The organism is Acidovorax sp. GW823-FHT01C06 (genome assembly GCF_058798375.1).
The window spans coordinates 54,834-261,587 of the sequence record NZ_JBXAKN010000009.1 but is presented as its reverse complement, the minus strand read 5'-3'; the positions used below and the strand labels follow the sequence as shown (position 1 = coordinate 261,587).

Genomic DNA, 206,754 nt, shown 5'->3' with positions numbered 1-206,754 from the left:
TCGACCACACTCCGCTCTCAACCATCAGCCGCCCATGAGCCGCATTCCGGCCATGAACAACCTCCTGAGAATCAACACCTAGCGCCCATCTGAAAGTAGCACCGGGACAAGGTTTGCATTGCAACCCCCTTCCCCGCCTATACCCCGGCTCCGGTTTGACTGCTCCCCCACCGATAGCTGGACGTGGACCCACCCGTCATGGCCGGGCCCAAGTTGGGAAAAGAACCATAACAACGAGAATTTTTCCGCCGTTGGACACGGCCCTTCAAATTTTCTGGAATTCACGCATCAACAAATTTCGCACGATTGTGCTAAATTGGCGCCATGGATGCAAAGACCCAGAAATCGGAACTCACCCGCGCGGCCATCGTGGGCGCGGCGCTGGACCTGGCCGCGGCCGAGGGGCTGGAGTCGATCACCCTGCAGGCGGTGGCCGACCGCGTGGGCCTGTCCAAGAGCGGCGTGTTCTCGCGCGCCGGCTCGCGCGAGGCGCTGCAGAAGGCGGTGATCGAGGAGTTTGGCCGCCGCTTCCTGGCCGATGTGTTCGTGCCCGCCATGCAGCACCCCAAGGGCCTGCCGCGCCTCAACGAGATCGTGCGCCGCTGGATTGCCCGCACGCGCGACGTGGAGGCCTTCACCGGCTGCATCTATACGGCGGGCGCCTTCGAGCTGGACGACCGCGACGGCGAGCTGCGCGACCTGCTGCACGCCGAGATCACCCGCTGGCGCGCGGCCCTGCGCCGCACGGTGATCCAGTCCATCGAGGCCGGGCACCTGCCCCCCGACACCCCGCCCGACCAGCTGGTGGGCGAGATCTATGCGATGGCCATGGGCCTGTTGCACGACGTTCGCTTCCTGCGCGATCCGCAGGCAGTGCAGCGCGCCGAGGCGTCCTGGGCGCGCCTCGTCAAGAGTTATCAGACCGCCTGATCCTCCCCCTCTGCTTGTTCTTGCGCGATGGATGCCTCTTGTTTTTCTTTGCCCCAATTTCGCACAACCGTGCGAAGAAAGGAACCACCATGCTGATCATCTTGGGTATCGCCGCCATCGTGGCCGCGGCGGGCGCCGTCCGGGCGCTGCGCCAGACACTCGCCCGCCTTCCGCGCAGCAACCGGGACTGGATCTTCTACTGACCGTCCACCGCGTCCGCCCCCCATTCCCTCCCTTTCCGGAGCCCCTCATGAACGCCTCCCCTTCCTCCTCCACCGCCCTGCAGGCCACGTCCAGCTTCTACGGCGAACACCCCGGCATGCGCCTGCTGCGCGTGGCGCTGGGCACCACCGAGCGCCTGTGGCCCGCGCTGGCCGTGCGCGCGGCCTACCGCCTTTTCGGCACGCCCCTGCCCCTGCGCAAACCGGGCCGCAGCGCCGTGCCGCCCGGCCACTGGCGCACGGAACGCTGGCCGTTCGAAGACGCCGAGATCACGCTCTACCTGCCCCAGGCCCAGCCGCACGGCCCCACGGTGCTGCTGCTGCACGGCTGGGGCGGCCACGCGCGCCAGATGCTGCCGCTGGCCGGCGCCCTGGCCGCGCGGGGCCTGCGCCCGGTGCTGGTGGACCTGCCCGCGCACGGCGGCAGTCGGGGCCGCGTGAGCAACCTGCCGCAGTTCGCGCGCGCCATCGAATACGCCACCGCCCGCCTGCATGCGCAGGATTCGGCGCCCAGCGCCGTGGTAGCCCATTCGCTCGCGGCCAACGCGGCGGCCCATGCGGCCAGCCGGGGCCTGGCCACCGGGCGGCTGGTGCTGCTGGCGCCGCCCGCGTCGCCCCACGAATACACGCGCCTGTTCGCGCAGGTGTTCGGCCTGTCGGAGCGCACGCGCGCTTCCATGCACCGGCGCATCGAGGCGCGCGAGGGCATCCTGATGCGCCAGTTCGAGCCCCCGGCCGTGGGTCCGCGCATCGCGCTGCCCACCCTGGTGGTGCACGACCGGGGCGACCGCATCAACCGCTTTGCCGATGGCGAGGCCTACCGCGACCACATTCCGGGCGCCACGCTGCTGGCCACCGAAGGGCTGGGCCACCGCAAGATCCTGCAGCAGGATGGCGTGCTGGCGGCCGTGGCCGATTTTGTGGCGGGCCCGGGCCATCCACGCTGACGGGCCCGGGAGCCAGGGGGCCCGGCGGGGGGCCGCGCGGCGCAGCGTGCGGTGCGGGGTGGCTCGGCGCACCGCCGCGCGGTGTCGCCAACAGTTACAGCCGCAAGGCGAACAGGACGCGGCCAGCGCCTATCATCCGCAGTCGTGCGTGCCCCCAGGGCCGCTCTTGCCGATGATTCACCGGTGTGCTGCCTGCCACCGGTGGCCCCACGCCGCTACCTGTTGTCTCCGATGCACGCTCTCCTGTCCGCCTGGCCCGCCCTGGCCCTGCTGTTGCCCGCGCTGGTGCTGGTGTCGGCCTTCTATTTCCTGGCCAAGGGCGACCGCCGCGCGTTCTCGCACCTGCTGGCCCTGCTGGCGTGTTTCCTGATCGGCGCGCTGCTGATGGAGTTCTTCATCTTCATGGCGGCGCGCATGGCCCGTTCGGGCAGCCGCGAGGCCGTGCTGGGCGCCGGCACCCGCCAGCTGCTGGAAACCATGGCCAATCCGCGCTCCATCACCGCCCCGCCCCTGTCGCTGGCGGCCGTGGCGGCCTACAGCGTGCTGGCGTCGTACCTGTGGCTGCTGGTCACCTGGGGCCTGCACCTGCGCGGCAAGCCTGCCGGCGGCGCCGGAAAGAAGAAAGCGGCCAAGCGCCCGCCGCGCAAGCCGGCCCGGGCCTGATCCACGGGCCTTGGGGTCTTTGGGGCCCCTAGCGCTGGATACATCAGCGCCGACAGCTATATATTTAATAGCATATCCTGCGCGCACACTTGACGCAGGGCAACCCCCGGCGCGCGGAGCGCATCCACAATGGCAGGCGATCCCCTCCGGTCGCGGAGGTGCGTACCAGGCTGTCCACCTCCTGCCTTTTCCTGCCATGACTTCCTCCTTCTCCTCCTCCTCCCACAGCGATGTCCTCATCGTCGGCGCGGGGCCCGCGGGCCTGTCGCTGGCCATTTCCCTGGCCCACGCCGGTTTCACGGCCACGGTGGTCGAGCAGCAGCCCCAGGCCGCGCTGGCCGCCCCCGCGCCCGACGGCCGCGAGATCGCGCTGACCCACCCCAGCCGCGCCACGCTCCAGCGGCTGGGCACCTGGGCGCAACTGGCGCCGCACGAGACCGGCGCCATCCGCGAGGCCCAGGTGCATGACGGGCCGCTCGGCCAGCGCAGCGCGCTGCAGCTCGACGCCCAGCGCTCGGGCCACGGGGCGCTGGGCTTCATCGTCCCCAACCACGCGCTGCGCCGCACCGCCTATGCGGTGGCCGCGCAAACGCCCGGCGTGCGCATCGTCACCGGCGCCCAGGTGACGCGCGTGGCCACCCTGGCCACGCATGCCGAGCTGGAGTACCGCCTGCCTGCCCCCACAGACACGGCCCCGGACGCGGAGGCCCTTTCACCCCAGCGCCTGCAGGCGCCCTTGCTGGTCGCGGCGGACAGCCGCTTCTCGGCCACGCGGCGCCAGCTGGGCATTGGCGCGCGCATGGCGGACTTCGGCCGCACCGTGATCGTCTGCCGCATGCGCCATGCCCGGCCCCATGGCGGCGTGGCGCACGAGTGTTTCGGCTACGAACGCACGCTGGCCATCCTGCCCCTGCCGGATGCGGTGGATGCCGCAGACGCGGCCGACACGGCCGGCAGCCCGCACCTGTGCTCGGTCGTGGTCACCGCAGGCGCTGCGGATGCCGCCACGCTGATGGCGTTGCCCGCCGACGCCTTTGCCGCCCAGGTGCGGGCGCAGTTCGACAACCGCCTGGGGCCCATGCAGCTCGACGGAGAACGCCACGCCTACCCGCTGGTGGCCGTGTACGCGGAACGCTTTGCCGCCCACCGCTGCGCGCTGCTGGGCGACGCGGCCGTGGGCATGCACCCGGTGACGGCCCACGGCTACAACCTGGGCCTGGCCGGCGTGGAGCGCCTGACCGCCGCCCTGCTGGCCGCGCGCGGCCAGGGCCGCGATATCGGAGACAGCGCAATCCTGTCCGCCTATGGACGCGCACACCACCACCACGCATGGCCGATCTACGAAGGCACGAACGCCATCGTGCGGCTGTACACCGATGCCCGCCCCCTGCCCCGCCTGCTGCGCCAGCTGGTGCTGCAGGGCGCCCGGCGCCTGCCACCGCTGCAGGCGGCCATCGTGGGGCAGCTCACCGGCAAGCCGCCCGCGTGGACCGAGCTGCTGGGGCGCCTGGCACGGCAGTGACACGTCCGCCGCCGCCCAGCCCGCCGGCCGCCACCGGGTGCCGCCCCCTTTCCACGCGCGGAAGGGAAGAAGTGGCAGCGCCCGCGCCCACGCCACGGGCGCTCAGGGGGTGGTGACTTCCAGCTCCACCATGCCGTACAGCGGCGCGCCCAGCCAGGGCCACCACAGGGTCTCCAGCGCCAGGCCCGCCCAGCCATAGCATTCCGCCACGCTGTGCGCGTGCCGCAGCGCCAGGCGCGGGTGCGCGGCGGACAGGTCGGCCAGGCGTGCCAGGCCCCAGCGGAACTCGGCCCCCGTGGGCCCCACGCTCGCGTGCCGGCCGGCCGTGCCCACGGCCCGGTGGGTGAGCACGTCCAGCACCAGGCGCGAGCCCGGGGGCGCGCACTGCGCGAACTCGTGCAGCACGGCCTGCACCTGGCCTGGCTCCAGGTACATGAGCACGCCCTCGCACACCACCAGCACGGGCGCCGCTGCCGCCCCGCTCCCCGCCGCGCGCGGTGGCAGGCCCAGCCGGCGCCACCAGCCGGGCTGGGTGATGTCCGCCTCGGCCAGCCGCGTGCGCGGGCACCGCGCGGGCAGCAGTTGCCGGCGCAGCGCCATCACCTCGGGCAGGTCGGCGTCGAGCCAGTGGTTGGCGCCGGTGTCCAGCCACTGGAAATGGTGCGACAGGCCGCAGCCCAGGTTCACGCCCTGGCCCCCGGGGTGCCTGAGGAAGAAGCCCTGCGCGGTGTCCCGGATGATCCGGGTGCGCCACAGCACGTTCAGCACGGTGGGCAGGTCGTTGAGGTAGGGCTCCACATCGGTGCCCAGCCGCTCCAGCAGCCCGGCGGCCACCGCGTCGCCGCAGGCCAGCCAGGGAAAGTAATGGTTGCCCCGCGCCCGCGCCGCCAGCGGGATGAGCAGGGTGCTGGGCACGGCGGGCAAGGGCGCGTGCCGCAGCGGGGCCGGTGCCGCGGCGCTGCGTGGCGCGGGCGCCCGCCCGGCGGATGCCCGGGGACGGCGTCGGCTTCGGTGCGGCTGCAGCGGCAAGATCGTCTCCTCCTGTGGTCGCAGGGGCGCCCCGTTTGGCGGAATGGATGGACGGGAGCAGGCAGTACGGCGGCCACGCGCACAGGCTGCTGGCCGCCACGGGAGACTGCGGCGACGGACTGGGGCCGCCGGGAAGTCTGCGAACGCCATTGTGGTCCGAACCCGGTCCGGTGTGCCCATTTCGCAGGGCCGCGCAAGGGTATATGCAAACGCGGGAAATGGCCGGTGCGGCTACACCCGCTTGGTCAACACCTCCCAGACCAGCGAGACGCCCGCGGCCAGCAGGTCGCCGGTGAAGGAGTCGCCATCGCCATCCCGCGCGCCGCTGAAGGCACTCTTTTGCCGCTCGCGCTCGGCCCGGCTGCGGTCGCGCTCCAGCGCCACCAGGGCATCGCCAATGTCCACGGTCGCCGCCGGCGTGCCGTGCGCGGCCTGGGCCGGGCGGGCGCCAGCCCGGGCGTAGCCCTCCATCGCGCGCACCACGGCATCGGGGTCGATGAGCGAGAACGCCGCGCGGCAGTAGGGGCAGGCGTGGTCCTTGCGGATGTCCACGGGCGCGCCGCAGCTGGTGCAGTAGATGGCGCCCACGCGCCGGGCCAGGTCGTCGATCTCGGGGCGCGTCATGTGGCGCACGAAGCCCTTTTCGACCATGAAGGAGGAAAAGGTGCTGAACCGCCCGTGCTGGCGCGCGCAGCGGTAGGTCATGTAGCGGCCGCTGCGCACCACGTCGAAGCCCTGGTCCAGCGCGCAGCTGCAGCGCGGGCAGGCCATGCGCGCCTGCAGCGGGCGGTGTTCATGGGTGCGGTGTTCGTGCAGCAGGCGGAACAGGTCCACCACCGCCTGGGGCGAGAGCTTGAGGTTCTCGTGCCGGTCCAGCCAGAGGCCCTGGCAGGCGTAGCAGATGTCCAGCTCCAGCGTGTGCCCGGTGTTGCTGGTGAACGAATGGGCCTCCATGGGCTGGCGGCACGACGGGCAGGATGGGGCGGATGGCGGCATGGTGGACGTCGGGTGAGGGCCGGCCCTCTTGCCCGCCGCTGTGAGGCAGCCATCCTACCGTTCCCGCCGCCTCGCACCTTCGCCTGGCGAAGTTCATCGTCCACGTGCGCATTCATCCACTAGCATTCGCGCCTCGAACTACAAGGAACAACACACATGGGATTCATGAACTGGCAAGAAAAAAGCGCGGCCGTGCTGCAGCAGGGCGGAGTGATCGCGCCCGACGAACGGCTGCCCTGGCCGCAGACGGCGGCGATGGGCGTGCAGCATGTGATCGCGATGTTCGGCGCCACGGTGCTGGCGCCCATCCTGATGGGGTTCGACCCCAACGTGGCCATCCTGATGAGCGGCGTGGGCACGCTGATCTTCTTCCTGGTGACGGGCGGCAGGGTGCCCAGCTACCTGGGTTCGAGCTTTGCCTTCATCGGGGTGGTGATCGCGGCCACGGGCTATGCGGGCAAGGGGGTCAACGGCAACATCGCCGTCGCCCTGGGCGGCATCATCGCCTGCGGCCTGCTCTACACGCTGATCGGCGCGCTGGTGCAGGCCATCGGCACGGGCTGGATCGAGCGCTTCATGCCGCCCGTGGTCACGGGCTCGGTCGTCGCGGTGATCGGGCTGAACCTGGCGGGCATTCCGATCAAGAACATGGCGGCGAGCAATTTCGACAGCTGGATGCAGGTGGTGACCTTCGTGAGCGTGGGCCTGGTGGCCGTGCTCACGCGCGGCATGGTGCAGCGCCTCCTGATCCTGGTGGGGCTGATCGTGGCGAGCATCATCCACGCGGTGCTCACCAACGGCCTGGGCCTGGGCAAGCCCATCGACCTGTCGATCCTGGCGAACGCGGCATGGGTGGGCATGCCCAACTTCGCCGCGCCGGTGTTCGACGGCAACGCGATGCTGCTGATCGCCCCGGTGGCCATCATCCTGGTGGCGGAGAACCTGGGCCACATCAAGGCCGTGACGGCCATGACCGGCCGCGACCTGGACCGCTACATGGGCCGTGCGTTCATCGGCGACGGCGTGGCCACCATGGTGAGCGGCGGCGTGGGCGGCACGGGCGTGACGACCTATGCCGAGAACATCGGCGTGATGGCCGCGACCAAGATCTATTCCACCGCCGTGTTCCTGCTGGCGGGCGTGTTCGCGCTGGTGCTGGGCTTTTCCCCCAAGTTCGGCGCGCTGATCCAGACCATTCCGCTGCCGGTGATGGGGGGCGTCTCCATCGTGGTGTTCGGCCTGATCGCGGTGGCCGGGGCCAAGATCTGGGTGGACAACAAGGTGGACTTCTCGCAGAACAAGAACCTGATCGTCGCGGCCATCACGCTCATCCTGGGCACGGGCGACTTCACGCTCAAGTTCGGCCAGTTCGCGCTGGGCGGCATCGGCACGGCCACGTTCGGCGCCATCCTGCTGTATGCCTTGCTCAACCGCAAAGCGGCGTAATCTGCGGACGTGAGCGGACGTGAGCGGACGTACCGCATTTGCAAGGGTTAACCCTTAATTTGTAAGGAACGACGGCTAGCATCCTGGGTTTTGTCCACGGGGCCATCCGCTCACCGGGCGGGTGGCCTCTTTTCTTTTTTTGCGGAGTTTGTTCATGTCCCTGGCCGATCGGGTGCTGTACCCCGACTTTCTCTCCCGCACCATGTCCGCCGACGAGGCGGCCGCCCTGATCCCTGCCGGTGCCCATGTGGGCATGAGCGGCTTCACCGGCGCGGGCTACCCCAAGGCCGTGCCCGGCGCGCTGGCGCGGCGCATCGAAAGCCTGAACGCGCAAGGCCATGGTTTCAAGATCGGGCTGTGGACGGGAGCCAGCACCGCGCCTGAGCTGGACGGCGCGCTGGCCCAGGTGGACGGCATCGAGATGCGACTGCCCTACCAGTCCGACCCCACGGTGCGCCGCCAGATCAATGCGGGCCACATGCAGTACGTGGACATCCACCTGTCGCACGTGGCGCAGTTCGTGTGGTTCGGCTTCCTGGGCAAGCTCGACGTGGCCGTGGTCGAGGTGGCGGGCGTGCTGCCCGACGGCCGGCTGATTCCCTCGTCCTCGGTGGGCAACAACAAGACCTGGCTGGACCAGGCCGACAAGGTCATCCTGGAAGTGAATGCCTGGCACAACCCGGGCCTGGAAGGGATGCACGACATCTACTACGGCACAGACGTGCCGCCACACCGCAGGCCCATCCCGATGACGCGGCCCGACGAGCGCATCGGCGAGCCCTACCTGCGCTGCGACCCGTCCAAGGTGATCGCGGTGGTGGTGACGGACCAGCCCGACCGCAACAGCGTCTACGCCGCGCCCGACGACACCTCGAACCGCATCGCGGGCCACATCATCGAGTTCCTGCAGCACGAGGTGAAGAAGGGCCGGCTGCCCCGGGACCTGCTGCCGCTGCAGTCGGGCGTGGGCAACATCGCCAACGCGGTGCTGGCGGGGCTGAACAACGGCCCGTTCGAAAACCTCACGGCCTACACCGAGGTGCTGCAGGACGGCATGCTGGACATGCTGCGCTCGGGCAAGCTCGCCAGCGCCTCGGCCACCGCCCTGTCGCTCAGCCCGGCGGCGATGCAGGACTTCAACGAGCGCATCGAGTACTACAAGCAGCGCATCGTGCTGCGCCCGCAGGAGATCAGCAACCACCCGGAGCTGATCCGCCGCATGGGCCTGATCGCGATGAACGGCATGATCGAGGCCGACATCTACGGCAACGTCAACTCCACCCACATCATGGGCTCGGCCATCATGAACGGCATCGGCGGCTCGGGCGACTTCGCGCGCAATGCGTACCTGTCGATCTTCATGACGCCCTCGCTGGCCAAGAACGGCTCGATCTCGTGCATCGTGCCCATGGCCTCGCACGTGGACCACACCGAGCACGACGTGCAGATCCTCGTCACCGAACAGGGCCTGGCCGACCTGCGCGGCCACTCGCCCACGCAGCGGGCCGAGCTCATCATCGACCGCTGCGCGCACCCCGACTTCCGCCCGGCCCTGCACGACTATGTGGCCCGCGCCAAGCGCGGCGCCGTGGGCCAGCACACGCCGCACCTGCTGGGCGAGGCACTGTCCTGGCACCAGCGCTACGTGGAGACGGGCAGCATGCGGCAGAGCGCGCCCGCCTGACCAGGCCCCGGCCGAATCCCCCGGCCGGCAGGGAGAACATGGTCTTGTCACAGGCCCTGGGTAGAATCAGGGTTAACCCTTGGTCGTCGGACCACCAGGCCTCCCCCCGTTTTCCTTTTTCTTCACCGGCCACCAGCCCTTCGCGGGGCTGGTGGCCTTCTTGTCCGTGAGTTTTCCTGCCATGCAACGTCGCCAGTTCACCCAGTCCCTTGCCGCTGCCAGCGCCGGCCTGCTTTTTGCCAACCCGTCGCGCGCCGTGGGCGTGCAGGACCCGATGGACGCCAGGAGCGTGGCCATTGGCTGCTCCGTCGGCCTGACCGGTGCCCTGGCCAGCCTGGGCAAGGAACTCAAGCAGGGCCTGGACGCGGGCATCGCCCAGGCGAACGTGCGCGGCATCCATGGCCGGGAGCTGAAGCTGCTGGCGCTGGACGACGGCTATGACGCCGCCCGCTCGGAGGAGAACGCGCGCAAGCTGATCGCCGACGGCGGCGTGGTGGCGCTGCTGTCGTGCATGGGCACGGCCAACAACCAGCGCATCCTGCCGCTGGTGGACGAGGCGCAGATCCCCTACGTGGCCCCGCAAAGCGGCGCCACGTCGCTGCGCAAGGCCGAATACCGCTCGGTGTTCCACGTGCGCGCCAGCTACTCCGACGAGGCCCAGCGCCTCACGCAGAAGCTGGTGGCCATGGGCATCACCGACCTGGCCATCGTCTACCAGGACACCGCCTTCGGCCGCGAATTCCTGGCCGATGTGAACAACGCCATGAAGGCGGCCCAGCAGCCCGCGCCCAAGGCGTTCAAGCTCGACGCACAGGGCGCGCAGGTGGCCGACGTGGTCAGGCAGGCCGTGGCGGCCAAGCCCACGACGGTGCTGCTGGGGACGGCGGGCGACGTGTCGGCCGCGCTGGTCAGCGAATTCAAGAAGGTGTCGCCCAGCACCCCGCTGGCAGCGACCAGCGTGGCCCTGTCCGGCGACAACCTGCGCCAGCTCGGCGGCAAGGCGGCGGGCATCGCGCTGTCGATGGTGCTGCCCGACGCGGGCCGCACCAGCGTTGCCCTGGTGCGCGACTACCAGCGCGCCATGAAGGCGGTGGGTTTTCAGGAATTCTCGAGCCGCAGCTTCGAGGGCTATGTGAACGCCCGCGTGCTCGCCGAAGGCCTGGAGCGCGCCGGCCGCGAGCTGACCCGCGCCAGGCTGCGCAACGCGCTGGCCGGCATCCGCAGCAACGACCTGGGCGGCCTCACGATCGACTACGCCGGCAGCGCCCCCTATGTGGGCTCGCGTTTCCTGGACCTGGGCGTGATGGGCGCCAACGGCAAATTCATCGGGTAACCCCCTGGGGCGCTGCGCGCCGTTCCTCAAGGGGGACGCCTCCGGTGGACCGGCAGGGCCGGATCCACGGTGGCGCCGGGCCGGGGCTGCGCCCATGAGAGCAAGATGGGCACAATGGCCGGTCCGAAAAGATTCATCCCTCTGTCCGACCGAAGCCACCATGCCCATCTGGAAAAAGCCCGTCGACCTGGCTCGACTCAACGCCGACCACCACAACACCGCTGCCTCGCACCTGGGCATCGAGATCATCGAACTGGGTGACGACTTCCTGCGCGGCCGCGTGCCGGTGGACCAGCGCACCAAACAGCCCTTCGGGCTGCTGCACGGCGGCGTGAGCGTGGTGCTGGCCGAGTCGCTGGGCTCGGTGGGCGCCTACTACGCCAGCCCCGAGGGCCACAACGCCGTGGGCCTGGACATCAACGCCAACCACCTGCGCTCCGCCACCAGCGGCTGGGTGACGGCCACCGCCCGGCCCATCCACCTGGGCCGCACCACGCACGTGTGGCACATCGACATGGTCAACGACGCGGGCGAGCTCACCTGCGTGTCGCGGCTGACCATGGCGATCCTGGCGCCGAGATAAGGTGCATCCCCCTGAGGCACTTCGTGCCTTCCCCCTTCTCTCGAATCGCTAACGCGACTCGGGAAGGGGGACGCAGCCCTCGCTGCGGGGCGGCCCTTGCTGGGCTGCCCTGGTGGGCAGCGCCACCCGCAGCGGGCAGGGTTGAATTTATAGAAAATTACTCTCCAGCGCTTACTGGGTAAGCGCCAAAAGCTATCTATTCAGTAGCATTCTGCTGCGCCAGGCGCTCGCTTTTCCAGTACACGTCATCCCCGCCATCCATGCGGTTGAGCACGCGGGCCAGGACGAACATCAGGTCGGAGAGGCGGTTGAGGTACTGGCGCGGCGCGTCGTTCAGCGCCTCTTCGTTGCCCAGGGCGACCACGGCGCGTTCGGCGCGGCGCGCCACGGTGCGGCAGACATGGGCTTGCGCGGCGGCGCGGGTGCCGGCGGGCAGGATGAATTCCTGCAGGCGCGGCAGCGCCGCGTTGTGGTGGGCCAGGGCGTCATCCAGTGCCAGCACCGCTTGCGGCTTGAGCAGTTCGAAGCCCGGGATCGACAGCTCGCCCCCCAGGTTGAACAACTGGTGCTGCACCTCGACGAGCAGGCCGCGCACGTCCTCCGGCACGCGCTCGCACAGCAGCAAGCCGATGTGGGAGTTGAGCTCATCCACGTCACCGAGCGCATGGATGCGCAGGCTGTGCTTGGAGACGCGTTCGTTGTTGCCCAGGCCGGTGGTGCCGGCGTCGCCGGTGCGCGTGGCGATCTGTGTGAGTCGGTTGCCCATGGGTACCTTGCTTGGTCGGTGGGGGATGCGGCGCAGGGCCGCGCGGGGAATCTGCACCCGCGATTTTCCGCCACCGCGCCCGCCGGGCTGGCATTCAAAAAAAAGCCCCTTGCACACGCACCCGGTGCAAGGGGCGGGGCGGGCAGCCCCTATCGCGCTGCCGCCCACCGGCTGCCGCCGGCCACCAGGGTCACTGGGTCGCCGTCGAGCGGTTGAGCTTGTCGATGTCCGCCGTGGAGACACCCGTGTTCGAGGGCTTGAGGTTGTTCCACGCATTGGCGTGGTACGTGTCCCACTCCTGGCGCGACACCATGCCGTCGCCGTTGGAGTCCATGAGGCGGGCGTTCACCCGCGTTTCCGCCTTGGCGGCGGCCTTGCCCCCGGAGGCGCTGGGGTTGATCTCTGCCACCGGGGCGCCACGGCCATCGCCCTTGGCAGGGTTGGCGGGCACCGCCGTGCTCTGGCTGGCACGGTTGTCGGCCTTGTTCTGCGCATTCGCGGCGGCAGGGCCGCCCGAAGCGGCGGGATTCACCTCGGAAGGGGGGCGGGCGGTGTTGGTGGCGGGCGCCTGCGCGAGGGCGGCGGTGCAGGCCAGGGCGGCGAGGGCGGCCACAACGGTTTGCTTTTGCATGAGAGGCTCCTTGGGATAAAACAACAAAAAACATCCATCCAGCGGGATGCTGAAGTGCATTGTTTTGGGCAGGCGGGAACGCCGATGTAGGACATGCCCCGGCCTGCCAGTCATCCGGCAACCGGCCCGCGGCGTCGGGCGGGCGCCTGTGGCGCCCTACGTTTGGGTACATCCCCTCCGCATTGCCCTACAAAGCAGCCGCTGCCGGTTACACCGCGCTGGGAAATGTTGGCCCGGGCAACAGCAGGCAAGAGTGCTGGCCTTGCCCGGCCTGCTGCGGTGCAATGAAACCCTGTTCAACTTCGAAGGAGCCTAGCTTCCATGAAAGCACTGCAACGACGCACCTATTCGTTCGATACGCGCAGCGTGATGCTCTTCGCCGCCCTCTCCCTGGGTGGCGTGGGCGCATTGCAGGCACAGTCCACCTCCACTTCGCCCCAGCCTGCGCCGGCCGAGAAAGCCGCACCCCAGACGGGATCCAGATTCACTACCGGATCGGGCGCGGCCGCACCGCGCCAGTCCACTGCAGCATCCGCTGCCTTTGATCGAGCTGACAGCAACAAGGATGGACAGCTCGACGCCCAGGAAGCCTCCAAGCTACCCGCGATCGGCCAACGTTTCAAAGCGTTGGATACCGATCAGAGTGGCACGCTGTCTCGCTCCGAATTCGAGAAAGGGGCCAACTCCTGACGACTAACTCTGGGTTTTAGCGGCCCCTGCATTGCGCGGGTGTCCGTGGGCCTGCCCGCGTTGGAAATCCAGGGCGTGGGCAGGCTCTTGCGCGTGGTGGTCGCACAGGGCCGCCGTCAGTCGTGCAGCGAGGACAGGAATTGCTGCAGTTCAGGCGTGCGCGGGTGGCCGAACAGCTCGGCGGGCGTGCCCGTCTCGTGCACACGGCCCTGGTGCATGAAGATCACGCGGTCGCTGACCTTGCGCGCGAATGCCATCTCGTGCGTGACCATCATCAGTGTCATGCCTTCCAGCGCGAGCGACTCCACCACGCGCAACACCTCACCCACCAATTCAGGGTCGAGCGCCGAGGTGATCTCGTCGCACAGCAGCACCTGTGGCTCCATGGCCAGGGCGCGTGCAATGGCCACGCGCTGCTGCTGCCCGCCCGAGAGCTGGTCGGGCATGGCGTCGAATTTTTCTGCCAGGCCCACGCGCTCGAGCAGCTTGCGCGCCTGCGCGGCCGCCGTGGCGGCGTCGCGCGACTTCACCAGCGTGGGGGCCAGCATGATGTTGCGGCCCACCGAAAGGTGCGGGAACAGGTTGAAGTTCTGAAAAATCATGCCCACCTGCTGGCGCAGCTCACGCATGGCCGTGGGGCTGTCGTGCATGAGCTTCTTGCCGTTGACGCTGAGGGCACCCTCCTGAAAGACCTCCAGCCCGTTCACGCAGCGCAGCAGCGTGCTCTTGCCCGAGCCGCTCTTGCCGATGATGGCGATCACCTCGCCCTTTTGCACCTTGAGGTCGATGCCCTTGAGCACCTCGTTCGTGCCGTAGGACTTGCGCAGGGCCGTGATGTCCACGATGGGCGGCGCGCCCACCACGATGCCGTCGTGGGCGGGAGCCGGGGTTGTATCAACTGCGGTTGCCATGGAGTTTCCTTTCAAGGGACTGCGCCACCAGGCTCACCGGGAAGCACAAAACAAAGTACAGCAGGGCCACGCAGGCGTAGACCAGGAAGGGCTGGTAGGTGGCGTTGGAAATCATGCTGCCGGCCTTGGTCAGCTCGACAAAGCCGATCACCGATGCCAGCGCCGTGCCCTTGATCACCTGCACCAGAAAACCCACGGTGGGCGGCACCGCAATGCGCAGTGCCTGCGGCAGCACCACATGGCGCAGCTGCTCGCCAAAGTTCAGGGCCAGGCTCTGCGCCGCCTCCCACTGGCCCTTGGGGATGGAGGCCACGCAGCCGCGCCAGATCTCCGTGAGATAGGCGCTGGTGTAGAGCGTGAGTGCCACGGCGGCGGCTGTCCACGGCGAGGTCTTGATGCCAAAGAGCGCAATGCCGAAGTACGCCAGGAACAGCTGCATGAGCAGCGGCGTGCCCTGGAACACCTGCACGTAGGCCCCGATCAGGCGCTCGGTACCCCGCACCTTGGACAGACGCAGCACCAGCAGCAACAGGCCCACCAGCCCGCCGCCGATGAAGGCAATGAGCGAGAGACTGACGGTCCAGCGCGCGGCCATCAGCAGGTTGCGCAGGATGTCCCACAGAGAAAATTCCACCATGGCTTATCTCCCCACCAAGAATCGGGCACCCACCCAGATGAGCAGGCGGCGGGTCAGCATCGACAGCGCCAGGTACACGGCCGTCGCCAGGATGAACGCCTCGAACGCGCGGAAGGTGTTGCTGGAGATCAGGTTGGCCGCGTAGCTCAGTTCCGGCGTGGAGATCTGCCCGCACACGGCCGAGCCCAACATCACGATGATGATCTGGCTCACCATGGCCGGCCACACCTTGAGCAGCGCCGGTGGCAGCACCACACGGCGGAAGGTCTGGCCGGGCGTCAGGGCCAGGCTCTGCGCGGCTTCGATCTGCCCGCGCGGCGTGGCCTCGATGCCGGCGCGGATGATCTCGGCCGAATACGCGCCCAGGTTGATCACCATGGCCAGCACGGAGGCCACCTCGGGCGAGAGCTTGAGCCCGAGCGCCGGCAGGCCGAAGAACAGGAAGAACAGCTGCACGATGAAGGGCGTGTTGCGCACCAGCTCCACATAGGCGGCCACGGCCCAGCGCAGCGGCAGCGCACGCGGCCCCAGGTTGCGGGCGCGCGCCCAGGCACAGGCCGTGCCCAGCAACAGGCCCAGCACGGTGCCCACCACCGTGAGCCCGATGGTCCAGACCACACCGCGCACCAGCAGCGGCCAGGAGGACAGCACGGCAGAGAAATCCAGCGCAATCAGCATGCGGTTGCCCTGCGGCGCTTGTCACGCCCCAGGCCTGTTCAGCAAATGGTCAGTGGTGAGCGTTCACAGGGGCAGTTCGCCGGCGGGACGGCCCAGCCACTTGCTGGAGAGCTTGTCGATGTCGCCCGACTTCTTCGCCTCGGCGATGATCTCGTTCACGCGCAGGCGCAGCTTGTCCTCGCCCTTGGCCACGCCGATGAAGTTGGGGCTGTCCTTGAGCAGCAGCTTGTACTCGGTCTGCAGGCTGGGGTTCTTCATCATGATGGTGCCGGCCGTGGACGCGCTGGTGGCGATGGCCTGCGTCTGGCCCGACACGAAGGCCGAGATGCTGGCCGCGTGGTCTTCAAAACGCTTCACGTCCACGCCGGCGGGTGCGACCTTGGCCAGTTCCTGGTCCTCCATGGCGCCGCGCGTCACGGCCACCGACTTGCCGGCCAGATCCGCAAAACTCTTGATCGACAGGCTCTTGCCCGCGAACACGGCCTGGAAGAACGGCGCATAGGCGGCGGTGAAGTCGATCACCTTCTCGCGCTCGGGGTTCTTGCCCAGCGTGGAGATGACGAGGTCGGCCTTCTGCGTCTGCAGGTAGGGGATGCGGTTGGCGCTGGTCACGGGGATCAGTTCGACCTTCACGCCCAGCTTGGTGGCGATGTAGTTGGCCATTTCCACATCCAGGCCCTGGGGCTTGAGGTCCGTGCCGACAAAGCCGTAGGGCGGATAGTCGGTGGGGATGGCGATCTTGATTTCCTTGGCCGTGAGGATGTTGTCCAGCGCGTTCTGCGCGTGGGCGGCAGGGGCCATCAGCGCGGCCGACAGGCCCGTGGCGGCAAGCACGCCCAGTGTCAGGCGGCGGGTCGAGGAAACAAAGGCACGGGAGGCGGTCATAGCAGGGCTCCTAGGTAGGTGGATGCGTCGGCGGGTGCTGCGTCCGTGTCGGACGCTTTCGGGGTGGAACTCTTGGGCGCAGCGCGGGGCTTGCGTTGCCGGGGCTGCGCGGTGGTGTCCGCTGCGGCGGCAGTGGTCTTGCGCACCGGGGCCAGCGCATCGCGCAGCCCGGCCAGCGGGTCGGTGCTGGCCTGCAGGCGCAGCGCGGATTGCACCGAGCCGATGTGCTCGGACATGAGCGCCTCGGCCTGGGCGATGTCGCCCGCCTCCAGCGCCTCGACGATGCGCACGTGGTCGGCGCACGACTGCGCGGCATCGTGCGACGACTGGTAGAGCATGGCGATCAGCGTGGTGCGCGCCGTGAAGTCGCGCAGCGTGTCGGCCAGCAGTGAATTGCCCAGGCATTCGGCCAGGCACACATGGAAGTCGCCCAGCAGGAAGCTGCGCGCGCCCACGTCGCTGCCCGCCAGCGCCGCCTTCTCGCGCTGCAGGTGGCTCCTGAGCTGGCGCACGGCCGCCTTGTCCACCGCCTTGAGCTGGTGCAGCAGGCCCAGTTCGATCACGCGGCGCGCTTCGAAGGCCTCGCGCGCCTCGTCTTCCGAGGGTTCGATCACATACCAGCCACGCCGCGCGCTCACGGTGACGATGCCGCGCGTGGACAGCCGCGTGAGCGCCTCGCGCACGATGGTGCGGCTGCAGTCGAACAGCATGGCCAGCTGCTGCTCGCCCAGGCGCGAGCCGGGGGCGAGCTTTTGCGCCATCACGGCTTCGATGATGCGGTTGCTGATCTCGGTGGCGGTGGTCATTGCCGCCTGCTGATTGCAGGTTCCGTGCCAACTGGTATACAAGATGGATGCACCAGTGTGGCGCGCCAGTCTATGGCGCCCTACGGGGGCTCAGCGGACTTCGCCCTCCTTGCTCAAAGAATGCCTCGCCACAGATTGAATCTGGTGGGTTCGCTATGGATTTCGCAGCGCGATGCGCTGTTGAAATGCTGCAGCCAGGGCATGGTGCCCTCATGGCGCGCCCAGCCGGGGTCGCCCCGGCGCGCAAAACTCGCCCAGCTTTGGTGCATGGCCTGCGCCAGAGCGGCAGGCGGCGCAGCCCCCGTGAACTCTTGCCCCTGGGCAGTGTGAAGGTTGCCAAAGACAAACGGCAGCTCCACCGCGTGCGCCGCGCCCAGCCGCCCCCGCCACTGGGGGGATGCCCAGGCAAACTCATAGCGGTGGGCGCTTTGGGCCCATTCGCTGGCCAGCGCCGCGATGCGCTGTGCGGGCACGCGGTAGTAGAAATCGGACTGCAAGGCTGACAGCAGCTCGCCCGGTGTCTGCTGGGCAGCCGGCAACAGCGCCCGGCAGGCGCGAACCGCCTCCGTGGGCAAACCCACATCCTGCGCAAACGCCAGCACCTGCGCCTCGCTCACGCGGTCGATGGCGCCGCCCGGCACGTGGTACAGGCGCATCTCGTCCACATTGCTGCCCACCAGTACCTGCAGGTCCGGTGGTCGGGCCCTCCATTGCTGGCGCATCGCCTGCAGCGGCGGCGCAGCCAGCACCCGCCCATCCACCACGGGCCGCAGCGGAAAGAAGTTGCGGCCCCCGATGCCATGCCGAACCCGAAGCGACGGATCTGCTGCCAGCCTGTGGACGGCATGAAGCACCGAACCGATGGGTGCCGAGGCCAGCGTGGTGCGGCTCGGCGCCACGCCCACCAACGCAGCCACTGCGCGGCGCACGGCGGCGGCTTCGTCCAACGTTTGGCAGGCCACGCTCGGGCTTTGCAGGATGACCCTCTGGAACAAGCCGCGGGACGCTGGCATGCCCAGCAGGCACGCCAGCGCACCCGCGCCCGCCGACTGGCCAAACACCGTGACCTGCGTCGGGTCGCCACCCCAGGCCTGGACATGGTCCTGCACCCACTGCAGCGCAGCGATCTGGTCCAGCAAACCCCGGTTGGCGGGTGCACCGTCGTCCTCACCCTCGAAGTGCATGAACCCGTCCATGCCCAGCCGGTACTGCAGCGACACAAAAACCAGCCCCTGCCGGGCGAACGAAGCGCCGTCGTACAGCGGTTCGCTCGCCGAGCCGCGAAAGAAGCCGCCACCATGCACCCACACCAACACCGGCAGGCCCGCACCCGGCGCTGCGGGCGGTGCCCACACATTCACGGCCAGGCAGTCCTGGCCACCCAGCATGGGTGCATCGGCTTTTGCCGTGCGGGCCAGTTGCGGCGCCATGGGCGCGAAGGTGGTGGCGTCGCGCAGGCCGGACCACGGCAACGCAGGCGCCGGTGCCGCAAAGCGCAGCGCGCCACGTGGTGCCAGGGCGTACGGCACGCCACGGAACACACGCACGCCGTGGTCCCACAGACCCCGCAGCTGGCCGCCGTGGGGCAGCGTGACCTGGGGTGCCGCTGTGCCCACTGTCATTCCGTGGCCAGGCCCAGCTTGTCGATCAAGGGCCGCCACACGGCCGCATCGCGCGAGGCCCAGGCGCGCACGTCGCCCGGCACCGAGGAAGTGAGCGTGACGTTCATGGCCTCCAGCCGCGATTTGTACTGCGCATCGCCCCGGCACTTTTCGGTGACGGCATTGAGCTTGCTCAGCAGTTCGGGCGGCGTGCCCGCCTTGGCCACCACCGCAATCCACGCGGGCCGCGCCAGGTCGGCAGCAGGGGGCAACGCTTCGGCAATGGTGGGCACCTCCGGCAGCAGGGGCGAGCGCTGCGCGCCAAACAGCGCCAGCGGCACCAGCTTGCCCGCCTTGACCTGGGCTGCGGCCGTGCCGATGACCAGGGTCATCGCATGGATCTGCTGCCCCATCAGCGCGGTGAGGCCCGCGCCTTCGCCCACAAAGGGCACATGGGTGCCAGCCACGCCCAGGCGCTCGATGAGCGCCGAAGTCAGCAGGTGCGCCGGGCTGCCCTTGCCCGGCGACCCAAAGTTGACGCCACCCGGCGTGGCGCGTGCGCGTTTTTGCAGATCGGCCAGGCTCGCGATGCCCTGCCCCGCAGGCACGGCCAGCACCAGCGGCGACGTGCCCAGCACGGCCACGCCATCGAAATCGCGCAGCGGGTCGTACGGCGGCTGCTTGTACACATACGGCGTGATCGTCATCTGCGACATGCCGATGCTCAGCAGGCTGTAGCCGTCGGCGGGCTGGCCCTTGAGGTAGTTGATTGCCAGCACGCCGTTGGCCCCCGGCTTGTTCTGCACCACCACCGCCTGGCCCAGTTCACGCGCGGCGCAGTCGGCCCACACGCGGGTCATCGCGTCCGAGCCGCTGCCGGGCGGCTGCTGCGCAATGAGCTGGATGGGCTTGGCCGGGTACGCGCCTGGCTGTGCCACTGCGGTGCCTGCCAGCAGCACGAGGGCGCCCAGCAGCGGAATGCGGGGCGCGCGGGGGAAGGAAAGGGCCATGGTGTGTTGTCTCCTGGGGTTTTTTTGGGGGGTGGCAGTGGAATGGCGTTGCGCAGGCGCCTGGCGGGGCTCCCGCAAACGTGCGCAGGTGCGCGCCGGTGCGGCGGCACCCAGGGCCTAGCGGCGAGGCGCTCGCGCCTTGGCGGGCGCGGCACTGGCGGCTGCGGCTTCGCAGCGGGTGGCGATCAGGTCGGCCAGGCAGGCCAGCTGGGCTTGTTGCGCAGCATCCGGCGTGTCCTGCCGCGCAGGTGCAAAAAGCTGCAGCATCCCCAGCCCGCGCAGCGAGGACAGCACCAGGCCCAGCAGGCCATCGCGGTCGGCCTCGTGGGCCAGTTCGGGAAATGCCTTGAAGAACCCGTCGCGCATGCGCGCCTGCACGCTCTGGCGCAGCTCGGCAATGTGGCCCAGCACCTCCGGCTGGTTGCGGCAGCCCAGGTAGATGTTCCACGCCACGATGAAGCGCGGCTGCGCATAGACCAGGCCCCAGACGGCCTGCACGAAAAGGGTCGCCCTCTCGCGGGGCGCCAGCGTGCTGTCGGGCCAGAGTGCGCCCGACAGCACGCTGGACTCGATCAGCTCGCTGAGCACGTTCATCATCAGCACCGCCTTGGAGGTGAAGTGGTGCTGCACCGCCCCCGACGTCATGCCCGCCGACTTGGCCAGTTCATGGATGGACATCTCCTCCAGGCTGCGGTTCTGGATCACATCGATGGCCGTGGCGATCAGGTGCTGGCGGGTGGCGGCGCTGCGCTCGGCATGCGTGCGGCGCACCCCCGCCTTGGGGGAAACACGGTGGTTCATGGCGCTTTCACAATATACATTTCAAACGTAATGTATTTAAGCGAGCACCCGCCAACAAGCCCGTGAATACCCGCACCACGCCGCGCAGTGCCCGCGCGCCTTGTGCACCCGCGGGGTCCGGGCCAGCTTGCACCTGCCTGACCACTGCCATGGCGCCCCGCAAAGGCCGGTGGTATTCTTTTCGACCACCCTGGAGACAACCCATGAACGCCCCCACCGCCGCCGCCCACCTTCTCCCCGAAATCAACCTGCGCGAAGTGCCCCAGGCCCTCATCGAAGCGCTGCAGACCCGCTTTGGTGCACGGTGCTCGCTGGCCCAGGCCGTGCGCGAGCAGCATGGCCGGGACGAAGGTTCCTTCCAGGCGCCGCCACCTTCCGCTGTCGTGTTCGCCGAGAGCACGCAGGACGTGGCCGACGCCGTGAAGCTGGCCAGCCAGTACGAGGTGCCGGTGATTCCCTACGGCGCCGGCTCCTCGCTCGAAGGCCACCTGCTGGCCGTGCAGGGCGGCATCAGCATTGACGTGAGCCGCATGAACCAGGTGTTGAGCATCAATGCCGAAGACCTCACCGTGACCGTGCAGCCCGGCATCACGCGCAAGCAGCTCAACGATGCGATCAAGGACACGGGCCTGTTCTTCCCCATCGACCCCGGCGCCGATGCCAGCATTGGCGGCATGAGCGCCACGCGCGCCAGCGGCACCAACGCCGTGCGCTACGGCACCATGCGCGAGAACGTGCTGGCGCTGCAGGTGGTCACGGCCAGCGGCGAAGTCATCCACACCGGCACGCGCGCCAAGAAGAGCAGCGCGGGCTACGACCTCACGCGCCTGATGGTGGGCAGCGAGGGCACGCTGGGCATCATGACCGAGATCACCGTGCGCCTGTACCCGCTGCCCGAGGCCGTGAGCGCCGCGATCTGCTCGTTCCCGAGCATCGAGGCCGCCGTGCACACCGTGATCCAGACCATCCAGCTCGGCGTGCCGATCGCGCGCGTGGAACTCATCGACCACCACACGGTGCGCATGGTCAACGCGCACAGCAAGCTCACCCTGCGCGAAGAACCCATGCTGCTGATGGAGTTCCACGGTTCGCCATCGAGCGTGAAGGAGCAGGCCGAGACGGTGCAGGACATCGCCAGCGAGTTTGGCGGCAATGCCTTTGAATGGGCCAGCACGCCCGAAGAACGCACGCGCCTGTGGACCGCGCGGCACAACGCCTACTTCGCCGCCGTGCAAAGCCGCCCCGGCTGCCGCGCCATCAGCACCGACACCTGCGTGCCCATCAGCCGCCTGGCCGACTGCCTGCTCGACTCGGTACAGGAAGCCGAGGACAGCGGCATCCCTTACTTCCTGGTGGGCCATGTGGGCGACGGCAACTTCCACTTTGGCTACCTGCTCGACCCCAACATCCCCGAAGAGCGCGTGACCGCGGAAGACCTGAACCACAAGCTGGTGGCCCGCGCGCTGAGCATGGGCGGCACCTGCACGGGCGAGCACGGCGTGGGCCTGCACAAGATGGGCTTCCTGCTCGATGAAACCGGGGCTGGCGCGGTGGACATGATGCGCGCCATCAAGCGGGCGCTGGACCCGAAGAACATCCTGAATCCGGGAAAGATCTTCGCGCTGTGATTTCTGCGCATCATCCAGTTGCAAGGCGCCCCTGATTCGGGAGCGCGCTCATGCAGTACCAGCGCTGACGAGAAAACCCGGGCGGTGATGGGTTTGCGGACACCCTCCAAGGATCGTCACGCACCCGTCACGTTATCCCTAGGCCCTCGGTATGGTCGAAATTAGGATCACGCTAAAAAAGTTCTCGTTGACGCCAGGAGCAACGACGTCTGCCCAATTCGCACTGTAGCTCCCCGACACCGCACCCGGCTTTGCCGACACACATTTGATCAGGTTGGTATCCATGTGGAAATAGACTTGGCAGATTGCCGCGTCTTTTAACACTTGCTGCGTATTGGGCAGCGTGAAATTCAGCGCTGCTTGGCGGGGCCTGAAGTTGGCACCGACCTCGAAACCACCCCAAACGCCGCGGCTTGAGTGGTTGATGAAATCGACAACTTTTCCGTCCAGGGTCATTTGGACATTCCATCCACCGTAGTAGGAACGCATGCTGGCGTTCGCAGGCAACGGCCTGCGAAGATTCACGGCGCAAGCCATGGCTTTGTCGCCCAGTGGACCCGTGATACTGGCGAGGCCCTGGGCTTCGGAGGATGAGCCCTTGTCGGACCTGGTGGCAATAAGCTCGTAGTTTTGAAGGACCGGGAATGAACTGCCCGAGGCAGCCAATGCCGAACCATAGGACTCTGCACCAGCATAGATGGTCTTGTGATCTTTCAGGAGAATCACCTCTCTGCTCTTACCGGCAGGAATGGGGGGAGGAGCAACATTGCAATTGGCCTTCAGCGACGCCTCCAGCGTGGCATCGACCGGCACAGAGCCGACCTGCTCAACGTCACCGCCGTCACTTCCACCACAGGCAGCCAACACGCAGGAAACCAATACCGAAACGCAACGAAATTTGACCATGGCGCTCTTCAAAAAATATTAAAGAAGTTCAAGCATACCTTGGGTAGTTGATTGCAACAGGAACATCGGCGAACGCCTCGACACACTACAATCTTCCATAGCCAGTTTTGCCAAATGCGCATAGCTCTCGTCTCCGACATTCATGGCAACCTCGCCGCGCTGGAAGCGGTGGCCGCAGACATCCGCCGCCGGGGCGCTGATCAGGTGGTAAACCTGGGCGACAACCTCTCGGGCCCGCTGCTGCCGCGCGAGACGGCGCAGTGGCTGATGGCGTCGGGCTGGCTATCACTGGCGGGCAACCACGAGCGCCAGGTTCTGGAACTGCGCCCCGGGCGCGGCGGCCCTTCGGACCAGTACGCGCACGCACAGCTCACCGAGGCGGAGTTCACCTGGCTTCGCACGCTCAAGGCCTGGCATCGCTTCAGCGACGACATTTACCTGTGCCACGGCTCGCCGCGCAGCGACCACGAATATCTGCTGGAAACATTGGACGGCAGCACACTGCGCCTGGCCACCCCAGCAGAGATATCCGACCGGCTGGGCGGCGAGCATTCACCGGTCATCACATGCGGCCACACCCACGTGCCCCGCGCAGTGCGGCAGGGTGCAAGCCTGCTGGTCAACCCCGGCAGCGTGGGACTGCAGGCCTACAGCGATGACCACCCCGTGCCCCACGCGGTGCAGACCGGGACACCCGACGCACGCTATGCCTTCATCGAACAGCGCGCAGGCGGCTGGCATTGCGAACACATCTGCGTGCCCTACGACCACGCGGCCATGGCGGCGCTGGCCCGGCAACACGGGCGCCCGGACTGGGAGCACGCACTGCTCACTGGCTACGCCGCCTAGCCCGCGCGCCCATCAGCCGTGCACTGACCGCGAATCTGCGGGAGCCTGGTCACGGTCATGCATGCCGTAGTCGCGCACCACGGCGGCAACGCGCAGGCGGTAGTTGTCGAAGATCCGCTCGCGGCCGGCTTTCTGCGTGGCGCGGTGGGCTTCCATCTGGCGCCATTGCGCAACTGCCTCCTCGTCACGCCAGAACGAAAGCGACAGCAGCTTGCCGGGAGCACTGAGGCTCTCGAACCGTTCGATGGAGACAAACCCGTCGATCTGCTCCAGCAAAGGCCGCAACGCAGCGGCAGCGCCCAGATAAGCGTCCTGCTGGCCCGGAGCGGGCTGTACCTCGAAAATGACGGCCATCATGCGCTGATCTCCAGTGGGTGTGCGGGCAGGTCCAGCGTGCCTTCCACGCCCTGCGTGAACGTGCGCTCCTCGCGCAGGATGAAGCGCTTTTCCTGCGCCATGGCGAAGTTGGCACGGCCTTCGGGGTCGGAGCGCAGGCGGGCGCGGTAGGCCTCGTAGGCGGCCAGCGACTCGAAACCTATGAGCCCCCAGGCCTCGTAGTTGCTGCCCTCGTGCGGCAGGAAGTAGCCGATCAGGTGGCCGCCGCAGCGCGGGATGATCTGGCCCCAGCGGCGTGCGTATTCGGCGAACAGCTCGCGCTGGAAGGGGTCGATGTCGTAACGGATGAAGCAGGTGATCATGGTGCGTGGCCCAGTGCGTTGTGAGGGTCTCACGATAGGCGCTTGACGACCCGTGATGGTTCGCTCAACATCGAACCATGAAAGATGGTCCCCACATTGCGCGCATTGCCGCGCTCATCGGCGACGCCGGTCGCGCCGAAGTCCTCACCGCGCTGATGTCCGACCGCGCGCTCACGGCCACCGAGCTGGCCGAAGTTGCCGGCGTCACCAAGCAGACCATCAGTGCCCACCTGGCCAAGCTGCTCGATGCGGGCCTGCTGACCGTCGAGCACCAGGGCCGCCACCGCTACTTCCGGCTGGCCGACCGCGATGTGGCACACCTGCTGGAATCGCTGATGAACGTGGCCTTCCGCGCGGGCGCGGTGCGCCTGCGCTCCAGCCCGCGCGAGCCTGCCTTGCGCCGCGCACGCATGTGCTACGACCACCTGGCCGGCGAAGTGGGCGTGCAGTTTTATGAAGCCCTGGTGCGCCAGGGGCTGCTGCAGACCACGCCCCAGGGTGCGGCGGTAACGCCCGCCGGCGCGCAATGGTTTGCCCAGGTCGGGATCGACACCCCCGCCCTGGCCCAGCAGCGGCGCATGCTGTGCCGCCCTTGCCTGGACTGGAGCGAACGCCGCCACCACCTGGGCGGCGCGCTGGGGGCTGCGCTGCTGCAGCGGCTCTTCGAGGGCGGCTGGGCACACCGCGCACAGGGCTCGCGCGTGGTGCATTTCACGCCCAAGGGCGAGCTGGCGTTGCGCCAGTGGCTGGCCACCACCTCCAACGCACCCCCATCCATCCCCCTCCTCGGCCCCGGGACATGATGAAGACCCTGCTGCTTTTCATCGCCACCGCCCTGGCTGAAATCGTGGGCTGCTACCTGCCCTGGCTGTGGCTCAAGCAGGGCAAGCCCATGTGGCTGCTGCTGCCCGCGGCACTGAGCCTTGGTCTGTTCGCATGGTTGCTCACCTTGCACGACACGGCAGGCGCGGGGCGCGTTTACGCGGCCTATGGCGGGGTCTACATCGGCGTGGCCCTGGCGTGGCTGTGGGTGGTGGACGGCATCCGGCCCACGCCGTGGGACGTGGCGGGCGTGCTGGTCGCGCTGGCGGGCATGGCGCTTATCGTGCTGCAACCCGCGCGCTGACACCTATTCCCCGGCCTTCGGCAACTTCACGCCCTTGGTGGCCTTGGGCCGCACATGGGCCGAGCGCGGACTGCGCAGGGTGTCGGCATCGAGGATCAGCCGGCCCTGGATGCGCCCCTTCATGCGCTTGACGCTGCTGGCCGCGTCCTGCATGTGGCGCGCCATCAGCGTGCGCACCGTCTCCACGTCGCGCACGCGTGCGGCCCGCACGATCTCGCGGTGGAAATTGGCATTCACTTCGCCAAAGCGCCGGTGCTCGGCCTTGGGCGTGCGGTTGCCGTAGACGATGAGCTGGCGCAGCATCTCGTTGATCAGCTCGCAATTGAAGCGCAGGAACGGATTCGGGTTGGCCGCGGCCAGGATGTCGTGGAAGTTCACGTCCTCGCGCCGCTGGCTGAGCATGTCCTCGCTGCTCGACGCCGGGTCGCAGCAGGCGATGGAGTGCTCCAGCGCCTCGAAATCGGCCTCGGTCAGGTGCGGCACGGCGCCGGCGGCCAGCTCGGGCTCCAGGAACTGGCGCACGGCGTAGATGTTGTCGATGGTCACTTCCTGGAAGAACAGGTAGTTCTGCATGAACTGCAGGGTGCGGTCCAGCGGCACCTCGGCGATGGTGCCCCCGCCCGAGGGGCCGGTGGAGATGGTCACCAGCCCCTGCACCTCCAGCGACTTGAGCGCCTCGCGGATGGTGCCCTTGCTCACCTCGAACTGCGCCTGCAGCTCGCTCTCGCGCGGCAGGCGGTCGCCCGGGCTCAGGTTCTTCTCGGTGATGAGGCGCTTGATCTCCTGCGCCACCAGGTCGGGGCGCTTGAGGGCTTTGAGCGGCTTCTGTGTGGACGTTTTGGTTGCCATGTTCAGGGAATTGTCGTTGGTCGGCCGGCAGCCACGGCGGTGCCTCCGCGCGGCGAAGTACCGCTCATGGTGCAGTGTATGCACCGCAAGGGGGCAGCGGAAGGGATGCAGGGTTTCCACGCACGGTGTTTATTCTATTTATCACTATAAATAGCAGAAATGAGCGCCAACGACGCTCTGCGGCGGTGGCACGCAGTGTGCTTTGCACAAGCCGTGCCCCGCTATCGGCCAACCGGCCTCAACCCCTCCACAGGAGCCCCCCATGCACCGTCGCCACCTCTTGCAACTCTCTGCCCTGGGCGCACTGCCCGCATCGCTGGGCCTGGCCCAGAGCGCCTGGGCGCAGTCCAGCGGTGCCATCCAGTTCGGCTGCCCGGTGCCCATGTCGGGCGCGTTCGCGGCCAACGGCAAGTTCGCCGACCTGGGCATGAAGCTGGCCATCGAGCAGTACGGCACGGTCCTCAAGCGCCCCCTGGCCTACACGGTGCTGGACACGGAAGGCAAGCCAGCCACGGCCGTGCGCAAGGTGCAGGAGTCGTCTCAGCAGCAGGGCACGCGCTTTTTCGCGGGCGGCATCCTGTCGTCCGAATCGCTGGCCATGGGCAAGGAGGCCGAGAAGGCCGGCGGCATCTTCATCACCACCGCCGGCGCCGACGAGATCACGGGCAAGGACTGCAACGCCGCCACCTTCCGCTGGTCGGTTCCCACCTTCGGCGCCATCGAGCAGACGGTGCGCCCCCTGGCCGAGGCCCTGCCCAAGGCCAAGCGCTGGTACACCATCACGCCGCAGTACGTGTTCGGCGACGGCCTGCTGTCGGCCGCCAAGAACATCTTCAAGGAAAAGGGCCTGGAGCACGTGGGCAACAGCTACCACTCGCTGACCGAAAAGGAGTTCAGCGGCTACCTGACCAACGCCATGGCCGCCAAGCCCGACGTGCTGCTGCTGCTCAACTTCGGCTCGCAGTCGTCCGACGCGCTGCGCCAGGCCGTGAGCTTCGGCATGCACAAGAACATGACCATCCTGGTGGCCTGGGCCTCGGGGCTGGAGCAGTTCGAGTCGCTGGGCGCCGACCTGTGCGAAGGCATCTACTTCGGCGCGCAGTACTGGCACACGGCCAATGCGCCGCTCAACCTCGACCTGGTCAAGCGCAGCAACGACAAGTTCAAGTCCAACCCCAACTACAGCCTGGCGGGCTCGTACATCTGCACCAAGCTCATGATCGACGGCATCATCAAGGCCGGCACGGTGGAGCCCAAGGCCGTGATCGCCGCCATGGAAGGCATGAAGTACCAGGGCCTGACGGGCGACGAAGAGATCCGCAAGGGCGACCACCAGGTGCTCAAGAACTACTACCTGCTCAAGGGCAAGGCCAAGGCGAAGATGGCCAACAAGGACGACTACGTGGACGTGGTCAGCTCGGGCAAGTCCTTCCTGCCCCTGGACCAGACCGGCTGCAAGCTCACCTGACACGTATTGGCCTTCAACCGGCTGGCGTCGCTGGGAAGCCTTGCCGTGCTAACGCACTGTCTGCGGCTTCCCGCCTGGCCATCCGGCTGAATGCAAACCCGCGGTGACGCTCGCAAGCTCTGCCGCATCGCCCTCCTCCACGGCCCGCAGCCGCGCGCCTTGGGATTTTTCCTTCCATCTCTCGCCCATGAACATCTACCTGCTACAGGCCATCAACGGGATCGGCATCGGCATGCTGTACTTCCTGCTGGCGGTCGGCCTGTCCATCGTGTTCGGCCTGCTGCGCTTCGTGAACTTCGCGCACGGGGCGTTCTACCTGCTGGGCGCCTACTTCTGCTTCCAGATGACGCGCTGGGGCCTGAGCTTCTGGCTGGCGCTGGCCGTGGTGCCACTGGTCGTGGGCGCCCTGGGCTGGCTCACCGAAAAGCTGGTGCTGCGCCACGTGTATTCCAAGCCGCACGAGTTCCACATCCTCGTCACCGTGGGCCTGGCATTGGCCATCCAGGAGCTGGTGATCCTGCAGTGGGGCCCGCTCGGCGACAGCGTGCCGGTGCCCGACCTGCTGCAGGGCGTGGTCATGTGGGGCGGCATCGTCTACCCCAAGTACCGGCTGTTCGTGATCGGCTTCACCGCCGTGCTGGCCGTGGGCCTGTGGTACGTGCTCGAAGGCACGCGCCTGGGCAGCGCGGTGCGCGCGGGCAGCGAATCCACCGAGATGGTCTCGCTGCTCGGCATCAACGTGTTCCGCATCTTCAGCCTGGTGTTCGCACTGGGCGCGGCCACCGCCGCGATTGCCGGCGTGCTGGCCGCCCCCATGCGCGGGGCCGAGCCCTTCATGGGCATCGAGGCGCTGGGCGTGGCCTTCATCGTGGTGGTGGTCGGGGGCATGGGCAGCTTTGCCGGGGCGCTGATCGGCGGCCTGCTGATCGGCATCGTGCAGAGCGTGATGAGCACCGTGTGGCCCGAGGGGGCGCGGCTCATGATCTACATCGCCATGGCCGCCGTGCTGCTGCTGCGCCCGCATGGCCTGCTGGGCCGCAAAGGATGAACACCGCCATGACGATTTTTCGCAAGAATTCCCACCTGCTGCTGGCCCTGGCCGTGGTGCTGGTGATGCCGCTGACCATGCAATCGGGCTCGCTGGCCAGCGAGGTGCTGATCTATGGCCTGGCCGCCATGGGCTGCAACCTGCTGCTGGGCCACACCGGGCTGCTGTCCTTCGGGCAGGGCATCTTCTTCGGCCTGGGCAGCTACACCATCGCCCTCACGCTCACGCGCTGGCCCCTGCCCATGCCGCTGGCCCTGGCGCTCGCCGTGGTGATGGGCGCGCTGGGCGCGGCCATCGTGGGCTGGGTGGCCATCCGCCAGCGCGGCACCTACTTCGTGATGCTGACCCTGGCCTTCGCGCAGATGTTCTACTTTCTCGCCTACTCCATGCCTGGCATCACGGGCGGCGACAACGGGCTGATGGACATCCCGCGCCCCTCGCTGGCCGTGGGCGGCTTCACGCTGTGGCCGCTGGCCTCGCCCTGGCAGTACTACGGCTTCGTGGCCACGGTGTTCCTGGTGGCCTTCTGGCTGCTGCAGAAGGTGTCGGCCTCGGTCTTCGGGCGCACGCTGCTGGCGGTGCGCGACAACGAGGAGCGCGCGGGCGCCATCGGCTACAACCTCAAGCTGCTCAAGCTGCAGGCCTTCGTGATCTCGGGCGCGGTGACGGGCCTGGCCGGCGCGCTGCACGCCATGATGACGGGCATCGCCCCGCTGGCGAGCGCCGAGTACCACACCAGCGAGATGATCCTCGTCATGACGGTGATCGGCGGCACGGGCAACCTGCTGGCCTCGCTGCTCGGCTCGGCCTTCTACCTGCTGGTGGGCGACTGGCTGTCCACGCTGTGGCCGCGCTGGCTGCTGATCCTGGGCGTGGTGCTGATGGTGGTGAGCCTCGGCATGCAGCGCGGCCTGTGGGGCCTGGGCGAGTCGGCCTGGAACCTGCTGCGCGGCAAGGGCCGTGGCGGCAAGGCCGACGCATCTGCCACGCAAGGAGGCCACGCATGAGCACCGCAACCCCCTCCCCCATCCTGCTCGAAGCCGTGGGCGTGGAAAAACGCTACGACAAGTTCGCCGCACTGGCGGGCGTGGACCTCAAGGTGCGCGCCAACACGGTCCATTCGGTCATCGGCCCCAACGGCGCCGGCAAGACCACGCTGTTCCACATGCTCACCGGCACCAAGAACGTGAGCGGCGGGCGCATCGTGTTCGACGGGCACGACGTGACGCACGAGCCCGACCACCGCCGCGTGCAGCGCGGCATGGCGCGCTCCTTCCAGGTGACCAGCCTGTTCCTCACTCTGCCCGTGCGCGAGAACCTGCGCCTGGCCGCCCAGGGCACCGCGCCGCGCCATGCACTCAACTGCTGGCATGCGCCGCAGGGCGCGCGCTCGCAGGCCGAGGTGGTGGCCAGCGTGCTGGCGCGCCTGGGGCTGGAGCGCCATGCCGACACGCCGGTGGGCAACCTCTCGCACGGCCAGCAGCGCCGGCTGGAGGTGGGCATGGCGCTGGCCGCGCGGCCCAAGGCGATCTTCCTGGACGAGCCCACCTCGGGCATGGGCATCGACGACCTGGATGACATGAAGCGGCTGATCCAGGGACTCAAGGACGAGCACACCGTGGTACTCATCGAGCACAACATGAACATCGTGATGGACATCTCCGACACCGTGACGGTGATGCAACAGGGCCGCGTGCTGGCCGAAGGGCACCCGCACGCCATCCGCAGCGACGACCGGGTGCGCAGCGCCTACCTGGGCAACATGATCACGGGGGGCAAGGCGGCATGACGATCCTCGACATCCAGGGGCTGCACGCCCATTACGGCAAGAGCCATGTGCTGCAGGGCGTGGACCTGCGCGTGGGCGACGGCGAGCTGGTCACCCTGCTCGGGCGCAACGGCGCGGGCAAGACCACCACGCTCAAGAGCATCTGCGGCGTGGTTCCGCCCACCCAGGGCCGTGTGCGCTTCGCGGGCGACGAGGTGCAGGGCCTGGCCACGCATGCCATCGCCCAGCGCGGCGTGTGCCTGGTGCCAGAGCACCGGGGTATCTTCAAACTGCTCACGGTGGAGGAGAACCTGCTGCTGGGCCAGCGCAAGCGCTCGCCCTGGCAGTTGCCGGACATCTACCGCATCTTTCCGCGCCTCAAGGAGCGGCGCGGCAATGGCGGCGGCCAGCTCTCGGGCGGCGAGCAGCAGATGCTGGCCATCGGCCGCGCGCTGATGAATGCGCCGCGCCTGTTGATGCTGGACGAGCCCGTGGAAGGGCTTGCCCCGGTGATCGTGGAAGAGATCGTGGCGCAGCTCAAGACCATCAAGGCCGCGGGCGTGGCCATCCTGCTGGTAGAGCAGAACCTGGAGGTCTGCACCCAGCTGGCCGACCGGCATTACGTGATCGAGCAGGGCGCCATCGTGCACGAGGCGGACAACACCGCCTTCCTGGCCGACGACGCCATCAAGGACCGCTATCTGAGCGTGGGCCTGGCATAGATTTTTCAGGAATCCGACTGTGGACATGACGACGACCCCCTCCCCTGCCCTGCAACCGCGCGTGAACGGCGCGCGCCTGTGGCAATCGCTGATGGACCTGGCGCAAATCGGCGCCACGCCCAAGGGCGGCGTGTGCCGCCTGGCCCTCACCGCGCTGGACGGCGAAGGCCGCGACCTGTTCGTGCGCTGGGCGCGCGAGGCCGGCTGCAGCGTGCGAACCGACGCCATCGGCAACATCTTCGCGCGCCGCGCGGGGCGCAACGACGCCCTGCCCCCGGTGATGACCGGCAGCCACATCGATACCCAGCCCACGGGCGGCAAGTTCGACGGCAACTACGGTGTGCTTGCCGGCATCGAGGTGGTGCGCACGCTGAACGACCTGGGCATCGTGACCGAAGCCCCGATCGAGGTGGCGGTGTGGACCAATGAAGAGGGCTCGCGCTTCGTGCCGGTGATGATGGGCTCGGGCGTGTTCGCCGGCGCCTTCACGCTGGAGCACGCGCTGGCCCAGCGCGACGCGCAGGGCACCAGCGTGGCCGAGGCGCTGGCCGCCATCGGCTATGACGGCGAGCACGGGCCCACGCCGCCCGTGGGCGCGTATTTCGAGGCGCACATCGAGCAGGGCCCGGTGCTGGAGGCCAACGGCTGCGTGATCGGCGTGGTGCAGGGTGCCCTGGGCCAGCGCTGGTACGACGTGAGCGTGCAGGGCATGGAGGCCCATGCCGGCCCCACGCCCATGGCGCTGCGCCGCGATGCCCTGCTGGCCGCCAGCACGCTGGTGGCCGAGGTGAACCGCATCGCCCTGGCCCATGCACCGCATGCGCGCGGCACGGTGGGCGTGCTGGAGGTGTTCCCGAGTTCGCGCAACGTGATCCCCGGCAGCGTGCACATGACCGTGGACCTGCGCGCCGCCGACGATGCCATGCTGCTGCAGATGGATGCGGAGTTGCGCACCGCCTGCGAGCGCATCGGCACGGCCCACCGCACACCCATCGCGGTGGAGCAGGTGGTGTACTTCCCGCCGCAGCCGTTTGCGCCCGCGCTGGTCGAAGGCGTGCGCGCCGATGCCCAGGCACTGGGCTACAGCGCCATGGACGTGGTCAGCGGTGCCGGGCACGACGCCGTGTACCTGGCGCGCCTGGCGCCCACGGCCATGGTCTTCGTGCCCTGCGCCGACGGCATCAGCCACAACGAGATCGAGGACGCGGAGCCCGAGCACCTGGAGGCCGGGTGCAACGTCTTGCTGCAGGCCATGCTGCGCAGCGCCCGGGTGGTCGCCGCATGAAGATCCTCATCGCCCGCCTGAACCACGAGACCAACACCTTCTCGCCCGTGCCCACGCCCCTGGAGGCGTTTGCACCCACCTACGGCGAGGATGCCCTGCGCGACAACCTGGGCATGCGCACGGCCATGGCGGCCTTCATCGACCTGGCCCGGGGCCTGGGCGCCACGCTGGTCACGCCGGTGTCGGCCATGTCTAACCCCAGCGGCAAGGTGCACGCCGCGGCCTACGAAGAACTGACCCGCCGCATCGTGGAGGCAGCGCCGGGCTGCGACGCCATCCTGCTGGACCTGCATGGCGCCATGGTGGCCGAGAACAGCCCCGACGGCGAAGGCGACCTGCTCGCGCGCGTGCGCGCAGCGGCGCCCGGCGTGCCCATCGGCGTGGCGCTGGACCTGCACGGCAACATCACGCCCAAGATGGTCGCCAACGCGGATGTGATGGTCGGCTTCAAGACCTACCCGCACATCGACATGTACGAGACCGGCGAGCACGCGGGCCGCCTGCTGCTGGCCATGCTGCAGGGCCAGGCGCGCTACAGCGTGCGCTGGCACCAGTTGCCCATGATGGGCCACACCCTGCGCAGCACCACGCTGCAGGGCGCCATGCTGCGCGCGGTGGACGCCGCCCGCGCTGCCGAGGCCGACGGCGTGCCGGCCGTGTCGGTGTTCGCGGGGTTCTCGCTGGCCGACATCGAGGCGCCGTTCATGAGCGTGGTGGTCACCGGCCTTGCCGATGCACCCGAAGCAGCCCAGGCCGTGGCCGACCGCATCGCGGCCGCCATCTGGCAGGAGCGCACCGAGTTCGTCTACGACAGCGAGCCCCTGGCGCAGTCGCTGCAGCGCGCACAGACCCTGGCGCAAGGCGCCGAGCGCCCGGTGCTGCTGCTGGACCACAGCGACAACTGCATGTCCGGCGGCACCTGCGACTCCATGGATGTCTTGCAGGCCGCGCTCGCCGAGGGCCTGTCGGACATCGCCGTGGGCCCGCTGTGCGACCCCGAGGCCGTGGCCGAACTCGTGGCGGCCGGCGTGGGCGCGCAGTGCACCGTGCGCCTGGGCAACAAGGTGCCGCTCACCCAGCTCAACGTCTCCAAGGAGCCCGTGGCGCTCAGCGGCACGGTGCGCGCCATCAGCGACGGCGAGTACACCGTGACCGGCCCCATCTACACCGGCGCGCGCTGCGCCATGGGCCGCACCGTGCTGTTCGACACCGGCCGCGCCCTCATCGTGGTGACCGAGAAGACGCACGAACCCTGGGACCTGGGGGTGTTCTCGTGCGTGGGGGTGGACCCCACGGCGCACCGCTTCGTGCTGCTCAAGTCGCGCATGTACTGCCGCCCGGTGTTCGTGCCGCTGTCGCATGCGCTGGTCGAATGCGACAGCCCTACCGGCGTGACCAGTTCCAACTATGCGCTGTTTCCGTTCAAGCACGTGCGCCGGCCGGTGTTTCCGCTCGACGCTGTCTGACCTTCCATCGCGCAGGAGGCCCTCAGAACCCGCATCACCAGCAAGCGCAAGCCGACGCAACTGGCGCGCCCGACGCCAGTGCCCCCGCGCAAGGGCCGCCCCGCCGCGCTGGGGGCGTCCCCCTTCCCAAATCGGGCAGCGATTTGAGAGAAAGAGGGATGACGCGAAGCGACTCAGGGGGTTAGTTCACCTTGATCAGACGCCAGTCGATGCGGTTGTCGGGGCGTTGCACCAGCTCGACATTTTTCTTCATCGCCCAGGCCAGCATCTGGTTGTGCAGGGGGATGTTGGCCACGGTGTCGTTCTGCAGCTGCAGGCCTTCGGTCAGCAGGCGGTTGCGTACGGGCTGGTCGGTCTCGGTCTTCACGCGGTCCACGATGTAGTCCATGCGTTCGTTGCTGTAGCGGCCCAGGTTGTAGTTGCCATCGCCGCCCGTGGTCTTGGTGCGGGTGAGCGATTGCAGGGTGTACAGCGCGTCGAAGGTCGGCACGCCCCAGCTGAGCAGGGTGATGCTGGCCTCGTGCCGCTGGGCCATGGGGTAGTAGGTGATGGAGGGCATCGTGCGCAGCTTGGCCTTCACGCCCACGCGCGCCCACATCGAGGTGATGGCCTGGCACAGGTTCTCGTCCTGGATGATGGAGTTGTTGCTGCAGGCGAAATCGACCTCGAAGCCGTCCTTGTAGCCCGCATCGGCCAGCAGCGCCCTGGCCGCGTTGGTGTCGTAGGGCAGGCGCTTGTCCACCGCCTCCGTCCAGCCGTTGACCAGGGGCGAGACGATGGCGCCCGTGGGCTTGGACATGCCGCGCATGGTCACGCGCTGCAGCGTGGCCACGTCGATGGCCTGGTACAGCGCCTTGCGCACGCGCAGGTCCTTGAGCGGGTTCTTGCCCTTGACGCTGCTGCCCGGCAGCTCGTCGCGGAACTGGTCCAGGGCCAGGTAGATGGTGCGGTTCTCGACCATCTCCATCACCTTGATGTTCGGGTTGGCCTTGAGGCGCTCCAGGTCCTGCAGGCTGGTGTCGCGCACCATGTCGACCTCGCCCGAGAGCAGGGCCGCGACGCGCGTGGCCTCGGACTTGATGGGTGTGTAGACGATCTCGGTGACGTTGCCCTCGGTCTTGCCCGCGTTCCACCACTGCGGGTTGACGACAAACACCAGCTTCTGGTCGGGCACCCATTCCTTGAGCACGAAGGGCCCGGTGCCCATGGCATTGCGGTGCGAGAAGGTCTCGTCCTTGGACTTGATGTCCTTGGGCTCCACGGCGTTGTTCTTCTCCGACCAGGCCTTGCTCATCACGCGCAGCTCGGTCAGCTGGTTGAGCAGCACCGGGTTGGGGTTCTTCAGAAAGATGTCGATGGTCTCGCCGTCCACCTTGGCGATGCGGTCCATGCCCTGGGTGTAGATGGCGTAGGTGGAGCTCTTGCTCATGGCGCGCTGCAGCGAGAACACCACGTCATCGGCCGTCATGGCGGAGCCGTCGCTGAACTTTACGCCCTGGCGCAGCTTCACGCGCAGTTGCGTGGGGCTGACCTGCTGCCACGAGGTGGCCAACAGCGGCTCGACCTTGAGCGTGCGGCTGTTGAACATCACCAGCGACTCGTACACCGCCGCATGGATGCCATTGCCCAGGGCACTGTTCTGCGAGTGGATGTCCATGGACTGGATGTCGGTGGACCCGGCCCAGCGGAACGTCTTGGCGTGCGCGCCCGGCATCGCGGCCACCCACGCCGCCATGGCCAGCGCGGGCACGAGCCAGCGGCGGCCTAGCCTTGCGGTGCCGGCCCCGCGGGGCGCGGCGGGCTGCGGGTGCGCAGGGTGCCGCGCCACTGCGGCAACGCGGGACACAACAGTGCGCGGAGACAGGTGAGGAAGGAAGCTCTGGAACCTACGGGGCATATGTTTTCCTTTGCAGGGATGGAAGCCGCAATATGCCGCAGCGGACCGCCAAACCTATTGCGCGTTTTCCACGACATCCACCCCTCTGCGCACGGTCCCCGGGGCGCAGAGGGAGCCCCGGGCGTCCAGGCGACCGGCCAGCTGCCGGTACTGGCTGGGGCTGACGCCACAGGCACGCTGCCAGCCATGCACGAAGTGCGCGGAGTCGAAGAACCCCGCGGCATGCGCGATGCCCGTCAGGCTGGCCGTGCCGCCAAGCAGGGCCTGCTGCGCGTGCTCGATGCGGGCGGCCTGGCGCAGCGTGGCAAAGCCCAGGCCGTGCCGGGCCAGATCGCGTTGCAGCTGGCGCGCGCTGCGACCCAGGCGGCGGGCGGCGTCGGGCAGGGCCAGGGCAGGCTCCTCGCGCCACCAGGCCAGCAGGTCCAGCACCTCGTTCGCGCACCCCAGCCGCCGCGCCAGGGACTGCAGCGTGCGCGGCGCATCCGCCGGGCTGCCGCTGGTGCCGCCGCGCGCCAGCACGCTCACGCACGAGGCGGCAATGCCCGCGCGGATGTCCGCACTTCGCTGCGCCGCGGCACGCAGGGCGCGGTCCGGCAGCATGGGGGATTCCCGCCGCAGCGCGCCCTGGCCATCGAGCTGCGTGTTGACGCCCAGGGGCGCCATCCGGTTGTAGGCGTTCCAGCGGTCCACGAACGCAGAGGGCCCACGGCCCACGGCGGCCGAGGGCGCCAGGAGCGCCTGCACCGGGTTCAGGTCCAGCGCACACAGCAGCGCAAGGCGCGCCTCCCGCCGGGCCTCTTGCCCGCGCGCCTGCGGGCCGCCGCGCAGCACCTGCGCCACATATGCCTGGTGGGTGACGAAGCCCTGCACCTGCGTGCGCACGGCCCGCGCGAGCAGCGCGTGGGGGCGTTCGTCGATATCGCCCAGGCAGGCGGGCAGCAGGTGGTAGCAAAAAAGCGCGGCCATGGCGCTTTTATACAAGCTGGCGCGGCCCGGCCCAGGGACGATGGCCCTCTCCTTCATTCCCTGTGCAAACACACCATGCAACGACGAGATCTTCTGGGCCTGATGGGCCTGACCGCACTGGGCGCCCCCCTGCGCCCCGCTTTCGCCCGCGGCGCCACCCATGGCCTGCTGGCGCTCGATGCCACGGCCCAGACAGCGCTGGTGCGGGCGGGCCATCTGCAACCCGCGCAGCTGGTGCAGGCCAGCCTGGCGCGCGTGACGGACGTCAACCCCAGGCTGCAGGCGCTGGTGGAACTCTGCCCCGACCGGGCCCGCGGCCAGTGGCAGGGGCAGCCCTCCCCCGGGCCCTTCTGGGGCGTGCCGTTTGCCTACAAGGACGCGGTCGACCTGCAAGGCACGCACCGGCGCAGCGGCTCGCGCCTGCAGGCGGACGCGGCACTTTCCAGCGCCTCGTCGCCGCTGGTGGCGCGCTGCGAAGCCAGCGGGCTGATCGCCATCGGCAAGACGGCAACGCCCGAGTTCCAGCTCAGCGCCACCACCGAACCCCTGCTTGGCGGCCCGGTCCGCAATCCCTGGAACCCGCTGCACTCCCCGGGTGGTTCCTCGGGCGGCGCTGCGGCGGCCGTGGCCGCGGGCATGCTGCCCATGGCGCACGCGACGGATGGCGGTGGCTCGATCCGCATCCCCGCCTCGTGCTGCGGGCTGTTCGGGCTCAAGCCCAGCCGCTCGCGCATGCAGGGCTCCGGCCCGCGCGATGCCGGTGTCGACCACGCGGTGAGCCGCACGGTGCGCGACAGCGCCACGCTGTTCTGGTGGAACCAGCGCGGCGATGGCGCCGCGCCGCTGCCGCCCATGCCCGCGGTGCACGGGCCCTCGGCCCGGCGCCTGCGCATTGGCTTCCCGCCGCAGAACCTCTTTGGCGAGATGCCGGACCCCGCGGTGCTGCAGGAAGTCACCCGCGTCGCGCGGCTGTGCGAACGGCTTGGGCACCAGGTGCTGCCCTTTGCGCACGGCATCGACGGCGAGCGGTTCTTCGATGCCTTCATGGTGGCCTGGAGCGGCGGCGCCGAGCGGGCGCTGCAGCAGGCCGAGGGCACGGGCCGCCCGCCCGACACGCTGCTGGAGCCCTGGACCCTGCACCTGGCACGGCACGCGCGCGCGCTCCCCGCCGGCGCGGCGGCACGCGCCGGCGCGCACTTTGCCGCCGTGGGCGCGCAGGTGAATGCCTGGTTCGACGCCGTGGATGTCGTGCTCAGCCCGGTGGCCGCCAGCGAGCCGCCACCGCTGGGGTGGCTTGCCCCCACCGTGCCCGGCGCCACGCTGTGGGCCCGGCTGATGCGCTATGCGTCGTACACGCCGCTGCACAACGTGGCGGGCACGCCGGCGATGTCGGTCCCGCTGGGGCTGAGCGCGCGCGGCCTGCCCATCGGCAGCCATTTCGCGGCGCGGGTCGGCGACGAGCAGACGCTGTTCGCACTGGCCTATGAACTGGAACAGGCCGACCCCTGGTCGCACCGGGTCCCACCGCTGTGAATGAAGCCCCGTCAGGGGCGCGCGGGCGCGAGCGGGTAGCGCGCGCCCGCGCGCGCCGTGCCCACCTGCAGCAGGTTGATGACACCCATCACGTCATCCACCAGCCCCACGGCTTTCTCCAGCGCCTGCGACTGCGCCTCGGACTGCACGCAGCCCATCAGCGTGACCAGCCGCCGCTCGCCCAGCACCCAGACGCTGGTGTCGTCGAAGCGCCCCTCCTCGCGGATATAGCGCTGCACGCGCGGGATGAGCTCCGCGTCGTACAGGTAGGAATTGGGCAGCCGGCAGCGCCCCACGCGGTGGCAGCTGCCGCCATGCTGCGAGCGCGTGTGCGCCAGCTCGCGCACCTCGGCGTCGGTGTAGAGCGGGCCCTCGGGCACGGGGCATTGCGGGATGGCGCTGGTGACCTGGACGAAGGGGTCGTTGAAGGCATTGGTGCGGGGGGCGGGGCTGCCGTCCTGGGCAACGGCCAGGGCAGCCACCCCCAACCACAGCAGGAAGAACTGGAAGAACACACAAACACGGCGCATGCATTGCTCCTTGGTGGACGGCAGGCACCCACGCTGCCTACAACGCGATCTGGTATCGCGCAAATTCCCTGCGGCCTTTCAGCACACAGTCGTACAGGGTAAAACCAAAGCCCTCATAGAGTGCGCGCAGCGGCTGCCGATCGGCCACGCAGTCCAGCCGCAGGTAACGCACACCCAGGCTGCGGGCGTGCTCGCGCCCGAACGCCAGCAGCGCGGCAGACACCCCCTGCCCCGCCCATGCCCGCCGCACGGCCAGCTTGTGCAGGAAGGCGGAGGTGCCTGGTTCCGCATCCGGCCAGAAAGTGGGGTCTTCGCGCTGCCAGCGCACCACGCCCGCCACGTCATCGCCCACCCTGGCCACCAGGAAGTGGCCGGTATCCACATCCTGCTGCACACGTTCCTCGCTGAAATCGGACACGGCCCACAGCGGCATCTGGCGGTCTACCAGCCACTGCGCGGCCTCGTGCAGCACCGCCGCGATGGCGGCGGCGTCTGACGGGCGGGCGATTTCTGTGTGCATACGAAAGCGGTATTGGCCTGCAGACAGGGGAGGTCCACGCAGGATGATGGGATGGCGCAACGAACTATCCGCCTGCACAGCAGGCAGGTTGCAGTTTACTCATTTTTTGATAGCTATTGGCGCTTGATGGATAAGCGCTGGAAGTCATTTTTATCTAAATTTTAGGGACAAAACCTCTTTCTGCAATCCCCAGCCCGCCCCCCGGATGGGGCGTGCCCCCTACGATGCCCTGACCGTGCCCCCCAGCGACCTCATCGTCCACCGCCCCGAAGGCCTGTACTGCCCGGCCGGGGATTTCTACATCGACCCCTGGCGGCCGGTCAGCCGGGCCGTGATCACGCATGCGCATTCGGACCATGCGCGCATGGGCTCGGCCCACTACCTGGCGCACCAGGACAGCGAAGGCACGCTGCGCAACCGACTCGGAGCCGATATCGATCTGCAGACGCTGGCCTATGGCGACACCATCGACCACCACGGCGTGCGCCTGTCACTGCACCCGGCGGGGCATGTGCTGGGATCGGCCCAGGTGCGGGTGGAACATGGCGGCCAGGTGTGGGTGGCCTCGGGCGACTACAAGCTCGAGGACGACGGCACCTGCCCGCCCTTCGAGCCGGTGCGCTGCCATACCTTCATCACCGAATCGACCTTCGGCCTGCCCATCTACCGCTGGCCTTATCAGCCCGCGCTGTTCGCCGACATCAATGCCTGGTGGGCCGCGAATGCGGCGGCGGGCAAGGCCAGCGTGCTGTATGCCTACGCCTTTGGCAAGGCGCAGCGCCTGCTGCACGGGGTGGATGCGGGCATCGGCCCCATCGTCGTGCACGGCGCGGTGGAGCCGATCAACGCCGTGTACCGCGCGGCGGGCGTGGCGCTGCCGCCCACCCTGCGCGTGACGGACCCGGGCGCCACCAAGGCCGAGCTGCGCCGCGCGCTGGTGCTGGCACCGCCCTCGGCGGCGGGCACGCCCTGGCTCAAGCGCTTTGGCGAGCATTCCGATGCCTTTGCCAGCGGCTGGATGCTGGTGCGCGGCGCGCGCCGGCGCCGCGGTGTGGACCGGGGCTTCGTGATGAGCGACCACGCGGACTGGCCCAGCCTGCAGAAGGCCATAGCCGCCACGGGGGCCGAGCGCATCATCGTGACCCATGGCAGCACCGAGGTCATGGCGCGCTGGCTGTGCCAGCAGGGACTGGATGCGCAGGTGTTCGCCACCGAGTACGGCGCCGACGACAACGAGGACGACGCAGGGGCTGCTGCGCCGCCACCGCAGGCCGATGCACCGGCGCCGGAGGCCGCGGCACCATGAAGGCCTTTGCCGAACTGTTCCATGCTCTGGACTCCACCACCGGGCAGTCGGCCAAGCTGGCCGCGCTGGTGGCCTACCTGCGCGCGGCACCAGCGGCCGATGCGGCCTGGGCCACCTACTTCCTCGCGGGCGGCAAGCCGCGCCAGATGGTGCCCACCAAGCGCCTGAAGGCCCTGGCGCAGGAGGCCGCCGGCCTGCCCGAATGGCTGTTCGAGGAAAGCTACCAGGCCGTGGGCGACCTGGCCGAAACCCTGGCCCTGCTGCTGCCACCGCCCGTGCAGCCGGTGGACCTGCCGCTGGCCGAGTGGATGGCCCGGCTGCTGCCCCTGCGCGCCCTGCCCCCCGAGGAGGCCGATGCCCGCCTGCGCGCGCAGTGGGACATGCTGGCGCCGGAGCAGCGCTTCGTGTACTTCAAGCTCATCACCGGCAACTTCCGCGTGGGGGTGTCGCGCCTGCAGGTCACGCAGGCACTCGCCACGGTGAGCGCGCTGGACCCCAAGCGCATCGCGCACCGGCTCATGGGCTACACACAGATCGGCCGGCAGCCGCAGGCGGGCGACTACAGCGCGCTGGTGGCCCCCGTGGACGAGGGTAAAGACGGCGCCGCCAGCACGGGCAGCGACACGGCCATGGCAGGCCAGCCCTACCCCTTCTTCCTGGCCCACCCGTTCAGCCAGCCCCTGGCCGAGATGCCCGCGCTGCTGGGCGCGCCCGAAGACTGGCTGGTGGAATGGAAGTGGGACGGAATCCGCGCGCAGATCGTGCGCCGGCGCGGCGCGGTGTGGGTCTGGTCGCGCGGCGAGGAGCTGGTGACCGACCGCTTTCCCGAACTGGCCGATGCCGCGATGGCGGCACTGCCCGACGGCACGGTGGTCGATGGCGAAATCCTCGTATGGCTGCCCGGCGAGCCCCAGCCGCGCCCCTTTGCCGACCTGCAAAAGCGCCTCGGCCGCAAGACACTGACGCCCAAGCTGCTGCGCGAACTGCCCGTGGTGCTGGTGACCTATGACCTGCTCGAACATGCGGGCCAGGACCTGCGCCAGCAGCCCCAGCAGGCCCGCCGCGCACTGCTGGAGACAGTGCTGCAGCCACCCGACGCCATCGCAGAGCCCGCAGCCCCACCCGCACTGCGCCTGAGCGCCCTGCTGCACGGCGCCGACTGGCCGGACCTCGCGCGCCAGCGCGAGGCCGCCCGAGCCATGGGCACCGAGGGCTTCATGCTCAAGCACCGCCAGGCGCACTACGGCGTGGGCCGCACCAAGGACGTGGGCGTGTGGTGGAAGTGGAAGATCGACCCCATGAGCGTGGACGCCGTGCTGATCTACGCCCAGCGCGGCCACGGCCGGCGTGCCAGCCTGTACACCGACTACACCTTTGCCGTGTGGACCGGGCCGCAGGACGACCCCGACCGGCAGCTCGTGCCCTTCGCCAAGGCCTATTCGGGCCTGACGGATGCGGAGATCGCGCAGGTGGACGCCATCGTCCGCAAGACCACGCGCGAGAGCTTCGGGCCCGTGCGCAGCGTGGATGCGACCATGGTCTTCGAGCTCGGCTTCGAGGGCATCGGCAGGAGCCCGCGGCACAAGAGCGGCATCGCCGTGCGCTTTCCACGGATGCTGCGCTGGCGCCAGGACAAGACGGTGGCCGAGGCCGATACCCTGCAGACCCTGATGGCCCTGCTGCCGGGGCAGGACGCTGCCGCATGAGCACGGCGCGCCGTCCGCGCAAGCCGCTGCCCACCGTGGCCGCGAGCGCGGCCGCAGGCTGGATGGCCACGCGCGGCTGGCAGCCCTTCGGCTTCCAGCAGGAGGTGTGGCGCGCCATGGGCGAGGGCCGCTCGGGCCTGCTGCACGCCACCACCGGCGCGGGCAAGACCTATGCCGTGTGGCTGGGTGCGCTGCAGCACCTGGCGCTGGCAGGCGCGCCCGTGGCACCCACGGCGGACGCCAGTGCGCGCACGGCCCTGCGCACACGCCGCGCGGCGGCGCCGCCGCTCACGGTGCTGTGGATCACCCCCATGCGCGCCCTGGCCGCCGACACGCTGCGTGCGCTGGTAGAGCCCCTGCCCGACCTGGCGCCGGACTGGTCCAGCGGCCTGCGCACCGGCGACACCGCCAGTGGCGAGCGCGCCGCGCAGGACCGCCGCCTGCCCACGCTGCTGGTGACCACGCCCGAGAGCGTCTCGCTGCTGCTGGCGCGGGCCGATGCGCACGAGCGCCTGCGCCACGTGCGGCTGGTGGTGGTGGACGAGTGGCACGAGCTGGTGGGCAACAAGCGCGGCGTGCAGGCGCAGCTGGCGCTGGCGCGCCTGTCGGGCTGGAACCCTGCGCTGCAGGTGTGGGGCATGTCGGCCACGCTGGGCAACCTGCAGGAGGCGCTGGATACGCTGCTGCCCCGCCCGGTCCACGATGCCCCCGCAGTGCCGCCCGCCGTGCTGGTACAGGGCCGCATCGACAAGGCGCTGCAGGTCGACGTGATGCTGCCGGCCAAGGTGGACCGCTTTGCCTGGGCCGGCCACATGGGCCTGGCGCTGCTGCCGCAGGTGGTGCAGTCCATCGAGGCCTGTACGTCCACCCTGGTCTTCACCAACACCCGTTCGCAGGCCGAGCGCTGGTACCAGGCGCTGCTGGAGGCGCGGCCCGACTGGGCGGGCACCATCGCGCTGCACCACGGATCGCTGGGCCAGGAGGTGCGCGCCTGGGTGGAGAACGGGCTCAAGGCCGGCCTGCTCAAGGCCGTGGTCTGCACGTCGAGCCTGGACCTGGGCGTGGACTTTCTGCCCGTAGAGCAGGTGCTGCAGATCGGCTCGGCCAAGGGCGTGGGGCGACTGGTGCAGCGCGCGGGCCGCTCGGGCCACGCGCCGGGGCGCACGTCGAGCATCACGCTGGTGCCCACGCACAGCCTGGAGCTGGTGGAGGCCGCCGCCGCGCGCCACGCGCTGGCGCTGGGCCGCATCGAAGACCGGCACACGCCGCGCGCGCCACTCGACGTGCTGGTGCAGCACCTGGTCACCATTGCCCTGGGCGGCGGCTTCGTGCCTGCCGAGCTGCTGGCCGAAGTGCGCCGCGCGCCGGCCTATGCGGCACTGGCCGACAACGACTGGCAATGGGCCTTGCAGTTCGTGCGCCAGGGCGGCGCCTCGCTGGCCATCTACCCCGACTTCCAGCGCGCCGTGCCCGACGAGGAAGGGGTGTGGCGCGTGCCCGATGCGCGGCTGGCGCGCCGCCACCGCAGCAACATCGGCACCATCGTGAGCGACGCCAGCATGCAGGTGCAGTTCGTGAGCGGCGGGCGGCTGGGGTCGGTGGAAGAGAGCTTCATCGCGCGGCTGCGCAAGGGCGACGTGTTCATGTTCGCGGGCCGCCTGCTGGAGCTGGTGCGCACCCAGCAGATGACCGCTTACGTGCGCGTGGCGCCCAAGGACAGCGCCGCGTTGCCGCGCTGGAACGGCGGGCGCATGCCGCTGTCGAACACGCTGGCCGACGCCATGCTGGAGATGCTGGAGCAGGCCGAGCGCGGCGTCTACGCCTCGCCCGAGATGTTGTGCGCCCAGCCGCTGCTCGCGCTGCAGCACGCCTGGTCGGCCCTGCCCACGCCCGGCCGCCTGGTGGCCGAAACCCTGCACACCCGCGAGGGCTGGCACCTGTACCTGTACCCGCTGGCCGGCCGCCTGGTGCACCTGGGCCTGGCCGGGCTGCTGGCCTGGCGCGCGTCGCAGCAGGTGGCCAACACCTTCTCCATCGCGGTCAACGACTATGGGCTGGAGCTGCTGTCCGCCAAGCCCGTGGACTGGGCCGCGCTGCTGCCGCGCCTGATCGGCGAGGGCACGCACACCACCATCGGCAGCGGGCTGGAGGACGAAGTGCTGGCCAGCCTGAACGCGACCGAGATGGCACGCCGGCGCTTTCGCGAGATCGCGCGCATCGCCGGCCTCATCTTCCAGAGCCACCCGGGCGAGCAGCGCAGCAGCCGCCAGCTGCAGGCATCGTCCTCGCTGTACTACGACGTGTTCGCCCAGTACGACCCGGACAACTTGCTGCTGGCCCAGGCCCGCGCCGAGCTGCTGGCCAACGAGCTGGACATGGAGCGCCTGGCCCGCACCCTGCGCGGCATGCAGGCGCAGACCCTGTCCATCCATGCCCTCACGCGCCCCACCCCATTCGCTCTGCCGCTGATGGTGGAGCGCTTTCGCGAGCGCCTGAGCACCGAAACGCTGGCCGACCGCCTGGCGCGCATGGTGCAGGCGCTGGAGAAGGCCGACGACGACACCACCGGCACCCACCACGCCGACCATCCCGTGGCCCCGGCCGACATGGCCTGGGACGTGCCCGACGGGGCCACCGCGTCGCCCCGGCGCGCGCGCCGAGGCGATGCCGGCGACACGCCCCGCCGACCGAGAAGGCGCCATGGATTCTGAGCACCTCGACGACCGACCTTGCCCGTGAACGCAGACCCTTCTTTCGCCCCTTCACCCACCGCACCTCCCCCAGGCGCCCAGGCCATCACCCTGCCCTGCGGCACTGCCCTGTGGCTGCTGCCCCAGCGCGCCGTGTGGTGGCCCGCCGCGCGCACGGCCTTCGTGGCCGACGTGCACTTCGGCAAGGCCGCCACCTTCCGCCGCGCGGGCCAGCCCGTGCCGCATGGCACCACGGCCGACAACCTGGCCCGGCTCGACGCGGTGCTGGCGGCCACGGGCGCCGGACACCTGGTCTTCCTGGGCGATTTTCTGCACGCGCGCAGCGGCGCCGGCGCGCCGCTGTGGAACCAGTTGCTGCCCTGGCGCGAGCGCCACGCCTGCATCCGCATGACCCTGGTGCGCGGCAACCACGACCTGCATGCGGGCGACCCACCCGCGCCGCTGGGCGTCGATGTGGCCGATGAGCCCTGGCGGCCCGTGGAGGGGGCCGGGCTGCTGGCTTGCCACCATCCGCAGGCGGGGCCGGGCGATACGGTGCTGGCAGGGCATTGGCACCCGGTGGCCACCTTGCAGGGCCCTGCGCGGGACTCGGTCCGCCTGCCCTGCTTCGCGTGGCAGCCGGGGCTTCTGGTGCTGCCCGCGTTCGGGGCTTTCACGGGCATGTCCAGCCAGCCGGTGCCCCCGTCTGCGCGGCGGTTCGCGGTGGCTGGAGACCGGGTCCGCGAAGTGCCGCGCCGGCCGGCCAGCGCCTGAGCCCGCGTTTCAGGGGCGCCTCGGCCGGGCCCGCCATGAAAAAAAAGGCTTTACCCGTCGGTAAATTTTGCATTATGGGATTCGATTGCAAAAACAGGGGGCACGGAACGCCGCAAGGAAGGAGAATCAGAGAGCATCCGCGTTTGGCCCCGCTGCGACCCGGCCGGGGACATTTACATACTCTGTTTCGTGAGACAAGCCATGACGACCCAGCAACCGACCATCATCTACACCCTGACCGACGAAGCACCCCGTCTGGCCACGGCTTCCTTCCTGCCCATCATCCGCACCTTTGCGGCGCCTGCGGGCATCAACGTGACCGAGAGCGACATCTCCGTGGCCGCGCGCGTGCTGGGCGAGTTCCCCGAATCGCTGACCGCCGAACAGAAGGTGCCCAACACCCTGGCAGAGCTGGGCAAGAAGACCCTGCAGGCCGATGCCAACATCATCAAGCTGCCCAACATCAGCGCCTCGGTGGGCCAGTTGCAGGCCTGCATCAAGGAGCTGCAGGGCAAGGGCTATGCGATCCCTGACTACCCGGAAGATCCCAAGACCGAAGAAGAAAAGGCGATCCGCGCGCGATATGCCCGCTGCATCGGCTCGGCCGTGAACCCCGTGCTGCGCGAAGGCAACTCCGACCGCCGCGCCCCCAAGGCCGTGAAGGAATACGCGCGCAAGAACCCCCACAGCATGGCCGACTGGAGCCAGGCCTCGCGTTCGCATGTGTCGCACATGCACGCCGGCGACTTCTACCATGGCGAAAAGTCCATGACCCTGGACCGCGCCCGCGACGTGAAGATGGAGCTGATCACCAAGAGCGGCAAGACCGTGGTGCTCAAACCCAAGGTCTCGCTGCTGGACCGCGAAATCATCGACAGCATGTTCATGAGCAAGAAGGCACTCGTCGAGTTCTACGAAAAGGAAATCGAAGACGCGCGCAAGACCGGCGTGATGTTCTCGCTGCACGTGAAGGCCACGATGATGAAGGTGTCCCACCCCATCGTGTTCGGCCACTGCGTGAAGATCTTCTACAAGGACGCGTTCGCCAAGCACGGCAAGCTGTTCGAAGAGCTGGGCGTGAACGTGAACAACGGCATGGCCAACCTGTACGAAAAGGTCGCCACGCTGCCCACGGCCCAGCGCGAAGAAGTCCTGAAGGACCTGCATGCCTGCCACGAAGGCCGTCCCGAGCTGGCCATGGTCGATTCGGCCAAGGGCATCACCAATTTCCACTCGCCCAACGACATCATCGTGGACGCCTCCATGCCCGCGATGATCCGCAACGGCGGCAAGATGTGGGGCGCCGACGGCCGCCTGAAGGACGTGAAGGCCGTGATGCCCGAATCGACCTTTGCCCGCATCTACCAGGAGATCATCAACTTCTGCAAGTGGCACGGCGCGTTCGACCCCAAGACCATGGGCACGGTGCCCAACGTGGGCCTGATGGCCCAGCAGGCCGAAGAGTACGGCTCGCACGACAAGACGTTTGAGATCACCGAAGACGGCGTGGCCAACATCACCGATCTGGCCACCGGCGAAGTGCTGCTCTCCCAGAACGTGGAAGCCGGCGACATCTGGCGCATGTGCCAGGTCAAGGACGCCGCGATCCGCGACTGGGTCAAGCTGGCCGTGAACCGCGCCCGCAACTCCGGCATGCCCGTGGTGTTCTGGCTCGACTCGTACCGCCCGCACGAGGCGCAGCTGATCACCAAGGTCAAGATGTACCTGCACGAGCACAACACGGCGGGCCTGGACATCCAGATCATGAGCCAGGTGCGTGCGATGCGCTACACGCTGGAGCGCGTGATCCGCGGCCAGGACACCATCAGCGCCACCGGCAACATCCTGCGCGACTACCTGACCGATCTGTTCCCCATCATGGAACTGGGCACCTCGGCCAAGATGCTGTCCATCGTGCCCCTGATGGCCGGTGGCGGCATGTACGAAACCGGCGCGGGCGGCTCCGCGCCCAAGCATGTGCAGCAGCTGGTGGAAGAAAACCACCTGCGCTGGGATTCGCTGGGCGAGTTCCTGGCGCTGGCCGTGTCGCTGGAAGACCTGGGCCTGAAGACCGGCAACGCCAAGGCCAAGGTGCTGGCCAGGACGCTGGACGCCGCCACGGGCAAGCTCCTGGACAACAACAAGAACCCTTCGCCCAAGACCGGCCAGCTCGACAACCGCGGCAGCCAGTTCTACCTGGCCCTGTACTGGGCGCAGGAACTGGCCGCGCAGACCGACGATGCCGACCTGGCCAAGCTGTTCGCGCCGCTGGCCAAGCAACTGGCCGCCGACGAACAGACCATCGTGGCCGAGCTGGCCGCGGTGCAGGGTGCGCCCGCCGACATCGGCGGCTACTACCTGCCCGACACCGCCAAGCTGGACGCCGTGATGCGCCCCAGCAAGACGCTGAACGCGGCGCTGAAGACCGTGGCTGCGTAAACAACCAGCCAAGCCGCCCGCCCCCTAAAAAGGCCCCGCCCGTCGGGGCCTTTTTTCATTGCCCGACCACACCAGGATGACAAGGCGGCCCGCAGCGGAGCCACCGTTCATGTCGCAGGCGGTGGAGACAAGTAAGTGGCGTGGCTACCGCCCCAGGATCAGGGCCGGTCGCGGTCGGCCACGCGGGTGTTCAGCGCCGCGGGCAGGTAAGCAGGCAGGAACGCACAGCCCTTGCCGAACTGCGCCTCGAAGGCCGGGCACTGCGCAGCGATGCCCTCGGGCGTGGGCTTCACGCCCTCGTCCACCCAGCGCAGCAGGGCGGTCATCAGCGCCGGGTAGGTGGGATCGCTCAGGTAGCTGTGGGTATGGTGCTGGGTGAAGGTCTGCACCAGGCGCACCGCGCTGCCGCCCTGCTCCATGGTGGCCTTGAAAGCCGCATCCAGCTCGACAAAGGCCGTGGGGTCGTCCACGCCTTTCACGGTGAGCACGGGCACGGGAATGCGGCCACCGAGGTCCGTGTCCTGCGCAAACCGCGCCACGGCGGCCGGGTCCGCGCGGTAGCGCAGCACGGCGGCGTTCAGGGCCGCATCGTCGGGCGAGCCCTTGTACTGCACGCCCTGGTTGCCAAACGGGCTCGCGCCACCGGTGCGGTGCTGCACCACGTCGCGGTAGTGGAACGTGGCCCAGTTCATGTGGCCCTGGATGGAGCTGGCGGGGATGCGGATCACATCCACGATGGTCTTGACCTTGCGCTGCTGCTCGGGCGTGCGCTCTGCAGCGGGCCGGTTCAGCGCCAGGCATTCGTTCACGCGCGCCGCCAGATCCGCCTGCGTCATGGCCGCATCGCGCGGCAGGCCGATGTTGAGCGGGTACGCCGCCTCGGTGGGGCGGGGGTGGTTGTTGCACAGGTACTGGTAGACCACGCGCAGATCGGTGCGGAAGTCGTACGAGCGGGTGCCGCCCGCGAGCACGCCGCTGGTCAGCAGCACGGCATCGTAGGGGCGCTGGCCGCCGGCCGTGGCCTGGAACATCTCGGCCCCCTTGGCCGCCACGCTGGCGCCCCACGACTGGCCGTGCAGGATGGTGCGCTGCGGCCGGGCCACCTGCTGCACGAAGATCTTGCGCAGGCGCTCGGTATCTTCCGCCGCCGCGCGCACCTCCACGCCGCCCTGGCGGAAGGTGCTGCCCGCCCAGGCGTAGCCCGCACGGACCATGATGGACCAGCGCTCCAGGTCCTCCACCGCGCGCTCCATCCTGGGCGCGCCCAGCGCCGGGCCGCCGTGGGCGTGCAGCACCAGGTGGCCGTTCCACTGCTGCGGCATGGCGATGAGGTAGTAAGCCCCTGCGGAATCCTGGCCCGACAGGCAGCGGGCAATGGGCGCCAGGTCCTTGGGGCAGGGCGTGGCGGCGGGCGCGGCCTCCGCCACTGCCTGGGGTTGGGTGGCAACCGGCGCGCAGCCAGCGAAAAAGACGGCGGCTGCCAGGGCGGCCGGTACGGCCACGGTCCGGCGCGGCCAGGCGCGAAGCGGCGGCAAAGCAGTCATGGGAAGGTCTCCGTTGAAATGATGGCGGCGGTGGGTAGCAGCTGCGCATCGTAGAAACGGGGCTCCGATACGTCAAATAGGCAAATCTCCAATCTCCGATACGATTTGCATATGAACCCGCTCCCTGAGCCATTGCACTGCTGACATGGACATCCGCCAGCTCCGCTACTTTCTCGCCGTGGCAGAAGCCGGGCACATGACCCGCGCCGCCGAGCAGCTGGGCATGGCCCAGCCACCGCTGAGCCAGCAGATCAAGGCGCTCGAAAGCACCGTGGGCATGGCCCTGTTCAAACGCCATGCCAAGGGCGTGGCACTGACCGAAGCGGGCCGCGCGCTGCAGGCCGACGCCACGCGCCTGGTGCACGACTTCGATGCGCTGCAAGGCCGCATGCAGTTGCTGGCCGAGGGCAAGACCGGGCGCTTGGCCATCGCCTTCACCAGCTCGGCGGCCGCGCACGAGTTCACGCCATTCGCCCTGCGCGAGTGCCGCGCGCGGCACCCCGGTCTGGTGCTGGAGATCGGCGAGAACAACGCCGCCGAGATCACCGAGGCCGTGGCCGGGAGCCGCCTGCATTGCGGCCTGCTGCGCGTGCCGGTGGCCCGCCCCGAGGGCCTGGCGTTCGACACCCTGCAGCACGAGCCCGCCATGGTGGCCCTGCCCATCGACCACCCGCTGGCGCTGCGCCAGCGGCGCGGCAAGCCGCTGGCCATCCGCATCGCGGACCTGGAGGGCGAGCCCATGATCCTGGTGCGCCGTCCGGGTGCCCCGGGCCTGTACGCCAACCTGCTGGCCCTGTGCGACGAGGAAGGCGTGCGCCCCCGGGTGGTGGCGGAAGTTGCGCGCATGCTGACCAACCTGAACCTCGTGGCGGCGGGCACCGGCATCTCGGTGGTGCCGTCGTCGATGGTGGGCGTGCACCGCCACGCGATCGCGTACCGCCCGCTGGTGGACGGCGGGCGGCTGGACGTGCCGCTCACCCTGGTGTACCGCTCGGCGGACAACATGGGGCCCACGGCCACCTTCACCACGCTGCTCAACACGCTGGCGCGGCAGGGCACGCCCTGACGCCGGAGGACCGGTTGGCCATGGCGATCTCGCGCTGCGGCGCCCACGTGTAACTGGCGGCAACAAACCCCACACGGACGATGCGTGCGGGCACACTGGCGCCGCCGCCGGTGCCGCGCGCCGTCCCCGCCGTGCCCTGCTGCGCACCCCGGTGGCAGGTGGGCGGCGCCGAACGGCGGGCCCCTGCTTGCCCGCATCCGCGTTTTTCTGGCCGCCCCGGGCCCATCGCCCCATCTACTTTTTATGCCACGTCTGACCCCCTCCTTGTCCTCCCTCGTGTCCGCCGCCTGCCTGGGTGCGCTGCTGTGCGCCGCAGGGCCCGCCGCGGCGGGCCCGAAAGAGGGAGTCCGCGCCTATGAGCGCGGGGAATACGCCACAGCCCTGAAGGAATTGCGTCCCGCCGCGCAGGCCGGCCATGCAGACGCCCAGTACCACCTCGGCCGCATGTACGACGCAGGCCGCGGCGTGGCGCTGAACGAAGCCACGGCGGTGGGCTGGTACCTCAAGGCCGCCCAGCAGGGCCACACGGATGCGATGTACGAGCTGGGCGTGTCCTACGACGAGGGGCTGGGCGTGCCGCAGGACCGGGTGCAGGCCGCCCAGTGGTACCGCAAGGCGGCGGACCTCGGCCACGCCCAGGCGCAATACAACCTGGCGGTGTCCTATGACAAGGCCGAGGGGGTGCCGCAGGACTTCCGCAAGGCGGTGGAGTGGTACCGCAAGGCGGCGGCCCAGGGCCACCTCGATGCGCAGTACAACCTGGGCATTTCGTACGACAAGGGCGAGGGGGTCGACAAAGACCCCCGGCAGGCCGTGCAGTGGTACCGCAAGGCCGCCGAGAAGGACCATCCCGAATCGCAGTTCCAGCTCGGCATGGCGTTCTACCACGGTGACGGGGTGGCCAAGGACCTGGCGCAGGCCGTGCACTGGTACCGGCGCGCGGCGGAGAACGATCTTGCATCCGCGCAGTACCACCTGGGGCTCGCCTACGACGCGGGCGAGGGCATCGCCCAGGACAAGAAGGAGGCCGTGCACTGGTACCGCCAGGCGGCCGGGCAGGACCATGCCAAGGCCCAGTTCAATCTGGCCGTGTCCTATGACGAAGGCGACGGCGTGGCACGGGACAAGAAGCAGGCCGTGCACTGGTACCAGCAGGCGGCCGGGCAGGGACATGCCAAGGCCCAGCGAAACCTGTCGCTGATGTACGCCCGCGGAGAAGGCGTGCCGCGCAACGCGGCCCTGGCGCGCGAATGGGCGCGCAAGGCGGCCGAGCCGCGCGACGGCACACCGGATTGATGCCCTGGCACGCGGTGCCGCCTGGAGCAGCGGCACCGGAGCAGCCCCAGGGTATGGCGGCGGCAGTTGCTATATTTTGAATAGCAAAAACCCGCCATCCATCCTGCGCCAGGGGCATTTTCCCAAGGGACACCGCACTGCGGTGCCGCCGTGGCGGCTCAGGCCGCCACGGTGTCCTCAGTTGTTGCCCTGGGCCGTGCCCTCGCGGCGCGGGTCCGCGCCGCCCGCATACGTGCCCGCGCCGGGGTTGCGCGCCAGCAGGCCGGCATTGCCATTGGACCGCAGGCCGTTGAATACCGCGCCGTGCAGGCCGCTCGTGAAGGTGTCGGTCTGCGCCACGGTGTGGCCGCGCGCCTTGAGGCCGTCGCGGATGGCGGCCGTGTCGATGACCGAACCCTTTTCGATGGATGTGGTCGCGTTGGTCTGCGCGCCGAAGTTGGGCAGGTTGATCGCCTGCTGCACGTTCAGCCCCCAGTCCGTCATGCCCAGGATGCTCTTGGCGGTGTACTGGATGATGGCGCTGCCGCCGGGCGAGCCGATGGCGCCTTCCAGGTCTCCGGTGGCCGCGTTGAAGATGATCGTGGGCGCCATCGAGCTGCGCGGGCGCTTGCCGGGCTGAACGCTGTTGGCGATGGGCAAGCCTGCAGCGTCGGTGGCGGTGAACGAGAAGTCGGTGAGCTGGTTGTTCAGCAAAAAGCCCCGCACCATCTGCAGGCTGCCGAAGCCGTTCTCGATGGTGGTCGTCATGGACACCGCGTTGCCCGCGTTGTCGATGATGGACAGGTGGGTGGTCGATGGCAGGGCCAGCGAGTTGTCCTGCCCCTTGGCGCCGCTCACGCCCGGCGGTGTGCCCGCCACGGGGGTGCCGATGCTCTTGCTCAGGCTGATGAGCTTGGCGCGCTCGCGCAGGTAGTCGGCGTTGACCAGGCCGGCCTGCGGCACGTTCACGAAGTCAGGGTCGGCCACATACAGCGCGCGGTCGGCATAGGCCAGGCGGTAGGCCTCGGACACCACGTGCACCGCATCCAGCGTGTTGGGCTTCATGGCCGCCAGATCGAAGCCCTGCAGCAGGCCCAGCGTCTGCAGCACGGCGATGCCGCCCGAGCTGGGCGCGGGCATGCCGCACACGCGGTACTGGGTGCGGTAGACGCCGCAGACGGGCTCGCGCACCTTGTGGGTGTAGCTGCTCAGATCGTCCAGCGACAGCTTGCCGGGGTTGGTGGGGTGGCCCGCTACCTTGGCCACGATGTCCTTGGCGATGTCGCCCTGGTAGAACGCGTTGGCGCCGCCCGCGGCAATGGCCCTGAGCGTGGCGGCCAGTTCGGGGTTCTTGAGCAGCGTGCCGGCCGCCTTGGCCGTGCCGTCGGCATTGAGGAAGTAGCTGGCGCCGGGCTCGCCCTGCGCCTTGATGCGCGCGGCCGAGCCGGCGATGGACACGCTCATGCGCTGCGAGATCGCAAAGCCGTTTTCACTGAGCTGGATCGCGGGCTCGAACAGGTCCTTCCAGGGCAGCTTGCCGTGCACCTTGTGCGCGGCTTCGAGCATGCGCAGCACGCCGGGCGTGCCCACCGAGAGGCCGCCATCCACCGCCGCCAGAAACGCCAGCGGCTTGCCGTCCGCGCCGATGAAGAGATTGGGCGTGGCCGCCTTGGGCGCGGTTTCGCGGCCGTCATAGGCGAGCAGCTTGTTGGCACCCTTGTCGAAGTGCAGCATGAACGCGCCCCCGCCGATGCCCGACGACTGCGGCTCCACCAGGTTCAGCACCATCTGCACGGCGATCGCCGCGTCCAGCGCCGTGCCGCCCTTGGCCAGGATGTCGACCCCGGCCTTGGTGGCCAGCGGGTTGGCGGTGGACACCATGTCCTTGTTGGCGTAGCTGATGGCCTTGGGCGTGTAGCCCGAGGGCGGCTCCGGCGGCACGTACTGCTCGACGGGCTCGGGGTTGGCCACCGGCGTGCCGGGGCCGTCATTGCCGCCGCAGGCGGCCAGCAGGGCCAGCGCGGCGATGCCCAGGCCCCAGCGGGTGGGTTGGCGTCGAAAGACAGAAGCCGTCATGGTGAAAGGTCCTTGGAAAGGGAGGGTGGTGAAACCGCCGCCCTGTGGGGCACGGCGGACGGCCCGGGGGCGCCGGGAACGCCCATCAAGTATGTGACGACTTGATGAAAATCATTTTGCTTTTATGCCCCATTTCACGCCAAATGCGAGAAACAGATTTCCTTATTTGCCGTGAAACAGAATCTGGATTCCATCGACCGCCAATTGCTTGCCCTGCTGCAGCACGACGCCGAGACGCCGCTGGCCGAGCTGGCCGATGCCGTGCACCTGTCCAACACGCCCTGCTGGCGGCGCATCCAGTGGCTGCGCGAGAAGGGGTTCATCACACGCCACGTGGCGCTGGTGGACCCGCGCAAGGTCAATGTGGGCGTGACCGTGTTCGTGGCCATCAAGACCAACCAGCACCACCAGCAGTGGTTCGAGACCCTGCGCGACGTGGTGATGGGCATTCCCGAGATCGTGGAGTTCTACCGCATGAGCGGCGACGTGGACTACCTGCTGCGCGTGGTGGTGCCCGACATCCGCGCCTACGATGCGGTCTACAGGCGGCTGACGCAGGCCGTGGCGCTGTCGGACGTGAGCTCGAGCTTCGCGATGGAAGAAATCAAGTTCACCACCGCGCTGCCGCTGGACTACGCGCAATGACGCACTGCCGGGCAGGGGCAGCACGGCGTCCGGCCGGCAGGCCGGCTGCGCGGCACAATCCAGTCCGCGCCACCTGATGCCGCCACACCCGCATCACCGCCCCTGGCCCCCGAATCCAGCATGCACTGGATTTTGTTAACCAAATAGTGAACTATTCGGGCATGACCAAAGACACCGAGACCCCCGCCAAGGAGCGCCAGCGGGATGCCGACCGCTCCCAGGGCGTGATCTTCAGCGCCGCGCGCGACGAGTTCGCCGAACACGGCCTGGGCGGCGCGCGCATGGACCGCATCGCCGAGCGGGCGGGCCTGAACAAGCGGCTGATCTACTACTACTTCGAGGACAAGGAAAAGCTCTTCCAGGCCGTGCTGGAGCAGGCCTACCTGCACATCCGCGAGGAAGAGCGCAAGCTCAACCTGCTGGACCTCCCGCCCGCGACCGCCATCCGGCGGCTGGTGGAGTTCACCTGGACCTACTACCTGGAGAACCCCCAGTTCCTCACGCTGCTCAACAGCGCCAACCTGCACAGGGCGCGCCATCTGCAGGAGTCGCAGCGCGCGCGCGAGATGAACTCGCCGTTGATCGCCACGCTGGGCGAGGTGCTGGAGCGTGGGCGGCGCGAGGGCAGCTTCCGCGGCGGGGTGGATCCGCTGCAGCTGTACGTGTCCATCGCCGGGCTGTCGTACTTCTACCTGTCGAACAACCACACGCTGTCGGCGATCTTCGGGCGCGACCTCATGGCCCCGAAGGCGCGCAGCGAGCGGCTTTCGCACATGTGCGATGTGATCCTCGGGTACGTGCTGAGGAACTGAACGGGCCCACACCATGCAAATCGCCGCCGTCCTGATCCTCCTCGTTGCACCCGCCGCCATGGCGGGCTTTCTGCTCTGGCGCGCCTATCAACTGGGTATCAAGCACCGTGTCGCGCTCACCCGTCAGTGGATTTCGCGCCCGCCCGAGGGGATTGAAGGATGCGCGCGGTTGTTTGCCTGGCGCGACCTGTCTTTTGCCATAGCGTTGTTGGCGTCTCTCGGCCTGCTGCTTTCTTTGCCGCAGTACTTACCGGCGTGGGTCTTGCTGATGGCTTTCGGTAGTTTTGTGCACCAAGGTTTCACCGGCTATGCCGTCGCCAAACTTCGAAAGAGGCCATCCCGTTGAGCGCGCAACTCGCTGGCCACTCAGTTGGTTTGCAACTTGACCGCTGAGCCTGTAGGCGCAAGGTAGCAGCGCGGCACGGCCGCCGACCGTTGGCTTCACCGCAATCCACGGGTAAACCCCTACCCCCACCACCCGCGTCCGCGTTGACGCAGGCGCAGCGATGTCTAAAAATATTCTCTATTCACCATTCAGTGAATTAAAGAGCAAGTCCAAGCCTGCCCACGGAGACAAATCCATGCCCATCACCCGCACCACCCGCCGCGCTGCGGCCACCGCCCTGGCGGCGGCCGCGCTCACCACCCTGTCCTTCGGCGCCCTGGCGCAAGGCGGCTACCCGACCAAGCCGATCCGCGTGATCGTGCCGTTTGCGGCGGGGAGCACCACCGACATCATTGCGCGCGCCATCGCCGACAAGATGGGTCAGAGCATGGGCCAGACGCTGGTGGTGGACAACCGCGGCGGCGCCAGCGGCACCATCGGCCAGCAGGCCGTGGCCACGGCGGCGCCGGACGGCTACACGGTGATGATCCATTCGTCGTCGCACACGGTGAGCCCCTCGACCTTCGCCAAGCTGCCGTTCGACACGGTGGGCGACTTCGCGGGCGTGACGCCGATCTCGTCGCTGCCCAATGCGCTGGTGATCTCGCCCGCCAAGGGCATCAAGACGCTGCAGGACCTGGTGGCCACGGCCAAGGCCAAGCCCGGCACGGTGAACTTCGCCTCGGCCGGCCAGGGCAGCGCCACGCATTTGAACGCCGAGAAGTTCAAGCTGGCCGCCAAGATCGACGCGCAGAACATCCCCTTCAAGGGCTCGGCCGAGGCCGTGACCGAGGTGCTGTCGGGCCGCGTGGACTACTACTTCTCGCCCATCGCGCCCGTGATCGGCCAGATCAAGGACGGCCAGCTGCTGGCGCTGGCCGTGGGCTCGCCCAAGCGCGCCGCCGCCCTGCCCGATGTGCCCACCACGGCCGAGGCCGGCGTGCCCGGCTCGGAATTCAACTTCTGGATCGGGATGATGGTGCCCGCCAAGACGCCGCGCGACATCGTCAACCGCCTGCACGACGAGGTGGTCAAGGCGCTGGCCACGCCCGAGGTGAAAGAACGTTTCCTGAAACTCGGCGCCGATGCCTGGACGCTCAAGCCCGAGCAGTTCGATGCCTACATCAAGGACGAGATCAAGAGCAACGCCACGCTGGTGAAGGCCGCCGGACTCTCGCCCACACAGTAATTCCCTTCGCGCCGCACCGCACCGCCAGCCCCTGCCGTGGGGGTGGCCAGGCCGCGCCTTTGCCCAATTTTTTGCAACCTTGAACTGAACGAAAGCACCACCGCCATGGCAACCCAACGACTCGGACTCATCATGCACGGCGTCACCGGCCGCATGGGCATGAACCAGCACTTGATCCGCTCCATCTGCGCCATCCGCGCGCAGGGCGGCGTGGTGCTTTCCAACGGCAACCGCGTGATGCCCGATCCGATCCTCATCGGCCGCAATGCCGAGAAGATGGAGGCACTGGCCAAGGCCCACGGCATCGCGCGCTGGGGCACGGACCTGGACGCCGCGCTCTCCAACCCGGAGGACACGGTGTTCTTCGACGCCGGCACCACGCAGATGCGCCCCACCCTGCTGGCCAAGGCGATCCGTGCGGGCAAGCACGTGTACTGCGAAAAGCCGATCGCCACCAACCTGAACGAAGCGGTGGAGATCGCGCGCCTGGCGTCGGGTTCGGGCCTCAAGCACGGTGCCGTGCAGGACAAGCTCTTCCTCCCCGGCCTGCGCAAGCTCGACATGCTGCGCCGCGCCGGCTTCTTCGGCCGCATGCTCAGCGTGCGCCTGGAGTTCGGCTACTGGGTCTTCGAGGGCGACCTGCAGCCCATCCAGCGCCCGAGCTGGAACTATCGCAGCGAAGACGGCGGCGGCATGATCCTGGACATGATGTGCCACTGGCGCTACGTGCTGGACAACCTGTTCGGCGAGGTGAAGTCGGTGTCTTGCATCGGCGCCACGCACATCCCCACGCGCTGGGACGAGGCCGGCCAACCGTACCAGGCCACGGCCGACGACGCGGCCTACGCCACCTGCGAACTCACGGGCCACAACGGCGAGCCGGTGATCGCGCAGCTCAACATGAGCTGGGCCACGCGCGTGCGGCGCGACGACCTGGTGACCTTCCACGTGGACGGCACCGACGGATCGGCCGTTGCCGGCCTGTCGAGCTGCCGCGCGCAAAGCCGCGTGGCCACGCCGCGCCCGGTGTGGAACCCGGACGAGAAGCAGACCATGAACTTCTTCGACCAGTGGCAGGAGATTCCGGACTCGCAGGTCTACGACAACGGCTTCAAGATCCAGTGGGAGCACTTCATCCGCCACGTGGTGGAAGACGCGCCGTACCGCTGGACCCTGCCCGAAGGCGCCAAGGGCGTGCAGCTGGTCGAAGCCGCGCTGGAAAGCTGGAAGGAACGCCGCTGGGTCGATGTGGCCCCCCTGCAAGCTTAACCACCGACTACTGTTTTGATAGCTGCTAGCGCTTGCTGGATAAGCGCTAAAGGCCAATTTCATTCAAATTTCTGCGAGTACACCATGGCCTTCAGCCTCCCCCTGCCCACGGCCGACGGCCGCATCAGCCCCTACACCCTGCAAGGCCGCCCGCCGGTCGCGCCACAGCGGGGCGCGGCGTTCAACCGTATCGCCTACTCGGCGGCCCACGTGGTGGCCAACCCGCTGGCCGCCATCGACCCGTGGCTGCAGTGCGCGGTGGACTGGGACGCGACCATTGCCTACCGCCAGCGCCTGTGGTCGCTGGGCCTGGGCGTGGCCGAGGCCATGGACACCGCGCAGCGCGGTATGGGGCTGGACTGGCCCACCTCGCTGGAGCTGATCCGCCGCTCGCTCGACGCGGCGCGCGACTTCGGGCCGGGCGCGCTCGTGGCCTCGGGCTGCGGCACGGACCACCTGGTGCTGGACGAGGTGAAGTCGGTGGACGACGTGATCCGCGGCTACGAGGAGCAGATGGAGGCCATCGAGAAGCTCGGCGGCAAGCTCATCGTGATGGCCAGCCGGGCGTTGGCCCGGGTGGCGCAAAGCCCCGCCGACTACGAACGCGTGTACGACCGCATCCTGAGCCAGGCACAGCAGCCCGTGGTACTGCACTGGCTGGGCGACATGTTCGACCCGGCGCTGGCGGGCTACTGGGGTTCGCGCGACGTGGATGCGGCCATGGACACGGCGCTGGCGGTGATCGCCGCGCACCCGGACAAGGTGGACGGCATCAAGATCTCGCTGCTCGACAAGGACAAGGAAGTCGCCATGCGCCGCCGCCTGCCCACCACGGGCGGCACCGACGGCCAGGGCGTGCGCATGTACACGGGCGACGACTTCAACTACGCCGAGCTCATCGCGGGCGATGGCTCCGGCGGCACGCCGCGCCAGGGCCAGAGCGATGCGCTGCTGGGCATCTTCGACGCCATCGCACCGGCCGCGAGCGCAGCGCTTGCAGCGCTGGCCGCGGGCGACACGGCGCGCTTCCATGCCATCCTGGGGCCCACGGTGCCGCTGTCGCGCCACATCTTCGCGGCGCCCACGCGCTTCTACAAGACGGGCGTGGTCTTCATGGCCTGGCTCAACGGCCACCAGAGCCACTTCACCATGGTGGGCGGGCAGCAGAGCACGCGCTCGCTGGTGCACTTCGCCGAGCTCTTCCGGCTGGCCGACCAGGCCGACCTGCTGGAGCAGCCCGAACTGGCCGTGCAGCGCATGGGCCACCTGCTGGCATTGCACGGCGTGAGTGCCTGACCACCATGCGTGATTTCACCCAAGACCACCGCTGGCTCTCCATCAATACGGCCACCGTGCGCAAGCAGCAGGGGGCCGAGGTGCCGCTGGCGCGCATCATCGACCAGTGCGCCACACGCGGCATCCGCGCCATCAGCCCCTGGCGCGACCAAGTGGCCGCGGCGGGGCTGGACGCCACCGCGCGCCAGCTGCGCGCCCATGGCATGGAACTGTCGGGCTACTGCCGCGGCGGTTTCTTCCCGGCGGCGGATGCGGCCGGCCTGCGCGCCGCGCTCGACGACAACCGCCGTGCCATCGACGAGGCCAAGACGCTCGACGCTGCCTGCCTGGTGCTGGTGGTGGGCGCCCTGCCCGGGGCGCTGGAAGGCACGCCGCACTACACCGACATCGCCCGCGCGCGCGGCGAGGTGGTCGACGGCATCGCCGCGTCGCTGGAATACGCGCGCCAGGTGGGCATGCCGCTGGCCATCGAGCCGCTGCACCCCATGCAGGCGGCCGACCGCGCCTGCATCAACACGCTGGAGCACGCGCTCGACATCTGCGATGCGCTGGACCCCAGCCGCAGCGGCAGCCTGGGCGTGGCGCTGGACGTGTACCACGTGTGGTGGGACCCCAAGCTGGAACAACAGATCGCGCGCGCCGGCAAGGAACGCCTGCTGGCCTACCATGTCTGCGACTGGCGCCTGCCCACGCGCGACCTGCTCAGCGACCGGGGGATGATGGGCGATGGCGTGATTGAGCTCAAGAAGATCCGCCAGTGGGTCGAGGCGGCAGGCTTTGGGGGCTATGCCGAGGTGGAGATATTCTCGGCGCTGGACTGGTGGCAGCGCACGGGCGAGGACACGCTGGACACCTGCATCGCGCGGCACCGCAGCGTGGTCTGAGCCCCGGGGCGGCTCCGCGCCCTGCGGACCCCGGCGCCACCGGTGCGCGTGGCGCCGTTGACAGCATCGTCCGGGCCCGCGCCACGGCGGGCCGTCACCCGAGGCCCTGGCCTGCCACGGGCCGCGCGAGGGCGCAGCCTGGGACGCGCGGAGCGGCCGGCCGTTAGTGGGGAGGTGCTCGAATTGGCACAGTCCAGGGCTGTGGGTAAATTTGGGCCTCGCTGATGCTGGCGCGGGTTTCCGGACGGTTGGGGCTTTCAGGCGTTATCGCTGGCTTTGGCGCGGAATGGGCGGCTTCCGGGCAAAGGTGGGCCTGGGGTGGCAGGAAATGGTTTCGGGGCTTGTTGCCTCGTTTTTTATAAGGGAAATCCGTTGGCACGGGCCGCAGCAGGACGGCCGCTCGGTGGACAGAGAGTCAGACGGCAAGTCGCACGTTTGGAAGTCGCACGTTGCGAGGTACCCGGGGGGCGGCATTGACTTGATGCAGTGCCCCCACGACCCCAAGGCCCCGCCCGAGCAGGTGATCAACTGCGGGTGCATCGCCATTCCCTATGTCGAAGGATGGGCCGTGGCCACGCCCGGGGCCAAGCCGTTTTCTGAGCTGGAACTGAAGCTCGCAAGGCTGCCCTGGTTAGGGCGGCCAAGGAAGCGAGGCGGCCGCAGGAATGAGGGGGTGGCGCCTGCCGCGGGCTGCGGTGCTTTAAACCCATTCGGTGCGGCAACCCATTGGGAAATTGATCTGACCCGGTCTCTCGGGGCCATTTAAAGTGTGATTAAAAGTATCGAGCGTGATCTAATCTCTCAACAAAAACCGAGCTTGAGGGCTGCAGATGGAAGAGGTCAAGGTTTCGTTCTACAAAATCAACTCTTGCGGGTATTACCCACGAGGTAACCATAAGGCGCCGAAATTCGGTGCGCTCGATGAGATTCTGGGAGATCTCGGGCGGTGGGGGATAAACAAGAAGTTGGCTCACACAAAGACCTTTCAGCCAAGAGATGGCGGGACTTTGTTGCCCGTCTATCTGGTTGACGTGACGCAATCCGGTGATGCGTGGCTGCTAAGGTTGTGGAACGAGGCTCACAACACAGACGGGAAAGTGGCTTCAATAAACGGCGAAGCTACTGTGGGAACAGCTGAGGTCGCCGAGACAGAAGTCGAAGAGGGCCACATTCCAGGGCATGCCTCCTATTTTTGGATGCTTCCCCAGGAAGGCATTATTGCTAGTGTCCGCTTTCAACATCCAACCGCAGGTTTCTACGGCCTCATGAAATACATGCGTGGCTTTGTGACGAATTTCACTTCCTATGTCGCATGGGGAGACCCAGATCAAGCTGGGCAGCGCGACATCCTGGGGTATCGCGCAAACCCGAATGACATTCCGGAATTTCTGCGCGCTCGTTTCCAGGCGGAAGTGTTCGTCAAACCGGGCCCACTAGACCTGATAGTGAAAAATGCGGCGCTGATCAGGAAGCTCAAGAAGAGGGACAAGCTCGATCTAACAATTCGCGCTGAGAGGAGCATGTTCCAGCGGTTACTGGCTGGCATGCATTTGGCTGATCATCGCACTCTTCAGCAGGAAGCCACGATGAACTATGAGATATCAGTTCAAGGCTTGCAGCAAGATGAGGTACGTGAAATAGTCGCGAATTGGCAGGACGAAGACGGTGACGACACGGACTACGGCTTTGTTTTTCAAGGTGATGCCCAGACGCATTGGCTTGGCAGGGAGTATGTGCGCGAAACTTTGGCACTAGACGTAGCTCGGGACAACACTGAGCTGGTTCGACCAGATGCGTTGCTGCGTGAACTGGCTCGGCACAAGCAATTCCTGCTCGGCCGATTGGCTTAAGGAATAGATGTGTTGCTGCGGATGATCGGTTGGATTCTTGCTGTTGCGGCTGTGCTCGCAGGGGCATGGTTCGGCCGAAAAGTACCGTTTGCCGAGCAATGGCCCATGTATGAAGGATTGCGCACTACTGCTGCAATCATTTTCGGTGTCATCGGCGCTTGGCTCGCCATCATCTACCCAGAGCGCCTGAAGCTGTCGTTCAAACCTGCTAACAACGGGGGGCCAAAAGAGACCGGCGTAGGACAACTCTTCAGTCCGGTTGTGAATTCGACTTTGATCTTAGGCGCGATTCTCGTCATCGGGGTGGTCGCGCCCATAGCAAAGAAGTCTGCACTTCCATTCGATATTGAGTGGTGCCGAGGCATCTCTTACGGCGTTTTGGTGGCACTAACCCTCTTCCAACTATGGACGGTACTCCTGACCCTCGTCCCAGCGAGCACGATCAAGTCGTTTGTCGATCATGAAGATGGGGCCAAGCGTGCTTTGGAAAGCCTCACAGTCCTCAACCAGAAGCCGAAGCCCTAGGGCCACCTCTTTCAATACTAAGGCCAGCACATGCTGGCACTAGTTTTTTGTGCCCCTCCCGGCACAGTCACTCCATCGAAACCGCCGCGCTGTTGCGGCCCATCTGATGGAGTGATCAATGTCCGACCCCAACGCCAAAGCCCCCGCCGCTGATGCCAAGCAAATGACAGCGGACGACGCCGTCAAGCGCATGAAGCGCACCGTCATCGAGATGGTCGACGGCAAGGGCGAAGACGGCAAGCCCGCCAAGGTGCCCAGCGCCAAGAAAGTGTCCGTCAACGCTTCGGAGGTGCTGACCCAGTTCCGCTGGATGTTGGTGTCGCGTGATGAGTTCGATCGCGTCCTCAAAACGCCCTCTGACACGCTCACGGACATACAGCGGGCGGCCCGGTTCTTCTGCCTGGCCAAGTCCAGCTTCGGCGCCAGGATCGTCAAGCCGACCTGCGGTATCTCGGCGACGGGGGCGCCCCGGCTGAATCTGCTGCGCATCGAGGAAGACCTGAGCGAAGCGCAACTGCGCCTGGCGCGGGTGTTCATCGAGAACAAGCCCTATGACCAGGTCATCCAGCGCTTTGACAAACCGGGCACCTTCTTCTACCTCGACCCGCCGTACTGGGACTGCGAGAAGGACTACGGGGAAGGGCTATTCGGCAAGGAGGATTTTGGGCGCCTGGCGGGCCTTCTGGAGGCCATGAAGTGCAAGTTCATTCTGAACGACACGCCTGGGGTGCGGGAGGTCTTCGCGGACTTTCGGATCGAGGCGGTGAAGACCAGATACAGCAGCAAACAGGAGGCGGCCGAGGTGGTGATCAGCAACTTCAGGTTAGCCAGCTAACAGCTCCAACTTAGTAGCTTCTAACCAGAGCGAGTTGTACGTTGCGATCTTCATCGCGGCTTGCTCAGAATCCACCTCACCAATGCTCCCATGACTTCGATCCGCAAAATCTTTGAGTGATTGGGTCATGTACCATACCCCGACACTGTCGATGATCAAATCGCGGTCGTGTAGGCTTTTCCTCTTGGATTGGCGAACTTCAAGCGGGCGTTCTGATCCGAACTGCTTTTGCCAGCGCGTTACACCGGGGATCAGTACATCTGGTTTTGTGTACTCACGATCACAGAGTAGGCGTATGGACACCCCTTTCGGCGCCTGCTGGGCGTAGTGAGTCAAAACTCGCTCGTCCATGTAGGGGTCTACTATCAATAGATCCGTTTTTGCTCGCGATACCACTTGGCCGATCACTTGATACGCATCGAACGTTGCGCCCTTCGTGATGAACCCCCCTCTTGGCACCGGAGCAGCCGCTTCTGTCCGCGCCAGTGCCCGATGAAGAATATTGATAAGGCGCCCTGGCGGATGGTTTGGGCGCTGGGCTAACAAATCCATTTCCGCCACATAGAACACGGGATCGGTAGCGGCCTCACCTGCGAACGCTTGGTCGATCAAAACTGAGCCCTGTGCGAGCCAAGCAACAGACTCAGGCGTGAGAGGTCTTGTCCCAAGATCTGGCATCACCTTTACATGCTGACGGAGTTGGAATACCAGCGTCTCAGGATTTTTCATTCCACCAGCGTATCACCGGACTCGATTTATCAGAGCCTTAAATCGCCAGAGGCTGCGGTTGTTACGAAGGGCTGTGCGATTGTGCAGAGCTTAAAAGTTATCCACAATGCCGGAGTTAGGATCGAAGTACGCCAAATCCGGCGTCACTAAGCGCCAAAGGCAGCGTAATTTAGTGCCAAAGTGCGCGGCACGCCATTGGCCGGCCGTTGCCCCATCACCCTGGCAGCAATGGGGAAATGGTGCAAAGGGCTGCATAATTACGAATCAATCTCATCACCAATCCCGTTCGCATCCGTTTCGCCATGGCCACCAGCGCAGTTTCCCGCTTGCACATCGTTTCGCGTATCGCCGCGGGCGTCCTGGGCGGCTATGCCTTCACATGGGGCTTCATCGCGCTGGGCATCGGCCTTCTGTTCGCGGCGCAGATGGAGTTCCACGATGCAGAGGCCCTGGGCTACATCGTCGGCTTCATCGTCTTTCTGGTGGCCTTTCTGTGGGCGTTTTCGGCGGCAAGCGTGAAGCGCGTGTGGCTGGTGCTGGCCGGCGGCGGGGCGCTGATGACCGGCGCCGCCTGGCTGGTGCAGCGCGCCATCCTGTAAACCGCGCGCACGAACCCAAGAGGTAGATACCCATCATGTTCCAGAACTTCCGGCTCACCATGGCCTGGCTGCACACCTGGTTCGGCCTGGTGCTGGGCTTCGTGCTGATGGTCGTTTTCTTCTTCGGCTCGCTGTCGGTGTTCGACCGCGAGATCGACCGGTGGGCCATTCCCCAGACCCGCTTCGAGCCGCAGCCCATGCCCTCGTTCGACAAGATCCTGCAGCCGGCCTTCCAGAACATGAGGCCCAGCGCGGAAAACATCGAGGCCGCCAGGGACCGCGTGAACGGGCCTGTGGCGCAAAGCTTCCCCGTCATCAAGACCTGGGGCGCGTACACCACCCACCGCGACCCGGTGCTGGGCCTGTTCGCGGGCTATGAGCTGCCCAATGCCAAGGACCCCGACGACAACACCATCTGGGGCAACCGCACGATCGATCCGCGCTCGGGCGCCTCGCTGCCCGACGACCACCTCAAGATCGGCAGCCAGTTCTTCTACCCGCTGCACTACAGCCTGAACTTCAAATGGAAGGACCTGGGTACCTGGATCGTGGGCTTCGCCGCGCTGATGATGCTGGTGGCGCTGGTCAGCGGCGTGGTGATGCACCGCAAGATCTTCCGCGAGCTGTTCACCTTCCGCCCTCGAAAGCACACGCAGCGCAGCGCGCTCGACCTGCACAACCTCACGGGCGTGGTGGCGCTGCCGTTCCACTTCATCTTCGCGTTCTCGGGGCTGGTGATCTTTGGCGGCATCTACTTCCCCATCACCCACACGCAGCTGCACCCGCTGCACGAGCTGCACGAAAAACACGAGGCCGCAGAAACCGGCCTGCCGCACGAGCGCGCGGGCACCGCCGGCACCCTGGCCTCGGTGGACGCGATGGTGGCGCAGGCCCAGCGCCGCTGGGCCGCGCAGGGCATGGCGGGCGACGTGGGCTTTCTGACCGTGCAGCACGTGGGCGATGCCAATGCGTACGTGAGCGTGTACCGCGCGGGCACCGACCGCATCGCGCTCGTGGGCAACGGCATCCACTTCAAGGCCAGCACCGGCGAGGTGCTGCGCGAAGACCCGCCGCTGACCCCGGTGGCCAGCGTCAACACCTTCCTCACCGGGCTGCACCTGCAGCATTTCCGGCACTGGCTGCTGCGCTGGCTGTATGTGCTGGGCGGCCTCTCGGGCTGCGTGTGCATCGCCACGGGCTTCATCTTCTTCGTGGAAAAACGCAAGCGCCAGCACGCCAGGCAGGGCGTGACCGGAGCGCGCTGGGTGGACGCGTTCGCGGTCTCCACCGTGACGGGCATGCTGATCGCCGCGCTGTCCATGCTGATCGGAAACCGCCTGCTGCCCACCGACCTGCCCGCGCGCGGGGACTGGGAGCAATATATCTTCTGGGGCGCCTGGGCACTGGCCTTCGTGCACGGCATCTGGCGCACCGCGCCCGTGGCCAGCGCGCGCATGGCCCCCGCCTGGGCCGAGCAGTGCTGGGCCATCGCCGTGCTGGGCGTGGCGGCCGTGCTGCTCAACTGGGTGACCACGGGCGACCACCTGCTGCGCACCCTTGGCAACGGCTACTGGCCCGTGGCGGGCGTGGACCTGGCCATCCTGGCGAGCAGCGCCATCGCCGTGCTGGCCGCGCGCAAGCTCAAGCACCGCGCCCAGGGCCAGCTGGGCGCCCCTGCCGTGGACGGCGGCGCGGCCTCCTCGCTGGAGACCGCCCGTGCCTGACGCCTTGCTGCTGGTGGCGGCCCTGGCCGCCAACGTGGTCGGCCTCGGCTGGCTGGCCCTGTCGATGGATGCGCACTGGGAGCAGGTGCGCGGCACCGAGCCCCTGCGGCGCAGCACCGTGCGCACACTGCGCTGGATGGGCGCCGCCGGTCTGCTCGTGGCCCTGGCCCTGTGCCTGGCCGTGGACCACGCATCGATGGCGTCGCTGGTGTGGTTCATGGCGCTCGCGGGTGCCGCGCTCACCATCGCGTTCACACTGTCGTGGCGGCCCCGCGTGCTGGGCGTGCTGATCGCCTGGGTGCGGCGCAGCGGCGCTGGCGTGGCCCGATAAAACCGCCGCACGCAGTTCATGCGGGCCCAGGCTGGGTGGTGCGATGTTTGCGCCCCGGCTTCGACAGGCTCAGCCCGAACGGCTTGTGAAATACCGGGAGGCGACGCTCCCCGAACCCGATTCCGCCACACCCTCAACCACTGGCGCGCCCCCCACGCCAGTGCACCCGTGGAACCGGCTTCGCCGGGCCACCGGGTGCTTCCCCCTCGGGGGAAGCCGCGCAGCGGCTCAGGGGGCATCAAATCTTGCCCATGTAGTCCCGCTTGCCCAGCTCCACGCCGTTGTGGCGGGCCAGCGCGTAGGCCGTGGTCACGTGGAAGAAGAACTGCGGCAGGCCGTAGTGCAGCAGGTACTGCTCGCCCGGAAACTGCCGCTCGCGCGCGGTGCCGGGCTGGATGGTGATGGTGCGCGTGGCGGCATCGGCAAACGCCTCCACGGGCAGGCCTTCCACGAACGCCAGCACGGTGTCGATGCGCTCGTTCAGGTCGGCAAAGCCGGGGCGGTCCGCATCCGGATACGAAGGCACCTCCGCCCCCGCCAGCCGCGCCGCCACGCCCTTGGCGAAGTCGCAGGCGATCAGCACCTGGCGCGCCATGGGGAACATGTCGGGGAACAGCCGGGCCTGCAGCAGCGCGTCGGGGTCGAGCTTGCGCGCCGTGGCGTGCGCCTCGGTCTTGGCCAGGATGTCTTTGAGCGAGCCCAGCATCTGGCGGAGAACGGGAACGCTGGCGTTGTAGAGGGGAGATGTCATGGCGGGATTCTTGTCTTGGGATGAAGCACAGGGAAGGAAGAGTCGGCGCCCGGCGGCCTTTTTTTACCCGCCGGGACCGGAGCGCATTGCAGCACATCGGCGCACTCTGTGCTGGCGCCCCGCCTTTTGGGCTCGTGCCCGGCAGTGTCAGGCCAGGTGCTGGCGCAGCTGGATCACATTGCCCTCGGGGTCGTGGCCATCGCAGGCCCGAAAGCCCCGGGCCTCCCATTCCCTGGCCGCGGGCGCGAGCTGCCCGCCCAGGGCCACGGCCCGCAGCCGGGCCTGGGCCAGGTCCGGCACCGCGAAAAAGAGCTTGATGGGGGTCTCCTCGCGCACCACGGGCGGCTGCGTGATGGCGATGGCCCGGGCGATCCGCTGCGGGATGGCGTGGACCACGATCTGCACCGCGCCAGACTCCAGCACGATATGGTCGCTTTCGGCGTGGACCACGTTCAGGCCGCAGAGCCCTTCATAGAACGCGGCGAGCCGCTGCATGTCCTTGGCGAAGACGACGGCGCCGGACGAAGGCATGGTGGACACGGTGAATCTCCCGCAATGGACGGATGGATCGATGAGGGGCAGCCGCCGCCATTCTCACCGAGATTCACGCGGCCACCGGGTCCGGCAGCAGGCCGCCCGGCCCGCGTTCAGGCCGCCACCGGCGCCACCGTCCTGCGCACCCGGCGCACGTTGAAGGCGCTGGCGATCAGCACGCCCTGCACCACGGCCAGCCCCAGCAGCACGGCGGTGAAGCGGCCCTGGTCGAGCAGCACGCCGAACAGCAGCGGCGACAGCGCCTGGCCGATATCGAGGCCCGAATACACGATGCCGTAGACGCGGCCCGTGGAGCCCTCGGGCGTGGAGCGCTTGACCAGCAGGTCGCGCGAGGGGCCGGCGATGCCGGCGCAAAAACCCATCACCCCGAACAGCACGGGCACCAGGGCGCCGGGCGGGTGCGCCAGGGCCAGCGCCACGGCCACGCAGGCCGCCAAGCCGAAACCGATGCCCACGATGCGCTCGCAGCGGCTGGGGTCGGCCGCCAGGAAGCCGCCCAGCACCATGCCGCCCGCGCTGGCCACCATGTAGACCGTGAGGCACATCGCGGCCAGCGCCACGGGCACGGCATGCAGCTGGCGCGCGGCCTCGGGGGCAAAGGCCTGCACCACGTTCAGCGCCACGGCGTAGAAGAAGAAGAACGCAAAGCACATCCACACGGCGGGGATGCGCAGGAACGCGAAGTTGCCGCCCTGCCCGGCCGCGCCGGTGGCGGCGGACCTGGCCGCAGCGGTGGGCGCCGGCATGGGCGGCAGCGCCAGGTGGCGGCGGCTGACCAGCAGCACCAGCAGCACCGAGAACGCCAGCACACCCGCGCACACCAGCGCCACGCGCCACGATGTCGCGATGGCGATGGGCACCAGCATGGCGGGGGCGAGCGCCCAGCCCAGGCTGCCGGTGATGCCGTGCACGCTGTAGGCGTGGCCCAGGCGCGGCGCGCTCACGCGGCGGTTGAGCAGCGTGTAGTCCACCGGGTGGAACACGCCGTTGCCGATGCCCGCGAGCACCGAGAACGCCGCGAGCATGGCGTAGCTGGTGCTGGCCGCGAAGCCGAAGGCCGCCAGGCCCAGCAGCGCCAGGCCGCCGAACAGGATGGGCCGGGGCCCGAAGCGGTCCACCACGAAGCCCGAGCCCGCCTGCACCGCGCACGAGACCACGAAGAAGATGGTCATCAGGAAACCCAGCTCGGTGTAGCCGACCTGGAACGCGTCCTTGAGCCACGGGAACAGCGGCGCCAGCAGGAGCTGGCTGTAGTGGCTGATGAGGTGGGCGATGCCGACCAGCCCGATGACGCTGGCATCGGCGCGCAGCGGGGTGGAGGCAGGCGGAAGGCCGTGGACATTTGCGGTGGTCATGGCGGCATCGTAGTATTGGCCCCGGGTTTCTGGAATGCGACGGAACGACAGCTTTCGGCGAATTTGCGCCAAACCGTTGATCCGGGGCACGCCGGCCACGCCCCTTTTCTGCTTTTTTCGACCCGCCATGGCCCGTACCAGCCAAGCCGCTCCCCTGGGCGACACCGACCCATTCACCCCCACGCCCGCCAGCCCCGTGCGGGTGCGGGCGCGCGACATGCCGGCCGATACGCACTTCGAGCCGCACCGCCACGCCTGGGGCCAGCTGGCCTACTGCGCCAGCGGGGTGGTCCAGGTGAGCGTGCACGCACCGGGCACCGCCACCGCGTACATCGTGCCACCCTCGCGCGCGGTGTGGATCGCCCCCGGCGCGCTGCACGCCGTGGCGGTGCTGGAAGCGGCCGCCTTCCGCACGCTCTACATCGACCCCGGCGTGGTGCCGGCTGGCGGCGCGAACTGCCGCGTGATGGCCGTGACACCCCTGCTGCGCGAGCTGGTGTCGGCGCTGGACCCGGTGGGCGGCCCGCACCCCGGCCCCGCGCGCGAGGCCGCGCTGACCGCGCTGGTGCTCGATGAGATCGGCCAGGCCGAAAGCCTGGCCCTGGGCGTGCCGCTGCCCGGCCCCCACAGCGACAAGCGCCTGCGCGCGCTGTGCCAGGCCGTGCTGCACGAGCCCGGGCGCTACGCCACGCTGCGGCACTGGGCGGCCGACAGCGGCGCCAGCGAGCGCACGCTGGCCCGCCTGTTCCGCGCGCAGTTCGGCATGGGCTTCGCACAGTGGCGCCGCCAGGCCGTGCTGGCCCATGCCCTGCCCCGCCTGGCGCGCGGCGAGCCCGTGGGCCAGGTGGCGGCGGCCAGCGGCTACGCGAGCGAAAGCGCGTTCTCCGCGATGTTCAAGGCGGCGATGGGGCAGCCGCCCAGCGGGTTCATTGGCAAAAACATGGCCTAGCGCACGGCCGGAAAGCGCCAAAAGCTATCAAATTTGCAGCAAACGGACGTCGCCGGATGGGACCACGCCCCTCAGCCCGGCGCGCCCCGCTGCTGCACCAGGTCCATCGCAAAGCGGCCGTGGCCCACGGACCAGTCGGAATAGTCGTTCTCGTGCAGGAAGATGAACACATCGGCCGGCGCCACGCCCGCCAGGGTGTGCAGGTTGTGCGCGATGGCGGCGTACAGGGCGCGCTTCATCGCATCGCTGCGCCCGCGCCGCAGCGTGATCTCGAGCACCACCACGCGGTCGGAGCGGGCCACGCCGTTGAAGGTGCGGCTGCAGGCGAACTCCCCGGGCGCGTAGCCGGCCACCAGGTTGAACAGCTCGTCCGGCGGCATGCCGATACTGTCCACCAGCGCCTGGTGGACGCCTTGCACGATGGCCGTGCGCGTGGCGGCGGGGGTGTCTTGCGGAACATGGGTGCGGATGAAAGGCATGGTGGTGTTCTCGTATGTTCCCTGAAGTCAATTAAATAGGCAGAAGCGGGCAGCGCAGTCCTCAGGCGATCCACGCATTGCCGCTGATGGCATGGGCCATTGTTGCTATCGTTCTACCGCCTGCAAAGCGATGATTTCTCCGCAGCCTTGTGCACTAAACTCACAAAGATGAGCCCCCGCCTGCCCCCACTGGGCGCCCTGCGCGCCTTCGAGGCCGCCGCCCGCCTGGGCCGCATGACCGCGGCGGCCGACGAACTGTCGGTCACGCCCGGCGCCATCAGCCGGCAGGTGCGCCAGCTCGAGCAGCACCTGGGCGTGCCCCTGTTCGACGGCAGCAAGGCCCGCCCCACGCTCACCCCGGCGGCGCGCGTGCTGCAGCCCGTGCTGACCACCGCGTTCGCGCACATCGCCGAGGCCGTGCGCGAGATCGGCGACGGCAGCCGAGGCCCGCTGGACGTGGCCTGCTTCAGCACCTTCACCGTGAAATGGCTGATTCCCCGGCTGTTCGACTTCCAGGCGCGGCACCCGGGCATCGAGGTGCGCCTGCGCACCACCATCACCGCCGACGCAGGCGCCGCGCGCTGCGACGTGTCCATCACCGCCGAGGAGCCCGGCGCGGCGCGGGACACCCCGGCCTGTACGCGGCTGTTCCCCGAACACCTGGGCCCGGTGCTGAGCCCCGCGCTCGCCGGGCGCGTGGCCCTGCGCCAGCCCGCCGACATGGCCGCTCCCGCCCTGCAGCCCCTGATGCTCCACACGCGCACGCGGCGCAACGCCTGGGCCATGTGGGCGGCCGCCACGGGAGCGCCGGTGCCTGCCGCCCCACCCGCGGGCCCCGAGTTCGAACACTATTACTTCACCCTGGAGGCCGCCGTGCGCGGCCTGGGCGTGGCGGTGGCCCCCTGGCACCTCGTGCTGGACGACGTGCGGGCCGGCCGGCTGGTGGCGCCGCTGGGCTTCGCGGCCTCGGGCTATGACTACGTGCTGCGCCGCCGCGCGGGCGCCCACCCCCGGATCGATGTGTTCTGCGCCTGGCTGCAGGCGCAGGCCGAGGCCACCGCAATGCCCCCGGGCCCGCAGGCGCCCTGAGATCGCCCTACGATGGGCATTCCTTGCCTTCGCCGCCCCGCCGCCATGCCCGACTCCGCCATCCACAGCTACCAACCCCGCCAGGGCCACGGCCTGCCGCACGACCCGTTCAATGCCATCGTCGGCCCCCGCCCCATCGGCTGGATCTCCACGCAGAGCGCGGCCGGAGCCACCAACCTCGCGCCCTACAGCTTCTTCAACGCGTTCAACTACGTGCCCCCCATCGTGGGCTTCGCGAGCATCGGCTTCAAGGACACGGTGCGCAACGTGCAGGAGACCGGCGAGTTCGTGTGGAACCTGGCCACGCGCGACCTGGCCGAGGCCATGAACCAGAGCTGCGCCAACGCGCCGCCCGAGGTCAGCGAGTTCACGCTCGCCGGCCTCACGCCCCGACCGTCCACGCAGGTGCGCCCACCCCGCGTGGCCGAAAGCCCCGTCACCTTCGAATGCCGCAGCACGCAGATCCTGCAGCTGCAGGGCGCAGACGGCGTGCAGGTGCCCACCTGGCTGGTGCTGGGCGAGGTGGTGGCCGTGCACATCGACCAGCGGCTGCTCAAGGACGGCGTGTACGACACCGCCAACGCCGGCCACATCCTGCGCGCGGGGGGCCCGGCCGACTACTTCACGGTGGGGCCGGAGCAGTTGTTCAAGATGTACCGGCCACGGTAGGCCGCGCCCCCTGCGCTACGGCGGCTCCAGCGGCAGGACCACGCTCACCTCGAACCACGGGATGGCGCCCCAGCCGCCGCGGCGCGTGACCAGCGTTTCGCCCGAGTGCATGGACACGCGGTAGGCCAAGCCCTGCGGCCCCGGCAGGCTGCCCGCGCCCTCGCGCGCCCGGTGGCGGCTGCGGGGCTCCCAGCCACAGCACACGAAGTGCAGCCGCGCCATGCCGGTGTGGCGTGCCAGGTAGCGCTCCACGGCCGCCGCCTGCGCGCCCGGTACCCGATAGGTCGCGGTCAGCGCGCGCAGCTGGTGCAGGTGGCCCTCGGCACAGCCGGTCCATTCAAGCCCCGGCGGCTTGCGCCGCTGCGCGGCCAGGAAGTCAGCGCACGAGGCCGTCTGGCCAAACGCGGCGGGCGCGAGGAGGAGGAAGAGGAAGAGAAGGCTCAGACACGGCACCGCGACGGGCGCGCAGCCCCGGGGCCACCACCACCACTCCATGCGCCGCGCCCCTGGCTGGCATGCAGGCGGCGGCAGGTGGCGCTGCGCCATGGCCTGTTACCGCGACAAGGGCGCGCACAGGCCTGCGGCCGGGTCCCGTGCCCATTGTTCTGCCCAGGCCCACACCTGCTGCACGCCATCCGCCCCGGCGGCGCGCCGCTGCAGGCCATGGTCCGCGTCGGGCAGGCTGCGCGCGCAATAGGGCTCGGTGCGCAAGGCGGCGAGTTCGGCAAACCGTTCGTATGCGGCGGGGGGCACCAGGGCATCCTCGCCGCCCCACACCTGCACCACGGGCCAGGGGCTTTGCACCAGCGGCAGGGTCAGCGGCCAGCTCCACAGGTCGCGCCAGTAACCCAGGCTGCGGCCCTGCGCCACGGCGGTGTCGGGCCGGCTCCCGGCCACCACGCGGGCCAGTTCCTCCCAGTCTTCCTGCGCACCCAGGCGCTGCGCCTGCAGCCTGCCGGCCTCCTGCGGGTCCAGCCCGCTGGCCGACAGCAGCACCAGGCCCGCCAGCTGCGGCACTTCGGGGGCGAGGGCGGGCAAGAGTTCGGCCCCTTCGGAGATGCCCACCAGCAGCTGCGGCAGCGCGGGCGCGCCGTCGCGCGCGCGCTGCCGCGCATCCGCGACCAGGGCCGCACGCGCGTGGGCCAGCCAGGTGGAGAGGCGGTCCTGCTGCACGAATTCGCGCGCGCAGTCGCCGGGGGCCGTGCGCGCCTGCGGGTCCACGCCGGGCTTGTGCAGCACCAGCACCTGCGCGTGCAGCAGGCCGGCGAAATAGCGGTCGGCAATCGGGCCCATGCCCGCGCAGCCGGAGCCGGGGATGACGATCACGCGGTAGCGCAGCGGTGCCGTGCGCTCGCTGCGCGCGAGGGCCTGGAGCGTCGCGCCATCGGCGCCCGGCAGGGGCCGCGGTGCAAACGGCTCCGACGGCGGCGGGGCCTGGGTCGGCGCCGCCGGGGCCTGCGGGGGCGCCTGGGGCGCGTCCGCGGACGCTTCGGGCCCGTACACATTCACCAGCGATCCGGACACGGCCGCCGCATAGAACGGCGGTGGCGACGCGGCGCAGCCGCCGAGCACCACGGCACCGGCCGTGGCCACGAAAAAGGCCAGCGCAGGGCTGGCCAGGGACCGCCCAGGCGCGGCACAAGAAAAAAAGCGTTGGACGTTGAGCACAGCCGAAGTCTGGCACGACTGCGGCGACCCGGAATGCTGCGCCTGCCACTGGCGCGCCGCCAGGCGCCTGAGGTCGCAAGATGCTAGCAAATCAATAGCATATCGCGCTTATCCATCAACCGGAACGGGGCAATCCAGTCAAGACCGGCACGCCCCGGCCCAGGGATGCCCTTATTTCAGGATGAGGACCTGCTCGGGCTGCTGGGGCTGCGGCACGGGCATGGGCTGGCCGCCCTGCTGGTACACCGGCGGCGGGCGCACGCCGCGCGCCAGGTGGGCGTCGGTGTAGCCCAGCTGCATGGCCATCTGCTGGTACACGTCCTGCGCGAGCGACAGCGAGGTCTCGCGGATCACCTTGGCGCGGTTGGGCGGGGCGATGTCGCCACGGATCGACAGGATCTTGGTGTCGTTGCCTTCGCCCTGGGCGGAGAACGCGGCCTTGATCTCGTAGGTCTTGGTGTTGATGAGCGAGAAGTCGGCCAGGAGCTGCAGGCCGTACTGGCGCGTGGCGCTGGTGGTGCCCTGCAGGGGCGAGAGCGCATCGGTGAAGTCGATGCTGGAGACCACGCCGAACAGCACGTAGTCGGCGCCGTTGAACTCGCCCTTCTTGATCCGGCTGATCACGTCGTTGACCTGGGGCTGCACCTGGGGCGTGGCCATCTTGCCACCCTGCACCTGGTTGAGCACCTGCTCTGCCTTGGAGGGCTGGGGCTTGCCCGCGTCGAAGCCCTTGCCCTGGATCAGACGGAAGTAGGTGCCCTGCAGGATGGCACCCTTGATGTCGTTGGTGTAGCCGCCGAGCTCGCGCTGCTCGATGTAGCTGTAGCGGCCGGCCACGTAGGTGCCGCTGGCCTGCTCGGACGCCTGCACGTGGTGGCTGCCCGAGTGCGAGCCGCCCCCGCCGTAGGGCCCGGCGCTGTAGCCGCCGCTGTGGCTGCCGCCCGCGCTCATCTGGCTGCTGCGCTGGTAGGTGCCGGCCAGGAAATATTCGGACACGCGCTGGGCGTAGGCCAGGTCCGTCACGGCGATCTTGGGCGCGGCGCCCGGCTGCTGCGCCTGGGCGGCGGTGCCCCACGCCATGGTGGTGGCGGCGATCACGGCCAGGGCCGTGTGGAGGGTGATTCTGCGTTGCATGGTGTGCTCCTTGTGAGCTGACGGAAATTCATGAATGGGTCGAGCGATGCGGGCCGGAGCACCTTCATCCTTCGAAACTGGCGCGGCCCAGGCCAGCCGCCGCCGTGCAAGGGCCGCCCCGCCGCACTGGCGGCGTCCCCCTTCCCGCGCGCAGCGCGAGAGAAAGGGGGAAGCGGCGCAGCCGCTCAGGGGGTTGCCTACTTCTTATCGCTTGCTTGTCTTGCGGATCTCTTTTTCATCCTGCCACTCGATCGTGCCTTCCTGCACATCGAACAGCTTGAGCGTGAACTTGTAGTACACGTCCTTGGTCGCGTTGTTCTGCTTGACGATGCTGGTGAGCTCGCCTTCCATGCTGTACTTGGCGGCCGTCATCTGGCCGACCTTGGCGGTGGTGCCCTGCTTGTACAGGCCGCTCTGGTTCTGGCGCTGCAGCTCGTCCACACCGGCCTGCATCTCGTTGATGGAGCGCACGAAGCGCACCTTGCCCGACTTGACCAGCGCCGTCTGGATCGAGTTCATCACGTTGGTGGTGTCGATGTACTCGCTGGTCTTGTTCTTCACGGTGGAGATCGTCACCGTGGGGCGGCCCTGGAAGATGCCGGTTTCGAGCAGGCCGCCGGTCATCTTCTCGGCGATCATCTGCAGGTCGGTGGAGCCGAACTCGTTGGTCACCAGCTCGACGGCCTTGGCGTCGCCGTAGTTGACCTGGCGGTCAAAACGCACGGTGGGCGAGGACAGGTTCTGGCAGGCCGAGAGGGCCAGGGTGCTGGCCGCGAAGGCCAGGATGAGCGTGGTGCGCTGAATGGTGTTGCGTTGCATGTTGTTTTCTCCGGTCGGCACTGTGGTGTTCAGCGCGGTTCTACGTTCATTTCCAGGCGCAGGTCGACGGCGGCGCTGGTCGGCGCCACGCTCTTGACGGTCTGCTGGCCCAGGCCGAGCACGCTCATCTGCTTCCACGATTCGCCGTCGCCCACCTGGTTGCCCACGTTGTCCAGCCACTTGAAGCGATAGAACACGGTGCGGTCGGTGCGGCCCATGTTGGCCATGTCGGCCTGCACGACGAGGATGTCGTTCTTGCGCACGATGCGCATCTCGCGCACGGCGATGCTGTTGGCCTCGCCGCGCAGCGCCACCTTGGAGGCCACGGCCAGCGGCGTGGCCGGGTCGTGCAGCTGGGCGCGGGCCGCGGTGGCCAGGGTCAGGGTGAGGGCCGCGCACGCGATGGCGGGTGCGGCGGCGGCAAGGGCAAAACGGGTTCTCATGCCAGAGGCTCCTTGGAAATGGGACATGTGCGGTTTCAGTTCTTGGCGGCGGGCGCGGGCGTGGCCGAGGTGGACTTGACCACCGACTTGGGCACCGAGCGCGTCCGGCTGGTGGTGGTGGTCGTCGTGCGCACGGTGGTGGCAGGCTCTGCCGCGGCGGGCTGCGGCGCGGCGGCCACGGTGGGCAGCTGGCCCAGCATGGCCACATCGCCGGTCAGCACGCTGTTGTCGTACATGCGCAGGGGCACCAGGGCGTACTGGCCGTCGATCTTGATGGGCTGGGGCAGCTGGCGGCCGTTCACGCTCACCACGTGCTCGCCCGGTGGCAGGTAGCCACGGGCCACGTACACGCGGCCGGGCAGCATGCGCCACATGCGGTCGTCGGCCTGCTCGGTGGCCACCGAGGCCGCCGCGCCGATGATGCCGCCGATCAGGCCGCCGCGCTTTTGCAGCTCGTTCTGCAGCACGCCCTTGGCCACGGCGCGGGTGAAGCCGCGCAGCACCATGCCGGGCATTTCGTCCTTGAGCGCGCGGCGCGCCATCACGTTCACGTCCACCACCTTTTCGAGCTTGAGGTCGGTGCCCGCGGCGGAGATGGTGGTCAGCAGCGCGTCCTTGGACGGCTCGATCACGGGGTAGGAAATACTGGCCGTGACCATGCCCCGGCCCGTGGGCACCGGAAGCGTGAAGGCCTTGGGCTTGCGCGCGGGGGCGTCACCGGCTTCCACGATGAACAGCACGTCGGTCATGCGCTGGCGGCGCTTCCAGGTGAAGCCGGTGCGGGTGTCCAGGCCGCGCAGGCCTTCTTCGAGCACGCCGGTTTCGGGCTTGAGCTCGATGGCCTTGCGGTAGCCGGGCGCGGCCAGGCCGGGCTCGTTGAGCATTTCGTACAGGAAGCCGGCGAGGTAGTGCGAAAGGGCGTTCTGGTAGCCGTTCTTGAGGGCCAGCACCTCGGGGTCGTTGAGCGTCTCGACGGGGTAGCCGTTGAGTTCCTTGCCCCCCGAGGTGGCGCCCTTGGACTTGGCTTCTTCTTCCGCCGCCAGGGTTTCCTTGGCACGGAACTCGGCAATGATGGCCTCGCGCTCGTGGGTGCGCTTGATGTCCACGCGGGCGTTCTCGAAGTCGCCCACGGCCATGCGGTTGAGCGCCAGGCGCGTGGTCACCCACACCTTTTCATAGTCCTGGCCTTCATAGACCTTCAGGCGTTCGCTGATCAGCGCGGCGCCCACGGTGCCCATGAGCTTGCTGGGGTTGGTCTTGGCGGTTTCTTCCCATTCCTTGACCTTGATGTCGGCCAGCAGGAAGGCGTTGGTGCTGTCGGGGTAGCGGCGGTCCATGCGCAGCAGCTCGCCGCGTTCCATGTTGAACAGGAGCGCGGTCTTTTCTTCCTCGGTCTTGGCGGTGCTCTCGAGCTGGGCGATGGCCGCGGGAATGCCGCCGCTGCGCCCGGCGTTCTGCATGTCGGTCGCCAGCTTGTCATGGCTCTGCATGGTGGCGCAGCCCGTGAGGGCGGCGCTCAGGGCCAGCACCCACAGAAGGCGCGGGCGGAAACGGGATGGGTGGGCGGTCATGGATACTCCTTGCAGGTCGGTCGGTTGCGCACCAGAAAACCCCGGCACTGCCCACGCGCAAGGCCGCGCCACGCCAGGCGCGCACCGGTCAGGGAGGTGCGCCGCGACGGCGGAAAGCGCCTGCAGGATGGGAGATCCGGACAAGGAAGGTGCTGGCTGCGCGTGCGCCCCCTCCCGGCGCTTTCACGTGCTGCTGGCAGCCCCCTCTGGCTGTGAGTTTCTTGGTAGTTTTGTATGGGGTTGTAGCCAGGGACGCAATGTAGCAAAAGCTTGTATCTTTTCTGTAACCGCGCCGAACGGCTCAAATCGCCATGGAACAGTGGCATCTCATGCCTCCACGCGGTTGAGCGGCATGCGGTAGAGCCACACCACGCGGCCCCCCGGCGCGCGCAGCTGCACGCTGGGCAGCACGCCGGGGATCGCGAATTCCAGGCTCACCAGCCACGCGCCGGGCGCCAGCTCGGCCTGGGCCTTGGCGGCGGCGCGGGCCATGCTCTCGGGCCGCTGGAACAGGTACACCATGCGGTAGGGGCTCCAGTCCTCGGCCCACATGTCGGCGCGCCGCACGCGGGCCCAGGGGCACCGCAGGGCGCACAGCAGGCGCAGGGGCCAGCTCCATTCGATGCCCTCCAGCTGCGCGGCCGGGTAGGCGTGGCGCAGTGCCTTCAGGCCATCGCCCACGCCGCTGCCCGCGTCCAGCACCCGCGCCCCCAGCGGCAGCGGGGCCTGCGAGGCCAGGGACTGCAGCGCATGGTGGGGCGTGGGAAACAGCGGCGCATCGCGCCAGGCGTTGAGCGGGTAGACCAGCAGCAGCAACGCCAGCGGCACCAGCCACGCCCAGGTGGGCAGGCTGGCCGCGCCCAGCAGCGCCAGCGACAGCGGAAAGCCCGCCGCGATCAGCCCGCGCCGCCACCAGCTGCCGCCCAGCACGCTGGCCGCCGTCCCGATCAGGCAGGCGGCCAGCAAGGCCGCCACCGGTGGGACCGCGCGCTGCAGGGCCACAAAAATGAGCCACGCGCACGCCCACGCCAGCAACGCGGGCAGGGGCCAGGGCATGCGCAGGGCCAGCATGGGTTCGTGCTCAGCGGCCAAAAATGCCGCGCAGCAGGTTGACGGGGTTGACCACGTTGCCCGTATCCGTGCCACCCTCGCCCGCTGGCTGCTGGCCTGCCGGCGCGCCGCCCATGCCGCTGGAATAGGCGCCGCCCGAGGGTGCGCCGGGTGCCGTGCCCATGCTGCCGCCGCGCCGCCCCTGCATCTCTTCGCCCAGCATGGCCATGGTGTGCGACTTGACGCGCACGCGCACGGCCCACTCGGGCTCCCAGGCTGCCTTGGGGTCGGCCGGGCGCGGGGGGTGCACGATGTGGCTTTCGCCGCCGTAGGCCATCATGCGCAGCATGGGCGTGGCATCGCGCCCGCCGCCCGCGAAGATGCCCTGCGGGATGGCGCACTGCGTGGTTTCGGGCGAGAGCAGCACACGCTCCTTGAGCCAGCGGTCGATGGTGGCGGGCGACAGGTAGTCGAACAGGCCCATGCCCGTGTCGGGCGTTTCGGCGCTGGACCACATCACGAGGTCGTCCCCGTTCTGCGACATGGCGTGCAGGTAGTAGGCGCGCGCATTGCGCACGGGCTGCCAGCTGGTGCCCATGCTGTCCTGCGGCTTGCCGGTGGTGCGCAGGTCGATGGCGGGCATCAGGTCCTGCGCGGCACCGAGCGTGAACTTCATGGATGTGGGCACGCCATCGCCGCGCACCTGGTGTTCGCCCACCAGGGAGCTGCCCGCCGACAGGCTCACCTGGTTGCGTTCGTTGGGGTACAGCGCATAGGAGGGGCCCACGCGCGGCCCCCGGTCGGGCACGGCGCGGCCGGCGAAGGCCTGGGCATAGTCGGACGGCTTGGCGCGCGTTAGGTCGATCACGCGCGGCTGGCCCGCGCGCACCGCGCTCCCGCAGCCCCAGTACAGCAGGATGCGGCCCTTGGGCTGGTGCTGCTGGTATTCCTGGGGCACCTCACCCGGCTCGGTCTGGGTGGGCTGTGCGCGCGGGGGGACCAGCGGCAGGGATTCGCCCATGCGCATGCCCGCCGGAATGGCCTGGCTGGCCTCGACGCCGGGGCGCAGGGTGTTGTGCAAGGCGATGTCGATGACACGCGGCGGCATGATGGACATGGCGCGGGCGTTGCCGTAGGCCGTGTTGCCACCGCCCGCCCTGCCCTGCGCGCCGCCGCCCATGAGGCCGCCGAGCATGCCGCCCCCGCCGGGCAGGCTGTCCATCTCGGGCATGCCCGCCATGGTGCCGGTGGACACGTCCATCCACAGCTGGACCTTGGGGGGTTTGGTGTTTTGGGCCTGGGCGCCCAGGCTGGCGATGCACAGGCCAACGGCCAGGCAGGCGGGGGTCAGGACGAAGCGCAAAGGGGTCATGGGGGTCTGCTCCAGGAGATGCATGGATCACCCGGCAAACCATCGTGGGCCGCAGGGCGGCTGTATCGCCGCCCTGTGAAGAGGCCTTGCGGTCAACCCGGGTGTGTTGAACGCAGCGCAGTGTAGGCCCCGCACAGACGCATTTTGCCTGCGCAAGTTACGTGTGGAAACCGCTTGTGTGCGCTATTTCACACATCCCCGGCACAAGAAGGCTAGGCCTGACCCCGCAGGCGGTCGATCAGCCCGTTCAAGGCCTCCAGCGAGCCGAACTGGATCGCCAGCTCGCCCATGTCCTCCACCCGGCCGTGGCGCTTGACGCGTTTTTTCACGCGCACCTCGACCTCGGCCATGAGCAGGTCCGAGAGTTCTTCCTCCATGCGCTTCAAGTCGCGCGACTTTTCCTTCTGGGGCTTTTGCGGCACCAGGCTGAACTCGGCGCCGATCTTCTTGACCAGGGCCTCGGCCTCGCGCACCGACAGTTTCTTGGCCGCGATCTGGTTGCCCGCCGTGATCTGCGCGGCGCGGTCCAGCGACAGCAGCGCGCGCGCATGGCCCATGTCGATGTCGCCGGCCATCAGCATGGTCTGCACGGGCTCGGCCAGGTTCAACAGGCGCAGCAGGTTGCTGGCGGCGCTGCGCGAGCGGCCCACGGCCTGCGCGGCCAGCTCGTGCGTGAGCCCGAATTCCTTGACCAGGCGCTGCAGCCCGTGGGCTTCTTCCAGCGGGTTGAGGTCTTCGCGCTGGATGTTCTCGATGAGCGCCATGGCCGCCGCCGACTCGTCGGGCACATCGCGCACCAGCACCGGCACCTCGGCCAGGCCCGCCAGGCGCGAGGCCCGAAAGCGCCGCTCGCCCGCGATGATTTCGTACTTGCCCGCGTGCTCCCCGCCCGTGAGGCGCCGCACCAGGATGGGCTGCATGATGCCCTGGGCCTTGATGGACTCGGCCAGCTCATACAGCGCCCCTTCGTCCATGCGCGTGCGGGGCTGGTACACGCCGGGCACCAGTTCAGACAGCGGCAGGCTGCTGGGCAGCCCGGCTTCGGCCGCCTGGGCCTGTTCCACTTTTTCTTCGACCTTGGGGCCCAGCAGGGCTTCGAGGCCTCGGCCGAGGCCCTTGGGTTTTTTGGTGACCATGAAATGCTTCTCGCGAAAAGGAATGGGGAAAGAGTCTTCAGCGGTCGATGATGACCAGCGTGCCATGGCTGCCCGGTGCCACCGCGTGGGGCACGCCAGCGGGCACGATGAACACCTCACCCGCGTTCACCTCGGTGACCTGCCCCTGCAGGGCGAGGCGCATGCAGCCGTCGAGCACCAGCAGCGCCTCGTCAAAGTCGTGCGACTCGTCGGAGTAGGCGGCGTCGTCCATGCGCAGCACCTTGACGTTGGCGCCTGCGGCCTGGCCCACGACCGTGGAGCTCCAGGCGCGGGGAAGTTGGTCGGCGATGGCGGGCAGGTTGATTTTGGTCATGGATCGGATCACTGAGAAATTCGGTAGCTGACAGCTACACGGCGCACCACGCGCCACAAGGCCCAGCGGCTCATGCCGGGTTGGCCAGCTGCAGCAGCCAGCCATGCCCCTCATCCCAATCGCCCAGGCCCGATTCGGCATTGATGTGGCCGCGCTCGCCGTAGTCGATGAAGCGCGCGCCCCAGGCCTGCGCCAAACCTTCGGCGCGCTCCAGGCTGCAATACGGATCGTTGCGGCTGCCCACCAGCACGGCCGGGAACGGCAGGGGTTTGCGTGCAATGGGCGCCCAGCCGTGGATCTGCGCGGCCAGGTCGGGGCGTTCCACATCGCCCGGCGCCACCAGCAGCGCGCCCACCACGCGGTGCGCGTTGGCCGAATGCGCAGCCCACCAGGCGGTAAGGATGCAGCCCAGGCTGTGCGCCGCCAGCACCACGGGGCCATCGGCATCGACCACGGTTTCCTCCAGCCGCGCCGACCAGTCGCCGCGCAGCGGGCGCATCCAGTCGTGCTGCTCCACGCGGTGGTAGCCGTGGCGGGCCTCCCACAGGCTTTGCCAGTGGCCGGGGCCCGAGTTCTGCCAGCCGGGCAGCAGCAGGATGTTGGAAACCTTCATTACTATCAATTCAATAGCTATCAGCGCTTGTCCATCAAGCGCCAGGTGCCATTTTTGCCATGGAAGATGCAGCAGCTGGCATGTTTTTCACGCGGTCCACCATCTCTTGCGCAAACTCGACGAAGGCCTGGCTGCCCTTGGCCGCCGGGTCAAACACCACGCCGGGCAAGCCGTAGCTGGGCGCTTCGGCCAGGCGCACGTTGCGCGGGATCACGCTGTTGAACACCTTCTCGCCAAAGTGGCCCTTGAGCTGGTCGCTCACCTGCTGCTGCAGGGTAATGCGCGGGTCGAACATCACGCGCAGCAGGCCGATGATCTGCAGGTCAGCATTGAGGTTGGCGTGCACCTGCTTGATGGTGTTGACCAGGTCGGTCAGCCCTTCGAGCGCGAAGTACTCGCACTGCATGGGCACGATCACGCCGTGGGCGCTGCACAGGCCGTTGAGCGTGAGCATGGAGAGCGACGGCGGGCAGTCGATGAGCACGAAGTCGTAGTCGCCATCGGCCTCTGCCAACGCGGCCTTCAGGCGCTTTTCGCGGTGCTCCAGCGCCACCAGTTCCACCTCGGCGCCCGCCAGCTCGCGGTTGGCGCCCAGCACCCAGTAGCCACATTTTTCCGACAGCACGGCGGCCTCTTTGACCGAGGCGGATTCGAGCAGCACGTCGTACACCGTGAGGTCCAGGCTGCGCTTGTCCACGCCCGAGCCCATGGTGGCATTGCCCTGCGGGTCCAGGTCCACCATCAGCACGCGCTGGCCGATCTTGGCCAGCCCGGCAGCAAGGTTCACGGTGGTGGTGGTCTTGCCAACACCACCCTTCTGATTGGCAACGCAGAAAATTTTGGCCATGTGGGTGTTGCAGTCCGTGTTGTTGTCGTTGTTTTACTTGGAGATGGCCAGCTTGATGCCAAAGCCGATCAGAAAGACGCCCGCCACTTTTTCCAGCACGCGGCCGATGCGCGGGTTGGCGCGCATGCGCGCGGCCAGGTGGTGCGTGAGCAGCACGGCGACCAGCCCGTAGAGGAACGTCAGCACCGCCACGGTAGCCGCCATCACGCCAAAGGTCAGCATGCCCTGGTGGCGCGCCGGATCCACGAACAGCGGGAAGAACGCCATGTAGAACACGATGGCCTTGGGGTTGAGCAGGGTGATGAGCCCCGCCTGCTTGAAATAGTGGCGCGGCTGGATGTTGAGGATGGGTTGCGCCCCCGGCTTGGCCGTGAGCATCTTGAAGCCCAGCCAGGCCAGGTAGGCGGCCCCCAGCCACTGCACCGCATGGAACGCCGTGGGGTACGTGGCCAGCAAGGCCGCCACCCCGGCCACCGCCGCCCACATCAGCACCTGGTCGCCCGCGATCACGCCCATGGTGGCGGCCATGCCGCCGCGCACGCCGCCCTTGCTGGTGGAGGTGATGAGCGCCAGATTCCCGGGGCCCGGAATGAGCAGGAACAACACGATGGCGGCGACAAAGGCGCCGTAGTCTGCGATGCCGAACATGATCTCTCCCGGTGTGCTGGATCTGGAGGGGGTGCCGCGACATGCGGCGCACCCACGATGAGCAGCCGAGTTTAAGCGACCACCCCGCCCTGCTCCCTCATCCGCATGTCAGCAGCCGGCAAACCCGTCCCAAAAAACCTCAGGCGGGCTTCAACCAGATGATGCAGCGCTCGGCCTCCAGGCCCGGGACGGTCAGTGGTTCCACGTGAAACACCGACGCACCGGCGGGCAGGGCTGCGATCTCGTCCTCTGGGTGCTTGCCCTTCATGGCCAGCCACACGCCGTGGGGCGCGGCCAGCGCACCCTGCGACCAGGTCACGAAGTCGGGCAGCGAAGCAAACGCACGGCAGCTGATGATGTCGAACGGCGTCGTCAGTGTCTCCACGCGCGCATGCACCCCATGCAGGTTGCGCAGCTTCAAGGACACCGCCGCTTGCTGGATGAACGCCGCCTTCTTGCCCACCGTGTCCACGCAGCTCACATCCACCGCCGGGCAGCAGATGGCGAACACCACACCGGGCAGCCCGCCGCCCGAGCCGACATCCAGCAGGCGCACCGAGCCCGCTGCCGGGGCCTGTTGCGCCAGGGTGGCGACGTGCCGGCGCAGCGGTGCCACCGCCGCCAGGCTGTCGAGCAAATGGTGCGTCATCATCTCCTGCGGGTCGCGCACCGAGGTCAGGTTGTAGACCTTGTTCCACTTCTGCAGCAGGGCCAGAAATTCCATCAGCTGGCTGACCTGGTCATCGCCCAGGCCCAGGCCCAGGGCATCTGCACCCGCCTGCAACTGGCTGCGCAATGCGTCGTTGTGGGGTACGGTCATCGTCATGCCGCCACTTCGCCTTCAGCCTTGGACGGGGCGACGGCAAATTCCTTGAAGCCACCCTTCTTCAGATGCACCATCAACAGCGAGATCGCCGCCGGCGTGATGCCCGTGATGCGCGATGCGTGGCCCAGGGTCTCGGGCCGGTGGCGGCTGAGCACCTGGCGCGCCTCAATGCTCAGGGCCGTGACCTGCATGTAGTCCAGGTCGGGCGGCAGGCGCAGTTTCTCGAAGTGCGCGGCGCGTTCCACCTCGCCCTTCTGGCGGTCGATGTAGCCCGAATACTTGGCCGCAATCTCCACCTGCTCCACCACGGGCTCGCTCAAGGGCCCCAGTGTTTCACGTGAAACCTCGCTGGAGGCGTACTTGCCGCCGTCCATGGACATCAGGCTGGCGTAGTTCACATCCGGGCGGCGCAGCAGCTCGAACAGGTTGTATTCGTGCTCGATGCTCTTGCCCAGCACGCGCTCCGACTCGGCCGCGGGCAGGTTGCGCGGGTTCACCCAGGTGGCTTTCAGACGCTCTGTTTCACGTGAAACCGCATCGCGCTTGCGGCTGAACGCATCCCAGCGCGCATCGTCCACCAGGCCCATGCGGCGCCCTGCTTCGGTCAGGCGCATGTCGGCGTTGTCCTCGCGCAGCTGCAGACGGAACTCGGCCCGGCTGGTGAACATGCGGTAGGGCTCGGTCACCCCCTTGGTGATGAGGTCGTCCACCAGCACGCCCAGGTAGGCCTCGTCGCGGCCGGGCAGCCAGGCGGCTTCGCCCCGGCACTGCAGCGCGGCATTGATGCCGGCGAACAGGCCCTGCGCCGCCGCCTCTTCGTAGCCCGTGGTGCCGTTGATCTGCCCGGCGAAGAACAGGCCCTGGATCTGCCGCGTCTCGAAGCTGCTCTTGAGCGAGCGCGGGTCGAAGTAGTCGTATTCGATGGCATAGCCAGGGCGCAGGATGTGCGCGTTCTCCAGGCCGGGCATGCTGCGCACCAGGTCGTACTGGATGTCGAACGGCAGGCTGGTGCTGATGCCGTTGGGGTAGTACTCGTGTGTGGTCAGGCCTTCGGGTTCCAGGAAGATCTGGTGGCTGTCCTTGTCGGCAAAGCGGTTGATCTTGTCCTCCACGCTCGGGCAGTAGCGCGGGCCCACGCCCTCGATCTTGCCGGTGAACATGGGGCTGCGGTCAAAGCCGCTGCGGATGATCTCGTGCGTGCGCTCGTTGGTGTGGGTGATCCAGCAGGGCACCTGCTGGGGGTGCATCTGTGCATTGCCCATGAAGCTGAACACGGGCACGGTGCCCTCGTTCACGCCACCGGGCATGCCGTCGCCGGGCTGCTCGGTGCACTTCGAAAAATCGATGCTGCGCCCGTCGATGCGCGGTGGCGTGCCGGTCTTCAGGCGCCCCTGGGGCAGCTTCAGCTCCTTGAGGCGCGCCGACAGCGACACGGCGGGCGGGTCCCCGGCCCGGCCGGCCGCGTAGTTGTTCAGCCCCACATGGATCTTGCCGTCCAGGAACGTCCCGGCCGTGAGCACCACCGTCCGGCTGCGAAAGCGGATGCCCACCTGCGTGACGGCGCCCACCACCCGGTCGCCCTCCACCATCAGATCGTCCACCGCCTGCTGGAACAGCCACAGATTGGGCTGGTTCTCCAGCATGCGGCGGATGGCGGCCTTGTAGAGGATGCGGTCGGCCTGGGCGCGCGTGGCACGCACGGCGGGGCCCTTGCTGCTGTTGAGAATGCGGAACTGGATGCCGCCCTCGTCCGTGGCCAGCGCCATGGCGCCGCCCAGCGCATCCACCTCCTTCACCAGGTGGCCCTTGCCGATGCCGCCGATGCTGGGGTTGCAGCTCATCTGCCCCAGCGTCTCGATGTTGTGCGTGAGCAGCAGCGTCTTGCTGCCCATGCGCGCGGCGGCCAGCGCGGCCTCGGTGCCCGCATGGCCACCGCCGACAACGATCACATCAAATTCCTGGGGATACAACATGGGGGACACTCCGGGGCCTGGCGGGCCCGATAATCAAAACACCCGGTAGCACAGGAGCACCCTACCCAAGGCGCCGCACACCGGCCCTGCTGGTGGTGGGCGCGCCCGGCGCCCCAGCAGGCAACCCGCGATTTTCCCACTTTGCGCAGGCCGTGTCTGTTTCCAACCCCCTCACCCTCTTTCTGACCGAGTTGCTTGGCGCCCCGCCCCCGGCCGTGGAAGCCTGGTGGGCACGCGCCGAACGGCGCGTGCTGGAGCGTGGCCAGCCATTGCTGCGGGCAGGCGAATACTGGCGGCACCTGTGGTGGGTGGAGCGCGGCGCCCTGCGGCTGTTTTACCTGGACCGCGACGGAGCAGAGTCCAACAAGAACTTCTTTCTGGACGGCGCCCTGTGCTGGCCCATCACCCCCACACTGCGCCAGCAGCCGGTAATGTTTCACGTGGAACCATTGGAAGACAGCGTGGTGTGGGCGCTGCCCTTGCCCACCGATTCCAGTCGCCCCCTGCCCTGCGCGGGCTGGGCACCGTGGGCCGCGCTGGAGCACCGGGTGCTCTGCGCCCTGCTCGACGGCAAGATGCAGCGCGAGCAGGAATTTCTGCAGCTCAGCGCCCGCCAGCGCTACGCCCGTTTGCTGGAGCAGCATCCGCAATGGGCCGAGCGCATCGCCCTCAAGCACCTGGCGTCGTACCTGGGCCTGGGCGTGACCGATGTCTCGCTGTCGCGCCTGCGCAGCGAGATGGGGCTTAGAGCGGCTAACAAAACTCAGCGTAGCGGCCCTGGCTAGGCGTTCCGTCGCAGGCAGTACAAGCGGTACGACAAGACGGAACAACGACGCCAGGGGAGTTTTGTGAGCCGCTCTTATCAAAGGATAAGGCACTGGGGGCGGCTTACCGGCAGAGTGCGGGCATCACCCCCACCAGCCCGCCCATGACCACCGCCCAACACCCCAGCAACGCGCCGCCCCCCGCTCTCCCTGATCCCCCACGCCCTCGCCGTGCTGTGGCTCGGCCTCATGGCCGGTTTCTTCGGCACCTACAGCGCCAACATCAACCTGGCCCTGCTGCAGATGGACGGCGCCATCTACGCCACCGTGCAATCGGCCTTCAATCGCAACGTGCGGCACGCGCTGTTCTTTGTGCTGTTCTTTGGCCCGCCGCTGTGGTCCGCGCAGGCCCTGGCCACGGCCTGGCGTGAACACCGCGCGCCATGGTGGCGCCTGCTGGCCGGGGTGGGCGTGGCCTACCTGCTGGGCATCGTGTTCTTCACCCAGCAGGTCAACCTGCCGCTCAACCACACCACCGAAGCCTGGAACCCCCAGGCCCTGCCCGCCGGCTGGGCCCAGGTGCGCGACCGGTGGAACGCCGCCAACCTGTGGCGCGCGCTGCTCAGCCTGGGTTGTTTCATGGCGGCGCTGGGGTCGCTGGTGGGGCGGCTTGCGGGTCGCCGCACGTAGCCGCGCTGGCGCAGCGCCACGCACCGGCCTCCCGGCTTGCAGGAATCCTGCCACGCGCCTGTGCTCCAATCGCAGGCACCATGCCCCACACACCTTCCCTCCTGATCTTCGCCGGCAGCACGCGCCAGCAATCCTTCAACCGCAAACTGGCCCACGCCACCGCCGCCATCGCACGCGACGCGGGCGCCACGGTCACGCTGCTGGAGCTGTCGGACTTCGACATCCCGCTGTACAACGCCGACCTCGAAGCCCAGGGCACACCGGCGGACGTGATCCGGCTCAAGGAGATCCTGTGGCAGCACCCCGCCTGGGTCATCTGCTCGCCCGAGTACAACGGCAGCTACACCGCCCTGCTCAAGAACACCATCGACTGGGCCTCCAGCCCGGTCAAAGGCAACCCCGACTGGCAGGACGGCGGCAAGAGTTTTCGCGGCAAGGTGGTGGGCATGCTCAGCGCCTCGCCCGGCGCCCTGGGCGGCCTGCGCTCGCAAAGCCACCTGGCGCCCCTGCTCATCAACGCCGAATGCTGGCTGGCACCCAAGGCGTTTGCGCTGGGCTCGGCCGGCAGCGCATTCGACGACGGCGGCGCTCTCATCCAGCAAGCCCACCGCGACCGCGTGCGCGCCGTGGTGGACCAGGTGCTGTGGGCATCCAGCCGCCTGCACGGCGATGCTGCCGCTGGCCAGTGAACGCCAAAATTTGAATCAAATTGGCCTCTAGCGCTTTATTCATAAGCGCTAGCAGCTATATAAATAATAGTAACCACCCATGAACTGCCGCCCCGGCTGCGGCGCCTGCTGCACCGCCCCCTCCATCAGCTCGCCCATCCCGGGCATGCCCCAGGGCAAACCGGCGGGGGTGCGGTGCATTCAGCTGGGGGACGGTGCGCGCTGCCTCATTTTTGGGCAACCCGAGCGGCCGGCGGTGTGCGGGGGGCTGATGCCGTCGGCCGAGATGTGTGGCACCAGCACGGAGCAGGCCATGGGTTTCCTGGCGCGGCTGGAGCGGCTGACGGAGCCCGGGAGCGTGGGCGAACCGGCGGGGTGACCGGCGGTCCTCCCGATGGGTCCGCGCCCGCTACTTCATCGAGTGCAGCCCGACCTTGTTGCCCTCGGTGTCCATGAAGTGGGCAAAGAAGCCGAAGTCGTTGCCAATCTCCGTCTTCGGCACCACCACCGCCCCACCCGCCGGCTCCACGCGCGCCAGCAGGGGGGCCAGGTCCTCGCCGCCATTGAGGTACACCATCGTCCCGTTCTGCGAGGGTACGCTGCCCTCCGCCTGCACGAGGGCACCGCCCACGGCGGCGGGGCCGGAGGACAACATCCCCATTTTGGTCGGGCCCATTTCCATGGGCGCGATGGTGATGCCCAGCACCGTCTCGTAGAAAGTCTTGGCGCGGGTGAAGTCGGTCACGGGGATCTCGAACCAGTTCAATGCATGGGCCATGCTGCGCTCCTTGGGTTGCGGGATGGAAACCCGCACTGTGAACCATCGCGCAGCCCGGCGCAATGACGGCCCGGCCAGGGCGCCGCAGGCCTTTCCGCGGGCCGTCCCTTCCCCGTCACGGGCCCCGCACGGGGGTTGCCTGCGCACGCCCGGTTGCGTACAACACGGTCATTCCCGCAGCCTTCGGTTCTGCTCAAAAATGCCTCCAGCGCTTTACCGACAAGCGCCAATAGCTATCAAAATAAAAGCAACCAAGGCCGCCCTGTCACACCACCGCTGCCTCCAACGTCTGTGCAGGACCACGGAACAGTCTTCCCACACGCTCCTGCCTGCCGCACGCCACCCGACACCGCCATGACCACCCACCCCGCATCCACCGACCCCTTCACCACCCTGCGCCCCCGCCTCTTCGGCATTGCCTACCGCATGCTGGGCGTGCGCGCCGATGCCGAGGACGTACTGCAGGACGCCTGGCTGCGCTGGAGCCGCCAGGATGTGGCCGTGCTGCAGTCGGCCGAGGCCTGGCTGGTGACGGTGGTCACGCGGCTGGCCATCGACCGGCTGCGCGCGCTGAAGGCCGAGCGCGAGGCCTACGTGGGCTGGTGGCTGCCCGAGCCGCTGGTGGAGCTGCACCACCACCACGGCGACGCACCGCACCACCACGACACCCCCGAGGCGGCCGCCGAGCTGGCGGGCGAGCTGTCGGTGGCATTCATGTACGTGCTGGAGCGCCTGGGGCCGGAGGAGCGCGCGGCCTTTTTGCTGCGCCAGGTGTTCGACTACGACTACCCCGAGATCGCCGCGCAGCTGGGCAAGAGCGAGGCCAGCTGCCGCCAGATGGTGCACCGCGCCAGCGAGCGCGTGCAGCAGGCGCGCACCCGGTTCGAGGTGCCGCAGGCCGTGCACCACCAGCTACTGCAGCGCTTCATGCGGGCCGCCCAAAGCGGCGACCGCAACGCCATCGAGGCGCTGCTCAGCGAAGACGCGCAGCTGATTGGCGACGGCGGCGGCAAGGTGCCATCCTTTCCCAAGCCGCTGGTGGGGCCGTTCCGCATCGCCAACCTGTACTGGGCGCAGTTCCGCCGCCTGGGCGCGCTGGTGGTCTACCGCATGGCGCTCCTCAACGGCGAACCCGGCCTGCTGCGCTACGTGGACGGCCGCATCGAATCGGCGCAGGCGTTCGTGACGGACGGCGAGCGCATTGTGGCCATCTATGCCGTGCGCAACCCGGACAAGTTGGCGGGCATCCCGGACACGCTGGGGTGACGTGCTGAGGTTTTTTCGAGGCACCGTGTCACAGCGGCAGACCCGGCCACGTCTAACCAGTATGAAAGGCAGCAGCAGCAGCAACACCACCGCAGCCTTCATGCCCAACGTTTTCAACCCCAGGCCATTGCCACTTACACCCAAGGATCTGCCATGCCATCGACCACCCAACACACCGCCCGCCTGCCCTATCACAAGCTGTCTTCCAAGGCCTTCATGGGCCTGGTGAGCCTGTCGGAAACCCTCAAGAAGGGACCGCTGGGCGCGCGCCTGGCCGAACTCGTCTTCCTGCGCGTCTCACAGATCAACGGCTGCGCGTACTGCATGGACATGCACTGGACCTACCTGGTCAAGGACGGCATGGAGCCGCGCCACCTGAACGCCGTGGCCGGCTGGCGCGAGGCGCCGTTCTTCGGCGAGCGTGAACGCGCCGCCCTGCGCTGGGCCGAGATCATCACCGCCACGCCCCACAGCGATGCGAGCGACGAGGAATTCGCGAAGCTGCAGGCGGTGTTCAACGAGACCGAAATCTCCGAACTGGGCTTTGCGATCGCCGTGATCAACGCCTGGAACCTGGTGAACGCCGGGATGCGCGCCCCGATCCCGGAAGCGGGCTGAAGCGTCCTCCCACCCGCCGCAGGGGCGGGCCTGGCGCGCGGGAGAGGGTTTCGGCCCCCACAACCCCTCTCCCGTGCGCAACTGCGGATTGACGCCGCAGTCCCGGTCGCTCAAACTCAAGTGTTTCCATGGGTAACTGGTGTCGCAAAGATGCCTTACCGGCGTTCCCGTGCGCTTCCACCCGCTTTTGAGACCACCGCCATGAACTTCCTGCACCGAACCGCGATGGCCCTGATGGCGAGCCTCGTCGGCGCCACCTGCGCCGCGCAGGCTCCCGCTGCGTCCATCACCACGACACGCCAGAGCGAGCGCATCACCTGGACCGCCAACGCACCCCACGGCGCGGGCAAGTTGCGGCTGGCACGCCCCGACGGCACCGTCACCGACATGGCGTTCCCACGCGCCCCGATCGTGCTCGAGCCCCAGCGGGCGGGCCTGGCCGACGGACGCTATTTCTATGAGCTGAGCCTGGATCCCCCGCTCGTCATGGACCCCGCGCTGGCCCAGGCCACCCTGCACCAGCGCATCGTTTCCGGCTCCTTTGTCGTGGCCCAGGGCCAGCTGGTGGTCGGCGGCGCCGAGTCCAGCGCGCCCGTACCGCGCCCCAAGTCGGCGGCCACCACGTTCTCCACCAAGGACCAGTTGCTTGCGGACGACCTGATCGTGCAGGGCAGCGTGTGCGCGGGCCTCGACTGCGTCAACAACGAGAACTTCGGTTTTGACACGGTGCGGCTCAAGGGAGCCAATCCCATCATCCATTTCCAGGACACGAGCAATAGCCCGTTTCCCACCAACGACTGGCGGATCAAGGCCAACGACACCGCCTCGGGCGGCGCCTCCTACCTCGCCATCGAGGATGCGACCTCCGGCAACCAGGTCTTCACCGTCAGTGCCGGGGCCCCCACCAACAGCCTCTACGTCAGCTCCGGCGGCGACCTGGGCCTGCGCACCGCCACGCCGGTGCTGGACGTGCACGCCCTGACGGGCGACACGCCCGGGGTCCGCCTGGAACAGACCTCGGCGGGCGGCTTCACGGCGCAGACCTGGGACATCGCTTCCAACGAGGCCAACTTCTTCGTGCGCGACCTCACAGGCGGCTCGCGCCTGCCGCTGCGCATCCGCCCTGGAGCGCCCACCAGCAGCCTGGACATTGCCGCATCGGGCAACGTCGGCCTGGGCACCGCATCGCCGTCCGCCGCGCTGCATGTGCTGCGCAACGACGGCACCGCCCAGGTCCTGGTGCAGGAGACCAACAGCACAGCCGCCCCGCGCACCCTGCTAAACCTGGCCAACAACGGCCCCGCCACGCTGCGCTTCACCACGGCACCGGCCACCGGCTGGGACATGACCTCCGGCACGGCCCTCACCCTGGCCACGCAGGGCGCGGGCACACCGCAGTTCACGCTGGCCGCCAACGGCAACCTGGCCATCACCGGCACGCTGAGCACCGGCTCCAGCCGCACGCTCAAGACGGGCATCGAACCCGTCAACGGCACCACCCTGCTGGAAAAAGTGCTGAGCCTGCCGCTCTACCACTGGCGCTACAAGTCCAGCCCCGCGCAGGAGCGCCACGTCGGCCCCATGGCCGAGGACTTCCGCAAGATCTTCCAGCTCGGGCAGGACGACAGGAGCCTGGCCCCCGGCGACCTCGCGGGCGTGACCCTGGGCGCCGTGCAGGCGCTGGCCCGCAAGGTGACCGAACGCGAAGCCGACATCGCCGCGATCAGGGCCCGCATCTCCCTGCTGGAAGCGCAGATGGCGGCCCCCGCCAAGCCCGCGCGCTAAGAGGGTGCCAGCCATGCCACACCACCCCAACGCCTTCCTGGACAGGCCGCAGCCGCGCGCCACGGCCTTGCTGATGATGGCCACCGCGCTCGCAGCGTTGCTGCTGTGCCAGAGCGTGCAGGCACAACAACCAGGCGACGCCGCCGGTGCCGCCGCGATCACGTCCCGCCTGCAGGCCCAGCGGCTGGAATGGACCCCCGCCGCGCCCCATGGCCGCGCCGTGCTGCGCATCGCGCGCGACGGCGGCATGCCCCAGGACTTCGCGCTGCGCAGCCCGCTGGTGTTCTCGCTGCAGGACACCCCCCTGCCCGACGGGCACTACACCTACGAGCTGACGCTCGCCCCCACCACCAGCGCCGTGCGGCACGACGACGCCACGGCGGCCCTGGTCCCGTCCGCACCCTCGGGCGTCGGCGGCGCCATGCTCAGCGGCAGCGTGTCCGTGGCGGGCGGCGCTTTCGTGTTGCCACCGCAGGTGCCGCCCCGGGGCGAGGTCGGCGCGGCAGACAGCGGCAGCGGCAGCGACAGCGCCACTACGCCCTCCACCCGCTCCACCCTGGCCAGCGCAAGCACGCGCATGGTGGCCAAGGACCAGCTGGTCAGCGACGACCACATCATCCAGGGCAGCGTCTGCGCGGGATTTGACTGCGCCATCAACGAGGGCTTTGGCGACGACACCCTGCGGCTGAAGGAAAACAACCTGCGCATCGGGTTTCAGGACACCCGCGTTGCACCGTTTCCCAGCAATGACTGGACGCTGGTCGCCAATGACAGTGCCAGCGGTGGGGCCAGCTTCATGGGCATCGAGGATGTCACGGGTGCCAAGTTCCCCGTGCGCTGGCTGGCCGGAGCGCCGGCCAACAGCCTGTACGTGAGCCCGCAGGGTCGCGTGGGGATACGCACGGCCGTGCCCGTGCTGGACCTGCATGTGGTGTCCACCGACACGCCGGGGTTGCGGCAGGAGCAGAGCAACGTCAGCGGCTTCACGGCCCAGACCTGGGACATTGCCGGCAACGAGGCCAATTTCTTCGTGCGCGACGTCACGGGCGGCTCGCGCCTGCCCCTGCGCATCCGCCCCGGGGCTCCACACTCCAGCCTCGACATCGCCGGCAATGGCAACGTCGGCATGGGGACTCCGCGTCCCATGGCATCCCTGACCCTGCGGCGCGCCGACGGCTCCGGCAGCCTGCTGGTCGACAACACGGCGGGCGCTGCCTTGGCCCCGCGCGTGCAGATGGAACTGCAGAACAACGGCGCCATCGCCGCGCGCCTTGCGCACGGCACCGGCACGGCGTACTGGACCCAGCATGCCACCGCCACCGCAGTGGGCCTGGCCCCCAGTGGCAGCGGCAGCAACGCGCTGTCGGTGCAGTCGAATGGCGGCCTGATGGTGGCCGGCACGCTCAGCCAGGGCTCCAGCCGCACGCTCAAGCACGACATCACCGCTGCACCGGTCCACGCGATCCTGGGCGAGGTGGCGCAACTGCCGCTGTATGCGTGGCGCTACCTGAGCGACCTCAACGCCAGCCTGCACCTGGGCCCCATGGCCGAAGACGTGCACCACCGCTTCAAGGTGGGCGAAAGCCCCCGTACGCTCGCGCCCAGCGATGTCGCCGGCCTCGCGGCCGCCACGGTCCAGGCCCTGCACCAGAAGCTGGCCGCCAAGGATGAGGAACTCATGGGCCTGGCGGAACGCCTTTCGGCCCTGGAGCAGCAGCTTGCACGCAAGCGCGGAGGCGCGCGATGATGGCCCCCGCAGCGCGGGCTGCAGCCACCTGGTGCCGGCACCTCCTTGCGGGAGCAGGCGCCGCCGGCCTGCTGCTGTGGGGTGCAGCAGCAGGCGCCCAGAGCATCAACGTCACACCTTCCACCATTCCCGTGCCGGTGCAGGGCGTGCCCTACAGCGTGACCTTCGTGGGCAGCAATGGCGTGGCGCCGTACCAGTTCCTGGTCAGCACCGGCATGCTGCCCGCCGGCCTGAGCCTGTCGGCCGGGGGCGCCCTCACGGGCACCCCCACCACCGCGGCGGCGTACAGCTTCACCATCACGGTGTCCGACTTCCTGGGCCGCGAGCTGGACCTGACAGGCACGGGCGCCGTGACCAGTGCGCTGGTCATCACCCCGCCACCCGGACTCGTCGTCAACACGCCATACAGCGGACAGATCCAGGTGACGGGCGGAACAGGCCCCTACACCTTTGCCATCAACTCGGGGGCCCTGCCACCAGGCATGTCGCTCAGCGCCAGCGGCATGCTGACCGGCACACCCACCACCCTGGGCAACTACGCATTGGTCATCCGGGTCACGGATGCCAACGGCCTGTCCTCCGTCATCACGCTGAACATCAGCGTCGCGGCCACTGCCACGATTCCGGTCAACGACCCCTGGATGCTGGCCCTCGCTGCACTGGGATTGGGCTGGCTGGGACGGCGGCAACTTCAGCAGCGGCAGCGGTACTGACACACGGGCACCGGCCGTACGGGCAGCCAGGCGCGCCTGCGCCTGCTGCCCGACAAGGTCGGGTTGCCTGGGCTTCCTGCGCCAGCAGCGACACAGCACCGGCCGTCCCGCGTCACGGCCAGACCCATGCATGGCGGTTCCTGGGCCACAAGGCCGCCAAGCGGCCCCAAAGTGCGTCAGGTGTAGCCTGCCTGACAGACCCTGGCGCAACACCGTCCTACAGTGGCGTCTCCCATCCCCACAAAAAGCCGGAGACACCACCATGCTCAATATCCCTTCCCTGCAAGACAGCGTCAGCCCCGAAGAATGGCAGCTGCGCTGCGACCTGGCGGCCTGCTACCGGCTCGTGGCGCTGTACGGCTGGAGCGACCTGGTCTTCACGCACATCAGCGCCAAGCTGCCCGACTCGGTGTCCGGTCCGGAGCACCACTTCCTCATCAACCCCTACGGCCTCATGTTCGACGAGATCACCGCCTCGAGCCTCATCAAGGTGGACATGCAGTGCAACAAGCTGCACGACTCGCCCTTTCCCGTGAACCCGGCGGGCTTCGTGATCCACAGCGCCGTGCACGAGGCCCGGCCCGAGGCGGGGTGCGTGCTGCACACCCACACGCGCGCCGGCGTGGCCGTGAGCGCGCAACAGGGCGGCGTGCTGCCCATCAGCCAGCAGAGCACCTTCGTGCTGGGCTCGCTGGCGTACCACGAGTACGAGGGCGTGGCCTTTCGCGACGAGGAAAAGCCGCGCCTGCAGGCCGACCTGGGCGAGGCCAACTTCCTCATGCTGCGCAACCACGGCCTGCTCACCGTGGGCAGGACGATCGCCGATGCCTTCCTGTCGATGTACACCTTCGAGAACACCTGCCGCATCCAGATCGACGCGCAGGCCGGCGGCGCGCTGACCTCGGTGAACCCGCAGATCGTGAGCGGCGTGGCCCAGGCCATGCGGGTGCAGACAGGCGGGCTGGGCGGTGCGTTTGCATGGCCCGCGCTGCTGCGCAAGGTGCAGCGCGACATGCCCGGCCACGACGTCTGAGGCGCCGTGGCGCGAGGGGGCGCGGGGCCGTGCCCCCGTGCCAGCAGAAAGACGGTGCAGCGCATAGCATCGGAGGGTTCCCACTTTTCACGAGGATCCGTCCATGAAGCTCTACTACTCCCCCGGCGCCTGCTCGCTCTCCCCGCACATCGCACTGCACGAGGCCGGCCTAGCCTACACGCCCGTGCTGGCCAGCACCAAGACGCACAAGCTGCAGGACGGCTCCGACTACTACGGCATCAACCCGCTGGGCTATGTGCCGATGCTGGAACTGGACGACGGCACGCGGCTGCGCGAAGGCCCCGCCATCGTGCAATACATCGCCGACCAGGTGCCCCTCAAGATGCTGGCCCCCCAGAACGGCACGCTGCAGCGCTACCGCCTGCAGGAATGGCTCACCTTCATCGGCATGGAACTGCACCGCGGCTTCACCCCGCTCTTCAATCCCGCCACGCCCGAGGAATACAAGGTGATGGCGCGCGACAGGCTGCTGCAGCGTCTGCAGTGGGTGGACGGCCAGCTCGCCGGCAAGCAGTACGTCATGGGCGACCACTTCACCGTGGCCGATGGCTACCTGTTCACCGTGCAAGGCTGGCACAAGCCCACCGGCATCGATATCTCCAGCCTGGCCAACCTGCAGGCCTACGCCGCCCGCGTGGCGGCCCGCCCCGCCGTGCAGGCCGCCATGAAGGTGGAAGGCCTGCTGAAATAGGGACACCCCCCTGAGGCGCTGCGCGCCTTCCCCCCGCTCCCGCTACGCGGGCAGGAGGACAACGCCCTCGCTGCGGGGCGGCCCTTGCTCGGCGTTCCTGGCCTAGGCCGCGCCAGTATCGATTGGGAGCGCGTAGCGCGGCGCACGGCCAAGACTCCAGATGCGCTAGAGCGGCTTCTGCCGCCACGCCACCAGCGCCCCCAACCACAGCGCGCAGGCCGAGAACACCAGCCCGCGCGCGAGGCCTCCCGGGCCATCGGCGATCCAGCCCACCACCGTGGGCCCCACGATCTGCCCGGCGGCGAACACAATGGTGAAGGCGCTGATGCCGCTGGCCCACAGCACCTGTGGCAGGTTGTGCCGCACCAGGGCGGTGGTCGATGCCACCACCGACAGGAACACGCCGCCAAACAGCAGGCCCGAGGCCAGCACCACCGGCCAGGCCGACGTCAGCGCGGGCAGCACGGTGGCCACGCCCAGCAGCCCGTTGAGCAGGCCCAGCGCCTGGCCGCCACGGCTGCGGTCCAACAGCCCCGCCCAGATGCGCGACGACAGCACCACCGCCAACCCCAGCAGCGCATAGAACCAGGTCACCGCCGTGCCGCTGGCGCCTTGCTCGCGCAGCAGCGCCACGACGAAGGTCATGTAGCCGATGTAGCCCACGCCGAACAGGCCGTAGCCCAGCAGCGCGGGCGCCAGCGCACGCCAGCGCACCCGGGCGGGCGGCGGCACCACATTGAAGGCCCGGGGGGCATCCGCGGGCACCGCCAGCCCGCGCAGCACACGCGCGGGCCACCACAGGGCCGCCGTCGCGGCCATGCAGGCCAGCGCCAGCGCCCACCAGGCCCACGTCCAGGCATGCGGGGACGGCGCCGCCGCCAGCACGGCGGGCACGAGCACGGCCGACAGGCTGATGCCCCAGCCCGTGCCCCCGTAGTACAGCCCCAGCAGCAGGCCGCTGCGCCCCGGCTCCTGCGCCCCCAGGCGCGCGGCGAGCAGGCCGCCGGCAATGAACACGAGCGCGCTCGCCACGCCGGCCAGCAGGCGCTGCAGCAGGAGCGGCACCGCCTCGGTGAAAAAACCGCAGAGCCCCATGAACACGGTGGCCAGCACCGCGCCGGCCAACAGCACGGCCCCGGGTGCGGCACGCCGCAGCAGCCAGGGCGTGGCCAGCGCGCCGACCAGGTAGCCCAGCGCATTCACGGTGTTCATCGCGCCCGCGAGGGTGTAGGACCAGCCCAGGTCCTCCCGCATGGGCGGCAGCAGCAGCGCGTACGCAAAGCGCGTGATGCCGAGCGACACCGCCGCCCCCATCGACAGCGCCACGGCCAGCCACAGCGCGGGCACGGGGCGGGGGGAAGGATGGCGGGGCGGCATGGCGTTTGATTCTGCCCCAGGCCGCGCCAGCGCGCCGCGGCCCCCCGCACACCGCCGGCCAGCCCCGGATAGCACAAAACCAGAGCCCTTGTTGACGCATGTGCGCTGCACGTTTTGCGCTGCAGCATTAACCTTCCGGGGTTGATCGATTGTGTGCAACCCGTTTTTGAAAGCCCCGCATGCCTTTTCTGTCCGACCCCGTCCAAGCCGGTGACCTGCAGCTGGCCAACCGCATCGCCATGGCACCGCTCACGCGCAACCGCTCGCCCAACGCCGTGCCCACCGACCTCGTGGCCACCTACTACACGCAGCGCGCCAGCGCCGGCCTGCTGATTTCCGAGGCCACCGCCATCAGCCACCAGGGACAGGGCTACGCCGACGTGCCCGGCCTGTATGCGCCCGAGCAGATCGCCGGCTGGAAGAAGGTCACTTCGTCCGTGCACGCGGCGGGCGGCAAGATCGTGGTGCAGCTGTGGCATGTGGGCCGTGTCTCGCACACCGACCTGCAGCCGGGCCATGCCGCGCCCGTGGCCCCGTCGGCGATCCAGGCCAAGACCAAGACCGTGCTCATCAAGGACGGCGTGCCCACGTTCACCCAGACCTCGGAGCCCCGCGCGCTCGAGATCGCCGAGATCCCCGGCATCGTGGCCGACTACCGCCGTGCCGCCCGCGCTGCCATCGAAGCCGGCTTCGACGGCGTCGAGGTGCACGCCGCCAACGGCTACCTGATCGATCAGTTCCTCAAGACCAGCGCCAACCACCGCACCGACGCCTATGGCGGCAGCATCGAGAACCGCGCCCGGCTGCTGGTCGAAGTGGTCACCGCCATCACGCAGGAAATCGGTGCCGGCCGCACGGGCATCCGCCTGTCGCCCGTGACGCCCGCCAACGACGTGGTGGACGCGGACCCGCAGCCCCTGTTTGACTACGTGGTGCGCCAGCTCGGCCCGCTGGGCCTTTCCTACATCCACGTGATCGAGGGTGCGACCGGCGGCCCGCGCGAACTGCCCGACCGCCCCTTCGACTACGCGGCCCTGAAGGCGGCCTACCGCGCGGCCGGCGGCCAGGGCGCGTGGATGGTGAACAACGCCTACGACAAGGCGCTGGCGGAAACCGCGCTCGCGAACGGCGCGGACATCGTGGCCTTTGGCCGGCCGTTCATCGCCAACCCCGACCTCGTGCAGCGCCTGGAGCGCGGCGCGCCCCTGAACGAGGTCAACCGCGCCACGCTGTACGGCGGCGGCGCGGAGGGCTACACCGACTACCCCGCCCTGTCGGCCTGAGGCGGGCGCGACGTCAGCCCAACCCGATCGGGCTGGGCGCCCGCATCACGATGCGCGTGAACAGGCGATCGTAGGCGGGGTCCCGCGCCTGGCCGGGCGCCAGCGGGTTGGTATTGCCGGCAAACGCCGCATCGATCGCGGCCCAGTCGCCAGGCTGCAGGCATGCCTGGGCCGCTGGCAAGACCACGGTTTCCTCCAGGCGCATGTGCTCCAGGTAGAAAGCGACATAGCGCCGCAGGGCCTCGGAAAAGGTGTCGCGGCGCGCCTCGCCCATCAGCTCCCAGCCCAGCAGCAGATGCTGCAGCTCGCGCACGGCGGCCTCGCCGCCCGCGTGTTCGCGCTCCAGTTGCGCGATGGCGCCGGCCGCCTCCGGCGAACGCTCGGCCACCTTCGGGAACAGCCATTGCGATTCCTTCGGGTGGTGCTGGCGTTCGGGGAATTCGTCGATGTAGAACAGCATGGCCCGCATCACGTCGAAGAACGCGGCGGGCTCGTCGCCCGGCCCCTGGTCCAGCATCAGGCGCAAGGAATGCAGCACGGCCGCAAGCGACGCATGCTCTTCGTGGATGGTCCGCAGGCTGATCGACGGCATGGCAGTGCTCCCCAGGTCACAAGGCCTCCAGATTGCCATGCAGGCGCCCGCCCGCGCATGACGCAGGTCAACAAACCGTCGGGGACCGGGTGCGCATCGCGCGGCCGGTGCGCCTGCGGCCGCCGCACGCCGGGCATGAAAAAGCCCTGCATGCGCATCCGCCCGCAGGGCCCATTCCGGGTGTGATGGCGCGCGGGCGCCACCGGTTCAATCCATCATCAGCGCGCGAGCAGTGCCCTGGAAGGCTCCCCGGCAAGCGCCTGGTGCTGCGGCGCCTCCACGGGTGCGTGGTGGGCGGCGTGGAGCATGGCGTCGGCCAGGCGGAACTGCTGCACCACCTGCGACAGGCGCGCGGCCTGTTCGCGCATGGACTCGGCCGCCGCCGCGGATTCCTCCACCAGCGCCGCGTTCTGCTGCGTCATGCGGTCGATCTCACCCACCGACTGGTTCACCTGGCCGATGCCGGCCGACTGCTCCGACGCCGCCGCCGTGATCTCGCCGATGATGTCGCCCACGCGCTGCACGCTGGCCACGATTTCCTTCATGGCCGTGCCCGCATCCTCCACGTGGCGCACGCCCCCGTCCACGGCCGTCACGCTGCTGTGGATCAGGCCCTTGATGTCGCTGGCCGCCGCCGCCGAGCGCTGGGCCAGGCTGCGCACCTCGCTGGCCACCACGGCAAAGCCCCGCCCCTGCTCACCGGCGCGCGCGGCTTCCACGGCGGCGTTCAGCGCGAGGATGTTGGTCTGGAAGGCGATGGAATCGATCAGGCCGATGATGTCGCCGATCTTGCGGCTGGAGGCCGAAATCTCCTGCATGCTGGAGACGGCCTGCTGCACCACCGAGCCGCCGCGCGTCGCGGTGCTGGAGGCCGATGCCGCCAGCTGGTTGGCCATCTGCGACGACGACGCGGTCTGCTGCACCGTCGAGGTGAGCTGCGAGAGCGAAGCCACCGCTTCCTGGGCATTGCTCGCCGTCTGCTCGGTGCGTTGCGAGAGGTCCTGGTTGCCCATGGCGATCTCCTGGCTGGCCGTGGCGATGTTGCCGCTGGCGTCCCGCACCTGCGCCACGAGCGCGCCCAGGCCCTGCTGCATGTCGCGCAGCGCGCGCTGCAGGTCGGCCACTTCGTCCTTGCCTTCGGCGGCAATGTTCTGGGACAGGTCACCCCCGGCAATGGCCTGCGCCATGCGGCGCGCCTCTTCAAGCGGGTGGCAGATCGAGTTCATGTTCATCAGCGTGGTGGGCACCACCACCACCACGGTGATCACCACGGCCAGGACGAAGAGCCACTTGGTCTCGCTGGACACCCGGCCCTGCTGTTCGACCGACTGGGCCACTTCGGCCCGCAGCACGGTATCGAGCTCTCCCACCAGCTTGTCGGCCTGGTCGAACTCGGCCACGGCCTTGCCGCTCATGCGGTTGGCAATCGTGGCGGTGTCGTAGCCGCTGGCTTCCAGCTGCCGGGCCACATGGGCAAACAGCTCGCGGTAGCTGTCCAGCCTGGCGATGATGTTGCGCACCACCACGTTGTCCGCGTCGTCCTCGCCCTCCAGGAACTTCGCGGCGATCTTCTTGGCCTTGTCCTGGCTGGCCAGCCACTTGTCGTGCGCGGCCTTCACGGCTTCCGGCTTCTCGTAGCCAATGATCATGTCCTTCTCGTACTGGCGGACGGAGCCCATCTCGCCGCGCAGCTCCGCCATGTAGCCCACCTTGGCGAAGGAGTTGTCCATGAAGTTCTGGCTCATGTCATGGATGCGGAACATGCCCAGCATGCCCGCGCCGCCCAGCAGGCCCAGCAGGCCCAGCACCACCGCGATGGCCCCCAGCATGCGCATTCGGATGGTGAACTGCCGCATGAACGAGAAGAGATTCATGATGTGTCGTCCTTTTATGGGTATGGAGGGGCCGCGCCTGCATTCGAAGCCGCCGGCCTGCAACAAAGCGTTGCAGTTTGCCAGACATCGATGACCGCACTGTACGTATTTATCACATGCGCCAGCGCTTCAGTAAGAGGGCATTCGCCATCACGCTGACCGAGCTCAAGGCCATGGCCGCCCCAGCCACCACGGGGCTCAGGTAGCCCATCGCCGCCAGAGGAATCCCGGCCACGTTGTACGCGAACGCCCAGAACAGGTTCTGGCGGATCTTCATCACCGTGCGGTGGGAGATGTCGAGCGCCGCGGCCACCAGCATCGGGTCGCCCCGCATCAGCGTGATGCCCGCCGCATGCATGGCCACGTCCGTGCCGTTGCCCATGGCCATGCCCACGTCGGCCGCCGCCAGCGCCGGGGCGTCGTTCACCCCGTCGCCCACCATCGCGACAATACGGCCCCCGCGCCGCGCCGCTGCGCCGGGTCGCTGCCCTCCGGGAGGGACTTCTTCGCTACCCCGTTGCAACGCAGCCACCCTGGCGGCCTTGTCACCCGGCAATACCTCGGCCATCACCTCACCCGCGTCGGGGTCCAGCCCCAGGCGCCGGGCCATGGCCTCGGCCGCTCCCCGGTTGTCGCCCGAGATCATCACGGTGCGGATGCCACGCGCCTTCAGCGCCTTCAGCGCCGCGCGCGCGCCGGGCTTGGGCTCGTCGCCAAAGGCCATCAAGGCACGCAAGACATAGCGTGCGCCGCTCGCCCCTTCGGTCGCACGCTGGGCCACGGCCGACACGGTGGCGCCCTCGTCCTGCAGCGCCCGGGCGCGCGCCGCCAGGGGGCCCATCTCCACGCCCAGTTCCTGCATCCAGCGCAGGCTGCCCACCAGGTAGCGCTGCCCGGCCACATCGCCCTCGGTGCCGCGACCGGGCACGGCGCGCACGTCCTGCGCCGCCGCCACGCGGACCTGCCGCTCGCCCGCGGCCGCCACCACGGCGCGTGCAAGCGGGTGTTCGCTGCCGCTTTGCACCGCCACCACCGCGGCCATCACGGCCGCGTCGTCCAGGCCGGGCACCACCTCGAACGCCGTCAGCCGGGGCTGGCCCACGGTCAGCGTGCCCGTCTTGTCGAAGGCCACCGTGTCCACCTTGTGGGCCAGCTCCAGCGCCTGCGCGTCCTTGATCAAAATGCCGTTCCTGGCCGCCACGCCCGTGCCCGCCATGATGGCCGCCGGCGTGGCCAGGCCCAGCGCACAGGGGCAGGCGATCACCATCACGGCCACGGCGTGGATCAGCGCAGCCTCGATGCCCACGCCCATCCACAGCCAGCCCAGCAGCGTGGCCAGGGCCACCACCAGCACCACGGGCACGAACACGGCCGACACCTGGTCCACCAGCCGCTGGATGGGCGCCTTGGCCGCCTGGGCGTCTTCCACCAGCCGGATGATCTGGGACAGCACCGTCTCGGCCCCCACCGCGGTCACGGCCATCACGATGCGGCCGTCGCCGTTGATCGATCCCCCCGTCAGCGCCGCGCCCACATCGCGGGCCACCGGCAGGGGCTCGCCGGTCAGCATGGATTCGTCCACCTGCGTGTGGCCCTCGTGCACCGTGCCATCCACCGGGATGCGCTCGCCCGGCCGCACCACCAGCTGGTCGCCCACCAGCACCTCGGCCACGGGAACGTCCACCTCGCCCTCCCTGCCCAGGAGGTGCACCAGGTCCGGCCGCAGGGCATGCAGCGCGCGGATGGCGGCCGTGGTCTGGCGCTTGGCGCGCGCCTCCAGCCACTTGCCCAGCAGCACCAGCGTGACCACCACGGCAGAGGCTTCGAAGTACAGGTGCGGCGCATGGCCTTCATGGGCCGTGAGCCACAGCCACACCGACAGGCCCCAGCCCGCGCTGGTGCCCAGGGCCACCAGCAGGTCCATGTTGCCCGCCAGGGCCTTCACCGCATGCCAGCCCGCCTTGTAGAAGCGCGCGCCCAGGACGAACTGCACCGGCGTGGCCAGCGCGAACTGCACCCAGGCCGGGAGCATCCAGTGCAGGCCGAACAGCTCCCCCAGCATGGGCAGCACCAGCGGGGCCGACAGCAGCAGGCCGATGCCCACCGGCAGAAAGCCCGCCCAGGGCGACAGATTCTCGGGCGCCTCGGCCGGCCCCGCGGCGCGCGGCTCATAGCCCGCATTGCGCACGGCGCGGCGCAGCAGCGCCTCCATGGCCTCGGCGTCGGCGGTGGCCGCGCCCGGTGCCCAGGCCACGCGGGCCGACTCGGTGGCGAGGTTCACGGTGGCATCCTGCACGCCGGGCACCTTGCGCAGCGCCCGCTCCACGCGCGCCACGCAGCTGGCACAGGTCATGCCGCCGATGCCCAGATCCAGGGGCGGGAAAGCCATGGGCGTGGCGGAAGGACCGGCGGGAGAGGGAAGGTGTTGTATGGCCATGGGGAGCACGGTACACCTTGACATGATGGCAAGGTCAAGCACCTCGGCAGGCCCCGGCCCGGCACGCTGCCGATCACCCGCCGCCGACAGCCCACACGGCGCCTTGTCCGATACGCAGCCCCACGGGCTGGTGATCGAATGGCCGCATGACGACACGCTCCACGCCCCACGCTCCTCCCCCCGCCGCGGCTGCGGCGCCGCAGCCGCGCACTGGCCAGGCCCCCGCGCCCCTGGACCGCGCGGCCTTCCGCGAGCGGTTCCTGCAGGACTTCCAGGACCCGCGCTTCGCCAGCGAGGCGGCCGACGCCATCGACCGCATCGAGGCCATCGCCTGGCGCAACTACGACGAGGGCCGCAAGGCGCCGCGCACCCGCAAGGCCGGCCCGGGCCATGCCGACCCCGGCTACGAACTCTCGCTGGACTGGCTGGACGCCAAGGCCAGGATCGACGCCGCGCGCACCCGCTGGGCCGACCCGGCCTCGCCGCCGCGCGCCCTGCTCGTGTGCGGCTCGGCCCGCAACGATGGCACCTGCCCCGGCGAAATCTCCAAGAGCTGGCGCCTGCTGCACACGGCGCGCGAGGCCCTGGCGGACGCCGGGGTCGAGGTGGACACGCTGGACCTGAGCCGCGTCACCTCGGACTACGGGCGCCACATCCACCCCTGCAAGGGCTGTGTCTCCACCGCCATGCCGCTGTGCCACTTTCCGTGCAGCTGCTACCCCAACCACGCCATGCGCCAGACCGGCGACTGGATGAACGAGATCTACGAGCGCTGGACCGCCGCGCACGGCGTGATGATCCTCACCCCCGTGTACTGGTACCAGGCACCGAGCCCCCTCAAGCTCATGATCGACCGCCTGGTGTGCGCCGACGGCGGCAACCCCGACCCCACCAGCACCCACGGCAAGAAGGCCGCCGAAGCCAAGGCGCTGGAACTGGCGGGCTGGGACTACCCCAAGCACCTGGCCGGGCGCGCCTATGCGCTGGCAGTGCATGGCGACGTGGCGGGCATTGAGAGCACGCGCCGGGGCCTGTCGGACTGGCTGGACTGGATGGGCCTCATCGACGCCGGCCCCGCCGCGCGGCTGGACCGCTACATCGGCTACTACGAAAGCTACGCCGACAGCCATGCCGCGCTGGACCGGGACACCGCCGTGCAGGACGAGGTGCGCGGCGCCGCCCAGGCGCTGGCCGTGGCCATCACCGCGCTGCGCGCCGGCCGCCTGGTGCAGCCCGACGCAGGCGTGCGCAGGCCACGGCCCAAATAGGATTCGATCAAAATTCCGCCGTGGCGCTTTTCCATATTGCGCAAGCAGCTATATTTTCAATAGCAACCAGAGGGGAATTCCCCGGGGGGCTTGACCTTGCCATGATGTGAAGGTTTACGCTGCAGGTGTTCAAGCACTTTATCGGCACAGGAGCTCGCCATGACATCCACTTCCCCGATCTCTTCCCCGTCGCCTTCTTCTTCTTCTTCTTCCACGCAGCTCTTCACCGTGCAGGGCATGACCTGCGGCCACTGCGAGCGTGCCGTCACGCAGGCCGTGCGAGGGGTGGACCCGGATGCCACCGTGCGCATCGACCGCGGCACGGGGCGCGTGGAAGTGGGCAACACCGACGCGGACCGCGCGGCCCTGGCCAGCGCCATCGCCGAAGAAGGCTACGCGGTCGCGCCATGACGGCCACCCCCGGCGCACCGGCCCGCCACCGCGCAGAGCCCGCGCTGCCGGGCCGGCCGCTGTCCATCGGAGAAGCGGCGCGCAGCGCGGGCATCTCCGCCCGCATGGTGCGCCACTACGAGTCGCTGGGCCTGCTGTCCGCCGTGGCCCGCACCGACAGCGGCTACCGCCAGTACACCGAGGCGGACGTGCACACGCTGCACTTCATCCGCCGCAGCCGCGACCTGGGCTTCTCGATGGAGGAGATCGCCGAGCTGCTCGCCCTGTGGCACGACCGCAGCCGCGCCAGCAGCCAGGTCAAGCGCATCGCCCAGGCGCACATCGACGACCTGAGCGAGCGCATCGCCGCCATGCAGGCCATGCAGCGCACGCTGAAAACGCTGGTGTCGTGCTGCCAGGGCAATGACCGGCCGGACTGCCCGATCCTCGACGACCTGGCGGCAGCGCCCGGCACACCGCCCGCCCCCAGGCCCGCGCGCCCGGATTGAGGCACAGCCCTCGCGGCGAGGCGCTCGTTCAGGCCTTGGACGCCCGGGCGGCGGGCGCAGCCCTGCCCTTGGCCACGGCAGGGATGCCGGCCTTGCGCGCCGCACGCTTCGCAGCCGGCGGCGGGGGTACGTCCGCGCGGCGCAGCACCCCCTGGCACAGCGTTTCGATGCACTGCCCCGCCACCTGCTCGGCCGTGTACTCGCCGCCGGGCTGGTACCAGCGCCCGATCCAGCTGAGCGCGCCCGCGATCACGAAGGCCGTCATCTTCGGGTCGCAAGGCTGCAGCGATCCTTCCTCCACCCCCTCGGCCACGAGGCGGCGGAATTCCTGGTCGATGGCGGACTTCAGGCGGCGCAGCTCCTTGCGGCTCTCCGGCGGCAGTTGCTCGTCGCCCACGCGGATCAGGCACTTGCCGAAGTCCATGGTGACGATGCGCGCATACACCTGCATGCAGGTCATGAGCTGGTCGATGGCCTTGCCCCCGGCCGCGCGCGAGGCATCGATGCCCTCGAGCATCATTTCGAGGCCCTTGCTCACGCACTGCAGCAGGATCTCGTCCTTGTTCTTCACGTAGTAGTACAGCGTGGGCTTGGTCACGTTCAGCCGCGCGGCGATGTCGTCGAGCGAGGTGGCGTGAAAGCCGCGTTCGTTGAACAGCTGCGCGGCCGCCTGCAGCACGGCATTGCGCTTGGCCTCGCGCTGCTGTTCGCGGTGGGACGCGGGCGCCCAGGGAGACGCAGGCGGGCGGTCGGCACTGCGGGGGGGCGACACGGTGGGGCTGGGCATGGCGGGCTGGTTCCTCGGGAAAGTACGGATGCTGGTTTGGCGCGGGGCCTTCCAGAATCTACTCACGAGTAAACAGTTTACGCACAAGTAGGAAATTTCTGCAGGCCCGCAGGAATTTTCTGGTCAGCACAAACCCGCATTAGAAAGCCAATGGAGACACACCCACCCGGCATTCCCCCCGCCAGCGCGCCGCCCCTGCTGCAGGTCGATGGCGTCACGCTGGCCTTCGGCGGGGTCAAGGCGCTCACCGGCGTGGGCTTTGGCGTGCAGGCCGGCTCCATCACCGCCGTGATCGGGCCCAACGGTGCGGGCAAGACCTCGCTGTTCAACACCATCTCGGGCTTCTACCGCCCGGGCAGCGGCGTCATCCGCTTCAAGGGCCAGGACATCACGCGGGTGCCGGCGCCGCAGCGCGCCCGGCTGGGCCTGGGGCGCAGCTTCCAGAACATCGCGCTGTTTCGCGGCATGACGGTGCTCGACAACATCAAGCTCGGGCGGCATGCGCACCTCAAGACCAATGTGCTCGACGCGCTGCTCTACGTGGGCCGCGCGCGCCGCGAAGAGGCCGCCCTGCGTGCCGACATCGAGGAACGCATCATCGACTTCCTGGAGATCGACCACATCCGCCACGCGCCCGTCTCAGCCCTGCCCTACGGCCTGCAGAAGCGCGTGGAGATGGCCCGTGCCCTGGCCATGCAGCCCGAGGTACTGATGCTCGACGAGCCCGTGGCCGGCATGAACCGCGAGGAGACCGAGGACATGGCGCGCTTCATCCTCGACGTGCGCGCCGAATGGGGCGTGACGGTGCTCATGGTCGAGCACGACATGGGCATGGTGATGGACCTGTCGGACCACGTGGTGGTGCTCAACTTCGGCCAGGTCATCGCCCAGGGCACGCCGGGGGAGGTGCAGGCCAACCCCGAGGTGATCCGCGCCTACCTGGGCTCGGGCGACGTGGGCGACCTGCGGGCCCGCCTGCATGCCGGTGCTGCGACGCCACTGCAGGGGGTTGCATGATGGATTGGGCCTACCTGTTCGAAATCAGCCTCACCGGCATTGCCGGCGGCGGGCTCTACGCGCTCGCCGCGCTGGCCTTCGTGATGGTCTACAAGGCCACGCGCGTGGTGAACATCGCCATCGGCGAGCTGCTCATGGTCGGCGCCTATTTGTTCTTCACCTTCGCCGCCACCTTCGCGCTACCGCTGTGGCTGGCCATACCGGCAGCAGTGCTGGGCTCGGGCCTGCTGGGCGCGGTGATCGAGCGCACCATGATCCGCCCGCTGCTGGGCGAGCCGCCGATCTCCGTCTTCATGGTCACCGTGGGTTTGGCCTCGGTGCTCGTGGGCCTGGTGGAGATGATCTGGACGGCCGATCAGCGCCGCCTGCCCGAGTTCATGCCGACCCAGCCCATCATGATCGGCGAAGCCTTCCTCGCGCCCAAGGTGTTCTGGGGCGCCATGATCGCCGTGGCCTTCATCGCCGCCGTGCTGTTGGTGTTCCGCTTCTGGCGCGGCGGCGTGGCCCTGCGCGCCACGGCCAGCGACCAGGCCGCCGCCTACTCGGTGGGCATCAACGTGCCGCGCGTGTTCTCGCTGGCCTGGGTGGCCTCGGCCATGATCGCCGCGATCTCCGGGATCATCGTCGGCTCCATCGGCGGCATCTCGTCGAGCATGGGCGTGTTCGGCCTGTCGGTGCTGGTGGTGGTCATCGTGGGCGGGCTCGACAGCGTGCTCGGCGCGCTCCTGGGCGGCCTGCTCATCGGCCTGGTCGAAGCATTGGCGGGCGCCTACCTGGGCGGCGAATACAAGCTGCTGGCCACCTTCATCGTGCTCGTGGCCGTGCTGCTGGTGCGGCCGTACGGCCTGTTCGGCACGCACGAAATAGAACGTCTGTAAGGCACGCCATGCGCATCGGAACCCTCAAGGAAAGCTACATCGCCGACGCGGCGCTGTTCGACTCGCGCACGCAGAAGGTCTGGCTGGCCGTGGCCGCTGCGCTGCTGCTGCTCTTTCCCTTCATGGCCAGCGACTACTGGCTCTACCTGGCCTGCCTGGTCAGCATCAACGTCGCCAGCGCCACGGGGCTCAACATCCTCACCGGCTACACGGGCCTGGTGAGCCTGGGGCAAGCGGCCTTCATGGGCCTGGGCGCCTACACCGTGGCCGTGCTGGAGACGCGTGTGGGCTCGCCCTTCCTCGTCAACCTGCTGGCCGGCGGGTGCGTGGCCATGCTGGGCGGCATCGTCGTAGGCATCCCCTCGCTGCGCGTCAAAGGCCTGTACCTGGCCATCGCCACCATCGCGGCCTCCTTCATCGCGCACTTCATCTTCGCCAACTGGAAGTTCACGGGCGGCACCGGCGGCCTGAGCGTGCCGCCGGCCAAGCTGTTCGGCCTGCCGCTCGATACCTCGTTCCGACTGTACTGGGTGATCGTGCCGGTCACCGTGCTCATGCTGCTGGGCGCGGCCAACCTGTTTCGTACGCGCGTGGGCCGCGCCTTCATCGCCATCCGCGACCGCGACATCTCGGCCGAAGTGCTGGGCATCCCGCTGCTGCGCTACAAGCTGCTGTCGTTCGGCCTGTCCTCGTTCTACGCGGGCGTGGCCGGCGGCCTGTGGGCCTACTTCTTTCGCGTGGTCACGCCCGAGAGCTTTCCGCTGCTCATGTCCATCTTCTTCCTGGCGGCGATCATCGTCGGCGGCATGGGCTCCATCCTGGGCGGCATCCTGGGCGCGGTGTTCATGACCATGGTGCCCGAGCTGCTCAAGCTGGTGGTCGACCTGCTGCCCGGCGGCAACGAGCTCACGGTGTTCCTCTCGCCCGTGCGCACCGTGATCTTCGGCCTGCTGATCATCGGATTTCTGGTGTTCGAGCCACAGGGGCTCGCAGAAGTGTGGCGGCGCATTCGCCGCTTTTTCCATCTGTGGCCGTTCCGCAATTGAGAGAGCCGCCACAGCCCATAAAACCATGAAGGAGACAAGCACCATGCCCACCACCACCACCACCAACGCATCCCCCGCGTCACAGCGCCGCCGCTCCCTGCTGCTTGCTGCCGCGGGCGCCACGCTTGCCGCGCCGCTCACCGCCACCGCGCAGGCCAGCGGCGAGGACATCGTGATCGGCGGCTCCATCCCGCTCACCGGCGTGTTCGCGTTCGCGGGCGTGGGCATCAACGCCGGCATCGGCGACTACGTGAAGATGGTCAACGACGCGGGCGGCATCAAGGGCCGCAAGCTCAGGTACGTGCCCGAGGACACGGGCTACAAGGTCGACGTCTCGGTCGCCGCCTACAAGAAGATCACCAGCCAGAACAAGGTGAACCTCTACTACGGCGACTCCACCGGCTTCGCCAAGACCATCAACCCCGAGCTCGACCGCGCGGGCACCACGCTGATGGCCGGTGCCTCGTTCGCCAGCGAGCTCAACGATCCGAAGAAGTACCCGAACCAGTTCCTCGTGGGCCCGGACTACACCGAGATGTTCGGCATCCTGCTCAAGCACATCGCCAAGGAAAAGCCCGGCGCCAAGGTGGCCTTCGTGTACTCGGACTCCGAATTCGGCCGCGACCCGATCGACAAGAGCGAGGCCACCGCCAAGGCGCTCGGCCTGTCGGTGCCCGTCAAGATCATGACGCCCGCGGGCAGCGTGGACGTGTCGGGCGAGGTCATCAAGCTGCGCCGCGCCGCGCCCGACTACACCATCTTCCACGGCTACATCCTCGCGCCCATCCCCGAGTTCATCACCCAGGGCAAGCAGCAGGGCATGACCAGCAAGTGGATGGGCACATTCTGGACCATGGACAGCTCCACCGTGATGAAGATGGGCGAGGCCGCCGACGGCTTCATGGGCGTGATGCCCTACCGCTACTACTACGACACCGAGAAGGCGCCCATGCTGGACAAGATCCGCGCCATGCGCCCCGAGTACCAGAGCACGGCCTATGTGCAGGGCTTTCTCGCCGCGATGCTGTTCACCGAATCGGCCAAGCGCTGCCTGGATGCCGGCAAGCCGCTCGATGGCAAGAACCTCAAGGCTGCGCTCAACAGCATCAAGGACTTCGACACCGGCGGCCTGATCGGCGTGCCCATCACCATCAGCGGCAACTCCATCCCGGTGGGGCGCGTCTATCGTGCCGACATGAAGGCGCAGAAAATGGTCGCGGCTTCGGACTGGATAAAACTCTGAAGTCCCGGCCATGACCCAGCAAGCCACGGCAGCCCCTGTCCTCGAAGTCAACAACATCGAGGTCATCTACAACCAGGTCGTGCAGGCCCTGCGCGGCCTGTCGCTGGCCGTGCCGCGCGGGCAGATCGTGGCGCTGCTGGGCAGCAACGGGGCGGGCAAGTCCACCACGCTCAAGGCCGTCTCGGGCCTGCTCGCGCTCGAAGACGGCACGGTGGAGTCGGGCAGCATCCGCTTCAACGGCCAGCCCACGGCAGGCCTGGCGCCGCAGCAACTGGTGCGCAGCGGCCTCTCGCACGTGATGGAGGGCCGCCGCGTGTTCGAGGACCTCACCGTCGAAGAGAACCTCGTGGCCGCCACCTATGCGCTCACGGGCCGCGCCGATGCGAAGCCCGATTTCGACAGCGTCTACAGCTACTTCCCGCGCCTGCACGAGCGCCGCAAGGGCCTGGCCGGGTATCTCTCGGGCGGCGAGCAGCAGATGCTGGCCATCGGCCGCGCGCTCATCGCCCAGCCCCAGTTGATCCTGCTCGACGAGCCCTCGCTGGGCCTGTCACCGAAGCTGGTGGAAGACATCTTCACCATCATCGCGCGCATCAACGCCGAGCGCGGCACCTCCATGCTGCTGGTGGAGCAGAACGCCACCGTGGCACTCGCGGTCGCCCACCAGGGCTACATCATGGAGAACGGCAAGATCGTGATCGACGGCACGGCAGAGCGCCTGGCCAACGACCCCGACGTGCGCGAGTTCTACCTGGGCACGGGGGGTGGTGGCGAAGCAAAAAGCTTCAAGGACATCAAGCACTACAAGCGCCGCAAGAGATGGCTGTCATGAACCTCCCCGAACTCACCCTGCCCCAGATGCTGCGCGAGCGCGCGCGAGCCGAACCGGGCCGCGTGGCCATCCGGCAAAAGGACTTCGGCATCTGGAAGCCCTTCACCTGGGCCCGCTACCACGAGCGCGCCTGCCACTTCGGCCTGGGCCTGCGCGCGCTCGGCCTGCCGGCGGGCGGGCATGTGGGCGTGATTTCCGAGAACCGCATCGAATGGGTGCTGGCGCAGATGGGCGCGGGCCTGGTCGGTGCGGTCACCGTGGGCGTCTACCCCACCAGCCCCAGCAACGAGGTGGCCTACGTGGTCGGCCATGCCGACATCGAGGTCATGGTCTGCGAAGACCAGGAGCAGACCGACAAGCTGCTCGCCGCCCTGCCCGAGCTGCCGCGCCTGAAAAAGATCATCGTCATCGAGACCAAGGGCCTGCGCAGTTTCGCGCCCGAGGTGCGCGCGCTGATCACCACCTTTGCCGAGGTGGAGGCGCTGGGCGCCGCAGCGGGATCGCAAGCGCTGGTGGACGATGCGCTCGCGCGCCAGGCGCTCGACGACGTGGGCCTCATGATCTACACCTCGGGCTCCACCGGCAAGCCCAAGGGCGCGATGATCAGCTACCGCAACATCCGCGGCGTGGTGCCCGGCATCGTCGACCGGCTGCAGCTCGACGCGGCCACCACGCACCTGTCCTACCTGCCGCTGTGCCACGTGGCCGAGCAGATGCTCACCAGCTTCGTGCCGGTGTACATCGGCTCGCAGGTGAACTTCGGCGAGTCCATCCGCACCGTGCAGGAAGACCTGCGCGAGGTGGCGCCCACCATGTTCCTGGGCGTGCCGCGCATCTGGGAGAAGATGCACGCCGCCATCCACATCAAGCTGCAGGAGACCGGGGGCCTGCGCCGCCGGCTGTTCCACCGTGCGGTCGCCGCCTGCCAGCCGCTGGCCGAGAAGCCGCGCAGCGCCTGGAGCCTGGGCGAGCGCCTGGCCTTCGCCGCCAGCTACTGGCTGGTGTTCCGCGCGCTGCAGAACTTCATCGGCCTGCGCGAGGCGCGCGTGGCGCTCACCGGGGCCGCGCCCATACCGCCCGACGTGGTGCGCTTCTTTCGCGTGCTCGGCCTGCCGCTGGTGGAGGTCTACGGCCTGACCGAATCCACCGGCATGGTCACGGGCCACCGGCTGGACAACGTGGTGGTCGGCACCGTGGGCGTGCCCATCCTGGGCGTGGAGCACCGCATGGCCGACAACGGCGAGCTGCAGCTGCGCGGCGACATGGTGTTCGCGGGCTACTACAAGAACCCCGAGGCCACGGCCGCGAGCATCATCGATGGCTGGCTGCACACCGGCGACGTGGTGCGCGAGGAGCAGGGCCAGATCAAGATCGTGGACCGGCTCAAGGACATCATGATCACCGCCGGCGGCAAGAACCTCACGCCCTCGGAGATCGAGAACACCATGAAGGGCAGCCCCTTCATCAAGGAATGCATCATCGTCGCCGAGGGCCGCAAGTTCGTGGGTGCGCTGGTGATGATCGACTACGAGACCGTGGGCAAGTGGGCCGAGGCCCGGCGCCTGGCGTTCACGCATTTCCGCTCGCTGGTGGAAATGCCCGAGGTGCGCGAGCTCATCGACGCCGAGATCCGCCGGGGCAACGAGCGCCTGGCCCAGGTCTCGCAGATCCGCCAGTTCCACCTGCTCACCAAGGAGCTGGACCACGACGACGGCGAGGTCACCGCCACCATGAAGGTGCGCCGCTCGAGCATCTACAAGACCTACGCTGCCGAGATCGAGGCGCTGTACCGGTAGAGAGAAGAAAAAAGGCAGGTCGCGCAGGGCCGTTGCGGGTTTCGTTTGCCATCCTGCTCTCAGCAATGCTATCAATATAGAAGCGTCTTGCGCTTATTCAGCAAGCGCTGGAAGGTATTTTGACCATGAACTCGTCTACCACCGTGCAAGCACCGCCCGCACAACCCCCCCTGCTGCTCGAACGAGATGGCCCCATCGCCACCCTGCGCTTCAACCGTCCCGAGGCACTCAACGCCATCGATGTGCCCATGGCGCAGGCCTTTCTCGCCAGCGTGCAAGCCATTGCCGCCGACCCCACGGTGCGCGCCGTGGTGCTGCGCGGCAACGGCAAGGGCTTCATGGCCGGGGGTGATCTGGCCACGCTGCGGGCCACGCCCGTGCAGGGCGCCATCGACATCCTCACGCCGCTGAACCAGGCCCTGCCGCTGCTGGCGCAGATGAACGCCCCCGTCATCGCCCAGGTGCACGGCGTGGCCGCGGGCGCGGGCCTGAGCCTGCTGCTGATGGCCGACTATGTGCTCGTGGCAGAGGGCACGCGCTTCAACCTGGCCTACATCAACCTGGGCACCAGCTGCGACGTGGGTGCCTCCTGGGCGCTGCCGCGCCTGGTGGGCATGCGCCAGGCGCTGGAGATCGCGCTGCTGGGCGAGGCCTTCACCGCCGAGGATGCGCTGCGCCTCGGCCTGGTCAACCGCGTGGTGCCCGCTGCCGACCTGGACGCGGCCACAGCCGCCCTGGCAGCACGCTTTGCGAGCGGCCCCACGCTGGCCTACGGCGCCATGAAGCGGCTCATGCGCGATTCGCTGGACCGCAGCCTGACCGAGCAACTGGCGGCGGAGCGAGATGCCTTTGTGCACTGCGCCGGCACACAGGACTTTCGCACGGGGGTGGAGTCCTTTCGCCAACGCCAAAACCCGCATTTTTCAGGCCGATAAAGCACACCTGCACGGCTACCAGCACCCCCGCCCCAGCGACTCCAAGCCCTTAAATGGGGGTAGGCATGAAGCCATCACGTCAACAAGGCAAGCTGCTGTTCAAAATCCTCGGCGTCCTCGCCGGAATCGTGTTCATCGTCTTTGGAATGCAGGAACGGTCCGAGCTTTACAGAACCCTCAAAAACGGCAAACACGCCGTGGTCGAGCCTATCGCACAGTACTCGGAATTCAAGAAAAGTGGTTCATCCACCTACACCGCCGAGTTCCGCTTCAAGACCGAAAACGGCCAGCAGATGGTCGTCAAACACAGCTTGCCAGAAGAGGTGCTGGCCGAGTTCAAGGCCAACCGCCCCGTGGAGATCGCCTACACGCCCAGCGACCCGAGCAACTTTGTGTTTGTGAAGCAGGCGTCTTCATGGACGCTGGTGCTGATGGGTGGCGCGCTGGGCGTGGCGGCGCTGATACTGCTCTGACACACGGCCAGGAGTTGCTCCTAAAACGGCGCCGACTCGGGGTCCGTATCCACGGGCACATCCTTGGGTCCTGTCACCACGCCGCCACCTGCACTTTTGCGCGCAGGGGCTGAAGCGGCGGCGGGCGGCGCTTTGGGCACCCCTGGCGCGGCCGAGCCCTCGGGCACCACCGCCTGGGCCGCGCCGGCCACCCCACTCTCCGCCTCCCCCCCCAGCGCCTCGATCAGGTCCGGAATCAGCTTGACCAGCTCGCCCGTGGCGATCGCCACGTCGGTGTCAAAGCCACCGTCATCGGCCTTGGTGCCTTCGAACACCGTGTCCAGGAACGAGACCTTCTTGATCTGCAGCCCCTCGGTGAGCATGAAGCTCACGCGGTCGTCCCAGGTGAGTGCGAGCTTGGTGGGCAGCTTGCCGGCGTCGATGTGGGCCTGCACCTCTTCGATGTCCAGCGGGTGGCGGGCATAGCGCACCACGGCCTTTTCCTCGGTGGCGCTCTTGAGCTCGCATTCGCGGTCCACGGTGAAGCCCACGGGCGGCTCTTGTTCCTTGAGCCAGTGGGACATGGCCGCTTGCGGGCTGGTCTGGGTGTTGATGAGCGACACCGACAGGCCGGGCAGCGATTCGACCAGCAGCGTGACGACTTCGTCCGCACGGCCCTGGCTGGAGGTGTCCAGCACCAGCAGGCGCGATGCCGTATCGATCCACACCCACATGGAACCCTGCTTGGTGAACGCCATGGGCAGCAGGTCCAGCTTGGCCTCGTCCTTGAGTTCCTTGCTTTCCTTCTTGCCAGGCTTGCGGCCGGTTTCCTGCTCGATGCGTTCTGCCTTTTCCTTCACGCGGCGTGCCAGCACGCTGCCGGGCAGCACCTTGGACTCGACCATGAAGCGCAGGATCCACTGGCCCCCGACCGACTCGGCCAGCGGGCCGTGCTGTTCGCCACGCGGCGGCACCCAGCCCAGGGACTTTTCCTGCGTGGCGCCGCATTCGATGAAGGGCGCCTTGGCCAGGGCCTCTTCCACTTGTGTCAATTCGACCTGCCATTGCGGCGCAATGCGGTACACGATCATGTTCTTGAACACGGAAAACCTTTTCTTTTCTGGGACGGAATGCGCCATTGTCGGTGGTTCTGCGGGAGAGGTTTCCTGCCGTCCATCCCTGGCGGTCCGCGCACCCGCGAGCGGATGAACAGGCACGATCACAGCCGGCAGACGCCGTGGAACGGGCCTTGCCGTGCCACTGGCGCCGTCCCCCTTCACGAGACATGCGCGGGGTGTTTCTTTTGGAAACTTTACACAGCCTCACCCAACCGGTATGGCGGCGATACATGTGGGGCGGACACTGGCCCTCAATCGCCGGAACGGTCGTCCTGGCGAGTTCCCAACCCTGTGAAAGGACTCACACCATGGTTTTCAGATTCCAACACCGCCTGGCCGCCACCGCTGTTCTCGCTGCACTGGCCCTGCCGGTCCTGGCCCAGCAACCTCCAGCCGCCCCGCCTGCAGCGGGTGCCAACGCAACCACCGAAGGCCGCCACAAGGCAGGGGGTGACCGCCACGAGCACCATGCGCGCCACCAGGCCCAAATGGCCAAGCGCATGGCCGCCCTGAAGGACCAGCTCAAGCTGAGCGCCGCCCAGGAACCCGCCTGGACGGCCTTCAGCACCGCGATGCAGCCCGGGGAACGCACCGCCCGCCTGGACCGCAAGGACATGGACAAGCTCACCACGCCCGAACGCATCGACCGCATGCGGGCCCTGCGCGCCCAGCACGCCGCCGAGGCCGACCGCCGGGGCGAGGCCACCAAGACCTTCTACGCCGCCCTGACGCCAGACCAGCAGAAGACCTTCGATGCGCAGGCGCACCGCGGCCACCAGCGCATGCGCGACCACCACCACGGCGGCGGCGGCATGCGCGGCGGCGAGGGCCATCCATCGCCCGCCGCACCGGCGAAGTAACGCCCCACCCAACCCCCACCGCCCCCGCACGCCCTGCGGGGCGGCGGCCCTGGGGACGGGTCTCCGGCGTGCAGCCGGCGCTGCCTTTTACTTTTTCTTCCCGTGCTCCCCAAGCCCGGGGTCCTGACTGGACCCCGGGCTTTGTGCTTTGCGGCCACGCAGGCGGTCGCCTTGGACGGCGTTTGTGGATAACCCTGGGGGCAGTTGCGGCACAACTTGCTGGTTATCCACAGAAGAAGGCGCTGCGCCGAAGTTGTTGTCTGTGAGCCCCGGACTTTGCGCAGCCCGCCGCACAGAGTTTGCGGCCACGCAACCCCGCGCCAGCATTGGAAAAAAACCCCTTGTCCACAAAAAATGGGGTGCTCTACTACTACTGCTATTTATATATAGAACCATAAAAGAATAACCAGAACCTCTTTTTCGTGCCCCCCAACGCCCGTGGAGCCGAGCCCCCGGCACCACTCCACACGGCGGCTCGCGATGAAGCGGCCGGCGCCGAAAAGGCCGACGCGGAGCGGACAGGGCTCCGCGCCAGCCCGCAGGTTCCTTACCGCCACCGCCTGGGGGCCTTTATATTTCTCATTTGCTATCAATTGAGTAGCTGTTGGCGCTTCCTCCATCAGCGCTTCATGCCATTTCAATGCCAATCCTCTCTGTGGGAATGTTCAGTGCGTAAAACTGGGGATAGTTTTGGCACAACCGCCTGGTTATCCACAGAAAAAGGCCGTGGCCGTGTTTTGTCCCCTTTCGCGCGACAGCGGAAAGAGGGATCGGTGCACAGGGTTGGGCGGCGTGCAAGTGCGCGCCACGGCGAGGGAAAAGGCAGTTGTCCACATCCTGGGCCGCCTTCTACTACTACGACTATGTATTTATAGAAAACATAAGAAGAAGACAGGGGAGAACTTCCCGCGCCGGGCATGCGGTGCCGCGGCAACACCTTGTGGGGCCTTGCGGACGGACCGGTGCACGCAAAGGAGGGCGAACGCAGGGACGCGGCGATCCGCCGCGGGTGGGGACTGAATCCCGAAGACGGGCCGGCGGAAGCTCGCTACGCGGCGCAGGACCGCAGGAAGGCCCCCAGAACGTCCGCGGAGAGGGGTCGGCTGAAGAGGTAGCCCTGGTAGTGCAGGCAGCCCGCGCGGGCCAGCAGCTCGCGTTGCTCGGGGGTTTCCACCCCTTCGGCGATGACTTCCAGGCCCAGGCTGCGCGACAGGCCGATGATGGTGTCCACGATGGCCGCGTCGTTGGGGTCGGTCAGCAGGTCGCGCACAAAGCTCTGGTCGATCTTGAGCTGGTCCAGCGGCATGCGCTTCAGATAGCTCAGGCTGGAATAGCCGGTGCCGAAGTCGTCCAGCGAGAAGCCCACGCCATAGGAGCGCAGCGCGGCCATCGTGGCGATGGTGGTTTCCATGTCTTCCACCAGCAGGCTTTCGGTCAGCTCCAGCTTGAGCAGATGCGCCGGCGCGCCGGTGATGGCCAGCACGCGGGCCACGTCGTCCACGAAGCTGGCGTGGCGGAACTGGCGCGAGCTCACGTTCACCGCCATGGTCAGGTGGGCCAGGGCCGGGTCGTCCTGCCAGCTGGCCAGCAGCTTGCAGGCCGTGTGCAGCACCCAGCGGCCCAGGGGCAGGATGAGGCCCGTCTCCTCGGCCAGCGGGATGAACTGCGCGGGCGGCACCATGCCGCGCTGCGGGTGGGCCCAGCGCACGAGCGCCTCCACCCCCACGCAGCGGCCGGACAGGTGCATCTGCGGCTGGAAGTGCAGCAGGAATTCCTCCTGCGCGAGCGCGGCGCGCAGGTCGGTCTCCAGCCCGGCGCGGGCGGTCACCACGGCCTGCATGTCGGGGTCGAAGAAGCGCAGCGTGTTGCGCCCCGCCGTCTTGGCCTGGTACATGGCCAGGTCCGCCTGCTTGAGCAGCTCGCCCACGCTGGTCTGCTCGCCCGTGAACGGCGCGATGCCGATGCTGGGCGTGCTGCGGTACTGGTACCCTGCCAGCGCGTAGGGCACAGCCAGCATGGTGAGGATCTTCTCGCCCACGCTGCGCGCGTGCAGGGCCAGTTCGTGTGGCCTGGGGCTGAGCTCCTCGAGCATCACCACGAACTCGTCGCCGCCCAGCCGGGCCACCGTGTCCACGCTGCGCACGCAGGTGTTCAGGCGCTGCGCCACCTGTTGCAGCAGCAGGTCGCCCTGGTCGTGGCCCAGGGTGTCGTTCAGGGTCTTGAAGTTGTCCAGGTCGATGAACAGCAGCGCCCCGCCCTGCAGGCGCCGGTGGGCGTTGGCCAGCGCATGGCCCATGCGGTCCATCAGCAGCATGCGGTTGGGCAGGCCGGTGAGCGCGTCGTAGAACGCCAGGCGCTGGATCTCGCGCTCGTTGGCCTTGCGCTGGCGGATGTCGGTGTTGATGGCCAGGATGGACTGTGGCTGGCCGCTGTCGCCGCGCACCAGGGTCCAGCGGCCCTCGACCTCGATGGTGCTGCCGTCGCGGTGGCGCTGCACGATCTCGCCCGTCCACTCGCCCTGCTCCAGCACCGTGCGCGTGGCGTGGCGGAAATGGGTGGGGTCGTCGTAGAGCAGCGTTTCGATGGACTGGCCCAGCGCCTGCAGCTGCGACCAGCCATACAGGCGCTCGGCGCTTTTGTTCCAGAAGATGATGCGGTGCTCCAGGTCGCGCACCAGGATCGCGTCCTGCGCCTTGTCCAGCAGCGAGGCCTGGTGGCGGATGCGGGCATCCGCCAGCTGCCGGTCGATCTCGGACGAGGCGCGCGCGGCAAAGATCTGCAGCGTGGAGGTGATGAAGTCCGTCTCGGCGATGGGCTGGCGGAACAGCACGAACACGATGCCCACCACCTCGCCATCGGCATTGCACAGCTGCTGGCCCGCATAGCCCTGCGCGCCCACATGGCGCAGCATGGGCGCCTCGGGGTGCAGCTGCTGCACCTTCTCGGTCACCACATACGCGCGCTGCGACAGCAGCATGAGGCTGGGCGTGCCTTCCAGGGTGTATTCGTCGTTGGGCAGCATCTGGCCATCGAGCACCGCCGCGAGCGTGACCACCCGCGGGGCCCGCCCCTCCACCGGTGGCAGCAGCCGCACCACGCAGCCGCCCTGGGCCCCCAGCGCATCGGCCATGTTGCGCACCAGCTGCACGAAAAACTCCGTGCCCGTGCTCGCCGACACGGCGGCCGCCACCTTGAGCACCGAGGCCTGCAGCCGCTGCTGCGCCTTCTGCGCGCGCAGGCTGGTGATGCCAAAGGCCAGGTCGTTGGAGAGCTCCTGCAGCAGGGCCGCCTCTTCGGGGCTGATCTGCAGGATGTCCGGCGCGTACAGGTACAGCAGGCCGAAGGTGCGGTCGCGGTCGCGCAGCGGCAGGCAGATCACGCCGTGAAAGCCGTTGTCCAGCATGCGCTCGGTCCAGTCGGCAAAATCGCCCTCGGCGCGGATGTCCTGCACGATCACCGGCTTGCCCGAGCGCACGGCCATGCCCGCGGGACCCCGGCCGTAGCGGTCCTCGGCCGACCAGGACAGGTGCAGGTTCTCCAGGTAGTTCTGGTTGTGGCCCGCGTGGGCCACGGGCTGGATGGACTTGCGTTCGTCGTCCAGCGCGAAGCCCACCCATCCCATGCGGTAGCCGCCGATGTCCACGGCGATGTGGCAGATCGCCTGCAGCAGCGCGGTCTCGGACGTGGCGCGCACGAGGGTTTCGTTGCAGGCGCTCAAGAGGCGCTGCGCGCGGCCCATGCGGGCCAGTTCGCGTTCGGTGCGCAGGCGCTCGGTCACGTCGGTGGCCAGCACCTGGCGCGCGGGGCGGCCGTTGAAGCTGATGCTGCCCGCCGTGATTTCCACGTCCATGAACGTGCCGTCCTTCTTGACGTGGCGGCTGATGACCGGCTTGTTGCGCTGGTCCATCGCAATCGCGTTGATGGTGGCCCGGATGCTGGCGCGGCGCTCCGCCGGCCACAGGTCCGTCATGTCCATCCCCAGCAGCTCGGCTTCGGCATAGCCGTAGTGCGTCTCCATCGACTGGTTCACGGCCTGCAGGCGCAGCGTTTCCCTGTCGTACACCCACATCGGATGGGGGTGCTCGTCGAACAGCATGCGGTACTGCTGCTCCGATGCCCGCAGCTGCCCCGCCACATGCCGCAGCTGCACCATCGCGCCCAGGGATTCGGTGAGGATCTCCAGGTGCGCGACGTCGCGCCGCGAAAACGCGTGGGCCTTGTCCGAAACGACCTTGAGCGAGCCCACCACGCCCTCGGCGGTGCGCAGCGGCACCGCCATCACGGAGCGCACGCCGTGCCGGTGGGGCAGCGAAACCATGTCCCAGCCCTCGGCCTCGGTGTCATTGCACACCACGGTGCGCCCTTCGCGCAGGGCGGGCCACAGCAGGCTCTGGTCGGCCGCCAGCATGTGGCCCACGGGCCGCACGTGGTCGCCCGCCGATGCCTGCGCCACCAGCTGGCGGCCCTGCAACAGCTCCACCAGCGCCCCGCGCGCCAGCGTCTGGCGCAGCACGGTGTCGGCCACGAGCTGGAGCACCTCGGGCAGGGGCATGTCCAGCGACGAGATGCGCTGCTGCACCTGCAGCAGCTCCGCATGGTTCTGCGCATCGCGCTGGGCATCGAGTTCGGTCAGCTTCTGCGCGCTGATGTCGGTCATGCCGCCCACCATGCGCACGGCCTTGCCTTCGGCGTCGCGGATCAGGAAGCCCCGGTCCAGCACCCAGGCATAGCTGCCGTCCTGGCGCCGGAAGCGGTATTCGGCGGACCAGTGGTTGTCCGTGCCGCCAATGGCCGCGTGGAGGCCCCGGAGGATTTCCTCGCTGTCTTCTGGATGCAGCCGTAGCGTCCACGAGGTGCTGTCGGGCGGCAGCTGGTCGAGCGGCACGCCGAACAGGTTCTGCATGCCTTCGTTCCACCACATGAGGTCGGTGTCCAGGTTCCAGTCCCAGACGGCATCGGCCGTGGCGCGCGAGACGAGGTGAAAGCGCTCCTCGCTTTCACGGCGCGCCTCCTGGGCCAGGTGCTGGGCCGTGATGTCCTGGAAGGCCCCCTGGATGCGGACGATGCGTCCCCCGGCATCGCGCGCCGCCTGCCCGGCGGTGCGCACCCAGAAGCGCCTGCCGCCCGGCATGTCCACCTCGGCTTCCACGTCAAAGGGCGTGCCGTGGTGCCGGCAGTCATCGAACGCCTTTTGCATCTGCGGCCGGTAGGGCGGCGTGTACAGCTGCAGGACCTGCGCCAGCTCGCCCACGCGGTGGTGGAGCCCATAGGCGGCCGCGATCTCCTGCGACCACACGAGCTGCATCCCGGGCAGTTCGACCGTCCAGCCGCCCACGCGGGCGATCCGCCCCGCCACGCGCTGTGCCTCGCCCTGCGCGACCATCTCGGCATGCATCTGGTCGCGCTCCCGCACGAGCTGGGCCAGCAGCCTTTTCTGGCGGCGCAGCTCCAGCTGCACCATGGCCTGGCCCGCGAGGATCGTGAGGCCCTCGATCTGCCCTTCCTCCAGCGTGCGGGGCACGGTGTCCACCACCGCGAGGGTGCCCAGGGTGAACCCCTCGGGCGTCACCAGCGGCACGCAGGCGTAGAAGCGGACATGGGGTTCGCCCAGCACCAGGGGATTGCTGGCGAACACGGGGTGGAGCGTGACGTCGGGCACCACCACCGGTTCGCGGCCGCCGTCCAGTGCCTGGGCACAGAACGCGATGGCGCGCTCGGTCTGCTGGAAGGGGATGCCGACAGCCGCCTTGAACCACTGGCGCTCGCTGTCGAGAAAATTGACCACGGCGATGGGGCAGCCGCACACCCGTGCGGCCAGCGTGGCCAGCTGGTCGAAGCCTTCTTCCGCGGGGGTGTCGAGGATCGCGTAGGACTGCAGTGCCGTGAGCCGCGCTGCCTCTTCGGGTGCGTGGGCTGGCGGCATGGTCAGGCCGCTGTGGCGTTGGCTGTGCCCGCTGGCGCGCACCCCAGTTCCAGCGCCCGGGGGGCCTGGAGCTTGTTGCGCAAGAACTGGAACAGCGTCGTCGTCAAAGGGGTCGGGCGGCAAGAAAAGAACCGGACGGGGTGCGGGCAGAAGAAGCACGCGCTCGCGCTGCCCCCTGAAACGTGAATCCTACACCGCAGAGCGCCGGACCGAGCGGTCACCACCATGCGGGTTTGCCCCAGAACGCCGCCAGTCGCCCCGGCAACCTTCGCGCAGCGCCATGCTTGCTAGGCTGCGTGCCATGCAGATATCCGAACTCGCGCAACGCACCTCGGTTTCCGTCCACGCCCTGCGCCACTATGAGCGGCTGGGGCTCCTGCAGCCGCGCCGGCGGGCCAATGGCTACCGCGACTATCCACCGCGCATGCAGCGCGAGGTCGTGTTCATCGCCATGTCGCGCCAGCTTGGCTTCACCCTGCCGCAGATCGCCCTGCGCCTGGGCGCCTACCGGGCAGGCACCCTGCGCACCGAGACCATGGTGCAGGCCCTGCAGGAGCGCGCGCAGGCGCTGGACGAGCAGATCGATGCGCTGCGGGCCCAGAAGCAGCGCGTGCTGGAGCACCAGGCCTGGCTGCAGGCGCAGCAGGCAAGGCCGCGTGCCGCCGCGTCGGCGCCACCGGCGCCCTGGCCGCGCGTGCGGCCCCCCGCCACGCCACCCCCATCGGCCCGCACCCGTCCATCCACCACCTCCGCAAGGAAAGCACCATGACCTCTTTGTCCGCACATTCCGCCGCCGCGCCCATGGACCATCTTCGATCCCTGGTGCTGGCCATGCCCATGGCGCGCACGCTGGGCCTGCGCTTCGTGCGCGCCGAGCCGGGCGCGGTGGAGGTGGAGATTCCGGTGAGCGACGCCTTCTGCTTTCGCCCCGGCCAGTTGCAGGCCACCGCCGTGTTTGCCGTGGCCGACTTCGCCGCCGTGGGCGCGGCCGGCAGCGTGCTGCCGCCGGGCTGGGTGAATGCCACGGTGGACGCCACCGTGAAACTCGTGGCCCCCGCACGGGGCGTGTGCCTGCGGGCGCGCGGGCGCGTCATCGACGCGGCGCGGCTGCTCACGGTGTGCGCGTCCGATGTGTTCGCTGTGGATGCGGATGGCAAGGAAACGCTGTGCGCCACGCTGCTGGCCACGGCCCGCAACATCGACGCCACCGTGGCGCCACGGTAGCTGCCGTGGCCCGCTGCAGAGAGAGCGCCGGGCCGGCGGGTCGGTCAGGCGCGTGCGCGCCGCGCGCGCACGGCGGCGGCCAGGCCTTCCAGCACCGGCACCGTCTGCGCGAAGCTGATGCAGGCATCGGTCACCGACACGCCGGGCGCGAGCGGCTGGCCGGGCACGATGTCCTGGCGGCCTTCCTGCAGGTGGCTCTCGATCATGAGGCCGGTGATGCGCCGGTCGCCCGCGGCGATCTGCCGGGCGACGTCGTCCGCCACGGTGATCTGGCGCTGGTGCTGCTTGCTGCTGTTGGCATGGCTCACGTCGATCATCACCTGCTCGCGCAGGCCCGCCGCCTGGAGCATGGCACAGGCGGCATCCACATCGGCCGCGCTGTAGTTGGGCTGCTTGCCGCCGCGCAGGATCACGTGGCAGTCCTGGTTGCCGCGCGTCTCGAAGATCGCGGCCTGGCCCATCTTGGTCATGCCCATGAAGGCGTGCGACGCCTGCGCGGCCTGGATGGCGTCGCTGGCCACCTTCACGCCGCCGTCGGTGCCGTTCTTGAAGCCCACGGGGCACGAGAGGCCGCTGGCCAGCTGGCGGTGGCTCTGGCTCTCGGTGGTGCGCGCGCCGATGGCGCCCCAGCTCACCAGGTCGCTGATGAACTGCGGCGAGAGCAGGTCCAGGAACTCGGTGCCCACCGGCAGGCCCGTGGCCAGCACGTCCAGCAGCAGCTGGCGCGCCAGCTCCAGCCCCTCGTTGATGGCGAAGCTGCCATCCAGGCGGGGGTCGTTGATGTAGCCCTTCCAGCCCACGGTGGTGCGGGGTTTTTCAAAGTAGACGCGCATCACGATCAGCAGGTCGGCCTGCAGCGCGTCGGCCTGGATCTTCAGCTGGCGCGCGTAGTCCATCGCCTGGTCGTGGTCGTGGATGGAGCAGGGGCCCACCACCACGATGAGCCGGTCGTCCTGGCCGTGCAGCACGCGCGAGATGGCGGCACGGCTGGTTTCCACCAGGGTCTGCGCGGCGTCGGGCGTAGGCAGCCACTCCTGCAGCAGCGCAGGCGTGATGAGCGGGCGCACGGCCTTGATGCGCGTGTCGTCGATGCGTGTCGTGTCGTGGGTGGAGATCGGGGTGGCGGAGCGGTGTGCGTGGGTCATGGTGGCCCCGATTGTCGCGCGGGCGGGGCCATCGGCTGGCCGACGATGTGGTCACACTGCCTGCAACTGGCGCGTCCCGGGCGAGGGACGCCGAGCAAGGGCCGCCCCGCAGCAAGGGCGTCGTCCCCCTCAGGGGGAGCCGCTACGGCCGCCGGAACGCCGCATTCTGCCGCGACCAGTGCCGCGACTGCAGCTGGTCGAGCCGCACCGTGCCGCCGGTGGACGGCGCGTGCACGAAGCGCCCTTCCCCCACGTAGATGCCCGCATGGTTGGGCTGGCGGCCCGTGCCGAACACCACGAGGTCTCCGGCGCGCAGCTCGCTGCCGTCGATGGGGTAGCCCCAGCTGTTGAGCTGCGCCACCGTGCGGGGCGGCGGGGTGCCCACCTGGTTGCGGTACACATAGCCGATCAGCCCGCTGCAATCAAAGCCCGCATCGGGCGTGTTGCCGCCGTAGCGGTACGGCGTGCCCACCAGGCCGAGCGCGTGGATGGCGATGTCGTGCGCCTGCTCCGCGGTCAGGGGTGGGGTGGTGCGTACCGGGGCTGACGAAGAAGGCGACGGGGGCCGCGAGGTGCCGCAGCCGCCCAGCGCCAGCAGGGCGGCGGTGCAGGCGGCCAAGGCCAGTCTGTGAAAAACAACGCGCATGGCCCGAAGGGTAACGGATAGGCCCCGGCGCCTGCGCGGACTCCGCCCATGGCCTGGGGCTATTGGCCAAAAATGCCGCCAGCGCTTGGTGGAAAAGCGCTGGCAGCTATCTTTTTTACAACAGCGGCGGGGTCACACCGCCGCCGTCGCGGCCACGCCCTGGCGCCGCTCTGCCAGCCGGTTGGCCACGCTCACGATGGCCAACACCGACGCCGTCACGATGTTGTGGCTCATGCCCGCGCCGAAGGTGGAGCCGGCCACGCCCTCCATCGCGGCCTCCACGATGGCCAGCGCCTGGGCGTGGGCCCCCGTGCCGGTGGCGCGCTCTTCGTAGTGGTCCACGCGCAGCGGCAGGCCCAGCGCATCCACCGTGGCCGCGATCGGCCCGTTGCCCTGGCCGCGCAAATGCTGGCGCATGCCGTCGATGGTGACGTCGAGCTCGATGCCCTGCCCGTCTTCATCGAGCCGGTGGCTGTGGCAGATGATGGCCGCCCGGGCCGGGGCGCGCAGGTAGGTGGCCTGGAACAGGTCCCACAGTGCCTCGCCGCTCATCTCGCCTTCGCTCGCGTCCGTCTGGCGCTGCACCACGGCGCTGAATTCGACCTGCATGCGGCGCGGCATCACCACGCCGTGTTCGCGCTCCAACAAGAACGCGATGCCGCCCTTGCCCGACTGGCTGTTCACGCGGATCACGCTGTCGTACGTGCGGCCCAGGTCCGCGGGGTCGATGGGCAAGTACGGCACTTCCCACAGCGCGTTCGGGTCCTGCGCCGCAAAGCCCTTCTTGATCGCATCCTGGTGCGAGCCCGAGAACGCGGTGAACACCAGGTCGCCCGCGTAGGGGTGGCGCGGGTGCACCGGCAGCGAGGTGCATTCCTCGGCGATGCGCGCCACCGAGGTGATGTCCGAGAAGTCGAGGTTCGGGTGCACGCCCTGCGTGTACATGTTGAGCGCCAAGGTCACGATGTCCACGTTGCCGCAGCGCTCGCCGTTGCCGAAGAGGCAGCCTTCCACACGGTCGGCACCGGCCATCATCGCGAGTTCCGCCGCGGCCACGCCGGTGCCGCGGTCGTTGTGCGGGTGCACCGAGAGTGTGATGTGCTCGCGGGGGGCGAGGCGCCGGTCCATCCATTCGATCTGGTCGGCGAACACGTTGGGCGTGGCGTTCTCCACCGTGGTGGGCAGGTTGATGATGATGGGGCGGCCGGGGCCGGCGTTCCAGGCCGCGATGGCCGTCTGACAGGCCTTGAGCGACACGTCGAGCTCGGTGGCGCTGAAGGTCTCGGGCGAGTACTGCAGCGTCCACGCTGTGGCGGGCTGCGCGTCGGTGAGCTGCTTGAGGTAGCCCACGTGGTGCGCGATGAGCTGCATCACCTGCGTCACGTTCATGCCGAACACGATGCGCCGCCAGGCAGGCGCCGTGGCGTTGTACAGGTGCACGATGGCGCGGGGTGCGCCCTTCACGGCCTCCACCGTGCGCGCTATCAGGTCCTCGCGCGACTGGGTCATGACCATGATGGTCACGTCAGCGGGGATGAGGTTTTCGTCGATGAGGCGGCGCACGAAGTCGAAGTCGGTCTGCGACGCGGCCGGAAAGCCGACCTCGATCTCCTTGAAGCCGATGCGCACCAGCTCCTGGAAGAGCTTCATCTTGCGCTCGCCGTTCATCGGCTCGAACAGCGCCTGGTTGCCGTCGCGCAGGTCGGTGGAGAGCCACACGGGCGCGCGGGTGATGCTGCGGGTGGGCCACTGGCGGTCGGTCAACGCGACCGGGGCGATGGGCTGGTATTTGGTGGCGGGCTTGGCAATCATGAGAGGCTCCACGAAGGGTGTGTGCGGTGCGCTGAAAAGAAGAATGCGCGGTGCACGGGTCAGACGAAATGAATGAAGAAAACAAAACGTGTGACATCCCCTGCAGCCCTTTGCGTGTGCAAAGGCTGGTTCGCGGGCCGGGGTCAGGGGGAGATCAGGTGTTGCGCTGAGCGGATCAGGCAACGGTGGCGAACGCAGGCAGACCCCGGCCAGGCACTAGTAGGCCTAGCGATAGGGTGGGTAGGAGCATGCTGCGTTGCATAGAGGCTTGAAGATAGCACAGGCTTGCTGCGCTGCGCAAGGTTTTGATGAAAAGTGCCGCCAGCGCTTGATGGATAAGCGCTGATAGCTATAAAAACAGTAGTAAAGGCTGCTGGTAGGATGGCGCCTTTCGCTTTGCCCCCCTCCCCTCTCGCTTCGCCAGGAGACCCTCTCATGCCCTACATGCTGCTCATCATGGAACCCCACGGCCAGCGGGCCGAGCGCGGGCTGGCGGGAGGCCAGGAGGCGTATGCCCGCATGCTGCGCTTTGGCGAGGGCCTGAAGGCCCGGGGCCTGCTGCGCGCCACCGAGTCGCTGGCGTCCACCGACCAGGCCGTGCGCCTGCAGGTGCGCGAAGGGCAGCCCCGGCTGGTGGATGGGCCGTTCGCCGAGACGAAGGAAATGGTGGGTGGCTTCTTCCTGCTCGACTGCGCCACGCGCGACGAGGCCGTGGCCATCGCCCGCGAATGCCCGGCCGCCGAATGGGCCACCATCGAGGTGCGCGAGGTGGCGCCGTGCTACCACGGGGCATCGTGACCTGGGTGGCTAGGCGCGGCGCGTGGTGCCTTCCTGCAGCAGTGCCTGAAACTGCTCCACCGGCATCGGCCGCGCAAACAGGTAGCCCTGCAGCACGTCGCAGCCCTGGTGCACCAGGTAGTCGGCCTGTTCCGGCGTTTCCACCCCTTCGGCCGTGATCTGCAGCCCCAGGCCATGGGCCAGGGCCACGATGGCGTTGACGATGGTGCGGCTGTGTTCGTGGCCGGGCAGGTCCTTGACGAAGCTGCGGTCGATCTTGAGGCGGCGCATCGGCAGCTGCCGCAGGTAGGCCAGCGACGAATAGCCGGTGCCGAAGTCGTCGATGGCCAGGTGGATGCCCAGCTGGCTCAGGCGGTGCAGGGTGTGCGCGCCCGCTTCCATGTTGTCCATGAGCACGGTTTCCGTGAGCTCGATCTCCAGCAGGTGGGCGGGCAGGCCTTCCTCGCGCAGGATGTCCATCACGCGTTCGAGGAACTGCGCATCGCCCAGCTGCCGCGCCGAGATGTTGACCGATACCCGCAGGGGCCCGCCGGCCTGCCACCGGGCGGCATCGCGGCAGGCGGTGCGCATCACCCAGTAGCCCAGCGGGACGATGAGGCCGCAGTCCTCCGCCACCATCACGGCCTCCAGCGGCGGGACATGGCCCAGCTCCGGGTGCGACCAGCGCAGCAGCGCCTCCGCGCCCACCAGCGCCTTGCCGGCGGCGGCGAACAGGGGCTGGTAGTGCAGCGCGATGCCCTCGCCCTGGTCGAGCGCGGCGCGCAGCGCATGCTCGATGGCCTGGCGGCGGACCACCGCCAGGTTCATCGACGCGTCAAACCGCACGCACCGGTTCTTGCCCATGTCCTTGGCCCGGTACATGGCCGTGTCGGCGTTGCTCACGAGGCTGTCCATGTCCGCCGCATCGTCTGGAAAGATGGCGATCCCGGCGCTGCAGGTCATGGTCACCTGCTGGCCCACTTCGGTGAAGGTGGGGCGAAAGACGCCCACGATGCGCTGGCCGTAGGTGATCAGTGCCGCGTCGTCCATGTCCAGCCGCAGGATCACGGCGAACTCGTCGCCGCCCAGGCGCGAGATCGCGTCGGCGGCGCGCACCACGGACTGCAGGCGCCGGGCCACCTGGCGCAGGAGGCCGTCCCCGGCCGCGTGCCCGAAGGTGTCGTTGAGGGTCTTGAAGTTGTCCAGGTCGATGTAGACCAGGGCGACGCGGGAGCCCAGGCCGCGCGCGCGCTCGATCTCGGCGGCCAGGCGTTCGTTGAACGCGTGCCGGTTTCCGGTGCCGGTGACCGCGTCGGTGTGGGCGAGCGTGTGCAGGCGGTTTTCGGCGTTGCGCACGGCCGCCTGGCTGCGCAGCACCATCGCGGCCGCCAGGGCCATCACGCACCCCGCGATCAGCAGCGCGCTGACGAAGCGGATGGCCAGGCGGGCGTACACCGCGCTCATGGACTTGCGAAAGTACAGCGTCCCCGACACCACGCCGCCCATCTCCACGGGCCGTGCGATCTCCAGCACGCGCAGCCCCGCGCGCTCGGCCACACCGGCCATGCCCGCGGCCGGCAGCGTGGCGGGAAAAGCCTGGTCCGCGTCGCGTGCGTAGTGGGCCAGCAGCAGGCCCTGCCGGTCGTAGACGTCCGCGCCCAGCACCATCGGCGACGCCTTCAGCGCCCCCAGCATCTCGCTGGCCGTGTGCGCATCCTGGAACATCACCGCGGCCGAGATGTTGTCGGCCACGATCGCCGCCTCCACCCGGCTGTCCTGCAGCATGGACTGCCGCGTGCTCCAGTAGTCCACGCCCGTGAGCGCCAGCACCACCGTCAGCAGCGCCAGGCCCGCGGCCAGGAGGCCGGTGGCCACGAGCCGCGACGACGGCAGGGGCTGCGCGGCCCCCGGCTCCTGCGCGGGGGCCTGCGGCATGGCGGGCGCCTTCGTTTTTTCCTGATTCTTCTTCGTCATCATCGTCATCATCTGGCCGCCCTGGCCAGCCGCAGCAGTCGGGAGCTCACGGACAGGCCCGCGCGCGCGGTGGCATCGGTGTTGATGGCGAACACGATGCGGTTCTTCTGCTGGCCGAGCGTGATCATGATGTCGGGGCTGCCTGCGGCGTCCTCATCGGCCACCGTCAGGATGCCGTGGGCGGGCGGCAGGGCTCGCAGCGCGCGCAGCACCGGCTCGATGTCGGCGCCGTGCAGGATGAGCACGCGGCAATGGCGCAGCTCGGCCAGTTCCAGCAGCCTCACACGGATGGGCCGCCCCTTGCGGGCGGGCTTGCCCTCCAGGGTCGTCAGGGCGCGCTTGAGCGGACTGAAGGGAGAGATGCACAGGGGCCAGTCGCCGTCGGTGGCCAGGTCGCTGTCGGGCCATTCGATGAACTGGATGAAGTTGAAGATGTAGGCGGCCTTGAGATCGGGTTCCTCCACGGGGTTGGTGGCATGCGCCAGGCCCCCCGCCCAGCACAGCACGCACAGCCCGGCCCACAGCAGGTTGCGCAGGCGCAGGGCGTGGGACATGGCTCAGAACCCGTAGGTGAGCTTGACGCGGTAGGTCCGTCCATCCTGCCGGATCGAGTCTTCGCGGATTTCGTAGGAGGCGGGGTCCGCGTGGCGGCGGTTGAAGACGTTGTACACGCCCACCGACACATCCACGTCCCCCAGGCGCTTCGTGTAGACGAGGTTGGCCAGGACGTGCGCAGGCAGGCGCGCGTTCGCGAGCGTCCTGCGCGCGCCCACGCCAATGGCCTCGACGGCATACTGCCCCGGCCTGCCCTGCCCCGGGGCCGCGAGCGCCAGCGTGTCCGACCACTGCAGCTTGAGCAGGTGCCGGGGGGAGTTGGTCAGCGTCTCGGGTGCGCCCGCGTCGCGCGCCTTCTGCCACCCGTAGGCCACGCGCAGGCGCGACCCTCCTTGCCAGCGCTGCTCCACCTCGGTCTCCATGCCATGCACGCGCACGCCCCGCGCGTTGCCGAACCTGAGCCTGTCCGGGATGCCCGCGTCCCCCAGCGAGATCAGGTCGGTCACCTCGGACCTGAACGCCGTCAACAGCATGCGCGTGGTGCCGGTGGGGGCGTGTTCCAGCGCCAACTCCGTGGTGCGCACCTTTTCGAGCCGCAGGCCCGCCAGATCGACGATGCCGCCGGGCAGGTCCACCCGGTAGTCGCGCTCGTAGGCGTTGGGCGGCCGGTAGGCCGTGCCATGCAGCAGCTTGACGGCCGTGGCCGGGTTCCACCAGTACACCAGGCCCAGCCGGGGGTGGAAGCTGCCGTCGCTGCCCGACTGCTTGCCCCACCGCAGGCCCGCGTGCAGGGTGAGCGTGGGCGCCAGCGCGAACTCGTCCTGGACATAGATGCCCAGCGCGTTCCCCGCGCGGCGGGTATCCAGGTATTGCACGGGCGGATCCACGTCGGCATTGAGCTGCCGGATGCGGGTGTCGCGCCGGTAGTCGACGCCCCACGCGAGCTTGTGGCGTGCAAGGGCCGTGCTCACCCACTGCCATTCCGTGCCCCACCATTGGCCGGTGCCCACGTCGCGGTTGAGCGTGGGCGGCGGATAGTCGTACGCGTAGTCGCCCACGAAGCGGTAGTGCCCGGCGTGGACGCGCCCGGTGAACGCGAGGGAGGGCTGCAGCTGGCTCGCATACTCGGCCGCGACGCGGGTGGTGGTGTCGATGGACCGCGAGCGCGGGTCATTGAAGGTCTGCGAGAACGCCGCGGTGGGCGTGCCCTTGCTGCGCTCGCCGTGCGCCAGGGTGAGGCTCAGGCCGTCGCGCTGCATCCGCGCGAACAGCTGGGTGCTGCGGTCGAAATCCAGGCGCTGCGCGACGCCCTGGTTGCTGGCCGGCGTGTCGAACGCGGCGAAGTACTGGTCCGCGCCCCGGCTGCTCGCGCGCGTCAGCGCGATCAGCCAGTCCCCGCCCTGTGCGTCCACGGTTCCCACCGAGAAGCGGGCCTTGGCGCTGCCGTGGCTGCCGGCCGCCACGCTCAGCTGCGGGCCGGCCAGCTGGCGGCCGTCGCGCGTGATGACGTTGACCACGCCGAAGAACGCATTGGGTCCATAGACGGCGGAGCCCGGCCCCGGCACGAACTCCACGCGGTCCACCAGGTCCAGGTCCAGCGGGAAGTCGGTGCCGATGGTGGCCTGGTCGTAGAGGTTGTCATTGAAGCGCACGCCATTGACCAGCAGCAGCACGCGGGTGTTGTAGTCGCCCGGCGTGGCGAAGCCGCGCGTGCCCAGGTAGTGGTAGGAGCGGTCGTACGACACATACAGCCCGCGCATGCTGCCCAGCACCTCGGCCAGCGTGCGGTAGCCGAAGAGCCGGATGTCGTCGGCGGTCACCACGCTCACCAGGGCGGGTGCTTCCAGGGTGGTCTGCGTGTACCGGCTGGCGGTCCGGACTTCCATCTGCACGAGCTGTTCCAGCGGCAGATGGGCGATGTCCGCCTGCGCGATGGCGTGGGAGAGTCCGCTGCAAAGGAGGGCCAGCGCCATGCGCTGTGGCCACTGTGCCGGGCGATGGTCCGATCCTCTTGTCATGGGCGTTGCACCCGTTGTGGCGGTGGCTCCTGTGTGCGAGACCAAGCGTTCCGGAGGTTCGTGGGTCGGTGGGGCGAGTGTTTACAAATTGTATCCACCAGCAGGCCCGGCAGGCCCCCGGGGGGATCGGTGATGACCCTAGGAAAAATGTAAAAGGTGGCCGCAGCAGCCGGTCGGCCGGCTGGGGCTCAGTCCCCTGCCGCCGAATCCCCGCGGTGGGCGAAGGCCAGGCCCACGCGGCGGTACAGGCGGCGCCAGCCGAACAGGTAGACCACCACCAGGGCCGCCGCGACCGCGAGCCAGGGGCTCTGGGGGCTGGCGAACACAAACCGCCACGCCCAGTACAGTTCGGAGAAGCCCATGAGCGCGAACGTCCCCAGCCCGATCCACGCGCCTTCCGCCCGCCAGGCAGCCACCGAGACGAACGCGTGGCCCACCCAGGCCGCCAGGCCCAGCAGCAGGTGGGTGGCCCAGGCCAGCACCGGCCGCTGCTCGAACCAGCCCGCCAGTCCGGTGAGGGTGGGCGGCGTGCCGGACCGGGCGGTCACGGCGGCCTGCACCAGGAACGCGGCCAGCACGCCCTGGTGCTGCAGACGGCGGGCGGCGGTGCCCTGCCCCTTCAGCGCGGAATCGACCACGTGGCGTGCCAGCCAGCCGCCCACGCCGCCGGCGCGGGGGGTGCCGCCTGCGGCATCCCCGTCATCGCGGGGCAGGCGCGCGGCGGCTTCCCGGGCCTGGCCGTGCAGGGCCTGGGGCACATGTTCCATGGCGCTGGCGCAGCGGCGCACCGCGTGGGCGCAGACCGCCACGGTGCGCAGCGCGGGCGGGATCTGCTCCAGCCGCCAGCCGCCCTCCTGCACATGCGCGATGCAGGCTTCCTCGCTGAGCATGTCGGGAGGGATCTGGCCGAAATCCTTCACGCCCTGGCGCAGCGCCGCCGCATAGCGCGCGGGGGTCATGAGACGCTTGGGCACGAAGCGCACCGTGTCCTCGTCGGCCGCCAGGGCGGCATCGACCATGGCGTGGGTGATGCGTTCGCGCGGCACATCGGCCAGGGTGCGCGGGTGCGACTGCAGCCGTGCGATCAGCGTGGCGTCATCGGCCGCCTGGGCCTGGCCCTGCGCCAGGCCTTGCAGCCAGCGCGTGTCCTCGGCGGCATCCCACTGCGCGGCGTAGGGCGACTGCAGCGACAGCACCGTGGAGGCCTCGAGCGCCGCTTCCTGCGTGCGGCCCAGGGCGCGCAAGGCGCTGGCCAGGATGTAGCGCGCATGCTCTTCGTGGCGCACGCGGCCGAGGCCCAGGCGGGCGTCGGCCATCGCGTCTTCAGGGTCGCCCGCCCACAGCCGAGCCCAGGCGCGCTGCACGTGCCAGTGGCTGGCCTCGCGGGGTTCGCCGTCCCGGCGGGCCTGGTCCAGGTCGTCCGCGATGAGCCGGGTGGTGACGTCCTCGCGCAGCGCGGGCGGTACGGCGAGGAACATGTCCCAGCGGTCCTGCAGCGCGGCCACGCACACGTCGGTGGTGCGCAGCGCCGCAGGAATCTTGTCCAGCGACAGGCCGTTGGCGCGCGCCGAGGCCAGGCACAGCGCGGGCGTGAGCATGTCGGCGGGAATGTGCTCGATCAGGCAGCCGTAGTCGTGCCGCACGGCGCGCTCGGCCAGCGCGGGCGTGATCTTGCGCGGGTCGATGTAGCTGATGTTGTAGATGTCGGCCTGCAGGGCGGCCTGCTCCACCGCATCGGTGCGCAGCCAGTGCGCCAGGTCCTTGAGCGGCGCCTGGGCGCGCACCGCCTTGAGCGCGAGCTCGGGCGTGAGCAGGCAGCCCCACACGTCGCACAGGCTGTTGTGGTCCCAGGTGGCGGGGATGCCGCTGTTGCGCTCGTCGCGCCAGTCCCATTCGGGCTGGCCGGCATACAGGCTGCGTGCCAGGGCCAGGGCTTCGGCGGTCATGCATTCGGGCGGGATGCCGGCCGCCTCGCGCAGGCCCCGGCGCACCAGCGATTCGAGCCGTGCGGTTGTCCGCCAGGCCGCAGGCACGTATTCCAGCGCCGCCACGTTCGCATCCAGGGCGGCATCCACCATCGCATCGTCCAGCCACTGCGCGGGCACATGGGCGATCGCATGGCGGTCGTTGCACACGGCGCGCAGCCATTCATCACGTGTCCGGGGCGGCTGCGTGGCCGGCGCGCCCTCGGGGGGCCGGCTGTCCAGCGCCGGGCCGTCGCTGTCCGGGCCTTCGGGCTCGCCGCCGTGGCCGGGCGGTTCCGTGGCGGGGCCGGCGCCGCGCGCGCGCTGCGCCAGCTGCAGCGCGTCGATGCTGGGCGCGGCCATGAGCCACAGTTCCCACCACACATCGCCGTCGCCCGAGTCCGAATGCTTGTACAGCGTGAGCCACTGTTCGCGCGCCTCGTGCAGCGCGCCGCCGTCGCCCGGCAGGGGCTTGGCCATTGTCACGGGCCAGGCCTGCGTGTAGTCGCCCTGGCGGCGCCAGGGGACGGCGTGCTCCGGGTTCGGGTCGGCGGCGCCAAAACGCGCGCTCAGCTGCTGCACCATCGCCACGCGGGCTTCGTCCACCGCGCGGTTGAGGTCGGTGCACAGGAATTCGTAGGGGCCGTTGTGCGATTCGCTCAGGTAGGCGCGCATCACCCGCCGCACGACCACGGTGCGGCCGGCCTGCACCTGGCCGGGGTCCTGCTCCCCGTCGTCATCTTCATCTTCATCGTCGCCGTCCACGGGTTCGTCGGGCGCGAGTTCATCGCCCGCCGCCAGGCGGTGGAGCCGGGCCTCGGCGTCGGCCAGCAGGTCCACGGCCAGCGGCACGATGCCGTCGAGCGTCTTGAGGTTTTCCAGGTGGTCGGTGAGCGGCGCGTGGAAGAACGGCCCGGGGGGCCAGCAGTTCTCGCGCACGCCGCTGCGCCACAGGGGCGTGCCCCCGGCGTCGAGCAAGGCCACCTGCTGGCCGTCGTAGTGCGCGCGCCAGGCGACGGCGCCCTCGCCGTCGATAAAGGCCAGTTGTCCGTCGCGGGTCAGAAACGGCACCAGCGGCGTGTCCGGCGGGTGCCCTACCAGCCAGCCATCGCCATCGGTCAGCGGCTCCAGCAGGTGGTCGGGCGCGGGCACGAAACGGCCGTCCGGGTGCAGCAGGCCCCAGTGCGCCGGGGCCGCTGTGGTGGCATCGGCCGCGCCCTTGCGCACGGCGGCGGCGGTGCGCACGACGGCAAAGCCGCTTTCCGCCGAGAAATCCGTGCCGTAGCTCAGCGGCGGGGCCGCAAGGGGTTTGCCGTCGGCCGTGAGAAAGCCCGTGCCGTCATAGCTGTTGGCGGCCACGCCGCAGGCCATGCGCCGCGAGAGGTGGCGCCCGCCTTTCACGACCACCTTGCCGCGCGCGTTGAGGTAGCCATGGCCGTTGTCCCAGGCATGGGGTTCGTCGAAGAAGGCCAGGCCCTCGGCATTGAAGGCATCGATGCGCGGGTAGCGGGGCTCCAGCACCCAGCGGCCTTGTGCGTCGATGAGGCCGTAGGTGTCGCCGTCCAGCGAGGCGGCCGTGGCGGTGGATTCGCCAAACGGCCGCGCGTCGCGAAAGCAGGGCTCGATCACCCAGCGCCCCGTGCGGTCCACGAAGCCCTGGGTGCGCTGGTTGCTGGCCTTCTTCCACAGCGTGGCGCGCGCCAGGCCATTGGCGCCGAAGGGGCTCAGCTCATGGAACACCTCGTCGCAGGTGGTGTGGCCGGTGCGGTCGATGATGCGCCAGGCATCCTGGCCCACCTGCACCGCGCACAAACCGTTGCGAAACGGCTGGGCGTTGTCGAATGCGGGAGGGATGGCCACCGTCCCCGCCAGGTCCATGAACCCCCAGCGCCCGCCGTCGCAGAAGCGGGCCAGCCCGTCCTCGGAAAAACTGCGCGCGTTCTGCAGCGTGGGCGGCACGCGCCACCGGCCCTCGCCGTCGATGTAGCCCCACGGGCCGTGGGCCGCCCGGGCTGCGCCGATCCAGCCGCCGCGCCCGTCGGCCCAGAAGCGCAGCACCTCGCCCAGGCCTTCGGCGGGGACCACGGCCCGGCCCGGGTGGACGATGACCAGCGCGAGGGCCTGGTGGCCGGGCATGAGCGGGATGCTGGCCAGCCAGGGGGGTGTTGGTTCAGTGTCGTTGTGGCTGGTCATTGCGGTCGGGTCCCTCGCGCGGCATCCTACCGAGGCAGATCGCTATGGCCGGTAACCATTTGCACGGCTTGGCGGATACGCCACAGCGGGCGGCGCTGCGGGCGTGTGGCGCAGGCCGGGCCGCGCCCCACCCTCTTTTTCTAAGTAAAAACCCTGAACCAGCCACCAAGCTGTCGATCTGCCACGGGTTCGTCCGTCGTGCTGGTGAAGGCCACGGATCGCGCCATGGCCCGCCCCCCTGACACCCCGAGGAGAACCCCATGCGATTCATGATCATCGTGAAAGCCACCGCAGAATCCGAGCGCGGCGACATGCCCACCGAACCCCTGATGGCCGCCATGGCCCGCTACCACGAAGAGCTGGCCCGGGCGGGCGTGCTGCTGGACGGCAGCGGCCTCAAGCCCAGCGCGCAGGGCTGGCGCGTGCGCTACGGCGCGGCCGGGGCGCGCACCACCATCACCGACGGTCCCTTCACCGAGACCAAGGAGCTCATCGCCGGCTACACGCTGATCCAGGTGCGCGACCGCGACGAGGCGCTGGAATGGACACGCCGCTTCCCCAACCCGCGCGGCGAGGGCCTGGAGGCCGAGATCGAGGTGCGCCCGCTCTACGAGATGGAGGACTTCGCCGCCGTGGAGGGCGTCGAGCACTTCCGCGACCTGGAAGCCCGCCGCTGAACCGCTGCACCTGCCTGGAGACCATCGCCATGATCAAGACCATCGCCCTCGTGCTGCTCGCCGCCCTGGCGCTGCTGCTGGCGTTTGCCGCCACCCGCCCCGACAGCTTCCGCGTGGAGCGCAGCCGCGTGATCCCCGCGCCGCCAGAACGTGTGTACGGGCTCATCCACGACCTGCGCCAGTTCAACACCTGGAACCCGTATGAACGCAAGGACCCCGCCGCCAAGGGCCAGTACAGCGCCACCACCGCAGGCCCCGGCGCGCGCTATGCGTGGCAGGGCGACAAGGTGGGCACTGGCAGCATGGAGATCGTCGACGCCACGGCCCCCGCGCGGGTTGCGATGAAGCTCGACTTTGTGGCCCCGTTCGAGGCCCACAACCAGGTGGAATTCACGCTCCAGCCCGAGGGCTCCGGCGCCACGCGCGTCACCTGGGCCATGCAGGGTCCCGTGCCGTACGTCGCCAAGATCGCCCACCTGTTCTTCAACATGGACCGCATGGTCGGCCAGGACTTCGAGGACGGCCTGACCAACCTGCAGGCCGTGGCGCAAAAACCAGCGACCTGAACCGCGCACCTTTGCCAAACCTTCTGTTTCCCTTTACCTTCCCACCCCTTCAGGAGCCTTTCATGCACAAGCAAATCTTCGTGAACCTGCCCATCGAGAACATGGCCCGCTCGCAGGCGTTCTTCCGCGCGCTGGGCTACGAGTTCAACCCCGAGTTCACCAACGAACAGGGCGCCTGCCTGGTGGTGGGCGAGAACCTGTTCGTGATGCTGCTGGTCAGGGACTTCTACCAGACCTTCACCAGCAAGGCGATCGCCGACGCACGCACCACCTCGGAGGTGCTGGTGTGCTTCTCGTGCGACAGCCGCGAGGAGGTCGATGCCCTCGTCGCCAAGGCCGTGGCGGCCGGCGGCACCTCGCCGCGCCCGGTGCAGGACCTGGGCTTCATGTATTCGCGCAGCTTCGACGACCTGGACGGCCACAGCTGGGAGTTCGTGCACATGGTGGATGCCAGCAAGGCGCTGGGCTGAGCTTTCACCGAGGCCACCGATGCACAACCCCCGCAGTCCCGATGCCGATGCCAGCGCCGATGCCCTGCACCGCACCATCGATTCGGTGTGGCGCATCGAGGCCGCGCGCATCATCGCCAGCGTGGCGCGCATGACGCGCGACGTGGGCCGGGCCGAGGAGCTGGCGCAGGACGCGCTGGTGGCCGCGCTGGAGCACTGGCCCGCCACCGGCCTGCCCGCGAACCCGGGGGCATGGCTCATGACCACGGCCAAGCGCCGCGCCATCGACCACCTGCGCCAGCAGGCGGTGCATGCGCGCGAGCACGAGGCGCTGGGCAAGGACCTGCAGGCGCTCGAAGCCCAGTACGCCCCCGACGTGGTGGACGCCCTGGTCGCTGCGCAGCAGGACGACATCGGCGACGACCTGCTGCGCCTGATCTTCACCGCCTGCCACCCCGTGCTGCCCACCGAGGCGCGCGTGGCGCTCACGCTACGGCTGCTGGGCGGCCTCACCACGGCCGAGATCGCACGGGCGTTCCTGGTGCCCGAGCCCACCGTCGCGCAGCGCATCGTGCGGGCCAAGCGCAGCCTGTCGGCCGCCCACGTGCCCTTCGAGGTGCCGGGCGCGGCCGAGCGCGCGCCGCGCCTGGCGTCGGTGCTCGAAGTCATCTACCTCGTCTTCAACGAAGGCTACGCGGCCACGGCGGGCGACGACTGGATGCGCCCTGCCCTGTGCGGCGAAGCCCAGCGCCTGGTGCGCGTGCTGGCCAGCCTGGTGCCCGACGAGCCCGAGGTGCAGGGGCTGGTGGCGCTGCTGGAAATCCAGGCCTCGCGCCTGCCCGCGCGCACCGATGGCGAGGGCCGGCCCGTGCTGCTCATGGACCAGGACCGCGCGCGGTGGGACCGGCTGCTGGTGCGCCGGGGCCTGGCCGCGCTCGACAAGGCCGAGCAGCTGGCGCGCGCGGGCCATGCCTGGGGCCCCTACGCGCTGCAGGGCGCGATCGCCGCCTGCCATGCCCGCGCGCGGCGCGCCCAGGACACCGACTGGGCCCACATCGTGGCGCTGTACGACGCGCTCGCGCAGGTGGCGCCCTCGCCCGTCGTGGCGCTGAACCGCGCCGTGGCGGTGGGCATGGCCGAAGGCCCGGCGGCGGCGCTGCGGCTGGTGGACGAGATCGCGGCGGACCCCGTGCTGGCCCAGTACCACTGGCTGCCCAGCGTGCGCGGCGACCTGCTGGCCAAGCTGGGCCGCGTGGCCGAGGCGCGCGCCGAGTTCGAGCGCGCGGCGGGCCTCACGCGCAACGCGCAGGAAAAGGCGCTGCTGCTGGCGCGCGCGGGCGGCTGAACGGCGCTTGCACCCCGGGGCCGGGCACCGCGCGCGGCGGCCGCGTGATTTTGTCCCGCGCTTTCGCCAAAATGGTGACTCGTTCCGTTTTGCCGCCCACCGCCCTGCCATGACGCACCCAGACCCCGTGTTCCCGCTGGACGGCGGCTGTACCTGCCGCCATGTCCGCTACCGCATGCTCACCGCGCCGCTTTTCGTGCACTGCTGCCATTGCCGCTGGTGCCAGCGGGAAAGCGGGGCGTCGTTCGCCTTGAACGCCATGATCGAGGCCGACAGGCTGGCGCTGCGGGTGGGCGAGGTCGACCTGGTGGACACTCCGTCCGAAAGCGGCTTTGGCCAGAAGATCGCGCGCTGCCCGCACTGCCGCGTGGCGGTGTGGAGCCACTACTCCGGCGCGGGCCCGCTCGTCGCCTTCGTGCGCGTGGGCACGCTGGACGCGCCGGACCACCTGCCGCCCGACATCCACATCTACACCGCGTCGAAGCAGCCCTGGGTGGTGCTTGCGCCCGGCACGCCCGCCGTGGCGCAGTATTACGACCGGGACGCCCACTGGCCCCCCGGCAGCCTGGCCCGCCGCCAGACCCTGCTGCCCCGCATCAACGCCTACCGCGAGGCCCTGGGCCTGGACTGAGCGCGCAGCGCGCCGGCCGGTCAGCGCCGCTTTTTCCTGGTGCGGGTGTGGTGCTTCGTGGACGGCTTGGGCGCCAGGCCCAGCGCGCCGCGCGCGAGGGTGTCGGCCTGGCCATTGCGGTGGCGCGGAATCCAGCGCACCGCCACATCGCCCACGGCCTGCATCAGCCCGCGCACCTCGTCGAACAGCAAGGCCAGCCGCGCGACGGGCGCGGCGCGCGCACCACCGGGGGCGAGCTGCTCCACCAACACGCTGTTGTCGCTGTACACCCGCACGCCAGCGGTTGCAGCGGTGCCCTGGGCCTGCAGCCAGCGCAGCGCCAGGGCCAGCGCCCTCAGCTCGGCCTCGTTGTTGCAGCCGGTGAAGGTGGTGGCCTCGGACAGCTGCTGCGCCACCGTGCCATCGGGCGCGTGCACCACCGCGCCCAGCCCCATGCGCCCCGGGTTGGGCACGGCGCTGCCGTCGCAATGGATCACCCAGGGGGCGGCGTTGTCGTCAGGCACGGAAAACGCGCGGCAGATACCGGCGCGGCGCGGCCGCGCGGGGCGATGTCACTTGTAGAAAGCCTCGACCTTGCCCTTGAGCTTGATCATCAGCGGGTGGCCCTTGCGGTCCACCGTCTTGCCCGCGGGCACCTTCACCCAGCCTTCGCTGACGCAGTATTCCTCGACATCCGTGCGGTCCTTGCCGTTGAAGCGGATGCCGATGTCGTGCTGGAACACCGCGGCCACATGGTGCGGGCTGCGCGGGTCCACGCTCAGGTGGTCGGGGAGTGCGGGGCGGTCGGTGGCGGCAGCGGCTGGGGTGGTGTCGGTCATGCGGTGGTCTGGTTGAAAAGCGAAAGCGCGGATTTTCCGGGATTTGGCCGAGGACCCGGATCAGGTGCCCCCTGGGGCACGGCTGGAAAATGAATGAAAATGCCTTCTAGCGCACTGTGGATAAGCGCCGCAAGCTATCAAATATGTAGCAAACGCATTCAGGGCGTGGCGTGCCGCGCGAGCAGCGCGCCCACCGCGGGTTTGGCGCAGCGCTGCACCAGCTGCAGCAGTGCATGGCTGGGTTCGGCCACCCGCCAGCGCGTGCGCAGGTCGTGCTGGATGCGCGCGAGCAGCGCGGCGGCCATTTCGGCATCGGCCAGCGCCCGGTGGGCCTGGCCCGTGCGCGGCAGGCCGTGGTAGTCCACCAGCGTACCGAGCTTGTGGCTGGGGGCCTGCGGGTACAGGCGGCGCGACAGCAGCACGGTGCAGGCGAAGGGGTGCGGCGCGGCCACGCCGGCCCGTGCCAGTTCGGCCTGCCAGAACTTGCTGTCGAACGACGCGTTGTGCGCCACCATGGGCGCATCGCCCACGAAGCGCGCGGCATCGGCCATGACGCCTGCGGCCTCTGGGGCCGCGTTCACCATGGCGTTGGTGATGCCGGTGAGCTGGGTGATGAACGGCGGAATCCACGCGCCGGTTTTCAGGAGGCTCTGGAAGCGGTCCACCACCTGGCCTTTTTCCAGCAGCACGATGGCGATCTCTGTCGCGCGCGCGCCCTGGCCGGGCGAGACGCCGGTGGTTTCAAAGTCGATGACGGCGATGGGGGGCATGGGTGTTCCGAGGGGCAAGGCCGTGCGTCAGCGGCCCCCATTGCGGGCCGCAGCGGGTTGTGCCGGCGGGCCTGCAGGATAAACCGAACCCCGTGCCGGGCGGGGCCCTGGGGGTGGTCGGCTGGGAACGGCTACGCCGTGAAGGTGTAGTCCACCGGCACGCGGTGTTCGTAGACCGTCTGGCTCGACGCATTCTTCATCAGCAGCCGCAGGCCCGTGACCGCGCAGGGGTCGATGAGGGTGAAGTGCCTGTGCACGGTCCCCGCGCCGTCCAGCCGGCCCGTGGTGCCCTCGTAGGTCATGTTGGCCTGCGTGTCGGGAATGACCCAGATGTCCAGGCCTTCCTCCGCCTGGATGTCGTATTCGACCTCGACATCGATGCGGGTGCCGGCCTTGACCGTGGCGGGGGACGCAATGGACAGACGGATGTCGGTGATCCGCGATCCCTTGCCATCGTTCCTTTGCGCCTCGTCCAGCACCGCGTCCTCGTAGGTGAAGTCCACGGCGATGGCCTGGTTGAACACCTCCACGAAGTCCCGGTTCTTGACCACGATGAACAACTCGCGCACGGTCCCCGCCTGCGTGAGGTGCACGGAACGGCTCACCCGCCCGGAGCCCGGGTTCAGCATGTCGTGCGAGCCTTCGTAGAGGGAGTCGTAGGTGGTGTCCAGGATCTTCACCCACGCATACAGCGGCTCGCGCGGCGCGCCGTAGCGGTAGTCCAGGGTCACGGTGATCGGCGTGTTGGCCGGCAGCACGCTGCCCGAGGGGGGCGCGATGGAGACCGCGGTGATGCGCAGGTCGGTGCGGGTGTTGTCCTGGCGCCCCGAACGCCGCAGGGCGTAGAAGACCAGCCCGATGGCCACCAGCCCCGCGACGGTGATGTAGACGTTCTCCATGACGGATTCCTCTCCCTGGATGGCTTTCGCACCGTGTTGTTGTGCTGGATGAAGGTAGCGCTGCGCTCCCGGGCAAATTATGGCGGGGTGCCGGCCAGTCCCCGGGGATGCTCCAGGAAGAACCGCAGCATCTCCCGCGTGGCCGATACCCCCCGGGGGTCGGTGTGGCTGCCCTGCGCATGCCCGCCCGCCCAGGCATGGCCGCCGCCATGCAGCACCCAGTGCTCCGCCACCGGCGCGCCTGCGAGGCCATACACCGTGCGCGTGTAGCCCTGGCCACCGGCCGACTGGCCCTGGTGCGTGCCCAGCTCCACGGTGCCCGGGGCGCTGGCCCGCGCCGCCTGCACCAGCTGCTCGCCGTTGCGGGCGTGCACGGTGGTGTCGGCATCGCCGTGGAAGACGATCAGGGGCGCCGCCGCAACAGCCCCCGGAGCCGGGGTGCCCGCCGCCGGCCTGGCGCCATGCTTCATGGCCGACAGCGCCCCCATCACGTTGTGTGCCGCGCCGGCCTGCAGGCCCGAGTGCACGCCCACGGCCGCAAACACGTCGGGGTACTCGCGGCCCAGCAGCGCGGCCATGGCGCCGCCGGCCGACAGGCCCGCCACGTAGACGCGCCGCGCATCCACGGGGTGGCGCGCCATCACGTCCTGCACCATCGCCACCAGCAGAGCGGGTTCGCCGCCGCCCCGGCGCTGGTCTTCGGGGCGGAACCAGTTCCAGCAGCCGTTGGGGTTAGCGCTGTGGGGCTGTGCGGGGTACAGCACCAGCGCGTTGGCCGGGGCGGCGGCGGCGTTCATCCCGGTGCCGGTGGCGAAGTCCACGGGATTCTGCGTGCAGCCGTGCAGCATCAGCACCAGGGGCATGGGCGTGCCGGCCCCCGCGCCGGGCGGCACGTACAGGTGGTAGTGGTGCGGGTTGTGCGGGGCGCCAGGTTGGCTGAAGGCGACCGCGGTGAAGCTGTCCGGGGGCTCGGCGGCGTGCGGCGCGGCGGCCGCCGGGCGGGCACCCGGCCCGGACGGTGGGGCGGGCCGGGCCGCGCCCGGGGGGACTTGCACGGTGCCGCGCTCGACCACCACCGCGTCCTCCACGTCCTGCGCCGCGCTGCTGCGCCACGGGGTTCCCGTGCGAAAGGCGAAGGGGGTTGCCGGTGCCTGCACCGGGGCGGGGCCCGGGCGTTCCGGCGGCGGCGCGGCGGGCCCCGGCGCCGTGGCCGAAGCGCTGCCCAGCGCCTGCTGGATGGCCCGCGTGGCATCCGCCAGCTGGCCGCTGCGCACCAGGTGGGTGGCCTGACCCATCAGCTGCTTGAGTTTGAGGTTCCAGTCCATGGGGTTCTTTCGTGGTGGTGGTGGTGGTGCGCCGCGCTCAGCCAATGCGCCCTGCCAGGGCGGCCTTGACCGGGGCGCTGGCGTGAAACGCGCCCAGCACCGTGATGGAGGCAATCGTGGCCTGCGCCAGGGTGGGTGGCACGTCGTCGTCGATGCTGACCAGGCCGAGCACGCGGATCTCGAGCACCTGGCCCGCTGCCTGCACGGCTTGCAGCTCGGCGCGGCCAAACCGCTGCAGGCCCAGCACAAGCATCTTGCGGGCCACCACCTGCCGCACGGCGTCGCCCTGGGCGGCCAGCTGCTGGCGGATGGCCGTGCGGATGAAGTCGGTGCGGTTGGCATAAAACCCTTCCGACACCAGCAGGTCGATGTGGCCCAGGTCGACAAAGCCCAGGTTGATCGTGATCTTTTCGGAATCGGGAATCTTGCCGCGCACGGCCAGGGACGAAGCGGGAGCTGGGGTCATGGGGCCCTCCGTGGCCGGTGGTATGGATGATTTCCATCCATATGGATGGTTTGTGGATGGTATATGGATGGAAAATCCTTTGCTTCAAGGGCCACGCGCAAAAGAAAAGAGCCCGAAGGCTCTTTGCGCATGGGTGCGAGCGGTGCCGGTGCCCGGCGGCGCTCAGCCCGCCCCGCGGCTGCCCGCCGGGCCGCTGCTGCCGGCGGCGCCCCGGCGCGACTGCGCCTGGTTGCTGCTGCCCAGGTGCGTGTCGCGGTCGCCCCGGCTTTCGGGGGTGCGGCGGCCCTGGTTGATCTGGGTGGTGGGCTTGTCGCCCGTGCTGTTGTGGGCCTGGGCGACCTTGCCCGAGCCCTCGGTGTTGTCATTGCCGCCCGATGGGTCTTCCTCGCGGCGGTTTTCCTTGCTGCTCATGGAACCTCCTGGAATGGATGGTGAAGAAAAGGCGTGGCGGTGCCGTTCACGGCAGCGTCAGTTCCTTGTGCTCGCCCAGCTGGCGCGGGGGCTGGCCGGTGACGGCCGCCTTGGCCATCTTGAACAGCTGCACCATCTTGCTTTCGTCCACGTCCCAGTATTCGGCATGGCGGATGCGCACGGCCAGCAGGGCCAGCTCCGGATCGGTGTGGCCGCCCGGAAACCATGCCTGGGCCGCGGTCGACCACAAGGCTTCCTTTTGCGCCAGATCGTCCACGAAACGCGCCTGGCCCGAGAGCGAGACATAGCTGTCCGCGCCGGGGTCGGCGTACGAGACGTTCACCTCGCCATCGGTGAGGAGGCGCTCGTACAGTTCGCCGGACTTGGGAATGAAGAAATAAAGCTCCGCCTGTTCGTCCATGCGGCGGTTCTGCGTGGTCAGCGGGTGGGCATGCAGCATGCCGCTGGCGGTGCGGTGGGTCAGCATCCCGAAGCGGATGTCCTTGATGAGCTTCCACAAGGTGTCGTGGGCGGGGGTGTCGTGGGGCATGGGCTCTCCGTGCGGTGGTGAATGGGGAAGGGGTCGGTGCTTCCATTCACTCTAGGCAGGGTGGCGCGCGCACCGTGTCGGCCCGCCGCCCGCCGGGGCGTGGGTGTTTATCTGACACCGCCGCGCCCCGTGCCCTGTATCGCGGGCAGGGGCCCGGGGCCGGGCCCGATCAGGCCTTTTTCAGGAACTCTGACTTGAGCAGCATGCTGCCCAGCTCCGTCTTGCAGTCCACGTTGTGGCCGTCGGCGCCATCGACGAGGCGGATGCCCTTGATCTTGGTGCCCTTCTTGAGCGTGGATGAGGACCCCTTGACCTTGAGGTCCTTCACCAGGATCACCGCGTCGCCATCGGCCAGCGGGTTGCCGTGGGCGTCCAGCACGGCGCCGCCGCCCTCGGGCGCGTCGACCTCGGCGGATTCGGCTGCCTGGGGCCATTCGAAGGCGCAGTCAGGGCAGATGTAGTGGTTGCCGTCGGGGTAGGTGTTCTCCAGGCCGCATTGGGGGCAGGCGGGGATGGCGTTCGTCATGGGGTTCTCGCTGGGGATGGCAAATGGGGAGGAAGGGAGGGAAGGAGGGGCAGCACGGCGCGTGGGACGGGTGCAGCCCCCGGCCCGTGCCGCCGTGGCGCCCGCTGGTGGGGACGGCGCCGCAGGCGACTCGGGGGGCATCCTACAGGGGCGCGCGTTGCTCCAGCGCAAAGGGCGGCAGGCCCTTGAGCAGGCGCTGGCCGTAGCTCGTGCGCATGAGGCGCTTGTCGTAGCAGTAGACATGCGCCTGGTCGTCCTCGGTGCGGATGGCGCGGCCCACCCACTGCGCCAGGCGGATGGCGGTGGCGGGCACCACCAGTTCGCTGAACGGGTCGCGGCCCACGGCGCGCAGCCATTCGGCGCGGGCCTCTCCCACCGGGTCGTCGGGCGGGGCAAAGGGCAGCTTGGTGATGAACACCGACTCGCACAGCCGCCCGGGCAGATCCAGCCCCTCGCCGAACGACTGCATGCCGAAGATGACCGAGGGCTCGCCGTTCTCCACCCGTTCGCGGTGGCGCTTGAGCAGCTGCGTGCGCGGCAGCGCGTTCTGCACCAGCACCACGCCGCGCATGGCGGTGGGCAAGGCGTCCACGGCCTGGCGCATCTGCTCGCGCGAGGTGAACAGCACCAGCGCGCCGTACTCCACGCGCGCGATGTCGTGCAGCAGCGCATCCACCATCTCGGCCGTGAACTGCGCGGCGTTCTTGGGGTCGGCGCGCGTCTCGGCGGCGATCAGCGTGCCCTGGGCGGCGTAGTTGAAGGGGCTGGGCACCTCCAGCGTGATCGCGGCCTCGTCGCCGTGCAGCCCGGCCTCGCGCAGGAAGAAATCGAAATTGCCGCAGCTGTTGAGCGTGGCCGACGTGAGCACCGCGCCGCGCACCGCGTTCCACAGGTGGTTGCGCAGCGTGGTGCCCGGCAGGATGGGGCTGGCGTGTGCCTTGACCACGATGAAATCGCCATCGACCTCCAGCGTGAACCACTTGGCCGCAGGCACGAAGCTGCGGTCTGCGCCCTGGGGGGCCTCCTGCAGCAGCAGCTGCGCGGTGGCGTGCAGCTCTTCCAGACGCGGCGCCAGCATGCCGATCTGCGCATACAGCGTGGACAGGCGCTTGGCCTCCTCGGGCTTGTCGCGCATTTCGGCGCGCAGGGCCTTGCTGATGGCGCGCAGGGCTTCGAGGAAGCCGTCGGCGCTGGCGGCCAGCAGCCCCAGCGGCGCGGTGAGCGGCTCGGGCAGCTCGCCGCGCGGCACCCGCACCCGGGCCGGGCCCCAGGTGTCCTTCTGGCTCTTGAGCGCGGGGCCGTACACGTCCATCACGATGCGCGCGAGGTCCTGCAGTGTCTGCCGCAGCTGGGCCGCGTGGCGCGGGATGTCGGCGATCTCTTCCACCTCCAGCAGCGCGCCGATGCGCAGGCCCCGGCTGGAGAGCCGGTCGATCCACGCCAGGCGCGACAGGTCCATGCTGCAGGCGAACTGGTCGAGCGCCGTGGCGGGCAGGTGGTGGGCCTCGTCCAGCACCAGGAGGCAGTTGTCCAGCTCGGGCAGCACGCGCGCGCCCAGCGACGACAGCAGCAGGTCATGGTTGGCCACGATCACCTGCGCGCCCACCAGTTCCTTGCGCTTGTCGTAGTAGGTGCATTGGCTGAAGGCGGGGCAGTGCTTGCCCGTGCACGACGCGCCCTCGGCCGCCACGGGGCTCCACACCTCGGGCTCGGGCGGGGTCTCCAGGCTGTCGCGGTCGCCGTCCCAGGCGCCCTTGGCCAGCGTCTGCGCCATGGCGCCGTAGAACTGGATGCGCGCCTCGGTTTCCTGCCGGGGGCGCTTGGCGCGGGCGGCGGCCTCCTCCTCGGCGAACAGGTCGTCTTCATCGGACGCCTCGGCCTCGCCCGCGCCCGCCAGCCGGTCGAGCTTGAGCTTGCACACATAGCGCCCGCGCCCCTTGGCCAGCGCGAACTTGAAGGGCTGGGGCATCAGCGCGGCCAGCGCCGGCAGGTCCTTGTTGACCAGCTGCTCCTGCAGCGCCACGGTGGCGGTGGAGATCAGCACCCGCGTGCCGCGCGACAGCGCCAGCGCGATGGCGGGCGCGCAGTAGGCCAGCGACTTGCCCACGCCCGTGCCGGCCTGGATGACGGCGATGGAGCGCGTGGGCGCCGCCTCGCCGCCCTCCTCGTCCACCTTGCCCAGCGTGGCGCTGCTGAACGTGTGCGCCACCTGCTCGGCCATGCGCCGCTGGCCGTCGCGGCTGCGAAACCCGGGCGTGGCCTGCACCACCGCATCGAAAGATTCAAGGGCCTGCGCGGCCCACACCTGTTGAGACATACAGTAGTGTCGCATGGGTTGGCGCCTGCGCCTTCGCGGCCAGCGGCCGCTTCACCCGGCGGACAGATGGCGCCGGGGACTACACGGCGGCTCCGGGGGCTTTCCTACGATGAAGCCCTGTACCGCAGGAGAGATCACATGCCCACCGCCAGCACCCCGGACCACCCCAGCGCCGCCCCCACCGGCCAGCCCAGCGTCAACACCACCACGCCCCAGTCGCCCGCCACCGCCGGCCGGCGTACCCCACAGGCCGCGCCGCCGCCCGAAAGCGCCGACAAGCCCAAGCTGCCGCACGAGCGCGATGAATCGGTGGATATGACCCACGGCCAGCCCGATGCCCAGGTGGAGCAGGCCTACCGGGACGTGCAGCGGGGCCTGCAGGACACGGACCGGGGCCCGCCAGCGGACAAGGCCTATCAGAAGCAAAAGCAGTAGGCGCTCTGCTATTGATAGCTGCCAGCGCTTGTTGAATAACCGCTGAGCGGCATTTTCATTCAAATTCCAGTCCCCGGCCCTCATCCTCGCTCGCGCAGCGCCCGCTCGATGCGGTCGCGCCGCACCGTGGTCTTGGGCACCTTGAAGGGGAACCACGTGCGCACGTCTTCTTCCAGACCGATGCCGTGCATGTAGTTGTAGATGGCTTTCTTGAGCGCGCCGCCCAGCGCATCGTGGTCCACGCCCGTGGGGTCGATGAAGGCCACGTCGTTCTTGGCGAAGTCGCCCGGCGGCAGCGGCGCGAGGGTCACGCCGTACTCCTCGGGGTTCTTGCCCACGGGCGAGTGCACGGTGCAGGCAAAGCGGTGAAAGAAGCCGCTCTGGATGCAGCCGTTGGCGAACAGCTGGCGCACGTATTCGAGCGCGTCCACCGTGTCCTGCACGGTCTGCGTGGGAAAGCCGTACATCAGGTACGCATGCACCAGGATGCCCGCGTCGGTGAAGGCCCGCGTCACGCGCGCCACCTGGTCCACCGACACGCCTTTTTTCATGAGGGTGAGCAGCCGGTCGGACGCGACTTCGAGCCCGCCCGAGATGGCGATGCAGCCGCTGTCGGCCATCAGCCCGGCCAGGTCGGGCGTGAAGGTTTTCTCGAACCGCACATTGCCCCACCAGCTGATGCCCGCGTTGCGCGCGATCAGCTCGGTGGCCAGTGCTTTCAGCGCCTTGGGGGGCGCGGCTTCGTCCACGAAGTGAAAGCCCGTCTGCCCCGTCTCGCGCACGATGGCCTCGATGCGGTCGGCCAGCACCTCGGCGCTCGCGCCCTCGTAGCGGCTGATGTAGTCCAGGCTCACGTCGCAGAAGCTGCACTTCTTCCAGTAGCAGCCGTGCGCCACCGTGAGCTTGTTCCAGCGCCCGTCGCTCCACAGCCGGTGCATGGGGTTGAGCATGTCCAGCAGCGACAGGTAGCGGTCCAGCGGCAGGCCGTCCCAGGTGGGCGTGCCCACCTCGGCGAAGGCCACGTCGGCTTCCATCATGTTGATGTACTGGACGGTGCCCTCGTCGTTGCGCACGAAGGTGCGCACCAGCCGCTGGCGGCCGCGTTCGCCGCGCACATGTTCGAGCAGCGCCAGCAGCGGGCGCTCGCCGGCGTCCAGCGTCACGTAGTCGACATGGTCGAACACGCGCGGGTCGGCCAGCTCGCGCAGTTCGGTGTTCACGAAGCCGCCGCCCAGCACCGTCACCACCTGCGGATGGCGCGCCTTGATGGCCTGCGCGATGCGGAACGCCGCGTACACGGAGCCCGGGAAAGGCACCGACAGCAGCACCACCGTGGGCTGGTGGCGTTCGATGGCCTCGTGCGTGAGCTGCGCCAGCAGGTCGTCCACCAGCGTGGGCGGTGCGGCCAGCGCCGTGGCCAGCGGGTCGAACGTGGGCTGGCTGCCCGCCAGCGATTCGGCATAGCGCACGAATTCGAAGCGCTCGTCCACCGCGTCGCGCAGCACATCGGCCAGGTCGTTCAGGTACAGCGTGGCCAGGTGCTTGGCCTTGTCGTGCAGGCCCAGGGCGCCGAACGCCCAGCCCAGCGGGTCGCCGCCTTCGTCGTCCACATACACATCCAGCGTGGCGAAGCGTGGGCCCTCGGGCAGGTAGTTGCGGCCCGCGATGCGGTGGGCCAGCGTGCTGTCGCGCCCCTGCAGGAAGGCAATGGCCGGGCCGATGGTGGCCAGGTAGCGGTCCTGCTGCGCGGCAAAGGACTGCACGGCGGGGCTTTGTTTCTTGGCGGGCAGTGCATCCACCTTGGCGGCCACGGCCCTCAGGCCCTCGGGCGAGAGCAGCCGCAGCACGAGCGCCAGCGCCAGGTCCTCCTGGAACGCGAGGACGCCGCGCGAGCGCAGGAAGCCCGTGAGGTAGGCGGTGGAGGGATAGGGCGTGTTCAGCTGCGTCATCGGGGGGATGACGGCGAGCACGCGGCACGGGGAAGAGGCCATGGAGCGTGGGGGTGGTGACCGCCGATTATCCCGGCACCGCGATGGTGTCCCTGGCGGTGTGGCTACTGCGGCGGCGGCGCGGGCCGGCTCAGCGGCGGGTGGGCAGCCCGCCGCGCGCCTGTGCCAGCGCGTCCTGGGCCTGCCGGCGCGCGCGCTTGACCTGGTACATCATCTGGTCGGCCACGCGCAGGGCGTCCTCGGCCCTGCAGGTCTGGTCCGGCGCCATGGTGACCGCGCCCACGCTGGCGCCGGCGTAGTCCAGCGATGCGCCCGGCAGGTCGAAGCGGCCCTGCGTGGCCTGGGCGATGCGCAGGCTCAGCGCATCCTGCGCGGTGTGCAGGGCGTCGCCGGCGTGTGCGCTCAGGCTGATCACCACGAACTCGTCGCCGCCCAGGCGCGCGGCCAGGTCCTCGGCGCGCAGCACGCCCCGCAGGCGCTGCGCGACGGCCACGAGGAACTGGTCGCCCACCTCGTGGCCGTGGGTGTCGTTGATCGCCTTGAAGCCGTCGAGGTCGATGAACGCGATCTGCACGCCCATCTGCCGGCGCCGGCCCTGCGCCAGCATCCGTTCCAGCGCCTCCATGAGCGCGCGGCGATTGGGCAGCCCCGTGAGCTGGTCGGTGGCGGCCACGGCGGCCAGCTGTTCGTTGGCGGCCAGCAGTTTGTGGATGAGCTGCTCGCGCTCCACCTGCTGGCCGATGAGATAGGCGAACAGCGTGAGGATGCGTTCGGCCTCGGGCGTGCGCGGGCGGGCGTGGGTGCTGGCCGCGCACAGCGTGCCGTACAGCGCGCCGTTGCCGACGCGCACGGGCTGGCTCGCGTAGGTGCGGATGCCCAGGCCGCGCGCGGCCTGCGAATCGCCCCAGCAGGTGGGAACGTCGTCGGTGAAAGTGCGGCCCTCTTCCAGCGCGCGCTTGCACAGCGTGTCGTTCCAGGGCACGACCAGGCCCTCGGGGATCTGCATGGCGCTGGAGTTGCGCGCGTACAGCACGTGCTGCACGCCCTGTGCCTCGTCGATGGCGGTGAGGTAGGTGGACTCCAGCCCCGTCACCGCCTCCAGCATTTCCAGAAGCGGCCGCGTCAGCTCTTCGACGGAGTGGGCCGTGGAGACCGACTGGGACAGTTGCTCAAGAAGTTCACTCATAGACAAACATGGCTCGAATAGTGATGCGATACGCGCCGCCCGCGCGCCCTGGGGCCTGCCGGACTTCCGGACCGGATCAGGCTGCAGGCTTCGTCAGCGGCGGGGCCTGGTAGTTGTTCTTCACCCGCACGTAGTGTTCGGCCGAGTAGCGCAGGTACGCCATCTCCACGTCCGTCAGCGCGCGCTGGCGCACCGCCGGGCGGCCCATGTAGAGGTAGCCGCTTTCCAGCACCTTGCCGGGCGAGACCAGGCTGCCCGCGCCCAGCATCACGCGGTCGCCCACCACGGCGTCGTCCATCACGATCGAGCCCATGCCGATCAGGCATTCGTCGCCGATGCGGCAGCCGTGCAGGATCACCGAGTGGCCGATGGTCACATGGCTGCCGATGAGGAGCGGCGAGCCCTCGGGCTTGCTGGCGTTGCGGTGCGAGACATGGCCCATGGCCAGGTCCTGCACGTTGCTGCACTCCCCCACCACGATGCGGTTCACGTCGCCGCGCAGCACGGCGTTGCACCACACCGAGGCGTCGCGGCCCAGGGTCACGTCGCCGATCACCTGGGCGGAGTCGTGGATGAAGACGCCGCTGCCCAGGCACGGGGCGGTATCGAGGTAGGGGGCAAGGGGCATGGGGTGGGAAGGAATGAGGGTGGTGGTGAAGAGAAAGAAGCCGGAATGCGCCGGGGCGCACGCAGCCGCCAAGCGTAGCGCCAAGCGGGGCTCAGCGCCGGAAGACGGGCCCGATGACCTCGATCTTGTTGGTCCAGACATAGCCCGCGAAGCCCCGGGGCACCTGGGCCAGCTGCGCGGGCGTGTCGATGCCCGAGGTGCCGGCGTCGCCCGCGCCGTAGGGGCCCAGCAGGATGATCTCGCTGCCCGCCTGCCGCAGCCGCCGCTGCAGCAGGTTCGGCCAGCCCCAGAGCCAGGGCGCGACGTTCAGGGGCACCATCACGGTGGTCTGGCGGCAGGCCTCGGGGACGATGCCGGCCCAGCCCAGGGCGATGTAGCGGCCCAGGCACTGCGCCAGCCCCTGGCGCGACCAGGTCCTGACGGGTGCCCCGCCCTGGGCCGCGAGCGCCCCGGCGGCGCGCAGGGTGGGCTCGTCGCCCCCGTACGCGCCCCAGATGGCCTGCCGCCAGGCGGGCTGTCCGGCCACCAGCGCGGCGAGCATGTCGCCCTCGCGCGCCTCCCGGCTCTTGAAATTGACGAGAAAGCGCTGGCCGGGCATGGCCGTGAAGACCTCGGAGAGCTCGGGCATCAGCCCCACGCCCTTGCCGCGCAGGGGGTAGGTCCGGCCCCCGTCGGCGGTGTAGCCGTAGCCCACATCCAGCGTGCGCAGGTAGGACATCGCGTGGCTGCGCGTGGTGCCCCGGCCTTCGGTGCGGCAGTCCAGCGTCCAGTCGTGCAGCACGGCCAGGCGGCCGTCGGTGGTGGGGTGCACGTCCAGCTCCACGATGTCCGCGCCATGGGCGAATGCCGCCTGCATGGAGCGCACCGTGTTCTCGATGTAGTCGTGCGTGGGCGGCTCGATGCGCCGGGCGGTGCAGGTGTCCCGCTCCAGCCCCTCGCGGTGGTAGGTCTGGTGCACGCCCCGGTGCGCGATCAGGCGCGCTTTGGCGCCTTCGGGCGGCGCTGCGCGCCAGGAGGCGTTGAAAACCCAGACCGCCGCGGTGGCGATGCCCAGGCCGATGAGGAGGGAGTGGCGTTTGCGCATGGGAGGCGTGCCCTGGGAGGGGCTGGCGGTCGTGCGGCGAGCATTTTGCCCGGGCCGGGGTTCCCCGGCCTACGGCGCGCCGACCGCGTAGAACCCGAGGAACATCTCCACCGCATCGGCCAGCACCTGCTGCTGCACGGCAGGCGCCAGCGGCGGCTGACCCATGGCCAGCTGGGGCCAGAAGGCAAAGGACTTGACCATGCCGTGCAGCTGGTGGGCCGCGTACTGCGGGTCCACCCCCGCGCGCAGGGCGCCGTCCTGCTGGGCCGCGCGGATCCAGCGCGGCAGGCCTTCTTCCTTTTCGGACAGGCGCGCCACCATGGCCTGGGCGCGCTCGGGCGTGTGCATCATTTCGGCCATCGCCACGCGCGAGAGGTCGATGAAGCTCGCGTCGTTCAGCAGCTCCATCTTCTGCTCCAGCACCGCGAGCAGCTGCGCGCGCAGCGGTCGCCCCGCGTCATAGGCCACGTCGGGCAACGAATGGCTGCGCTCCCACAGGTGGTCCAGGATGGCGCCGAACAGCTCGTCCTTGCTGGGAAAGTGGTTGTACACCGTGCGCTTGGACACCTCGGCCGCCGCGGCCACGCGGTCCATGCTGGTGCCGTTGAAGCCATGTTCGCGGAATTCGCCGATGGCGGCCTGCACGATGGCCTCGCGCTTGCGGTCGGTCAGGCGGGTGGGGGCGATCACGGTGGCGGGCTCGGTCATTCCCCTATTTTACACCGGGTAGTTTACTTTTTTGAAAAGTGAACTACACTGTGCAGTGCACTTTTCGGAAAAGCATCCATGCTCCGCCGCACGCCCCGAATCCTTCTCATCCTCACCGTTGTCACCGCCATGGCCTACAGCATCCTTTCCTGCACCTCCTTGCCGGCAAGCTCCCATGAGCAGTCGCCCCAGCACGTCGATGGCAAGTTCCGCAACGCGGCGCCGCGCCAGGCCCCGGGTTTTGCCAAGACCCTGGGCATCATGTGGCGCTTCATGACGGACAAGCCCGCCGACGCGGTGCCGGCCCAGCCGCCACAGGTGCTGCCGCTCACGCAGGCCGACCTGCTGGGCGCCCCCGACCTGAGCCTGTGGCGCCTGGGCCACTCGACCATGCTGCTCAAGCTGCAGGGCCAGTTCTGGCTGACCGACCCGGTGTTCTCCGAACGCGCCTCGCCGTTTTCCTTCATGGGCCCCAAGCGCTTCCATGCGCCGCCCATCGCCATCGACGAGCTGCCGCCCATCACCGGCGTGGTGCTCTCGCACGACCACTACGACCACCTGGACTTCGATGCCATCCGGCAGCTCGCCCCCAAGGTGGCGCATTTCGTCACGCCGCTGGGCGTGGGCGACCGCCTTGTCGCCTGGGGCGTGCCCGCCGCCAAGGTGCAGCAGTTCGACTGGTGGCAGGGCACCACCATCGCCGGCGTGAAGCTGGTGGCCACGCCCGCACAGCACTTCTCGGGCCGCAGCCTGTCGGACGGCAACCGCACGCTGTGGGCGTCGTGGGTGCTGGTGGCGGGGGACACGCGCATCTTCTTCAGCGGCGACACGGGCTACTTCGACGGCTTCAAGGCCATCGGCGAGCGCTTCGGCCCGTTCGACCTGACGATGGTGGAAACCGGCGCCTACGACGCCCAGTGGCCCGACGTGCACATGCAGCCCGAGGAAAGCCTGCAGGCCCACCTGGACGTGAAGGGCCGCCACCTGATGCCCATCCACAACGGTACGTTCGACCTGGCGCTGCACGCGTGGACGGACCCGTTCGACCGCATCACCGCCCTGGCCGGGAAAGCCGGCGTGCCGCTGGTGGCGCCGGTGATGGGCGAGCGGCTGGACATCCGGCAGCCCGCGCTCTCGCAGCAATGGTGGAAAAGGTAGGGGGACACCGCCAGCGCGGCGGTCGCTCGCCGGTCAGAGCCCCTTGCGGTGACTTCTGGAAGCTAACCGCGCCACTACCCGCGCGGCGGCCACGATCTCGGGCTCGCCGTAGCCCGCGTAGCCAAACAGCCAGCCTCTACGGTTCGATTCCATCGCATAGCGCGACAAGGGTGCCAGCATCACCCCGGCGGCGAGTGCGCTGCGGCTCAAGGCCTCGTCGTTGCTGCCGGGCGCGCATTCCAGCAGCAGGTGCATGCCCCGGTCGCTGGGCGCCAGCTGCAGCGCGCCGCCGCTGGCCTGGGCCAGCGCGTCGATCAGCACCTGCTGGCGCTCCTGGTACAGCTCGCGCATCTGCCGCAGGTGGCGCAGCAGGTGGCCTTCGGCGATGAAGCGCGCCAGCACCGCCTGTGCGTCGCCGGGCGCATGCCGGTCGGTGATGGCGCGGGCCATGGCAAAGGCTTCCACCAGCGCGGGTGGCACGACCACGAAGCCCAGGCGCAGGCCGGGGTGCAGGGTCTTGGAGAACGTGCCCACGTACAGCACGCGCTCCGAGCCCGGCAGGCTGCACAGGGCGGGCACGCGCTGGGCCTTGCCGTCGTGCTTGCCGTACTGGAATTCGCCGTCGTAGTCGTCCTCCACCACCCAGGCGTCGTGCGTGCGCGCCCACTGCAGCAGGGCCTGGCGCCGCGCCAGTGGCATGCACACGCCGGTGGGGAACTGGTGCGTGGGCGTGACCACGGCCATGCGCGCACCGGGCCACTGCGCGGCGCCTTCGGCGATGCGCAGGCCCTGCGCATCCAGCGCCACGGGCCGCGCCAGCACGCCGTGGCCCAGCAGGCTGGCGCGGATGCCGGGGTAGCCCGGGTCTTCCACCAGCACCTCGTCGCCCGCGTCCAGCAGCAGCCGCGCGATCAGATCGATGCCCTGCTGCGAGCCCGAGCACACCACCACCTGCGCCGCATCGCAGCGGATGCCGCGCGACGCCCACAGCCACAGCGCGATGGCCTGGCGCAGCTGGGGGTCGCCCGCAGGGTCCAGGTACTGCGCGCGGGCGCTGCGCTGGCCGGGGCTGGCCTGGCGCGCCAGGCGGTCCCACAGCGCGAACGGAAAAGTGTCCACCTCGGGCGCGCCGATGCGAAATGCCCGCGCCGCCACATGCGGAGGCCGCCAGCGCGCCGCCGTCTCGGCAATGAGCTGCCCGCGCTTCGACAGCCCGCGCGGCGGCGCCACCAGTCCCTGCGCCGGGGCCGTGCCCGCGGCCTCGGACACATAGGTGCCGTCGCCCACTCGCGCTTCCACGTAGCCCTCGGCCTGCAGGCGCTGCACGGCCCAGAGCACCGTGTTGCGCGACACACCCAGGCCGGCCGCATGCTCGCGCGACGGCGGCAGGCGCGTGCCTGCGGGCAGGCGGCCGTGCTCGATGGCGCCGCGCAACTGCTCATAGACCTGCTGGCGCAGCAGGCCCTGGCGCGGGCCCGGAGCACCCGTGGCGGCGGCGACGGTCTTCGGATTGGCTCTGGCAACCGGCATGAATTGGCCCCTTGGTTGTGGCAATGCAGCCATAAACTGAAGAACCATTTTAGAAACCATCCGGGCTGCCTGCGAGGCCCGGTCCCACAAGAAAGATCCTATGGCCGAGCACACCGCCACCATCGCCTGGTCCCGTGGCAGCGACGACTTTCTGGACAAGCGCTACCACCGCGCGCACACCTGGCAATTCGATGGCGGCGCCGTGGTGGCCGGCTCGTCGTCGCCGCATGTGGTGCCGCTGCCCTACTCCGACGCTTTGGCCGTGGACCCCGAAGAAGCCTACGTGGCCGCGCTGTCGAGTTGCCACATGCTGTGGTTCCTGGACTTCGCCTGCCGTGCCGGATGGCGCGTGGACAGCTACACCGATGCCGCCGTGGGCACCATGGCCAAGGATGCCGAAGGCCGCCTGGTGGTTGCGCACGTGCAGCTGCGGCCCGTGACGCGCTTCGACGCGGCGCACGCGCCCAGCAGCGCGGTGCTGGCCGACCTGCACCATCAGGCGCACGCGGCATGCTTTTTGGCCAACTCGGTCAAGACGCAGATCGACTGCGCGCCCGTGCTGGACGTGGAAGGACCACTGACATGACCATTGCCAACCGCCAGTTCCAGGTGACCGACCCAGCCGTTCTGCACGGCCTGGTGCGGGACCAGCCCCTGGCCACCCTGGTCGTCTCGCACGAGGGCGCCCTGCACGTCAACCACGTGCCGCTGTACCTGGACCCCACGCGCGGCCCACACGGCACGCTGGTGGGCCACGTGGGCCGCGGCAACGGCGTGTGGCCGCTGCTGCCGCAGCAGGCGGTGGCCGTGTTCCATGGCCCGCAGGCCTACGTGTCGCCGTCGTGGTACCCGTCCAAGGCCGTCGATGGCAAACAGGTGCCCACCTGGAACTACGCCACGGTGCACGCCCACGGCACGCTCAGCGCGGTGGACGGCGACCCCGAGCGCCTGCGCGCGATCCTGCACACCCTGACCGAGGCGCACGAAGCCCACCGCCCGCACCCCTGGCACGTGGACGATGCGCCCGCCGACTACCTGCACAAACTGCTGGGCGCCATCGTGGGCGTCGAGCTGGCGGTGGAACGCTGGGAAGGCGTCTGGAAGGTGAGCCAGAACCGCACGGACACGGACCGCGCCGGCGTCGTCGAGGGGCTGACGGCGCAAGGCACGCCGCAAGCGCTGGCCATGGCGGCGCTGGTGGAACGAGGGCCGGGCATCTAGCCAGTGATTGCTGCGATATTCATAGCTTGAAGCGCTTGATAGTAGGGCGACAGAGCCTGTTTTGACCTTTAGAACCGCAGCATCAACCCGTACCGGTCGGGCTGAGCCTGTCGCAGCCATGCGCCGCGTTTCGACAGGCTCAGCGTGAACGGTGCTGGTGAGTGCCGAGTGGTGGTGGCACGACGTGGCGTGCGGCCAGACACCGCCCATGGCAACCCTTCAGCATCATCCCTCTAGCATCTCCACGCGCAGCGACACCACCGGCCCGGCCACGGCGGGGTGCGCGGCCAGCGCGTGCATGGCCAGGTCCACCGTGGACTGGGCCGCCACGTCGGTGAGCACCAGCACCTGGGGATGGCCGGGGCTGGATGCCGCCTTGTCGGCCTGCAGTGTTTTTTCGGCCGCCAGCTCCACACGCAGCACCGGCACCTGCTGCGCCGCCAGCCAGGCGCCCACGGCCTCGATCTGCTGGGCCGTGTGCACGGGCACCCGCAGGTAGTGGCGCGTGCGCACGGCGGCGCGCGGCAGCACGGCCTGGTCGTTGCTGATGGCGCTGGCATGAAAGCCCAGGTGCGGCACCCGCTGCGCCGCGTGGGTGCCATGAAGCCGCGCCACGTCCACCAGGTCGGCGATCACGGCCGACGCGGTCTGCTCGGAGCCCGCGCCCGCGCCGTAGTACATCGTCACGCCCGACGCATCGCCCTTGACCATGATGCCGTTCATCGAGCCATTGACATGCGCCAGCAGGTGCGTGGCGGGCACCAGCGCGGGCTGCACGCGCAGCTCCACGCCGTCGGCACCATCGCCGTGCTCGCGGCGCCGCGCCACCCCCAGCAGCTTGATGCGAAAGCCCAGCTGCTCCGCGCAGGCCACGTCCAGCCCCTGGAGCGCGGTGATGCCCTCCACCTGCGCGTCGGCAAAGCGCAGCGGCATGCCGAACGCATTGGCGGCCAGCAGCGTGATCTTGTGCGCGGCGTCGATGCCCTCGATGTCGAAGGTCGGATCGGCCTCGGCGTAGCCCAGCGCCTGGGCCTGGGCCAGCGCCTCGGCAAAGCCCACGCCCTCGTCGCGCATCTTGCTCAGGATGAAGTTGGTGGTGCCGTTGATGATGCCGGCCACCCATTCGATGCGGTTGGCGGTGAGGCCCTCGCGCAGCGCTTTCACGATGGGGATGCTCACGGCCACCGCGCCTTCGTACGCCACGGCCACGCCGTGCTGGCGCGCGGCGGCGAAGATCTCGTTGCCATGCTCGGCCAGCAGCGCCTTGTTGGCCGTGACCACATGCTTGCCCGCGCGGATGGCGGCCAGCACCCATTCACGCGCCGGGCCGGTGCCGCCGGCGGCCTCCACCAGCACGTCCACATCGGGGTGCGTGGCGACCTGCATGGGGTCGTTGGTCAGGGCCACGTCCTTGCCCACCACGCTCATGGCACGGGCCAGGCTGCGGGCGCAGACCACCACCATCTTGATGCCCCGCCCCGCGCGGCCCGCGATGAGCGCCTGGTTGCGCGCCAGCACGCGGAAGGTGCCCGCGCCCACGGTGCCAATGCCGATCATGCCCACGCGCAGGGGGCGCATGGCCGCGGCGGAAGGCTCGAACGACGGGGCTTCTAGGGACTGGACGGGATCGCGGAACATGGGCTTCTCCAAACGACTGCAAAACAAACAAACAAACAAACAAAAAAACCCAGCTGCCAGAGCTGGGTTTCAGTCAATTCGTCTTGGGGGAGAAGAGAGAGCGATCACCAGGTGGCTGCCGAAACGGCCACCTGCGCGTGCTCAGGTGGCCGCGGTGGTAATGGTGGTAATCATTCGTGCACCCATCGCCCGCGTGAATGCGGACAGCATCATGCACATGCCCTGGAAGGCCGTGGCGCGTGCGGTGAAGGGGATGGCGGTGTACGACATGAAGGATGCAGTGTACCCGAGGCCCTTGGGCCGCCGTCAAGCCCGTGCCGCGCCTGGTGCCGCGGGCAGGCGTCCGGGCAGCCCGCGACAGGGTGATTTTGCTATTGAATCAATAGCTTTTGGCGCTTCATGGATAAGCGCCAGGCGCCGATTTCTTTCTCATCGCCATCTCGCCAGCACCTGCGGCCTGCGCCCGCAGTCCCAGCTGCGCCATCAGCTCCATCGCGCCGGCCGGGGCCCGCTCCTTCGCGCCGTTGATGAAATACACGAACACATCGCGCGGCCGCTCGCCGCGGGTCCAGGCGCGCACGCCCTCGGCCCATTGCGCAATCGCCTCGGGCGTGTAGCCGGTGGGCACGTCGGCCTGGCTGCGCATCAGCCGCAGATAGGCGAAGTCCGCCTCGGCATCGGCAATGGCCGGGAATTTCTCGGAATCGGTGTGCACCGGCACGCAGCCGTAGCGGCGGGCCAGCGCGATGAAGGCGGGGGTGGCAAAGCTCTCGTGCCGCACGTCGAGCACATGGCGCAGGCTGCGGCCATCGACCTGTTGGGGCAGCAGCGCGAGGAAGGCCTCGAAGTCCCCCGGTTCGAACACCTTGGTGGGCATGAACTGCCAGACGATGGGGCCGAGCTTGTCCTTCAGTTCCGAGATGCCGCTTTCCACAAACCGCATGACCGAGTCGCCCGCCTGCGCCAGCACGCGGCGGTTCGTCGCGAAGCGGTTGGCCTTGAGCGAGAACATGAAGCCCTCGGGCGTCTCGCCGTGCCATTTGGCAAACGTGGGCGGCTTGAAGGTGCTGTAGTAGGTGCCGTTGACCTCGATGGCGCTGAGCTGGCGGCTGGCGTACTGCAGCTCCTTGCTGTGCGCGAGGCCCGCGGGGTAGAAGTTGTCGCGCCAGGGCTCGAAGGTCCAGCCGCCGATGCCGATGCGGATGTGCTGGCTGCGGGTGCTACTGCTGTTTGCGGTGGTTTCCACGGCGTTCCCTGTCTGACAGTCCACGGGGTGGCCACTTTAGCAGCGCGACCGAGGCTGCGGCAACGCCCCGGACCGCCCGACGCCGCAGGGGCATACGGTGCGCCTGACTTATGCAGAGGTTTCCCGCGACCCCGGCACTTCCACGCGCGCCTCCAGCCCCGCACCGTCCTCGCGCGGCCCCAGCACCAGCCGGCCGCCCAGCGCCTGGGCCAGTTCGTTCGCAATGGCCAGGCCCAGCCCCGTGCCGCCGGTGCCGCGGTTGCGCGAGTCTTCCAGCCGCACGTAGGGCTGCAGCACGGCGGCCAGTTCGGCGGCGGGGATGCCCGGCCCCCGGTCCAGCACCCGCACCAGCCATGGGCCTTGGTGCCCGGCCTCCAGGCTCAGCTCGGCCGCGCCGGCGAACTTGAGCGCGTTGTCCACCAGGTTGCATACCAGCCGGCGCAGGGCCTGCGGGCGCGTGTCGCAGGTGCCCTCTGCCGTGTGCAGCAGCGACACGGGCAGGCCGGCATCGGCGTAGTCGAACGCAATGCTCTGCAGCAGCGCGCGCAGGTCCACGCGCTGCAGGGGCTCCCGGGCGGCCTGGGACGAGCGCGCGTAGGCAATGCCTTCTTCCACCAGCGACTGCATCTCGGCCAGGTCCGCGTGCAGCTTGCCCTGCAGCGTGGTGTCGTCCAGCAGGTCGGCGCGCAGGCGCAGCCGGGTGATGGGCGTCTGCAGGTCGTGCGAGACGGCGGCCAGGATGCGCATACGCTCCTCCAGGTGCGCCTGGATGCGCTGCTGCATGCGGTTGAAGGCCTGGGCGGCGCGCTGCACCTCGCGCGGGCCGTCCTCGGCCAGGGGCACGGCGGGGCGGTCGGCATCCAGCGCGTCGGCCGCGTCGGCCAGCGCGCGCAGGGGCCGCGTGGCCGCGCGCACGGCCCAGGCGCACAGGCCCGCCAGCAGCGCCAGCTGCAGCGCCAGCGCGCCCAGCACCCAGGGCGAGACCTGCAGCCGGGGCTCGTCCATGTCCACGGCCAGCGGCGTGCCGTCGCTCAACTGGAGCTGCAGGCGCAGCTCGGTGCCGGGCACGCGGGGGTCGATCACCCGCACCGTCTGGCCGGGGGGCAGCGTGGCGCCCACGGCGCCCGCGATCAGGCGGGCCAGGTCGGACGGGTCCTCGGGCGCATCCTGCGGCGCGGTCAACGCGAACCGGTAGTTGCGGCGCGCCAGCCGGTCCACCCACTGCGCGCGCTCTGCGGCGGGCAGGCGCTCCAGCATGGCCACGGAGCTGGCCACGTCGCTCGCCAGGTACGACACCATGGCGCGGCGCATGGTCATGCCGCGCTCGGTGAGCGCGAGCACGAAGGTCAGCGCATGCGCCAGCGCCAGGCCCAGCGCCAGCACCAGCAGGATGCGCCCGAACAGCGAGCGGGGCCACCCGCGCAGCGTCATGCGGCGGCCTCGTTGGAGGTTGCCGTGGGCAACACGTCGGCGCAGAACACATAGCCCTCGTTGCGCACTGTCTTGATGTAGCGCGAGCCCCGGGCACCATCCCCGAGCCGCTGGCGCACGCGGCTGACCAAGAGGTCGATGGAGCGGTCGAACACGTCGGCGTCGCGCCCCTGCGTGAGCTGCAGCAGCTGGTCGCGCGTGAGGATGCGCTGCGGATGGTCCAGCAGCACGCGCAGCAGCCGGTATTCGGCGCCCGACAGCGCCACCACCGCGCCCGTGGCATCGAGCAGGTGGCGCGCCGTGGTGTCCAGCCGCCAGTCGCCGAACGCCAGCTGCCGCGCGGGCTCGGCCGTCGCCAGGTTGGGCGGCAGCATGCGCGTGCGCCGCAGCACGGCGTGGATGCGCGCCAGCAGCTCGCGCGCGGCGAAGGGCTTGGTCAGGTAGTCGTCCGCACCCAGCTCCAGGCCCAGGATGCGGTCGGCCTCGTCGCTGCGCGCGGTGAGCATGATGATGGGCAGCGGCGGCGCGCCGGGGCTGCGCAGCTCGCGGCACAGCGCGATGCCGTCGGTGCCGGGCAGCATCAGGTCCAGCACCAAGAGGTCGATGCGCTGCGTGGCCAGCACCTCACGCATCTGCCGTCCATCGGCCGCCACGCTCACCTGCAGGCCCTGGCGCTGCAGGTACTCGGCCGCCAGCTCGCGGATGCCGGCGTCGTCATCGACGATCAGGACGTGGTCTTCGGTGGGCGTGCTCATGGGCCGTGATTCTCCGAGGTTTGCCCTGCGCGTGGCGGCGGCGCGGCGGGCCGTATGTATCTGAACTTGTCTGGCGGCGCGGCAGACACGCACGCATACCAAAAGGCCTTGCCAGGAAATATCACCGATACGTCCGCTGGCTTCAATGCAGTCTTCCTGAACTTCACGAGGACCGTGCCATGAAGATGAACCCCTGGACAACAACCACGGCCGGGCTGCTGGCCCTGTGCCTGGCCCAATCCGCTGGCGCCCAGCAATCCCTGGCCGCCGCACCTGCCAAGGCCCCGCTGGGCCGCTGGATCACCGAAAGCGGCAACCTGGAGGTGGACATCGTGCTCTGCGCCGGCGAGACCCTGTGTGGCAAGGTGGTGCGCGTGCTGGGCAACCGCTCCATGAGCGCGCCGGGCACCGAGATGGCGGCGGCCGACGCGCGGCCCGCGCTGGGCATGACCCTGCTGTCGGGCCTGCGCCCCAGCGATGGCGGCAGTAACACCGAATACCAGGGCGAGATCTACAACCGCGAGAACGCCAAGACCTACCGCGCCATCCTCACCCCCGCCGAGCCGGACCAGCTGCTGGTGCGCGCCTACGTGGGCATCCCGCTCTTTGGCAAGACGCAGGTGTGGCGCCGCCCGGGCGCAGAGCACGGGGGCGTGCAATGACCATGGCCGCCACCTCGCCCTGGCTGGCCGTGGCCGCCGGCATGCTCACCGTGGGCGCGCCCTGCGTGCTGCCCATGCTGCCGGTGGTGCTGGGCGCGTCGGTGGCGGGTGGGGCGGCGCGGCGCACGCGTCCGCTGTTCATCGCGCTGGGCTTTGCGCTCTCGTTCGCGGCCGTGGCGCTGCTGTTCAGCAGCTTCGCGCAGGTGCTGGGCGTGTCGCCCGGGGGCTTGCGCCGGTTCGCCGCCGTGATGCTGCTGGTGTTTGGCGTGCTCACGGTGTGGCCTCGGCCCTTCCAGTGGCTCAGCCAACAGGCGGGTGGCGTGCTCGGCCGCGTGGCCAGCCTGGGGCTGGGCTCATCGGCCGGCAACTGGGGCGGGCTGCTGCTGGGCCTGAGCCTGGGCGCGGTGTGGACGCCCTGCGCCGGGCCGGTGCTGGCCTCCATCCTCACGCTCATCGCCACCGAGCCGCCCGGGGTCAGCACGGCGGTGCTGCTGCTCGCGTATTCCACCGGCGCCGCAGTGCCCATGCTGGCCATTGCCTACGGTGGCCAGGCAGCGGCCGGCCATGTGCGCCGCATCTCGCGCCATGCGCACCGCGTGCAGCAGGCCTTTGGCGTGGTGGTCATCGCCGTGGCGCTGGCCATGCTGCTGGAGGTGGATGGGCAGGTCACCGCCTGGCTGTCGCAGTTCTATCCCTCGGGTTCTGGCGGGCTGTAAGCGGCCCGCAGCAAGGAGTTTTCACCATGACATCGCGCCTTTCTTCACCCTTCTCTTTTCAGCGCCGCACATTCCTGGCGTCCGCAGCTTCTGTAGCCGCAGCGGTGGCGGCACCCGCCCTCACCCACGCAGCGGGGCCCGCCATCCAGGCCGCCACGCTGCCCGACTTTGGCGCGGCGCCCGAGTTCACCGGCATCGAGCGCTGGCTCAACTCCGAGCCGCTCACCCTGGCCCAGCTGCGCGGCCGCGTGGTGCTGGTGGACTTCTGGACCTATGCCTGCATCAACTGCATCCGCACCCTGCCCCACGTGAACCGCTGGGCCGAGCTGTACACGCCCCAGGGCCTCACCGTGGTGGGCGTGCACACGCCGGAGTTTCCGTTCGAGCGCACCACCAGCAATGTCGAAGTGGCCATGCGCCGCCACGGCGTGAAGCACCCCGTGGCGCAGGACAACCGCTACGGCACCTGGAAGGCCTACGGCAACCAGTACTGGCCTGCCGCGTACCTCATCGATGCGCAGGGCCGCATTCGCTACAAGCACTTCGGAGAGGGCGAATACGAGCGCACCGAAGCCGTGATCCGCGCGCTGCTGGCGGCGCGGGGCTAGCCCGCCCGCCCCTTCCTGTTCCGTCGTTTCTCTGCCCCATCCCCCCCACCTTTTGCAGGACTTTCGCACCATGCCGTTCCCCCGCCTCCAATTTGCCCTGGTCACGCTCGCCGCTGCCGCAGCAGCCCTGTGCATGGCCTCCGCCAGCCATGCGCAGGCACCGCAACTGCCACCACCCGACGCCACCCACCCCGCCACGCTGCAGCTGATGCAGGGCTTTCCGCCACCGCCCGACAAGGTCGTGCGCCTGGCCAACATCCTCAAATACCCCAATGTGCGCTGGGCCGCGCACCACCTGCGCGAGCTGGGCCCTACGGCCGCCGTGTGGCGCGGCGCAGGCGCGTCCAGCGCGCTGCCCGCCGCAGCCCGCGCGCTGGACGACGCGCTGCCCGTGCCCGACGGCAAGGGCGGCACCACCACGCTGGCCGACTGGCAAAAGGCCACCTACACCGACGGCCTGCTGGTGCTGCACCGGGGCCAGGTGGTGTACGAGCGCCACCACACCGGCATGCAGCCGCACCAGCCGCATGTGCTGTGGTCCATGAGCAAATCGCTCACCGGCCTGCTGGTGACCGAGCTCATCCAGGAAGGCGTGATCGACCCGACAGCACCAATCCCCCGCTACCTGCCCGAGCTGGCCACCAGCGCCTGGGCCGATGCCACCGTGCAGCAGACGCTGGACATGACCACCGGCGTGCAATACGCCGAGAACTTTGCCGACCCTGCGTCCGGCGTCTTCCAGTACCTGGCCGCCGCAGGCCTGCAGCCCGCGCCGCCCGGCAGCAGCGCCGCCAAAAGCATGGCCGAGTTCCTGCCCACGCTGAAGAAGGAGGGCGAGCACGGCGCCGCGTTCGCGTACAAGTCGGTGGACACGGAAGTGCTGGGCTGGCTGCTGCAGCGCGTGACGGGCAAGAGCTACGCCACGCTGCTGTCCGAGCGCATCTGGTCGCGCCTGGGCGCGCAGGAGGATGCCTATGTGTTTGCAGACGCCAACGGCGGCCAGTCCACCAGCGTGGGCGTGAACGCCACGCTGCGCGACCTGGGCCGCCTGGGCGAAATGCTGCGCGCCAACGGCCGCTACAACGGCCAGCAAGTCATCTCGCCCGCCACCATCGCCGAGCTGCGCAAGGGCGCCGACCCCGCGAAATTCAGCAAGGCCCCCGGCACCGCCATGCGCGCGGGCTACTCGTACCACAACCAGTGGTGGGTGCCGCATGATGCGGACGGTACGCTGGAGGCCAAGGGCCTGATGGGCCAGCACATCCACATCAACCCGGCGGCGGAGCTGGTGGTGGTGAAGCTGTCCACACACCCGGTGCCCAACACGGCCTTCACGCATGCGGTGGACCGGCAGGCGTTTGCCGCGCTGGCCGCGGCGGTGCGGGGGCGCTGAGGGGCCGGCGGACAAAAAGAAGACCGTGCAGGGGCGCGGTGCCCCGGCGCCCCGGCCCGTCTCGTTGGCTACTTCACCAGCGTGGCGGTCAGCGTGATCTCGGGCACCGCGGCCAGTGCCTTCGACAGCGGGCAATTGGCCTTGGCATCGGCCGCCAGTTTCTGGAAGGCCGCATCGTCCAGCCCGGGCACCTTGGCGGTGAGCGTGAGCGCGATGCGGTCGATCACAAAACCTTCGCCCTCCTTGGACAGGCGCACGCTGGCGGTGGTGTCCACCGCTTCGGTGGCGATGCCCGCCTTGTCGGCGGCGAACGAAAACGCCATGGTGAAGCAGGCCGCATGCGCCGCCCCCAGGATCTCCTCGGGGTTGGTGCCCTTGCGGTCGTCGCCAAAGCGGCTGGCAAAGCCATAGGGGTACTTGTCCAGCGCGCCGGTCTCGGTGCTGATCTGGCCCTGGCCGGCCTTGCCGGCCCCTTCCCAGTGAACGCTGGCTTTCTTTTCAGGCATGGCGTGGCTCCTTTTCTGGCATGCAATGGTGGGGTGGTGAACACCCGGGTGAAACCCGGGCCTGGAATCACACCACAGCCGCGCCGCCGCTGGTGTGGGACAACGCCGCATCGTCCCGCACCGCATGCAAGGGGCCCGCACGCACCATGCGGATCGCATCGAACGGGCACCGCACCGCGCACAAGGCACACCCGGTGCAGGCCGCCGCATCATGCAGCCGGGACCGCTTGGGGCCCCAGGCTTGCGGGCCCTGCACCTGCAGCGACAGCACATGCGGCGCGCACACGGCCACACACCAGCCGCAGCCCGTGCAGCGGGCAGTGTCGATGGCGGGCAAGGCCTTGCGGGGGGCGTTCATGTGGTGGCCTGGACAGTGCGAGGGGATGGCAGGGCTGGACGAAGCCCGCGGCTGCCATGGCGCAGCTTAGCGCGCCGCATCCGGCCGGTCGAGCACCGCCATGGCGCGCACGTGGTCAACGCCCCGCGCTGGCGATACAGTGCGCCCATGCACCACAGCGGCAGTACCACCAGCAACAGCGGCAACACCACCACCACCGTCACCCGGCACCTTCTGATCCGGGGGCATGTGCAGGGCGTGGGCTACCGCTGGTCCCTGGTGCAGGCCGCGCTGCAGCGCGGTGTGCAGGGCTGGGTGCGCAACCGCCGCGACGGCAGCGTGGAAGCCCTGGCCACCGGCCCCGCCGATGCCGTGCAGTCCCTCATCGACTGGGCCCGCCACGGCCCGCCGCAGGCGCGGGTGGACGCGGTGGACGTGGGCACCGTGGCCGAGCCCGCCGAGCCCGTGGCGGGCTTTGTCCAAAGGGAGACGGTGTAGCGGTAGCGCGCGGGCTGGCGCTGCGGCGGCCCGCCGTGCGCCCTCCGGCAAATAGCGTGGCCTGGCGGCAGGCAGCCCCGGGTGCCCGCCGCTCAACCCCTGCGCTGCAGATCCCGCGCCCCGTAGGCGCAGTACCCCGGCTTGGGGCTCTTCTTCTGCGGATGCAGCCGGCACGTCTCGGGCCGCTTGTCGTACACCGTGCACAGGCGTGTTTTGGGGTCGAGAAAGTTACAGTCCCCACTGGCCCGCCGCGCCATCGTGAAGATCGCGTTCTTGTGGTTGAAGTGGTCGATCAGCCGTGCCTTGAGCAGCCGCCTGGCAATGTGCCGCAGCTCTTCATGCTCGGCCTCGAACGGGTCCACCAGCTCCAGCCGCACCAGGTCTGCCAGCTGCACTTCGAGCGGCATCGTGCAGCAGTTGGCCGCGCAGGTGTCGCACAGGCCTGGGCGATAGCGGGTCCAGGTGTCGAGGCGGTCAACGTCGACGATGGAAATGGGGGAGCGCATGGGGTTGCGATTGTGCCTGGGTGGCCGGCCGCCCATGTGGCGCTGCCCACGCAGTCATCGCGGCCACCCGCTGGCGCTGGGCGCAATGACGCCCATGGCCATGGTCCCCAAAAGCTGTCGCCGCATGTGGCGCTTGGCCTACGCCAGTGTGGCGCGGCGGCGAAGACCATGGGGTTCTGGACGTATCCACCCCTACCCCTACCTACAGGAGACCACCATGACCCATCCCCAAGACCCCACCCGCGACATGAACCTGGACCCCATCACCAAGGAGCCGGGCGCCCACCCCATCGGCACGGGCATCGGTGCCGCAGGCGGCGCCGTCACGGGCGCAGCCGCTGGCTCCATCGGCGGCCCCATCGGCTCCGCCGTGGGCGCAGTGGTCGGCGCCGTCGTCGGCGGCCTGGCCGGCAAGGGCGCGGCCGAAGCGGTCAACCCCACGGATGAAGACGCCTACTGGCGCGACGCGTATGGCCGGGAGCCGTACTACTCGGATGCCTATACCTACGACGACTATGCGCCTGCGTACCGCCACGGCTATCAAAGCGTGATCGACGGACGCCACCGCGACTGGAACGACGCGCGCGACCATCTGCAGACGCGCTGGGACACCGACCGGGAGAGCAGCCGTTTGAACTGGAAGGATGCGGAACCTGCAGCCAAGGCGGCTTGGGAAAGGGCGGATCGGATTTGGAAGCAGACGAAGCAGGAATAGGCAGCCCGGGCGTGCTGTAGCCCGATAGGCTGCCTGTCAAGCGCAGCCATTGGACACTGCGCTTGGCTGACTGGCTGACTGGTCAGCCAACCACGTCAACGACTTTTCCGGTTGAATCCTGGATCGTCGTTTTCTCTATCTGCCACTCCACCTGCGGCAACAGCGGCAGCACATAGCGGCCTTCGCGCGGCTGCAGTGTCTGTACGAACTGCTGCACCGTGGCATTGGTCAGACGCAGGATGGCGGCGCTCTCTTCCTCGCCCTGCCATTCCACTGCATTGCTGCCTTGGTTGCCTGAAGGCTCCAGCAGTAGTTGCCACCGGTGCCCCGCCACACGCAGCGTGCGGCCAAACGGCAGGCGCAGCGGCAACAGGGCCACCAGTTCATCCACCTGGCGGGCGCCCAAAGTCACCAGAGTCAGCGGCTTGCGCAGCCGCCGCTTGGTCTGATGGAGGTCCAGCACATCGGTAAACAGGTACCCGCTCGACGAGCCGTCCCGTCGCACGCCCTCGTCCACCTGCTGCTTCACCGTGGGGTCGCCCAGCAGCGAGGCGCGGTCCAGGTCCGTTACCCACAGCGGCATGTGCGGCAGCAGCACATCGAGCAAACTGCGTGTGTGCCATTGTTTGGCCGCGCGCTCCTCGTCCAGCGTCAGTCCCACTACCTGCAAAAAGGCGACTGAGCCATTGGGCGTGGCCAGCGGCTCGGCCAGCTCCGGGTCGGTCACAAAGCCCATGGAGCAGATCAGCGTGGCCTGCCCCAGTGCAATGGGACCGTTGGCTGTCATCCAATCACCGTCGTTGAAGACGTTGCCGCTCTGGAACACATAGCGTGCCAAGTTCTGCAAAAAATTCAGCGCCCATGTCGGGGGCTCGGCATCGACCACTGCGTTGGGCGCTATCGCCAGCCGAAACGTCAGCTCGAAACCATAGCCGCTCACCTCCGGGTCATTGGACTCCTTGGCGTACAACTCGCTGAACCCATACGTCACAAAATGCCAGTGCGGCATCGGGTCCGTGCGCCGCCAGGCGCTGATGCCATCCAGCGGGTCAGGCCCGCCCAGCATGTGCGAGATCAGCGTGCCAAAGTGCTTGGGCTCCTGGCCGGGGTAGAGGTGGTCCAGGCGGGCGGAGATGGCGTCCCAGCCGGGGGAAGGGGCGTCGGTATCATCGTCGGTGGTGGTAGATGCCATGGCGTGTCCGCGGCAGTGCGGGGCCGCATTGTCGGTGAGTAGGAACCTGCATTTTGGGTGCATGAAACCTGCAGTCTTCAAAAAGCGAAGTCCCCCCACCAAGCGCACCACTTTCCTTAAGCTCATTTCCACCCGAGTCAATACAGATCGGGATGTCCTGGGTGTCATGCCAAAGCCATTTTCGTGGCGAGTTCTCCATCCTCCTTCGCTAAGATGTGACCAAGGAGCGGCGGGAAAAAGGCATGAAACTCATCGACAACATCAACGACCTGCTGGGCGACGACATCAAGCAGTCCGTTCAGCCAGGCGCATGCCTCAAAATCGCGGCTTCCTGTTTTTCGATCTACGCCTACGAGGCCTTGAAGCGCGAGTTGGAATCGGTGGAATCCTTCGAGTTCATCTTCACCTCGCCGTCGTTCATGCCCGACGAAGCCACGGACGCGGCCAAGAAAGAGCGCCGCGAGTTCCACATCCCCAAGCCACCATCTGACACCAAAACCGAGCGCAGCTTCTACGGCACAGAGTTCGAGGTGCAGCTGAAAAACAAGCTCACCCAGCGCGCCATCGCCCGTGAATGTGCTGACTGGATGCGCCGCAAGGCGCAATTCCGCACCAACAGCGGCAATGCGCCCATGCAGCAGTTCGCGGCGGTACAGGCCGCCAGTGCAACGGGGGACGTGCCCAATACTGTGTACATGCCCTTGCATGGCTTCACCGCCGTTGATTTGGGCTACCAGCCTGGCAACGCCGTATCCAACATCGTCAACAAATTCGACGAGCCCGCCAACACGGGCATGTTCCTGAGCTTGTTCGATCAGATATGGACGGACCCCGTCAAGCTGAACGACGTAACCAGCTTGGTGTGCGAGCACATTGCATCGGTGTACCAAGAGAACTCGCCCGAGCGCATCTACTTCCTGATGCTCTACAACATCTTCAATGAGTTCCTCGAAGACCTCAATGAAGATGTATTGCCCGACGACCGCACGGGCTACCTCGACACGCAGGTGTGGCAGCGGCTCTTTAACTTTCAGCGTGATGCGGCGACGGGCATCATCAACAAGCTTGAAACCTACAACGGCTGCATCCTGGCCGACAGCGTGGGCCTGGGCAAGACGTTCACGGCGCTAGCCGTCATCAAGTACTACGAGCTGCGCAACCGTTCCGTGCTGGTGCTGTGCCCCAAGAAGCTGGCCGACAACTGGCTGACCTACAACCGCAACCTCACCACCAACATCTTCGCCACGGACCGCTTCAACTACGACGTTCTTTGCCACACCGACTTGCAGCGCACCAGTGGCGAATCCTTTGGCACACCCCTGAACCGGGTGAACTGGGGCAACTACAACCTGGTGGTCATCGACGAATCGCACAACTTCCGCAACAACGACGCCTACAAGGACAAAGAGACGCGCTACCAAAAGCTGATGGACTCCGTCATCCGGCAAGGCGTGAAGACCAAGGTGCTGATGCTGTCGGCCACCCCCGTCAACAACCGCTTCAACGACCTGCGCAACCAGTTGGCGCTGGCCTACGAGGGCGACTCCTTGCAGCTGGGCGACAAGCTGCACACCGAGCAAGACGTGGAAGAGATCTTTCGCCGGGCGCAGGCCGCATTCAACAACTGGACCAAGCTGCCGCCGGAAGAACGCACCGCCGACGCCATATTGAGCGCCTTGGACTTTGACTTTTTCGAGTTACTGGACAGCGTCACCATTGCCCGGTCCCGCAAACACATCGAGACGTTCTACGACACCAAAGACATCGGCACCTTCCCTGAACGCCTCACACCCAAGTCCTTCCAGTGCCCGTTGACCCGGCGCCCCGACGTTATTGGCTTCAACGACATCTTCAACCAGCTCTCGCGCCTGAAGCTGGCCGTGTATGCGCCCGTGGGCTACATCCTGCCCAGTCGGCTCAAGAAGTACGAGGACATGTACGACACCGAGGTGCCCAGCGGCGCCGGCAAGTTCAGGCAGTTTGACCGTGAGAAGAGCTTGCAGGCGCTGATGACCGTCAACCTGCTCAAACGGCTCGAAAGCTCGGTCGCATCTTTTCGCCTTACCTTGCAGAGCCTGCAAGGCAACCACCAGAAGACCCTGGCCAAGATTGAAGCCTTCAAGAAAACAGGCAGGGCTGCGATGTTCACCGATCAGGCATCCGCTTTTGAGGATGCTGACTTTGACGACGAGGACTTGCCCGACTTTGACGACACCGGCGAGAGCACCACCGGCGGCAAGGTCAAAATTGACCTGGCCGACATGAACCTGCCCTCGTGGGAATACGACCTGAGCGCCGACCTGGGCGTGATTGACGGCCTGCTGGCCGAGATGGAAAAGATCACCCCGGCTGACGACGCCAAGCTGCAACATCTCCAAGGCGAGATCGATAAAAAGCTCGCCAACCCCATCAATCCGGGCAACCGCAAGCTGCTGATATTTACTGCGTTTGCAGACACCGCCAACTACCTGTATGACAACCTGGCGGCAGGCCTGCTCCAGGGCCACGGCATTCATGCGGGCAAGGTGACAGGCACCACCGAGCCCAAAACCACGCTGCGGCTGGCCGCCAACCCGCGCCAGGGCATCGACTTTCAGACCCTGCTCACCCTCTTTGCGCCCCGCGCCAAAGACAAAGCACTGACCCTGCCCCGCGAGCCCGGCGAGATTGACGTGCTGATCGCCACCGACTGCATCTCCGAAGGCCAGAACCTGCAGGACTGCGACACCGTCATCAACTACGACATCCACTGGAACCCCGTGCGCATCATCCAGCGCTTTGGCCGGGTAGACCGCATTGGTTCGCCCAACGCGCGCATCCAGTTGGTCAACTACTGGCCGGACATCAGCCTGGACGAATACATCCGACTCAAAGAGCGGGTGGAGAGCCGCATGATGATTGCCGACGTGACCGCGACCGGCGACGACAACGTGCTATCCGCCCAATCCAACGACGTGGCCTACCGCAAAGAGCAATTACGGCGCCTGCAAGAAGAGGTCATCGAGATGGAAGACCTCAAAACCGGCGTGTCCATCACCGACCTGGGCCTGAACGACTTTCGCATGGACCTGCTGAACTACGTCAAGGCCCATGGCGATCTGTCGCGCCTTCCCAATGGCTTGCATGCTGTGGTGCCAGCCGACGCGGAAAAAGGCTTGCATCCTGGCGTGATATTCACCTTGCGCAACCGGCAGCTCAGTGGTACTTCGGGTGCGGTGGTGCGCCAAAAGAACCGCCTGCACCCCTACTACCTGGTGTACATCGGCATGGACGGCACCCTCATTGCCGACCACACCGAAGTAAAAACGCTGCTGGACTTGGCCCGCAACGCCTGCAAGGGCCGCAGCGACCCAGTGCCCGCCGTCTTCGAGCCCTTCAACGCAGCCACCAACGATGGCCGCGACATGGCGGTGTATTCGTCGCTGCTGGACCAGGCCATCCACACCATGATCGAGCGCCAGCACGAACAGGATGTGGACAGCCTTTTCTCGCCGGGCAAGACCAGTGCCCTGGTGCACGACGTTGCCGGGCTGGACGACTTTGAACTGGTCAGCTTTCTGGTGGTGCAGCCTGCATGACCGAGCCGACTTGCCCACCCACGCCCACGCCCACCACAGCGCACGCACTGTTCGCTTGGCCCGCCAAGGCCACCGTGCTCCGGCCCGTGGCCAAGGCCAAAATCTACGCGCACGGCAAACCCACCCCCGCATTGCGAAAGCTGTTTGCGCAGCAGGTCGAGAGCATCACCTGGGCCTACAAGCTGGCCCCAGAAAGCATCAACCTGCCCGCCACGCCCGAAGTGCCCGAAATCGAGGTATTTGAAATTGCGCTAAAGCGGCCGGATATCAGCCACGCGGTGCTGCGGTGCATCGACAAGGCCATCCCCTTCCCCATCCTGTTTGTGCTGCGGCACGGCGGCCGCAGCCAGTCGATTGCCGCCTACAAACGCCCCCGCGAAGCCGCCCACCCCCCACCGGGCCACGCCGTCACCCAATGGGTGCTGGGCGACTACCATGCCGCGCCGTGGCAGCCGGATGACGTGCCCCGCCACGGCTTGCCGGTTGCGGTGGACCTGCAAGGCCTGTACGAGCAGCTGCTGCGCCAGCACCTGGCGGTGCCCGCCCGGGCTGGCGAGACTTTGCGCGACCAGCTCGACCGGCTGGCGCAACTGCAAGCCAAGCAGGCCGCAGCGGACAAGCTGGAGTCACGGCTGGCGCTGGAAAAGCAGTTCAACCGCAAGATCGAAATCAACGCCCAGTTGCGTACCATGCGCAGCGAACTGCATGCGCTGTCTTCTTGAATGAGCAGTGCCACCCCATTTGCTACATATTTGATAGCTATTAGCGCTTTATAGATAAGCGCTAGAGGCCATTTTGACCATGAATAAACTAAAAATGCACAGCCCCGACCTGACCCAGGCCAACATCGACAAGCTGGCGCAGCTGTTCCCCAACTGCCTGACCGAAACGCGGGGCGCCGATGGCGTGGTCCAGCGCAGCATCGACTTTGACCTGTTGCGCCAAGAGCTGTCCCCATCCATCGTGGAAGGCCCGCAAGAACGCTACCAGCTCAACTGGCCCGGCAAGCGCGAGGCACTGCTGACCGCCAATGCCCCCATCGCCAAGACGCTGCGCCCCTGCCGCGAGGAGAGCGTGGACTTTGACAGCACGCAGAACCTGTTCATCGAGGGGGACAACCTGGATGCGCTGAAACTGCTGCAGGAGACCTACCTGAACAAGGTCAAACTCATCTATATCGACCCGCCGTACAACACCGGCAGGGACTTCATCTATGACGATGACTACTCGGATGACGCAGAAAGCTACCTCGTCCGCTCGAACCAAGCAGATGAGTCAGGCGGACGGCTGATAGCCAACACCGACGCCAACGGGCGCTTTCACTCCGATTGGCTGAGCATGATCTACGCCCGGCTGAAACTCGCCCGCAATCTGCTGCGGGACGACGGCGTGATCTTCATTTCGATCGATGACAACGAGGTGGACAACCTGCGCAAGGTGTGCAGTGAGGTGTTTGGAGACGAGAACTTCGTGGCGCAGGTTATCTGGCAGAAGGTCTACTCGCCTAAGAACACTGCGGACTGGTTCTCCGAGGATCATGACTACGTTCTGGTTTACGCGCGAAACAAGTCCGAGTGGCGGCCACAACAACTGGCACGCACAGCCGAAATGGAGGCACGCTACAAGAACCTGGACAACGATCCTCGTGGACCGTGGAAGGCGGCAGATATGTCCGCGCGCAACCGATATGACGCGGGCCAATATGCCGTAACTTGCCCATCCGGCAGGCGTCTTTCAGGGCCGCCCACTGGCCGGTACTGGGTCATCGACGAACGCAAATTCAAGGCGCTGGACGCTGACAAGCGAATCTGGTGGGGCACTGACGGCAACAACGTTCCCGCAGTGAAGAAATTTCTTAGCGAAGTCGCTGGCGGTAAAACTCCCCAGACCCTGTGGTTCTATGACGAAGTAGGCCACACGCAGGACGCCAAAAAGACACTGCTCAAATATGTGCCGTTTCAGGAGACCGAAAACGTACTGAATTCCGTGAAGCCGGTGGAACTGTTGCAACGCATCCTGCAACTGGCTGGCAAGCCGGATGACAACAGCATCATCCTGGATTTTTTCAGCGGCAGCGCATCGACCGCCCATGCCGTGTTGAAACAGAACTTCGAGGATGGCGGCAACCGGCGTTTCATCGGTGTCCAGATTGCGGAGCCTTTGCCAAAGCCGGAGCCAGGGCTCGGTTCCATCTTTGAGATGGGTCTCACCCGTGTGCGCAACTACGGAGCGGATGTGCGCGGGCAGATCGACGGGGCGAAAGCGGATGTTGGCTTCCGCGTTCTCAAAATCGACAGCTCCAACATGAAGGAAGTGTTCTACACCCCCGATGCGGTGTCCCAAGACCTGCTGTCCGAGCAGGTCAACAACATCCGCGAAGACCGCACGCCAGAAGACTTGCTGTTCCAGGTGCTGCTGGACTGGGGCGTTGACCTGGCGCTCCCCATTGCCACGGAGAGCATTGAAGGTAAGACCGTGTACTTTGTGGATGGCAATGCTTTGGCCGCGTGCTTTGACGAGGGTGTCAGCGAAGAGTTTGTGAAGCTGCTTGCCAAGCGAGAACCCCTGCGCGTGGTGTTCCGCGATGCCGGTTTTGCCACCGACAGCGTGAAGATCAACGTGGAGCAAATCTTCAAGCTGATGAGCCCCAGCACCGAAGTCAAAACCATTTGAGGTGATGGCCATGGACAAAACTGCGCTGGAGGCCGTGCTTGGCCGCTTGATCTCCCGCTGGGAAGGCGAGGTGGTGGAGTTCAAGCAAGCCGGTAAGGACTATGACACCGACAAAATTGGCCGCTATTTTTCGGCCATGGCCAATGAGGCTAATTTGCGTTCCGAGGAGGGCGCGTGGTTGGTTTTCGGCGTGGATAACGCGACACGCACGGTGGTGGGAACGGATTACAGGCCCGAAGCTGAGCGTCTGCAAAGCTTGAAGATTCAAATTTCCGGCGATACCGAGCCCAGCATCACCCTGCGCGACATTCACGAGTTGCAGACGGACCGAGGCCGCGTGCTGTTGCTGGAGATTCCCGCTGCGCCGCAGGGTATGCCGATTGCATGGAAGGGGCACTACTACGCGCGCGCTGGTGAGAGCCTGACGCACTTGGGCCTGGACAAGCTGGATGAGCTGCGTGGCCAGGTGGGCGCCGCCGATTGGACGGCGCAGCAGGTACCGGGGGCGACGCTTGCTGACTTGGACACTGCGGCGCTGGCCAAGTCGCGCGAGTCTTTTGCGTTGAAGTACGCCAACCGCTTCACGCCGCAAGAGGTTGCGGCATGGCCCGACGCGGTGTTTTTGGACCGTGCACGGCTGACACAAAGCGGCAATATCACCCGAGCCACCTTGCTGCTGCTGGGCAAAGCGGAGTCGGCCTACCGTTTGTCGCCCCACCCTGCGCAGATGACCTTGAAGCTGGAAGGCGAGGAGCGGGCATACATGCATTTCGCGCCCCCGTTTTTGCTGTCCACCACCGAGCTGTACCAAAAAATACGCAATTTGCCGCTGCGCATCTTGCCGGACGATCAGCTGGTGCCCGTTGAGGTCGCCAAGTACGACCGGAAAATTGTGTTGGAGGCATTGCACAACTGCATTGCCCACCAGGACTACACGCGCAATGGGCGTGTGGTCGTCGTCGAAAAGCCTGACCGCCTTGTGTTTGAGAGTGAAGGCGCGTTTTATGAAGGGCAGCCAGCCGACTACGTGAGCGGCCACAAGACCCCCAGGCGCTACCGCAATCCATTTTTGACGCAGGCCATGGCCGAGCTGAACATGATTGACACCATGGGCTACGGCATTCACGAAATGCACCTGGGCCAGGCGCGGCGGTACTTCCCGATGCCGGACTATGACCTGAGCGAGCCGCAAACTGTGAAGATGACGCTTTATGGGGCCGTGGTGGACGTGGCTTACAGCCGCATGCTGATTCAGAACACCAATTTGCCGCTTTCAGACATCTTGGCCTTGGACCGTGTGCAAAAGAAGTTACCGATAGACGATGCGGTGGCGAAGCGCCTTCGCCATGCCAAGCTGATTGAGGGGCGCAAGCCGCATTTGTACGTTTCGGCCACAGTGGCATCCGCCACTTCGGCGAAGGCCGACTACATCAACACGCGGGGCCAGGACGATGAGTTCTACATCAAGCAGATCGCGGACTACCTGACCAAGTTTGGCTCCGCAAGCCGCCAAGAGATTGACAAGCTACTGTGGAGCAAGCTGAGCGACGCGCTGGACTCCACGCAAAAGCAGAACAAGATTGGCAACCTGCTGACGGGCATGCGCATCGGTGGAGTGATCACCAATGCAGGCACCCGCAAAGTGCCCAAGTGGGTATTCAAAAAAGAATAAAAAAGAATAGGCCAAAGAACAAATCCCCGCAACCCATTGATTTCATTGATTTTTTATAAATTTTACGCAAATTCTGTACGTGCTTTGCCCCACGAAGCAAGGCGGTTTGCAAAGAAAAGAAGTTGCAGAGAAGCGCATGAAGCTCAAATTCAAAAAACAGGCCTACCAGACCAATGCCGTGGAGGCGGTGGCAGATTGTTTTGCCGGGCAACCCAAGCGCGAAGGGCTTAACTACCGCATTGACCCAGGCCGCGCGGTGGACGCCAGCGGCCAGGCCGTGGCTGCGTTGGAGTCATCCGGGTTCAAAAATGCGGATTTGGCACTGACCCCCGGCCAGATGCTGGAAAACATCCACGCAGTGCAGCGCAGGCAAAACCTGCCGCAGTCTGCCGCTTTGGTCAAAACCAAGGTGTGCGACATCAACCTGGATGTGGAGATGGAGACCGGCACGGGCAAGACGTATTGCTACGTGAAGACCATGTTCGAGCTGAACGCCCGCTATGGGTGGAGCAAGTTCATTGTGGTGGTGCCCAGCATTGCCATTCGTGAAGGCGTGTTCAAGTCGCTGGAAATCACGGCAGAGCACTTCCAGGACGAATACAAGAAGCGCGCCCGCTTCTTCATCTACAACTCCAAGCAGCTGCACAACCTGGAAAGCTTTTCCAGTGACGCGGGCATCAATGTCATGGTCATCAACGTGCAAGCGTTCAATGCCACGGGCAAGGACGCACGGCGGATTTATGAGGAGCTGGACGACTTTCAGTCCCGCAGGCCCATTGACGTGATCAGTGCCAACCGCCCCATCTTGTTTCTGGATGAGCCGCAGAAGATGGAAGGCGGCAAAACGCTGGACTCGCTGGCCAACTTCAAGCCGCTGGCGGTGCTGCGGTATTCGGCCACGCACAAGACAACGCACAACAAAGTCCACCGGCTGGATGCGCTGGATGCCTACAACCAGAAGCTGGTCAAGAAGATTGCGGTGCGGGGCATATCGGTCAAGGGCCTCACTGGCACCAACGCCTACCTGTACTTGGAGTCGATTGAAGTGTCCACCAGCGCCCCGGTGGCGCGGGTGGAGTTGGAGATCAAGCAGAACAGCGGCATCAAGCGGGTGCTGCGCAAGCTGTCGCGCAACGACAACCTGTTCGACCTGTCGGGTGGCTTGGAGCAGTACCGTGGCTTTGTGGTGGCTGACATCAACGCGTTGACCAACACCGTGAGCTTCACCAATGGGCACGAGCTGGTGGCAGGCGAAGCCACGGGCGATGTCAGCGAATCCGCATTGCGCCGCATCCAGATCCGCGAGGCCGTCAAAGCCCACTTCGAGAAAGAGCAGGCCTTGTTTGCGCAGGGCATCAAGGTGCTGTCGCTGTTCTTCATCGACGCCGTCAGCAAGTACCGCAGTTATGACGAGGCAGGCGAGCGCAATGGCGAGTACGCCCAGATGTTCGAGGAGGAGTACAACCAGCAACTGGCCGAGGTGATGACGCTGGAAGACACGCCCTACAACCGGTATCTCAAAGGCATTGCCACCGCGCGCACGCATGAAGGCTACTTCTCCATCGACAAGAAGAGCAAGCGGATGGTGGACCCTGAGACGGGCAAGAAGTCCACGGAAACCGACGACGTGGATGCGTATGACCTGATTTTGCGCAAGAAGGAGCAGTTGCTCAAATTCGACGAGCCGGTGCGCTTCATCTTCTCGCACTCCGCCTTGCGCGAAGGCTGGGACAACCCCAACGTGTTTGTGATCTGCACGTTGAAGCACAGCGACAACACCATCAGCCGTCGGCAAGAGGTAGGGCGCGGATTGCGCTTATCTGTCAATCAGCATGGCGACCGCATGGACGCCCCCGCCACGGTGCACCAGATCAACGTGCTGACGGTGGTGGCCAGCGAGAGCTACAAGGATTTCGTCACCGCTTTGCAGCGGGACATGAGCGAAGGCTTGTCGGAGCGGCCACGGGTGGCCGACGAGTCTTACTTCACCGGCAAGGTGCTCAAAACAGCGGCTGGCGATGTGGAGGTAACCCCGCAACTGGCCAAGCAGATATACAAGTACCTGCTTAAAAACGACTATACGGACGAGAAGGACCGCATCGCGGATGCCTACCATGAGGCCAAGAAGGAAGGGACGCTCGCCGCGTTGCCGCCCGACTTGGTGGCCCATGCCGAAGCGGTCTTTGCGCTGATCGACACCGTGTTCAGCGATGCGAAGTTGCCACTGCCGGAGGACGACCGCAAGGCAAAGACCAATCCGCTGAACGCCAATTTTGACAAAGCCGAGTTCAAGGCACTGTGGAGTCGCATCAACCGCAAGGCCGCGTACACAGTGGACTTTGAAACGCCGGAGCTGGTAGCCAAGTGCGTGAAGGCCTTGGAATCCGAGCTGAAAGTGAGCCCCATGCAGTACACCGTGGTGGCCGGGGAGCAGCTTGAGGCGGCAACTTATGACGGCATTCGCCAGGGCGAGTCCTTCAAGGTCACCGAGTCCACGACGGACTACCACCGTGCATCCGCCCATTCCGCCGTCAAGTACGACCTGATTGGCCGCCTGGCCGATGAGACGCAACTGACGCGCGCCACGGTCGCCAGCGTCTTGCAAGGCATCAACAAAGCAGTATTCAGCCAGTACCGCACCAACCCCGAAGACTTCATGCGCAAGGCCGCGCGCCTCATGAACGAGCAGAAGGCAACGGTAATCGTGGAGCACATCGCCTACGACCCCACGGGTGAAACGCACACCATGGACATCTTCACCCAGGACAAGCCCAAGGAAGATTTCAGCAAGGCGGTGAAAGCCAACCACCACATCTACGACTACGTTTTCACGGACTCCAAGAACGAGCGCGACTTTGTGCGCGAACTGGATGCCAGCACCGAAGTGGTGGTGTATGCCAAGCTGCCGCGGGGGTTCTTTATTCCAACGCCGGTGGGCAACTACAACCCGGACTGGGCCATTGCGTTCCAAGAGGGCAAGGTCAAGCACGTGTACTTTGTCGCCGAGACCAAGGGATCGATGTCCAGCATGGACCTGCGAAAAATCGAGGAAAGCAAGATCGAGTGCGCCCGCAAATTCTTCGCCAAGATCACGTCTGACCAGGTGAAGTACGACGTGGTGGATGGGTATGGGAAGCTGATGGAGCTGGTTGCATAGGCACGCATCAACCGATTGCACTCGACATCAAGACCGAAACGTTGCTAGATCGGCTTCGGGCAGGCTTACACGTCGATATTCCCCGCCCGCAGCGCATTCGTCTCAATGAAGTCCCGCCGCGGCTCCACTTCATCCCCCATCAGCATCGTGAACACCCGGTCCGCTTCGATCGCATCGTCGATCTGCACCCGCAGCAGGCGGCGCACGTTGGGGTCCATCGTGGTTTCCCACAGCTGCTCGGGGTTCATCTCGCCCAGGCCCTTGTAGCGCTGGCGGGATGTGCTGCGTTCGGCTTCGCTGATCAGCCACTTCATGGCCTGGCGGAAGTCGCCCACTTTTTCTTCCTTCTGCTTCTCGCCCTCGCCGCGCAGGGCCTTGGCGCCCTCGCCCAGCAGGCCGCGGAAGGTTTCGGCGGCTTCGGCCAAAGCGGCGTAGTCGGCGCCGTGCACGAAGTCTTGCGTGATGACGCTGCTCTTGATGTTGCCGTGGTGGCGGCGGCTGATGCGCAGCAGGGGCTTGTCGGTGCGCACGTCGAATTCACCGGCCACTTCGGCGGGGGCGCCGGTGGTGTTCAGCTCGCGCAGCTTGGCCTGCAGGGCCACGGCGCTGGCCTCGGCATCGGCCACGGTGTCGAGCTTGAGGCTCACGCCGTCGGCAATCGCGCGCAGGGCCTCGGCGTCCATGAAGTTGCCCAGGCGGGCGATCACGCTTTCAGCGATCTGGTGCTTGCGCGCCAGTTCGGCCAGGGTGTCGCCAGCCAGCGTTTGCGGGTTGGCGCCGCCGGTGGTCACGCTGGCGTGGTTCAGCGCGATGCGCAGCAAGAAGCCATCGAGCGCGGGGGCGTCCTTCAGGTACAGCTCTTCCTTGCCAGCCTTCACCTTGTACAGCGGTGGCTGGGCAATGTAGATGTGGCCGCGCTCCACCAGCTCGGGCATCTGGCGGTAGAAGAAGGTGAGCAGCAGGGTGCGGATGTGGGCGCCGTCCACGTCGGCGTCGGTCATGATGATGATGCGGTGGTAGCGCAGCTTGGCCACGTCGAAGTCGTCGCCACCCGTCGTGCCGCCGGCCTTGCCGATGCCGGTGCCCAGGGCGGTGATCAGCGTCAGGATTTCGTTGCTGGTCAGCAGCTTTTCGTAGCGGGCTTTTTCCACGTTCAGGATCTTGCCGCGCAGGGGCAGGATGGCCTGGAACTTGCGGTCGCGGCCTTGCTTGGCAGAGCCGCCGGCGGAGTCACCCTCGACGATGTAGATCTCGCACAGCGCGGGGTCTTTTTCCTGGCAGTCGGCCAGTTTGCCGGGCAGGCCCATGCCGTCGAGCACGCCCTTGCGGCGGGTCATTTCGCGGGCCTTGCGGGCGGCTTCGCGGGCGCGGGCGGCTTCCACGATCTTGCCGCAGATGATCTTGGCGTCGGCCGGGCGCTCCTGCAGGTAGTCGGTGAGCAGCTTGCCCACGATGTCTTCCACGGGGGCGCGCACTTCGCTCGATACCAGCTTGTCCTTGGTCTGGCTGCTGAACTTGGGCTCGGGCACCTTCACGCTCAGCACGCAGCACAGGCCTTCGCGCATGTCGTCGCCGGTCACTTCGACCTTGGCCTTCTTGGCGAACTCGTTTTCTTCGATGTACTTGTTGATGACGCGGGTCATCGCGGCGCGCAGGCCGGTCAGGTGGGTGCCGCCGTCACGCTGGGGGATGTTGTTGGTGAAGCACAGCACTTGCTCGCTGTACGCGCTGTTCCACTGCATGGCCACTTCCACGCCGATGTGGGTGCCAGGGATGCCGCCATACGTCTCGGCCGGGCGCTCGCCGGCCGCGTAGAACGAGGTGGGGTGCAGGACGGTCTTGCCCTTGTTGATGAACTCCACAAAGCCACGCACGCCGCCAGCGCCCGAGAAGTCGTCTTCCTTGCCGCTGCGCTCGTCCTTCAGGCGAATGCGCACGCCGTTGTTCAAGAACGAGAGTTCGCGCAGGCGCTTGGCCAGGATCTCGTAGTGGAACTCGTTGTTCTCTTTGAAGATTTCGGTGTCGGGCAAGAAGTGCACTTCGGTGCCGCGCTTGTCGGTGTCGTCCAGCACCTGCATGGGCGAGACTTCCACGCCGTCCACCGTCTGCACGATGCGGTTCTGCACGAAGCCCTTGCTGAACTCCAGCGCGTGCACCTTGCCTTCGCGGCGCACGGTCAGGCGCAGCATCTTGCTGAGCGCGTTCACGCAGCTCACGCCCACGCCGTGCAGGCCCCCGGAGACCTTGTAGCTGTTCTGGTTGAACTTGCCGCCCGCGTGCAGTTCGGTCAGCGCGATCTCGGCGGCCGAGCGCTTGGGCTCGTGCTTGTCGTCCATCTTCACGCCGGTCGGAATGCCCCGGCCGTTGTCAGTCACGCTGATGGAGTTGTCGGAGTGGATGGTGACGACGATGTCGTCGCAGTGGCCGGCCAGGGCTTCGTCGATGGAGTTGTCCACCACTTCGAACACCAGGTGGTGCAGGCCGGTGCCGTCGCTCGTGTCGCCGATGTACATGCCGGGGCGCTTGCGCACGGCCTCCAGGCCTTCCAGGATGGTGATGGCGCCTTCGCCGTAGCTTTCGCTCGCGCCAGCCTGGTTGGTGTCGATCTTGGCGAGGGTGGGCTCAACATGGCCGGAGACGCCGGTGGCTTCGGGCTCGGAGGGGATGTTGTCAGCGGTCATGGTGGGCCTTGGGATCCGTGGAAACCGGGGTTTCCAATGTGTTCAATGGTCAAACTGGGCTCTAGCGCTTATTCAATAAGCGCTGGCAGCTATCAAAAATATAGCTTCTTCGGTGGGCTGCCTGGGGCGGGGTGCGGGGCATCGCAACCTCACGCCCACCGGTGGCGGGCGCAGGGCTAGATGCGCATCGGCATCACCACATACTTGAAGCTGTCGTTCTCGGGGATGGTCATCAGCGCGGAGCTGTTGCCGTCCGAGAGTTCCACCTTCACCATGTCCTGGCCCATGTTGGCCAGGGCGTCGATGAGGTAGGTCACGTTGAAGCCGATCTCGATGGTGTCGCCACCGTAGTCGATGTCGAGCTCGTCCACGGCCTCTTCCTGCTCGGCGTTGTTGGATGCCACACGCAGGGTGCCGGGTTCCAGGTTCAGGCGCACGCCCTTGAACTTGTCGCTGGTCATGATGGCGGTGCGCTGCAGGCTGGCCAGCAGCGGCGCGCGGCCCAGGGTGATGCTGTTCTTGTGGTTCTTGGGGATCACGCGGTTGTAGTCGGGGAACTTGCCCTCGACCAGCTTGGTGACGAACTCCATGCCGCCGAAGGTGAACTTCGCCTGGTTGTTGGCGAACTGCATCTCGATGTGGGGCTGGTTCTCGCCACCCGCGTCGGACAGCAGGCGCTGCAGCTCGATCACGGTCTTGCGCGGCAGGATGACTTCCTGCTTGGGCACCTCCACATCCAGCGTGGCGCTGGCAAACGCCAGGCGGTGGCCGTCGGTGGCCACCAGGGACAGCTGCTTGCCCTCGGCCACGAACAGGATGCCGTTGAGGTAGTAGCGGATGTCCTGCACCGCCATGGCAAACGACACCTGGCCCAGCAGGTCCTTCAGCGTCTTTTGCGGCACGGCGAACACGGGGCCGAAGGCGGCAGATTCCTGCACCAGCGGGAAGTCCTCGGCCGGCAGGCTCTGGAGCGTGAAGCGGCTCTTGCCGCCCTTGAGGATGAGCTTGGACTGGGCCGACTCCAGGCTCACCGTCTGGTCGCCGGGCATGGTGCGCAGGATGTCGATGAGCTTGCGCGCGCCCACCGTGGTGGTGAAGTCGCCGGTGTCGCCGCCCAGTTCTGCCGTGGTGCGGATCTGGATTTCGAGGTCGCTGGTCGTCAGCTGCAGGGCGTTGCCTGTCTTGCGGATCAGCACGTTGGCCAGGATGGGAAGGGTGTGCCGGCGCTCGACGATGCCAGCCACGGACTGCAGTACCGCGAGAACCTTGTCTTGTGTTGCCTTCAGGACGATCATGTCATCAACCTCTTGTGGTTTTTGGAACGGAGCTTGGACAGCGGCACGGGTCGTGCCTCCCCCTGCTGCACAACCCGTCATTTTGCCCCTTAACGGAGCCGTTTCTCTGGGGGGCCTCGATCACGCCTTTTTAGCCTTTCAGCGTCTGCTCCAGCACGTGCAATTGCTGGTTCAGTTCCGTGAGCTGCTGGCGCTCTCCGGAAATCTTGCGCACGGCGTGCAAAACCGTGGTGTGGTCGCGCCCGCCAAACAATTCTCCGATCTCGGGAAGACTCTTTTGCGTCAGTTCCTTGGCTAGGTACATCGCGATCTGGCGCGGCCGGGCAATGCTGGCCGGGCGCTTCTTGCTATACATGTCGGCGACCTTGATCTTGTAGTAGTCGGCCACCGTCTTCTGGATGTTTTCCACACTGATCTGCCGGTTCTGGATCGACAGCAGGTCGCGCAGCGCCTCGCGGGCCAGCTGGATGGAGATTTCCTTCTGGTTGAAGCGCGAGTACGCGAGGATCTTGCGCAGCGCGCCTTCGAGCTCGCGCACGTTGGAGCGCACATTCTTGGCCACGAAGAAGGCGACTTCCTCGGGCATCTCGGTGCCTTCGACGCGGGCCTTGTTGATCAGGATGGCCACGCGCATCTCGAGCTCGGGCGGCTCGATGGCGACCGTGAGGCCCGAGTCGAAGCGCGAGACCAGCCGCTCGTGGATGTTGGCCAGGCCCTTCGGATACGTGTCCGAGGTCATCACGATGTGCGACTTCTTGGCCAGCAGGGCCTCGAACGCATTGAAGAATTCTTCCTGCGTGCGGTCCTTGTTGGCGAAGAACTGCACGTCATCGATGAGCAGCAGGTCGAGCGAGTGGTAGCGCTCCTTGAACTCGTCGAAGGTGCGGCGCTGGTAGGCCTTAACCACATCCGACACGAACTGCTCGGCATGGATGTAGAGAACTTTGGCGTCGGGCCTGTCCTGCAGCAGGCGGTTACCCACAGCGTGCACCAGGTGGGTCTTGCCCAGGCCGACGCCGCCGTAGATGAACAGCGGGTTGTACAGATGGCCCGGCATGCCGGCCACGTGCATGGCCGCCGAGCGTGCCATGCGATTGGCCGTGCCCTCCACCAGGGTCTCGAACGTCAGGGCGGCATTGAGCCGGTTGCGGAACGCGCCGGCCGAGGCGTCATCGCTGCTGCTGGCCGGTGATTCAGCGGGGGCGGCGGTGTTCGATGGCTCCGATGCCGCAGGGCGCACATAAGTACGGGCAACGGATTCGCGCTGAGCAAGCGCTAACTCCAGGGTGACGGGCTGGCCGTACAGGCCCTCGAGCAGGGCGGCGATGCGGCCCGCATACTGGGCACGGATCCAGTCGAGCTTGAAGCGGTTGCCCACCAGCACGGTCACCTTGGAGAAGTCCTCGGCCACCTGGGCCACCAGGGGCTTGATCCAGGTGTTGAACTGTTGTTCGGGCAGGTCTTGCGCCAGTTGCTCTACGCAGGCTTGCCACAGGCCCTGGCCGGCGTCTGCGCCGGGTGATGGAAGGGGGCTGCGGGAGGGTTCCTCGGTCATTTCAGGGAGATTCTTGTTGTGGATAGGAGGAACGGTACTGGGCGGGGGATTGTAGCTTGTCAAGGAGTTATCCACAATTTGGCGGGCACCGCATCCGGGTGTTTCCTGGGGTTGAATTTCTGCCCGGGCTGTGGTGCGCGCTGGCTGCGGATGGCGGCCGCGCGGCACAGGCCGGCCGCCGCGCGCGGGGCTGTTGCGGGGCCTGCTGGAAAGGCCCGCCAGCCAAAAGGCATTGCCAGCAGCGGCCAAGCCTGCGATAATTTTCGGTTTCCCTGAATGTGTTCAGGGTGATTTGACCCGGCGCGCCGTTATTTCTGCCCCCGTGGGTCTGCCTCCAGAGTGCTGTTTCATATGGCGCGGGTTGCAGGCCGCAGGGGGTTCAAGAGCAGCAGTCCGGAACTGAACCTCAAGGAATAGCATCATGAAACGTACTTACCAGCCCTCCAAGACCCGCCGCGCGCGCACCCACGGTTTCCTCGTCCGCATGAAGACCCGCGGCGGCCGTGCCGTTATCAACGCACGCCGCGCCAAGGGCCGCAAGCGCCTGGCCGTCTAAGGCCGCTACGGTCTACGGCCTGCTCCCCGCCTGTTCCCGGCTTGTACCGCCAGGTTCCAAACGGGGCGCTTGCATGCACAGGCTGAAAACCCGTCCGCAGTTCCAGGCCGCGATGGCGGGGGGCACTGTCTCCCGCACGGCGCATTTTGCGCTGCACCGCCTGGTGCTGGACGCCGCTGGCAGCAACCCTGCCAGCGGGGCCGCCAGTGCTGCCGCACCCACAGGGCCCGGTTCCTTGCCGCCAACGCAAGGGCCGCAGGCCCTGTTTGCCGTGCAGGGCGTCTGGCTGGGTGCCATGGTGCCCAAGCGCTGGGCGCGCCGCGCCGTGACGCGCAATACCATCAAGCGACAGATCTACACGGTGGGCGCCACGTTCGAGGCGCGGCTTCCGCAGGCGGCCCATGTGGTGCGTCTGCGCACCGCGTTTGACCGCAAGCAGTTCGTGAGCGCCACGTCCGACCAGCTCAAGCAGGCGGTGCGTGCAGAGTTGCTGCAGCTGTTTGGCCATGCCGCCCGGCGGTCGGGCGGTGCTGCGGCGGCCTCGGCCCCCGCTTCGCCCGTGGTGGCAGAGGTGGTTGCGCCATGATGATGCAGCGCCTGCTGATGGGCGTGGTCAAGGGCTATCGGCTGTTCCTCAGCCCCTGGCTGGGGTCTGCCTGCCGCTTCGAGCCCACCTGTTCGGCCTATTCGCTGCAGGCGCTGGAACGGCACGGCGCCGCGGCAGGCAGCTATCTCACGGTGCGCAGGCTGGTACGCTGCCACCCCTGGTGTGACGGGGGCCATGACCCGGTCCCGCAACAATTGCCGCGCAGCATGCGGCTGTTCTCGCGGCTTTCTGATTCCAACACCCAACCATCCTCACCAAAGAAGTCTTCATGAACGACATTCGCCGCACCATCCTGTGGGTGATTTTTGGCTTTTCCATGGTTCTGCTGTGGGACAAGTGGCAGCTGCACAACGGCAACAAGGCCACCTTTTTCCCCTCCACGCCGACGGTGACGGCGCCTGCCGCCCAGGGCGCCGCGTCCAGCGCCACCGGCGCGGCCAGCGTCCCCGCCTCCAGCGCGCCGGTGGCGGCTGCGGCGCAGGGTGCCTCGGCGGTGCCTGGCCAGCTGGCGCCCGCGGCTGCTCCGGCCGCGCGCGAACGCGTGGAGGTCAAGACCGACCTGTACCGGCTGACGTTTGACAGCGAGGGCGGATCGCTCACGCATGCCGAGCTGCTGCAGCACGCGGACATGGCGGACAAGACCCGCAATTTCCTGTTGCTGGACGAGAGCGCGCAGCGTGTCTACGTGGCGCAGACGGGCCTGATCGGCGGCACCTTCCCCACCCACAAGACCGCGATGACCGTGGTGCCCGGCCCCCGCGAGCTCAAGGACGGCGAAGACGAAATCAGCATCCGCTTCGAATCGCCCGTGCAAGGTGGCGTGAAGCTGGCCAAGACCTGGACCATCAAGCGCGGCGCCTACGACATTGCCGTCAAGCACGAGGTCGTGAACACCGGCAGCGCCGCCGTGTCGCCCCAGCTGTACCTGCAACTGGTGCGCGACGGCAACAAGCCGCCCGGAGAGTCTTCGTTCTACTCCACCTTCACCGGCCCCGCGGTCTTCACCGAGGCCAAGAAGTACCAGAAGATCGAGTTCAAGGACATCGAGAACGGCAAGGTCGACATCCCCAAGGATGCGCCCAACGGCTACGTCGCCATGGTGCAGCATTACTTCGCCACGGCCTGGCTGCTGGCCGACGGCGTGCAGCGCGAGCCCTTCACCCGCAAGGTGGACACCAACCTGTACTCCGTGGGCATGCTCACCTCGCTGGGCGCCATCGAGCCGGGCGCGAGCAAGACCGTGGACGCGCGCCTGTTCGCCGGCCCGCAGGTGGAGACCATGATGGAAAAGCTCTACCCCGGGCTGGAGCTGGTCAAGGACTACGGCTGGCTCACCATCCTGTCCAAGCCGCTGTACTGGCTGCTCGACCAGCTGCACAAGCTCCTGAACAACTGGGGCTGGTCCATCGTGGCCCTGGTGCTGCTGCTCAAGATCGCGTTCTACTGGCTCAACGCCAAGGCCTACGCCAGCATGGCCAAGATGAAGGCCATCAACCCCAAGATCATGGAGATGCGCGAGCGCCTGAAGGACAAGCCGCAGCAGATGCAGCAGGAGATGATGCGCATCTACCGCGAGGAAAAGGTCAACCCCATGGGCGGCTGCTTCCCCATCATGATCCAGATCCCCGTGTTCATCGCGCTGTACTGGGTGCTGCTGTCCAGCGTGGAAATGCGCAACGCGCCCTGGATCGGCTGGATCCGCGACCTGTCCACGCCCGACCCGTTCTTCATCCTGCCCCTGCTGATGACGGCCAGCTCGCTGCTGCAGACGGCCCTGAACCCCGCGCCACCCGACCCGATGCAGGCCAAGATGATGTGGTTCATGCCGCTGATCTTCAGCGTGATGTTCTTCTTCTTCCCGGCCGGCCTGGTGCTGTACTGGCTGACCAACAACATCTTGTCGATTGCGCAGCAGTGGCTCATCAACACCCGCATGGGCGTGCCACCGCAGTTCAACCTTCCCAGTTTCAAGTGATGCCACAGCGGCAACGCTGACATCCATGAACTGACCCCCCGAAAGGCCGCGCAAGCGGCCTTTTTCTTGTCCATCAACCTTGTACAGTCGCCACCATGCTTGCCCGCCACCATGACCCCATCGTCGCCATCGCCACCGCTCCGGGGCGCGGGGCCGTCGGCATCGTGCGGGTGTCGGGCCGCGCCATCGGCGCGCTGGTGCAGGCGCTGTGCGGCCGGGCGTTGAAAGCCCGCGAGGCCACCTACCTGCCCTTCCGGGATGTGCAGGGGCAGGCCATCGACCAGGGGCTGGCGCTGTATTTCCCTGGCCCGCACAGCTACACCGGCGAAGACGTGCTGGAACTGCAGGCCCACGGCGGCCCCGTGGTGCTGCAACTGCTGCTGGCGCGCTGCCTGGAGGCGGGGGCGGCCACCGACCCGGCCACGGGCCAGCCCTGCCTGCCCGGCCTGCGCGTGGCGCAGCCGGGCGAGTTCACCGAACGCGCGTTCCTGAACGACAAGATCGACCTCGCCCAGGCCGAGGCGATCGCCGACCTGATCGACGCCAGCACCGAGGCCGCCGCGCGCAGCGCCAGCCGCTCGCTCACGGGCGCGTTCTCGGCCGAGATCCACGCCTTGCGCGATGCGCTCATCCACCTGCGCATGCTGGTGGAGGCCACGCTCGATTTTCCTGAAGAAGAAATCGACTTCCTGCGCAAGGCGGATGCGCACGGGCAGCTATCGAAATTGCAGCAAACGCTGGCCTCCGTGATGCAGCGCGCGCGCCAGGGCGCGCTGCTGCGCGAGGGCATCAAGGTCGTCATCGCGGGCCAGCCCAACGCGGGCAAGAGCTCGCTGCTCAACGCGCTGGCCGGGGCCGAGCTGGCGATCGTCACGCCCATTGCGGGCACCACGCGCGACAAGGTGCAGCAGACCATCCAGATCGAAGGCGTGCCGCTGCACATCATCGACACCGCGGGCCTGCGGGACAGCAGCGACGAGGTGGAGCGCATCGGCATCGCGCGCGCCTGGGACGAGATCGCGGGGGCCGACGCGGTGCTGTTCCTGCACGACCTGGAGCGCGCGGATGCTATTGATTACATAGCTGCCGACGCAGGTATAGAAAACGCACTGACCCAGAAACTGCCTGGAAGCATCCCCGTCATCGATGTCTGGAACAAGCTGGACCGGGCTCCCCGGGGCGTGCCCGGGGCTCCTGCGGGAGCGGGCGCCCGGCCGGGGGTGCGCCTGTCGGCCCGCACGGGCGAGGGGCTCGACAGCCTGCGGCGCCTGCTGCTGGAGGTGGCGGGGTGGCAGTCCGCACCGGAGGGCATCTACATCGCCCGGGCCCGGCATGTGCAGGCGCTGCAGGCCGTGGGGGCCCATCTGCAGGAGGCGGCCGACCAGCTGCAGGCGCAGGGCCCGGCGCTGGACCTGCTGGCCGAGGAGCTGCGCCTGGCCCAGAACGCCCTGAGCGCCATCACGGGCGAATTCAGTTCGGACGACCTGCTGGGCGTCATCTTTTCCAGCTTCTGCATCGGCAAATGAAGGGCGCGAGGCGGCCGGCGGCATCCGGCCAAGGAGCCCACGCCGCCGCTTGTCGCGAATGTTGTAAACGGACGTTAACAACGCTTGTGTCCCATCTGTAACAAGGGTACTTTCGGCGCACCATGAATGTTCCCACGCCGGTTGTTTCCAAGGTGGACCTGCAAGGTCTGATCGATGCCATTGCACAGGCCAGTGCAGACGACAGCATGACCAACCCGCTGACGCCCGCGCAGTGGGATGTGCTGTCGTCGTACCTCCTGCCCGTGGTCATGCCCGCCGGGCAGGTGCTGTTCACCCAGGGCGCCACGGACCGCACCCTGTACCTGGTGGAAAGCGGCAGCCTGAGCGTGCACTACCAGGACGAGAAGGAACGTTTGCGCCTGGCCATCGTGGGCGCGGGCTCGGTGGTCGGCGAAGGCGCGTTCTTTTCGCACCGCGCCCGCAGCGCCACCGTGCAGGCCAGCGCGCCCTGCAAGCTGTGGAGCCTGCCGGCGATCCGTTTCACCGAATTGTCGATCCGCCAGCCCGCCATCGCGCTCGGCCTGGTGATGGCCGCGGGGGCCGTGCTGGCCAAGCGGTTGGGCAACCGCCGCCGCCGCGTTGCGGCCACCTGACAGACCCCCCGGACTGTCAGCTCCTGCGGGCTTTCGTGGGGCGCGAACGGGTGTACAGCAAGTTACACTCGATTTGGATTTTTCTGGCGCCGTCCCGTAGAAAGCAAGCCATGTCCCTGTTCAGTTGGTTTAGCCGCAAACCCGCCCCCCCCAAGCCCCGGTCCATGGCCGAACCGTCGGGCTTGCTGAATGCCGATGCCACGGTGCCACTCTCGCCAGGCCGACAGGGCAAGCCCCTGGTGGAGCCGCTACCGCCCGAACACGCCGCCAACCGCAAGAACGAGCGCATGGAGCGCCGCGAGCTGCTCTACACCGTGGTGCGCGATGCGATGGTGCGTGCCGGCGTGCTGTCGGCCAGCTACAAGTTCAAGGTGCTCTCGCTGGACCAGCGCGGCCGCCAGTTCCTGGTGATGATGGACCTGGCCCGCGAATACGGCGGCGAGACCGTGCGCCTGTCCGAGATCGAGGCGCTGATCGCACAGACCGCCAAGACCCGCTACGACATCCTGGTGACGGCCGTCTACTGGCGCATCAACGACCATGTGGCGGTGGGGATTCCCCAGAAGGGCGTGGCGCCCCAGGGCGCGTCCCTGCAGGCGGCGCCCCCCCTGGCCCGGCGGCCGTTGCCGGCTGCGGCGGCACCCGCCCCCGTGGGGGCTGCGCCGGTGCGCCCGGCGGCGCCTGTCGTGCCTCCGGCTGGCGCCGCCGCGGCCCCGGCGGCCGCAGCACTGCGCCCTGCGGCGGCGGCTCCGCTGGTGCCGCCACCGGTCGTTGCGGCGGCCGCGCCGGCCGCGGCGCCCCGCCCCGCCCCGCGCTACGAGCCCATCGAGGCGGACGAAGTGGCGGCGTTCAAACGCGCCCTGGCCACGGCGGCCGGGGCTTCCGCCGTGGCCGTGCCCGCCGCGGCCGCCAAGCCCGGCGTGCCGGTGCGCTCGGGGCCACTGCTGCCCCCTGCCCAGCCCACGGGCTTTGAAGACACGGAAATGCCGGGTGCCGACAGCCCCGCACCCGACCTGAGCAGCACCCAGTACGGCGAGCTGAACTGAACACCCCCGGGGCGGGACCCGAAGGTCCTGCATTCCCCCGGGTCGTCGAAAGGGGGGGGCCGAAGGTGGTGCCGTGGCGCAGGGCGGCGCGGGCGTTGCCGCCTCCGCCTCAATGGCCCTCGAAGTCCACCAGCGTGTACAGCGGCAGCCCGGACTCGCGCAGGCGCCGTGAACCGCCCAGTTCCGGCAGGTCCACGATGGCGGCGCCCTCGGTCACCGTGGCGCCCAGCTTCTCCAGCAGTTTTCTGCCCGCCATCATCGTGCCGCCCGTGGCGATGAGGTCATCGATGAGCAGCACGCGGTCCCCGGCCTTCACGGCGTCGGTGTGCAGCTCCACGGTGGCGCTGCCGTATTCGAGCTCGTAGGTTTCCTCGACCGTGGTGAAGGGCAGCTTGCCCTTCTTGCGGATGGGCACGAAGCCCACGTTCAGTTCATAGGCCACCACGGCGCCCAGGATGAATCCGCGCGCATCCAGCCCGGCGACCACATCCGGGCGCAGCGCCTTGTCCATGTAGCGGTGCACGAAGGCATCGATCAGCACCCGGAACACCTTGGGGTCCTGCAGCAGCGGGGTGATGTCCCGGAACTGCACACCGGGCGCCGGCCAGTCGGGCACGGTGCGGATGTGTTGGCGGAGGTATTCGTTGACGCTGAGTGGCTGCATGGCTGCGGGGGGAAATGAAGGATTGCGCGGGGCGCCCGAAGGCGAAAGGCGTGGCAAGTGTATCCAGCAGGGTTGATCGGGACCGCGCCCTGCGCCGCGAACCCTCATAATGTTTCAGCGCTGTTACATCCGCTGTACCGCCACGCTGGAACACCCCTTCACACCGCAGATCGGCCATGCCCATCTCCATCCTGCTGATCGAAAGCGATCACCACCATGCACAGGCGGTGGTCGACGCGCTCGCGGACCCGTGGTCCGGCTGGCGGGTGGACGTGGCCGCGTCGCTGGCGGATGCGCGGGAACATCTGGGGCACAGCAGGCCGGACATCGTATTGGCGGCGCAGCGCACGGTCGATGGCTCGGCCTTCGACCTGCTGCGGCTGCTCGACGGCGTGCCGGCCATGATCGTCGTGCGCATGGGGGCGGAAACCCATGCGGCCCAGGCCATGCGCCATGGCTTCGACGACTTCGCGGTGCAGGACCCCGCGCTGGACTATCTGCTGACGCTGCCCGCGCAGATCGACTCGGTGCTCGAGCGCAATTCCAGCGCCCGCGCGCGGCTGGCGGCCGAGGCCATGCTGGCCCGCCAGCACCGCTTGCTGCAGGCCATCTCCCTCGCCCAGGCGATGTTCATCGCCAGTTCGGGACCCCGGGCCGCCTTCGAGGCGCTGCTCAAGGAGCTGATGTCGCTCACGCAGAGCGCCTTCGGCCTCGTGGGCCAGGTGCAGCGCGCCGAGGATGGGCACCCCTACCTGCGCGTGCACGCCATGACCGACATCAGCTGGGACGAGGCCTCCAGGGCCCGCTATGCCCAGCATTCCGAGGAAGGCATGGTGTTCGACAACCTGCACTCCCTGGTCGGGGCGGCGCTGGTGTCCGGCGAGCCGGTGCTCTCCAACGACGCCAGCCACGACACGCGCGGCGTGGGCACGCCCCGGGGCCACCCGCCGCTGCGCACCTACCTGGGGCTTCCCATCCACGCGGCGGGGGAACTGGTGGCCATGGTCGGCCTGGCAAACCGGCCCGAGGGCTATTCGGCGTCGGACGTGCAGTTCCTCCAGCCCCTGCTGAACACGGTGGGCCAGCTGGAGATGGCCCGCCGCGCCGAGCTGGCGCGCAGCGCGGTCGAGGCGGAGCTCGAACGCACCAGCGCCCTCCTGGCCGACAAGACACGAGCCCTGGAAGGCACGCTCGCCAGCGTGTCGCAGGGCATCACCAACGTGGATGCCGAAGGGCGGATCCGCGTCTACAACCGGCGCTATCTGGAGCTGCTGGATCTGCCGGAAGCACTGCTGGCCACGCAGCCCAAGGTCGAGGAAGTGGTGCGTTTCCAGACCGAGCGGGGGGATTTCGGCGCGGAATTCCAGCTCATAGAGCCCGCGGCGCGCAACTACGTGGCGTCCGAGTATTCCTCCCACGGTGGCCGGCTCACCATGCCCGACGCCTACGTGCGGCGCACCCGCGGCGGCCGCTACATCGAGGTGCGCACGCGCGCCCTGGAGCAGGGCGGCCGCGTGCGCACGTTCACGGACGTCACCGACTACCTGAGCACCCTGGAAGCCCTGCGCCTGAGCGAGTCCCGCTGGCGCAGCCTCACGCACCTGTCCTCCGACTGGTACTGGGAGCAGGACGCGCAGTTCCGCTTCGTGCGGCTGGACGGCAACCCTTACCACGAGGCCGGCGTGCCCAACGAGATGCACTACGGCCTCACGCGCTGGGAGCTGCCCAACACCTTCGTGGGCGATGGCCAGTGGCGCGAGCACCGCAGGCAGCTGGAGGCGCACGAGGTCTTTCACGACTTCGAGATGCAGCGCCTGACCGAAGACGGAAAACCCGTCTGGGTATCGATCAGCGGCGAGCCCATCTTCGATGAAGAGGGCCAGTTCACGGGCTACCGCGGCGTGGCCCGCGACATCACCGAGCGCAAGCTGGCCGAGGCGGAGATCCAGCGCCTGGCGTTCTACGACGAGCTCACGGGCCTGCCCAACCGGCGGCTGCTGATGGACCGGCTGGAGCGCGCGGTGAACATGTGCGCCCGCGAGGGCAGCCATGGGGCCTTGCTGTTCCTGGATCTGGACAACTTCAAGGGCGTCAACGACACCATGGGCCACGAGTGGGGCGACCGGCTGCTGGTGCAGGTGGGCGGCCGCGTCAGCGCCAGCGTGCGGGCCACGGACACCGTGGCGCGCCTGGGGGGCGACGAGTTCGTGGTGGTGGTCCAGGGCCTGGATGCCGAGACGCAGGCGGCCGCGGCCGAAGCGGAAGCCGTGGCCCAGAAGGTGCTGGCCGCGCTGAACCAGCCCTATGTGGTGCACGGCAGCGAAGTGCACAGCACGCCCAGCATTGGCATTGCCCTGTTCCGCGATGTGCAGCTGCCCGTGCAGGAGCTGCTCAAGCGCGCCGATCTGGCCATGTACCAGGCCAAGGCGCAGGGCCGCAACACGCTGTGCTTCTTTGATCCGGCCATGCAGGCGGCGGCCTCCGCGCGGTCGGCGCTGGAGGGCGATCTGCGGCAGGGGCTCGCGCGCAACGAGTTCCTGCTGCACTACCAGCCGGTGGTGGACGAGACGGGCCGGGTGCTGGGCGCCGAGGCGCTGGTGCGCTGGAACCATCCGCTGCGCGGCATGGTGCCGCCCGGGGACTTCATCCCCCTGGCGGAGCAGACCGGCCTCATCCTGCCCCTGGGGCGCCAGGTGCTGGCCATGGCGTGCCGCCAGCTGGCGCGGTGGACCGCGGCGTCCGGGACCGCGGGCTGGAGCGTGGCCGTGAATGTGAGCGCGCAGGAGTTCCGGCAGCCCGACTTCGCGGAGGAAGTCCTCAGCGTGCTGCGCGACTGCGGGGCCGACCCCGCGCGCCTCAAGCTGGAGCTCACGGAAAGCCTGCTGCTGCAGGACGTGGAGGAGAGCATCTACAAGATGCAGGCGCTGCGCACCCAGGGCGTGGGGTTCTCGCTGGACGATTTCGGCACGGGCTACTCGTCGCTCTCCTACCTCAAGCGCCTGCCGCTGGACCAGCTCAAGATCGACCAGAGCTTTGTGCGCGACGTGCTCACCGACCCCAACGATGCCACCATCGCCTGCACCATCATCGCGCTGGCCCACAGCCTCGGGCTGGACGTGGTGGCCGAAGGGGTGGAGACCGAGGGGCAGCGCGACTTCCTGCTGCGCAACGGCTGTAAGCGCTTCCAGGGCTACCTGTTCGGGAGGCCCGGGCCCGCCGAGCTTTTGTAGTTTGCTATTAAATATATAGCTATTGGCGCTTGATGGATAAGCGCCAGAGCCATATTTAATTCAAATTTTGGCGTCAGCCTCAGCCACTGGCACGCATCGCGCGAGAGATGCCAGGCAAGGGCCGCCCCGCAGCGAGGGCATCGTCCCCCTTCCCGGAGCGCGTAGCGCGTAGAGAGAAGGGGGAAGGCACGCAGTGCCTCAGGGGGATGTACCCTGCTACCCGCGCAGCAGCTTGTCCTCGGCCAGCATCAGCGCCGCCGGGTGACCCGAGAGCACCAGCGTGTCGCCCGCCGCCAGCAGCGCATCGTCCACCGCCGAGCTCATGTGGCCGCTGCCGCGGCGCAGGTTCACCACCCGCACCCCCATGGCCGACAGCGCGAGCTGGCCCAGGCTCTTGCCCAGCGCGGTGGAGCCGGGGGGCAGGTTCACGGTGGACAGGCGTTCCTGGTCGCGCTCATTGACGGTGTCGTCGTCCGCGCCGTGGAAGTAGCCGCGCAGCAGGTTGTAGCGCGCGTCGCGCTGGTCCTGCACCAGGCGCAGCACGCGGCGCATGGGCACGCCCACCAGCGCCAGCGCATGGCTGGCCAGCATCAGCGAGCCCTCGATGGCCTCGGGCACCACCTCGGTGGCGCCGGCGGCCTGCAGCTTGTCCAGGTAGAGATCGTCCTGCGTGCGCACCACCACCGGCACCTGCGGCGCGTGGGAGCGCGCGTTGGCCAGCACCTTCAGCGCGGCGGGCACGTCGATGTAGGTGATGGCCACGGCACTCGCGCGCACCAGGCCCGCGGCCATCAGCGCCTGCAGGCGGGTGGCGTCGCCGTACACCACCGAATCACCGGCGGCGGCGGCTTGCCGCACGCGGTCCGGGTCCAGGTCGAGCGCCATGTAGGGGATGCCCTCATGCTCCAGCATGCGCGCCAGGTTCTGTCCGCAGCGGCCGTAGCCGCAAATGATCACGTGCTTGCTGCTGTTGATGGACTTGCGCGCGATGGACGTCATCTGCAGCGACTGCTGCAGCCAGTCGCTGGCCACCAGCTTCATCACGATGCGGTTGCTGTACATGATGAGGAACGGCGTGGCCAGCATCGACAGCACCATGGCCGCCAGGATGGGGTTCATCAGCGCCGGCTGCACCAGCCCGTTGGCCTGCGTGAGCGACAGCAGCACGAAGCCGAATTCGCCCGCCTGGGCCAGGTACAGCCCGGTGCGCAGGGCCACGCCGGTCGTGGCGCCCATGCCCCGCGCGAGCACCAGGATGATCACCAGCTTGAGGAGCAGGGGCACCGTGAGCAGCGCCAGCACCAGGGCCCAGCGGTCCACCAGGATGTGCCAGTCCAGCATCATGCCGATGGTGATGAAGAACAGGCCGAGCAGCACGTCGTGGAAAGGCCGGATGTCCGTGCCCACCTGGTGGCGGTACTCGGTTTCCGACACCAGCACGCCCGCGATGAAGGCCCCGAGGGCCAGGCTCAGCCCCGCCAGCTCCGTGAGCCAGGCCAGGCCCAGGGTGATCAGCAGCAGGTTGAGCATGAACAGCTCGTCGCTCTTGCGCCGCGCCACCAGGGTCAGCCACCAGCGCATCAGCCGCTGCCCGCCCGTGAGCAGGATGCCCACCAGCACCGTGGCCTTGACCAGGGCCCACGCCAGCGCGGTCAGGAGCTGGTCCGGGGACGAGCTCAGCGCGGGAATCAGCACCAGCAGCGGCACCACGGCCAGGTCCTGGAAGAGCAGGATGCCCATCACCCTGCGGCCGTGCTCGCTTTCCAGCTCCGCCCGTTCGGCCATGAGCTTGACCACGATGGCCGTGCTGCTCATGGCCATCACGCCCGAGAGCGCCAGCGCGGTCTGCCAGCCCATCTCCCAGACGCCGCCCGCCACGCGCGCCAGCAGCAGCGCCGCGCCCGACACCACGGCCATCGTCAGCACCACCTGCATCAGGCCCAGGCCGAACACCTGGCGGCGCATGGCGCGCAGCTTGGGCAGGCTGAACTCCAGCCCGATGGCGAACATCAGGAACACCACGCCGAATTCGCCCAGGTGGCGCACCCCTTCCGAGTTCTGCGCCAGCGCCAGCGCATGCGGCCCGATCAGCACGCCCGCCGCCAGGTAGCCCAGCATGGGGGGCAGCTTGAGGCTGCGGCAGGCCACCACGCCCAGCACCGCGGCCAGCAGGTAGAGCAAGGTGAGGGCGAGAGAGGACATGGTTCGATGCTATCCGAGGCCAGCAGCCTGTTCACGATCTTCTTGTCCGAAGCACGGGGCGTGCCAGAGGGGGACAATAAATCCAGGGCCCGCCCAGGGCCTGCCCGGTCGATAGAATCCCGGGATGACTCCCGCACCTGCCGCACTGCCCCCCTTTGATGCTGATCAGGCCCTGCGTCTGGCACGTGAGACTTTTGACATCGAGGCTGCGGCCGTCCTGGGGCTGAAGACCCGTGTTGGCGCGTCGTTCACGCAGGCCGTGCAGGCGATCCTCACTGTGCGCGGGCGGGTGGTGGTGATGGGCATCGGCAAGAGTGGGCATGTCGGGCGCAAGATTGCCGCCACGCTCGCCTCCACCGGGACACCCGCCATGTTCGTGCACCCGGCCGAAGCCAGTCACGGCGACCTTGGCATGATCAAGTCCATCGACATCGTGCTGGCGCTCTCCAATAGCGGGGAGGTGGATGAAGTCACCACCCTGCTGCCCGTGATCAAACGCCTGGGAGCCATGTTGATTGCGATGACAGGGCGGCCACAATCCACCCTGGCCAAACATGCGGACATCGTGCTCGACAGCGGCGTGGAACGAGAAGCCTGCCCGTTGCAGCTCGCCCCCACCGCCAGCACCACCGCCCAGCTGGCCATGGGCGACGCCCTGGCCGTGGCGCTGCTCGATGCCCGGGGCTTCCGCCCCGAAGACTTTGCCCGTTCGCACCCTGGCGGTGCGCTGGGGCGCAAGCTGCTCACCCATGTGAGCGACGTCATGCGGACAGGGGCGGAAATCCCGAAAGTGGCGCCCGGCGCCGCCTTCAGCGACCTCATGCGCGAGATGAGCGCCAAGGGGCTGGGCGCCTCGGCCATCGTGGACGCGGCCGGGCAGGTGCTGGGCATCTTCACCGACGGCGACCTGCGCCGCCGCATCGAGGCGGGGGCCGATCTGCGCACCGCCACGGCCGAGCAGGTGATGCACCCCAGCCCGCGCCGCATCGCGCCGGATGCGCTGGCGGTGGATGCCGCGGAAATGATGGAGGCCCATGCCATCACCAGCGTGCTGGTGGTGGATGCCGCGGGCGTGCTCACCGGGGTCGTGCACATCGGCGACCTCATGCGCGCCAAGGTGATCTGATGGTGGCGGGCCCCTCTTCCTCCTCCTCCTTCCTGCCCGATGCCGCGCCCGCGCTGCAGATCGATCCCGAGCTGCTGCTGCGGGCCCAGGGCGTGCGCGTCGCCTTCTTCGATGTCGACGGCGTGCTGACCGACGGCGGCCTGTACATCAGCGAATCGGGCGAGACCCTCAAGCGCTTCAACACCCTGGATGGGCACGGGCTCAAGCTGCTGCAAAAGGCGGGCATCACCCCCGTGGTGATCACGGGGCGCGACTCCCTGCCCCTGCGCGTGCGCCTGAAGGCCCTGGGCGTGGAACACGCCGTCTTCGGCACCGAGGACAAACGCCCGGCCGCCGAACAGATCCTGGCCACCCTGGGGCTGGGCTGGTCCGACGCCGCCGCGATGGGGGACGACTGGCCCGACCTGCCCGTCATGCGCCGCAGCGCCTTTGCGTGCGCGCCGGCCAATGCCCAGGCCGAAGTGCGCCAGGCGGCCCATTTCGTGACCCAGGCCCGGGGAGGCGACGGCGCCGCGCGGGAGCTGTGCGACCTGCTGCTGGTGGCCACGGGCCGCTACGCCGCGCTGCTGGCGGAATACACCGCATGACCCGGCCCGCCCCGCACCCATGGACCACGGGCCAGGCTGGCGCGCCCGGCCCGGAGGCGGCCCCATGACGCGCAACGTGATCCGCCAGGGCTGGGACCAGTTCTCGCTGTACCTGCCCGTCGTGCTCATGGGCCTGCTGGCGCTGGGCACCTGGTGGCTGGTGCGCAACGCGCCCATGCCCCTGCTGCCCGCCGCCGAACGCCAGCAGGGGCACCAGCCAGACTACTTCATGAAATCCTTCTCGGTGAAGAGCTTTGATGCCGCGGGGCGGCTGCAGAGCGAAGTGCAGGGCGCGGAGGCGCGGCACTACCCCGACACCGACACGCTGGAGATCGACAAGGCGCGCATGCGCTCGGTCACGCCCGCCGGGCGCCTCACCGTGGCCACGGCGGACCGCGCCCTGACCAACGCCGATGGTTCGGAGGTCCAGCTGTTCGGCAACGCCATCGTCACGCGCGAGCCCCTGGCCGCCAGGCCGGGGACGCCGGCGCAGCCGCGGCTCGAGTTCCGCAGCGAATTCCTGCACGCCTATACCAGCACGGAGCGTGTGCGTTCGGACAAGCCCGTCACCCTCACGCGCGGCAACGATCGCTTCACCGCCGACGGCATGGACTACGACAACCTCGACCAGGTGCTGCAACTGCGCGGGCGCGTGCGCGGCGTGCTCCAGCCCGGCACGGCCAAGCCCTAGCCGCCGAGCCCACCCCTGTCCCTGCCCGGAGCCCCCCATGACCACTCCCCTTGTCTTCATCACCGGAGCGTCCAGCGGCATCGGGCAGGCGCTGGCCCTGCGTTTCCATCGCTCGGGCTACCGCCTGGCGCTGGCGGCGCGCCGGACATCCGAGGTGAAAACATGGGCTGACGCACAAGGGATAAGCGCGGATAGCTACGAAATTTATAGCGCAGACGTGGCGGTCACCGACAGCATCGTTGCGGCGGGCCGCGACTGTGTCGCGCGCCAGGGAGTACCGGACGTGGTCATCGCCAATGCCGGCATCAGCGTGGGCATGGACACGGCCGTGCGTGATGACCTCGAAGTGATGGCGCGCACCTTTGCCACCAACAACATCGGCGTGGCGGCCACGTTCCACCCCTTTGTCGATGCCATGGCGCAGCGGGGCAGCGGCACGCTGGTGGGCATCGGCAGCGTGGCGGGCATCCGGGGCCTGCCCGGCCACGGCGCCTACTGCGCCAGCAAGGCCGCCGTCATCAGCTATTGCGAAAGCCTGCGCGGGGAAATGCGCCCGCACGGCGTGCGCGTGGTCACCATTTCGCCGGGCTACATCGACACGCCGCTCACGCGCCAGAACCGCTACAGCATGCCGTTTCTGATGCAGGCCGGTGATTTCGCGGACCATGCCTACCGGGCCATCACCCAGGGCGTGAGCTACCGGGTCATCCCGTGGCAGATGGGGGTGGTCGCCAAGGTGCTGCGGCTCCTGCCGAACGCGCTTTTCGACAAGCTGCTGTCAGGCCGCCCCCGCAAGCGGCGCCAGGACGAGCAGACATAGCGCGCCGACCCCGCCCCGGGGCGCCGCCCATGAAAAAAGCCCCCGAAGGGGCTTTGGCCTTGCCAGGAAAACTCCACGGCAGGGTGCTTCTTCAGTAGCTGCTGCCGCCGCCACCGCCATAGCCGCCACCGCCGCCGTTGCGGCCACCACCGCCACCGCCGCCGTTGCGGGAACCGGAGCCGTAGGGGCTGCGGAATCCACCTTCGCTGCGGCCGCCACCGCTGTAACCACCGCCGCCACCACCCTCGCGGCCGCCGCCATAGCCACCACCGCCTTCACGGCCACCGCCGTAGCCGCCACCACCACCGCTGCGGCCACCACCGCCGCCGTAGCCGCCGCCACCGCCGCCAAATCCACCGCTGCGGGGTGGGCGGGGCTCCATGGGGCGTGCTTCATTCACGACGATGCTGCGGCCGCCCAGGGGCTGGCCATTCATGCCGTTGATCGCGGCCTGGGCTTCTGCGTCGCTGCCCATTTCCACGAAGCCAAAGCCCTTGGATCGACCCGTGTCGCGCTCCATCATGACCTTGGCGCTGGTCACTGCGCCGAATTGGCCGAAGGCCTGTTCCAGATCGCTGTCGCGCACCGAGTACGGCAGGTTGCCGACGTACAGTTTGTTGCCCATCGAGGGACTCCTCAAAAACACATGGATAAAGCGATGGAGTCCCGAAAACGCAGCCAGCTAATCT

Annotated in this window: 190 protein-coding genes and 1 pseudogene; 103 read left to right on the top strand and 88 right to left on the bottom strand. The window is 68.3% G+C overall.

Features of this window, described 5'->3' with window-relative positions; genetic code table 11:
- The first annotated feature begins 324 nt into the window (after window positions 1-324).
- The 4 genes from AC1RCS_RS18970 (at window position 325) to ubiM (ending at window position 4,283) form a co-directional block, all read left to right on the top strand.
- Entirely contained in the window at window positions 325-930 is a 606-nt protein-coding gene (locus tag AC1RCS_RS18970) for a TetR/AcrR family transcriptional regulator (RefSeq protein WP_492246185.1), read from the top strand.
- A gap of 250 nt (window positions 931-1,180) precedes the next feature.
- A complete protein-coding gene (locus tag AC1RCS_RS18965; protein WP_492246184.1) occupies window positions 1,181-2,098 on the top strand; it encodes an alpha/beta fold hydrolase in 918 nt (305 codons plus the stop codon).
- 231 nt (window positions 2,099-2,329) lie between these two features.
- Window positions 2,330-2,761 (top strand): hypothetical protein, encoded by a 432-nt coding sequence (locus tag AC1RCS_RS18960; RefSeq protein ID WP_218296491.1) that lies wholly within the window; start codon window positions 2,330-2,332, stop codon window positions 2,759-2,761.
- A 196-nt stretch (window positions 2,762-2,957) separates the two neighbouring features.
- Window positions 2,958-4,283 (top strand): 5-demethoxyubiquinol-8 5-hydroxylase UbiM, encoded by a 1,326-nt coding sequence (gene ubiM, locus AC1RCS_RS18955; RefSeq protein ID WP_492246183.1) that lies wholly within the window; start codon window positions 2,958-2,960, stop codon window positions 4,281-4,283.
- A gap of 102 nt (window positions 4,284-4,385) precedes the next feature.
- Here the strand turns inward: ubiM and AC1RCS_RS18950 are convergent, their stop codons facing one another.
- On the bottom strand, window positions 4,386-5,198 hold the full coding sequence (locus tag AC1RCS_RS18950) for a class I SAM-dependent methyltransferase (RefSeq protein WP_492246182.1): 813 nt from the start codon (window positions 5,196-5,198) through the stop codon (window positions 4,386-4,388).
- A gap of 345 nt (window positions 5,199-5,543) precedes the next feature.
- Window positions 5,544-6,308: a zf-TFIIB domain-containing protein gene (locus AC1RCS_RS18945; protein ID WP_218296488.1), complete on the bottom strand. Its 765-nt coding sequence runs from the start codon at window positions 6,306-6,308 to the stop codon at window positions 5,544-5,546.
- A 156-nt stretch (window positions 6,309-6,464) separates the two neighbouring features.
- Here AC1RCS_RS18945 and AC1RCS_RS18940 point away from each other — a divergent pair, with 156 nt between their 5' ends.
- The 4 genes from AC1RCS_RS18940 to AC1RCS_RS18925 all read left to right on the top strand — a co-directional run bounded on the left by AC1RCS_RS18940 (window position 6,465) and on the right by AC1RCS_RS18925 (window position 11,354).
- Window positions 6,465-7,754 (top strand): solute carrier family 23 protein, encoded by a 1,290-nt coding sequence (locus AC1RCS_RS18940; RefSeq protein ID WP_492246181.1) that lies wholly within the window; start codon window positions 6,465-6,467, stop codon window positions 7,752-7,754.
- A 154-nt stretch (window positions 7,755-7,908) separates the two neighbouring features.
- On the top strand, window positions 7,909-9,438 hold the full coding sequence (scpC, locus tag AC1RCS_RS18935; RefSeq protein ID WP_218339235.1) for a succinyl-CoA:acetate CoA-transferase ScpC: 1,530 nt from the start codon (window positions 7,909-7,911) through the stop codon (window positions 9,436-9,438).
- A gap of 181 nt (window positions 9,439-9,619) precedes the next feature.
- The gene (locus tag AC1RCS_RS18930; protein ID WP_218296485.1) at window positions 9,620-10,771 is read left to right on the top strand and encodes an ABC transporter substrate-binding protein; all 1,152 of its coding nucleotides are present in this window, start codon (window positions 9,620-9,622) and stop codon (window positions 10,769-10,771) included.
- 160 nt (window positions 10,772-10,931) lie between these two features.
- Complete coding sequence (locus AC1RCS_RS18925; RefSeq protein WP_218296484.1) at window positions 10,932-11,354, top strand: hotdog fold thioesterase; 423 nt, start codon at window positions 10,932-10,934, stop codon at window positions 11,352-11,354.
- Window positions 11,355-11,550: 196 nt separating this feature from the next.
- Here the strand turns inward: AC1RCS_RS18925 and AC1RCS_RS18920 are convergent, their stop codons facing one another.
- Together AC1RCS_RS18920 and AC1RCS_RS18915 are read right to left on the bottom strand one after the other, a co-directional pair.
- Complete coding sequence (locus AC1RCS_RS18920; protein ID WP_492246180.1) at window positions 11,551-12,120, bottom strand: cob(I)yrinic acid a,c-diamide adenosyltransferase; 570 nt, start codon at window positions 12,118-12,120, stop codon at window positions 11,551-11,553.
- Between the two features lie 190 nt (window positions 12,121-12,310).
- The gene (locus AC1RCS_RS18915) at window positions 12,311-12,751 is read right to left on the bottom strand and encodes a hypothetical protein (protein ID WP_492246179.1); all 441 of its coding nucleotides are present in this window, start codon (window positions 12,749-12,751) and stop codon (window positions 12,311-12,313) included.
- A 321-nt stretch (window positions 12,752-13,072) separates the two neighbouring features.
- On the opposite strand from AC1RCS_RS18915, the gene AC1RCS_RS18910 reads away from it, so the two are divergent.
- Window positions 13,073-13,441: an EF-hand domain-containing protein gene (locus AC1RCS_RS18910; RefSeq protein WP_492246178.1), complete on the top strand. Its 369-nt coding sequence runs from the start codon at window positions 13,073-13,075 to the stop codon at window positions 13,439-13,441.
- 116 nt (window positions 13,442-13,557) lie between these two features.
- Here AC1RCS_RS18910 and AC1RCS_RS18905 read toward each other — a convergent pair whose 3' ends face one another.
- From AC1RCS_RS18905 to AC1RCS_RS18870, 8 genes are all read right to left on the bottom strand, one after another.
- Window positions 13,558-14,352: an amino acid ABC transporter ATP-binding protein gene (locus AC1RCS_RS18905; RefSeq protein ID WP_255590935.1), complete on the bottom strand. Its 795-nt coding sequence runs from the start codon at window positions 14,350-14,352 to the stop codon at window positions 13,558-13,560.
- Entirely contained in the window at window positions 14,336-14,989 is a 654-nt protein-coding gene (locus tag AC1RCS_RS18900; protein WP_057227970.1) for an amino acid ABC transporter permease, read from the bottom strand. The genes AC1RCS_RS18905 and AC1RCS_RS18900 overlap by 17 nt, the downstream gene beginning before the upstream one ends.
- Before the next feature lie 3 nt (window positions 14,990-14,992).
- Entirely contained in the window at window positions 14,993-15,667 is a 675-nt protein-coding gene (locus AC1RCS_RS18895) for an amino acid ABC transporter permease (protein ID WP_218296480.1), read from the bottom strand.
- Between the two features lie 63 nt (window positions 15,668-15,730).
- On the bottom strand, window positions 15,731-16,552 hold the full coding sequence (locus AC1RCS_RS18890; RefSeq protein ID WP_492246177.1) for a transporter substrate-binding domain-containing protein: 822 nt from the start codon (window positions 16,550-16,552) through the stop codon (window positions 15,731-15,733).
- Window positions 16,549-17,358, bottom strand: coding sequence for a GntR family transcriptional regulator (locus tag AC1RCS_RS18885; protein WP_218339239.1), 810 nt, complete (start codon window positions 17,356-17,358; stop codon window positions 16,549-16,551). The genes AC1RCS_RS18890 and AC1RCS_RS18885 overlap by 4 nt, the downstream gene beginning before the upstream one ends.
- A gap of 113 nt (window positions 17,359-17,471) precedes the next feature.
- Complete coding sequence (locus tag AC1RCS_RS18880; RefSeq protein WP_492246176.1) at window positions 17,472-18,980, bottom strand: carboxylesterase/lipase family protein; 1,509 nt, start codon at window positions 18,978-18,980, stop codon at window positions 17,472-17,474.
- Window positions 18,977-19,969 carry a Bug family tripartite tricarboxylate transporter substrate binding protein gene (locus tag AC1RCS_RS18875; RefSeq protein ID WP_492246175.1) on the bottom strand — a complete coding sequence of 331 codons (993 nt, stop codon included), beginning with the start codon at window positions 19,967-19,969 and terminating at the stop codon, window positions 18,977-18,979. Before AC1RCS_RS18875 ends, AC1RCS_RS18880 begins: the two co-directional genes overlap by 4 nt.
- A gap of 117 nt (window positions 19,970-20,086) precedes the next feature.
- Window positions 20,087-20,770 carry a TetR/AcrR family transcriptional regulator gene (locus tag AC1RCS_RS18870; protein WP_218296475.1) on the bottom strand — a complete coding sequence of 228 codons (684 nt, stop codon included), beginning with the start codon at window positions 20,768-20,770 and terminating at the stop codon, window positions 20,087-20,089.
- A gap of 203 nt (window positions 20,771-20,973) precedes the next feature.
- On the opposite strand from AC1RCS_RS18870, the gene AC1RCS_RS18865 reads away from it, so the two are divergent.
- On the top strand, window positions 20,974-22,398 hold the full coding sequence (locus tag AC1RCS_RS18865; RefSeq protein WP_218339242.1) for an FAD-binding oxidoreductase: 1,425 nt from the start codon (window positions 20,974-20,976) through the stop codon (window positions 22,396-22,398).
- 138 nt (window positions 22,399-22,536) lie between these two features.
- On the opposite strand, the gene AC1RCS_RS18860 is transcribed toward AC1RCS_RS18865, so the two are convergent.
- Entirely contained in the window at window positions 22,537-23,304 is a 768-nt protein-coding gene (locus tag AC1RCS_RS18860) for a hypothetical protein (protein WP_492246174.1), read from the bottom strand.
- A 114-nt stretch (window positions 23,305-23,418) separates the two neighbouring features.
- Between AC1RCS_RS18860 and AC1RCS_RS18855 the strand changes: the two genes are divergently transcribed.
- The gene (locus tag AC1RCS_RS18855) at window positions 23,419-24,153 is read left to right on the top strand and encodes a metallophosphoesterase family protein (RefSeq protein ID WP_492246173.1); all 735 of its coding nucleotides are present in this window, start codon (window positions 23,419-23,421) and stop codon (window positions 24,151-24,153) included.
- A 12-nt stretch (window positions 24,154-24,165) separates the two neighbouring features.
- On the opposite strand, the gene AC1RCS_RS18850 is transcribed toward AC1RCS_RS18855, so the two are convergent.
- Window positions 24,166-24,510, bottom strand: a complete 345-nt coding sequence (locus AC1RCS_RS18850) for an antibiotic biosynthesis monooxygenase family protein (protein ID WP_218339245.1) — start codon at window positions 24,508-24,510, stop codon at window positions 24,166-24,168.
- Window positions 24,507-24,851: an NIPSNAP family protein gene (locus AC1RCS_RS18845; RefSeq protein ID WP_010465174.1), complete on the bottom strand. Its 345-nt coding sequence runs from the start codon at window positions 24,849-24,851 to the stop codon at window positions 24,507-24,509. Before AC1RCS_RS18845 ends, AC1RCS_RS18850 begins: the two co-directional genes overlap by 4 nt.
- 77 nt (window positions 24,852-24,928) lie before the next feature.
- Here AC1RCS_RS18845 and AC1RCS_RS18840 point away from each other — a divergent pair, with 77 nt between their 5' ends.
- Window positions 24,929-25,654 carry an ArsR/SmtB family transcription factor gene (locus AC1RCS_RS18840; protein ID WP_218296469.1) on the top strand — a complete coding sequence of 242 codons (726 nt, stop codon included), beginning with the start codon at window positions 24,929-24,931 and terminating at the stop codon, window positions 25,652-25,654.
- The gene (locus AC1RCS_RS18835; protein ID WP_218296719.1) at window positions 25,654-25,977 is read left to right on the top strand and encodes a YnfA family protein; all 324 of its coding nucleotides are present in this window, start codon (window positions 25,654-25,656) and stop codon (window positions 25,975-25,977) included. Before AC1RCS_RS18840 ends, AC1RCS_RS18835 begins: the two co-directional genes overlap by 1 nt.
- A 3-nt stretch (window positions 25,978-25,980) precedes the next feature.
- Here AC1RCS_RS18835 and AC1RCS_RS18830 read toward each other — a convergent pair whose 3' ends face one another.
- Entirely contained in the window at window positions 25,981-26,826 is an 846-nt protein-coding gene (locus AC1RCS_RS18830) for a FadR/GntR family transcriptional regulator (RefSeq protein WP_218296468.1), read from the bottom strand.
- A 262-nt stretch (window positions 26,827-27,088) separates the two neighbouring features.
- Between AC1RCS_RS18830 and AC1RCS_RS18825 the strand changes: the two genes are divergently transcribed.
- The 7 genes from AC1RCS_RS18825 to AC1RCS_RS18795 all read left to right on the top strand — a co-directional run bounded on the left by AC1RCS_RS18825 (window position 27,089) and on the right by AC1RCS_RS18795 (window position 34,583).
- A complete protein-coding gene (locus tag AC1RCS_RS18825; protein ID WP_218296467.1) occupies window positions 27,089-28,294 on the top strand; it encodes an ABC transporter substrate-binding protein in 1,206 nt (401 codons plus the stop codon).
- Between the two features lie 187 nt (window positions 28,295-28,481).
- Window positions 28,482-29,342, top strand: coding sequence for a branched-chain amino acid ABC transporter permease (locus AC1RCS_RS18820; RefSeq protein WP_218296466.1), 861 nt, complete (start codon window positions 28,482-28,484; stop codon window positions 29,340-29,342).
- An 8-nt stretch (window positions 29,343-29,350) separates the two neighbouring features.
- Window positions 29,351-30,349: a branched-chain amino acid ABC transporter permease gene (locus tag AC1RCS_RS18815; protein ID WP_218339247.1), complete on the top strand. Its 999-nt coding sequence runs from the start codon at window positions 29,351-29,353 to the stop codon at window positions 30,347-30,349.
- Window positions 30,346-31,131, top strand: coding sequence for an ABC transporter ATP-binding protein (locus AC1RCS_RS18810; RefSeq protein ID WP_218296464.1), 786 nt, complete (start codon window positions 30,346-30,348; stop codon window positions 31,129-31,131). The genes AC1RCS_RS18815 and AC1RCS_RS18810 overlap by 4 nt, the downstream gene beginning before the upstream one ends.
- Entirely contained in the window at window positions 31,128-31,832 is a 705-nt protein-coding gene (locus AC1RCS_RS18805; protein ID WP_492246172.1) for an ABC transporter ATP-binding protein, read from the top strand. The genes AC1RCS_RS18810 and AC1RCS_RS18805 overlap by 4 nt, the downstream gene beginning before the upstream one ends.
- Window positions 31,833-31,857: 25 nt before the next feature.
- Entirely contained in the window at window positions 31,858-33,117 is a 1,260-nt protein-coding gene (locus tag AC1RCS_RS18800) for a Zn-dependent hydrolase (protein ID WP_492246171.1), read from the top strand.
- Window positions 33,114-34,583, top strand: a complete 1,470-nt coding sequence (locus AC1RCS_RS18795) for a M81 family metallopeptidase (protein ID WP_492246170.1) — start codon at window positions 33,114-33,116, stop codon at window positions 34,581-34,583. The genes AC1RCS_RS18800 and AC1RCS_RS18795 overlap by 4 nt, the downstream gene beginning before the upstream one ends.
- Window positions 34,584-34,764: 181 nt before the next feature.
- Here the strand turns inward: AC1RCS_RS18795 and AC1RCS_RS18790 are convergent, their stop codons facing one another.
- Both AC1RCS_RS18790 and AC1RCS_RS18785 read right to left on the bottom strand, forming a co-directional pair.
- Window positions 34,765-36,318, bottom strand: coding sequence for an ABC transporter substrate-binding protein (locus AC1RCS_RS18790; RefSeq protein WP_492246191.1), 1,554 nt, complete (start codon window positions 36,316-36,318; stop codon window positions 34,765-34,767).
- A 216-nt stretch (window positions 36,319-36,534) separates the two neighbouring features.
- The gene (locus AC1RCS_RS18785) at window positions 36,535-37,446 is read right to left on the bottom strand and encodes a helix-turn-helix transcriptional regulator (protein ID WP_369640995.1); all 912 of its coding nucleotides are present in this window, start codon (window positions 37,444-37,446) and stop codon (window positions 36,535-36,537) included.
- Between the two features lie 75 nt (window positions 37,447-37,521).
- On the opposite strand from AC1RCS_RS18785, the gene AC1RCS_RS18780 reads away from it, so the two are divergent.
- Window positions 37,522-38,979 (top strand): amidase family protein, encoded by a 1,458-nt coding sequence (locus tag AC1RCS_RS18780; RefSeq protein WP_492246169.1) that lies wholly within the window; start codon window positions 37,522-37,524, stop codon window positions 38,977-38,979.
- An 11-nt stretch (window positions 38,980-38,990) separates the two neighbouring features.
- On the opposite strand, the gene AC1RCS_RS18775 is transcribed toward AC1RCS_RS18780, so the two are convergent.
- On the bottom strand, window positions 38,991-39,509 hold the full coding sequence (locus tag AC1RCS_RS18775) for a BON domain-containing protein (protein WP_218296458.1): 519 nt from the start codon (window positions 39,507-39,509) through the stop codon (window positions 38,991-38,993).
- A gap of 37 nt (window positions 39,510-39,546) precedes the next feature.
- Window positions 39,547-40,029 carry a GNAT family N-acetyltransferase gene (locus tag AC1RCS_RS18770; RefSeq protein ID WP_057271147.1) on the bottom strand — a complete coding sequence of 161 codons (483 nt, stop codon included), beginning with the start codon at window positions 40,027-40,029 and terminating at the stop codon, window positions 39,547-39,549.
- Between the two features lie 205 nt (window positions 40,030-40,234).
- Between AC1RCS_RS18770 and AC1RCS_RS18765 the strand changes: the two genes are divergently transcribed.
- From AC1RCS_RS18765 to AC1RCS_RS18745, 5 genes are all read left to right on the top strand, one after another.
- On the top strand, window positions 40,235-41,335 hold the full coding sequence (locus AC1RCS_RS18765; protein WP_492246168.1) for a ligase-associated DNA damage response exonuclease: 1,101 nt from the start codon (window positions 40,235-40,237) through the stop codon (window positions 41,333-41,335).
- Complete coding sequence (locus tag AC1RCS_RS18760) at window positions 41,332-43,041, top strand: ATP-dependent DNA ligase (RefSeq protein WP_492246167.1); 1,710 nt, start codon at window positions 41,332-41,334, stop codon at window positions 43,039-43,041. The genes AC1RCS_RS18765 and AC1RCS_RS18760 overlap by 4 nt, the downstream gene beginning before the upstream one ends.
- On the top strand, window positions 43,038-45,752 hold the full coding sequence (locus AC1RCS_RS18755; protein ID WP_492246166.1) for a ligase-associated DNA damage response DEXH box helicase: 2,715 nt from the start codon (window positions 43,038-43,040) through the stop codon (window positions 45,750-45,752). The genes AC1RCS_RS18760 and AC1RCS_RS18755 overlap by 4 nt, the downstream gene beginning before the upstream one ends.
- Before the next feature lie 18 nt (window positions 45,753-45,770).
- A complete protein-coding gene (gene pdeM, locus AC1RCS_RS18750; RefSeq protein ID WP_492246165.1) occupies window positions 45,771-46,505 on the top strand; it encodes a ligase-associated DNA damage response endonuclease PdeM in 735 nt (244 codons plus the stop codon).
- A 201-nt stretch (window positions 46,506-46,706) separates the two neighbouring features.
- Window positions 46,707-48,944 carry an NADP-dependent isocitrate dehydrogenase gene (locus AC1RCS_RS18745; RefSeq protein ID WP_218339255.1) on the top strand — a complete coding sequence of 746 codons (2,238 nt, stop codon included), beginning with the start codon at window positions 46,707-46,709 and terminating at the stop codon, window positions 48,942-48,944.
- A gap of 158 nt (window positions 48,945-49,102) precedes the next feature.
- On the opposite strand, the gene AC1RCS_RS18740 is transcribed toward AC1RCS_RS18745, so the two are convergent.
- Window positions 49,103-50,488: a hypothetical protein gene (locus tag AC1RCS_RS18740; protein ID WP_492246164.1), complete on the bottom strand. Its 1,386-nt coding sequence runs from the start codon at window positions 50,486-50,488 to the stop codon at window positions 49,103-49,105.
- Between the two features lie 145 nt (window positions 50,489-50,633).
- Here AC1RCS_RS18740 and AC1RCS_RS18735 point away from each other — a divergent pair, with 145 nt between their 5' ends.
- Complete coding sequence (locus AC1RCS_RS18735; protein ID WP_492246163.1) at window positions 50,634-51,554, top strand: LysR family transcriptional regulator; 921 nt, start codon at window positions 50,634-50,636, stop codon at window positions 51,552-51,554.
- Between the two features lie 243 nt (window positions 51,555-51,797).
- The gene (locus tag AC1RCS_RS18730) at window positions 51,798-52,850 is read left to right on the top strand and encodes an SEL1-like repeat protein (protein ID WP_492246162.1); all 1,053 of its coding nucleotides are present in this window, start codon (window positions 51,798-51,800) and stop codon (window positions 52,848-52,850) included.
- Between the two features lie 177 nt (window positions 52,851-53,027).
- Here the strand turns inward: AC1RCS_RS18730 and ggt are convergent, their stop codons facing one another.
- Window positions 53,028-54,905, bottom strand: coding sequence for a gamma-glutamyltransferase (gene ggt / locus AC1RCS_RS18725; protein WP_218296448.1), 1,878 nt, complete (start codon window positions 54,903-54,905; stop codon window positions 53,028-53,030).
- 183 nt (window positions 54,906-55,088) lie between these two features.
- Between ggt and AC1RCS_RS18720 the strand changes: the two genes are divergently transcribed.
- The 10 genes from AC1RCS_RS18720 (at window position 55,089) to AC1RCS_RS18675 (ending at window position 64,595) form a co-directional block, all read left to right on the top strand.
- Window positions 55,089-55,550, top strand: a complete 462-nt coding sequence (locus tag AC1RCS_RS18720; protein WP_218296717.1) for an Lrp/AsnC family transcriptional regulator — start codon at window positions 55,089-55,091, stop codon at window positions 55,548-55,550.
- Window positions 55,551-55,711: 161 nt separating this feature from the next.
- A complete protein-coding gene (locus tag AC1RCS_RS18715; RefSeq protein ID WP_218296447.1) occupies window positions 55,712-56,362 on the top strand; it encodes a TetR/AcrR family transcriptional regulator in 651 nt (216 codons plus the stop codon).
- A gap of 13 nt (window positions 56,363-56,375) precedes the next feature.
- A complete protein-coding gene (locus tag AC1RCS_RS18710) occupies window positions 56,376-56,708 on the top strand; it encodes a hypothetical protein (RefSeq protein WP_218296446.1) in 333 nt (110 codons plus the stop codon).
- A gap of 235 nt (window positions 56,709-56,943) precedes the next feature.
- On the top strand, window positions 56,944-57,936 hold the full coding sequence (locus AC1RCS_RS18705; RefSeq protein WP_218296445.1) for a tripartite tricarboxylate transporter substrate binding protein: 993 nt from the start codon (window positions 56,944-56,946) through the stop codon (window positions 57,934-57,936).
- A gap of 105 nt (window positions 57,937-58,041) precedes the next feature.
- The gene (locus tag AC1RCS_RS18700) at window positions 58,042-59,205 is read left to right on the top strand and encodes a Gfo/Idh/MocA family protein (protein ID WP_492246161.1); all 1,164 of its coding nucleotides are present in this window, start codon (window positions 58,042-58,044) and stop codon (window positions 59,203-59,205) included.
- A gap of 84 nt (window positions 59,206-59,289) precedes the next feature.
- The gene (locus AC1RCS_RS18695) at window positions 59,290-60,501 is read left to right on the top strand and encodes a dihydrodipicolinate synthase family protein (RefSeq protein ID WP_492246160.1); all 1,212 of its coding nucleotides are present in this window, start codon (window positions 59,290-59,292) and stop codon (window positions 60,499-60,501) included.
- A gap of 5 nt (window positions 60,502-60,506) precedes the next feature.
- Window positions 60,507-61,385, top strand: coding sequence for a sugar phosphate isomerase/epimerase family protein (locus tag AC1RCS_RS18690; protein ID WP_492246159.1), 879 nt, complete (start codon window positions 60,507-60,509; stop codon window positions 61,383-61,385).
- 830 nt (window positions 61,386-62,215) lie between these two features.
- Complete coding sequence (locus AC1RCS_RS18685; protein ID WP_492246158.1) at window positions 62,216-63,235, top strand: hypothetical protein; 1,020 nt, start codon at window positions 62,216-62,218, stop codon at window positions 63,233-63,235.
- A gap of 21 nt (window positions 63,236-63,256) precedes the next feature.
- On the top strand, window positions 63,257-63,760 hold the full coding sequence (locus AC1RCS_RS18680) for a hypothetical protein (protein ID WP_492246190.1): 504 nt from the start codon (window positions 63,257-63,259) through the stop codon (window positions 63,758-63,760).
- Between the two features lie 118 nt (window positions 63,761-63,878).
- Window positions 63,879-64,595 (top strand): DNA adenine methylase, encoded by a 717-nt coding sequence (locus AC1RCS_RS18675; RefSeq protein ID WP_492246157.1) that lies wholly within the window; start codon window positions 63,879-63,881, stop codon window positions 64,593-64,595.
- On the opposite strand, the gene AC1RCS_RS18670 is transcribed toward AC1RCS_RS18675, so the two are convergent.
- Window positions 64,584-65,324 (bottom strand): hypothetical protein, encoded by a 741-nt coding sequence (locus AC1RCS_RS18670; protein WP_492246156.1) that lies wholly within the window; start codon window positions 65,322-65,324, stop codon window positions 64,584-64,586. The genes AC1RCS_RS18675 and AC1RCS_RS18670 overlap by 12 nt on opposite strands.
- Window positions 65,325-65,626: 302 nt before the next feature.
- Between AC1RCS_RS18670 and AC1RCS_RS18665 the strand changes: the two genes are divergently transcribed.
- The 3 genes from AC1RCS_RS18665 to AC1RCS_RS18655 are packed head-to-tail and all read left to right on the top strand — an operon-like array spanning window position 65,627 to window position 67,978.
- Complete coding sequence (locus AC1RCS_RS18665; protein WP_218296442.1) at window positions 65,627-65,923, top strand: iron uptake protein; 297 nt, start codon at window positions 65,627-65,629, stop codon at window positions 65,921-65,923.
- A 35-nt stretch (window positions 65,924-65,958) separates the two neighbouring features.
- Window positions 65,959-67,647 (top strand): PepSY-associated TM helix domain-containing protein, encoded by a 1,689-nt coding sequence (locus AC1RCS_RS18660; protein ID WP_492246155.1) that lies wholly within the window; start codon window positions 65,959-65,961, stop codon window positions 67,645-67,647.
- Window positions 67,640-67,978 (top strand): DUF3325 domain-containing protein, encoded by a 339-nt coding sequence (locus AC1RCS_RS18655; RefSeq protein WP_218296440.1) that lies wholly within the window; start codon window positions 67,640-67,642, stop codon window positions 67,976-67,978. Before AC1RCS_RS18660 ends, AC1RCS_RS18655 begins: the two co-directional genes overlap by 8 nt.
- A 238-nt stretch (window positions 67,979-68,216) precedes the next feature.
- Here AC1RCS_RS18655 and AC1RCS_RS18650 read toward each other — a convergent pair whose 3' ends face one another.
- From AC1RCS_RS18650 to AC1RCS_RS18640, 3 genes are all read right to left on the bottom strand, one after another.
- Window positions 68,217-68,729, bottom strand: coding sequence for a DUF1993 domain-containing protein (locus AC1RCS_RS18650; protein ID WP_218296439.1), 513 nt, complete (start codon window positions 68,727-68,729; stop codon window positions 68,217-68,219).
- Between the two features lie 147 nt (window positions 68,730-68,876).
- Entirely contained in the window at window positions 68,877-69,260 is a 384-nt protein-coding gene (locus AC1RCS_RS18645) for a VOC family protein (RefSeq protein WP_255591003.1), read from the bottom strand.
- 116 nt (window positions 69,261-69,376) lie between these two features.
- Window positions 69,377-70,639: an MFS transporter gene (locus tag AC1RCS_RS18640; RefSeq protein ID WP_218296437.1), complete on the bottom strand. Its 1,263-nt coding sequence runs from the start codon at window positions 70,637-70,639 to the stop codon at window positions 69,377-69,379.
- 127 nt (window positions 70,640-70,766) lie between these two features.
- Between AC1RCS_RS18640 and AC1RCS_RS18635 the strand changes: the two genes are divergently transcribed.
- The gene (locus AC1RCS_RS18635; RefSeq protein ID WP_218339269.1) at window positions 70,767-71,588 is read left to right on the top strand and encodes an AraC family transcriptional regulator; all 822 of its coding nucleotides are present in this window, start codon (window positions 70,767-70,769) and stop codon (window positions 71,586-71,588) included.
- A 71-nt stretch (window positions 71,589-71,659) separates the two neighbouring features.
- Here the strand turns inward: AC1RCS_RS18635 and AC1RCS_RS18630 are convergent, their stop codons facing one another.
- A complete protein-coding gene (locus tag AC1RCS_RS18630; RefSeq protein WP_492246154.1) occupies window positions 71,660-72,067 on the bottom strand; it encodes a tautomerase family protein in 408 nt (135 codons plus the stop codon).
- 168 nt (window positions 72,068-72,235) lie between these two features.
- On the opposite strand from AC1RCS_RS18630, the gene AC1RCS_RS18625 reads away from it, so the two are divergent.
- Window positions 72,236-73,156, top strand: coding sequence for a LysR substrate-binding domain-containing protein (locus AC1RCS_RS18625; RefSeq protein WP_492246153.1), 921 nt, complete (start codon window positions 72,236-72,238; stop codon window positions 73,154-73,156).
- Between the two features lie 12 nt (window positions 73,157-73,168).
- Window positions 73,169-73,825, top strand: coding sequence for a flavin reductase family protein (locus tag AC1RCS_RS18620; protein WP_370627745.1), 657 nt, complete (start codon window positions 73,169-73,171; stop codon window positions 73,823-73,825).
- 15 nt (window positions 73,826-73,840) lie between these two features.
- Here the strand turns inward: AC1RCS_RS18620 and AC1RCS_RS18615 are convergent, their stop codons facing one another.
- From AC1RCS_RS18615 to mnmG, 15 genes are all read right to left on the bottom strand, one after another.
- Window positions 73,841-74,371, bottom strand: a complete 531-nt coding sequence (locus AC1RCS_RS18615; RefSeq protein WP_492246152.1) for a DUF4952 domain-containing protein — start codon at window positions 74,369-74,371, stop codon at window positions 73,841-73,843.
- Window positions 74,372-74,377: 6 nt separating this feature from the next.
- The gene (locus tag AC1RCS_RS18610) at window positions 74,378-75,493 is read right to left on the bottom strand and encodes an alpha/beta fold hydrolase (RefSeq protein ID WP_492254283.1); all 1,116 of its coding nucleotides are present in this window, start codon (window positions 75,491-75,493) and stop codon (window positions 74,378-74,380) included.
- Window positions 75,494-75,664: 171 nt separating this feature from the next.
- Entirely contained in the window at window positions 75,665-76,627 is a 963-nt protein-coding gene (locus AC1RCS_RS18605) for a hypothetical protein (protein WP_492246150.1), read from the bottom strand.
- A 204-nt stretch (window positions 76,628-76,831) separates the two neighbouring features.
- Entirely contained in the window at window positions 76,832-77,446 is a 615-nt protein-coding gene (gene lpoB / locus AC1RCS_RS18600) for a penicillin-binding protein activator LpoB (RefSeq protein ID WP_218296430.1), read from the bottom strand.
- A gap of 29 nt (window positions 77,447-77,475) precedes the next feature.
- Window positions 77,476-77,889, bottom strand: coding sequence for a YcfL family putative periplasmic lipoprotein (locus tag AC1RCS_RS18595; RefSeq protein WP_218296429.1), 414 nt, complete (start codon window positions 77,887-77,889; stop codon window positions 77,476-77,478).
- A gap of 35 nt (window positions 77,890-77,924) precedes the next feature.
- Window positions 77,925-79,460: a COG3014 family protein gene (locus tag AC1RCS_RS18590; protein ID WP_218296428.1), complete on the bottom strand. Its 1,536-nt coding sequence runs from the start codon at window positions 79,458-79,460 to the stop codon at window positions 77,925-77,927.
- A 327-nt stretch (window positions 79,461-79,787) separates the two neighbouring features.
- Window positions 79,788-80,531, bottom strand: coding sequence for a class I SAM-dependent methyltransferase (locus AC1RCS_RS18585; protein ID WP_218296427.1), 744 nt, complete (start codon window positions 80,529-80,531; stop codon window positions 79,788-79,790).
- Window positions 80,532-80,541: 10 nt separating this feature from the next.
- Complete coding sequence (locus AC1RCS_RS18580; RefSeq protein ID WP_492246149.1) at window positions 80,542-81,882, bottom strand: hypothetical protein; 1,341 nt, start codon at window positions 81,880-81,882, stop codon at window positions 80,542-80,544.
- A gap of 212 nt (window positions 81,883-82,094) precedes the next feature.
- Entirely contained in the window at window positions 82,095-83,018 is a 924-nt protein-coding gene (locus AC1RCS_RS18575) for a ParB/RepB/Spo0J family partition protein (RefSeq protein WP_492246148.1), read from the bottom strand.
- 37 nt (window positions 83,019-83,055) lie between these two features.
- A complete protein-coding gene (locus AC1RCS_RS18570; RefSeq protein WP_218296424.1) occupies window positions 83,056-83,352 on the bottom strand; it encodes a cupin domain-containing protein in 297 nt (98 codons plus the stop codon).
- Between the two features lie 70 nt (window positions 83,353-83,422).
- Window positions 83,423-83,965, bottom strand: a complete 543-nt coding sequence (locus tag AC1RCS_RS18565) for an RBBP9/YdeN family alpha/beta hydrolase (RefSeq protein ID WP_492246147.1) — start codon at window positions 83,963-83,965, stop codon at window positions 83,423-83,425.
- Between the two features lie 34 nt (window positions 83,966-83,999).
- Window positions 84,000-84,812, bottom strand: coding sequence for a ParA family protein (locus AC1RCS_RS18560; protein WP_192426742.1), 813 nt, complete (start codon window positions 84,810-84,812; stop codon window positions 84,000-84,002).
- Between the two features lie 33 nt (window positions 84,813-84,845).
- On the bottom strand, window positions 84,846-85,460 hold the full coding sequence (locus AC1RCS_RS18555) for a LysE family transporter (RefSeq protein ID WP_218296421.1): 615 nt from the start codon (window positions 85,458-85,460) through the stop codon (window positions 84,846-84,848).
- A 139-nt stretch (window positions 85,461-85,599) separates the two neighbouring features.
- Window positions 85,600-86,280: a 16S rRNA (guanine(527)-N(7))-methyltransferase RsmG gene (rsmG, locus tag AC1RCS_RS18550; protein WP_492246189.1), complete on the bottom strand. Its 681-nt coding sequence runs from the start codon at window positions 86,278-86,280 to the stop codon at window positions 85,600-85,602.
- A 2-nt stretch (window positions 86,281-86,282) separates the two neighbouring features.
- Window positions 86,283-88,259, bottom strand: coding sequence for a tRNA uridine-5-carboxymethylaminomethyl(34) synthesis enzyme MnmG (mnmG, locus tag AC1RCS_RS18545; RefSeq protein WP_492246146.1), 1,977 nt, complete (start codon window positions 88,257-88,259; stop codon window positions 86,283-86,285).
- A 152-nt stretch (window positions 88,260-88,411) separates the two neighbouring features.
- On the opposite strand from mnmG, the gene AC1RCS_RS18540 reads away from it, so the two are divergent.
- The 4 genes from AC1RCS_RS18540 (at window position 88,412) to AC1RCS_RS18525 (ending at window position 90,760) form a co-directional block, all read left to right on the top strand.
- Entirely contained in the window at window positions 88,412-89,044 is a 633-nt protein-coding gene (locus tag AC1RCS_RS18540) for a Crp/Fnr family transcriptional regulator (protein ID WP_492246145.1), read from the top strand.
- 210 nt (window positions 89,045-89,254) lie between these two features.
- On the top strand, window positions 89,255-89,713 hold the full coding sequence (locus tag AC1RCS_RS18535) for an anthrone oxygenase family protein (RefSeq protein ID WP_492246144.1): 459 nt from the start codon (window positions 89,255-89,257) through the stop codon (window positions 89,711-89,713).
- An 80-nt stretch (window positions 89,714-89,793) separates the two neighbouring features.
- Window positions 89,794-90,402, top strand: a complete 609-nt coding sequence (locus tag AC1RCS_RS18530; RefSeq protein ID WP_492246143.1) for an NADPH-dependent FMN reductase — start codon at window positions 89,794-89,796, stop codon at window positions 90,400-90,402.
- Between the two features lie 79 nt (window positions 90,403-90,481).
- Window positions 90,482-90,760 (top strand): YkgJ family cysteine cluster protein, encoded by a 279-nt coding sequence (locus tag AC1RCS_RS18525; protein ID WP_218296417.1) that lies wholly within the window; start codon window positions 90,482-90,484, stop codon window positions 90,758-90,760.
- Between the two features lie 30 nt (window positions 90,761-90,790).
- Here the strand turns inward: AC1RCS_RS18525 and AC1RCS_RS18520 are convergent, their stop codons facing one another.
- Window positions 90,791-91,159 carry a VOC family protein gene (locus AC1RCS_RS18520; RefSeq protein ID WP_492246142.1) on the bottom strand — a complete coding sequence of 123 codons (369 nt, stop codon included), beginning with the start codon at window positions 91,157-91,159 and terminating at the stop codon, window positions 90,791-90,793.
- A gap of 354 nt (window positions 91,160-91,513) precedes the next feature.
- Between AC1RCS_RS18520 and AC1RCS_RS18515 the strand changes: the two genes are divergently transcribed.
- The 7 genes from AC1RCS_RS18515 (at window position 91,514) to gstA (ending at window position 99,033) form a co-directional block, all read left to right on the top strand.
- Window positions 91,514-92,425, top strand: a complete 912-nt coding sequence (locus AC1RCS_RS18515) for an RNA polymerase sigma-70 factor (RefSeq protein WP_218339286.1) — start codon at window positions 91,514-91,516, stop codon at window positions 92,423-92,425.
- A gap of 153 nt (window positions 92,426-92,578) precedes the next feature.
- Window positions 92,579-93,043, top strand: coding sequence for a carboxymuconolactone decarboxylase family protein (locus tag AC1RCS_RS18510; protein WP_218296414.1), 465 nt, complete (start codon window positions 92,579-92,581; stop codon window positions 93,041-93,043).
- 201 nt (window positions 93,044-93,244) lie between these two features.
- Window positions 93,245-94,828, top strand: coding sequence for a tail fiber domain-containing protein (locus AC1RCS_RS18505; protein ID WP_492246141.1), 1,584 nt, complete (start codon window positions 93,245-93,247; stop codon window positions 94,826-94,828).
- 13 nt (window positions 94,829-94,841) lie between these two features.
- The gene (locus tag AC1RCS_RS18500; RefSeq protein WP_492246140.1) at window positions 94,842-96,575 is read left to right on the top strand and encodes a tail fiber domain-containing protein; all 1,734 of its coding nucleotides are present in this window, start codon (window positions 94,842-94,844) and stop codon (window positions 96,573-96,575) included.
- On the top strand, window positions 96,572-97,288 hold the full coding sequence (locus AC1RCS_RS18495; RefSeq protein WP_492246139.1) for an Ig domain-containing protein: 717 nt from the start codon (window positions 96,572-96,574) through the stop codon (window positions 97,286-97,288). Before AC1RCS_RS18500 ends, AC1RCS_RS18495 begins: the two co-directional genes overlap by 4 nt.
- Window positions 97,289-97,550: 262 nt before the next feature.
- Window positions 97,551-98,321 (top strand): class II aldolase/adducin family protein, encoded by a 771-nt coding sequence (locus tag AC1RCS_RS18490; RefSeq protein ID WP_492246138.1) that lies wholly within the window; start codon window positions 97,551-97,553, stop codon window positions 98,319-98,321.
- Window positions 98,322-98,424: 103 nt separating this feature from the next.
- The gene (gene gstA / locus AC1RCS_RS18485; protein ID WP_369640963.1) at window positions 98,425-99,033 is read left to right on the top strand and encodes a glutathione transferase GstA; all 609 of its coding nucleotides are present in this window, start codon (window positions 98,425-98,427) and stop codon (window positions 99,031-99,033) included.
- Between the two features lie 165 nt (window positions 99,034-99,198).
- Here gstA and AC1RCS_RS18480 read toward each other — a convergent pair whose 3' ends face one another.
- Window positions 99,199-100,410 (bottom strand): YbfB/YjiJ family MFS transporter, encoded by a 1,212-nt coding sequence (locus AC1RCS_RS18480; protein ID WP_492246137.1) that lies wholly within the window; start codon window positions 100,408-100,410, stop codon window positions 99,199-99,201.
- Window positions 100,411-100,589: 179 nt separating this feature from the next.
- Between AC1RCS_RS18480 and AC1RCS_RS18475 the strand changes: the two genes are divergently transcribed.
- The gene (locus AC1RCS_RS18475) at window positions 100,590-101,693 is read left to right on the top strand and encodes an alkene reductase (RefSeq protein WP_218296407.1); all 1,104 of its coding nucleotides are present in this window, start codon (window positions 100,590-100,592) and stop codon (window positions 101,691-101,693) included.
- Window positions 101,694-101,706: 13 nt separating this feature from the next.
- On the opposite strand, the gene AC1RCS_RS18470 is transcribed toward AC1RCS_RS18475, so the two are convergent.
- From AC1RCS_RS18470 to AC1RCS_RS18460, 3 genes are all read right to left on the bottom strand, one after another.
- Window positions 101,707-102,285 (bottom strand): hemerythrin domain-containing protein, encoded by a 579-nt coding sequence (locus AC1RCS_RS18470; protein ID WP_218296406.1) that lies wholly within the window; start codon window positions 102,283-102,285, stop codon window positions 101,707-101,709.
- 218 nt (window positions 102,286-102,503) lie between these two features.
- Window positions 102,504-104,159: a methyl-accepting chemotaxis protein gene (locus AC1RCS_RS18465; RefSeq protein WP_218296405.1), complete on the bottom strand. Its 1,656-nt coding sequence runs from the start codon at window positions 104,157-104,159 to the stop codon at window positions 102,504-102,506.
- Window positions 104,160-104,271: 112 nt separating this feature from the next.
- Window positions 104,272-106,548: a heavy metal translocating P-type ATPase gene (locus AC1RCS_RS18460; RefSeq protein ID WP_492246136.1), complete on the bottom strand. Its 2,277-nt coding sequence runs from the start codon at window positions 106,546-106,548 to the stop codon at window positions 104,272-104,274.
- 194 nt (window positions 106,549-106,742) lie between these two features.
- Between AC1RCS_RS18460 and AC1RCS_RS18455 the strand changes: the two genes are divergently transcribed.
- The 3 genes from AC1RCS_RS18455 to cueR all read left to right on the top strand — a co-directional run bounded on the left by AC1RCS_RS18455 (window position 106,743) and on the right by cueR (window position 108,763).
- Window positions 106,743-107,864, top strand: coding sequence for a flavodoxin family protein (locus tag AC1RCS_RS18455; protein ID WP_492246135.1), 1,122 nt, complete (start codon window positions 106,743-106,745; stop codon window positions 107,862-107,864).
- Between the two features lie 237 nt (window positions 107,865-108,101).
- Entirely contained in the window at window positions 108,102-108,275 is a 174-nt protein-coding gene (locus AC1RCS_RS18450; protein ID WP_492246188.1) for a heavy-metal-associated domain-containing protein, read from the top strand.
- Complete coding sequence (cueR, locus tag AC1RCS_RS18445) at window positions 108,272-108,763, top strand: Cu(I)-responsive transcriptional regulator (RefSeq protein ID WP_304505091.1); 492 nt, start codon at window positions 108,272-108,274, stop codon at window positions 108,761-108,763. Before AC1RCS_RS18450 ends, cueR begins: the two co-directional genes overlap by 4 nt.
- 28 nt (window positions 108,764-108,791) lie before the next feature.
- Here the strand turns inward: cueR and AC1RCS_RS18440 are convergent, their stop codons facing one another.
- Window positions 108,792-109,550 (bottom strand): TetR/AcrR family transcriptional regulator, encoded by a 759-nt coding sequence (locus AC1RCS_RS18440; RefSeq protein WP_492246134.1) that lies wholly within the window; start codon window positions 109,548-109,550, stop codon window positions 108,792-108,794.
- A 150-nt stretch (window positions 109,551-109,700) separates the two neighbouring features.
- On the opposite strand from AC1RCS_RS18440, the gene AC1RCS_RS18435 reads away from it, so the two are divergent.
- The 8 genes from AC1RCS_RS18435 (at window position 109,701) to AC1RCS_RS18400 (ending at window position 117,770) form a co-directional block, all read left to right on the top strand.
- On the top strand, window positions 109,701-110,567 hold the full coding sequence (locus tag AC1RCS_RS18435) for an ABC transporter ATP-binding protein (protein WP_492246133.1): 867 nt from the start codon (window positions 109,701-109,703) through the stop codon (window positions 110,565-110,567).
- The gene (locus tag AC1RCS_RS18430) at window positions 110,564-111,445 is read left to right on the top strand and encodes a branched-chain amino acid ABC transporter permease (protein ID WP_492246132.1); all 882 of its coding nucleotides are present in this window, start codon (window positions 110,564-110,566) and stop codon (window positions 111,443-111,445) included. Before AC1RCS_RS18435 ends, AC1RCS_RS18430 begins: the two co-directional genes overlap by 4 nt.
- Window positions 111,446-111,453: 8 nt before the next feature.
- The gene (locus AC1RCS_RS18425; protein ID WP_492246131.1) at window positions 111,454-112,491 is read left to right on the top strand and encodes a branched-chain amino acid ABC transporter permease; all 1,038 of its coding nucleotides are present in this window, start codon (window positions 111,454-111,456) and stop codon (window positions 112,489-112,491) included.
- A gap of 43 nt (window positions 112,492-112,534) precedes the next feature.
- Window positions 112,535-113,734: an ABC transporter substrate-binding protein gene (locus AC1RCS_RS18420; protein ID WP_492246130.1), complete on the top strand. Its 1,200-nt coding sequence runs from the start codon at window positions 112,535-112,537 to the stop codon at window positions 113,732-113,734.
- Window positions 113,735-113,744: 10 nt separating this feature from the next.
- On the top strand, window positions 113,745-114,566 hold the full coding sequence (locus tag AC1RCS_RS18415; protein ID WP_492246129.1) for an ABC transporter ATP-binding protein: 822 nt from the start codon (window positions 113,745-113,747) through the stop codon (window positions 114,564-114,566).
- Window positions 114,563-116,362, top strand: a complete 1,800-nt coding sequence (locus AC1RCS_RS18410; RefSeq protein ID WP_492246128.1) for an AMP-dependent synthetase/ligase — start codon at window positions 114,563-114,565, stop codon at window positions 116,360-116,362. Before AC1RCS_RS18415 ends, AC1RCS_RS18410 begins: the two co-directional genes overlap by 4 nt.
- Before the next feature lie 125 nt (window positions 116,363-116,487).
- Entirely contained in the window at window positions 116,488-117,297 is an 810-nt protein-coding gene (locus tag AC1RCS_RS18405; protein ID WP_492246127.1) for an enoyl-CoA hydratase/isomerase family protein, read from the top strand.
- 65 nt (window positions 117,298-117,362) lie between these two features.
- On the top strand, window positions 117,363-117,770 hold the full coding sequence (locus AC1RCS_RS18400) for a DUF3592 domain-containing protein (RefSeq protein ID WP_492246126.1): 408 nt from the start codon (window positions 117,363-117,365) through the stop codon (window positions 117,768-117,770).
- Between the two features lie 20 nt (window positions 117,771-117,790).
- On the opposite strand, the gene AC1RCS_RS18395 is transcribed toward AC1RCS_RS18400, so the two are convergent.
- The gene (locus AC1RCS_RS18395) at window positions 117,791-118,852 is read right to left on the bottom strand and encodes a recombination-associated protein RdgC (RefSeq protein ID WP_492246125.1); all 1,062 of its coding nucleotides are present in this window, start codon (window positions 118,850-118,852) and stop codon (window positions 117,791-117,793) included.
- A gap of 323 nt (window positions 118,853-119,175) precedes the next feature.
- Between AC1RCS_RS18395 and AC1RCS_RS18390 the strand changes: the two genes are divergently transcribed.
- Window positions 119,176-119,727 (top strand): Spy/CpxP family protein refolding chaperone, encoded by a 552-nt coding sequence (locus tag AC1RCS_RS18390; protein ID WP_218296390.1) that lies wholly within the window; start codon window positions 119,176-119,178, stop codon window positions 119,725-119,727.
- Window positions 119,728-120,775: 1,048 nt separating this feature from the next.
- On the opposite strand, the gene AC1RCS_RS18385 is transcribed toward AC1RCS_RS18390, so the two are convergent.
- A complete protein-coding gene (locus tag AC1RCS_RS18385) occupies window positions 120,776-125,650 on the bottom strand; it encodes an EAL domain-containing protein (RefSeq protein WP_492246124.1) in 4,875 nt (1,624 codons plus the stop codon).
- A 301-nt stretch (window positions 125,651-125,951) separates the two neighbouring features.
- Between AC1RCS_RS18385 and AC1RCS_RS18380 the strand changes: the two genes are divergently transcribed.
- Complete coding sequence (locus AC1RCS_RS18380; protein ID WP_492246123.1) at window positions 125,952-126,419, top strand: MerR family DNA-binding transcriptional regulator; 468 nt, start codon at window positions 125,952-125,954, stop codon at window positions 126,417-126,419.
- Window positions 126,416-126,874, top strand: coding sequence for a PaaI family thioesterase (locus AC1RCS_RS18375; protein WP_370627748.1), 459 nt, complete (start codon window positions 126,416-126,418; stop codon window positions 126,872-126,874). Before AC1RCS_RS18380 ends, AC1RCS_RS18375 begins: the two co-directional genes overlap by 4 nt.
- A gap of 44 nt (window positions 126,875-126,918) precedes the next feature.
- Here AC1RCS_RS18375 and AC1RCS_RS18370 read toward each other — a convergent pair whose 3' ends face one another.
- The 3 genes from AC1RCS_RS18370 to leuA form a co-directional block, all read right to left on the bottom strand.
- Entirely contained in the window at window positions 126,919-128,019 is a 1,101-nt protein-coding gene (locus AC1RCS_RS18370; protein WP_492246122.1) for a 3-deoxy-7-phosphoheptulonate synthase, read from the bottom strand.
- 142 nt (window positions 128,020-128,161) lie between these two features.
- Complete coding sequence (locus AC1RCS_RS18365) at window positions 128,162-128,665, bottom strand: C40 family peptidase (RefSeq protein WP_218296386.1); 504 nt, start codon at window positions 128,663-128,665, stop codon at window positions 128,162-128,164.
- A 132-nt stretch (window positions 128,666-128,797) separates the two neighbouring features.
- Window positions 128,798-130,477, bottom strand: a complete 1,680-nt coding sequence (leuA, locus tag AC1RCS_RS18360) for a 2-isopropylmalate synthase (protein WP_492246121.1) — start codon at window positions 130,475-130,477, stop codon at window positions 128,798-128,800.
- 435 nt (window positions 130,478-130,912) lie between these two features.
- Between leuA and AC1RCS_RS18355 the strand changes: the two genes are divergently transcribed.
- Window positions 130,913-131,275, top strand: coding sequence for a YciI family protein (locus AC1RCS_RS18355; protein WP_492246120.1), 363 nt, complete (start codon window positions 130,913-130,915; stop codon window positions 131,273-131,275).
- A gap of 9 nt (window positions 131,276-131,284) precedes the next feature.
- Here AC1RCS_RS18355 and AC1RCS_RS18350 read toward each other — a convergent pair whose 3' ends face one another.
- From AC1RCS_RS18350 to AC1RCS_RS18335, 4 genes are all read right to left on the bottom strand, one after another.
- On the bottom strand, window positions 131,285-133,228 hold the full coding sequence (locus AC1RCS_RS18350) for a putative bifunctional diguanylate cyclase/phosphodiesterase (protein WP_492246119.1): 1,944 nt from the start codon (window positions 133,226-133,228) through the stop codon (window positions 131,285-131,287).
- Window positions 133,229-133,236: 8 nt separating this feature from the next.
- Window positions 133,237-133,782: a YfiR family protein gene (locus AC1RCS_RS18345; RefSeq protein WP_492246118.1), complete on the bottom strand. Its 546-nt coding sequence runs from the start codon at window positions 133,780-133,782 to the stop codon at window positions 133,237-133,239.
- A 3-nt stretch (window positions 133,783-133,785) separates the two neighbouring features.
- Complete coding sequence (locus AC1RCS_RS18340) at window positions 133,786-135,801, bottom strand: TonB-dependent receptor plug domain-containing protein (RefSeq protein WP_492246117.1); 2,016 nt, start codon at window positions 135,799-135,801, stop codon at window positions 133,786-133,788.
- A gap of 188 nt (window positions 135,802-135,989) precedes the next feature.
- Window positions 135,990-139,958, bottom strand: coding sequence for a WG repeat-containing protein (locus AC1RCS_RS18335; protein WP_492246116.1), 3,969 nt, complete (start codon window positions 139,956-139,958; stop codon window positions 135,990-135,992).
- A gap of 260 nt (window positions 139,959-140,218) precedes the next feature.
- Between AC1RCS_RS18335 and AC1RCS_RS18330 the strand changes: the two genes are divergently transcribed.
- From AC1RCS_RS18330 to AC1RCS_RS18310, 5 genes are all read left to right on the top strand, one after another.
- A complete protein-coding gene (locus AC1RCS_RS18330; protein ID WP_218339320.1) occupies window positions 140,219-140,635 on the top strand; it encodes a YciI family protein in 417 nt (138 codons plus the stop codon).
- A gap of 29 nt (window positions 140,636-140,664) precedes the next feature.
- Entirely contained in the window at window positions 140,665-141,201 is a 537-nt protein-coding gene (locus tag AC1RCS_RS18325) for an SRPBCC family protein (RefSeq protein ID WP_492246115.1), read from the top strand.
- A gap of 62 nt (window positions 141,202-141,263) precedes the next feature.
- Window positions 141,264-141,671 (top strand): VOC family protein, encoded by a 408-nt coding sequence (locus AC1RCS_RS18320; RefSeq protein WP_218296378.1) that lies wholly within the window; start codon window positions 141,264-141,266, stop codon window positions 141,669-141,671.
- 19 nt (window positions 141,672-141,690) lie between these two features.
- Window positions 141,691-142,995 (top strand): RNA polymerase sigma factor, encoded by a 1,305-nt coding sequence (locus tag AC1RCS_RS18315; protein ID WP_492246114.1) that lies wholly within the window; start codon window positions 141,691-141,693, stop codon window positions 142,993-142,995.
- Between the two features lie 109 nt (window positions 142,996-143,104).
- Window positions 143,105-143,626 carry a GFA family protein gene (locus AC1RCS_RS18310; RefSeq protein ID WP_369640934.1) on the top strand — a complete coding sequence of 174 codons (522 nt, stop codon included), beginning with the start codon at window positions 143,105-143,107 and terminating at the stop codon, window positions 143,624-143,626.
- A gap of 20 nt (window positions 143,627-143,646) precedes the next feature.
- Here AC1RCS_RS18310 and AC1RCS_RS18305 read toward each other — a convergent pair whose 3' ends face one another.
- The 10 genes from AC1RCS_RS18305 to dinG form a co-directional block, all read right to left on the bottom strand.
- Window positions 143,647-144,129: a reverse transcriptase-like protein gene (locus tag AC1RCS_RS18305; RefSeq protein ID WP_492246113.1), complete on the bottom strand. Its 483-nt coding sequence runs from the start codon at window positions 144,127-144,129 to the stop codon at window positions 143,647-143,649.
- Window positions 144,130-144,177: 48 nt separating this feature from the next.
- Entirely contained in the window at window positions 144,178-144,444 is a 267-nt protein-coding gene (locus tag AC1RCS_RS18300) for a DUF3297 family protein (RefSeq protein WP_492246112.1), read from the bottom strand.
- 158 nt (window positions 144,445-144,602) lie between these two features.
- A complete protein-coding gene (locus tag AC1RCS_RS18295; protein WP_492246111.1) occupies window positions 144,603-145,214 on the bottom strand; it encodes a 3'-5' exonuclease in 612 nt (203 codons plus the stop codon).
- 131 nt (window positions 145,215-145,345) lie between these two features.
- Window positions 145,346-146,113 carry a hypothetical protein gene (locus AC1RCS_RS18290; protein ID WP_492246110.1) on the bottom strand — a complete coding sequence of 256 codons (768 nt, stop codon included), beginning with the start codon at window positions 146,111-146,113 and terminating at the stop codon, window positions 145,346-145,348.
- 77 nt (window positions 146,114-146,190) lie between these two features.
- A complete protein-coding gene (locus tag AC1RCS_RS18285; RefSeq protein WP_492246109.1) occupies window positions 146,191-147,438 on the bottom strand; it encodes an extracellular catalytic domain type 1 short-chain-length polyhydroxyalkanoate depolymerase in 1,248 nt (415 codons plus the stop codon).
- A gap of 37 nt (window positions 147,439-147,475) precedes the next feature.
- Window positions 147,476-147,904: a CopG family transcriptional regulator gene (locus AC1RCS_RS18280; RefSeq protein ID WP_218296371.1), complete on the bottom strand. Its 429-nt coding sequence runs from the start codon at window positions 147,902-147,904 to the stop codon at window positions 147,476-147,478.
- 162 nt (window positions 147,905-148,066) lie between these two features.
- Complete coding sequence (locus tag AC1RCS_RS18275; RefSeq protein WP_218296370.1) at window positions 148,067-148,315, bottom strand: hypothetical protein; 249 nt, start codon at window positions 148,313-148,315, stop codon at window positions 148,067-148,069.
- Window positions 148,316-148,361: 46 nt separating this feature from the next.
- The gene (locus AC1RCS_RS18270; RefSeq protein ID WP_218296369.1) at window positions 148,362-148,865 is read right to left on the bottom strand and encodes a pyridoxamine 5'-phosphate oxidase family protein; all 504 of its coding nucleotides are present in this window, start codon (window positions 148,863-148,865) and stop codon (window positions 148,362-148,364) included.
- 169 nt (window positions 148,866-149,034) lie between these two features.
- Window positions 149,035-149,391 carry a zinc ribbon domain-containing protein YjdM gene (locus AC1RCS_RS18265; RefSeq protein ID WP_492246108.1) on the bottom strand — a complete coding sequence of 119 codons (357 nt, stop codon included), beginning with the start codon at window positions 149,389-149,391 and terminating at the stop codon, window positions 149,035-149,037.
- Window positions 149,392-149,533: 142 nt separating this feature from the next.
- Window positions 149,534-151,708: an ATP-dependent DNA helicase DinG gene (gene dinG, locus AC1RCS_RS18260; RefSeq protein ID WP_492246187.1), complete on the bottom strand. Its 2,175-nt coding sequence runs from the start codon at window positions 151,706-151,708 to the stop codon at window positions 149,534-149,536.
- Window positions 151,709-151,846: 138 nt separating this feature from the next.
- Between dinG and AC1RCS_RS18255 the strand changes: the two genes are divergently transcribed.
- Window positions 151,847-152,143: a hypothetical protein gene (locus AC1RCS_RS18255; protein ID WP_218296367.1), complete on the top strand. Its 297-nt coding sequence runs from the start codon at window positions 151,847-151,849 to the stop codon at window positions 152,141-152,143.
- A gap of 80 nt (window positions 152,144-152,223) precedes the next feature.
- Here the strand turns inward: AC1RCS_RS18255 and AC1RCS_RS18250 are convergent, their stop codons facing one another.
- The 5 genes from AC1RCS_RS18250 to AC1RCS_RS18230 all read right to left on the bottom strand — a co-directional run bounded on the left by AC1RCS_RS18250 (window position 152,224) and on the right by AC1RCS_RS18230 (window position 157,698).
- Window positions 152,224-154,134, bottom strand: coding sequence for a B12-binding domain-containing radical SAM protein (locus AC1RCS_RS18250; protein ID WP_492246107.1), 1,911 nt, complete (start codon window positions 154,132-154,134; stop codon window positions 152,224-152,226).
- 88 nt (window positions 154,135-154,222) lie between these two features.
- Window positions 154,223-155,278, bottom strand: a complete 1,056-nt coding sequence (locus AC1RCS_RS18245) for a sensor domain-containing diguanylate cyclase (protein ID WP_492246106.1) — start codon at window positions 155,276-155,278, stop codon at window positions 154,223-154,225.
- A 76-nt stretch (window positions 155,279-155,354) separates the two neighbouring features.
- Window positions 155,355-155,906 carry a gamma carbonic anhydrase family protein gene (locus tag AC1RCS_RS18240; protein WP_218339334.1) on the bottom strand — a complete coding sequence of 184 codons (552 nt, stop codon included), beginning with the start codon at window positions 155,904-155,906 and terminating at the stop codon, window positions 155,355-155,357.
- Between the two features lie 91 nt (window positions 155,907-155,997).
- Entirely contained in the window at window positions 155,998-156,990 is a 993-nt protein-coding gene (locus AC1RCS_RS18235; protein WP_492246105.1) for a glycerophosphodiester phosphodiesterase family protein, read from the bottom strand.
- A gap of 69 nt (window positions 156,991-157,059) precedes the next feature.
- The gene (locus AC1RCS_RS18230) at window positions 157,060-157,698 is read right to left on the bottom strand and encodes a TetR/AcrR family transcriptional regulator (RefSeq protein ID WP_218296357.1); all 639 of its coding nucleotides are present in this window, start codon (window positions 157,696-157,698) and stop codon (window positions 157,060-157,062) included.
- 129 nt (window positions 157,699-157,827) lie between these two features.
- Here AC1RCS_RS18230 and AC1RCS_RS18225 point away from each other — a divergent pair, with 129 nt between their 5' ends.
- The gene (locus AC1RCS_RS18225) at window positions 157,828-158,856 is read left to right on the top strand and encodes an MBL fold metallo-hydrolase (RefSeq protein WP_492246186.1); all 1,029 of its coding nucleotides are present in this window, start codon (window positions 157,828-157,830) and stop codon (window positions 158,854-158,856) included.
- A 33-nt stretch (window positions 158,857-158,889) separates the two neighbouring features.
- On the opposite strand, the gene pdxR is transcribed toward AC1RCS_RS18225, so the two are convergent.
- A complete protein-coding gene (gene pdxR, locus AC1RCS_RS18220) occupies window positions 158,890-160,386 on the bottom strand; it encodes a MocR-like pyridoxine biosynthesis transcription factor PdxR (RefSeq protein WP_492246104.1) in 1,497 nt (498 codons plus the stop codon).
- 100 nt (window positions 160,387-160,486) lie between these two features.
- On the opposite strand from pdxR, the gene AC1RCS_RS18215 reads away from it, so the two are divergent.
- Window positions 160,487-160,972, top strand: a complete 486-nt coding sequence (locus AC1RCS_RS18215) for an OsmC family protein (protein ID WP_492246103.1) — start codon at window positions 160,487-160,489, stop codon at window positions 160,970-160,972.
- Complete coding sequence (locus tag AC1RCS_RS18210; protein ID WP_218296354.1) at window positions 160,969-161,607, top strand: FMN-binding negative transcriptional regulator; 639 nt, start codon at window positions 160,969-160,971, stop codon at window positions 161,605-161,607. Before AC1RCS_RS18215 ends, AC1RCS_RS18210 begins: the two co-directional genes overlap by 4 nt.
- A gap of 225 nt (window positions 161,608-161,832) precedes the next feature.
- Here the strand turns inward: AC1RCS_RS18210 and AC1RCS_RS18205 are convergent, their stop codons facing one another.
- The 5 genes from AC1RCS_RS18205 to AC1RCS_RS18185 form a co-directional block, all read right to left on the bottom strand.
- A complete protein-coding gene (locus AC1RCS_RS18205; RefSeq protein WP_492246102.1) occupies window positions 161,833-163,245 on the bottom strand; it encodes a homoserine dehydrogenase in 1,413 nt (470 codons plus the stop codon).
- Window positions 163,246-163,386: 141 nt separating this feature from the next.
- Window positions 163,387-163,515: a hypothetical protein gene (locus tag AC1RCS_RS18200; RefSeq protein WP_255590954.1), complete on the bottom strand. Its 129-nt coding sequence runs from the start codon at window positions 163,513-163,515 to the stop codon at window positions 163,387-163,389.
- 127 nt (window positions 163,516-163,642) lie between these two features.
- On the bottom strand, window positions 163,643-164,491 hold the full coding sequence (locus AC1RCS_RS18195; RefSeq protein WP_492246101.1) for a DUF72 domain-containing protein: 849 nt from the start codon (window positions 164,489-164,491) through the stop codon (window positions 163,643-163,645).
- A 108-nt stretch (window positions 164,492-164,599) separates the two neighbouring features.
- A complete protein-coding gene (locus AC1RCS_RS18190) occupies window positions 164,600-165,922 on the bottom strand; it encodes an ATP-binding protein (RefSeq protein WP_492246100.1) in 1,323 nt (440 codons plus the stop codon).
- Complete coding sequence (locus AC1RCS_RS18185; protein WP_218339343.1) at window positions 165,919-166,677, bottom strand: response regulator; 759 nt, start codon at window positions 166,675-166,677, stop codon at window positions 165,919-165,921. Before AC1RCS_RS18185 ends, AC1RCS_RS18190 begins: the two co-directional genes overlap by 4 nt.
- 179 nt (window positions 166,678-166,856) lie before the next feature.
- Between AC1RCS_RS18185 and AC1RCS_RS18180 the strand changes: the two genes are divergently transcribed.
- From AC1RCS_RS18180 to AC1RCS_RS18165, 4 genes are all read left to right on the top strand, one after another.
- Window positions 166,857-167,339, top strand: a complete 483-nt coding sequence (locus AC1RCS_RS18180; RefSeq protein ID WP_492246099.1) for a DUF2147 domain-containing protein — start codon at window positions 166,857-166,859, stop codon at window positions 167,337-167,339.
- A complete protein-coding gene (locus AC1RCS_RS18175; RefSeq protein WP_492246098.1) occupies window positions 167,336-168,055 on the top strand; it encodes a cytochrome c biogenesis CcdA family protein in 720 nt (239 codons plus the stop codon). Before AC1RCS_RS18180 ends, AC1RCS_RS18175 begins: the two co-directional genes overlap by 4 nt.
- A gap of 26 nt (window positions 168,056-168,081) precedes the next feature.
- Window positions 168,082-168,663, top strand: coding sequence for a thioredoxin family protein (locus AC1RCS_RS18170; RefSeq protein WP_492246097.1), 582 nt, complete (start codon window positions 168,082-168,084; stop codon window positions 168,661-168,663).
- A 70-nt stretch (window positions 168,664-168,733) separates the two neighbouring features.
- Window positions 168,734-170,056, top strand: coding sequence for a serine hydrolase domain-containing protein (locus AC1RCS_RS18165; RefSeq protein WP_492246096.1), 1,323 nt, complete (start codon window positions 168,734-168,736; stop codon window positions 170,054-170,056).
- A 68-nt stretch (window positions 170,057-170,124) separates the two neighbouring features.
- Here the strand turns inward: AC1RCS_RS18165 and AC1RCS_RS18160 are convergent, their stop codons facing one another.
- Together AC1RCS_RS18160 and AC1RCS_RS18155 are read right to left on the bottom strand one after the other, a co-directional pair.
- Window positions 170,125-170,562: an OsmC family protein gene (locus tag AC1RCS_RS18160; protein ID WP_218296345.1), complete on the bottom strand. Its 438-nt coding sequence runs from the start codon at window positions 170,560-170,562 to the stop codon at window positions 170,125-170,127.
- Window positions 170,563-170,629: 67 nt separating this feature from the next.
- Complete coding sequence (locus AC1RCS_RS18155; RefSeq protein ID WP_218339347.1) at window positions 170,630-170,920, bottom strand: ATP-binding protein; 291 nt, start codon at window positions 170,918-170,920, stop codon at window positions 170,630-170,632.
- Window positions 170,921-171,067: 147 nt separating this feature from the next.
- On the opposite strand from AC1RCS_RS18155, the gene AC1RCS_RS18150 reads away from it, so the two are divergent.
- A complete protein-coding gene (locus AC1RCS_RS18150) occupies window positions 171,068-171,397 on the top strand; it encodes an acylphosphatase (protein WP_492246095.1) in 330 nt (109 codons plus the stop codon).
- 92 nt (window positions 171,398-171,489) lie between these two features.
- On the opposite strand, the gene AC1RCS_RS18145 is transcribed toward AC1RCS_RS18150, so the two are convergent.
- Window positions 171,490-171,903, bottom strand: a complete 414-nt coding sequence (locus tag AC1RCS_RS18145; RefSeq protein ID WP_218296343.1) for a YkgJ family cysteine cluster protein — start codon at window positions 171,901-171,903, stop codon at window positions 171,490-171,492.
- Between the two features lie 217 nt (window positions 171,904-172,120).
- On the opposite strand from AC1RCS_RS18145, the pseudogene AC1RCS_RS18140 reads away from it, so the two are divergent.
- A pseudogene (locus AC1RCS_RS18140) lies at window positions 172,121-172,445 on the top strand (hypothetical protein); the annotation flags it as partial.
- A 255-nt stretch (window positions 172,446-172,700) separates the two neighbouring features.
- Here the strand turns inward: AC1RCS_RS18140 and AC1RCS_RS18135 are convergent.
- Window positions 172,701-173,810 carry a suppressor of fused domain protein gene (locus AC1RCS_RS18135; RefSeq protein ID WP_492246094.1) on the bottom strand — a complete coding sequence of 370 codons (1,110 nt, stop codon included), beginning with the start codon at window positions 173,808-173,810 and terminating at the stop codon, window positions 172,701-172,703.
- Window positions 173,811-174,052: 242 nt separating this feature from the next.
- Here AC1RCS_RS18135 and AC1RCS_RS18130 point away from each other — a divergent pair, with 242 nt between their 5' ends.
- The 5 genes from AC1RCS_RS18130 (at window position 174,053) to AC1RCS_RS18110 (ending at window position 184,890) form a co-directional block, all read left to right on the top strand.
- Window positions 174,053-177,388: a helicase-related protein gene (locus tag AC1RCS_RS18130; protein WP_492246093.1), complete on the top strand. Its 3,336-nt coding sequence runs from the start codon at window positions 174,053-174,055 to the stop codon at window positions 177,386-177,388.
- The gene (locus tag AC1RCS_RS18125; RefSeq protein WP_492246092.1) at window positions 177,385-178,110 is read left to right on the top strand and encodes a DUF4391 domain-containing protein; all 726 of its coding nucleotides are present in this window, start codon (window positions 177,385-177,387) and stop codon (window positions 178,108-178,110) included. Before AC1RCS_RS18130 ends, AC1RCS_RS18125 begins: the two co-directional genes overlap by 4 nt.
- 79 nt (window positions 178,111-178,189) lie before the next feature.
- Window positions 178,190-180,061: a site-specific DNA-methyltransferase gene (locus tag AC1RCS_RS18120; protein WP_492255481.1), complete on the top strand. Its 1,872-nt coding sequence runs from the start codon at window positions 178,190-178,192 to the stop codon at window positions 180,059-180,061.
- Between the two features lie 10 nt (window positions 180,062-180,071).
- A complete protein-coding gene (locus AC1RCS_RS18115; protein ID WP_492246550.1) occupies window positions 180,072-181,733 on the top strand; it encodes an RNA-binding domain-containing protein in 1,662 nt (553 codons plus the stop codon).
- A gap of 136 nt (window positions 181,734-181,869) precedes the next feature.
- On the top strand, window positions 181,870-184,890 hold the full coding sequence (locus AC1RCS_RS18110; RefSeq protein ID WP_492246549.1) for a type III restriction-modification system endonuclease: 3,021 nt from the start codon (window positions 181,870-181,872) through the stop codon (window positions 184,888-184,890).
- A gap of 65 nt (window positions 184,891-184,955) precedes the next feature.
- Here the strand turns inward: AC1RCS_RS18110 and gyrB are convergent, their stop codons facing one another.
- The 3 genes from gyrB to dnaA all read right to left on the bottom strand — a co-directional run bounded on the left by gyrB (window position 184,956) and on the right by dnaA (window position 190,421).
- On the bottom strand, window positions 184,956-187,571 hold the full coding sequence (gene gyrB / locus AC1RCS_RS18105) for a DNA topoisomerase (ATP-hydrolyzing) subunit B (protein ID WP_218339354.1): 2,616 nt from the start codon (window positions 187,569-187,571) through the stop codon (window positions 184,956-184,958).
- A gap of 176 nt (window positions 187,572-187,747) precedes the next feature.
- Window positions 187,748-188,866: a DNA polymerase III subunit beta gene (gene dnaN / locus AC1RCS_RS18100; RefSeq protein ID WP_218296337.1), complete on the bottom strand. Its 1,119-nt coding sequence runs from the start codon at window positions 188,864-188,866 to the stop codon at window positions 187,748-187,750.
- A gap of 130 nt (window positions 188,867-188,996) precedes the next feature.
- Window positions 188,997-190,421: a chromosomal replication initiator protein DnaA gene (dnaA, locus tag AC1RCS_RS18095; protein ID WP_218296336.1), complete on the bottom strand. Its 1,425-nt coding sequence runs from the start codon at window positions 190,419-190,421 to the stop codon at window positions 188,997-188,999.
- A gap of 421 nt (window positions 190,422-190,842) precedes the next feature.
- Between dnaA and rpmH the strand changes: the two genes are divergently transcribed.
- The 7 genes from rpmH to AC1RCS_RS18060 all read left to right on the top strand — a co-directional run bounded on the left by rpmH (window position 190,843) and on the right by AC1RCS_RS18060 (window position 196,745).
- On the top strand, window positions 190,843-190,977 hold the full coding sequence (rpmH, locus tag AC1RCS_RS18090) for a 50S ribosomal protein L34 (RefSeq protein WP_005798102.1): 135 nt from the start codon (window positions 190,843-190,845) through the stop codon (window positions 190,975-190,977).
- Between the two features lie 73 nt (window positions 190,978-191,050).
- Entirely contained in the window at window positions 191,051-191,563 is a 513-nt protein-coding gene (locus tag AC1RCS_RS18085; RefSeq protein WP_369640908.1) for a ribonuclease P protein component, read from the top strand.
- Window positions 191,563-191,856: a membrane protein insertion efficiency factor YidD gene (gene yidD / locus AC1RCS_RS18080; RefSeq protein WP_218296334.1), complete on the top strand. Its 294-nt coding sequence runs from the start codon at window positions 191,563-191,565 to the stop codon at window positions 191,854-191,856. Before AC1RCS_RS18085 ends, yidD begins: the two co-directional genes overlap by 1 nt.
- Window positions 191,853-193,559: a membrane protein insertase YidC gene (gene yidC, locus AC1RCS_RS18075; protein WP_218296333.1), complete on the top strand. Its 1,707-nt coding sequence runs from the start codon at window positions 191,853-191,855 to the stop codon at window positions 193,557-193,559. The genes yidD and yidC overlap by 4 nt, the downstream gene beginning before the upstream one ends.
- A gap of 95 nt (window positions 193,560-193,654) precedes the next feature.
- Window positions 193,655-195,085: a tRNA uridine-5-carboxymethylaminomethyl(34) synthesis GTPase MnmE gene (gene mnmE / locus AC1RCS_RS18070; RefSeq protein ID WP_492246548.1), complete on the top strand. Its 1,431-nt coding sequence runs from the start codon at window positions 193,655-193,657 to the stop codon at window positions 195,083-195,085.
- A gap of 122 nt (window positions 195,086-195,207) precedes the next feature.
- Window positions 195,208-195,699, top strand: a complete 492-nt coding sequence (locus AC1RCS_RS18065) for a Crp/Fnr family transcriptional regulator (protein ID WP_218296331.1) — start codon at window positions 195,208-195,210, stop codon at window positions 195,697-195,699.
- A 110-nt stretch (window positions 195,700-195,809) separates the two neighbouring features.
- Window positions 195,810-196,745 carry a hypothetical protein gene (locus AC1RCS_RS18060; protein ID WP_492254234.1) on the top strand — a complete coding sequence of 312 codons (936 nt, stop codon included), beginning with the start codon at window positions 195,810-195,812 and terminating at the stop codon, window positions 196,743-196,745.
- A 109-nt stretch (window positions 196,746-196,854) separates the two neighbouring features.
- On the opposite strand, the gene AC1RCS_RS18055 is transcribed toward AC1RCS_RS18060, so the two are convergent.
- Complete coding sequence (locus AC1RCS_RS18055) at window positions 196,855-197,409, bottom strand: adenine phosphoribosyltransferase (protein WP_218297014.1); 555 nt, start codon at window positions 197,407-197,409, stop codon at window positions 196,855-196,857.
- A gap of 176 nt (window positions 197,410-197,585) precedes the next feature.
- Between AC1RCS_RS18055 and AC1RCS_RS18050 the strand changes: the two genes are divergently transcribed.
- The gene (locus AC1RCS_RS18050) at window positions 197,586-200,639 is read left to right on the top strand and encodes a bifunctional diguanylate cyclase/phosphodiesterase (protein WP_492246447.1); all 3,054 of its coding nucleotides are present in this window, start codon (window positions 197,586-197,588) and stop codon (window positions 200,637-200,639) included.
- 216 nt (window positions 200,640-200,855) lie between these two features.
- Here the strand turns inward: AC1RCS_RS18050 and AC1RCS_RS18045 are convergent, their stop codons facing one another.
- Window positions 200,856-202,841, bottom strand: a complete 1,986-nt coding sequence (locus AC1RCS_RS18045; protein ID WP_218297016.1) for a monovalent cation:proton antiporter family protein — start codon at window positions 202,839-202,841, stop codon at window positions 200,856-200,858.
- A 124-nt stretch (window positions 202,842-202,965) separates the two neighbouring features.
- Here AC1RCS_RS18045 and AC1RCS_RS18040 point away from each other — a divergent pair, with 124 nt between their 5' ends.
- The 4 genes from AC1RCS_RS18040 (at window position 202,966) to AC1RCS_RS18025 (ending at window position 206,065) form a co-directional block, all read left to right on the top strand.
- Window positions 202,966-203,967, top strand: coding sequence for a KpsF/GutQ family sugar-phosphate isomerase (locus tag AC1RCS_RS18040; protein ID WP_218297017.1), 1,002 nt, complete (start codon window positions 202,966-202,968; stop codon window positions 203,965-203,967).
- Window positions 203,967-204,554: a KdsC family phosphatase gene (locus AC1RCS_RS18035; protein ID WP_255590959.1), complete on the top strand. Its 588-nt coding sequence runs from the start codon at window positions 203,967-203,969 to the stop codon at window positions 204,552-204,554. The genes AC1RCS_RS18040 and AC1RCS_RS18035 overlap by 1 nt, the downstream gene beginning before the upstream one ends.
- 64 nt (window positions 204,555-204,618) lie before the next feature.
- Complete coding sequence (gene lptC / locus AC1RCS_RS18030) at window positions 204,619-205,245, top strand: LPS export ABC transporter periplasmic protein LptC (RefSeq protein ID WP_218297018.1); 627 nt, start codon at window positions 204,619-204,621, stop codon at window positions 205,243-205,245.
- 37 nt (window positions 205,246-205,282) lie between these two features.
- On the top strand, window positions 205,283-206,065 hold the full coding sequence (locus AC1RCS_RS18025) for an SDR family oxidoreductase (RefSeq protein ID WP_218339359.1): 783 nt from the start codon (window positions 205,283-205,285) through the stop codon (window positions 206,063-206,065).
- Window positions 206,066-206,156: 91 nt separating this feature from the next.
- Here the strand turns inward: AC1RCS_RS18025 and rbp are convergent, their stop codons facing one another.
- Window positions 206,157-206,690 carry an RNA-binding regulator gene (rbp, locus tag AC1RCS_RS18020; RefSeq protein ID WP_492246446.1) on the bottom strand — a complete coding sequence of 178 codons (534 nt, stop codon included), beginning with the start codon at window positions 206,688-206,690 and terminating at the stop codon, window positions 206,157-206,159.
- Window positions 206,691-206,754: the final 64 nt, after the last annotated feature.

What these genes read in the sequence shown, in the direction of transcription:
- AC1RCS_RS18970 (WP_492246185.1), top strand. Translation starts at nt 325, where the DNA reads ATGGATGCAAAGACCCAGAAATCGGAACTCACCCGCGCGGCCATCGTG.
- AC1RCS_RS18965 (WP_492246184.1), top strand. Translation starts at nt 1,181, where the DNA reads ATGAACGCCTCCCCTTCCTCCTCCACCGCCCTGCAGGCCACGTCCAGC.
- AC1RCS_RS18960 (WP_218296491.1), top strand. Translation starts at nt 2,330, where the DNA reads ATGCACGCTCTCCTGTCCGCCTGGCCCGCCCTGGCCCTGCTGTTGCCC.
- ubiM (WP_492246183.1), top strand. Translation starts at nt 2,958, where the DNA reads ATGACTTCCTCCTTCTCCTCCTCCTCCCACAGCGATGTCCTCATCGTC.
- AC1RCS_RS18945 (WP_218296488.1), bottom strand. Translation starts at nt 6,308, where the DNA reads ATGCCGCCATCCGCCCCATCCTGCCCGTCGTGCCGCCAGCCCATGGAG.
- AC1RCS_RS18940 (WP_492246181.1), top strand. Translation starts at nt 6,465, where the DNA reads ATGGGATTCATGAACTGGCAAGAAAAAAGCGCGGCCGTGCTGCAGCAG.
- scpC (WP_218339235.1), top strand. Translation starts at nt 7,909, where the DNA reads ATGTCCCTGGCCGATCGGGTGCTGTACCCCGACTTTCTCTCCCGCACC.
- AC1RCS_RS18930 (WP_218296485.1), top strand. Translation starts at nt 9,620, where the DNA reads ATGCAACGTCGCCAGTTCACCCAGTCCCTTGCCGCTGCCAGCGCCGGC.
- AC1RCS_RS18925 (WP_218296484.1), top strand. Translation starts at nt 10,932, where the DNA reads ATGCCCATCTGGAAAAAGCCCGTCGACCTGGCTCGACTCAACGCCGAC.
- AC1RCS_RS18920 (WP_492246180.1), bottom strand. Translation starts at nt 12,120, where the DNA reads ATGGGCAACCGACTCACACAGATCGCCACGCGCACCGGCGACGCCGGC.
- AC1RCS_RS18915 (WP_492246179.1), bottom strand. Translation starts at nt 12,751, where the DNA reads ATGCAAAAGCAAACCGTTGTGGCCGCCCTCGCCGCCCTGGCCTGCACC.
- AC1RCS_RS18910 (WP_492246178.1), top strand. Translation starts at nt 13,073, where the DNA reads ATGAAAGCACTGCAACGACGCACCTATTCGTTCGATACGCGCAGCGTG.
- AC1RCS_RS18905 (WP_255590935.1), bottom strand. Translation starts at nt 14,352, where the DNA reads ATGGCAACCGCAGTTGATACAACCCCGGCTCCCGCCCACGACGGCATC.
- AC1RCS_RS18900 (WP_057227970.1), bottom strand. Translation starts at nt 14,989, where the DNA reads ATGGTGGAATTTTCTCTGTGGGACATCCTGCGCAACCTGCTGATGGCC.
- AC1RCS_RS18895 (WP_218296480.1), bottom strand. Translation starts at nt 15,667, where the DNA reads ATGCTGATTGCGCTGGATTTCTCTGCCGTGCTGTCCTCCTGGCCGCTG.
- AC1RCS_RS18890 (WP_492246177.1), bottom strand. Translation starts at nt 16,552, where the DNA reads ATGACCGCCTCCCGTGCCTTTGTTTCCTCGACCCGCCGCCTGACACTG.
- AC1RCS_RS18885 (WP_218339239.1), bottom strand. Translation starts at nt 17,358, where the DNA reads ATGACCACCGCCACCGAGATCAGCAACCGCATCATCGAAGCCGTGATG.
- AC1RCS_RS18880 (WP_492246176.1), bottom strand. Translation starts at nt 18,980, where the DNA reads ATGACAGTGGGCACAGCGGCACCCCAGGTCACGCTGCCCCACGGCGGC.
- AC1RCS_RS18875 (WP_492246175.1), bottom strand. Translation starts at nt 19,969, where the DNA reads ATGGCCCTTTCCTTCCCCCGCGCGCCCCGCATTCCGCTGCTGGGCGCC.
- AC1RCS_RS18870 (WP_218296475.1), bottom strand. Translation starts at nt 20,770, where the DNA reads ATGAACCACCGTGTTTCCCCCAAGGCGGGGGTGCGCCGCACGCATGCC.
- AC1RCS_RS18865 (WP_218339242.1), top strand. Translation starts at nt 20,974, where the DNA reads ATGAACGCCCCCACCGCCGCCGCCCACCTTCTCCCCGAAATCAACCTG.
- AC1RCS_RS18860 (WP_492246174.1), bottom strand. Translation starts at nt 23,304, where the DNA reads ATGGTCAAATTTCGTTGCGTTTCGGTATTGGTTTCCTGCGTGTTGGCT.
- AC1RCS_RS18855 (WP_492246173.1), top strand. Translation starts at nt 23,419, where the DNA reads ATGCGCATAGCTCTCGTCTCCGACATTCATGGCAACCTCGCCGCGCTG.
- AC1RCS_RS18850 (WP_218339245.1), bottom strand. Translation starts at nt 24,510, where the DNA reads ATGATGGCCGTCATTTTCGAGGTACAGCCCGCTCCGGGCCAGCAGGAC.
- AC1RCS_RS18845 (WP_010465174.1), bottom strand. Translation starts at nt 24,851, where the DNA reads ATGATCACCTGCTTCATCCGTTACGACATCGACCCCTTCCAGCGCGAG.
- AC1RCS_RS18840 (WP_218296469.1), top strand. Translation starts at nt 24,929, where the DNA reads ATGAAAGATGGTCCCCACATTGCGCGCATTGCCGCGCTCATCGGCGAC.
- AC1RCS_RS18835 (WP_218296719.1), top strand. Translation starts at nt 25,654, where the DNA reads ATGAAGACCCTGCTGCTTTTCATCGCCACCGCCCTGGCTGAAATCGTG.
- AC1RCS_RS18830 (WP_218296468.1), bottom strand. Translation starts at nt 26,826, where the DNA reads ATGGCAACCAAAACGTCCACACAGAAGCCGCTCAAAGCCCTCAAGCGC.
- AC1RCS_RS18825 (WP_218296467.1), top strand. Translation starts at nt 27,089, where the DNA reads ATGCACCGTCGCCACCTCTTGCAACTCTCTGCCCTGGGCGCACTGCCC.
- AC1RCS_RS18820 (WP_218296466.1), top strand. Translation starts at nt 28,482, where the DNA reads ATGAACATCTACCTGCTACAGGCCATCAACGGGATCGGCATCGGCATG.
- AC1RCS_RS18815 (WP_218339247.1), top strand. Translation starts at nt 29,351, where the DNA reads ATGACGATTTTTCGCAAGAATTCCCACCTGCTGCTGGCCCTGGCCGTG.
- AC1RCS_RS18810 (WP_218296464.1), top strand. Translation starts at nt 30,346, where the DNA reads ATGAGCACCGCAACCCCCTCCCCCATCCTGCTCGAAGCCGTGGGCGTG.
- AC1RCS_RS18805 (WP_492246172.1), top strand. Translation starts at nt 31,128, where the DNA reads ATGACGATCCTCGACATCCAGGGGCTGCACGCCCATTACGGCAAGAGC.
- AC1RCS_RS18800 (WP_492246171.1), top strand. Translation starts at nt 31,858, where the DNA reads ATGACGACGACCCCCTCCCCTGCCCTGCAACCGCGCGTGAACGGCGCG.
- AC1RCS_RS18795 (WP_492246170.1), top strand. Translation starts at nt 33,114, where the DNA reads ATGAAGATCCTCATCGCCCGCCTGAACCACGAGACCAACACCTTCTCG.
- AC1RCS_RS18790 (WP_492246191.1), bottom strand. Translation starts at nt 36,318, where the DNA reads ATGGCGGCGTGGGTGGCCGCGATGCCGGGCGCGCACGCCAAGACGTTC.
- AC1RCS_RS18785 (WP_369640995.1), bottom strand. Translation starts at nt 37,446, where the DNA reads ATGGCCGCGCTTTTTTGCTACCACCTGCTGCCCGCCTGCCTGGGCGAT.
- AC1RCS_RS18780 (WP_492246169.1), top strand. Translation starts at nt 37,522, where the DNA reads ATGCAACGACGAGATCTTCTGGGCCTGATGGGCCTGACCGCACTGGGC.
- AC1RCS_RS18775 (WP_218296458.1), bottom strand. Translation starts at nt 39,509, where the DNA reads ATGCGCCGTGTTTGTGTGTTCTTCCAGTTCTTCCTGCTGTGGTTGGGG.
- AC1RCS_RS18770 (WP_057271147.1), bottom strand. Translation starts at nt 40,029, where the DNA reads ATGCACACAGAAATCGCCCGCCCGTCAGACGCCGCCGCCATCGCGGCG.
- AC1RCS_RS18765 (WP_492246168.1), top strand. Translation starts at nt 40,235, where the DNA reads ATGGGGCGTGCCCCCTACGATGCCCTGACCGTGCCCCCCAGCGACCTC.
- AC1RCS_RS18760 (WP_492246167.1), top strand. Translation starts at nt 41,332, where the DNA reads ATGAAGGCCTTTGCCGAACTGTTCCATGCTCTGGACTCCACCACCGGG.
- AC1RCS_RS18755 (WP_492246166.1), top strand. Translation starts at nt 43,038, where the DNA reads ATGAGCACGGCGCGCCGTCCGCGCAAGCCGCTGCCCACCGTGGCCGCG.
- AC1RCS_RS18745 (WP_218339255.1), top strand. Translation starts at nt 46,707, where the DNA reads ATGACGACCCAGCAACCGACCATCATCTACACCCTGACCGACGAAGCA.
- AC1RCS_RS18740 (WP_492246164.1), bottom strand. Translation starts at nt 50,488, where the DNA reads ATGACTGCTTTGCCGCCGCTTCGCGCCTGGCCGCGCCGGACCGTGGCC.
- AC1RCS_RS18735 (WP_492246163.1), top strand. Translation starts at nt 50,634, where the DNA reads ATGGACATCCGCCAGCTCCGCTACTTTCTCGCCGTGGCAGAAGCCGGG.
- AC1RCS_RS18730 (WP_492246162.1), top strand. Translation starts at nt 51,798, where the DNA reads ATGCCACGTCTGACCCCCTCCTTGTCCTCCCTCGTGTCCGCCGCCTGC.
- ggt (WP_218296448.1), bottom strand. Translation starts at nt 54,905, where the DNA reads ATGACGGCTTCTGTCTTTCGACGCCAACCCACCCGCTGGGGCCTGGGC.
- AC1RCS_RS18715 (WP_218296447.1), top strand. Translation starts at nt 55,712, where the DNA reads ATGACCAAAGACACCGAGACCCCCGCCAAGGAGCGCCAGCGGGATGCC.
- AC1RCS_RS18710 (WP_218296446.1), top strand. Translation starts at nt 56,376, where the DNA reads ATGCAAATCGCCGCCGTCCTGATCCTCCTCGTTGCACCCGCCGCCATG.
- AC1RCS_RS18705 (WP_218296445.1), top strand. Translation starts at nt 56,944, where the DNA reads ATGCCCATCACCCGCACCACCCGCCGCGCTGCGGCCACCGCCCTGGCG.
- AC1RCS_RS18700 (WP_492246161.1), top strand. Translation starts at nt 58,042, where the DNA reads ATGGCAACCCAACGACTCGGACTCATCATGCACGGCGTCACCGGCCGC.
- AC1RCS_RS18695 (WP_492246160.1), top strand. Translation starts at nt 59,290, where the DNA reads ATGGCCTTCAGCCTCCCCCTGCCCACGGCCGACGGCCGCATCAGCCCC.
- AC1RCS_RS18690 (WP_492246159.1), top strand. Translation starts at nt 60,507, where the DNA reads ATGCGTGATTTCACCCAAGACCACCGCTGGCTCTCCATCAATACGGCC.
- AC1RCS_RS18685 (WP_492246158.1), top strand. Translation starts at nt 62,216, where the DNA reads ATGGAAGAGGTCAAGGTTTCGTTCTACAAAATCAACTCTTGCGGGTAT.
- AC1RCS_RS18680 (WP_492246190.1), top strand. Translation starts at nt 63,257, where the DNA reads ATGATCGGTTGGATTCTTGCTGTTGCGGCTGTGCTCGCAGGGGCATGG.
- AC1RCS_RS18675 (WP_492246157.1), top strand. Translation starts at nt 63,879, where the DNA reads ATGTCCGACCCCAACGCCAAAGCCCCCGCCGCTGATGCCAAGCAAATG.
- AC1RCS_RS18670 (WP_492246156.1), bottom strand. Translation starts at nt 65,324, where the DNA reads ATGAAAAATCCTGAGACGCTGGTATTCCAACTCCGTCAGCATGTAAAG.
- AC1RCS_RS18665 (WP_218296442.1), top strand. Translation starts at nt 65,627, where the DNA reads ATGGCCACCAGCGCAGTTTCCCGCTTGCACATCGTTTCGCGTATCGCC.
- AC1RCS_RS18660 (WP_492246155.1), top strand. Translation starts at nt 65,959, where the DNA reads ATGTTCCAGAACTTCCGGCTCACCATGGCCTGGCTGCACACCTGGTTC.
- AC1RCS_RS18650 (WP_218296439.1), bottom strand. Translation starts at nt 68,729, where the DNA reads ATGACATCTCCCCTCTACAACGCCAGCGTTCCCGTTCTCCGCCAGATG.
- AC1RCS_RS18645 (WP_255591003.1), bottom strand. Translation starts at nt 69,260, where the DNA reads ATGCCTTCGTCCGGCGCCGTCGTCTTCGCCAAGGACATGCAGCGGCTC.
- AC1RCS_RS18640 (WP_218296437.1), bottom strand. Translation starts at nt 70,639, where the DNA reads ATGACCACCGCAAATGTCCACGGCCTTCCGCCTGCCTCCACCCCGCTG.
- AC1RCS_RS18635 (WP_218339269.1), top strand. Translation starts at nt 70,767, where the DNA reads ATGGCCCGTACCAGCCAAGCCGCTCCCCTGGGCGACACCGACCCATTC.
- AC1RCS_RS18630 (WP_492246154.1), bottom strand. Translation starts at nt 72,067, where the DNA reads ATGCCTTTCATCCGCACCCATGTTCCGCAAGACACCCCCGCCGCCACG.
- AC1RCS_RS18625 (WP_492246153.1), top strand. Translation starts at nt 72,236, where the DNA reads ATGAGCCCCCGCCTGCCCCCACTGGGCGCCCTGCGCGCCTTCGAGGCC.
- AC1RCS_RS18620 (WP_370627745.1), top strand. Translation starts at nt 73,169, where the DNA reads ATGGGCATTCCTTGCCTTCGCCGCCCCGCCGCCATGCCCGACTCCGCC.
- AC1RCS_RS18615 (WP_492246152.1), bottom strand. Translation starts at nt 74,371, where the DNA reads ATGGCGCAGCGCCACCTGCCGCCGCCTGCATGCCAGCCAGGGGCGCGG.
- AC1RCS_RS18605 (WP_492246150.1), bottom strand. Translation starts at nt 76,627, where the DNA reads ATGCAACGCAGAATCACCCTCCACACGGCCCTGGCCGTGATCGCCGCC.
- lpoB (WP_218296430.1), bottom strand. Translation starts at nt 77,446, where the DNA reads ATGCAACGCAACACCATTCAGCGCACCACGCTCATCCTGGCCTTCGCG.
- AC1RCS_RS18595 (WP_218296429.1), bottom strand. Translation starts at nt 77,889, where the DNA reads ATGAGAACCCGTTTTGCCCTTGCCGCCGCCGCACCCGCCATCGCGTGC.
- AC1RCS_RS18590 (WP_218296428.1), bottom strand. Translation starts at nt 79,460, where the DNA reads ATGACCGCCCACCCATCCCGTTTCCGCCCGCGCCTTCTGTGGGTGCTG.
- AC1RCS_RS18585 (WP_218296427.1), bottom strand. Translation starts at nt 80,531, where the DNA reads ATGCTGGCCCTGCGCATGCCCTGGCCCCTGCCCGCGTTGCTGGCGTGG.
- AC1RCS_RS18580 (WP_492246149.1), bottom strand. Translation starts at nt 81,882, where the DNA reads ATGACCCCTTTGCGCTTCGTCCTGACCCCCGCCTGCCTGGCCGTTGGC.
- AC1RCS_RS18575 (WP_492246148.1), bottom strand. Translation starts at nt 83,018, where the DNA reads ATGGTCACCAAAAAACCCAAGGGCCTCGGCCGAGGCCTCGAAGCCCTG.
- AC1RCS_RS18570 (WP_218296424.1), bottom strand. Translation starts at nt 83,352, where the DNA reads ATGACCAAAATCAACCTGCCCGCCATCGCCGACCAACTTCCCCGCGCC.
- AC1RCS_RS18565 (WP_492246147.1), bottom strand. Translation starts at nt 83,965, where the DNA reads ATGAAGGTTTCCAACATCCTGCTGCTGCCCGGCTGGCAGAACTCGGGC.
- AC1RCS_RS18560 (WP_192426742.1), bottom strand. Translation starts at nt 84,812, where the DNA reads ATGGCCAAAATTTTCTGCGTTGCCAATCAGAAGGGTGGTGTTGGCAAG.
- AC1RCS_RS18555 (WP_218296421.1), bottom strand. Translation starts at nt 85,460, where the DNA reads ATGTTCGGCATCGCAGACTACGGCGCCTTTGTCGCCGCCATCGTGTTG.
- rsmG (WP_492246189.1), bottom strand. Translation starts at nt 86,280, where the DNA reads ATGACCGTACCCCACAACGACGCATTGCGCAGCCAGTTGCAGGCGGGT.
- mnmG (WP_492246146.1), bottom strand. Translation starts at nt 88,259, where the DNA reads ATGTTGTATCCCCAGGAATTTGATGTGATCGTTGTCGGCGGTGGCCAT.
- AC1RCS_RS18530 (WP_492246143.1), top strand. Translation starts at nt 89,794, where the DNA reads ATGCCCCACACACCTTCCCTCCTGATCTTCGCCGGCAGCACGCGCCAG.
- AC1RCS_RS18525 (WP_218296417.1), top strand. Translation starts at nt 90,482, where the DNA reads ATGAACTGCCGCCCCGGCTGCGGCGCCTGCTGCACCGCCCCCTCCATC.
- AC1RCS_RS18520 (WP_492246142.1), bottom strand. Translation starts at nt 91,159, where the DNA reads ATGGCCCATGCATTGAACTGGTTCGAGATCCCCGTGACCGACTTCACC.
- AC1RCS_RS18515 (WP_218339286.1), top strand. Translation starts at nt 91,514, where the DNA reads ATGACCACCCACCCCGCATCCACCGACCCCTTCACCACCCTGCGCCCC.
- AC1RCS_RS18510 (WP_218296414.1), top strand. Translation starts at nt 92,579, where the DNA reads ATGCCATCGACCACCCAACACACCGCCCGCCTGCCCTATCACAAGCTG.
- AC1RCS_RS18505 (WP_492246141.1), top strand. Translation starts at nt 93,245, where the DNA reads ATGAACTTCCTGCACCGAACCGCGATGGCCCTGATGGCGAGCCTCGTC.
- AC1RCS_RS18500 (WP_492246140.1), top strand. Translation starts at nt 94,842, where the DNA reads ATGCCACACCACCCCAACGCCTTCCTGGACAGGCCGCAGCCGCGCGCC.
- AC1RCS_RS18495 (WP_492246139.1), top strand. Translation starts at nt 96,572, where the DNA reads ATGATGGCCCCCGCAGCGCGGGCTGCAGCCACCTGGTGCCGGCACCTC.
- AC1RCS_RS18490 (WP_492246138.1), top strand. Translation starts at nt 97,551, where the DNA reads ATGCTCAATATCCCTTCCCTGCAAGACAGCGTCAGCCCCGAAGAATGG.
- gstA (WP_369640963.1), top strand. Translation starts at nt 98,425, where the DNA reads ATGAAGCTCTACTACTCCCCCGGCGCCTGCTCGCTCTCCCCGCACATC.
- AC1RCS_RS18480 (WP_492246137.1), bottom strand. Translation starts at nt 100,410, where the DNA reads ATGCCGCCCCGCCATCCTTCCCCCCGCCCCGTGCCCGCGCTGTGGCTG.
- AC1RCS_RS18475 (WP_218296407.1), top strand. Translation starts at nt 100,590, where the DNA reads ATGCCTTTTCTGTCCGACCCCGTCCAAGCCGGTGACCTGCAGCTGGCC.
- AC1RCS_RS18470 (WP_218296406.1), bottom strand. Translation starts at nt 102,285, where the DNA reads ATGCCGTCGATCAGCCTGCGGACCATCCACGAAGAGCATGCGTCGCTT.
- AC1RCS_RS18465 (WP_218296405.1), bottom strand. Translation starts at nt 104,159, where the DNA reads ATGAATCTCTTCTCGTTCATGCGGCAGTTCACCATCCGAATGCGCATG.
- AC1RCS_RS18460 (WP_492246136.1), bottom strand. Translation starts at nt 106,548, where the DNA reads ATGGCTTTCCCGCCCCTGGATCTGGGCATCGGCGGCATGACCTGTGCC.
- AC1RCS_RS18455 (WP_492246135.1), top strand. Translation starts at nt 106,743, where the DNA reads ATGACGACACGCTCCACGCCCCACGCTCCTCCCCCCGCCGCGGCTGCG.
- AC1RCS_RS18450 (WP_492246188.1), top strand. Translation starts at nt 108,102, where the DNA reads ATGACCTGCGGCCACTGCGAGCGTGCCGTCACGCAGGCCGTGCGAGGG.
- cueR (WP_304505091.1), top strand. Translation starts at nt 108,272, where the DNA reads ATGACGGCCACCCCCGGCGCACCGGCCCGCCACCGCGCAGAGCCCGCG.
- AC1RCS_RS18440 (WP_492246134.1), bottom strand. Translation starts at nt 109,550, where the DNA reads ATGCCCAGCCCCACCGTGTCGCCCCCCCGCAGTGCCGACCGCCCGCCT.
- AC1RCS_RS18435 (WP_492246133.1), top strand. Translation starts at nt 109,701, where the DNA reads ATGGAGACACACCCACCCGGCATTCCCCCCGCCAGCGCGCCGCCCCTG.
- AC1RCS_RS18430 (WP_492246132.1), top strand. Translation starts at nt 110,564, where the DNA reads ATGATGGATTGGGCCTACCTGTTCGAAATCAGCCTCACCGGCATTGCC.
- AC1RCS_RS18425 (WP_492246131.1), top strand. Translation starts at nt 111,454, where the DNA reads ATGCGCATCGGAACCCTCAAGGAAAGCTACATCGCCGACGCGGCGCTG.
- AC1RCS_RS18420 (WP_492246130.1), top strand. Translation starts at nt 112,535, where the DNA reads ATGCCCACCACCACCACCACCAACGCATCCCCCGCGTCACAGCGCCGC.
- AC1RCS_RS18415 (WP_492246129.1), top strand. Translation starts at nt 113,745, where the DNA reads ATGACCCAGCAAGCCACGGCAGCCCCTGTCCTCGAAGTCAACAACATC.
- AC1RCS_RS18410 (WP_492246128.1), top strand. Translation starts at nt 114,563, where the DNA reads ATGAACCTCCCCGAACTCACCCTGCCCCAGATGCTGCGCGAGCGCGCG.
- AC1RCS_RS18405 (WP_492246127.1), top strand. Translation starts at nt 116,488, where the DNA reads ATGAACTCGTCTACCACCGTGCAAGCACCGCCCGCACAACCCCCCCTG.
- AC1RCS_RS18400 (WP_492246126.1), top strand. Translation starts at nt 117,363, where the DNA reads ATGAAGCCATCACGTCAACAAGGCAAGCTGCTGTTCAAAATCCTCGGC.
- AC1RCS_RS18390 (WP_218296390.1), top strand. Translation starts at nt 119,176, where the DNA reads ATGGTTTTCAGATTCCAACACCGCCTGGCCGCCACCGCTGTTCTCGCT.
- AC1RCS_RS18385 (WP_492246124.1), bottom strand. Translation starts at nt 125,650, where the DNA reads ATGCCGCCAGCCCACGCACCCGAAGAGGCAGCGCGGCTCACGGCACTG.
- AC1RCS_RS18380 (WP_492246123.1), top strand. Translation starts at nt 125,952, where the DNA reads ATGCAGATATCCGAACTCGCGCAACGCACCTCGGTTTCCGTCCACGCC.
- AC1RCS_RS18375 (WP_370627748.1), top strand. Translation starts at nt 126,416, where the DNA reads ATGACCTCTTTGTCCGCACATTCCGCCGCCGCGCCCATGGACCATCTT.
- AC1RCS_RS18370 (WP_492246122.1), bottom strand. Translation starts at nt 128,019, where the DNA reads ATGACCCACGCACACCGCTCCGCCACCCCGATCTCCACCCACGACACG.
- AC1RCS_RS18365 (WP_218296386.1), bottom strand. Translation starts at nt 128,665, where the DNA reads ATGCGCGTTGTTTTTCACAGACTGGCCTTGGCCGCCTGCACCGCCGCC.
- leuA (WP_492246121.1), bottom strand. Translation starts at nt 130,477, where the DNA reads ATGATTGCCAAGCCCGCCACCAAATACCAGCCCATCGCCCCGGTCGCG.
- AC1RCS_RS18355 (WP_492246120.1), top strand. Translation starts at nt 130,913, where the DNA reads ATGCCCTACATGCTGCTCATCATGGAACCCCACGGCCAGCGGGCCGAG.
- AC1RCS_RS18350 (WP_492246119.1), bottom strand. Translation starts at nt 133,228, where the DNA reads ATGACGAAGAAGAATCAGGAAAAAACGAAGGCGCCCGCCATGCCGCAG.
- AC1RCS_RS18345 (WP_492246118.1), bottom strand. Translation starts at nt 133,782, where the DNA reads ATGTCCCACGCCCTGCGCCTGCGCAACCTGCTGTGGGCCGGGCTGTGC.
- AC1RCS_RS18340 (WP_492246117.1), bottom strand. Translation starts at nt 135,801, where the DNA reads ATGACAAGAGGATCGGACCATCGCCCGGCACAGTGGCCACAGCGCATG.
- AC1RCS_RS18335 (WP_492246116.1), bottom strand. Translation starts at nt 139,958, where the DNA reads ATGACCAGCCACAACGACACTGAACCAACACCCCCCTGGCTGGCCAGC.
- AC1RCS_RS18330 (WP_218339320.1), top strand. Translation starts at nt 140,219, where the DNA reads ATGCGATTCATGATCATCGTGAAAGCCACCGCAGAATCCGAGCGCGGC.
- AC1RCS_RS18325 (WP_492246115.1), top strand. Translation starts at nt 140,665, where the DNA reads ATGATCAAGACCATCGCCCTCGTGCTGCTCGCCGCCCTGGCGCTGCTG.
- AC1RCS_RS18320 (WP_218296378.1), top strand. Translation starts at nt 141,264, where the DNA reads ATGCACAAGCAAATCTTCGTGAACCTGCCCATCGAGAACATGGCCCGC.
- AC1RCS_RS18315 (WP_492246114.1), top strand. Translation starts at nt 141,691, where the DNA reads ATGCACAACCCCCGCAGTCCCGATGCCGATGCCAGCGCCGATGCCCTG.
- AC1RCS_RS18310 (WP_369640934.1), top strand. Translation starts at nt 143,105, where the DNA reads ATGACGCACCCAGACCCCGTGTTCCCGCTGGACGGCGGCTGTACCTGC.
- AC1RCS_RS18300 (WP_492246112.1), bottom strand. Translation starts at nt 144,444, where the DNA reads ATGACCGACACCACCCCAGCCGCTGCCGCCACCGACCGCCCCGCACTC.
- AC1RCS_RS18295 (WP_492246111.1), bottom strand. Translation starts at nt 145,214, where the DNA reads ATGCCCCCCATCGCCGTCATCGACTTTGAAACCACCGGCGTCTCGCCC.
- AC1RCS_RS18290 (WP_492246110.1), bottom strand. Translation starts at nt 146,113, where the DNA reads ATGGAGAACGTCTACATCACCGTCGCGGGGCTGGTGGCCATCGGGCTG.
- AC1RCS_RS18285 (WP_492246109.1), bottom strand. Translation starts at nt 147,438, where the DNA reads ATGGACTGGAACCTCAAACTCAAGCAGCTGATGGGTCAGGCCACCCAC.
- AC1RCS_RS18280 (WP_218296371.1), bottom strand. Translation starts at nt 147,904, where the DNA reads ATGACCCCAGCTCCCGCTTCGTCCCTGGCCGTGCGCGGCAAGATTCCC.
- AC1RCS_RS18275 (WP_218296370.1), bottom strand. Translation starts at nt 148,315, where the DNA reads ATGAGCAGCAAGGAAAACCGCCGCGAGGAAGACCCATCGGGCGGCAAT.
- AC1RCS_RS18270 (WP_218296369.1), bottom strand. Translation starts at nt 148,865, where the DNA reads ATGCCCCACGACACCCCCGCCCACGACACCTTGTGGAAGCTCATCAAG.
- AC1RCS_RS18265 (WP_492246108.1), bottom strand. Translation starts at nt 149,391, where the DNA reads ATGACGAACGCCATCCCCGCCTGCCCCCAATGCGGCCTGGAGAACACC.
- dinG (WP_492246187.1), bottom strand. Translation starts at nt 151,708, where the DNA reads ATGTCTCAACAGGTGTGGGCCGCGCAGGCCCTTGAATCTTTCGATGCG.
- AC1RCS_RS18255 (WP_218296367.1), top strand. Translation starts at nt 151,847, where the DNA reads ATGCCCACCGCCAGCACCCCGGACCACCCCAGCGCCGCCCCCACCGGC.
- AC1RCS_RS18250 (WP_492246107.1), bottom strand. Translation starts at nt 154,134, where the DNA reads ATGGCCTCTTCCCCGTGCCGCGTGCTCGCCGTCATCCCCCCGATGACG.
- AC1RCS_RS18245 (WP_492246106.1), bottom strand. Translation starts at nt 155,278, where the DNA reads ATGAGTGAACTTCTTGAGCAACTGTCCCAGTCGGTCTCCACGGCCCAC.
- AC1RCS_RS18240 (WP_218339334.1), bottom strand. Translation starts at nt 155,906, where the DNA reads ATGCCCCTTGCCCCCTACCTCGATACCGCCCCGTGCCTGGGCAGCGGC.
- AC1RCS_RS18235 (WP_492246105.1), bottom strand. Translation starts at nt 156,990, where the DNA reads ATGCGCAAACGCCACTCCCTCCTCATCGGCCTGGGCATCGCCACCGCG.
- AC1RCS_RS18230 (WP_218296357.1), bottom strand. Translation starts at nt 157,698, where the DNA reads ATGACCGAGCCCGCCACCGTGATCGCCCCCACCCGCCTGACCGACCGC.
- AC1RCS_RS18225 (WP_492246186.1), top strand. Translation starts at nt 157,828, where the DNA reads ATGGCCTACAGCATCCTTTCCTGCACCTCCTTGCCGGCAAGCTCCCAT.
- pdxR (WP_492246104.1), bottom strand. Translation starts at nt 160,386, where the DNA reads ATGCCGGTTGCCAGAGCCAATCCGAAGACCGTCGCCGCCGCCACGGGT.
- AC1RCS_RS18215 (WP_492246103.1), top strand. Translation starts at nt 160,487, where the DNA reads ATGGCCGAGCACACCGCCACCATCGCCTGGTCCCGTGGCAGCGACGAC.
- AC1RCS_RS18210 (WP_218296354.1), top strand. Translation starts at nt 160,969, where the DNA reads ATGACCATTGCCAACCGCCAGTTCCAGGTGACCGACCCAGCCGTTCTG.
- AC1RCS_RS18205 (WP_492246102.1), bottom strand. Translation starts at nt 163,245, where the DNA reads ATGTTCCGCGATCCCGTCCAGTCCCTAGAAGCCCCGTCGTTCGAGCCT.
- AC1RCS_RS18200 (WP_255590954.1), bottom strand. Translation starts at nt 163,515, where the DNA reads ATGTCGTACACCGCCATCCCCTTCACCGCACGCGCCACGGCCTTCCAG.
- AC1RCS_RS18190 (WP_492246100.1), bottom strand. Translation starts at nt 165,922, where the DNA reads ATGACGCTGCGCGGGTGGCCCCGCTCGCTGTTCGGGCGCATCCTGCTG.
- AC1RCS_RS18185 (WP_218339343.1), bottom strand. Translation starts at nt 166,677, where the DNA reads ATGAGCACGCCCACCGAAGACCACGTCCTGATCGTCGATGACGACGCC.
- AC1RCS_RS18180 (WP_492246099.1), top strand. Translation starts at nt 166,857, where the DNA reads ATGAAGATGAACCCCTGGACAACAACCACGGCCGGGCTGCTGGCCCTG.
- AC1RCS_RS18175 (WP_492246098.1), top strand. Translation starts at nt 167,336, where the DNA reads ATGACCATGGCCGCCACCTCGCCCTGGCTGGCCGTGGCCGCCGGCATG.
- AC1RCS_RS18170 (WP_492246097.1), top strand. Translation starts at nt 168,082, where the DNA reads ATGACATCGCGCCTTTCTTCACCCTTCTCTTTTCAGCGCCGCACATTC.
- AC1RCS_RS18165 (WP_492246096.1), top strand. Translation starts at nt 168,734, where the DNA reads ATGCCGTTCCCCCGCCTCCAATTTGCCCTGGTCACGCTCGCCGCTGCC.
- AC1RCS_RS18160 (WP_218296345.1), bottom strand. Translation starts at nt 170,562, where the DNA reads ATGCCTGAAAAGAAAGCCAGCGTTCACTGGGAAGGGGCCGGCAAGGCC.
- AC1RCS_RS18155 (WP_218339347.1), bottom strand. Translation starts at nt 170,920, where the DNA reads ATGAACGCCCCCCGCAAGGCCTTGCCCGCCATCGACACTGCCCGCTGC.
- AC1RCS_RS18150 (WP_492246095.1), top strand. Translation starts at nt 171,068, where the DNA reads ATGCACCACAGCGGCAGTACCACCAGCAACAGCGGCAACACCACCACC.
- AC1RCS_RS18145 (WP_218296343.1), bottom strand. Translation starts at nt 171,903, where the DNA reads ATGCGCTCCCCCATTTCCATCGTCGACGTTGACCGCCTCGACACCTGG.
- AC1RCS_RS18135 (WP_492246094.1), bottom strand. Translation starts at nt 173,810, where the DNA reads ATGGCATCTACCACCACCGACGATGATACCGACGCCCCTTCCCCCGGC.
- AC1RCS_RS18130 (WP_492246093.1), top strand. Translation starts at nt 174,053, where the DNA reads ATGAAACTCATCGACAACATCAACGACCTGCTGGGCGACGACATCAAG.
- AC1RCS_RS18125 (WP_492246092.1), top strand. Translation starts at nt 177,385, where the DNA reads ATGACCGAGCCGACTTGCCCACCCACGCCCACGCCCACCACAGCGCAC.
- AC1RCS_RS18120 (WP_492255481.1), top strand. Translation starts at nt 178,190, where the DNA reads ATGAATAAACTAAAAATGCACAGCCCCGACCTGACCCAGGCCAACATC.
- AC1RCS_RS18115 (WP_492246550.1), top strand. Translation starts at nt 180,072, where the DNA reads ATGGACAAAACTGCGCTGGAGGCCGTGCTTGGCCGCTTGATCTCCCGC.
- AC1RCS_RS18110 (WP_492246549.1), top strand. Translation starts at nt 181,870, where the DNA reads ATGAAGCTCAAATTCAAAAAACAGGCCTACCAGACCAATGCCGTGGAG.
- gyrB (WP_218339354.1), bottom strand. Translation starts at nt 187,571, where the DNA reads ATGACCGCTGACAACATCCCCTCCGAGCCCGAAGCCACCGGCGTCTCC.
- dnaN (WP_218296337.1), bottom strand. Translation starts at nt 188,866, where the DNA reads ATGATCGTCCTGAAGGCAACACAAGACAAGGTTCTCGCGGTACTGCAG.
- dnaA (WP_218296336.1), bottom strand. Translation starts at nt 190,421, where the DNA reads ATGACCGAGGAACCCTCCCGCAGCCCCCTTCCATCACCCGGCGCAGAC.
- rpmH (WP_005798102.1), top strand. Translation starts at nt 190,843, where the DNA reads ATGAAACGTACTTACCAGCCCTCCAAGACCCGCCGCGCGCGCACCCAC.
- AC1RCS_RS18085 (WP_369640908.1), top strand. Translation starts at nt 191,051, where the DNA reads ATGCACAGGCTGAAAACCCGTCCGCAGTTCCAGGCCGCGATGGCGGGG.
- yidD (WP_218296334.1), top strand. Translation starts at nt 191,563, where the DNA reads ATGATGCAGCGCCTGCTGATGGGCGTGGTCAAGGGCTATCGGCTGTTC.
- yidC (WP_218296333.1), top strand. Translation starts at nt 191,853, where the DNA reads ATGAACGACATTCGCCGCACCATCCTGTGGGTGATTTTTGGCTTTTCC.
- mnmE (WP_492246548.1), top strand. Translation starts at nt 193,655, where the DNA reads ATGCTTGCCCGCCACCATGACCCCATCGTCGCCATCGCCACCGCTCCG.
- AC1RCS_RS18065 (WP_218296331.1), top strand. Translation starts at nt 195,208, where the DNA reads ATGAATGTTCCCACGCCGGTTGTTTCCAAGGTGGACCTGCAAGGTCTG.
- AC1RCS_RS18060 (WP_492254234.1), top strand. Translation starts at nt 195,810, where the DNA reads ATGTCCCTGTTCAGTTGGTTTAGCCGCAAACCCGCCCCCCCCAAGCCC.
- AC1RCS_RS18055 (WP_218297014.1), bottom strand. Translation starts at nt 197,409, where the DNA reads ATGCAGCCACTCAGCGTCAACGAATACCTCCGCCAACACATCCGCACC.
- AC1RCS_RS18050 (WP_492246447.1), top strand. Translation starts at nt 197,586, where the DNA reads ATGCCCATCTCCATCCTGCTGATCGAAAGCGATCACCACCATGCACAG.
- AC1RCS_RS18045 (WP_218297016.1), bottom strand. Translation starts at nt 202,841, where the DNA reads ATGTCCTCTCTCGCCCTCACCTTGCTCTACCTGCTGGCCGCGGTGCTG.
- AC1RCS_RS18040 (WP_218297017.1), top strand. Translation starts at nt 202,966, where the DNA reads ATGACTCCCGCACCTGCCGCACTGCCCCCCTTTGATGCTGATCAGGCC.
- AC1RCS_RS18035 (WP_255590959.1), top strand. Translation starts at nt 203,967, where the DNA reads ATGGTGGCGGGCCCCTCTTCCTCCTCCTCCTTCCTGCCCGATGCCGCG.
- lptC (WP_218297018.1), top strand. Translation starts at nt 204,619, where the DNA reads ATGACGCGCAACGTGATCCGCCAGGGCTGGGACCAGTTCTCGCTGTAC.
- AC1RCS_RS18025 (WP_218339359.1), top strand. Translation starts at nt 205,283, where the DNA reads ATGACCACTCCCCTTGTCTTCATCACCGGAGCGTCCAGCGGCATCGGG.
- rbp (WP_492246446.1), bottom strand. Translation starts at nt 206,690, where the DNA reads ATGGGCAACAAACTGTACGTCGGCAACCTGCCGTACTCGGTGCGCGAC.